Below are 225,887 nucleotides of genomic sequence, written 5' to 3'. Positions count from 1 at the left end.
TGACGATAGGCGAGAAGGGCCCGCGCCACCTCGGGAAAGTGCAGGGTGAGGTAGGGCATTACGAACAGTTCGTCCCAGAACACGTGACCGCGGTAGGCCTCACCGTGCAGTCCTCGCGCGGGCACGCCGACATCGAGGTCGGCGGTATGAGGCGACAGGGTCTGTAGCACGTGGAACAGGTGCAGGCGCAGGATCCGGCCCGCATCCCCGGGGACGTCCAACTCGGCCTGGCGCCATAGACGGGACCAGGCCGCGCGGTGAGACACGAGCAAGTCGGAAAAGCCGGGGGCGACGGATACGTGTCTGATGGCGTCGCGAAGAGGATCCTCCGCGGGCCTGTCCGGTGACGTGTGCAGCGCGACCGTCTTCACCACGGTCACCGGCTTGCCTCGGGAGATCGGCAGCCTGTAGGTGTCCGTCGCGGCGGCGGCGGTCAGGCACGTGTGGCGTTCGGCCGACGGGCGGACCGCGGTCCGCAGAGCCATGCTGACCCGCACATCGGAAGCGGCAGTGCTGCACGACAGCCATAGAGTGCCTTCGGGCCCCACGCCGGTCTCGTGCCTCGACAGGTGACACCCATTCAGTTCGCGATAGCGTGCGACCCCTGCGTTGGTGATGTCACCGTCGAGCCCGGACTCCACTTCGACGCTTCCGCTCCAGCCGTAGGCGCGAAGAGTGGTTCGCTGGCCCGCCAGATGCGGATCGCCCATGTGCACAAACCGGGTCTGGGTGACCCTCAGACGGCGTCCCCGGCCGTCCTGGAACAGCATCTGCCGGACGAGTATCCCCGCACGCAGGTCGAGTGTCGCCCGGTAGTGGCGCAGGCTGGGGTGATCGGGGGTGAGCCAGTCGCCTACGGCATTGTCGCCCGGAAGGCATCGGTAGCGCAGAGGCAGCCAGTTGGGCAGGTTGACCAGGTCCTCGTTCCACACGTGTCGGCCGGCCACCGTGGACTCCGACCGGTCGTAACAGCCGGCCACGTACGTGCCGGGGTAGTGCACGGGCCCGGCGTAGTTCTCCGACCCCGCCCCCCTGGTCGCGAAGTAGCCGTTGCCGAGGGTGCACAGCGCTTCGCGCAGGCGTTCCTGCTTGGGGTCGTACCCGTCGTACACCCACGTCCAGTCCGTGGTCACGGTCGTGCGTGCCTCGTGACATGTGCGTCGACTCCACTGCGGGGCTCGACGCCGGGAAAGGCACGGAGCTCGCGTCCCGGAAACTCCGGAGCCTCGGGCGACGCGTCGCCCGCTAGGGCGTGTTGCGAAAGTCCCTCCTGACCCGCGACGCCTGGCACGCACGCTCGCTGCGTTGTCGGAGTCATCCAAGTACGTCCAGTACGAGGATGATCCTCCGCCTTGCGATCGCACGCACCAGACGCCGCAGGCCCCGCCCTGCGGGCGGACGGAGCTACTTTCGCAACACGCCCTACATCCATCGTCCTCACCCCTCGGTTGTGCTCCATGGGCTTACGATCCGACGCCCAGTGAGTCGGGAGGGAGCGATGGACAGCCACAGATCGCGCTGTCCTCCGGCCCAGGGTGATGTCGGTGCTTCGGCCTCCAGTCGCCGAACAAGGGGCTCTTCGGTGACGGCCCGTGCCGTGCCCACGGCCATCACACTCCAGCCCTCGCTGAAGACATCGTCGATGTGGTCCACCTCGAACGCCACTTCGCTGCCCGCGGCGAAGGCGGGCACTCTGCCGAGGGCCGTGCGGAAGGCGATCGCGCCGTCGACGGTCTGGTAGTTCACTGGCACCACAGCAGGCCCCTCGGGTGTGAGCACCCCGATCCTGCCCACACCGTGCGAGGACAGCAGAGCCCGGCACTCGGCCTCGTCGAGTTCGGCCAGCCCGGCATCCCGAAGAGCCATGCCGCGGCCGGGGGGCTGATCCATGGTCGCGCCGGTCAGTTCCTCGACGGTCGTCTCCAGGGCCGCGGCGACCCTGCGCAAGGTCGACGCGTCCGGTGCCGCCGGCCGCTCTTCCAGGTACTGGATGTACGTCGACGCCGCACCGGCGCGTGTCGCCACGTCATCCCAGGTCAGTCCCAGGTCTTCGCGCCGGGCAGCGAGCCGCCGTCCGAAATCGGTGAGGGGGCGCGGTGGAGGCGGTTGCGGCGTGGCTCCGGAAGTCGCTCTCGGCATGTCGTTCACCTTTGCTCCGGCACATCACTCTTGATGATGTGCAGGTCGGTGCCGCAGATGGTGACTGCGTCCACCCTGATGACCGCGTCGGCGGCGTCCTCGATGCTCGGGTCGGGGACCTCTCGCCACGCCGTCCTTCCCTCTCCCCTGAGGACGAGTGCCTCATGATGACGTCGCCCTCCAAGTGGTCGAGGTCTGCTTGTAGCCAGCGTGTCCCGGGCAGCGGCCGTGCCGCTTGGGCCGGACGGCCCTGCAGCGGTCCCGCTCGGCCCATCCAGGGCTGCCCGGAGGATGCGAGAGTGAGCCGTAGAGCAGACCCAAGACCGCGCCCAGGAGGTCACCCCCATGGTCTCCACCCCGTACACCGTCGGCGACGTGATGACGCGGACGGTCGTGGCCGTGGAACGCGATGCGCGGTTCAAGGAGATCGTCGGTGCCATGAAGCAGTGGAATGTCACTGCCGTGCCGGTGGTCGAGGGCGAAGGCCGCGTGGCCGGTGTGGTGTCCGAAGCGGATCTGCTTCCCAAGGAGGAGTTCCACGACACCGAGCCCGAGCTCATCGATCAGATGCGGCACCCGGACGACGCGGCCAAAGCCGGCGCGGTGCGGGCCGGGGACCTGATGACGACTCCCGCGATCACGATCCGCGCTGACGCCACCCTGCCACAGGCCGCCCGGATCATGGCCCGCCAGCGGATCAAACGCCTTCCTGTGGTCGATGCGGACGGGACTCTCCAAGGCATCCTCAGTCGCGCCGACCTCCTCAAAGTCTTCCTCCGCCCTGACGACGACCTTGCCGCAGAGGTCCGGCGCGAAGTGATCGACCGCCTGTTCACGGTCTCCCGGCACGGCGTCCGCGTCGATGTCACCGATGGAGTCGTCACCCTCACCGGCACCGTCCGTGATGCCACCCTCGTCCCCGTAGCCGAGCGCCTTGCTCGTGCAGTTGAAGGCGTCGTCGAGGTGAACTGCCGCCTCACCAGCATCCGAGAACCGTGACACCCGTGCTGCTCCGTACTCGGAGGCGCGGCGGAGGTCATCGGGCATAGGACGAGGATCTTCTTCGCGTGGGGGCGGAGCGTCGGGCAGGGACCGTTCCGCCGCGCAGAGGGGGCTGGTCGGACCTTGGGGCACGGTCGTCGAGCGAGAAACACTGTCCGAAGAGTCCCTCCGGATGAGGAGACAGCCAATGAACGAGTTTGGAGGCTCTGCGCTTGGCGCCGGCCCCGTCGCACGCCATGGGAGCCGTACCGGCGAATCGCGAGAGCAGCACACACTGGTTCGGCATCTCGGCGCGGTGGCGACGGCGTTCGCCCGGCAGGCTGCTGCCCGCCATCCGGCCGCTCGACCGGCACATCCGCCTCCCAAGGAGCAAAGCGATCCCACGTCCGACACGGAGGCCACCCCGCTATTGGTCCGCGACGTCATGGACGCGTCGGCGTCGGTGCGCGATGACGCGTCCTACCTGGCGATTGCCCGGGCTCTGACCGACGCGGGCGTCGGATCGCTGCCGGTGACGGACAAGCACGGTCGGGTGATGGGTGTGGTGTCGGAATCCGACCTGTTGGCGCAGGCCGCCGTCTTGGCAACCAGGTACCAGCCGGGTGCGCGCGGGCCCTTGGTGCGCCGGCGACTGCACGACAGCGCACGCTCCCAGACGGCCGAGGAGCTCATGACCGCGCCGGCGATCACGGTGCACCCTGACGCGACCGTCGCCGAGGCGGCATGGCTCACCTCACTCTCGCGCCTCAAGAGGCTGCCCGTGTCGGACCAGGGGGGACACCTCGTCGGTGTCGTGAGGAGGAGTGTCCTGCTGAGTGCCCTGGTGAGGGACGATGCCAGCATCAAGAGGGAGATCGAGTCCACAATCCTCGCCGAGGCGTTCCCCACCACCCATGAGACGGTGGCGATCACTGTTCGTAACGGGGCGGTCGACGTGTGTGGACGAATGGCCGGCGGTGACGCAGAGCGCCTTCTCGCCCGGATCGGTGGACTGGCCGACGTGACCGAGGTGATCGACAACCTCACGACGACATGAAAGGCGGCCACACGCACAGCCGTCGGGATGGCTGACGCGGAGCCGTGGCCACCACCCCGGCCTGCTGTTCCGGACGTCCTGCGGCCCCTTCCTGGTGCCGTTGCCGTCTTGGGCTCGGCCCCAGTGGCCTCTGCTGCTGCCTGAGGTGGGAATCCCGCGTCGTCTGCGGGCGGAGGTGAGGTTGGACGCCGCGGATTGCCGCTTGCGGTTTGGAGGTGCCGGTGGGCGGCGGGCTGGTGCCGGGTTATGCCTGGCGGGGGCCGGGCCGGTGGCCGTGGTTGGGCCTGCCGTGGCCGGGGCGGTCGCCATAACCGGGCTTGCCGTGGTGCGGGGGCTTGGGAGTGGGGCTGGGCTTGTCGTTGACGGTGGTGGTCGCGGTGGCGGTGCTCGGGTCACTGGCGCCGCCGCCGGAGACGGTGGCGGTGTTGGTGACCTGCTTCGGCGCGCTGTTGGCGATCTGGACGGTGAGCGGCGGGTAGCGCTCATCAGGCGTCTCCTTGATGAGCGGATGCGCCGTTGATCGGACACTCATCCGGCGGGGCAGGGTCCACGGCCTGCGTGCCGAGCGAGCCCGGATCACGGCCGGACATCCAGTCGCCCACGTCGTCATGCACGGCGCAGGTCGGCCGATGCAACGGTGCGACCTGTTGCCGACACTCCTCGCGCACCCGGATCGACACTCACGACCGTCCTGACGATATGTCAGGACGGCTGCTGAGAGGGTCGGACCGGGATTGGTGATCGCTGGTGCCACACTCGTCTGCGGCGGCAGTCCTGACCATGGCCGCGAGTATGAGGCGGGACGTGTGACCGACCGGGTGCGGCGCCCGGGGAAGCCCGGCGGCACCGACGCGCCCCGCCCTGAAACACCGCACCGCCCCCGACTGGACCGTAACTCCCCTTCTCCCCTTCTGGACGCCCCTCGACGTCGACCCGCCTGGGATGTGATTCGTGAGGATGTGGAAGCCTCGAGCCGGTTTCAACCGCAACTTCAGACTGCTCTGGTTCTCGGTGGTCGTTTCCGGACTGGGCGACGGCCTGCGTTATGTGGCGTTCCCGCTTCTCGCGTCCAGCATGACGTCAGACCCTCGCAAGATCGCTCTGGTGTTCCTGGCGGACCAGCTTCCGTGGCCCCTGGCCATGATCGCCGCCGGTGTGACCGCCGACCGCTTCGACAGGCGCCGGATTATGATCACACTGGACGTGGCACGTGTCGCACTCGTCGCAGCGCTCGCGGTGGTCGTGGGACTCGGGCGCGCGACGCTCGTCTGGATCTTCCTCGTCACCGCGCTCATGGACCTCGGACAGAGGTTCTACATCGGTGCGGCCGCAGGCCTCGTGCCCATGACCGTTCCCGTGTCGCGCCGGGACAAGGGCAATGCCGCCGTGCAAGGCGGGTCGGTGACCGCCACCCTGCTCGTGGGCAACCCACTCGGCGCGATCCTCTTCGACATGCATCCGGTACTCCCCTTCTGCCTGGACGCGCTGTCGTTCCTCTGTTCCGCGATCCTGCTCTTCTCCATGAGGGGGCGGTACCACGCCACGCGGTCGCCCAGCCGCGCACGGCTGAGCAGGCGAATGCTGCGCCGTGACATCACGGACGGCCTGCACGCCCTGGGTAGTGAGCCGTTGCTGCGCAGGATCACGGCACTGAGCACGCTCTACTACCTGGTGGGCATGTCCCAGATCGCGGTGAGCATCCTGTACACCCGCAACGAACTCGGCTTGAGCGATACCGGCTACGGCCTGATGGTGGCGACGTTCGGTGCAGGCGCCCTGATCGGCTCCGTACTGGTGGGACGTCTGGCCCACAGGGCCGGAAGGGGCCGGTTTCTCCTATGGGCGCTGTACGCGGCCGTGGTGGCCTCACTGGGTATCGGACTCTCGGACACATGGTGGCAGGCGGCCACGTTCGTCCTCCTCGCCGGCGCGTCATCGACCGTCTGGCGAGTCACCGCGACGACCATGCTCCAGATCATGGTTCCCGGCCATCTACTGGGCCGTGCGACCATGACCCAGAAGCTGCTGGTGCGCTGTGGAGCAGCCGTGGGAGCCGGCCTCGGAGGGATCGTCGCCCACCACCTCGGACTGCGATGGGTGATCTACGCCGGAGCCACACTGCTCCTCGCGGGCACGATCGCAGGAGGGCATCGCTTCGAGACGGCCTCAGCCACCCGAGGCCCAGGCAGTGAGCCGGACGGTCCGGCTGCCCCGTGACCATCGGTCCAAAGGTCGCCGGCTCGAATCCTCCCGGACGTCGCCCTCGCGGTCGCGGGAGCGGATGCGCCACAGCAGGTCCGCGCCTTCGGACGCAGCGCCCCGCCACAGGTCCAGGCCCGTGAAGCCGCGGTCGGCCAGCAGCAGGTCGTCCTGGCCGAGCCGGTCGAACAGCTCGCGGGCCGGTGCCGGTTCGGACGTCTTTTGGGCCGACCAGTCAGGCACTCGCGTCCTGGCCGGCCGGTCCCACAACACGCTGTCCTCGTGGCGGCTCGACATCGAGTCCTGTGTTGTCGTACGCGTAGTCCAACCGCTGGTGCACGGCAACCACCCCGTCCACGCAACGGCAGAGCCTCTCGATGACCGGGATGTCCCCTCTTTCCGGGACGTGGCCGGTCAGGGTCACCACGCCGTCCCGGACCAGCGCTTCCACGCTCTCGGGAGCGAGTCCGACGGTCCGGTCCAACACGTCACCGCGGATCTCTTCCTCGATGGCTTCGTCCCGGCGAAGGAACGGGCGCAGAAGGTCGCAGCGGCTCACGATGCCGATGATCCTTCCTGCCTCATCGATGACAGGAAGTCGCTTCACCCCGTTGCCGGCCATGGTGCGCGCCGTCTCGACGATGTTCCATGTGGCACGCGCTGTGATGGCCGGCGAGGTCATCATGCCCTCAGCGGACTCCGCTTCGGCGCGAGCCAGGTCGTTCGGCGTGAGCGTGAGACGGGAAGGACGCCCTTCCAAGTCCGGAAGGCCTACCGCTTTGCGTAGCAGGTCGCCTTCGGAAACGACACCAAGCGGATGGCCGTTGGCGTCGACAACCGGAACAGCGGTGATGTCATTGTCACGAAGCAGCTGGGCGACCTCCTTGTAGGTCGAACCAGGCCGTGCCGTGACCACGTTCCGCGTCATGACTTCGGCGACGTTTCGATGCTGCATGTCCTCACTCCTCGCTGTGCCCCCACGCCACGCCCCTGTCCGCGTGGCCCTCACGGCCCCCGCAAGGGCCTTCGGGGACAGGCGTCTTTCGGTAGTTCCCCAAAAGCCTTTTCAAACCTTGTTCGTTCCGTGGTCATCAGCGCCGAGTGGCGACGCAGGCTCCCGACCATGGCGCCGGGTGTCGTCGTACCGGTACGTCAGGTGGTCGATGACATCGACCACGCCATCGAGCAGCCCGACCAGTCGAACGGCCAGGAGGATCTCGCTCCGGAACTCCAGCTTGCCGGAGAGCGTCACCACCCCGTCTCGGACCTCGACGTCGAGGGTTCCGGGCGGTAGTCGGAGTGTGCGATCGAGGATGTCGTGGACGACGATCGTGCGGATCTCCGGATCCGGCCGCAGGAAGATCTGTAGCAGGTCGCGGCGAGTGACGATACCCACGAGCCGCTCTTCGTCGTCGACGACCGGCAGCCGTTCGATGTGGTGGTCGGCGATGGTCCTTGCTGCCAGGGCGATGGACACCTCGGCATGGACGGTGATGGCGGGGCAGGTCATCAGCCGGTCCGCCGTCAGTTTCCGAACACAGGCGTCCACGGTCCGTTCCCGTCTGGAGGGCCACGGCCAGGGGAAGCGGTGAGGCCCAGCACCCGCGTGTGATCACTGGGCAGGACCGGCCGGATGCGTACGGTGGTAGCGTCCGTGAGGAGTGCGTGCGCCTCCTGCTCGGCGCTGGGTCTGCTTGCCGGCTCGGACGCCTTCACTGTCTCGATCATGGCGGGACCTCTCACCTCCGGTGCCTGTCCCAGGGTCGGCTGCCCGGGTACGCCGCACCCAGGGCTGCTCGGGACAACCAACTGGGCCGGACGGCCCCTCGCAGGCTGACGTGTACCTCCCCCGCAGGACGCACGTCTGCTCACCGCTGGGTCTCCGCGTGGTGCACGATCTCGGAGATCACGCTCTCGGCGACGGAATCGACCGCAGCCGCAACCACCGGGGAGAGGCCTCTCCCCACGGAGACGTCAGCGATCTGGACGGCGTAGACCACGAGCCGACGCGGCAGCCGCCCGAGCAGCCGCGCAAGGCTCCAAGCTTCGCCGAGGCCGAACCCGTGGGAGCTCGCGGTCGTGGAACGGGACGGTTGCCGAGCACTCAGCTCCGTGCGGTGCACACGGCCCGGATGCCCGGGATGCACGCGCGCAGCGTCGATCACCACGGCGAGATCCGCGCCGTCCCACCACTCGATGAGCCGGACGGGGTCTCCGCCGCAGATGCGCAGCTCTGTCCCAGGGGGTAGGCGATCGAGCGAGGAGCGGTTTCGCAGCTTTTCCACCACAGCCCAACCGACCCCGTCGTCGTACCGGAAGTCATTACCGACGCCGAGAACCACGGCACGCATTTCGCACTGCACAGGAGCTGCTCCTCTCCAAGCCGGGCGTAAACGGGTAAGTGAGGGCTTGAGATGCGATCAGAAGTCCTACCAGAGAAGTCCTTGCTGCGAGCGCCGGCGTGTCGTCCGCATCTTCGGTCCACCACTGAGCCTCGCGCTGCACGGGTCGCTGCGCCGACAAGACCCGTGTCGATGTCCTCGTCGTGCCGCTCGATGAGTCCGCGGAGCAGAGGACGAGGCTGTCGATCACGATCACGATCACGATCCCGCCGACGCCGACGCCGACGCCGACGCCGACGCCGACGCCGACGCCGACGCCGACGCCGACGCCGAGGTGGATCGCGGCGGCGATGTCGTCGGGCGATTTTGCGCGGCCAGACGGACTGCGAAGATCATCGCGGTGATCACGGGGCGGAACCCTCTGTCAGACGTCCCGCACGCTGCGCCATGGCTCAGCCCTTGGTCAGTTCTTTGAGGGCGGTGTTGAGTTCCAGGACGTTGACGCGGGGTTCTCCCATGAAGCCGAGGGTGCGGCCCTTGGTGTGCTCGTTCACGAGCTTGTCGACCTGGGCGACGGTGAGGTGGTTCCTCTCGGCGACCCGGTGCACCTGGAGTTCGGCGTACTCGGGTGAGATGTCGGGGTCGAGGCCGGAGCCGGATGAGGTGACGGCGTCGGCCGGCACATCCGTGGGCTTGACCTTGTAGGTGGCGGTGGAGTTGTCCTCGATCACGGCGGCCTTGGCGTTCTTGACCCACTGGATCAGCTCGGGGTTGTCGCCTGAGCGGTTGGTGGCTCCGGAGAGGATGAGCGAGTAATCGGTGTTGACGGTGTTGCTGCCGAGGCCGTTGGAGGGGCGGGGCTGGAACCACTTCAGGTCGGGGACGGCCACTTCTTCGGTGTCGTCCGGATTCTTCTTGGGCAGGTTGTAGGTTTGGCCGATCAGCGAGGAGCCGACGACTCTGCCGTCGCTCTCGATCTCCGAGCCGTTCGCCTTGTCGCTGAACAGGCCCTGGGCCACGCCGGTGACGGCGAGCGGGTAGATGACGCCGCATACGACCGTGAGGACGAGCAGGGCGCGCAGGCCCGCCCCGATCAGCCGTGCCGTGTTTCCAAACGATGAGTTCATGGCTGTCAACTGATCCCGGGGATGAGGGAGATGAGCATGTCGATGAGCTTGATGCCGATGAACGGGGCGATCAGGCCGCCGAGTCCGTAGATCCCGAGGTTGCGACGGAGCATCCTGTCCGCGCTGGTCGGCCGGTACCGCACGCCCTTGAGGGCTAGCGGGACGAGCCCGATGATGATCAGCGCGTTGAAGACGACCGCCGACAGGATCGCGGACTCGGGCGAGGACAGGCCCATGATGTTGAGCCTGTCCAGGCCTGGGTGGACCACCGCGAACATGGCGGGGATGATCGCGAAGTACTTCGCGACGTCGTTGGCGATCGAGAAGGTGGTCAGCGCACCCCGGGTGATGAGGAGTTGCTTGCCGATCTCGACGATCTCGATGAGCTTCGTCGGGTTGGAATCGAGGTCCACCATGTTCCCGGCCTCCTTGGCGGCCGAGGTACCGGTGTTCATCGCCACGCCGACGTCGGCCTGGGCCAGTGCCGGGGCGTCGTTGGTCCCGTCGCCGGTCATCGCGACCAGCTTGCCTCCGGCCTGCTCACGCTTGATGAGCGCCATCTTGTCCTCGGGCGTGGCCTCCGCGAGGAAGTCGTCCACACCCGCCTCTTCGGCGATCGCCCTGGCGGTGAGCGGGTTGTCGCCCGTGATCATCACGGTCTTGATGCCCATCCGGCGCAGCTCGTCGAACCGCTCCCGCATACCGTCCTTGACGACGTCCTTGAGGCGGATCACACCGAGCACGCGAGCGCCCTTGTCGTCCTCGACAGCGACGAGCAGCGGCGTGCCGCCGGCTTCAGAGATCTCGGTCGCGGTCCTGTCGACGCCGTCGGCCACCTGGCCGCCGCGCTCCTTGACCCAGGCGAGCACCGAGCCGGTCGCGCCCTTGCGTACCTTGCGGGCCTCGCCGTTCTCGGAGAGGTCCACTCCGCTCATGCGGGTCCGGGCGGTGAACGACACCCAAGTGGCGTGCTCCAGCTCGCCATGGTGGCGTTCGCGCAGGCCGTACCTCTCCTTTGCGAGCACGACGACCGAGCGTCCCTCCGGGGTCTCGTCGGCCAGCGAAGAGAGTTGAGCGGCGTCCGCGAGTTCGGCCCCGGTCACGCCCGCGACCGGGACGAACTCGGCGGCCTCACGGTTGCCCAGGGTGATGGTGCCGGTCTTGTCGAGCAGCAGCGTGGACACATCACCGGCGACCTCGACGGCGCGGCCGGACTTCGCCAGCACATTGCGCTGGACCAGCCGGTCCATGCCGGCGATACCGATGGCCGACAGCAGGGCGCCGATGGTGGTCGGGATGAGGCAAACCAGCAGCGCGACCAGCACCATCACCGTCTGCGGGGCGCCGGCGTAGGTCGCGAACGGTTGCAGCGTCACGACCGCGAGCAAGAAGACGATGGTCAGCGAGGCGAGCAGGATGTTCAGCGCGATCTCGTTGGGGGTCTTCTGCCGTGCCGAGCCCTCGACCAGGTTGATCATGCGGTCGATGAAGGTCTCACCGGGCTTGGCCGTGATCTTGATGACGATGCGGTCGGACAGCACCTTCGTGCCGCCGGTGACCGCGCTGCGGTCGCCGCCGGACTCGCGGATGACCGGGGCCGACTCACCGGTGATGGCGGACTCGTCCACCGACGCGACGCCCTCGACGACGTCGCCGTCGCCCGGGATGACGTCTCCGGCCTCGCAGACCACCAGATCGCCTATCCGAAGGTCGGTACCGGGCACCCGCTCCTCGGACTTCCCGTCCTCGGCCAGACGGCGGGCGACGGTGTCGGTCTTGGCCTTGCGCAGGGTGTCCGCCTGGGCCTTGCCGCGGCCCTCCGCCACGGCCTCGGCCAGATTGGCGAAGACCACGGTGAGCCACAGCCAGGCGGTGATGGCCCAGCCGAACCAGTCGGTCGGGTCCAGGAACGTGAAGACCGTCGTCAGCACCGATCCGATCAGGACCAAGAACATCACCGGGGACTTGACCATCACCCGGGGATCGAGCTTCCTGACCGCGTCCGGGAAGGACCTGACCAGCTGCTTGGGGTCGAACAGACCCCCGCCGACGCGACCGCCGCCGGACTTGTGACCGGACTTGTGAGCGGTCGACACATCGCTGTGCGGCGCGCGGGTCGGAGTGGTGGTGGACATGTCGTCCTCGTGCTTCTTCGTGTTCGTGGTCATGACGCCAGCCCTTCGGCGAGCGGGCCCAGCGCCAGCACCGGGAAGTAGGTCAGACCGGTGATGATCACGATGGTGCCGACCAGCAGGCCCGTGTAGAGCGGCTTGTCGGTACGCAGCGTGCCCGCGGTGGCGGGAACCGGCTGCTGCTCGGCGAGCGAGCCGGCCAGTGCCAGGACGAACACCATCGGCAGGAACCGGCCGAGCAGCATGGCGAGACCGATGGTGGTGTTGAACCACTGCGTGTCGGCGTTGAGCCCCGCGAACGCGGAGCCGTTGTTGTTGGCGCCCGAGGTGTAGGCGTAGAGGATCTCGGAGAAGCCGTGGGCACCGCTGTTGGTCATCGAGCGGGCTGGGGTGGGCAGGGCCATCGCAGTGGCGGTGAAGCAGAGCACCAGTGTCGGGGTGATCAGGATGTACAGGGCGGCCAGCTTGATCTCGCGGGTGCCGATCTTCTTGCCGAGGTACTCAGGAGTGCGGCCGACCATCAGTCCGGCGATGAACACCGCGATGATCGCCATGATCAGCATGCCGTAGAGGCCGGAACCGACACCGCCCGGCGCGATCTCGCCGAGCTGCATGCCCAGCATCGTGATGCCGCCGCCGAATCCGGTGAACGAGGAGTGGAAGGAGTTCACCGCACCGGTGGAGGTGAGCGTGGTGGCCACCGCGAAGATCGACGAGCCGCCGGTGCCGAAGCGGGTCTCCTTGCCCTCCATCGCACCACCGGCGAGGTCGAAGGCCGGGCCGCCGTGGTGGAACTCGGTCCACATCATCAGCGCGGTGAACCCGATCCAGATCGTCGCCATCGTGGCGAGGACCGCGTACCCCTGCTTCACACTGCCGACCATCTTGCCGAAGGAGCGGGTCAGCGAGAACGGGATCAACAAGATGAGGAAGATCTCGAACAGGTTGGAGAGGGGGGTGGGGTTCTCGAAGGGGTGGGCGGAGTTGGCGTTGAAGTAGCCGCCGCCGTTGGTGCCCAACTCCTTGATGGCCTCCTGGGAGGCGACCGCACCGCCGTTCCACTGCTGGGAGCCGCCCATGAACTGGCCGACCTCGTGGATGCCGGCGAAGTTCTGGATCGCGCCGAGCGCGACCAACACGATCGCGCCGATCACGGACAGCGGGAGGAGGATGCGGACGGTGCCGCGGACCAGATCGGCCCAGAAGTTGCCGAGCTCACCGGTGCGGGAGCGGGCGAAGCCGCGCACCAGTGTCACCGCGACCGCGATCCCGACAGCCGCGGAGACGAAGTTCTGCACCGCGAGGCCGCCGGTCTGTACGACAGGTCCCATGGCCTGCTCGCCGTAGTACGACTGCCAGTTGGTGTTCGTGCCGAACGACGCGGCGGTGTTGAAAGCCTGGTCAGGGTCGATGGAGGCGAAGCCGAGCGAGCCCGGCAGGCTGCCCTGGACGCGCTGCAGCAGATAGAGGAAGAGCACACTGACGGTTGAGAAGGCCAGGACGCCGCGCAGATAGGCCGGCCAGCGCATCTCGGCGTTCGGGTTGGCGCCGATGGCCTTGTAGATCCACTTCTCGACACGCAGGTGCCTGTCGGACGAGTAGACCCCGGCCATGTGGTCACCGAGGGGTCGGTAGGCCAGTGCGAGTGCGGCGATCAACGCGAGCAGTTGCAGCACGGCAGCGACGAGGGGGCTCATATCTGTGCTCAGAACCTCTCGGGCTTGACGAGGGCGAGGACGAGACAGCCCAGCAGGGCGGCGGCCACGACGAGGCCGGCCACGTTCTCCACGGTTTCGGCGGTCACAGCTTCGCCACCCCCTTGGCGACGAGGGCCACCAGCGCGAGGACCGCGATCGTGGTGACGACGAAGGCCACGTCGGCCATCGGTTGCTCCTGAAAGAGATGCGGATTCTCGGACCAGTCGAGGAAACCGCGTTTCGGCCACCACACTGCCCGCCTTGACGCCGTTCTGACGGCTCACCGCGCCGTCTTTACGGGTCCCCTACGCCGGGTGACGTCGAGTGCCGCCACGACGATCGTCGAGGGTCGATGCCCGATCGCGGACATGTCCGTCGCGTATGTGGGCTGGTGGGGGCTCTTCATGGCCGGCTCGCGTCACATCGGAGGCGACGTTCCGCTACGAGGCGTCATCCTTCTGCCGAGGAAGGGAGACCTCGATCCAGGCCCGCATTCGCGAGTGGGGAACAGGACCACGGCCGGACACCGCGCGGCGTGTCCTCCGGACCGCAGGTGTCGTCGATCGCCGCGGCCGTCGGGCCCCTGCGGGCCAGGGACCCGACGGCCCCGGAGGACTGCGGCTGCCACCCTGGTCCGGTGACGCCGGATCAGCACCTCCTCTCGCGACCAACGGTTCGCGGTGGAGGCGTGCTCCGGGGCCGGACGTATGCCCCCGGCCTTCGGCGCGGCCCTACGTGCTCGAAGTACCGCTGGACCCGTGCCCTGTGCCACCCAGCGCGGTTCGGGTCGCGCACTGAATGGAGCCTCTCCCCGCCGCGGAAATCGGCAGTCTGCGCAGGTGCATGGGGGTAGGCGACTCGGCAGGAAGCCCGAGCGGAGCCAACGGGTTTACAACCATGGGCAATTGTCCTGTGATACAGGCCACCTCGGACTCTTGTGGGTTTTTTGTGGATCAGTCAACCTGTCGGAAGACGGCGGCATGACTGTTTCGCGGCTACCCACCGCGTCATGGTTGTCATGCCCCTGTCGATTCCCCCACGTCAACGCACCACCTTTGAGGAGGATCCCTCACATGTCCGTGATGCGTATCTCGCGACGAAGACTGTCCGCGGCCGCCGCGACAGCCGTCGCCGCCCTGGCACTTGGTGCCGCCTCCACCTTCCCGGCCACCGCGGCAGAGCCCGCTCCGGTGGGCGTGATCGAGAACGCGGGTGTCCCCGGTGCCATCGCCGGCAGCTACATCGTCACCCTCGACGAGACCGCCGCCGACGCCGGCTCCAAGGCGGGCAAGGCACTCGCCGCGGAGTACGGCGCGAAGATCAAGAAGACGTACAGCGCCGCCCTCAACGGATACGCCGTCGAGCTCTCCGAGGCGCAGGCCCGGAAGTTCGCGGCCGACCCCGCCGTCGAATCCGTGGTGCAGAACCGGGTGTTCACCATCTCCGGCACCCAGCCGAACCCGCCCTCTTGGGGGCTGGACCGCATCGACCAGCGCGCGCTGCCGCTCGACCGGAGCTACACGTACCCCGACTCCGCAGGGGAAGGCGTCACCGCGTACGTCATCGACACCGGTGTCCGCATCACCCACGGCGACTTCGGCGGACGCGCCACATACGGCTACGACGCCATCGACAACGACAACACGGCGCAGGACGGCAACGGCCACGGCACACACGTCGCCGCCACGGTCGCCGGCGGATCCTACGGTGTCGCCAAGAAGGCCAAGATCGTCGGTGTCCGCGTCCTGAACAACTCCGGTTCCGGTACGACCGCCCAGGTCGTCGCGGGCATCGACTGGGTGACCCGTAACGCCGTCAAGCCGGCCGTCGCCAACATGAGCCTCGGCGGCGGCGTCGACACCGCTCTGGACACCGCTGTCCGCAACTCCATCGCGTCCGGCGTCACCTACGCCGTGGCGGCGGGCAACAGCGGTGCCAACGCCTCCAACTATTCCCCGGCCAGGGTGGCCGAGGCCATCACCGTCGGCTCCACAACCAACTCCGACGCCCGTTCCAGCTTCTCCAACTACGGCAGCGCGGTGGACATCTTCGCTCCGGGCTCGTCCATCACCTCGGCCTGGAACACCAGCGACAGCGCCACCAACACCATCTCCGGCACCTCGATGGCCGCCCCGCACGCCGCCGGTGCCGCCGCGCTCTACCTGGCGGACAACCGGAGCGCCACCCCGGCGCAGGTGTCCTCGGCACTGACCACAGCGGCGACTTCGAACGTGGTGGGCAACCCGGGCACCGGCTCGCCGAACCGGCTGCTGTACGTCGGCGGCGGTACCACCACACCGCCCGGACCGAAGTTCGAGAACACCGCGGACTACGCGATCAGCGACAACACCACCGTGGAGTCACCCGTCACCGTAAGCGGCGTCTCGGGCAACGCACCCGCCGCGCTCCAGGTGCCGGTCGCCATCGTGCACACCTACATCGGCGACCTCCAGGTCCAGCTCGTCGCCCCTGACGGCACGGCGTACACGCTGAAGTCGTACGGCACCGGCGGCAGCAGCGACAACATCAACACCACCTACACCGTGAACGCCTCATCGGAGGTCGCGAACGGCACCTGGAAGCTGCGGGTGAGCGACAACGCCCGCTACGACACCGGCAGGATCGACTCCTGGGGCCTCCAGTTCTGACGCCCTCGGCGCCGGACCGTGCAGGTCCGGTGTGTGACCAGCAGTGAGGGGCGGCCGCGCCGAGCGGCCGCCCCTTCCGCGCATGATCAGGGCGCGCGGTGCGGCCGGCCCGGGTGCTGCCGACCGGTTCGAGGTCGGTCGGCTCATCGGCTCGTGGTTCGTCGGTCCGCGGTTCCTCGGCCTGAGGCGCCTCGGGAGGCGTGGCGTCGGCGGCCGGCTGCCCGGTGGCCTGCTTCCCTGCTGTCGGCGCGGCCCGTCGCCGGCGCGTCATGCCCACGCCGACGAGCACGACGGCCATTCCCAGGACCACGCGAACGCTGAGGTCCTCGCCCAGGACGGTGAGTCAGCAGGTGGCGGCGCTGGAGAAGCAGGCCGGTACCGCTCTGCTGGAACGGGCCGGTCGCGGCGTGCGTCCCACGGCCGCCGGCCTGCTGCTCACCGAGCACGCGGCGCTGATCAGCGCGGCTGTCGCCCAGGCGGAGACCGCTCTCGCCGACCTCCGCGCCGGGCGTACCGGCCGCCTGTCGGTCCGCTACTTCGCCACGGCTGGTTCCACACTGGTGGCACCAGCGCTCGCCCGGCTCCGCGCCGAGCACCCGGGCATTCGCATCGACCTCGAACTCACCGATCCGGAGGACCCGTTCGATGAGGTGGTACGGGGCCGGGCCGATCTGGCGCTGGTCGTCCAGGTGCAAGGTCGCGCCGGACACGGCTTCCGTACCGTCCGTCTCCTCGACGACCCGTACGCCGCCGTGCTGCCCCTCGGACATCCGCTCGCGGGCAAGGAGATCGTCGACCTGAACGAGCTCTCCGGCGAGCAGCGGGTCGGCAGTGAGCCACCCGGCCCGTGCCTGGAGCCGGTGATCGAGTCCTGCGCGGCGGCCGGCTTCAGCCCCGACTTCGTCATCCAGAGCGAGGACTACGCCACCGCGCAGGGATTCGTCGCGGCCGGACTCGGTGTCGGCCTGATGCCGCGACTGGGGCTGCGCAACCGGCACCCAGGCGTCGTCGTGCGCCCGGTACGCAACCCCGAGCCGGTCCGGGTGATCTCGGCCGCCGCACGGGAGACCACCCTCGAACAGCCTGTCCTGCGCTGCCTGCTGGACGCCCTGCGGGAAGCGGCTGCCACCGCCGGGCCGTCCGATCGCTCCGAGGCGGCCTGACCGCGGCCCGTGGGGCACGGTCGGCGGCGGAGGCCGTCGCGGTGCGTCGTCCGACAGCCCGGAGTGCGAGCCGTCGGCATGGGAGCTACCCCGGAAGCCGTGAAGTACGGCACCGCCATCGCGGCGCGCCTGCCTACTGCCCCTGATACGGAGGCTGTTGGAGGTAGGGGTTGGGGTGCTCCGGGGACTGCGCGGGAGGAACGGAATACCCCTGGCCCGGCGCCGCGGGAGCCTGGTACGGCCCGCCGGGATTGTGGTGCTGGGGCGGCTGTCCGGCAGGGTCGGGGTGTCCCTGGTAGGGGGCAGGGTAGGGCTGCTGCCCGCCTGCGTGGTTCTGCTGATGCGGTGGGAAGGCAGCGGGCCCGGGGAGAACCGGGGCTGAACCGCGAGTCCGGCGGCTCTGATACACCGCGAATACGACGACGGCGCCAACCACGGCTCCGGCGCCTATGATCCCGACGACAAGGACGATAGCGCCCACGGGTTAGGGTCCCTTCGTTCTCGAACTGGTTCGCTCAGGCGGTGAGTCGTGCGGCCGCCGTGCTTGATGTGGCTTCCGAGGAAGCTAACAGACCGCCGTTGCGCCGGAGGGCCTGGCCGTTGAGCCCCACATGACCGGCGCCTCGCCCGGCTCATGGGACAGGGCTGTGCTGGACTCCGGCCCAAGGTCTCCTGGCCCGCGAAACGGGTGCGCCGTGCCGCGGAGTCGACGGTGGGAGGCCGTACTGTCACGGCTCCGTATCAGGGCACCGTCGGGGGCGAAAGGTCGATCCGCAGGTCAGCGCGGTCTTTTGGGCCGTGCTTTACCCGATTGACGGGCGGCGCACAGAGCGGGCCCAAGAAGGGCCTAAGCGAGGTTGATGAAGTGCTCCGCGTCAGGGTCTCTTCGACTTGTGGAGCTGTCTCATGAAGCGTGCACGTCTCGTACCGGCCGTCGCCCTGCTGGCGCTGTCCCCGTTGCTGCTGACCGCCTGCGGCTCGGACGACGCTTCGTCCCCGAAGGGCGGCACCTCGTCATCCTCGGGCAGTGGCGCTTCGGGGAACCAGAACTGCCGACCGCCGTCCGGTATGCCGACCGGCGCCCCGCCGTCCGGTATGCCGACCGGCGCTCCCACAGCCATGCCGCCCGGCGGCCGGGGCGGTCCCGGTGGCGGCTGCGGTGCTCCGGGCGGCGGGCAGCCGGGTCAGGGGGAGCAGGGGCAGCAGGGCTGACCTCGGGTCGCGTACGGCGACGGCGGGCGCGGTCCGCCGCGCCTGAGGCAGCCTCGGCCGCCACAGGAACCCGGGATACGATGCGGCCGTGACCAGTAGCCTGACGCCGAGCCGCCGATCGGCGATGTACGGGCTGCTGCTGGTACTGGCTGTGCTGGCCGGCCTGCTGGCGATGCACGGTCTGGCGCCGGGGGTGCCGGCCACGGTCGGCGCGCATCCGGGCGCGGGTGCCCACGCCGGACACGGCATCGGCGTCGATCGCGGCAGTGATCCCTGCGGGCACACCGCCGACGGTGGCGCCGGAGGGCATACGGACCATGCCGACGCGACCTGCGCCGCGGGCGGCACGAGTGCTCCGTATATGCCGCCCGCCCTGGCCTCCGCCCACGGCGGCGGCGCTCCGGTGGTCTCGCCGGTCGGCCGCTGCGGCGGTACGACGGCGACCGGTCGGGCGCCGCCCGACCTGGCAGAACTGCAACTCCTGCGGATCTAGGTCCTTTCGTCTGGATCTTGCCGGGCCCGCGTGCCCTGGTGCCGCTCCCTCTGGCTCCGCCTGGGGGACACCCAGCCTCCCTTCTCCGTCCTGCGCCCGTCACCTCGGCCCGGGGCCGGGGGAGGCCCCATGCACCAGGCCCCGCTCCCTGATCCGGCCTGATCCAAACGAACGGCCCTGGAGCGCACCGCGCGCCACCCCCTCCCCGACACGGGATCGGTGTGGCGTGCCTCCGGGCGCTCTCATTTCCGTCTTTCACCGCCTCCAAGAGCTCTTGGAGGCTTTCGAGGGGTCGCACCACCATGAGCACACACCGAGGCCTCATCCGCCGAGCCGCCGCCGTGGCGATGGCCGGAACCGCCGTTGCCGTACTCGCGGCCTGCGGGTCGAACGACCAGGGGCCCTCCGGGCAGTCCGCCGCGCGGTCGTCCGTGTCCCCGACCCCCTCAGCATCAGCGTCGGCGGTCGCCGGCGCGCACGGAGCACCCGATGTCGTCTTCGCCCAGGGCATGATTCCGCACCACCGGCAGGCCGTGACGATGGCGGAGCTTGCGGCATCCAGGGCCGGTTCCACCGAGGTGAGGCAGCTCGCCGAGCAGATCCGGAAGGCTCAGGCCCCTGAGATCGAGACGCTCTCCGGGTGGCTGGTCGCCTGGGGTGAGCAGGTGCCCGCCGACGGCGCCGGCATGGGCCACGCCGCCCACTCCGAGGGCGGATCCGCCGGGATGATGACCGCCGATGAGATGGACGAGCTCGGGAAATCCTCGGGCCCGGCCTTCGACACCGCCTTCATGAAGCTGATGATCAAGCACCACGAGGGCGCGGTGGCGATGGCCAGGAGCGAGCAAGCCGATGGCGTGTACCAGCCCGCCAAGGAGATGGCAGAGGACATCGTCAGCTCCCAGACGGCCGAGATCACCCGGATGAAGGAGCTGCTCGGCCCACGGCAGTAAGGAGCGCTGCCCGACGGGGCGGGGTGCCCGCGCGGCACCCCGCCCCCCGGTCCCCTCTCTCTCGGTCCCGCCTGCACCGGAATACCCCAGGGGGGTATATGGTTCTGTAGGGCGGCCCGCTCGGCCGGGCCGGCACCGGACAGGGGCAGGGAGAGGGAGACGCGACATGGACCACACGTCACACGGCGGCGCAGCGAAAGTGCACGACGTGCACGACGCGCACCGAACGCGGCACGGGCCCGCGAGCCAGGACCTCGCGACCCACGACGGGCACGGGAGCGCCCATGTGCATGGCTCGGCTTCCTGGAGCACAGCGGCCAAGGCGACGCTGCACTGCCTCACCGGCTGCGCCATCGGCGAGATCCTCGGCATGGTCATCGGTACCGCCCTGATGTGGGGCAATGTGCCGACGATGATCCTGGCGATCGCCCTCGCGTTCGTCTTCGGCTACTCGTTCACCCTGTTCGCGGTGCGTCGTGCCGGTCTGGGCTTCAAGACGGCAGTCAAGGTCGCCTTGGCTGCCGACACCGTATCGATCGGCGTGATGGAACTGGTCGACAACGGCATCATCGCCCTCGTGCCGGGCGCGATGGACGCCCATCTCTCCGACGGGCTGTTCTGGTCCGCGCTGCTGGGCGGCTTCGTCGTCGCATTCCTGATCACCACCCCGGTGAACAAGTGGATGATCGGCCGCGGCAAGGGGCACGCCGTGGTCCACGCCTACCACTGAGGCGTGTGTCGCCGCGGCCTACGCGAACTGGTCGTAGCCGAGCTTCACGACCATGCCGGTCACCACCACGAGCAGCACCGTGCGCACGAACCCTGATCCGCGGCGCAGTGCCGTCCGCGCCCCGAGTGCCGCGCCGACGATGTTGCACACGGCCATTCCCGCGCCGAGCAGCCACAGCACCTGGCCCTGGAGGGCGAACACCGCGAGAGCGCCCGCGTTGGTCCCGACGTTCACCACCTTGGCCAGGGCCGAACTCTGGAGGAACTCCAGGGACAGCAGGCTGGTGAACATCATGATGAGGAAGGTGCCGGTGCCGGGGCCGAAGACACCGTCGTAGAAGCCGATTCCGCACCCCGCGGCCCCGATGACCGCGAGCTTGCGGCGTCTGCTGACGAGTTCGCTCTCCTGTACCGCTCCGAATCCCGGCCGGAGGGTGACGAAGATGGCCACGGCGATGAGCAGGGCCATGATGACGGGCCGGAACCAGTCGGCCGGCAGGCTGGACGCGGACAGGGCACCGACCCCGGCGGCCGGGATGGCGAGGCCGGCCGCCGGAAGTGCGATGGAGCGGTCCAGCTTGGTGCGCCTGGCGTAGGTCACCGCGGCGATCGTCGTACCGGTGATGGCGGTCAGCTTGTTGGTGCCGAGTGCCACGGTCGGTGACAGTTGCGGAAAAGCCATCATCAGCGCGGGTATGAGGACGAGTCCGCCGCCGCCGACGACCGCGTCGATCCATCCTGCGGCTGTCGCCGCGGTCAGCAGGCCCGCCACGCCTATGGCGTCCAAGAGCCGTCCCCGTTCACTCGTCGGACCAGAACGGGAACGACCTTACGAGAACGCGAATTGTGTTCGATGTCGGGGTGTCGAGTGTGTCAGGTGCGTCAGGCGGACACCCGCGCGATCGCCGTGATCTTGATCGCCATAATGAGGCGGGCACAGTCCAGCCGAGCCCATCCAAGGAGCCGCCGCCATGCCACAGGAGCCCCACGGCCCCAGCGGACTGGTCAGGCGGATGGAACGGCATCAGGTCGCGGTCTATCTGTGCGCCATCGCGGGCGGCGTTCTGCTCGGCTGGGCGGCCCCGGGACTCGGACCCGGCCTTGAGCACTCCATCAACCCGGTTCTCGGGGCGCTGCTTTATGTCACGTTCCTCCAGGTGCCGGCGGCTGAGCTGGTCCGCTCACTGCGCGACGGTCGCTTCCTGGCGGCCACCCTGGTCGTCAACTTCATCGCCGTACCCCTCGTGGTCGCCGCGATGTTCGCGTTCCTCCCCGCCGACCAGGCCGTCCGCCTCGGAGTGCTGCTGGTCCTGCTGTGCCCGTGTGTGGACTATGTCGTCGTCTTCACCGGGCTCGCGGGTGGCAGCCGCCGCCGACTGCTCGCCTCGACGCCGCTGCTGCTGGTCGTCCAGATGGTGCTGCTGCCGCTGTACCTCTATCTGTTCATGGGCGCTGAGTTGGCCGACATCGTCGAGATCGGCCCATTCCTGGAGGCGTTTCTGTTTCTGATCGCCATCCCGCTGGCGGCCGCCTGGGCCACCCAGTTGTGGGCGGCCCGACGGCCGGCGGGCCCAAGGGTGCTGGGCGCTGCGACCGCGGCGACGGTGCCGCTGATGGCCGCGACCCTCCTCCTCGTCGTCGCCTCCCAGATGCCCAAGCTCGAAGGCAGCCTGGTCGACGTCGCCGCGGTGGTGCCGTTCTATGTGCTGTTCCTGGTGGTGATGGCCTTCGTGGGGCACGCCGTGACGGCCCTCTTCAGGCTGGGCACCGCCGCGTCCCGGGCCGTCGTCTTCAGCGGCGCGACGCGCAACTCCCTGGTCGTCCTGCCGCTCGCGCTCGCCCTGCCGGACCAACTGGACGTCGCCGCCGTGGTCGTGGTCACCCAGACCCTTGTGGAGGTCATCGGCCTGGTGGCCTACGTACGCCTCGTGCCGCGCCTGGTCCGGTGAGAACCTCAGTTGAGTCGCCGCTGCCAGTCGGCGGGGACCTTGCCCGCCGGGCCCGGGACCGGTTGGGATCCCGGGTGCGCCGTGGGCGGGGGCAGCGGTGGCCCGTCGTAGTACTGCTCCGTCTCGATGTTCCAGAACCAGTCCTCGCCCGGCTCGAAGCTGGTCAGGAACGGGTGCCCTGCCGTGTGTGCGTGCTTGGTGGCGTGCTGCTCGGGGGACGAGTCGCAGCAGCCGATGTGCCCGCACTCGGCGCACCTGCGCAGATGGAACCACCAGCCTCCGCTGGCCGTGCACTCGGCACAGCCCGTGCCGCTGGGTGCCGCGGCGGGGTCGATGCCCGGGATCCGGTCGGAGTCGTGTGCCATGGCAGCTGCCTCCCTGACGAGGGCGAAGCTCGCGATCACGCTTCGTTCATCGTACGGCTCAGGGAGCGGCCGGGCAGATAAATGTAAGGGGCTGATCGAACAACTTCCCTATACTGCGGTCCATGCCGCCCATACCTGCTGCCGCATGACCACGAGCGGCACCCCCAACCCCGCTCCCGCCCCCGATGCCCCCGAGCCTGATCCGGTCGCCGAGAGCGACTCGGTTGCCGAACGTGTCCCGGGCGCCGGATCGGAACCCGCCCGTCGCCGTATCCTCGCCGACCTCACACCCCTGCGCGTGTCCGCGGACTACCGGCGGTTGTGGTTCGGCAACACGGTCTCCTGGATCGGGCAGGGCATGACCACCCTGGCGATCTCGCTCCAGGTGTACGACATCACGCGCTCGACCTTCTCCGTCGGGCTGGTCGGGCTCTTCTCCCTCGTCCCGCTGGTCGTGTTCGGGCTGTACGGCGGTGCGGTCGCCGACACCGTGGACCGCCGCAAGCTCGGCCTGGCCAGCGCGACCGGCCTGGCCGTGTTGTCGGCGGCGCTGGCCACCGCCGCGTTCGCCGGATTCCACCGGGTCTGGTTCCTCTACGCGGTGGTCGCGCTGCAAGCCGTCTGCGCCGCGCTCAACGCGCCCGCCCGCAGCGCGATGATCCCGCGCCTGCTGCCGGCGGAGCAGCTTCCGGCCGCCAACGCGCTCAGCTCCGTGACCACTACCTCAGGGATGCTGATCGGGCCGATGCTCGGCGGGCTGATCGTGGGCTACGGGGGCTACCAGGCCGCGTACCTCGTGGACGCGGTCGCCTTCTGGGCCGCGCTGTACGCGATGTGGCGGCTTCCCGCCATGCTGCCCGACCACGGCACCGACCGCGACGACCCGGGGTCCGGCAAGCGGGCATCCGTACTCGGCGGGCTGCGCTTCCTGGCCACCAGGCCCAATATCCGTATGACGTTCTTCTCGGACTTCTGCGCGATGATCCTCGCGCACCCGCGTGCGCTGTTTCCCGCCATCGCGGTGCTCTGGTACGGCGGCGACGCCCGCACCACCGGACTCCTCGTCGCGGCCCCCGCGGTGGGGGCGCTGCTGGGCGGGGTGTTCTCCGGCTGGCAGGGGCGGATCAGGCGGCACGGGGTGGCGATCCTGCTCGCCGTCGCTGCTTGGGGCCTGGCCATCGCCGCGTTTGGGCTGACCCGCAACCTCTGGCTCGGGCTGTTCTTCCTCGCCCTCGCGGGCTACGCCGACACGGTCTCCATGGTGTACCGGAGCACCATGCTCCAGGCCGCGGTGCCGGATGAACTGCGCGGGCGTCTCCAGGGCGTGTTCATCGTGGTCGTGGCCGGTGGCCCCCGGCTGGGTGACTTCCTCGCCGGTTCCGTCGCCGGCCTCACCTCTCCGGCCGTGGCCATCACCGGGGGTGGGATCGCCTGCGCGCTGGCGGTCGGTCTGCTCGGCCTGCGCGCCCGGGGGTTCGTCCGGTACGACGCCCGACAACCTACTCCGTAGGACGTGGGGAGACCCCATGCGGACAAGGGAAATGCCACACGCTGTCCGAGCCGGCGTTGGCGACGTAGGCCTTCGAGCCGTTGCCCCGTGCGCGGGCCTTCGGGGGCCCTGCGCACGGGGTCGTACCTCCGTCGCGGTGACTGCTCGTCAGGTGGCGGACATCAGAAGCCGCGCAGCCTCAGCAGCGGCTCCTTGGTGTTGTCACCGTCCTCCGACGGCCACAGCCAGTCCGTGCCGCCTGCCGCCACCAGGGCCGCCTTGACGGCGGCGGGCGACGCGCCCGGGTGAGTGGCCTTGTACAGGGCCGCGCCACCGGCGACATGCGGTGAGGCCATCGACGTACCGGACAGGACCGCGTAGCCGCCGTTTCGGTAAGTGGAACGGATGCACACACCGGGCGCGATCAGATCGACATCCGCGCCGTAGTTGGAGAAGTCCGCGAAGGTGTCGTCCCGGTCGGCGCGGCAGCTCGCCTTGCCGAGCCCCCCGGACTTGCCGTCGAAGTCGGCCAGGGCGCTGACCGTGATCACTTCGTCGTATGCGGCCGGGGTGGTGTTCTTGGCGTCGGCGTGGCTGTTGGCCGCTGCGACCACATAGGTCACACCCGCCGCGACGGAGGCGCAGATCGCCCTGTGCATGGCGTCGTTGTTGACCGTTCCGCACTTGCCGTCGTCGGAGCCGCTGCCGCCGAGGCTCATGTTGACGACGTCGATCTGGTCGGCGTGCTGGGTCACGTAGTCGATTCCGCAGACGACGTCCGCGGTGGTGCCCAGGCCCAGCGGGTTGAGCACCTGCACCGGCCAGATCCGGGCGCCCGGAGCCACGCCGACCACTCCGGTGTTGTTGTCGAGGGCGCCGATGGTGCCGGCGACATGACTGCCGTGGCCGTGCATGTCCAGCACCGGGAGCCAGGGGAACCAGCAGTTCTTCGCCCCCGCCTTGTAGACGTTCAGGTCGGGGTGGTTCATGTCCACACCTGTGTCGATCACCGCGACGTCGACGTCGACCCGGGTGTCCTTGCCGTCGATGGCGGCGGTCGGGCTGAGGTCGGCCTCCACCCGGTCCACGCCCGTCGGGACCGTCTGTGCGAGGGCCCGTACCCTCCGCTCGGGCTGGACGGACTGCACCCGGGGGTCGTCGGCGAGCGCGGCTGCCGCGCTCTTGCTCATGGCGGCCGAGTAGCCGTGCAGGGCGTGCCGGTAGACGTGCCGCACCGTGGCTCCCATGGAGGTCGCCTGGGCGACTGCCGCATTCACGGTGGCCGTGGTGTCGGACTGCACGGCGGCGTCCTTGAGCGTCACGATGTACCGGCCGGGGATCTGGTCGGACTGTGTGGCCGTCGCGAACGCGGCCGTCGTGGGCGCGTCCGCCGGTACTGGCGCGGCGGCCGTCGCGGAAGTCGGTGTGGCGGCCGCCAGGGCCAGAGCGAGGAGGGCAGCGCCGAAGAGCTTGGGCATCCCGGACCTTTCTCGAAGACGAGTCAGTGGGAGCGAATCGGCCGCGAGTTCGAGGCTGCTCCCCGAAGTCCGATTCGCTTGCGCGCCCAAGGCGTAGCAAATGTTGCCGCAGCGAACGATCCCGACATCCGGCGAGCGCGGATTTCGCCGAGGTCATGTCCTCCATGTGGCCGTGTCGCGTCACCGGCGTGACGGGTTCAGCGCGGGCGGGCGCCTCCATCGCGGCGGGTGTCCAGCGACCACATGTGAGTGCATCCGGGGCACTGGAGGTGGACGACCGCGCCCTGGTTGGAGATCAGATAGCGCCAGTGGTCGCGGCAGTTGCGCCGCTCCGCGCAGGGCGCGCAGTCGCGGGAGTCGTCGCAGCGCGGGCAGGGCACCCAGGCGCGCCGGGCGATGTCCGCCTGCGGATCAATGGGAAGCCGCACGGCCGGGCTCCCCTCCGGGCCGTCGGGGGTTCTCGGGCAGCACACCCGCCGCGACGAGCGCTTCGTAGGTGCGCTGCTGCTCGGCATCGAGCCCGGAGTAGAGGAGGGAGTACGCCGCCTCCTCGTCCCGCAGCGCTGCCATGGGATCCCAGTCGGGCCCGAGAGCGGCCACGACCTCGGCTCGCCGCCTGGCCTCTTCGAAGGTCAGATCGATCGAGAAGGATATGTGGTCAGGGGTGGGGTCCTGGTCCATGGCGTGACTTCCGGTGGTGCTTTCGGGGACTGTCACGTGTACCAGAGGGCGGGCTGCTCAGGGAAGGTCGACCTCACCGGGTTTCCCGGGCGAAGTTGATCATTTTGCCACCCGAAAATGGCAATGAACTGTGATGAAACCAAACAAAAGGAGTCATGGGTTCGTGGAGATGGGGGCGATATTTCCGATATTGGTTATTCGTATCACTGTGATGGAATTCATGGCTGCTTCGCTGCGCCGCCTCCGGAACTCACGATCCCCCGCACCAGCCCCAGCTCCACCAGGTCCTGGGGCCGTAGCCGCAGCTGGTCCGCCGTGGCGGCCGCCTCGCCCGGCCCTCGTTTGAGGATCGCCGCGGCGAGCTCGGGCGCGATCACCGAGAAGTAGCCGTCCGGCGTGGTCCAGGTGTTGCCCGGAGCGGCCAGCGCCAGTGCTCCGCCCGAGCCGCCCTCGCCGATCACCAGCGTGGTCACCGGGACCCGGGCCTCCGCTATCGCCGCGAAGGCCTCGGCGATGGCCGCCCCCGCACCCTCGCGCTCGGCCTCCGCGTCGTTCGCGGCCCCTGGGGTGTCCACCAGCGTCAGCACGGGAATCCCGAGCCGGTCCGCGAGCCGTATCAGCCGTGCGGCGGTCCGGTAGCCGGCGGGCCGGGTCGCCGTCCCCGCCTGCGCTGCGTAGGCCACCGTCCGGCCCTCCCGCAGTCCGAAGCCGCACAGCATCCCGGGGTCCGTGCCGCCGCACCGGTCGCCCTGGATGTCGAGCCGCGAGCCGAAGTGCGTGTCGAGATACGCCTGGGCGCGCGGGCGTCGTGCGGAGCGAGCCAACTGGACGGCGCCCCAGCCGGTGGGTGCCGGATCCTGGCTGCCGAGCGCGAGCGGCGGCGCGGGTGCGTCGGCCGGCGGCGGCGCTGACCCGGCCCCGCCCGTCAGTAGCACGAGCCACGACGCCAGCGTCTCGCGCAGCTCCTCCCGTCGGACGATCGCGTCGATCTGGCCGGCGGCCAGCTGACCCGTCGCCGTGTACGCGGACGGGTCGGCGCCCTGCGGCCTGACCCGTGAACCGGCGAAGCCGATCTGGGCGCCGGGCAGCGCCAGGATCACGTCCGCGCCCGCCCCCAGCGTGGCCCAGCCGCCGCCCGTGGTGGGGTCCCGGAGCACAGCGATCTGGGGCAGGCCGGCCGCACGGGTCAGGGCGGCGGCGCGTGCCACCCGCTGGAGCTGGGTGAGGGCGATCATGCCCTCCTGCATCCGGCTGCCACCGGTGGCGATCAGCGACACGAGGGGCAGGCGCTCGGCGCGCGCGTGCGCGTACGCAGCCTCCAGTCGGTCCCCGGTCCGTTCGCCCAGCGAGCCGCCCATGAAGCGGAACTCGAAGGACACCACCACGGCACGGCGCTCACCGATCCGCGCCACACCCCAGACGACCGACTCCTGTTCGCCGCTGCGGGCCGCGGCCCTGGCTCGCGAGGCGCCATAGCCGTCCCAGCCGATCGGCCCGTCAGCCGGCTGTGCGGCAGCCGTGCCGGCGGGAGCACCCGTTCGCTGCGGGGTCTCGGACCATACGGATGCTTCGGACTCCTCTGGCCGTGCGGATCCCTTGGGCCCGTCAGACCGTTCGAACTCCGCGAACTCCTCGGCCACCAATGCGATCGCCGCCCGTGCGGTCAGCCCGTCAGTCATGCGTCAGCGCCCGCTTCATGATCTTGCCCATGTCGTTCCGCGGCAGGCTCTCCAGATAGCGGACCGTACGGGGCCGCTTGTGCGGGGCGAGTTGAGTGGCGACATGGTCCGCGAGCGCCTCGGTCGACGGCGGACGCCCGGGATCCGCCGCCACCACCCACGCCACCACCCGTTCACCCAGGTCGGGGTCCGGCTCACCGGTCACCGCGACCTCCCGGACATCCGGATGGTCCAGCAGAGCGTTCTCGATCTCTCCGGCCCCGATCTTGTAGCCGCCGCTCTTGATCAGGTCGGTCGCCTTGCGCCCCACGATCCGCACATGGCCGTCCGCGTCCCGTGCGGCCATGTCGCCGGTACGGAACCACTCCCCGTCGAACGCCGCCGCCGTCGCGTCCGGCCGGTTGAGATAGCCGGTGAACAGATTCGGCCCCCGCACCTGGATCTCCCCGACCGTCTCGCCGTCGTACGCCGTGATCTCGGAGCCGTCCTCCTCCACCAGCCGCAACCCGACACCGCGCAGGGGTACGCCGACCGAACCGGGACGCGTACCGCCCCCGACCGGGACGCTCGTGTTCATCAGGGTCTCGGTCATCCCGTAGCGCTCGACGACCTGCCGCCCCGTGCCCGCCGTGATCCGCTCGTGGTCGTACAGCGGCAGCGCCGCCGAGCCGGAGACCAGCAGCCGTGCACCCGCCAGAGCCTTCGTCAACTCCGGATCGGATTCCAGGGATTCGGCCAGCCGGTGGTACATGGTCGGCACTCCGAACAGCATCGTTCCGCCCGTGCCGAGCTCCCGTGCCACGCCCTCCGCCGAGAACCTCCCGAGGTGTCGTACCGAGCCGCCCTGGCGCAGCGGGCCCAGGATTCCCAGGATCAGCCCGTGCACATGGAACAGCGGGAGGCCGTGGACGAGCACGTCATCGGCGGTCCACGCCCAGGCTTCGGCCAGTGCGTCCAGCGTCGCCGTGATCGCCCGCCTGGGCAGCACCGCGCCCTTCGGCGCGCCGGTGGTGCCCGAGGTATAGACGATGAGCGCCGGGGACTCGGGGTCTTCCGGCTCGGCCGGAAGCCGGGCCGGAAGGCCCGGCTTCTGCCCTACCGGATCCACCGTGACGTCCAGGCGCTTCAACCCGGCCAGTGCCGAGGGCAGTTCGTCCCCCGATGCGGCCAGCACCAGCGCGGGCGCGCTGTCGCCGACGATATGCGCCAGTTCCCGTTCGCCGGTCTTGGGGTTGAGCGGTACGGCGGGGACTCCCGCGAGTACCGCGGCGACCACCCCGACCGCGGTCTCGAGGGTCGGTGTGGCCCACACCGCGACCCTGCCGACCTCCGAGACTCGGCTCGCCAGCGCCCCGGCCGCCGCGGCGAGTTCGCCGTACGTCAGCGCACGGTCGACGAACCGCAGGGCGGGACGGTCCGGCTCCGACAGTAGAGCCGGAAACACCTGAACCGCCGGCAACACAGCACTCACGAGTCGTCCTCCTCAGTCCGTCCGCTCCCACCATTGTCCCCACGCCTGCCTACCGGCGCGTAGCGAATTCGGCCTGGAAGGGGGGTCGACCACGGCTCAGGGCGGCCGACCGCGGCTCAGGGCAGCGGTAGCGGCAGCCCCAGCCGCACCGCGTACACCGCGACCAGGCCGAACCCCACCCGGAAGGTCCAGGCGCGGGCGCGCGCCCCGATCCGCGCCCCCGCGATGCCGCTGACCGCGACGAGCAACTGCTGCCAAGCGAGCGAGGCGACGAACACTCCGGTCGCGAACACCGCCCCGGCGGCGCCGTTGCCCAACTCGGCGCCCTGGGCCGTCGTGAGCGCCGTGAAGTAGAGCGCGGTCGTGGGGTTGACCAGGGTCAGCGCGGCGAATCGGACAAAAGTCCGCGCCGCCCCGCTCCCGGCGTCCGACCCGGCCGCGGCGGGGGAGCCGTCGTCGGCGGTGTGCCGGGACGCCCACAGCCCCCGCACCGCGATGCCCATCAGCACCGCGGCCGACACCAGCCGGACCCACGCCTCCACTTCGGTCAACGCCGAGGCCACCAGCGGTCCGATGGCCGTGGCGACCGCCGCGTACGCGAAGTCCACCACCGCGACTGCCGCGGCTGCCGCGACGGCGTTGCGGCGGTCCCGGAGGCTCTCCTGCACCAGCAGCACGCCCATCGCTCCGACCGGCATCGCCACACCGATACCGGCGGCAGCCCCGGCGACCGCGGTCGTCCACATCTCGCCCATGGCGCACACCATCGGGTGCGGGCCGTGACTCACGCGGCCGGATTACGGTCCGGGCTGCGACAATCGCGGTATGGATCGCCTGGACAGTGAAATCCTCGGGGTGCTTCAGAGGGATGCGCGGATCTCGTACCGCGATCTCGGGGTACGGGTCGGACTGAGCGCCAACGCCGCCGCCGACCGGGTGCGCAGGTTGCGCCGGGAGGGGGTCATCCGCGGGTTCACCACCCTGGTGGATCCCGCGGCGGCCGGCAGCCGCGAAGGCCTTGTCGTGTTCATCGACGTGACTCTGCGCCTGGACACCACGAACGAGGAGTTCGAAGCGGTTGTGCTGCGGCTGCCGGGCATCACGGAAGTGGTACATGTCACCGGCGCCCACGACTACCTGGTGCGCGCCCGTGCCGCCGACCCGGCGGCGCTCGACACCCTGCTGCGTCGGCTCAAGCGGGAGGCGGGCGTGGCCCAGTCGAGCACCCGGATCGCCCTGCGCGCCGCCAGGTAGCCCGACCGTACGGCACCACGTCCGGGGGCGGGACCTATGCCGTCAGCGGGTTGAGCACCATCGACTTGACCTTGCCCTCCAGCATCGCTCCGAGCCCCAGCACCGCGCACACGTCGGGCTGCTCGGCGATATGCACCGGCATACCGGTCTGGTCGCGCAGCATCTGGTCGAGTCCGGGGAGCAGCGCGCTGCCGCCGACCATCATGATGCCCCGATCGGCCAGGTCGGCGACCAGGTCGGGCGGGCAGTCGCGCAGGATCTTCCCGATGCCGTCGAGCACGGCGGTGAGCGGGGAGTGGATGGCGTCCCTGACCGCCGCGGTGTCCACCTTCACCGAACGCGCCAGACCGGTGGCCACATCACGCCCGTGGATCTCGGTGGACTCGGGCCCGCGCACGGTGAGTCCGTTCTCGCTGAGCGCGAGCTGGAGCGGGCGCACGGACTGGCTGGGCAGCATCAGCGCGTGTTGGTGGCGCAGATGCTGGATGACCGCGTGGTCCACCGCGTCGCCGCCGACCGGAATGCGTACCGCCGTGACGATGGAACCGAGCGAGAGCACGGCGATCTGGGTGGTGGCGGCACCGCAGGCCATGATCATGGTGGCGGTGGGCTGCTCCACCGGGAGCCCGCAGCCGACGGCAGCCGCGATCAGGGTGTCGACCAGCTCGACCCGGCGCGCTCCCAGCCCGACCAGCGTCTCGACGGTGGCGCGCTGGGCCAGCGGGTCGGCCTGGTGCGGGGTGCAGGCGGCGGCCCGCAGCCGGGGCTTGCGGCGTAGCTGGCGGCGGAGCTTCTCGCCGAGCAGATGGCGCAGCATGCGCTGGGCCATGTCGATGTCCACGACGGTACCGCCGGACACAGGGCGCATCACCCGGATGTAGTCGGGGGTCCGTCCGGTCATCTGCTGCGCGAACTCGCCGACGGCGATGAGCGCGCCGTTGCGCATGTTCACGGCGACGACACTCGGCTCGTCCACGACAAGCCCGGCGCCCTTGACGAAGACACGGGTCCGCGCGGCGCCGATGTCGACGGCCACGTGGCAGCGGCGCAGCTGGTCGAGGCTGACGGTCACGGCGGTCCTCCAGGGATCGGTTCCTCTTCGCATCGTGCGACCGCGGGGCGCCGGGCGCGCGTTGTGTTGAGCCGCTCGGGGAGGGCCGTGACGACAAGTCAGCGCGTTTGCGGTGCCGCGAGTGCCAACGCGGTCGCCGTAGGTGTCACATCAGGCGTTGCAGCAGCCCCCAGGTGAACTCGGCCGCACAGGCCTTCCCACCGGGCAGGGTGAACGCCAGCCCCCAGCGGGTCGGTGCCGTGCCCTCCAGGGGCCGTGCGGGCGCGAAGGCCCTGGCCACCTCGTCCACGGTGCAGGACCAGGGGCGCAGATCCTCCTCGGTGCGCAGTCCGGGGCTCCGCGCCCCCGGCGCGCGTACCAGCCATTCGTTCCACACCGCCCCGCCCGGTGCCGTCAGTACCTCGAACCGGAGGTCCGGCCACAGCGGTACGGGCCACAGCAGGGCGTCGCATTCCAGATCACCGATGCGGCGGCGGGCGGCGGACTCGGGATCGCCGAGCACGGAGCGGTAGCGGGACAGCGCCCCACGGGCCCTGGGGGAGCGGAGCATCGACTGCCAACGGCGGTTCGCCTCGCGTATCTCCGCGATCGACGCACCGAGCCGGCGCCGGGCGTCCTCGACCAGCTCCGGCTGGTGGTCGGCCATCCGGCGGAGCAGGACGAGCTGGAACTCGAAGGGTCCGAACACGGAGCTGTTCATGCCCCCATCGTGCCTGGAGCCCCGGCCGCCGCCACGCTCCGGAACTGCTGATTCCACACAAGATCCTCACAGCCGCGCCTATCTCCGTCACCTGTCGGCTGCGTACGCTGCCAGCCCCATGGATTACTGCTACCAGTGCCGTCGGCACCTCAATGGGGCTCTGGCGTGCGCCGGATGCGGTACGCCCGCGCAGGAGCTGCGGTACTACCGACCCGCCGCCCCCACAGCCATGCCGCCCGCCCCGGCGTCTGCCCCGACTCCCGCTTCCGCGCCTGCTCCCGTGCCGGCTTTTGCGCCTGAGCCCGCCCACGTCCCGCCGGACGAGGTGGTGGTCGAGCTCAGCGGTGCCCACGACGAGCCCCGGGCGCCGTCAGGGCATCGCCGCGCACCCGCCGGGAGCGGAAGGGCGCGCGGACCTGCTGCCGGTGCGCGCAGACGCCGCCCACGCCGCAGCCGTGGCCGGAAGGTGGTGCTCGGCGCCGTCGGTCTGGCCCTCGCCGCAGGCGTGCTGAGCCTGACCGAGCTGGCGAAGGAGGCGGGCTGGGGCGGTGACGGCGCCTCCGTCGAGGTCAGCGAGGAGGAAGAGCCACTCCAGGTCGACGAGATTCCCGAACCGGCCGTCAGCGACGAGCCGGCGGAGCGCCCGAGCGAGGTCGGCCGGAAGCCCGAGACGGCCTCGGCGGTGCCATCGCGCGCAGGAGCCGCAAGAGCCGGGGCCGTCGGGGCGGGCACCGGCAGTCCGGTAGCGGTGGAGTCCCCGTCGGAGGCAAGGCGTTCCGGTTCGTCCGTGCCCGCGCCGAGTCCGAGCAGTGACGTTTCTGCTTCGGCCTCGCCGAAGCCCGGCGGCAAGCCGTCGGACCCGGGGAATTCGGGGAACCCGGGGAACCCGGGTGGTCCGGGTCAGGCGGCCCCGCCTCCGGCAGCCGCACCCACGCCCTCACCCGAGCCAAGCGAGACATGCACCTGGTTCCTCTTCTGGTGCACCTGAGCTTCCGGCGTGTCCGAGCCGTGAGCGTCGCCGCGGCTACCGCGGCTCGCCCAGCATCCGTCTGAGCAGGTCCCGCAGCGCCGTACGTTCCTGCGTCGACAGCTCTGCCAGGGGCTCCCGGGCGAAGTCCAGGGACTCCCGCAACTCCCGTGCGGTCTCCCGGCCCTGCTCCGTGGCCGCCGCGATCTTCACTCTCCGGTCGGCCGCATCGGGCCGCCTCTCGACCAGCCCCCGGGCTTCCAGTCGGTCGATGATCCCCGTCACGTTCGACGGCTCACACTTCAACTGGCGGGCGATCCGGCGCATCGGGGTGGCCTCGACCGAGAGCAGGCCCAGTACTCGGGCCTGCGCGCCGGTGAGGTTGTGCCGAGCCGCGGCCTCCTCGTACTCGTCGTGGTAACGGGCCACGACCGCGCCGATGAGATCGACGACCTCCAGGGTCAGCGGGTCCGTTGGTGTGATGGCCATGGAAACCAGCATACCCCGATACTTGACAACATGAAATATCTAGGCGCATGGTTGTTTCAGGTACTGAAATTCATGTACTGAAACATCAGCGTCAGGCAACATCCAGCAGGAGGCACCGCAGTCATGTCCGCACTTCCCGCGTCCAGCCGTGAATGGCACCTCGTCGCCCGCCCGAACGGCTGGCCCGAGTCCGGGGACGTCGCCCTACGCGAGGTTCCGGTGGAGGAGCCGGGCGAAGGCCGGATCCTCGTACGCAATCTGCACTTCTCGGTCGACCCGTACATGCGCGGCCGGATGAACGATGTGAAGTCCTACGCCCCGCCGTACCAGCTCGACCGGCCCATGGAGGGCGGCGCCGTGGGCGAGGTCATCGCGTCCGCGGCCGAGGGCTTCGCCGTCGGCGACCACGTCCTGCACGGGCTCGGCTGGCGCGAGTACGCCGAAGTGCCTGCTCAGCAGACCACCAAGGTCGACCCGTCGGTGGCCCCGCTCTCCGCCTACCTGGGCGTGCTCGGCATGCCCGGGATGACCGCCTACGCGGGTCTCTTCGAGGTGGCCTCCTTCGAGGAGGGCGACACGGTGTTCGTGTCCGGCGCCGCCGGGGCCGTCGGCAGCCTGGTCGGGCAGATGGCGAAGCTGAAGGGCGCCTCGCGGGTCATCGGTTCGGCCGGCTCGGACGAGAAGGTCAAGCTGCTGGTGGAGGAGTACGGCTTCGACGCAGCCTTCAACTACAAGAACGGCCCCGTGGCCGAGCAGCTCGCCGCCGCCGCGCCCGACGGGATCGACGTGTACTTCGACAACGTCGGCGGTGAGCACCTGGAGGCGGCGATCTCCTCGTTCAACGACCATGGCCGCGCCGCCCTCTGCGGAATGATCGCCCAGTACAACGCCACCGAGCCCACTCCTGCACCGCGCAACCTCATCATGATGATCAGCAAGCGGCTGCGGCTCCAGGGCTTGCTCGTCTCCGACCACGCGGCCCTCCAGCCCCGGTTCGTCCAGGAAGTGGGCGGCTGGCTGCGGTCCGGCGAGCTCAAGTACAACGAGACCGTCGTCGAGGGCATCGAGAACGGCTTCGACGCCTTCCTCGGCATGCTGCGCGGCGAGAACACCGGCAAGATGGTCGTGTCGCTGACCCGCTGACCCGTCCCCATCGGACCCACCCACCGTGGCACCGGGCCGCAACCCCGACACTCGGGGGTGCGGTCCGAAGTGCGACCTGGCAGCGCCGCGGCCCAGTCGGTACGGTCCCGCTCGCCCGATAGGGTGAGCGGCATGCGTGATTTCGGGGCGGGCTTCGGCTACATGGTCAAGGGTCAGCGGTGGGTCGGCAGGCACGGCCGCTGGTTCGGTTTCGGGCTGTTGCCGGGACTGATCACCATGGTCCTGTACCTGGCCGGGCTCATCGGGCTCTGGTACGGAGCCGACGACCTGGTGGCCTGGTCGACGCCGTTCGCGGACGACTGGTCATCGCCGTGGCTCGGTGTGTTCCGCGGTTTCCTCACCGCACTGCTCTTCGTCCTCGGCCTCTTCCTGTCCGTGATCACCTTCACGGCCGTGACCCTGCTGGTCGGTCAGCCGTTCTACGAATCGCTCTCCAAGGAGGTCGACCGCACCGAGGGTGGCGAGGCCCCCGAGTCGGGGCTCAGCCTGTGGCGTGAGCTGTGGATCTCCGCCCGGGACAGCCTGAAGGTGGTGCTGCGGGCCGCGTTCTACGGTGTGCTGCTCTTCGCACTCGGCTTCGTCCCGGTCGTCGGGCAGACCGTCGTCCCCGTACTCGGCTTCTGCGTCTCCGGGTTCTTCCTCGCCGAGGAGCTCACGGCCGTGGCCCTCCAGCGCCGCGGTGTCGAACTCAAGGAGCGCTTGGCGCTGCTGCGCGGTCGCCGCATGCTCACCCTCGGCTTCGGGGTCCCGCTCGCCCTGGCCTTCGTGGTCCCGTTCGTCGCGGTGTTCCTGATGCCGGGCGCGGTCGCGGGCGCGACCCTGCTGGTGCGCGATCTGACCGCGGCCCCGGACGAGGCGCAGTCGCGGCCCGAGCCGGATTCCAGGCTCGAGCCGCAACTGGCGCCTTACGGTCCCTACGGCCTCAGCAAGGACCAGCCCCGGGGCGGTATCTGAGAAGCGCCCAGGAGGATCCCCCGGGGGGAACGCTCCCCGGGGATTCCGCGTACAGGGCGCAGTCGACCCCCGCGCGCCAGCGATCGACCGGCTGTGCGGAGTCCTACGTGGGCGGCTCGGCCGCCGTCACGTTCCGGTGGGCGATCTCCGCGAGACGCCGTTGGCCGTCCCTGCCGGGGTGGAACCAGTCCCAGGGGCTCAACTGCTCGCCCGTGAACCGGTAGTCGAAGACGTCCCCGCCGTCGTACCGGCATCGCCGGTCCTTCGCACACACGTCCTTGAGCGCCTCGTTGTACGCGACCACCCGCTCGTACACCCGCGTCCTGCGCTGCCCTGCCGCCTCGCCCAGGTCCTCTGCGTCGGCGAGCATCGAAGCGCAGATGCCCAGTTTCCACACCTCCCGGGCGAACGGGCTGACCCGGCCGGCCGACCACAGGCGCTTCAGGTCGGGGACGCTCGACACATACACCTGCGCCTCGGGCGCGGCACGGCGCAGTTCGCGCATCGCCGCTTCGAACGACGCTGTGAACTCCTTGACCGGGGTCATCAGTTCGGGTGAGTCCCGGCATGCGTCATTCGCCCCCGCCATCACCGTGACCAGTTCGGGGCGGTGTGCCGCCGCCGCGGTCATCTGTGCCGGGACGTCCGCCATCCTCGCCCCGCTCCGGGCGTGGTTCCAGCTGCGTTCGGCCGCCGCGGTACCCAGCAGGCGCTGCGCCAGGCTGCGTACTCCCGTGTCGCTGCCGGTCGCCCAGGACACCTCGGGGCAGTCCGCGAGCAGGGCGCAGACGTCGAAACCGCGGGTGATCGAGTCGCCGACGGCCGCGATCGAGCCGGGGCTTCGGTCCCAGTCGGGCGTGGGCGAGGGGGACGGCCGGGGTGCCTTCGGCGGGACTCCGCTCTGCGCGGCGGGCGGTTCGTCACAGCCTGTGACCGCAAACTGTCCGACGAGCACCGCCGCCGTCAACGCGGCGACAGCGGCAAACGGGCGAAGTCTCCATCGTCCATTCTGCTGGTTCTCGTGCATCCCCGCTCTCCCCGCCGGTGCCCCCGCGACACCCCGTTTCCCCCCAGCGCACGGTAGCTTTGGCCGCGTCGAACCAAGGGTGGCCGGTCCACCGGCTCCGGTAAATTACATCACGTCACATGCTGTCCGTTATGAGCGAGTTCGCGGAGTTTAGCGTCTGGTGATGTTTACTGAGGCCCCTGGGAAAGGCGAACCTCGTCCCACACTGGAGGTCCCGGTGACGACACGCGGCGTTCTGTACGTTCACTCCGCACCCCGCGCGCTGTGCCCGCACGTCGAATGGGCGGTGGCGGGCGTACTGGGTGTGCGAGTCCAACTCGACTGGGTTCGGCAGCCGGCGTCGCCGGGCACCTGGAGAGCGGAGTTCTCCTGGCAGGGCGAGGCGGGCACGGCGGCCAAGCTGGCGTCGGCGCTGCGCGGCTGGCAGCTGCTGCGCTTCGAGGTCACCGCCGAGCCGACTCCCGCCGCCGAGGGCGAGCGCTACAGCGCCACCCCCGACCTGGGAATCTTCCATGCCGTCACCGGAATTCACGGCGACATCCTGATCCCCGAGGACCGGCTGCGCGCTGCCCTGGTCCGTTCGGCTCAGGGTGAGACGCAGCTGGAGGCCGAGATCTCCAAGCTGCTGGGCAAGCCCTGGGACGACGAGCTGGAGCCGTTCCGGTACGCGGGTGAGGGAGCCCCGGTCCGGTGGCTGCACCAGGTGGTCTGACACGCCGCCGCCCAGGTTCCGCCACGAGGCGCTGAACACGGCAGGGCCCGTCTCCTCCACGTGAACCCAAGTGGAGGAGACGGGCCCTGCCGTCCGTCGTCGGCGCGGTGCGAGGGTCCGGCGGTCGTCAGACCGTACGGAACGCCAGCACCACGTTGTGGCCGCCGAAACCGAACGAGTTGTTGATCGCCGCGATCGTGCCGCTGGGCAGCGCCCGCGGCTCACCGCGCACGATGTCCGCATCCACGTCCGGGTCGAGCTCGTCGACGTTGATCGTCGGCGGGGCGAGCCGGTGGTGCAGGGCGAGGACCGTCGCCACGGTCTCGATACCGCCCGCGCCGCCGAGCAGGTGCCCGGTCATCGACTTGGTCGCGGACACCGCGACATGGTCGAGGTCGTCGCCGAGCACCTTGCGCAGCGCCTTGATCTCCGCGACATCACCCTGAGGAGTGGACGTCGCATGGGCGTTGAGGTGGACGACCTCGCCCGGCTTGAGGTCCGACGAGTCCAGCAGGTTCTGCAACGCGGCGGCGATACCGCGGCCGGTCGGCTCCGGCTGGGCGATGTGGTGGCTGTCAGCCGACAGGCCCTGGCCGAGCACCTCGCAGTACACGCGGGCGCCCCGAGCCGCGGCGTGCTCCGCCGACTCCAGGATGACCACACCGGAGCCCTCGCCGAGGACGAAGCCGTCACGGTCCTTGTCGTAGGGGCGCGAAGCCTTCTCGGGCTCGTCGTTGTTCTTGGACATCGCCATCATGTTGGCGAACGCGGCGACCGGCAGCGGGTGGATCGCCGCCTCCGTGCCGCCGGCGATGACCACGTCGGCACGGCCGCTGCGGATCATCTCGACGGCGTAGCCGATCGCTTCGGCGCCCGACGCGCACGCGGAGACCGGGGTGTGCACGCCGGCCTGGGCGTTCACCTCCAGCCCCACGTTCGCCGATGGGCTGTTGGGCATCAGCATCGGCACGGTGTGCGGGGAGACGCGGCGTACGCCCTTCTCCTTCAGCACGTCGTACTGGTCGAGCAGCGTGGTGACACCGCCGATACCGGACGCGATGACCGCGCCGAGCCGCTCGGGCGCGACCTGCGCCGCGCCCTCGGCGGATTCCGCTCCGGCCGGGCCGGCGTAACCCGCGTCGGCCCACGCCTCGCGGGCGGCGATCAGCGCGAACTGGGCGGAACGGTCCAGCTTCCGGGCGACCGGACGCGGAAGCACATCAGCCGGGTCGACCGCCACCGGGGCGGCGATCCGGACGGGCAGGTCGGCGAAGCGCTCGTCGTCCAGTGGACGGACGCCGGAGCGTCCCGCGATCAGACCTTCCCAGGTCGATGCGGTGTCGCCACCCAGCGGTGTGGTTGCGCCGATACCGGTGACGACCACGGTGCGATTGGTCGAGTTCACAGGAATTCTTTCTCCACGGTCTAAGCGGTGAGGCGGTTGCGTGAATCAGCGGCGCCACCGCTGGGTGGCGTACCGGATCGGCCCTTGATCAGGCCTGGTGCTTCAGGATGTAGTCGGCGGCGTCGCCGACCGTCTTGAGGTTCTTGACGTCCTCGTCCGGGATCTTGACGTCGAAGCGCTCTTCGGCGGCGACGACGACCTCGACCATGGACAGTGAGTCGACGTCCAGGTCGTCGGTGAAGGACTTGTCCAGCTGGACGTCCTCCGTCGGGATACCCGCGATCTCGTTGACGATCTCCGCGAGACCGGCGACGATCTCTTCCTGCGTGGCGGCCATGTGGCGCTCCTTCAATGTGTGGCTCAGTGTCTGGCTGAGGGTTGAACAGGCTGACCCGGAGTCCGGACGACCGGAGCGTTCCCGGAAGTCCGGAAGATCCGAATGCTTGCCTAGGGGAGGGTAACGACCGTCGCGGCGTATACGAGACCCGCCCCGAAGCCGATGACGAGCGCGGTGTCGCCGCTCTTCGCCTCGCCGGTCGCCAGAAGCCGCTCCATCGCGAGCGGAATCGAGGCGGCCGATGTGTTGCCGGTGGTCTCCACATCACGGGCGACCGTGACGTGCTCCGGCAGTTTCAGGGTCTTCACCATCGAGTCGATGATCCGCATATTGGCCTGGTGCGGGATGAAGACGTCCAGGTCGTCCACGCTGATCCCGGCCGCGTCCAGCGCCTGCTGGGCGACCTTGGCCATCTCGAACACGGCCCAGCGGAAGACCGCCTGACCTTCCTGGGTGATGGCAGGGAACCGGTCGACGGTGCCGTCCCGGTACTCCTCCCACGACACGGTCTGCTTGATCGTGCCGGCCTTGTCACCCTCGGAGCCCCACACCGTGGGGCCGATCCGCGGTTCCTCGGCCGGACCGACCACGACCGCGCCCGCGCCGTCGCCGAACAGGAAGGCCGTGGCACGGTCCTCCAGATCGGTCAGATCACTGAGCCGCTCGACTCCGATCACCAGCACGTACTCGGCTGAACCTTCCACGACCATGCCCTTGGCGAGGGTCAGTCCGTAGCCGAAACCGGCGCAGCCGGCCGAGATGTCGAAGGCCGCGGCCTTCTTCGTGCCGAGCTTGTCGGCGATCTCGGTGGCGATGGCAGGCGTCTGGTGGAAGTGCGAGACGGTGGAGACGACGACGGCGCCGATCTGCTCCGGGGTCAGCCCGGCATCGGCGATCGCCTTGCCCGATGCCTCGATCGACATCGCGGCGACGGTCTCCTCCTCGTTCGCCCAGTGCCGGGTCGCGATACCCGAGCGGGAACGGATCCACTCGTCGGACGAGTCGATCGTCTCCAGGATCACCTCGTTGGGCACGACGCGGACGGGGCGGTAACCGCCGACACCCATGATCCGTGCGTACGGGGCGCCCTGGCTGGGCCTGATCTTCGACATGCGCTTACGGCTCCTTCGTCAGGCGCTGGGCGAGCCCGCCGCTTCCGCGGCGTCCGAGGCTTCGGCAGCGGCACCCGCTGCCTCGGCGATGAGTGTGCGGGCCGCTTCGAGGTCGTCGGGGGTCTTCAGCGCGAGTGTCCTCACACCCGGCAGGGCGCGCTTGGCCAGGCCGACGAGGGTGCCGCCCGGGCACACCTCGATGATCGCGGTCGCGCCGAGCTCCTTGAACGTCTCCATGCACAGGTCCCAGCGGACCGGGTTGGCGACCTGGCCCACGAGCCGGGCCACGACCTCCTCGCCGGCGGTGACGACGGCGCCGTCCTTGTTCGAGACGTACGGGATCTTCGGGTCTATGGGGGCCAGCGCCTTGGCGGCCTCTTCCAGCTTGGCGACCGCGGGTGCCATGTGGTGCGTGTGGAACGCGCCGGCCACCTTCAGCGCCACGACCTTGCGGACGCCCTCGGGCTTGTCCGCGTCCAGCGCGGCGAGTTGTTCCTTGGTTCCGGCGGCCACGATCTGGCCCGCGCCGTTCACATTCGCCGGAGTCAGCCCGAGCTTCCGCAGATGCCCGATGCTCAGCTCGGGGTCCCCGCCGAGCAGCGCGGACATACCGGTCTCGGTGACGGCGGCGGCTTCGGCCATCGCCAGGCCCCGGGTCCGCACCAAGCGCAGCGCGGCCGCCTCGTCGAGGACGCCGGCGAACGCGGCAGCGGTGATCTCGCCGACGCTGTGACCGGCTACGGCGCCGGGCGCGAAGTCGCCGAGAGCGTCGCGGAGCGAGTCACGCAGCGCGGAGGCGGACAGCAGACCCGCTGCGACGAGCAGTGGTTGAGCCACGGCCGTGTCGCGGATCTGGTCCGCGTCGGCCTTCGTGCCGTAGTGGGCGAGGTCGAGTCCGATGGCGTCCGACCAGACCGCGATACGGTCGGCGGCGCCGGGGAGTTCGAGCCAGGGGGTCAGAAAGCCGGGCGTCTGAGCGCCTTGGCCGGGAGCGACGAGTACGAGCACCCTCACACTCTCTCTTGTGGATGGTCCCAGCCGCCCGTGGGGACAGGGACCAAGAACCGTCAGGGGAATTGTCGGTGTTCGACAAAAGACTAGGACTGGAGATCGCCGTCTACCAGACGCCCGAGGATGAGTGCGATCCGGAGAGTGAACGCGGAGCGGACATCGGAGGGTGACCAGCCGGTGACGTCGGTCACACGTCGGAGCCGGTAGCGGACGGTGTTCGGGTGCACGAAGAGCATCCGTGCGGCGCCTTCGAGGCTGCTGGCCTGCTCCAGGTAGACACTGAGCGTTTCCAGCAGTGCCGAGCCTGCTTCTTCCAGTGGTCTGTAGATCTCCTCCACCAGCTGCTCGCGCGCTGAAGGGTCGCCCGCGATGGCGCGTTCCGGCAGCAGATCGTCCGCCAGAACCGGACGCGGGGCATCCTGCCACGCCGCACACGCCTTGAGGCCCGCTGCGGCGGCCTGTGCGGAGCGTGTCGCCGCCAGCAGGTCCGGTACGACCGGACCGGCCACCACAGGGCCTGCGGCGTACGGGCCGATCAGCGCCTTGGCGACGTGCAGCGGACTGTCGCTGCCGCCGGCGATCACCACGAGGCGGTCGCCGAGCACTCCGGTCAGCACCTGGAGCTTGGCGTGTCGGGCCGCGCGGCGGATGGCCTCCACGGTGAGCTCGCTGTCCCCGTCGGGCGCGGTGCCCAGCACCACGCACACATGCTCCGGTGAGTTCCAGCCGAGCGCCGCTGCCCTGCTGACGGCGCCCTCGTCGGCCTCGCCGGACAGCACCGCGTTGACCACAAGCGATTCGAGCCGGGCGTCCCAGGCACCGCGCGCCTCCGCGGCCTGCGCGTAGACCTGGGCGGTCGCGAAGGCGATCTCCCGTGCGTAGACCAGCAGGGCCTCGCGGAGGATCGACTCGTCCCCCGGTGCGGCGACGTCCTCGATCGCCACCTCCATGACCTCGATGGTGGTGCGCACCATCTCCACCGTCTGTCGCAGCGTGATCGCGCGGGTCAGTTCACGCGGGGCCGTGCCGAAGACGTCGGTCGAGATCGCCTGGGGTGTCTCGGGGTGCCGGAACCACTCGGTGAACGCCGCGATACCCGCCTGGGCCACCAGTCCGATCCACGACCGGTTCTCCGGGGGCATGGCCCGGTACCACGGCAGCATCTCGTCCATGCGGGCGATGGCGTTCGCCGCGAGCCGCCCCGATGACTGCTCCAGTCGCTTCAGGGTCGCGGAGTGCGGATGGGCGGCGGCAGCGGGCAGAGCCGGCTCGACGGGTTCGACGGGTTCGGGATGGGGCACGGGGACAAGAGTGCCTTATCAGGACGCCTACGCGGAGACTCGGGGTCCGGGGCGGATGCCCGCGCGGGGAGCGGACGGCGGGGGGCCGGGGCCCGGCTCAGGGGTCCCGGACGGGCTCCCGACCGGCCTCCGGGAGGGCTCCGGGGGCGCCACCGAGCCCGCGCCACCGTCTACCGTGGAGCGTGTGATTTCCGTACGGCGCGCCGCGGGGCGCTACCGGGGTGGCGACGAGGCCACCGGCATCGAATCGCTGCACGCCTTCTCGTTCGGACGTTTCTACGATCCCGACAATCTGCGCTTCGGGGCGATCATCGCCTGCAACGAGGAGCGACTGGCGCCCGGCGCCGGGTTCGACGAGCATCCGCACAGCCACACCGAGATCGTGACCTGGGTGGTGGAGGGCGAGCTGACCCACCGTGACGACACCGGCCGTGCCACCGTCGTGCGCCCCGGCGATGTGCAGCGGCTGAGTTCGGCGGGCGGAGTGCGGCACGTCGAACGCAATGACACCGGCGCACCGCTGACCTTCGTACAGATGTGGCTCTCGCCCCTGGAGCCCGGCGGGGAGCCGTCCTACGAGGTCGTGCGGGGCATCGCCGACGCCACCCCCTACGCCCTCCCCCAGTCCGGGGCGGTGCTGCACGTACGCCGACTCGGCACGGACGAGCGCGCCGCCGTCCCTGACGCGCCGCTGGTGTACGTGCATGTCGTGCGTGGTGTGGTGCGGCTGGCGTGGGACGAGCTCGGGCCCGGAGACGCGGCGCGGATCACCGAGGGGTTGGGTCTTGAGTTGGTCGCTGCCGCCCCGGCCGAGGTGCTCGTGTGGGAGCTCGACCGGTGAGTCACGGCGCCGTGCCGTCGACCCTGCCGTCGCCTCGTGCCGTGCCGTCGACCCCTGATCATCAGCTGGTGATCATGGGCCGTTCCTCCCAGGCGGAAGTGCTCAGCGCAGTGCGCTCTTGCTCCGCCACTCCTCCCACGACAGGTTCCATTCGCCGAAGCCGTTCTCCGGCGCGACCGTCCCCTTGGTCTCCCCGCCCTTGATCTCGAACGGGTCGCCCGGCCGCACCTGCCCGTAGAGCCAGGCCGCGTCCGAGTCGCTCATGCCGATGCAGCCCGAGCTGCGGTTGGCGTTGCCGAAGTAGGCGGAGTTCCACGGCGCCGCGTGCGCGTACATCCCCGACCAGGTCAGCCGCATCGAGTAGTCGACCATCTTGTCGTAGGCGTTGCCGAGGCCCACGGTCTCGGAGTTCATGTTGATCGTGCCCTCCTTGGCCATCAGCACGGCGGTGCCGCGCCAGGAGCGCTTGTCACCGCCCGGGGTGCCGCCGGACACGGGGATCCGGCGGACCGTCTCTCCGTCACGCTGCAGCGCGAGCTGGTGGTTGTCGAGGTCGACCTTGACGGTCTGCGCGGCGCCGATGGTGAACGCGGTGGTGTAGTCGCGTATGAACCAGCCGCCGTCGCTCCCGGAATCGGTGCCGTTCAGCTCGGCGTTGAGGGTGACCTTGGTGCCGGGCTTCCAGTACGTCCTGGGCCGCCAGTCCACCCTGTCCTTGCCGGACCAGTCGCGCATCCAGCCCCAGGCCCCCTCGGTCTTGCTCGACGTGGTGATCTTGAGCTGCTTCTCGACCTCGGCCCGGTTCTTGACGGGGCGGTCGAAGACCAGTGAGATCGGCTGGGCGATACCGACGGAGGCGCCCGCGCCTGGCCGCCAGTCGACCTTGTTGACCTTGTCGGCGTCCGCTGTGGCGAAGGAGGCCTTGGCCGTGCCCGCCGTGCCCCCCTTGGTCCTGGTCGCCGCCGTGACCTGGTAGGCCGTGCCCGGGGCGGCCTTGCGGTCCGAGGTCCATGCCGTGCCGCCGGAGCCCAGCTTGCCGCTGAGTCTGCGGCCCTTGGCGTCGGTGACGGTCACGGAGGTGAGGGTGCCGCCCGTGGCGGTGACCTTGACGGGCTCGCCTGCGGCGGCCTGCCTCCCCTTCGGTGTGACGGAGAGCGTGACAGGACGGTCGTCGGCTGCTTTGGCGTCACCCGACGCGGGGCTGGTGCCGGACGAGCAGGCGGCGAGCGGCGCCAGCAGGATGGCCGCGGCAGCAGCCCGAACTCGTATGCGGTCACGGTGCAACTGGATCTCCGTGGTTGAAGAGGTCGGAACAGGGCGAATGCCGTGACTGTAAGACCGGGAACGCCCTTGCGGACGCCGTGCGGGGCCATGTGACAGCGACTGGTGAGAAACGGTCATGGTCCGGTCACATTCGCCGCGCGGCACGGTCATCGGGGGCTGTGAGCATCTCGCTGTCCCCGAGACAGCACGGGGCGGAAGAGAGGTCACACTGTGTCAGCGCTGCTTGTGCCGCCCGGCCGTGGTCAGGATGTCCGGAACCGTGCCGTCCGCCTGGCGCCCGTCACCGCCCAGGCCTACCGCGCCTTCCTCACGGCTCCCGCCGGTGCCGCCCTCGGCGCGGGCTTCCTCCAGTGCCCGTCCTGGGCGGACGTCAAGGAGGGCTGGCGCGCGCAGCTGCTCGGCTGGGGACCGGACCCGGAGGCGGGCGATCTGACCGGCGTGGCGCTGGTCCTGCTGCGACAACTCCCCGGCACCCGAAAGTACTTCGCCTACCTGCCCGAAGGGCCCGTCGCCGACTGGGCCGACCCGGACATCGACGGCTGGCTCACCCCTCTGCTGGAGCATCTGCGTGCTTCCGGCGCCTTCGCGGTGCGGATCGGCCCTTCGCCCGCGTACCGCCGCTGGGACGCGGCGGTGCTGAAGTCGGCCGCCGGTCCCGGTAGGCGCCTGTCCGATGTGCTCGCGAGCGAGGTCGACCCCCTGGGTACGGCGGTCGCCGAACGGCTGCGTGCACGGGGCTGGCGCCGCTGCGGCGGTGCCGGCGGTGGGGACGACGGTGACGCCCAGCCGCGCCATGTCTTCCAGGTGCCGCTCGCCGGACGAGACAGCGACGGTCTGTGGTCGGGCCTCAATCAGGAGTGGCGGCGCAACGTCCGCCGCGCCCGGAAGGAAGGCGTCGAGGTGGTTCAGGGCAGCGCCGCCGAACTCCCGGAGTTCTACCGCCTGCTGCGGATCACCGAAGAGCGCGACGGTTTCCGGCTCGGCCGGTCGCTCGCGTACTACGAGCGCCAGTACGCGGTACTCAACGCCGAGCAGCCCGGGCGGATGAAGCTGTATCTGGCCCGCCACGGCGGGGAGATACTCGCCGCCCATACGATGATCACGGTGGGCCGCCGGGTCTGGTACCAGACCGGTGCCTCCGCCGACCACCGCCGCGAGGTCCGGCCCTCCAACGCCCTGCAGTGGCGGATGCTCCTCGACGCCCAGGCGCTCGGCGCCGATGTGTACGACATGCGCGGGGTACCCTCCACACTCGACCCTGACGAACGTGCGTACGGGCTGATGCGGTGGAAGCTCGGCACGGGCGGACGGGTCGTCGAGACGCTGGGGGAATGGGAGAGACCGTTGGGCGGAACCGCCAACCACGCGCTGCACCGCGCCTTCCAGGCGTATCTGGCTCGGCGATGACACGTTCGATGCGTCCGACACATCCGGTGCCGCGGACGGGCACCGGACCCGGCACGAGCACGGGCGGCGGAGGGACCGCCGGCGCGGAGGCGCGGGCCGCGCCCGCGGAACCGCCGGTCGCGCTGCCCCGCCAGGGCCGGGGACCGCACGCCGACGGCCGGAAGCCCACCTCTCCGGGTGATGACCCGAACCACGGCACTCGGACCGGGGGCGTTGCCGACGCACCCCGGGCTGGTGCCGAGGTGCCCGGCGACGGGGCCGGGCAGTCCTCCGCCCTGCGCAACAGCGCCGTCATGGCCGCCGGGTCGATCGTGTCCCGAGCCACCGGCTTCGCGCGCTCCGCCGTCGTCGCCGCGGCGATCGGTACCATCGGTCCCACGGCCGACAGCTATGCCGCCGGCAACTCCCTCCCCACCATCGTCTACATGCTGCTCATGGGCGGTGCGCTGAACGCCGTCTTCGTGCCCGAGCTGGTCAAGGCGTCCAAGGAGCACGAGGACGGCGGCGCCGCGTACACCGACCGTCTGCTCACCGTCTGCATCGTCGCCCTGCTCGCCATCACCGCTGCCGCGGTCTGGGCCGCGCCCGCGATCATCGAGGCGTACACCGGCTACACCGGCGACCGCGCCGCGACAGCGGTCGCGTTCGCCCGGTACTGCCTCCCGCAGATCTTCTTCCTCGGGCTGTTCACGCTGCTAGGCCAGGCGCTCAACGCACGCGGCCGGTTCGGCGCGATGATGTGGGCTCCGGCACTCAACAACGTCGTCGTCATCATCGTCTTCGGCCTCTACCTGGGCCTCGCGCTCGGCGGCGGGGACACGCTGACCCCCTCCGAGACCGCGCTGCTCGGCTGGGGTACCACCGCCGGTATCGCCGTCCAGGCCCTCGCCCTCGTCCCGGCCCTGCGCGCCGCCCGCTTCCGCTGGCGGCCTCGCTTCGACTGGCGCGGCAGCGGGCTGACCCGCCCGCTGCGTTCGGCCGGCTGGCTGGTGCTGCTGGTGCTTGCCAACCAGGCGGCGTACTGGGTCACGACCCGGCTGGCCACGACCGCGGGACTCGGTGGTGGGCCGGGCAACAGCGCCTACAACAACGTCTACGCGCTCTGGGCCGTGCCGCACGGGATCATCACCGTCTCGCTCATGACCGCCCTGGTGCCGCGGATGAGCGCGGCGGCGGCCGACGCCGACACCGCGGCCGTCCGGCGCGATGTCTCGTACGCCCTGCGCACCTCCAGCGCCGCGGTGGTACCCGCCGCCTGCATGCTGTTCGCCCTGGGGCACCCGGTGATGGACCTGGTGTTCGGGTACGGCAGGACCAGCGAAGCCCACACGGCCGCGATGGCCGGGATCATGATGGCGTTCGCGCCCGGGCTGATCGCCATGTCCGGCCAGTACGTGCTGTCCCGTACGTTCTACGCGCTCTCCGACACCCGCACGCCCTTCCTGCTCAACCTGGTGATCGTGGGCCTCAACGCGGGACTCTCGCTGGCCGCCGCGCAACTGCTGCCCGCGCGCTGGGCGGTCACGGGGATGGCGGCGGCGTATTCGCTGGCCCTGTGCGCGGGCTGGCTGGTGACGGCCCGGGTGCTGAGCCGCCGGCTCGCCGTCGCCCGGCCGCTGCGGTCGGCACCCGCCGGGACGCACGCACGGCTGCTGCTCGCCGCGCTGCCCGCGACCGCGCTGGGCTGGCTGGCCGCCACCGGCAGCGCACCGGCCGGAGCCCCGGCGGCCGCGGCGGCGGGTGCCGTCGTGATCGTGCTCACCTTCGCCGTGCTCGCCCGCCCGCTCCGACTCACCGAACTCGACGCACTGCTCACCGGTCTGCGCCGCAGACTGTCTCGGCGACGCTGAACCAATACCGAGGGAGACTCCCGATGCCCCGCGTGCTCCTCATCGAGGACGACCCTTCCGTACGCGAAGGGGTCGAGCTCGGTCTGCGCCGCCGCGGACACGAGGTGCGGTCCGCCGCCACCGGCGAGGCAGGGCTCGCCGCGCTGGGCGAGTTCCGTCCCGATCTGCTGCTGCTGGACCTGATGCTGCCCGGGATGAACGGAGTCCAGGTCTGCCGCCGGGTGCGCGAGAGCAGCCAGTTGCCGATCATCATGCTCACCGCGCGCGGGGACGACTTCGACGTTGTCGTGGGCCTTGAGGCCGGTGCCGACGACTACATCGTCAAACCCGCCCGTACCGAGGTGATCGAGGCGCGTATCCGCGCGGTGCTGCGCCGAATCGAGGACTTCGCCCAGGGGCCGGGGGGCGGCCAGGGCCGTGCCGCCGTCGAGGTGCACGGCGAGCTCGCCATCGACCGTGCGGGACTGGCCGTGACCAAGTCCGGACGGCAGCTCGCGCTCGCGCCTTCCGAGCTGAAGCTGCTGCTGCATCTGTCCGCGGCGCCCGAGCAGGTGTTCAGCAGGCAGCAGTTGCTCGAACACGTGTGGGAGCACGGCTATCACGCGGACGCCCGGCTGGTGGACGCCTGCGTGCGGCGCCTGCGCAACAAGATCGAGGACGAGGACGGAGCCCCCCGCTACATCCAGACCCTGCGGGGCTTCGGCTACCGCTTCGGACCGCTGTGATCAGCCGCGCGCGGACGGCGGCCTTCGGGCTGCGGGTCAGGCTCGTGCTCGCCTTCCTGCTGGTCGCGGCGGTCAGCGCGGGCACCACCGCCGCGCTGACCTACCGTGAGGCCCGCAACGCCCTGCTGGAGACGGCCCAGGACACGGCCGTCACGTCGTTCCGCGACCAGATCCAGCTGATGGGCTTCGGGCTGCCCATCCAGTCGGAGGGGCTCGGAGACGCCCTCCGGGAGATCGCGCGCAAGGGCAAACCCCACCCCTGGGTGGTGTTCGCCGAGTACGGCTCGATCCGCGCGTCGTCGGGCACCAGCCCCGTCTCCACCGTGATCACACCCGAGCTGCGCCGTTCCGCGGCGGCCAACCCCAACGGCGCGTTCCAGCGGGTGGTCAAGGACGGGGTCCCGTACCTCACCATCGGCATGCCCACCGTCTTCAAGGCCGGTCCAGGAGGGGTGCTTCCCAGCCGGCTCGTCATGTACGCCGTCATGCGGATGACCGATGAACAGCTCAACGTCGACGCGCTGGTCACGGCGGCCCGAGACGGTGCCCTGCCCGGACTCGCCATCGCCCTGGTGCCCGCGCTGCTGGCGGCGCGCAGCGTGCTGAGGCCGGTGCGCGAGCTGCGGCAGGCCGCGCGGAGCATGGGCAGCGGGAGGCTGGACACGCGTATCCGGGTCAGGGGCAGCGACGAACTCGCCGAACTGGCGCGTACCTTCAACGAGTCGGCGGGCGAGCTCGAACGCTCCGTGGAGGAGCTGCGGCAGGCCGAGGAACGCGCCCGCCGCTTCGCTTCCGACGTCTCGCACGAGCTGCGCACCCCGCTCGCCGGGATGCTCGCCGTCACGGAGGTGCTCGACGAGGAAGCGGGCAGCCTGGACCCGGACACGGCGAAGGCGGTGCGGCTCGTCAGCACCGAGACCGGAAAGCTGGCCGTGCTGGTCGAGGACCTGATGGAGATCTCCCGCTTCGACGCCCGAGCGGCAGAGCTGAACACCGACGAGGTCGACGCGGCCGAGGCCATCCGCAAGACCCTGGAGAACCGCCACTGGACCGGCGAGCGCGGAGTGCGCACCGAACTGCCCGACGGCACCCGTGCCCGGCTCGATCCGCGCCGCTTCGACCTGGTCGTGGCCAATCTGGTCGGCAACGCCCTGCGGCACGGCGGTACTCCCGTCACCGTACGACTGCGCACCGAGGCGCGCTCCGACGGTGTGCCGGTGCTGGTCACCGAGGTCGCCGACAGCGGTCCCGGAATCAGTCCCGAGGTGCTGCCGCATATCTTCGACCGCTTCTACAAGGCCGACGCTGCCCGTACCCGATCGGCGGGCAGCGGGCTCGGGCTGGCGATCACGCTGGAGAACGTACGGTTGCACGGAGGCACGGTGCGGGCCGGGAACCAGCCGGGTGGCGGGGCTGTCTTCACCGTGGAGATACCGCTCCGCGCGGAGGAGGCCGAGGGATGAGGCGCGCGCATCGCCTGCGCTGTCGGTACGCGGTCGCCGCCGTGACGCCGGCCGCGCTGCTGCTGATGGCCGGCTGCGGCATCCAGGAGACCGATGTCATCGAGGCGGGCGGTCCCGCGACCCTCCAGGCCTTCGTGAACCGGGGCAGCGATGTGCTGCTCTTCTTCCACGGACCGGACGGGCGGCTGAGCCCCGTGATCCGGTCGCCCGCGGCCTTCCTTGGCCCTTCGACCGGATTCGGCCCCGAGTACGCGCAGGGCCAGGACACGATCGCGTTGACGGGGAAATCGGTCCGCGAGCTGTTCGCGGGTCCGGCCGAGCACGACAGGGCCGCCGGTCTGGGCACGGGTCTGCCCCGGGGAGACCCGAACGCAATCGTGCAGGTCGGGCACGAGAAGGGCGGCGAAGTCGAGGTGGTGCTCCCGATCGCCCTGGACGGACTCGACGAGACCGCGCTGAGTCAGCTGGTCTGCACGATCGCCTACGCGCAGGACTCCCAGGGCGAGGGCACGGTGAGACTGACCGGCCGGGACCTGTCGTTGAGCCCCGCGGCCTGCGGTATCGACATCAACGCGGATCCCGCCCCGGTGCCGACCGAGACCGGGGTGGGCCGGGCGCCGGTCCCGTTCGACCTGTCCGACCCGTCCGGCCCGAGCGGCGGAACGGGTTGAGCGGCTCAGCCTGCGGCGGCCCGCAGCTCGGCGAGCACCGCGTCGGTGAACGGCGGCCATGCCTCGACCGCCCATGGTCCGAAGGCCCGGTCGGTCAGCGCCACACAGGCCGCGCGGGCGTCCGGATCGACCCATAGGAACGTACCGGACTGTCCGAAATGCCCGAAGGTGCGCGGGGATGACGATACACCCGTCCAATGCGGCGACTTGGAGTCCCGGATCTCGAAGCCGAGGCCCCAGTCGTTGGGCTTCTGGTGCCCGTAGCCCGGCAGGACACCCGACAGACCCGGGTGCACCACGGACATCGCTTCCAGTACGGTGCGCGGATCGAGCAGCCTCGGCGCCTGCACCTCAGCCGCGAACCGCACCAGGTCGTCCACCGTGGACACGCCGTCCTTCGCGGGCGAACCGTCCAGCGTCGTGGACGTCATCCCCAGGGGCTCCAGCACCGCCTGCCGCAGATACTCCGCGAACGGGATGTCGGTGGCCTTGGCGATGTGGTCGCCGAGCACCTCGAAGCCCGCGTTCGAGTAGAGCCTCCGGGTCCCCGGCGCGGCCACGGTCCGGTGCTCGTCGAACGCCAGCCCGCTGGTGTGCGCGAGCAGATGCCGCACGGTGGCCCCATCGGGCCCCGCGGGCTCATCCAGCTCCACGGCGCCTTCCTCGTACGCGACGAGCGCGGCGTAGGCGGCGAGCGGCTTGGTGACCGAGGCGAGCGGGAAGCGGTGTGCCGTGGGACCGCGGGTCCCGGCGACGGTGCCGTCCGCACGGACGACCGCGACGGCGGCGGTGGGTACGGGCCAGTTCCCGATCAACGCGAGGCTCTGCATGCGTACGACCCTAAAGGACGCGGTCCCACGATCCTGAAGCGCGTGGTGGCCGTCGCTCTGGGGGCCCGTGCGGCTCACGCCGCCGTCGCGGTCGTCCGTACCGCTCACGCCCCGCCGGGCCGTACGAGCCCCGACTCGTAGGCGAAGATCACCGCCTGCGCCCTGTCCCGCAGACCCAGCTTCGCCAGTACCCGTCCCACATGTGTCTTCACCGTCTGCTCGGCGACGACCAGCTGCTCCGCTATCTGCAGGTTCGACAACCCCCGCGCGATCAGCTCCAGCACCTCCGTCTCACGCGGGGTGAGCCCGCCGAGCCGCAGCGCCGCGCGCCCCCCGCGCGGGGCGGGGCGCTGTGCCGCGAAGTCCGCGATCAGACGGCGGGTCACCGAGGGCGCGAGGAGTGCCTCGCCGGCGGCCACCACCCGTACCGCCGAGATCAGGTCGGCCGGTGGCGCGTCCTTGAGCAGAAACCCCGAAGCACCCGCGCGCAGCGCCTCGTGGACATAGTCGTCCACGTCGAAGGTGGTCAGCATCAGCACCTTCGGCACATGGACCACGCCCGGCGGCGGCGAGAGGATCTCCCGGGCCGCCGCGAGCCCGTCGAGTTCCGGCATCCGCACGTCCATCAGGACCACGTCGGGGTGGGTGGTGCGGGCGGTCCGGACACCCGCGCGGCCGTCCGGTGCCTCGCCCACGACGTCGATGTCCGCCTGCGCGGACAGCAGCGCGGCGAACCCCGCGCGCACCATGGCCTGGTCATCGACGATGATCACGCGGATCGTCACTGGGGGTCCTTCGCGGTCGGCACAGTGGACTGGGCGGGAGTACGGGAGGCACCGGGTGCGAGCGGCATCCGTGCGGCCACTCGGAAGCCGCCGTCCGGCAGTGGCCCGGTGTCCAGGGTGCCGCCGGCCAGCCGTACGCGTTCCCGCATGCCCACCAGACCGTGCCCGGTCCCCGCGCTCTCCAGCACCGCCACGGGCTCGGTCGCCGCTGCGTTGACCACGAGAACGGTCAGATGGCCGTCGTCGGCGGTCACCGACACACGGGTCGTCGTACCCGGGGCATGGCGTACGACGTTCGCGAGCGCCTCCTGCACGATGCGGTACGCCGACAGGTCCACCGACTGCGGAATGTCGTCCGACTCGGTCAGCCCCGACTGGAGCGACAGCGCGACCGGCACCCCGGCGCGAACCGTCGCCTCGACCAGCTGCTGGATCCGGTCGAGTCCGGGCTGCGGTGCCCGCTCCCCCTCGGAACCCTCGCTGCGCAGCACGGACAGCAGGCGGCGCATCTCGGTGAGCGACTCCCTGGCGCTGATGGCGATCGTGGCGAACTCCTCGCGGGCCGCGTCGGGCAAGCCGTCGATCCGGTACGGCGCCGAGTCGGCCTGCACGGTGATCACGGACATGTGGTGCGCCACTACGTCGTGCAACTCCCGCGCGATCCGGGTCCGTTCCTCCAGGAGCGTGCGCCGGGCGCGCTCCGCCTCACTGATGGTCTCCTGCTCCGCCAGCCTGCGCTGGGCGTCACGGCGTTCGCGGATGGCCGCGCCGATGAACAGCACCACACCGCTCAGCACGAAGAGCAGCACGTCGCCGCCGCTGTTGCCGCGCCCGTCCGGGACGGGTGTCGCGGTCTGGCTCAGCAGGAAACCGACCACGCCGGTCAGCAGCCACACCGCGACAAGTGTGCGGCGTGGCTCGCGCAGGGCGAGAGCCAGCATCAGGAAGAGGTAGCCGATGATGATCGGCGGCGGCCATGGCCAGATGGCGTGGTCGGCGGTGCCTGCCAGGTTGAGCGCGCAGACGATGTCGAAGCTGAAGATGATCCACCAGGCCTGGAGCGGCCGGTGCACGATCATCAGCAGCGGTCCGGCGGTGCCGACGGCGAGCAGTTGGGCGAGCCCGCGATTGGCCCCGTACAGCTCGATGAGATGGAACGCCGTCGTGGGCAGCAAGATCGCGGTGATCACGCACACGAGGAAGTAGGGGACCCTGTGCCGCCACCGCCGGGGAGAGCCGGCGGGCGGTGCGGCCGGTGGCGGCGAGGGGTGCGCGAGACCGCGCAGCGCCTCGATGGCGTACCGGCGGAGGGGAGGGTTCGTCTGGGGCATGGCCCGGTCAAGGGTAGGTGCCGGATCCGGTCGGTTCGTCATACCGGGGGCCCGAGTGCGGTGTCATACCCCGGTATGACACCGCACCGCGCACGATGCGCGGGACCGGCTACAGCTCTGCCAGCAACTCCGCCTTCTTCGCGCGGAACTCCTCGTCCGTCACCAGCCCCGCGCTGTGCAGCTCCCCGAGGTGCCTCATCCGCTCCGCGACCCCTGCCGGGTCATGCGCGGACGGCACCGGAGCCATGGACGACGAAGTGCCGCGTATCGCCTCCAGCACGGCCGCGGCGAATGGCAGCGACTCATGGACCGGCCCGTATCCGAGGCCGAACACCACCGCGGCCGGGTCCTTGTCGGCCTGCGCGGGCGGGGTACCCGGAGGGATGCCGTCCAGGGCGGGGTCACCGGGGCGGCGCAGCAGCCGCAGGTACCCGTCGAAGACATCGGGGGAGCGCCACTCCACGCCGGTCAGCTCGGACACCGCGAAGGTCTGGTCACCGGCCTTCCACTTGGCGGACGAAGCGCCCGTCCAGGACCAGCGGAACGTCACTTTCTCGCCATCGAACGAGGCCTTGCCGTCGTAGGCCTTGAACTGGAGCGGTGCCTCGACGGACTGCACCAGGTACGAAGCCGCGGGGACCGCGCCCCCACCAGGACCGGGCAGCACGGCGCGGAGTTGGTCCGCGTAGTACTCGGCGATCAGCTCGCGGTCGGCGGGCAGCACCAACCGGTAGGGGTCGCAGTTCTCCGGGAGCTGGCCGTCGGCGGCGTCGATCAGCGGATCGGCGCCCGGTCTCGGCACCGCGCGCAGCACGATCGTGCCGCGCTTGCCCGGGTAGAGCGTCACCGACTCCAGCGCTTCGAGGGGGACGCGTCGTTCGCCCAAAACCTGGAACAGCTTCGGTGTGCCGCGATTTCCCCGTGCGAAGCGGATGAGTACGGAGTCCCGTTCGAACTCCCAGTCGGCATGGTTTCCGGCCAGCACATCACCCATGCGCCTCATCGTAGGCGGCGTACGCGGGCGCGTCGCCCCCCGAAAGAGCCATGGACGGACCTCGGCGTACTTCGGGGGCGTATCGCGCACGGCACGAACGCCCGCCTCTGCAGGACCGTGTGTCGAGCATCGGGCCTCAGGCGTCCGGCCAGACCCTCAGGCTTGGTCCGCCCGGTTCTCAGGTTTGGCCCTTCCGGTTCTCAGGCCTGGTCCGCCCGGTCCCTCAAGCCTCAGACCTGGCGGGTCTCAGGCCGTGTTCAGCGCCTGGAGTCCGGCGCGGCAGGCGCCGACACCATCCGCGCAGCTCACCGCGCCGTATGCGCCGACGCCTATCTCGGCGAAGTTGGCCAGGCTCTCGGTGCCGGGCTCGAAGTACCCGGCGTGCCCCACCGCGCCCGTCGCGGACAGCACCCGCGCCCCGAACTCGGGTGTGACCGGGTCCGCGCCGTGGCCGAGCCCGCCGACCTCCAGATAGGGCACGTCCTGGATCCAGTCGTCGCTGTCGCGCATGGCCCACACCCGGGCCGTGGTCCTGAGCCGTGCCGCGCTCTCGGCTCGCATCCCCGGGCTGCCTGCGACCGCCAGGTCGCCGACCCGCCGCGGCAGTTCACTGGCGGCGACACCGCAGACCACCGAGCCGTAGCTGTGGCAGAACAGCGATACCCGGGCGGTGCCGGGCAGCGAACGGGTCAGCGCCACGAGCCGGTCGGCGCCGGTCGCGGCGAGCCTGCCGGTCGAGGCGTCCAGACCCACCCCGGTCGGAGCGCTGTAGTCGGCCCAGGCGATCACGGCGGTCCGAGTGGTGGGTGAGGCGGTCCGTTCGGCTTCGTAGAGGGACTGTGCCATGCCCACCGGTGCCGTGTACTTACGGTTGGTCCTCTCGAAGGTCAGCAGATTGGTGTCGACGCCGGGTACGACGACCGAGACCCGCTGCGCGCGTTCGAGGTCGCCGAAGACCTCGGCGACGCGGCCTTTGCCCGAGGGGTCGAAGGCCAGGATCTGGCGACCGGGCTGCAGCAGGGAGGTGAACCGGTGCATCCGCCGCCTCGCCTCGCCCCGGCCCTCGGCGGAGAGCCGGGCATCATGCGTACGCGACTCCTCCACGCGGAGTGCCTCGGTCAGCGCCGTCCGGTTGGCGCGGTAGCGCAGCGTGACCGGGGCGCCGTCGAGGTTGCCCACGATCAAGGGGTGCCGGTCCGCGATCTCCCTCGCGCTTCGCATGTCCGTGGAAGCGAAGAACCGTGCCAGTCGCTCGGGCGTGGCGTTGGCGTCGGGCAGAGCGCGGGACCTGATCCGGTCCTTGGCCCAGGCGGCGAGTGCGATGTCCCTGGGCTCACCGGGACCGGGCTGATCTCGTACTGCGGTCCAACCGGTGGTCGCGAGCAGCACGAACACGACGGCAAGAGCGAGCAGGGCGCGCCAGACGTTGAGTGGGGGAGTCGAGTCGAGGGGAGTCACTGAGGGGACAGCCTAGGGGGCCCTCGACGGCAGTCACGAAGACCGTGAGAGAGATCACGCGTCCGGGGGCGCCTGTGGCGCGGTCACTCGTGAGGATGAACTCGCCCGTCAGGCCTTCCGCCACACCGTGGGAGCCGGTCACTCTGCGTATACGGCATGCGTCATTGCGTGCACGTAACGACACGGGGGTTGATCCATATGCGTACGACACTTCCCGCCGCCCTCACACTGCTTGCTGTCTTCACCGTGCTCGCTGCCGCGGCACCCGCGGCACCCGCGGCACCCGCGGCACCCGCGGCACCCGAGGTGCCGGGCTCGGCCGGGTCGGCCGCGACCGACCGGGTGCCGCTGGGTCCCTGCGCCGCGGGTGAGCTCTGCCTCTGGGAGAGACCGGATTTCACCGGGCCCCGGCAGGTGTACGAGCTGTCCGGTCTCGATATCGAGTCATGCGCCACGCTGCCCGTCGGCACCACGGCGCTGGCTCTCGCAAACCGCACCGGACGGCCCGTCACCACCTACCAGTCGGCGGAGTGCGCCGAGACGGGCGAGTTCGAGACCTATCCGGGCGGTGGCACCTGGGTGCCGCAGTCCCCCTACCGGGTGCGGGCGTTCAAGGTGTGGGAGACGTAGCTGGGACACGTGGCCGGGAGACACGGACCATTCTCGGCCGTGGCCCCACTCCTGGGAGCAGGGCCAGACGGGACTCCTGGGGCAGGGCGTCAGATGCGGCCTGGTTCGTGGGGTGTCCCAGAGGCGGGATTCCGTTCGGGTGCCGACTGCGCAGGGTGCAGCGCGTCCGTCGCCTGCGTGGGGAGTGCGGCGTCCACCTGCCTTGCCGCGTTCACCTCCACCGTCCCCGTCCTCGCCCCCGTCGCCCCGGACAGCCGCGCCACTTCCGCCCGCAGCTGACCGACCTCCAGGGTCAGTGCCTCAAGCAGGGCCGTCTGACGGCGCTCCTCCGCGTCGTCTCGTTCGAAGCGGGCGATGAACCATGCGGCGATGTTGGCCGTGACCACACCCAGGAGGGCGATACCGGACAGCATCAGACCCACCGCCAGTACCCGGCCCATACCGGTGGTCGGTGCGTGGTCGCCGTAGCCGACGGTCGTCATCGTCGTGAACGACCACCACACGGCGTCGCCGAGCGTCTTGATGTTCCCGTTCGGCGCGGTCCGCTCGACGTGCAGCACCGCGAGCGAACCGAACATCAGCAGGCCGATCACAGCGCCCGCCACATAGGTGGTCAGCGTGATCTGCGTCGCCATCCTGGCGCGCCGGCCGACCAGCATCAGCGTTGCGACCATGCGCAGCAGTCGCAGCGGCTGCACCAGCGGCAGCAGTACGGAAAGCAGGTCGAGGGGGTGCTTGCGGACGAAGTTCCATTTACGGGGTGCGAGTGCCAGCCGTACGACGTAGTCGCAGGCGAAGGTGCCCCACACCACCCACTCCACCGTCTCACAGAGCTGGTGCACCCAAGGCCGGGCGTCCGGTGCCACGATCGGCACCGCGTACGCCAGCCCGAACGCCAGCGCTAGACCCAGCAGGGGGTTCTGCGTGTGTGCTTCCCAGCGTAGCTGCGCCGATCGTTCCTTCATGCGGCGCATCGTAGGCAACGGAGCGGAGCCGTGGGTGGGGACGGTGCCCTGCACCGTCCCCACCCACCGTGGTATTCCGCGGTGTCCGTACCTGCCCTTGCTCCTATGCGTCGCCGCCGGCCGAGCCCGGGTCGGCCGCCGCCACATCGAGCAGCTGGTAGCGGTCCACGGCCTGCTTGAGCACCGAGCGGTCCACCTTGCCGTCCCTGGCAAGCTCGGTCAGCACCGCCAGCACAATCGACTGGGCGTCGATGTGGAAGTAGCGGCGGGCGGCACCGCGGGTGTCCGCGAAACCGAACCCATCCGCGCCCAGCGAGGTGTAGCGGCCCGGCACCCAGCGGGCGATCTGGTCCGGCACCGAGCGCATCCAGTCCGACACGGCCACGAACGGGCCCTCGGCGGCAGTGAGCTTCCGCGTCACATACGGGACGCGCTGCTCCTCCTCCGGGTGAAGCAGATTGTGCTCCTCCACTGCCACGGCCTCCCGCCGCAGTTCGTTCCAGGAGGTCGCGGACCATACGTCGGCCCGTACGTTCCACTCGTCGGCGAGGATCCGCTGCGCCTCCAGGGCCCACGGCACCGCGACACCGGACGCCATGATCTGTGCCGGGATCTGGCCTGCCTCGCCCTGCTTGAAGCGGTGGATGCCGCTGAGGATGCCGTCCACATCGACATCTGCGGGCTCGGCCGGGTGCTGGATCGGCTCGTTGTAGACCGTCAGGTAGTAGAAGACGTCCTCACCGTGCGGGTGTTCGGCGTCGGAGCCGTACATCCGGCGCAGACCGTCCCTGACGATGTGGGCGATCTCGAAGCCGAAGGCAGGGTCGTAGGCCACGCAGCCCGGGTTGGTCGAGGCCAGCAGCTGGGAGTGGCCGTCGGCGTGCTGGAGGCCTTCTCCGGTCAGGGTGGTCCGGCCGGCGGTCGCGCCCAGGACGAAGCCGCGCGCGAGCTGGTCGGCCATCTGCCAGAACTGGTCGCCGGTGCGCTGGAAACCGAACATCGAGTAGAAGACATAGACCGGGATCAGCGGCTCGCCGTGTGTGGCATAGGCGGAACCCGCGGCGATCAGGGAGGCCGTGCAGCCCGCTTCCGAGATGCCGTCGTGCAGCATCTGGCCGGTCGGCGACTCCTTGTACGCGAGCAGCAGCTCGCGGTCCACGGCCTCGTACTGCTGCCCGAGCGGGTTGTAGATCTTGGCGCTCGGGAAGAAGGAGTCCATACCGAAGGTGCGGTACTCGTCCGGGGCGATCAGCACGAACCGCTTGCCGATCTCCTTGTCCCGCATCAGGTCCTTCAGCAGTCGGACGAACGCCATCGTGGTGGCGATCGACTGCTGGCCCGAGCCCTTCTTCACCGCCGCGTACGCCGAGTCGTCAGGCAGGGCCAGCGGCTCCGACCGCACGACCCGGGTCGGGACGTATCCGCCCAGGCCCTGGCGGCGGTCGTGCATGTACTGGATCTCCTCCGAGTCGCGGCCCGGGTGGTAGTACGGCGGCAGGCCGCTCTCCAACTGCGCGTCCGTGATCGGCAGGTGCAGCCGGTCGCGGAAGCCCTTCAGGTCGTCGACCGTCAGCTTCTTCATCTGGTGGGTCGCGTTGCGGCCCTCGAAGTTCGGTCCGAGTGTCCAGCCCTTGACGGTCTGGGCGAGGATCACGGTCGGCTGGCCCTTGTGGGCGCGTGCGGCGGAGTAGGCGGCGAAGATCTTCTTGTGGTCGTGACCGCCGCGCCCCAGGTGCAGGATCTGGGCGTCGGTCATGTTCGCGATCATGGCTCGCAGCCGGTGGTCGTCGCCGAAGAAGTGCCGGCGGATGTAGTCGCCGGTCTCGGTGGCATACGTCTGGAACTGGCCGTCAGGCGTGGTGTTCAGCTTGTTCACCAGCACGCCGTCCCGGTCCTGGGCCAGAAGCGGGTCCCAGGTGCGGTCCCAGATCAGCTTGATCACGTTCCAGCCGGCACCGCGGAAGATCGACTCCAGCTCCTGGATGATCTTGCCGTTTCCGCGCACCGGGCCGTCGAGCCGCTGGAGGTTGCAGTTGACCACGAAGGTCAGGTTGTCCAGACCCTCGCGGGCGGCCAGGGACAGCTGGCCCAGCGACTCGGGCTCGTCCATCTCGCCGTCGCCGAGGAAGGCCCAGACATGCGACCTGGAGGTGTCCGCGATCCCGCGGGCCTCCATGTAGCGGTTCATCCGCGCCTGGTAGATCGCGCCGAGTGGGCCGAGGCCCATCGACACGGTCGGGAACTCCCAGAAGTCCGGCATCAGCCGCGGATGAGGGTAGGAGGACAGCCCGTTCGGGTACTTCGACTTCTCCTGGCGGAAGGCGTCGAGCTGGGTCTCGTTCAGTCGGTCCAGCAGAAAGGCGCGTGCGTAGATCCCGGGCGAGGCGTGGCCCTGGAAGAAGATCTGGTCGCCGCCGTCGCCCTCGTCCTTGCCGCGGAAGAAGTGGTTGAAGCCGACGTCGTAGAGCGAGGCGGAGGAGGCGAAGGTCGCGATGTGGCCGCCGACGCCGATGCCAGGCCGCTGGGCGCGGGACACCATGACCGCGGCGTTCCAGCGGGTCGCGTTGAGGATCTTGCGTTCGATCTCCTCGTTGCCGGGGAAGAACGGCTCGTCCTTGGTGGCGATGGTGTTCACGTAGTCCGTGCTGCGCATCTCGGGCACGGCCACGCGCTTCTCGCGAGCCCGCTCGATCAGGCGCAGCATGAGATAGCGGGCCCGTTCCCGGCCGCGCTGGTCGACGGCGGCGTCCAGGGAGTCGAGCCACTCCCGGGTCTCCTCCGGATCGAAATCCGGGACCTGGCTCGGCAGGCCGCCAATGATGATCGGGTTGCGATCGGATCCGGAAGCCACGCTGTTCCTTCGCTCTTCGGTTACTGGTTGCTGATCATTGCTGCTGGGTCTGCTGCTGGTGTGCCGGGCGGATGGCGCCGCTCCCCATCGTGTACCCCGGGAGCAATTACGTCATCTCTACCGATGGGTAACCATGCGTCCCCGATTGGCGGACCGGCACCGCGGAAGCGTACAAAGGTGGCGAAGAGGGTAGGACGGTCCGGCGCCCCGCTGTGCCGGGGTGTCTGGAGTTGCGGCGGGACGGCCGTAAACGTCACCGTTTCGGCGGTCTCCGTGGCCGGGTACTTGCGCGATCCGTCCCGCCCGTGTGGACTACGGCCAATGCCTCGCGTACGCGCGCGGCTGAAGCATTTTCCGAAACAAGATCAGGAGGCAAGCCGTGAGCGCGACCGCGGACCACGCGGAGGAGCGGACCAACCCGGCAGCGAAGCTGGGGTTCGAGCCCGGACAGGTGGTCCAGGAGATCGGCTACGACGATGACGTCGAGCAGGAGCTCCGTGAGGCCATCGAGACCGTCACCGGCCAGGAACTGGCCGACGAGGACTACGACGACGTGGCGGACGTCGTCCTGCTGTGGTTCCGCGACGAGGACGGTGACCTCACGGACGCACTGGTGGACGCCATCGGCCTGGTCGATGACGGCGGTACGGTCTGGCTGATGACGCCGAAGACCGGCCGTGACGGCTATGTCGAGCCCAGCGACATCAACGAGGCCGCCCAGACCGCGGGTCTTTCCCAGACCAAGAGCATCAACGCGGGCAAGGACTGGACCGGCAGCAAGCTGGTCACGCCCAAGGCGGCGAAGTCCAAGCGCTGAGCGAAGCCCACTCGCAGGGCCCCTGCCGACGACGTGATGACCGTCGGCAGGGGCCCTGTGCGTAGGCTGGCGGCCATCCGGTTCCGGGGTCCGCCCGGACGGCCGGGGCGCACAGGGATGAGGGAAGCGCAGATGGCGATCGAGGTCGGCAGTGAGGCCCCGGACTTCACGCTCAAGGACAACCACGGGCGCACCGTGGCACTGGCGCGGTTCCGCGGGGAGAAGAACGTGGTCCTGGTGTTCTATCCGTTCGCCTTCACCGGGGTGTGCACGGGCGAGCTCGCCGCGTTGCGCGACCGAATGCCGCTGTTCGTCAACGACGACACGCAGCTGCTCGCCGCCTCCACCGATTCGGTGCACACCCTTCGGGTGTTCGCCGAGCAGGAGGGCATCGAGTTCCCGCTGCTCTCCGACTTCTGGCCGCACGGCGAGACGGCCCGGGCCTACGGTGTCTTCGCCGAGGACAAGGGCTGCGCCGTACGCGGCACCTTCGTCATCGACAAGGCGGGCACGGTGCGCTGGAGCGTGGTCAACGACCTGCCCGACGCCCGGGACCTCGACGACTACGTCAAGGCGCTCGACGCGCTCTGAACCTCATCGGCCGAAGTGTCTGGTTTCGGTGGGGAACCCGTCACTAGGATCCAGTCGTTGATCCGATGCCAACGCACGACGGGGGCGCTGCCCCTGACATCTACATGGGAGGACTCGTGGGAGTCAGCCTCAGCAAGGGCGGCAACGTCTCGCTGACCAAGGCCGCCCCCAACCTGACGGCGGTCACCGTCGGTCTGGGCTGGGACGTCCGCACCACCACCGGTACCGACTTCGACCTCGACGCCAGCGCCCTGCTGACGAATGCCGAGGGCAAGGTCGGCCTCGACGGGAACTTCGTCTTCTTCAACAATCTCAAGAGCCCCGACGGCTCCGTCGAGCACACCGGTGACAACCTCACCGGTGAGGGCGAGGGAGACGACGAGCAGATCAAGGTGAACCTCGCGTCCGTTCCGGCCGATGTCGCCAAGATCGTGTTCCCGGTCTCCATCTACGACGCCGAGAGCCGCCAGCAGTCCTTCGGCCAGGTGCGCAACGCGTTCATCCGCGTGGTGAACCAGGCGGACGGCGTGGAGCTCGCCCGTTACGACCTGAGCGAGGACGCGTCCACCGAGACCGCCATGGTCTTCGGTGAGCTGTACCGCAACGGCGCCGAGTGGAAGTTCCGCGCCATCGGGCAGGGCTACGCCTCGGGCCTGCGTGGCATCGCGCAGGACTTCGGCGTCAACGTCTGAGCCCAGCGGAGCAATCCATGCGTCCGGGTCCGGCGCCGCACACCCTTCGTGCGGCGCCGGACCCGCCCGCGCCTGCAAGACCGCACCCCAAGGGGAGGACTCACACCATGGGCGTCACGCTCGCCAAGGGAGGCCATGTCTCCCTCTCCAAGGCCGCACCCAACCTCACCCAGGTCCTGGTCGGACTCGGCTGGGACGCACGCTCCACCACCGGAGCCCCGTTCGACCTCGACGCAAGCGCGCTGCTCTGCCAGGCGGGCCGCGTACTCGGAGACGAGTGGTTCGTTTTCTACAACAATCTGAGAAGCCCAGAGGGCTCCGTCGAGCACACCGGTGACAACCTCACCGGCGAAGGTGACGGCGACGACGAGTCGCTGACCGTCGACCTCTCCCGGGTGCCCGCCCACTGCGACAAGATCGTCTTTCCGGTCTCCATCCATGACGCGGACAACCGCGGTCAGACCTTCGGCCAGGTCAGCAATGCCTTCATCCGCGTGGTCAACCAAGCGGACGGCGTTGAGCTGGCCCGCTACGACCTCAGTGAGGACGCCTCCAGTGAGACGGCGATGATCTTCGGCGAGCTCTACCGGTACGGGGGCGAGTGGAAGTTCCGTGCCGTGGGGCAGGGGTACGCGTCGGGGCTTCGGGGCATCGCTCTAGACTTCGGGGTCAACGTTTCGTAAAGCCGGGCGTGGCGCGGGGGAGAGCGTTCTCGCGGGGTCCGTACAAACCGATGGGATAGGCAGTGGTCCTGAGAACTTTCGGCTGGTCGTTCGCCGTCACGGCGCTCGGCCTCGCATTCGCCGCCTGGCAGTGGGGGTGGGAGGCGTTCGGGATCGTGCTGATCCTGTCGATCCTCGAAATCTCCCTGTCGTTCGACAACGCGGTCGTCAACGCCGGGATCCTGAAGAAGATGAATGCCTTCTGGCAGAAGATCTTTCTCACCATCGGCATCCTCATCGCGGTCTTCGGCATGCGGCTGGTCTTCCCCGTCGCCATCGTCGCCATCAGCGCCAAGGTCGGTCCGATCGAGGCCGTCAATCTCGCACTCGACGAGCCCGAGAAGTACGAGGCGCTGGTCACCGACGCCCACCCGGCGATCGCCGCCTTCGGTGGCATGTTCCTGTTGATGATCTTCCTCGACTTCATCTTCGAGGAGCGGGAGATCAAGTGGCTGACCTGGCTTGAGCGCCCGCTGGCCAAGTTCGGCAAGGTCGACATGCTGTCGGTCTGCATCGCCCTGATCGTGCTGCTGATCACCGCGATGACCTTCGCGACCCACGCCCACACCAGCACCGGTTTCACGGACAAGTCCGCCACCGTGCTGCTCGCAGGCGTCGCCGGTCTGATCACCTATCTGATCGTCGGCGGGCTCTCCGGCTACTTCGAGGACAAGCTCGAAGAGGAGGAGGAGCGCGAACACGAGGAGGAGCAGAAGGCGAAGGCCGAGGGCAAGCAGGTGTCCGCCGTCGGTCTGGCGGGTAAGGCCGCCTTCTTCCTGTTCCTCTACCTGGAGGTGTTGGACGCGTCGTTCTCGTTCGACGGTGTCATCGGCGCCTTCGCCATCACCAACCACATCTTCTGGATGGCACTCGGCCTCGGTATCGGCGCCATGTACGTCCGGTCCCTCACGGTCTACCTGGTCCGCCAGGGCACCCTCGACGACTACGTCTACCTGGAGCACGGTGCGCACTACGCCATCGGCGCCCTGGCCGTGATCCTGCTCGTCACCATCCAGCACGAGATCAGCGAGATCATCACCGGACTCATCGGCGTGGTGCTGATCGCGGCCTCCTTCCTCTCCTCCGTGATGCGCAACCGTGCGCTGGCGACCGAGGAGGCCAAGGAGAAGGCACCGGCCGTCTAGACGGCCGGTGTACGGCCTCCGGGGCGGCAGCGCACGGGAAGTGTGACGGCCCCGGGAATGAGGAACGCTCTCAGCGGGGCGGCCAGGAGGCGGCGACAGGGCCTCCTGGCCGCCCCGCGGCTCGCGTACAGGCGACAGTTGCGTACGGGTGACAGTCAGGGGTGGGGCATGGGGCTCTTGGACGGATGGTGGCGGGGCGGTGCGGCGGCGCAGTTCGACTCGGGGAACGCGGCGACCAACTCCATCCAACTGACGCGGCGGCATCCGCAGGTCTCACTCAGCAAGCAGGGCGCCGTCACCGGCAACCTCCGGGTGAACCTGTCCTGGCGGATGCGCACCTCCGACATCGAGGGACGTTCGAGGCAGAGCGGACGGCTGCTGCGTCACCCGTTCAAGCTCTTCCAGCCCGAGGTGGTCCAGGCGCACACCCAGGGCGTGGTCAACGTCGACCTGGACCTCGGCTGCCTCTACGAGCTCGCGGACGGCAGCAAGGGCGTGGTGCAGCCGCTCGGCGGCTTCTTCGGCAGTCTGAACGAGGCCCCGTACGTCAGGCTCAGTGGCGACGACCGGTTCGGCGCGCCGTCGGGCGAGACGCTCTTCGTGAACCTCGACCATCGCGACGACATCAAACGCCTGCTGTTTTTCGTCTACATCTATGACCAGACCCCGGCCTTCGACCGCACACACGCCAAGGTCACGCTGTACCCGGGCAACGGGCCGCGGGTCGAGATCGAGCTTGACGAGCGTGCCCCGCAGGCGCGCTCCTGCGCGGTGTTCTCGCTGGAGAACGTGAAGGGCGAGCTGGTCGTGCGCCGCGAGGTCAAATTCGTCTACGGCTTCCAGGCGGAACTCGACCGGCTGTACGGCTGGGGTCTCCAGTGGGGCCGGGGCTACAAGACCAAGACGTGACCCCGCCCGCCGCGCGGGTCCCGCTAACGCATGAACTGCGGGCCCATCGGAGGCAGCCTGAAGTCCCGGTCGGGCGTCGGTGCGGGCGCCGAGGCGGGCTGGGGGTAGCCGTATCCCGGCTGCGCAGACTGCGCCGGCTGCGCCTGTGCTGACGGCTGGGGCTGCTGCGGATAGCCGTACGAGGGCCCGGGCGCGTTCGGGACCGGTTGCGGGTAGCCGTAGGCCGGCTGGGCCGGCGGTGGTGCCTGCTGCGGATGCGTGTACGCGGGAGCCGTGGTCGGCATCGGCGGTGCGCTTATCGCCCGGGTGGCGTTCTGGTCCCCGGCGGTCTGCTGTGGCGGTACGGGGGGCGCGGACGGCTCCGTGTGGGGTGCTGCGGCCTCCGGCTCGGGCGTCTCGTCCACCGAGATGCCGAAGGCTGTCGCCAGCCCGATCAGCCCGGTCGGGTAGCCCTGCCCCACCGCGCGGAACTTCCAGCCGTCCCCGCGCCGGTAGAGCTCACCGCAGATGATCGCGGTCTCCTCACCGGTCTCGGCCTGGACGTCGAACACCGCCAGCGGTTCGCCATCGGCCTGTGCCGCGTCATACAGGGCGATGTGCAGGTCACGCACCCCGGCGAAGCTGCCGCCGTCCGACGAGGCGGCCAGGACGACCTGGTCCACCGACGGGTCGAGCGTGCCGATGTCCGCCTGGACCGTGTCGGTCAGGCCGTCCGCCGTTCGTTTCTTCGGCATCAGCCGCACCAGCCCGGAAGGGTGCCGGGGCTGGTTGTAGAAGACGAAGTCCTCGTCGGCACGCACCCGGCCGTCGGCGCCGAGCAGCAGGGCCGACGCGTCCACGTCGGGCACCCCTGGGCCGGGTGACCAGCGCAGTACGGCCCGTACGGCCGTCGCTGCGAGCGGTACGTTCGAGCCCTTCAACATCGCGTGCGTCATGACCGTAATCCTGCCTTCCCGCCCCCCGCGTGGACAACGCCGGGGCCGGTCCGGGCATGGGCGCACCGTTACGCGGGCAGGCTGAGTCGGGACGGACGAGTCGAGGCCGTGGATGCGATACCGCCGGGTGAGCCGGACCGGGCTGCCCGGTTACCTCGATTTCATGTGCGCGGGGACTTCATGACACTTGCACCTACGTACTATTACCGGCCGATCACCTGATAGGGCCGCAACGGCAGTACGGCGGGAGACATATGCGTCATTTCGGGCACATCCCGGCTACTGTGCGGAAGGGATTGTTCTACAAAGAGCCGTCCGAGTTCGGGGCCGATGCTCCGGCCGGGCTGCTCTCGGTCGCTCTCGGGGCCACGCTGTACAGTCCCGCGACCAGGCCCCGACTCGCGGATGACGTGCTCAAGCAGAGCGCGCGCGGTGTGGTCTCCATGGTGCTCTGTCTGGAGGACTCCATCGACGACGCCGATGTGGCGGGTGCCGAGGAGAACCTCGTCCGGCAGTTCGTCGACCTCGCTACCCGTGGCGGCGATGTGCCACTGCTGTTCATCCGGGTCCGTGAGCCAGGCCAGATCCCCGACCTCGTCGGGCGCCTCGGCGACACCGCCCGGCTGCTGTCCGGATTCGTGCTGCCGAAGTTCACCGAGGAGCGCGGCGGGGCCTTCCTGGACGCCCTCAGCGGTGCCGGGTCCGCCGTCGGCCGGGAGTTCTACGCCATGCCGGTGCTGGAATCCCCCGAGCTGCTGCATCTGGAGACCAGGGCGGAAACCCTGGCCGGAATCGCCCGTATCGTGGACAAGTACCGGGACCGGATCCTGGCCCTGCGTCTGGGCGTCACCGACTTCTGCTCCGCCTACGGGTTGCGCCGCTCGCCCGATATGACCGCCTACGATGTCAAGATCGTCGCACATGTCATCGCGGACGTGGTCAATGTGCTGGGTCGCTCCGACGGCACCGGTTTCACCATCACCGGCCCGGTGTGGGAGTACTTCCCCCGCCAGGAGCGCATGTTCAAGCCCCAGCTGCGCCGCAGCCCCTTCCAGGAGGTGCGGGCCGATGAGCTCCGCACCACGCTGATCGAGCACGACCTCGACGGACTGCTCCGGGAGATCGAGCTCGACCGCGCCAACGGACTGCTCGGCAAGACCTGCATCCACCCCTCCCATGTGCTGCCCGTCCACGCACTGTCGGTCGTCAGCCATGAGGAGTTCAGCGACGCGCAGGACATCCTTCGCCCGGAGCGAGGAGGTGGGGGAGTGCTGCGTTCGGTCTACACGAACAAGATGAACGAGGTGAAGCCGCACCGCGCCTGGGCCGAGCGCACACTCCGGCGCGCGGAGGCCTTCGGCGTCGCCCGGGAGGACGCCGGCTTCGTCGAACTGCTCACCGCCGGGCTGGCCGGCTGATGCCGGGTGCCGCGGGGCGGCAGTGGCTGATGATGGAGAAAGTGACAACGACGATGGCGGTGACAACGGCGACGACAGAGCCGATGGAGCCGGAAGCGCCGACAGAGGAGAGCGGTACGGCAGTGGTGTGGTCGGGTAGCTGGGTCGCCCAGCGGCTGGGAGTCGAGCTCGTCGGAGACGACGGGCTCACGGACATGCTGGGGATGGCCCTGCGGCGCAATCCCAAGCGCGCGCATCTGCTGGTCTCGCAGGTGCTCGGCAAGCATGTGCCGCAGAGCCCGGCCATCGTGTACGGGCACGGGTACGCGCTCGGGGCACGGGTGCGCGAGCTGCTCGGCGACGAGGAGGCCGCGCGTTCCCTGGTCCTCGGGTACGCGGAGACCGCGACCGGCCTCGGCCACGCGGTCGCCGACGGCCTCGCCTTCGCGCCCTATCTGCACTCCACGCGCCGCCCCGTGGCCGGTGTGGCCAGGGCGGGAGGTTTCGAGGAGTCGCACTCCCACGCGACCTCCCATCTGCTGCTGCCGGAGGACCCTGGGCTGCTCGCGGGCGCAGGCCCCCTCGTACTGGTGGACGATGAGTTCTCCACCGGTAACACGGTGCTCAACACCATCGGCGACCTGCACGAACGTCATCCCCGCACCCGGTATGTGGTGGTCGCCCTGGTGGACATGCGCTCGCCGGCGGACACCCGGCGGCTGGAGGACTTCGGCGCCCGGGTGGGTGCCCGGATCGATGTGGTGGCTGTGGCCAGAGGCATGGTGCAGCTGCCGGACGACGTGCTGGAACGGGGCCAGGCGCTGGTCGCCGAGTACGAGTCCGAGGCGCGGGAACCGGTGGTGCGGGATCCCGCGACGCACGAACCGGCGCCGGTGGCGTACGACCCGGACGCGTACGGACCTGCTGCGGTCCACGTGCCGACGGCGTACACCAGGGTGGACCTCGGCTGGCCCGCGGCGGTGCCCGACGGCGGCCGGCACGGCTTCACCCAGGAACACCGGGCCGTGCTCGAAGCCGCACTGCCCGCCATGGCGGCCCGTGTCGCCGGTGCGCTCGGCCCGGCGGCCTCGCGAGGCCGGGTGCTGGTCCTCGGCTGCGAGGAACTGATGTACGCGCCCCTGCGGCTGGCCCAGGCCATGGAGCAGCGCGGCGGCGATGTGCGCTACTCGACCACCACCCGTTCCCCGGTGCTCGCCCTGGACGACCCCGGCTACGCGATACGCAGCCGACTGGTCTTCCCCGCCCACGACGACCCGGCCGACGGCCCGGGCGAGCGGTACGCGTACAACGTGGCCGACGGCGGCTTCGACGCGGTCGTGGCCGTGGTCGACTCGACCGCCGACACCCCCGCGCTGCACGCCCCGGACGGGCTGCTGGCGCAGCTCGCGGCCCACATACCGCGGGTCGTGCTGGCCGTCGTCCCCAGTTACACGCCCGGAAGCCGGACCCCCGGAAGCCGGACCCCCGGAAGCCGGACCCCCGGAAAGGACTTCATGCTCCCCGACCCCCTGCGCGGCCCCGCCTTCTCCTCGTACGCCCCCGAAGAGGTCGGCTGGCTGCTCCAGGACCTCTCGGACGCCGAGCTTGAGGCCCCCACCGAAGAGCGCGAGGAGGCGATACAGAGCGGCGGCGCCCACTACGCCGAGTCGCTCCCGGTCGAGTACCAGCCCAGCGCCGAGTACCAGCAGCTCTTCCGTGTCGCCCTGGACACCTCAGCCGCCCGGATCGCCCGCGCCGTCGGCACGGTCACCGAGACGGTGCTCGCCGAGAGATCACCGCGTCCGGTGCTTGTCTCGCTGGCCCGCGCGGGCACCCCCGTGGGCGTGCTGATGCGCCGCTGGGCGCAGCGCCGCCACGGCCTGGATCTGCCCCACTACGCCGTCTCGATCGTGCGCGGTCGCGGTATCGACGCCAACGCGCTGCGCTGGCTCGCCGCCCACCACGACCCGGCGGATGTCGTCTTCGTGGACGGCTGGACCGGCAAGGGTGCCATCACCCGCGAGCTGGCCGCCGCGATCAGCGAGTTCACCGGGTTCGACCCGGACATCGCCGTGCTCGCCGACCCGGGCGGCTGCGTCCGCACCTACGGCACCCGCGAGGACTTCCTCATACCGTCCGCCTGCCTGAACTCCACGGTGTCCGGACTGGTCTCCCGTACGGTCCTGCGCGCCGACCTGGTCGGCCCGAACGACTTCCACGGTGCGAAGTACTACCGCGAGCTGGCCGGGGCCGATGCCTCCGGATACTTCCTGGACACGGTCTCGGTCCGCTTCGACGAGGTCGCCGATGCGGTGGACGCCGAGGCCAAGGAGCTGCTGGCGACGGACCGGGCACCCACGTGGGAGGGCTGGGCGGCCGTGGAGCGGATCAGCGAGGAGTACGGCATCCACGACGTCAACCTGGTCAAGCCGGGAGTCGGTGAGACCACCAGGGTGCTGCTGCGCCGGGTGCCCTGGAAGATCCTGGCCAAGCGGGGTGCGGGCGCCGACCTCGACCATGTACGCCTGCTGGCCGAACAGCGCGGCGTACCGGTCGAGGAGGCGGACGACCTGCCGTACAGCTGCGTGGGGCTGATACACCCGCGGTTCACCCGGGGGGCCACCGGCGTCGACGGCAAGGCGGTGGCCGCCCAGTGAGTGCGAACGCGGACGTGACCATGGATGTGAACGTGAACTGCCTGATCGCCAGCGATCTCGACCGCACGCTGATCTACTCCGCGGCGGCGCTCCATCTCACCATGCCTGACCCCGAGGCGCCCCGGCTGCTGTGCGTGGAGACGCACAAGCACAAGCCCCTGTCGTATGTCACCGAGACGGCGGCGGGCCTGCTCACCGCACTGGCCCGCGGCTCGGTGTTCGTCCCGACGACCACCCGTACCCGTGAGCAGTACGGGCGCATCCGCCTCCCAGGACCCGCGCCGAAGTACGCGATCTGCGCCAACGGCGGGCATCTCCTGGTGGACGGTGTCTCCGACCCCGACTGGCAGCGCACGGTCACGACCCGGCTCACGGGTGAGTGCGCCCCGCTGGACGAGGTCCGCCGGCACCTTCGGGCGACCGCCGACCCCGCGTGGGTGCTCAAGGAGCGGGTCGCCGAGAAGCTCTTCGCGTACCTCGTGATCGAACGAGGGCTGCTCCCCGAGGGGTGGACCGACGAGCTGGCCGCGTGGGCGGAGCCGCGAGGCTGGACGGTCTCCCTCCAGGGTCGCAAGATCTACGCGGTCCCGAAGCCCCTCACCAAGAGCGCGGCGGTCCGCGAACTGGCGCGGCGTACCGGCGCCGAGACTGTCCTGGCCGCCGGTGACTCGCTGCTCGACGCCGATCTGCTGCTGGCCGCCGACCAGGCCTTCCGCCCGTCGCACGGGGAGCTCGCCGAAACCGGCTGGACGGCGGCGCAGGTCACCGCGGTCCCGCAGTCGGGTGTCCTGGCGGGCGAGGAGATCCTGCGCCGCCTGACGGCCATCGCGCAGCAGCCGCGGTCCCGCGTGAAGGCGACCGTACCGGCGCCCGGCCCGGCACCGGGCACGGCCGAGGCGCCTGTGGCGAGGTAGGCGACGTCAGCGCGGCGGGACGACGGACCGCGCGTCAGCCGCAGCAGCCCCCGCCGCAGCAGCCGCCGCCCCGGCCGCCTCCGCTGGAGGCGGCCGGGGCGGCGGCGCTGGAGCCTCCCACGGCGACGGCTGACAGCAGCTTGACGGTGTCGCCGTGCCCGTCCGGGCAGACGGCCGGGTCGCCGGACTCGGCCATGGGCCGGCTCAGCTCGAAGGTGTCGTCGCAGGAGCGGCAGCGGTACTCGTAACGGGGCATGCCCCACAGATTAGCCGCCGCTCCCCGCGGCTCCCCGCCGTTCCCTGCGTAGCCTTTCCTCCGCCGCCGCCTCATCGGGGTGGCGGGCCTTCCAGTAGGGGTTGTCGTGCGGGAGGGCGCTGCCGACTCTGCCGTACATCCCGAACCACATCAGCAGGATCCCGACGACGAAACTGAAGATCACGTTCTGGATCTTGAAGTTCAGGAAGTTGATCTCGGTGTCCAGCATCCCGAGGCCGATGAAGCCGTTCAGGATGAACAGGATGCCGAGCACCATGTTCAGCGTGGAGGCGAAGTTCCCCCCGATGACCATGCCGACGAAGAGCAGCAGCCCGACCAGGATGGACAGCACACTCAGCGCACCGTTCGTGCTGAGACCGGCGACGGTCGAGTCGCCGATGTCGAAGAAGCCGATGTTGCGGGTCAGGCCCAGGATCCCGAAGGCCACCAGGATCAGTCCCATGACCCCGGCGCCGATTCGGTAGACCTGGCTCAGGCGGTGGTCGACGGGCAGATGCTCGTCCAGCACGACACGGATGCCGCCCTTGCGCTGAGAGGTCCCCTGTACGTGGGTGGATGCCATAGCGGCCCCCTTCGGCCGTACGTACGTTCCTCCATGTTCCCTACAGCATCCGCCCGCACCACGGCCCCGACAAATCAGCCCGGGTCAGGCCCCGCCGCTGCGATCCTCGCGAATCTGTTCGACCGCATGGGTGACGCTCTCCCGTACGGCTTCCGTCTCCACCAGGAAGTGCCAGTAGTCGGGGTGGCGCCCTTCGAGACCGGCGATCGCCCGGTCCAGCCGTGTCACGGCCTCGTCCAGCGGCCGTGCGTGGCGCGGATCGGGCGTGACTCGCCCCTGCATCGCGAGCCGCTGGGCGTCCCGGATCGCGAACCGGGTGCGTTCGATCTCCTGCTTCGGGTCCTTCGCGACCGCGTCCAGCCGCCGCAACCGGTCACCCGCCGCCGACACGGCCTCATCGGTGCTGTTCAGCAGCGCACGCACGGTCCCGAGCAGAGCCGTCGCATCCGGCCAGCGCTGCTCGGTGCGCGCCTTGCCGGCCTCACCGAGCTTCTCCTCGGCCAGCCGCACATGCTCGGCGGCCTGTGCGGGTACGGGTTGGAGGTCCTGCCAGCAGGCCGCGCTGTAGCGGCGGCGCAATTCACTGAGTACGGGCTCGACACCGCTCGCCCGGGTCGTCAGTGCCTGGGCCCTGGTGCGCAGCGACACCAGGCGCTTGTCGATCTCGGCCGCCCGCTCCGGCAGCCGCTCCGCCTCCCCGCGCACCGCCTCCGCGTCCCGCACGACCCGGTCGGCACGCTGCAACGTCTCTGTGACCCCGTGCCGCCCGGCACCCTCGTTCAGCCTCGTCAGCTCGGGCGCCAGCGCGGCCAGCCGGGCAGCCAGGTCGTCCGCACGCAGCCCGGAGCCCCGTACCGCGTCGAGCGCGTTGCTCGCACCGAGCAGCGCCTGCCGGGCCCGCTCCACGGCGGGTGCGAGCCTGGCCAGCTGTGTCTCCGCCGTGTCGAGCAGCGGCCCGAGCCCCTGCGCGAACCGCTCCAGCTCGCCCCTGACCCGTACCAGCTCGTCCTTCGCCCTGGTCAGCTCGCCGCGCGCCCGAGCCGCCACGGAGGCGTCGAGATCGTCCCGGTCCAGATCGTGCGCGTCGACGGCCGTGATGTACCCATGGCTGACCTCGTCGATCCGCCGCCCCAGCGCGGCGAACGCCGCCGCGACCCGCCGGGCTTCCGGCGAGCTGTCCACGGCCGTGATCGTCTCGATCGAGATCCGCAGATCACGCTGGGCGGTGTCCAGCTCGTAGAACGCGGCCGCGGCGGCATCCTTCGCCGCCTGGGCCTCGGCCCGCTGGCTGTCGGCACGCCCTCCGAACCAGCGGCGCGTACCGCCACCGGAGAGCGAGAGGGGCAGCGCGGCGGTGGCCATGAACAGCAACGGAACAGGCCACAGCACCAGCGCCAGCACATCGCGCGCGACACTCGCACGGGCCTTCGCTCCGGCGTGCGCCCGCGTGTGTGTCAGCCTCACATCCCGCTCCCGTGCCGTGTCCGCTCTGCCGGTTCAATTCTTCCACCAGCTATGGACGAAAACACGAGCCCATCAGTTCGCCGTTCGCACGGAAATCTCGCCGTTGTCGCACTTCGCGTTGATGATGTGCGCGCTGCGCTCGTCCTGCCGCACATCCACCGAGGTATCCCCGTTGTCCGCCGACACGGACACCTTGTACGCCCGGCCCCCGGCACCTTGATACTGATCGCGCCGTTGTCGCACTCCCCGTCCACGAGGTCCGGGTCCTCGGCGAAGCCCAGCCACACGGTGCCGTTGTCCGACCGCGCGGACACGGTGCGCGACGTGATCCCCTCCCCGGTGATCTCACCGTTGTCGCTGGTCAGCTCCAGCGGCCCGCTGGAGTTCCGCGCGGACACCCGCCCGTTGTCCGCCCGCACCGCGGGCGCCGTGTCGAACCCGCTCGCCTCCACGCTCCCGTTGTCCCCCGCACGGTCACCGCGACCCCACGCGGCACCTGCACCGAATGCCGAGCCTCGCAGTCGGTCACCACGCCGTCGCAATCCACCTCGAGCCTCAGCGTCCCGCCCCGCAGCTCCCACACCGGATCCGGCCCGCTCCCCAGGAACGCCCACCCGTCGCTATGTGGTGGGGTTACCCCCTCCCGTCCCGCGCGTCGGCCGGCGCCGGATCCGGTTTGCGGGATCCACCCATGGGCCATGTACGCTGTTGCCTCATTGCGGGTGCGTAGCTCAGGGGTAGAGCGCTGCTCTTACAAAGCAGATGTCGGCGGTTCGAAACCGTCCGCGCCCACGCTTTTGACCAGGTGACTGGTCGATGAAGGCCCAGGTCAGAGCACATGCTCGGCCTGGGCCTTCCCCGTTTCACTACACCCTGACTACGGTCTTACTACGCGCATTCCCAGTCTCGCTACGGAGCCTCGGCCCCTAAGAATCCCCCAACGGATCATGAGGGAACCAGCAGGTGAGGACCGTATACAGCGGCGACCCCCCTCGTTGGATGAGACCTTGTCAGCCCTGCCCCGTAGCCTTGATCGCATGACAGGGGCGGGGCGGTCTGCGGACCAGATCAACCAAGAGATTCGGGCCCTGTGGGCGGGCGGCCAACTGGCCGTCGAGGACGAGGTCCGCTATCAGTGCTTGGTGGTCGAGTGGGCCGCGGCGGAACGATCGGAGCGTGCGCGCGGCGAGCAGGAGCTCGCGGCGTAGGATCCCGCCGTGGCGAAGGTCGAGAGCGCTGCCGCCCGAGCCACGCACAGCAAGAAGCCCCTAGCCCGAAGGCTGGGGGCTCTGCTACTCCTCGGGCACCGGGTCCGGCGGTGGTTCGGGCTGTTCCTCCACGACGCCCATGGACACGAGTGTCGTCCGCTTCTCCTGCCGCAGGTACGGCGTGCGGCGCGATCTGCCCGCGTCGGTTGACGGTGTCAGTCCGCCGGGCGGAACAGCCGGTCACCTCTGCTCGCGAGGGCGATGACGCCGACGTGGACGGCGCCGAGAGCGAGGAGGGCGGCGATGCTCGGTGCTACCGCGGATGAGGAGGGTTCCCTGGTCCACAGGTAGAGGGAGTACTGGGCGTCGTCCTGGAGCCGTAGCCATGAGGCGGCCCAGGCCTGGGGATGGACCGGGGTGATCTGGTCGATGCCGACGAGCGGCGCGAGGACGATCACGGGTCCGAGCGTCCCGGCCGCGGTGCCGAGGGCGGTCCGCGTCAAGGAGGCGAACGCGAACGCCATGGCGGCGAACACGGCTTGCACCACCAGGCCCTTGGCCAGCGCCGCAGCGGCTGCGTCCCAGCCCGGGCCGGCGGTGGTACGGAAACCGGTCACCGAGGCCGCGAGTTGTCCGACCGCAAGCAGCAGCAGGCCGAGCAGAAGGGTGAACGCGAGTGCCGTCATCAGGGCGCAGCAGATCTTCACCGCGATCAGACGAACCCGACCGGGCCTGCTCAGCAGCAGGGAAGGCCAGGTCCCGGACTGGCACTCGTCCGCGTACAGCACCCCGGCCAGGACACTGATCACGGCCAGGCCGAGAAACGTCCCGGTCTGCTGGGACGCGGCCACCAGGGCGCCTGCCGGGTCGTCGATCATCGTGACGGAGGCGCTGTCGCGGAAGTGCCGGTAGGCGTCCCTGTAGCCGTACAGGGCCATGACCGCGGCGACGGCTGCGACGACCGCGGCCGTGACGAGGACGGCGGGGGACGCGGCCTTGCGCAGTTCGGCGTGCCAGATCGTCATGTGACCTCGTTCCCGCGTCCGGCCCTGCGAACGACCCACGCGATCCCCAAGGCGGTGACCAGGAGGGCGGGCACGGCCCGCACCATCAGGGGCACTCCGCCATCCGATGCAGGCCCCCACCACACGTTCCACAGGACATGACCGGGACGGAAGTCCATCACCTCGGCGAGCACTCCGCCGGGCAGCCACTCCCACAACCAGGTGATCCCCGATCCGAGCATCAGAACCACCAGGACCGCTCCTGCCCGCAGCGTGCCGCCGACGCGGTTGCGCGACCACGAGGCGAGCGCGACGGCGACAAGACTCCACACCGCCGTGGCGAGAAGCGCACCCCCCACCAGACGCAGGCCGTGAGCCAGATCCTGTCCCGCGGAGGGATAGAACGCCGTCAGCGGGTAGTCCGGGCGCCCCTTGACCATTGCGAACGCGGCCACGGAGGCTCCGGCGAAGCAGAGGGCCACGGCGGTGGTGAGCCACAGTGCGGCTGCCTTGGCAAGAATGTGCCGACGGACGTTCGGGTCGGCCAGCAGAAGGTTCCCGGCGGTGCGGTTGTCGTACTCGCCGCCCATGGAAGACGCGGCGAGGAGGAGAACGACCAGGAGTCCCGGGAATGAGGCGAAGGCCTGGGCCGCCCAGCCGAAAGCTCCTGGGAGCGTCTGGCCTCTGGCGGCTTCGGTGGCCATCACCTCCGAGTCGCTCAGCCACTGCCTGGCGTTCTGCAGTCCGCCTTCCTCCTGACGGTCGCAATACGCCGGGCCCAGCTTGGGGTTGTACTCCAGACAGTTCCGGTAGCTCTCGCCGCTCTCGTGGTACTGCACACCGACGCGTGCGTTCTTCTCGGAGTCGTACCAGAAGTCCTGGGCGTAGAAGGCGGTGGTCACACTTCCCACCGCCAGCACCGCGAACAGCAGGAGCGTCACCGGGCGCAGCGCGATCTTGCGCCACTCGGCGAGGACGTGCCGGAACGTCACCACGCCCCCTTGTGCCCGCTGATCCGGAAGAACCAGTCCTCCAGGGACTCGGCTTCACCGAGGCCGACCTCGTCCAGCGCTCCGCTGGCCACCACCGCTCCGCGGTTCATGACAACCACTCGGTCGCAGATCCGCTGGATCTCATCGAGCTGGTGGCTGGATACGAGGACGGCGGTGCCGTTCTCCTTCTCCTGGCGGATCAGTTCACGGACCATGACGACGGCATGCGGATCGAGGGCGTTGGTCGGCTCGTCGAGGAGGAGCAGGCGAGGCCGGCGCATGAGTGCTGCGGCCAACGCCAAACGCTGCCGCATCCCCTGGGAGTACGCGCGGATGCGTTTGCGGGCCTCCCCCTCCAGGCCGACCCGGCGTAGCGCGGCAGCGCTGGTGCCCCGGTCCGGGAGCCCGGAGGAGTGCAGCAGACTGCGGAGCTGCGCCGGACCGGTCATCCAGCGGTAGAAGGCCGGGGTGTCCAAGGCCGCACCGACCTGGCGAGCGGACTCCAGCGACAGCGGAGGGTGCTCCCCGAGAATCTCCACCGAGCCCTGGGTGGGCTTCACCAGACCGCAGGCCATGCGCATCAGGGTCGTCTTGCCGGCGCCGTTGGCGCCGAGGAGTCCGACGACCTCGCCGGGGCGGACCTCCAGGGTCACGTCGGACACCGCGGTCTGGGAGCCGTACTTCTTGGTGACGGAGCGGCAGGCCAGAACGGCCTGCCGCTCATTCGCACGGGACATCACAGGATGGGTGTCCTCAGCTGGTGGTGTAGGCGGTGCGACCTGTCATGTCTATAGGGCAGGCGCCCGTTGGGGTGGACAGGCAGCCACCGGGCACCTCGCCGAGCTTCCAGTAGAACTTTGCCTTTGAGGACGGGGCCCAGCTCTTGGTCTGGTCGGTGAGCGAGCACTCGAACCACCCGCTGCTCTGCTTGGGGTCCGGCGCCCAGCTCTTGTCCTGGTACAACTCGTAGACGATGGTGCCTCCACGGCCGCCAAACGACCGCGTGCACGAGTACTGCGTCTGGGTATTGCCCCCGAGCGAGTCCCATCTGCGCGACTCGTTTCCTGTGGTGAATCCGTTGGCGGTCCACGGGAATGAGTGGCTGGCAGCCGCAGCGGTCGGCGCGCCTATCCCCAGCGTCAGAGCCGCTGCTCCCAGCGCAGCCGCCTTCCTCCATTTGCCCATAATGCCCCCCTGTGTGGTCAGATTGGTTGATCATCACCGTAGACGCACTTGTTGATCATCGCAAAGCGTTAACTGAACAGTTGCCGATAGTCACCCCCAGGGCTGCCTGTGACTCGATCTCGCCGCGCGCCGCCGCATCTTGAAGATCTTGTTCGAGCCCAAGTCATGACGTACAACCAGGGGACAGCAAGAACCCCCGCCGCCTTTCGGCAGCGGGGGTTCTGCTACTCCTCCGGCACCCGGTCCGGCGGAGGGGGTTCGGGTTGTCCCTCGATGACGCCCATGTCGACGAGCGTCTGAAGGTCAGCCGCGGACTCGTCCACCCGCGGCGTGACCGGACGCTCCGCTGGCAGTTCCGACATCCGTACTCCAGTTCTCACGTGTCGATGTGGTGGATGTAGCGCGCGGCTCGCTCCGACAGCGGCTCAGCTGCCGGAGGTTCGAGGCCCGCCTTGCGGATGTACAGCACCAGCCCGCGCACCCGGCCCAGCAGCCAGCCGATGGCCTCGTCCTGGTCGGCGATCCGCTGCGCTTCCGCTTCCGCCTCCGCCTCCCGCAGCTGGACGCGCTTCTCCAGCCGCTCGATCGCCTTGCCCTGCTGGTCGGTGATGGCGATGAAGTCGTCCCGGCGTTCCTGCTTCGGGGTGCGACGCGCGGAGCGGGCTGCCCACACGCCCGCACCCGCGGTGGCCGCGTACACGCCGATCGACGCCCAGAATTCAGCACTCATACGGAGGCTCCGCTCTCTTACGGCGGGGAGGCTCCGGCCATCCCGCCACCACCAGGACCGGGACGGTGATAGCCGCCCACACCGCAGACGCGGCCCAGCCGCGGGGGAAGTCCCCGAAGATCCAGGCGGCGAAGTAGGACGCCATCCACGGCACCACGATCAGCGGCAGTGCGAGGAAGGCGGGGGCGTCACGGCCCGGCGGAGCCCACGCGCAGATGACGGCGATTGCCCCTGCGGCAATCCACAGGGAGCCCCATACGGTCAGGGGCCAGATGTCGAGGAGAAGGGTGAGTCCCCGCTGGTCGGCTTGGGGTTGGATGATCTGGCCGTAGCCGATGGCGATCCACACCATGCCGTAGCAGGAGAGGATCGCCCCGCGGCGGCCGAGTTGGCGCTTGAGCCGCCGCGGTAGTGCGCACCGCACCTACACCCCAGTGGCGGTGGAGGCGCTGTTCTTGTCGCCGACGACGCGGGCGAACAGGCCCTTGACGAGGGAGCCGACGGCGGCTGTGCCCGCGGTGCCGACGGTCTCCCAGAAGGAGGCGTTGAACATGTCGCCGGGGCCGGCTGCGACGGCCGGGCGATCAGTCCCGTGAGAGCGACCGGGGTGCCCATGGCCAGGTCACCGGAGATACCGGTCTCCGGCACGGTCACCGAAAGGATCTCCACCTCACCGTTCGCCGCGAACATCACGTCCACGGTCGACAGCGCGGCACCGGTCTCCGCGTCCATCGCACGCTACCGGTACGACGGTCCTTCACCTTGGGCTGCGGGGGCTGAGCCACCATCACGGCGGCGGCCGATGTGTCGACGGGGATCTGACGCACAGAGATCACTCCTCTAGAGGTGCTGGACTCCGTTACTCATATACATGAGTGACATGGAGAAGAGTGTCTGACTCCTGTACATGAGTCAACCCGCCGCGACGAAGAAGTCCCAGCGGGTTGAGAGAAGTTGAGGACGTGTCAGTCGATGGCGGGGATGCGGTACTCGAAAACGAACTGGTCAGCGGCCATGAGGGTGTCGCAGACCTCGACCACGCGCCCCTGTTCGGTGACGGCGTTCCGCAGCAGGTGAATGACCGGCGCACCAGGGCTGAGCGCGAGTTCGGACGCTTCGGCCTTGGCGGCCGGTCGGGCGGTAAGTGTCTCCACGAACTCGGTGAAGACGTGGCCGTCGTCCTCCAGGCGGGCGTAGATGCCGCCGGGGCCGGGGTTCTCGGAGAACAGCTGGGGGATGTCCTTGACGACGTCCCACGGAAGGTACGACGTGGCGGTCTCCACCGGGACGCCGTTGCGGAAGTAGAGGCGTCGCCGGGCGAGGACCTGGGCGCCGGCGGGAACGTCCAGCCGCTCGGCGATCCCCTCCGGGGCCTCCATCGGGCCGATGTAGAGGACGCTCACCTTGGCCGTCGCACCGGACTGCGCAGACTCGGCGAGGTAGGCCGCCTTGCCGCCGCGGCGGTGCGAGGCGCGGAAGCGATCCGAGGAACGCAGCCGCACGGGCGGCCGGTCCCTCACGATCGAGCCCTTGCCGTGGCGCGTATCCACGAGCCCGCTGGCCCGGACCTCCACCATGGCCTTACGGATCGTCCCGCCGGAAACGCCGTAGCGCTCCACCAGCTCGGATTCGCTCGGCACCAGGTCACCAGGCTTGAGGACGCCCGCCCGGATCTGCTGGACGATCTCCTCGGCGATCTGGACGTACCTCGGTACGGCCCTGCCACCCCCTACAGCTGTTTCCACAGTCCTTCTCACTCTCCTATGCTCCTGTACATGAGTAACAGCGCCCGCGAAGCCCAGTCAACGCCACTGCACTCTGTGTCCGTCGCGGGGGCAGTCGTGCGTGAAGACGGGCGACTCCTGGCGATCCGCCGCGCGGACAACGGACGGTGGGAACTCCCAGGCGGAGTCCTCGAACTCAACGAGTCCCCCCAGGAGGGAGTGGCTCGCGAAGTTTGGGAAGAGACCGGCATCCGGGTCAAGGTGGACGAGCTGACCGGGATCTACAAGAACATGACGCGAGGCGTCGTGGCCTTGGTCTTCCGATGCAAGCCGTCGGGCGGCATGGAGCGAACTTCCGACGAATCGACGGCAGTTGAGTGGATCACGCCCGGCGAAGCCTCCGAGCTGATGGCTGAGGCCTATGCGGTCCGCCTCCTCGATGCGCTGGACGGGGCCGGTCCCCACGTCAGGTGCCATGACGGCCGTCGATTGATCACGGCGTAGTGAACAGCGAACACCACATGAGGATGAGCCGCAGGGAAGCCATCCAACTCGTGAAGCGCCTGATGGACGGCTCGGTCACCGACGAGGACGAGGCCGACGCGATCCTGGACGCACTGCAAAGCGGACTCGCGTGTCCCCACGTCAGCGACTACATCTTCTGGGACTCTGATCCGGAGCCAACCGCCGAGAAGATCGTTGATCGAGCCCTGGCGTACAAGCCAATCGCCCTCTGAGCGAGTAGCGCGGTAAGAGTTTCTCTACTTCATCAAGGCGGCTCGCTCCGCTCGCCGCGCGCGGCCCCGGCTCCAGCGCCGGGCCCCGACGCTCCTGTCTCCGCCCCGCTCCGGGCCCCGGCTCCGCCGGCCGCGCGGCTGGAGCGAGCACACCCGATGCCGTGGACGGTGGCCCGCTGTGGCTGGGGCCGGTCGGCTCCACGGCTTTAGGCAGCCACCATGGGGCGAGCCTCGAAGATCATGGCCCCAACGTCGTGCTTTACCGGGCAGGTCCACAGACTGCCCGACTCGCCGGAAGCTTACGGGGCCATGATCTCTCGCCCCATGGCAGCTCCCGCCCAAAGCCGCTCCACCGACCTTGTAATCAGCGCTAAGGGCTCCCTGGTGCGGTGATGCGGCAAGATCGACAGAGCGCTGCCCATGCTGCGTCTGTTCGATGCGGACTGCGCTGTCGGCGCTCGGCCGTACGCTCCTGCCATGCGCAGAGGAGCGATCACACGAGAGTCCGTGCTCAAGACCCTGGCGGAGCACGATGAGTTGGGGCGGGATGCCTTCCTGGAGAAGTACGGTTTCGGGGAAGCGCGGTCGTACCTTCTGGTTCATGAGGGGCAGGAGTACGACTCCAAGGCCGTCGCCGGGGTGGCGCACAAGTGGGACCAGGGACGGGTCCTTGCGTCGCACGAGTTCAGCGGTGGCAAGGACCACGCCGCGGCATGGCTCAAGCGGGAGGGTTTCCGGGTCAAGGCCATCAAGAACCCGGATTGGGCCCGCGACGAGATCATCCTTGCCTGTCACCTGGTGATGGACAACGGCTGGAAGGGGTTGGACGCCCAGGACAGTCGGGTGGTGGAGCTGTCTGCTCTGCTCCAACTGCTTCCCATCCATACTGAAGCGGAGCGCAACGAGAAGTTCCGCAATCCCAATGGTGTCGCTCGCAAGACGTTCGACATCGCCACCCGGCACCCGGAGTACCAGGGGAAGCCCACCAACGGCGGCGCGCTTGACGTTGCGGTGCTGCACGAGTTCCTTGCCCGGCCGGAGGAGATGATCCAGGCCGCGCGACTCATCCGCCAGGGCATCGCGACGGGCGAACTGCAGTCCCTCGCGCCGACTGAGGACGAGGAGTTCGACGACTACAGCGCGCCCGAAGGGCGGTTGCTCATGCGTCGGCATAGAGCGCGTGAACGGAACAAGGGCCTGCGCAAAAAGAAGATCACTTCTGTTCTTCAGCGCGGCGGACGGCTCGCTTGCGAGGCGTGCGGTTTCGACTTCGAGGCGGTCTACGGGGACCGTGGCGCCGGGTACATCGAGTGCCATCACGTCCTTCCGCTCCATGTAGCAGGGGAGGGACGGACCAAGCTCAGCGATCTCGCCCTCATATGTGCCAACTGCCATCGAATGATCCATCGGCGTGCACCATGGCCGACCCCTGCGGAGCTGCGGGCCTCCATCGAGCGAAAGAATGCAGCTGACAGGCGTGCCGCGGAAGCCATTGCACGACCACGCAGGGTGGCTGACGAGCAGATGCCGAACCCGTGATCTGACATCCACTGCTGACATCAACGTCGGCGCACAGAGGCGGTCGCGGAGGACTGTGAGCGGCAGCCGCCACCGGCCCGTCATGGTACTCAGCCGCACCCAGGGCGAACTTACAAAGCAGATGTCGGCGGTTCGAAACCGTCCGCGCCCACAGTAGGAAGTGCCAGGTGAGAGCCGGAATCAGCCCCTCGGTCAAGATCGACCGAGGGGCCTTTTCGTGATCAGAGTTCGCATGGAGTCCACATCCCCACAGAGACTTCATGAGCTCTCACTCGATTGAGGGATGTACTACCTGAAACCTCACTGGCGGACCTTGTGCGCTGAGCCCCGGCCGGCGCGACGGGGGTACAGGAAACGGCCGGGGCAATCAGGGGCGCCGCTACTCGACTACCGGCGCAAGCACGTTGTCCGACCCATGCAGCCACAGGTACTCGCCCTCGCAGCCCACCGCCGCCCTGCGCGCTGGGCGGACTTGCGAGGCAGCTGTCACAGGGGCTGACCAGGCATGCCCGGACTGGTTGGCACAGGTGCGACGGGACGGACCGCGGTGAAGTCGTGGATCTCGTAGCGGGTGGCGGAAAGCAACAACAGCCATTCATCGCAGCCTTGCCACGGATAGAGGTCGCCGGCACCTCCGCGCACCACGTGCGGTCCCTCCCCGGTGCGGGGACGTGCGTCCACCGGCGCGTCCGTGAAATGAGGAATCCACACGTCAGCGCAGATCTCGTTCGCCGACCCCATCGCCACCAACCCGAAGGCGTTCTCAGCCGCGGTAGTGCGCCGCTCGTCGGCGAAGTCGTCGAGCAACTGGTCCTCGTCCGGCCTCTCATCACCGCGGAAGGTCAGGGTGGTGGTGCCTGCCCGAGCCGCGTACTCCCACTCTGCCTCGCTCGGCAGCCGGAAGGGCAACGCGGCGAGCAGGTCGTCCAAGTCGTCCTGGACCCGGGCCGTGCCCGAAGCCGAGCCGGCGAAGCTGTCCTCGTAGTCAGGTAGCCAGTGCCGTACCTGAGCGACCGTAAGCGGATGCCGAGCGATCATGAATGGCTCGACCCGCACCTCACGCACCGGCCGGGCTTGGACGGCACCAGCGAAGAACGGTTCGAGGTCGTCATCGGCGCCGTCGGCTTGCTCGATGGCACGGACCGCGTCCAGTTCCGCGTCGGACAAGCCCATCAGGAACGTCCCACCAGGAACGGCACGGAAGACCACTCCGGAGGGGGTGTGCCGCCAAGCCGGTCGGCCGGCCACGATCTCTTGAGCCCACATGGTGCCGGACGCCGGCAGTCGGTCCGCATGGCCTTGTCGCCTGGTCGACGAAGACATCAACCGTCGGCTTCCCGCGCCACGCGCTCCAGGCGGCTCCGGTAGCCCGCCCACCATGCCTGCTCCTCCGGCGGCATGTCGTCCTTGCCCTGCGAATGTCCGACGGATCCGTCGATGAGCTCGCGCACGATGTCGGCGTGGCCGGCATGCCGCTGAGTATCGGAGATCACGCGCACCAGGATGTGGTGCAGCGTCACCTCGCGACGTTCCTCCGGCCACCAGGGGACGTGACCGGTCGCGTCGAGCGTCATTGTCGCGATCGTGCCGTCGGTGTGCTCCCACGCCTGGCGGTACAGCCCGACGATCTGTTCCCGTGACTCGTCTGCTGTGGCCCACATGTCCGAGTTCGGTTCTGACTCCTCGGTGTACCACCAGGGCGGTGGCTCCTTGTCGAAGAACGGCCGTCCGAACGTGTCACCGAAATACCCCAGCTCCACGCCGGTGACATGCTTGACCAGCCCCAACAGGTTCGTCCCGGTGGGGGTCAGCGGGCGGCGGATGTCGTACTCCGAGAGCCCGTCGAGCTTCCACACCAGGGCGTCACGCGCCTGTTGCAGGTATCGGAGAAGGTCTGCTTTCGGGTTCGGTTCGATCATGCCGGGCAGTCTTCCACCCGGCACTGACAGCCGGGAGCGACATCAGAAGTCGGATGCCCTCGGCGACGCCACAGCCACTCCACGCGGACCGCCGGCAGCGGCTGAAGGCTCCGCCGCGTAGGTCAGGAGATGAGGTGCGTGGCCACGGCTGTTGTGGGCCGGACACGCGGGAGGGTGCCCTCCCCCGACAGCGGGGAGGGCACCCTCAGGTAGTGCGCCCAGCATGGGCGATCGATTGGGGGTGGAAGTCCCCTGGGGGAAGAGGTGGTGCTAACCCCGAGCCGGAGGCAAGGGCGTCATCGTGAGGTGGGGTCTGGAGGAAGCCCGAGGCGAGACCTGGGTACCGAGGAACACGAACCGCGTATGAGGCGTGTTGGTCTGGGTGAGTCGGCTACGGACGACGATGCCCGTCACTGCCAAGAGGGCCAGTGCGTAGACGCGGCGGGGATCTGGGGACATTGATCGTTCTTACCTGGGGAGATCTGTCCGGGTGTCGGTTGTGCTGAAGATGTCGCCGCGCCGACGGGTTGTGCCGGGAGGTGCTGCCTGACCGGGCAGAAGTCAGCAGAGGCCGTAGTACCAGCCGGGATGAGCCGCGTGGACGGCGGGCTGGGAAGGGCCGAACATCGAGTGGAACGGGTGATGTGGTGGTTGCTCGTGCCGGTCACGTGGACCGCAGTAATACCGCTTCGGCGGTGCCGACCGGGGAGGGACCGGTGCATTCCGGAAGTGCCCCGGCGGAGCGCAGTGGCCGGTCGGCGCACTCCACGGAGGACGTTCACCGCGATCAGGAGTCCTCGCTTTGGGAGTGGATGCTCTCGAAGGAGAACCTGCTCGCGGCGCTCAACCGTGTCGAGATGAACCGGGGTGCTCCCGGGGTGGACGGGATGACCACGGCGGAACTTCGCCCGTGGCTGCTCGTCAACTGGCCCGTTGTGCGGGGTGAACTCGACGCGGGCACCTACCGGCCGGCGCCGGTCCGTCAGGTGATCATCGGCAAGCCTGGCGGCGGCGAGCGGATGCTGGGGGTGCCGCGGGTGCTGGACCGCTTGATCCAGCAGGCCATCGCGCAAGTGCTCGTGCCCATTTTCGACCCGGAGTTCTCGGGGTCGTCCTTCGGGTTCCGTCCCGGCCGGTCCGCCCATCAGGCGGTGCGGGTCGCGCGGCGGGCCATCGAGGACGGTCACCGGTGGGTCGTGGACCTTGATCTGGACCGGTTCTTCGACCGGGTTCAGCACGATGTCCTGATGGCACGGGTCGCGCGCAGGGTCGGTGACCGCCAGGTCTTGAGGCTGATTCGCCGGTATCTGGACGCCGGGATCATGGTGGACGGCGTGAGACAGCCGAGCGAGGAAGGGACCCCGCAGGGCTCCCCGCTCTCGCCTGTCTTGTCGAACATCATGCTCGACGACCTCGACCGGGAGTTGTTCAAGCGCGGTCATCGGTTCGTGCGTTACGCCGACGACGTGCGCGTCTTCGTGCGGAGCAGACGAGCCGCCCACAGAGTGCTCGACTCGGTCACGACCGTGGTCGAGCAGCGGCTGAAATTGAAGGTCAACCGGGACAAGTCGAAGGTGGTCCCAGCTTCCGTCATGACGATGCTGGGGTTCGGCTTCTACTTCGTCCGGGGCGGGAAGGTCAGAGTCCGGGCCGATCCGAAGGCGCTCGCGCGCTGGAAGGTGCGGATCAAGGAGCTGAGCTCGCGCCGGTGGAGTATCGCGATGGATGAACGCATCGCGAAGATCAACCGCTTCACCACTGGCTGGATGGGCTACTTCCAGCTCGCGGACACCCCCAAGGTGTTCCAGGAGCTGGACAAGTGGTTGCACCGCAGGATGCGGCAGATCCGCTGGAAGGAATGGAAGCGCTACGCGGCCAGACGCCGGAACCTGCGCGCGCTCGGGATCCCTGAGCGGTCCGCCCGTGAATGGGCGGTCAGCAGCAAGGGGTACTGGCGGATCGCGGGCTCGGTCGTTCTCCAGCGGGCCCTGCCCACCTCCTACTGGGACGACCTGGGTCTGCACATGCTCAAGCCGACCTGGCAACGGCTGAGATCAGCTCGATGAACCGCCGGATGCGGGCCCGCATGTCCGGTGGTGTGAGAGGAGGGACGGGCGACCCGTCCCTCCTACTCGATCGTCAGCGGTGGTGGTGCGGGTAACCGTGGTGGCGCGGGTGGCCCCGGTGGCCCCAGGGGCCCCAGTGGCCCCAGCGGTTGCGGGGGTGGCCCCAGCGGCCGTCGTGGTGGCGGCCTCGGTGGTGGCCCCAACGGCCGTCGCGTCCACCGCGCCTGAAGTCTTCGCCGCGGTCGTGCCTGCGGTTGTCACCGCGGTCGTGGCCACGGTTGTCGCGGCGGTCGTGACCACGGTTGTCATCGCGGTCGTAGGCGGAGTGGGATACCGCCGAAGGCGAGGGGGCGGCGTTGGCGGTAGTGGCGCCACCCACCAGGATGGCGGCCGCTACGCCCAGCGCGGCGACAAAACGGGAAGCCCGCATTCCGTGCTCCTTTCACGGCAGGTGCCTGATGCGCCTGCCCGGGTCGGACGCATCGATATTCACATCCGAAATGCTCGGTTAAGTCCGACTTGCCGTAGGTGACACCCCATGTGACGAAAAATCGTTGAACTGGGAACCGACGTCCGGTGTGCCGGCGTCCCGCGCGCACGCGTACCGCCGGACCGGCTGCGTCCACCGGGATGAAATGCGGCCCATGCGATCCCAGGAGGCTTGCGCGGTGCCGCTGCTTGTGTCTCGGGCGCGGCGAGTTCACGCCTCGATTCGGTCGGGCGGTGATGAGCCGGCTTCGAGGCGCCGCGGACGGGCACAGGGGCGGGCGGTCGCGGACGGTCACTATGGTCTCCGTCACCCAACGCGCCTTTGGGCGCCCGTTGTCAGTGTGGAGCCGTAGCCTTGTGGGTATGTCCCCCGACCTTCGCAAGCCTGGTTCCGTGCGGTCCGCCGCCGTGGTGAACGCGGAGATTCGCGCGCTCTGGGCTCGTTCCGGTGGGCGGCTGTCCGCTGTGGACGAGGCTGTCTACCAGGGGTTGCTGGTGGAGTGGGCCGCTGCGGTGGCTACGGCGCCCGCGCGGGACGGAGACGTGCCGGACGCGGCGTGAGGGCCCGGCGCGGGCTGGCCGGGCCGCTCGGGCTTCTCGTGGCTCACACTGGTGGTATGTGTCGCAGCATCAAGACTCTCCGCCCGCCCGCCCTCCCGCATGAGGCCACCGAGGAGGAGGCCAGGGCCGCCGCCCTCCAGTTCGTACGGAAGGTCTCCGGCTTCCGTACGCCCGCCGTGCACAACAGGGAGGTGTTCGAGCGGGCTGTGGACGAGATCACCGAGGCGACCCTCGCGCTGCTCGGCGGCCTCGAAGTGCGCGGTTCACGCACGGCGGACGGAGCGCACGCGGTCGACGGAGCACACGGAGCCCGCTGAGTGTGCGGGGCGAATGGAGTCCGGCAGGCTACGGAGTCGTCGACGGCCGAGTCTGCGCCGGGCGTCGCATGACGTAGGCGGCAAGGGTGCCCGTGGCGAAGAGCGCGAGCACCGAGACCGCGACCCCCACCCAGGTGGCGCCCAGCCACTGCCCGCCGACATAGCCGACGCCGACGCTGTATCCGGCCCAGGCCAAGGCGGCCAGGACCGACCACGGCAGGAACTCCTTGACCCTGCGGTGCGCGGCGCCCGCGCCCAGGGAGACCACCGAGCGGCCCGCCGGGGCGAACCGCGCGATGACCACGAGCAGGCCACCGCCGCGCGCCAGGGCCCTGCCGAGACGTTCCTGCGCCGTCGACAGCCGCCGTGACCGGGCGATCGCCCGGTCCAGACGCTCACCGCCACGCCAGCCGACCCGATACGCGACGAGGTCGCCGAGCACCGAGGCGGTGGTCGCGCAGAGCAGCAGTGCCAGTAGCGACGGCACGTCCTGGGGTGGCATATGCTCCGTGCCCGCCGGTACGGCCGCCGTGGCCGCCGTCGAGCCCGCCGCTGCCGCCGTCGCGGCCGCGATCACCAGCGCACCGCTGGGCAGCACCGGCAGGAAGACGTCCAGGAGCACGGACACGGCCACCACGGCGTAGATCCACGGACTGCCGGTCAGCAGCTCCACACTGTCGAGCACCTGGACTCCCCGACTTCCCCGATCAGAAACGGCGCCGCGACGTCGCGGGGAGCGGCAGGGGCGGCAGTGACAGCGACCCAGCGTACGCCGGGTGTTCCGGACGTGATCCAGAGGGGTGCCCACCTGATCGAGAGGGGTGCACAGGGGGTGTGGCCTGGGCGAGTGGTCGTGGGGGTCGGCTGCGCGAACGTCCCGGGAAACGGCGCCGGGCCCGGTGCGGAAGCACCGGGCCCGGACGTAACCGAACGGTGGCCGTGACCGTGTCACGCCGTGACGGTCGCCTTGGACTCCGAGCGCTTCACACGGTCCTCGTTCGTGCTGCGCGAGCCGCCGAACAGCCCGTCAAGCGCCAGTGCGCCCGGCCCGGTGAAGACCAGCAGCAGGAACACCCAGCTGTACACCGCAGACAGCTCGCCGTTGTTCTGGATCGGGAACAGCGCCGCCGACTGGTGCACCGAGAAGTACGCGTACGCCATCGCACCCGAGGCGAGGAAGGCGGCGGCGCGGGTGCCGAGGCCGAGCAGCACCAGGCTGCCGCAGACGAGTTCGATCACGGCGGCGTACCAGCCGGGCCAGGCTCCGGTGGGCGCGGTTCCGCCTGCCGCGTCCGCGCCGAGGACGCCGAAGAGCGAGCGGGCTCCGTGGCAGGCGAACAGCAGGCCGACGACGATGCGGAACAGTCCGAGCGCGTACGGCCGGGCCTGATCCAGGCGTCCTGAAAGCCCTTGAGAGGCCATGGGGTGACTCCTTCGGTTTTGGGGACGTGAAACCGATCGGCACACCAAGTTAGGCGGGCCTAACCATTACTTGCAAGTTCAACATCAGGCCAGTTTGTGCTGCTCAAGTCACATTCAGCCACGGCTGAGGGGCCCATCGAGGGAGGGTCAGGGGTCTTTCGAGAGGTATCTCTCGTCCACGGTCACGATGCGCGTATGGGCACTATCCGCATGCCTGCGCTCCGCCCGATTCCCGAACGCCTGCGCCTGTTCGAGTCGAAGATCCGCCGCGCGTCCCCGCAGTGCCAGGGTCATCAGCTGGTTGCCGAACCACGGCCCGCTCGTGCGCTCCCAGTCGATGATCGGCCGCCTCGCCCGGCCGTGCCGGGCCAGCGCATGCCCGAGCCGTCGCCCGGCACGGCTCCAGCCGAAGCGGAAGCCCAGCCGCACCGACGCGTGGACGGCGTTGTGTACCGGCGAGCAGGTCAGTTGCAGCACCCGGGCGTCCGGGCCCCCCTCCTGCCACGGGCCACCCGCCGGCCACACCGGCTCCGCCACATAGGCGTGGTGCACATCCCCGGACAGGACGCACACCGTCGCGGGGGCGCCGGGGCCGCTGCCCACTTCGGCGATCAGCCGCGTCAGCTCGTCGAACGATGCGGGGAACGCCGCCCAGTGCTCCAGGTCCGACCGTCTTCGAAGGTCCTCGGCGAACCGCGCCCAGCGCGGGCCCCGCTCGCCGCGGCACAGTGTCGCGTTCCAGCTCTCCGCGTCATGGATGGCCGGTGGCAGCAGCCAGGGCAGCGAGGTCCCGATGAGCAGGTGGTCGTACGAGCCGGCCGTCGCGCTGTCGGCCTTCCCGTCAAGTGCCTGTTCGCGCAGCCAGCGTGCCTCGTCCGCGTTGAGCATCGCCCGCCCGTCCTCGTCCAGGACGCGCCCGGTCCGGGTGTCGATCATCAGTAGCCGAGTCCTGCCGAAGTCGCGCCGGTAGCTCCAGCGCACGGACGCCGGATCGCGGTCCGCACGCGCCGCGAACGCACGCAGGGCGTCGGTCCCGTCGGGGGTCTCCCGGACGGCCGCGTACACCTCGTCGGACTCCAGCTCGGCGGGGGAGAGATTGCCCAGGTGCTGGTACACCCAGTACGACATCAGCCCGCTGACCAGGCGCTCCCGCCACCACGCCGTGGCGCGCATCTCGGCGAGCCAGGCGGCGCTGGTGTTCCAGTCGTCGATCACGTCGTGGTCGTCGAAGATCATCACGCTGGGCACGGTGGACAGCAGCCAGCGGACCTCGGGGTCCAGCCAGGACTCGTCGTAGAGCCGGGTGTACTCCTCGTAGTCCGCGACTTCCGCGCCGGGCGGATCGCTCAGATCGCGCCGAGCGGCCAGCCATTCCCGGGTCTCCTCGGACGTCGCGTCCGCGTACACCTGGTCGCCCAGCAGGACGAGCACGTCAGGGCGTTCGGCGGCGGGTGCGAACGCGATGCGCGCGGCCAGCGCGTCCAGGGCGTCGGGCCCGATCGGGTCGTGCTCATCGGCAGGGGGCGCGGCCCAGCGGCAGGAGCCGAACGTGACCCGCACTCCGTCCGCTCCCACCGGTGGTGTGTGGATCGTGCTCGGCGGGAACGCCGTGAACTCGGCGTCAGGAAGCGGCCACACCCGGCGGCCGTCCAGGAGCACCTCGTACGCCGTCGACGAGTCGGGCGTCAGGCCGGTCACCGGGATGAGCGCGTAGTGATGGCCCTCGATCTGGAACGTACGGGTCGAACCACCGGCCTCTGGCGCCTCGCAGCGCACCTCGGCCGTGCAGGGGCGGTCGGCCTCGACCCAGATGGTCGCGCGGTCGGCGCTCTCCCAGTCGACATGCCGCAGTAGTGGTCCAAGGCGCAGCCCCGCTGCCATTCGCGTGCCCTCCTCCGTCGCCGCCCCGTACGGTACGGAAGAACGACGGGGGAGGGTAGCGTGGTTCCGCCTCGGCGGTGTCAGCGGCGGGTGGCCGCCGTTGTCAGCAGTAGCTGAGGATCGACTGCAGCGCGGACTTCTCGGCGGAGTCCACCGACAGCTTCCAGTGGTACTTCACATGCACCCACATCCGGGCGTAGGTGCACTGGTACGAGGACCGCGACGGCATCCACTCCGCCGGGTCCTTGTCGCCCTTCTCCTGGTTCACGTTGTCGGTGACGGCTATGAGCTGCGGGCGGGTGAGGTCGTTGGCGAACGCCTGCCGCGACGAAGTGCTCCAGGAGCTCGCGCCGGACCTCCAGGCCTCGGACAGCGGCACCACGTGGTCGATGTCCACGTCCGACGCGGCGGTCCAGGTCGCGCCGTCGTAGGGGGAGTACCAGCTGCCGCTGGTCGCGGCGCAGCTGGAGTTGGTGACGACGTTGGAGCCGTCGCGCTTGAGGACGGTCTCGCGGGTGTTGCAGGAGCCTGACTGGGTGATCCAATGCGGGAACTTGTCGCGGTCGTAGCCGCTGGAGGAGCCTTCGGCCTTGACCGTCATCTGGGCCAGGTACGTCCTTGCCGTGGCGGCGCTGACCGGGGTGGGCGGGGCGGCGCTGGCCGCGGGGGCGGTCAGCAGCGTGGTGGCGCAGGCGAGGGCGGCGGATGCGGCGAGCACGGTGGCACGTGACATGCGACGCGCGTAGACACCAGACATGCGAACTCCCTTATAAGTGGGGGGTGTTGAGGGTTTTGTGGATGGGCCGGCGGGGCGGGACCCCGGCTATCCTGGCGCTCGCGGATTGCGGGAGTGCGGGCGCCAGGTAACACGATGGCGACATGCTCACGTCAGATCAAGGGTTGGTGGCCGGTTTGACGGCTCACCAGATCGCTTTGTCCGGCTTAGGGTTGACACGTGCTGCTGCCGGTCAACGTCACCTTCGGAGTCGTGCTCGCCGCGCTCCTGGTCACCTCCGCCATCGTCGCCGCCCTCGCCCACCTCGGTGCGCACCGTTCGCGTGAGATCGCCGTCGCCGGGCTGCGGGCCGCGGTCCAGTTGGCCGCGGTCTCGTTCCTCATCGGCTGGGTGGTGAGGGCCGTCCCCCTGCTGCTCGCCTTCCTGCTGTTGATGTACGCCGTCGCGGTACGCACCGCCGGGCGCCGTATCACCCCGAACGGCACCTGGTGGCACACGGCGCTGCCCATCGGCGCCGGTGTGGCGCCCGTCGTCGCGGTGCTGCTGCTCACCGGGCTCGTGCCGGTCAAAGGGATCACGCTCATCCCGGTCACCGGCATCCTCATCGGCGGGGCGCTCACCGCGACCGTGCTCGGCGGGCGGCGGGCCCTCGACGAGCTGGCGCAACGCCATGGCGAAGTGGAGGCGGGGATGGCCGTCGGTCTGCCGGACCGCGACGCCCGCATGGAGGTCGCCCGGGACGCGGCGTCCGACGCGTTGCTGCCCGGACTCGACCAGACCAGGACCGTGGGGCTGGTCACGCTCCCCGGGGCGTTCGTCGGGATGCTGCTCGGCGGGGCGTCGCCACTCCAGGCCGGGGTGGTGCAGCTGTTCGTCCTGGTGGGCCTGATGGCGGTGCAGACGATCGCGGTGGCGCTGGTGCTGGAGCTGGTCGCGCGAGGGCTGCTGCACAGGGACCCGCGCCCGCCTCGTACGCCGCGCGCATCACGTAGCCTGTCAGGAGCGGAAGGGGAGTAGCTCTTCGCCGGACCGTCGACATACTGCCGAGTTCGCCTCGGCCGGCGCCCGGAGGCGACCGCCGCCCAGCGTGGCACGCCAGCGAGACCTTCGGCCAGCAGTGACCCATGAACGCTCAGGGGTCCTGCCGAGCCGAAGCGACCCCGGAAACGGAACGACCCGGAGATGGGTCAGGTCCCCTCGGTACGGCAGAGCCCACCGACAGAGGACCGCATCTGTGCTCAGCTTCTCGATCCTGGCGATCACCTTCGGCGTCGTCTTCCTCGCCGAGCTCCCCGACAAGACCGCCCTGGCCGGGCTGATGCTCGGCACGCGCTACAAGGCCTCCTATGTCTTCGCCGGGGTCGCGGCCGCCTTCACCGTCCATGTCGGTCTCGCCGTCGCGGCGGGCAGCGTGCTGACGCTGCTGCCGCAGCGGCTGGTGCAGGCGGTCGTCGGCGTCCTCTTCCTCTCGGGCGCGGCGATGCTGCTGCTCAAGAAGGACGACGAGGACGAGGAGCAGATCAAGGCTCCGGCGGACCAGTCCTTCTGGAAGGTCTCCGGAGCCGGCTTCATGCTGATCCTGATCGCCGAGTTCGGTGATCTGACCCAGATCATGACCGCGAACCTGGCGGCCCGCTACGACGACCCGCTGTCGGTCGGACTCGGCGCCGTGCTGGCGCTGTGGGCCGTGGCGGGACTGGGGATCGCAGGCGGGCGGACGTTGATGAAGTACGTGCCGCTGCGGCTGATCACCAAGGCGGGGGCAGGGCTGATGCTCGCGCTCGCGGGCTTCAGCCTCTACGAGGCGCTCGCGGGCTGAGGCGGATCAGGCATGGAGCGCCGGCCGGGTTCCTGATCCGCTGGAGGCCACAGGACGTCCGCACTCAAGTCGAAGGCAGCCTGGCACATGTCGAAGTACTTGGAGTAGAGACCGGGGTTCTCCGACTGACTCACGTAGAACACCGGGCGTTCCCGCCCCGTGACCGCCGTCATGAGGGCGAAAAGGAGGTCGCCGGAGAGCGAGGTGTTATCCGGATCGACGAACCAGAAGGTGTCGACCAGTAGTCCGATCTTCTTGATCGTGAGTTGCCTTCGCAGTCGTCGATGTATTTTGCTTCCCGCCCGCGCGGCGATGAACCGGTCGAGGTAGAAGCGCGATTCCGGGTTGGTGAGCACGTCGTTCAGGCCCGAGAACTCCGACAGGGCGCTGCCGAAGATTACCTTGTTGTATGTGTAGAGGATCTTGTCGTCCCATAAGTCGGCTATGAGTATGCGGGCCCTCTTCGATGGATCCTCCATGAGTGAGTCCAGGAGCGCGCCGAACATCTCCTCATTGTTGTGCAGATTCAACAGGAAATTCAGATTGTTTCCGACGAGGAAGAGTTCCCGCTGATACTGATCGAATACCCCCGGCATCTGGAAATTGCGTGACCCGGCGATATTGTCGTTGTAGGTCAAGGTTCCGGTGAAGCGATCGGGAAGCAGTCGCTTGCTGTCCACCGTTTCGGTGATCGCCCGTTCCAGCTGAGGAAAGGTCCGGTGGAACTTCTCTCGGATTTCGATCACTTGCGTGTCGTTGAGGTCCAGGAGTTGACAGATCTTCTCGGTCAGGCGTCGAACGTCCTGAGCGTTGCGCAACGATACGGCCTGGAAGTCGGCAAGCGGAGGGCATAGGGAACGGAGTTCGTTCGGAGAGAGGTCGAACAGCAGGGGGAATACCTTGCCTGCACGCAGGGAGGGATTGAGGCACCCGCTCTCATAGATCACCCACGGGCTCCGGGCCGTCCTTTGCGACAGGAAGATGAAGCCGAAGTCCGCTTCGTTGAGCGCCTGGTAGATCCTCGGAATCGTGTGCTCACCCGGCTGGATCTCGCGTGAGAAGAAGGAGTCTATACGCCCTTCGAACAGGGAGCCGAGCCACTGCCGGAAGAGTTGCGCCAGTGGTTCGATCCGCGGATCGCGGGTGGACCAACTCAAGAACGCCTTGGCTTCCGTCATGGTCGCTGCCTCTCTCCGTTCGATCGGCTACAGGTTGATGAGGAAATGACGGATCTCGAGGATGTTGATCTCATGGAGAGCCGTCGGGTGTACGACAACCGTGAGTTCACGGGTCACCACGCGGTCCCGCGAAGCCGCTGTGAATGAGAGCAGGATCATCTTCAGTAGGTTTTCCTGACTCAGCGTGTCGACCCGTGCCAATGCCGCGCCGATGATCGGTATCGCGAGCGGTTCGCGATGCCCGTGCTCATAGACCGCCTCCCAAAGCCGGCACAGGCTCACCCAAAGCCTCTCGGTGCTGGACTCGGCAACGAGGTTGTTCCCCAGATGGCTGTATGCCAGGCCGAACGCCTTGCGACCGTTGTGGGACAGGACCGCTACGGTGCCCACCGGGTAGCGTTCGAGCTTTCCGAACGGCTTGTCGGCACGGGACTCGACCGCATCGACCGGGCTTCGTTCCAACGCCTCGGTGAGCGCGAGGTCCAGCGCCTGCTGGCTCCCCGCGTACCAGTGCTGAAGCAGCTGTCCCTGCACGCTGGAACGGCTGATCACGCGATCGTCCGCGACGCTCGTGTCGAACGTGTCGGTGAAGCCCACGACGATGTGTGCACGCTGGTCGAACAAGTCGCCCACGACGACACGCACTTGCGTTCCGGGGTGTCCGAATGAGCGTGCTGCTGACACCGGGGGAAACGCCTGGATCGCTCCCCACGTGACACTGAGAACCGCGGTGGCGGCGATCACGAGCGAAGGCTCTGAGAAGGTCAGCGAGAAGAGTTGAACCACCAGCTGCACCAGGCCGGACAGAAGACCGAATGCCGCCAGTGTGTGTGTGAGAAGCACCGGCAAGCTGCGGCGTCCCCATCGAAGTCGGGCTGCGGCATTGGATCTCGCGGTCATCGCATGACCGCGTCGTCTTGATGTGCCGAAAGCCCTCGGATCATCCGCATCCCCCTTGCCCCGAGGGTGGGTTACCCATGGGGTGAGCGCTTGAACCACACCGTGAGCGCCGGCACCACGGATCCCTCCCCGAAGCGTGTCGCGGAATGCCGGGGCGGGCGGGTCGGAGCCGGGCCGGGTCGGCTCCGGCTTGTCGGATCGTGCCGCGAGGGCGGAGGGCGGAGGGCGGAGGGCGGAGGGCGGAGGGCGGAGGGCGGAGGGGTGAGGGTGGGGGCGGGAGTGGGGGTGGGAATGAGGGCGGATCCGGGCAAGGTCGCCTTGAAGAAGGACCCCGGTGTCGCGTCCGACCGGATTGGCGTTTCGGCTCCCTGTTTTGTATCGTGAAGGAACAAAGTGGTTCCCGCCCGTACTCCCTGACCGGCGGGCGGGAGCCGCTCTGTTTCCCTCTCGTCTGGAGCTGAGTACGCCGATGCCGGCCATCCGCACCTCGTCCGCAATGACCGCTCGTGCCCTGCTTCTCGACATGGACGGCACCCTGGTCGATTCCGACGCAGTCGTCGAGCGCGTCTGGCGCGGCTGGGCCGTCGACCACGGGCTGGACCCCGACGAGGCACTCAAGGTCGTCCATGGTCGGCAGGGCTACGCCACGATGGCGGCTCTGCTGCCGCACCGCCCGATGAGCGAGAACCACGCCGAGAACCGTGAGTTGCTGGCGGCCGAGACCGCCGACATGGACGGCGTCGTCCCGATCGTGGGAGCACCGGCCTTCATGAAGGCCATCGCGGACCTGCCGCACGCACTCGTCACCTCGGCGAACGCGCCGCTCGCCACTGCCCGGATGGGCGCCGCAGGCCTGCCCATGCCGCAGGTGCGGATCACCGCGGAATGTGTGGGCGCCAGCAAGCCCGATCCGGAAGGGTTCCTCAAGGCCGCCGCTGAGCTGGGTTTCGCCCCGGATGACTGCGTGGTCTTCGAGGACTCCGAGGCGGGCATCACCGCGGCCCGCGCGGCGGGGATGCGCGTCGTCGGTGTGGGCCCCCGCGCCGCAGCCTTCGCGCCGGACATCCAGGTGGCGGACCTCGGCGCGCTCGCGGTGACCGCCGGCCCGAACGGCACGTTCACCCTCACCGCCGGCTGAGCACGATCGCGGGTTGAGCCCCGCTGTCGGCCGAGTTCGGCCGACAGCGGGGCTCTCCGCCGGTCGGACTCCTCACGGGCCGGGGTACGGGGGAGCCCTCAGTGACGTCCGCCGTTGCCGCTCTTCGAGCCGTCGTCGCCCCATCCGTCGTCGTACGGGTACTGGGTCTCCGCCTCCAGGGCCTTGCGAGTGACCGGGCCGTAGACCCCCTGGGAGTCGTCCGTGATGCCGCGGATCGCCTGGAAGTACGCCACGGCCCACTCCACGTGGCCGTCGAAGCGGCCGTGGCTGGGGCCGTCGTACAGCCCGAACTGCGCGAGACGCTCCTGCAACTCGACGACTTCGGAGCCGCTGTCGCCCCGCCGGAGGGCGGCAGTCGTGGTGGGTGCGGCGGGGCTCCGCGACACCAGAGGACTGGGGAAGGCCGTGCCGGACGGCGATGCCGAGGCGCCCGAGGCCCGGGATGCGGACACGGAAGGTGACACGTCTGCGGACGCGGAGGCCGAAGGGGACGACGTGCGTGCCGAGGGGGAAGCGGACGGGGAAGCGCCGGGCTTCTTCGAGGCCGACGGGGTGCCGGACGAGGGGGCTTTGGGGGCGGCGCTCAGGAAGGGCTCCACCGTCTCGATGTCGGGGAGCGCCTGGTCGGTTCCGCCCTTGTCGCCGGAGAACAGCCCTCCGGCGAACGCCGCCCCGGTGCCCAGCGCGGCCGCGGCGGCGGCCGCGGCGATCAGCACCCCCGGGCCGCGGCGGCGAGCGGGTTCCCTGGGCGGCGCGGCCGGGCTCGCGGCTCCCGGCGCGGGGATCTCGTACGCGTACTCGTGTCCGTGGGAGATCTCCTGGATCTCGGGTATTTCCTGGGTGCGGAAGCGGCCCGGGGGAGCATGCCCGGGGTCTGCCCCGGGCGGGGTCGGCAGCGTCACATACGGCCTGATCCGCAGCGGGTCGAAGTCCTCGGCCGCCGCGAGCTCCGCCGTGCGCTCGGCATCCCGCTCGGCGCGCACCGTGCAGGCGCATCTGCGTGTCGGCGATGCGCCGCCGCATTCAGGACAAGCGCGTCCCGTCATCGTGGGTCCCTCCCCTTGAGCTGCCTGCGATTATGCAGCCCGTGTCCAGCGCCCGCGCCCCTGAGGCCTGCCTCGGCAGGCCATAACCGGACAGAGCCGCCACGATGGGAGGGCGACTCGGCGCGCCGGACCCGAGGAGGCCATATGGCGCAGGATCTGACCAGCCCGGCCGTGAATCCCGGCCCGGCGCCCGGCCCCGGCGCTGGACGCAGCCGTCGCAGCGTGCTCGTCTCGATCGGCGCGCTGCTGCTCGGCCTGATGCTCGCGTCCCTGGACCAGACCATCGTCGCGACGGCCCTGCCGACCATCGTCAGCGATCTCGGCGGCCTGGCGCACCTGTCCTGGGTCGTCACGGCGTATCTGCTGGCCGCCACCGCCGCCACCCCCCTCTGGGGGAAGCTGGGCGACCAGTACGGGCGCAAGAGGCTCTTCCAGCTCGCGATCGTCATCTTCCTCATCGGTTCCGCGCTGTGCGGAATCGCCCAGGACATGACACAGCTCATCGCCTTCCGCGCCCTCCAGGGCCTCGGCGGCGGCGGGCTCATCGTCCTCTCGATGGCGATCGTCGGCGACATCGTCTCGCCGCGCGAGCGCGGACGCTACCAAGGGCTGTTCGGTGCGGTGTTCGGCGCGACCAGCGTGCTCGGACCCCTGCTCGGGGGCCTGTTCACCCAGCATCTGAGCTGGCGCTGGGTGTTCTACATCAACCTGCCCGTGGGCATCGTGGCCCTGTTCGTCATCGCGGTCGCGCTGCACATACCGGCCCGCAGCACCCGTCACGCCATCGACTACCTCGGCACCTTCCTGATCGCCGCCGTCGCCACCTGCCTCGTGCTCGTCGCCTCGCTCGGCGGTACCACCTGGGCTTGGAACTCGGTGCAGATCGTGGGCCTCGCGGTGCTGGGCGTGGTGCTCCTGCTGCTGTTCGTCCACGTCGAGCGGGACGCGGCCGAGCCCGTGCTGCCGCTCAGACTCTTCCGGATCCGCACCTTCACCCTGGTGTCGGTGATCAGCTTCATCGTCGGCTTCGCGATGTTCGGCGCGATGACCTTTTTGCCGACGTTCCTCCAGGTCGTACAGGGCGTCACCCCCACGATGTCCGGGGTGCACATGCTTCCGATGGTCGCCGGGCTACTGCTCACCTCCACGGTGTCGGGCCAGATCGTCAGCCGGACGGGGCGCTGGAAGGTGTTCCCGGTGCTCGGCACCGCCGTCACCGCGCTAGGTCTGCTGCTGCTCCACCAGCTCCAGGAGGGCACCCCCTTCTGGGAGACGGGGATCTACTTCTTCGTGTTCGGCTGCGGGCTCGGCATGGTCATCCAGGTGCTGGTGCTGGCCGTGCAGAACGCCGTCACGTACCAGGACCTCGGCGTGGCGACATCCGGTGCGACCTTCTTCCGGTCCATCGGGGCGTCGTTCGGGGTGGCCGTATTCGGCTCGATCTTCAACAACCTGCTCCACGCCCGGCTCGCCGGCGCGCTCGCCGCCCACCCGCTGCCGCCCGGCACCGGACCCACCGCCGGCCAGGTCGCCGCAGACCCGCGCACCATCGCCGAACTCCCGCCGGCGGTACGGCCACAGGCACTGCATGCCTTCTCGACCGCCATCACGGACGTGTTCCTGTACGCGGCCCCGATCGTCCTGATCGCCTTCGTGTTCGCCTGCCTCCTGCGGGAGGACAGGCTGCGCGGCTCCGTCACCGCTCCGGAGGGCACCGAGACGCTGGCCTCCAACCCCGTCCACCGGTCCTCGTACGACGAGTGCGCCCGCGCACTGTCGGTGCTCGGGTCGCGCGAGGGGCGCCGGGCCATCTATGTGAAGATCACCCGGGTCGCCGGGCTGGATCTGACGCCCGCGGCCAGCTGGCTGCTGCTGCGGATCAGGCGGCACGGAATCGTCGAACCGTCCCGGCTCGCCGAAGCCACCGACGTGCCGATCAAAGCGATCATCGAGGCGTCCCGGCAGGTGGAGGAGCGCGGGTTCGCCCGGCGCGAGGGGATGTCGCTGGTGCTGACGGACAAGGGTGTCGAGGCGACCGCGAAGCTGTCGGCGGCCAGGGAGGAGTCCCTGGCGGCGCTGCTCGGCGACTGGTGGGGGCCGGAGCGGCCCACGGACCTGGCTCAGTTGCTGAAGGAGCTCACCGCCGAGCTGTGCGGCTCGGACGGCGAGCGCCCGTACAGCGGTGAACCGCACCGCGACCACGAGGCATGGCACAACGACCACCCGGACCAGCCGCCGGGGTGAGCGCGCCGGGTCACGCGTCAGAGATCCTTGCCGCACCAGACGTCCATGTACGGCCCCTGGCAGTACGCCGGGATCGCCACGTACCCGTTGCGCGAGTACAGCGTCCGCGCCTCGATGAGGTCCTGCCGTGTGTTGAGCACCATGCGCTTCGCGCCCAGCCGCCGGGCCGCGTCCTCAAGAGTGCCCAGCAGCAGGGCGCCGCCGCCCGTGCCACGCAGCCCGGGCCGTATGTACACCCGGGTCAGCTCGGCGGTGTCGGTGTCCAGCAGCAGCACACCCCCGCATGCGCCGGCCCGCTCGGCGTGCCGCCCCACGACGAACGCCCCGGTGGGCGCATCCAACCGCTCCACACCGTCCCCGGTCAGACCTTCGGCCACCTCGGCCGTCGTCGCGGGGCGCCGCCAGTACCGGCCGGCGACCTCGGCGTAGTAGTCGCGGCGCAGCGCCGTGGCATCGGCGGTGTCGAAGCGCTCGGCGCGCATGGACCAGGTCGTCATGCGCACTGTCTAACCAGCTCCGCGCTGCGTGGCGAACGAATTTCGGGTAGACCGTTGTCCGGAGGGACACCATGGAACACCATATTTGGACCCATTCGGACGCGTCCGGCCACCGTCCCGGAACCAGCCTGGTCGGCTTCACGGTCGAAGCCGCCTATTCGGGCGAGGGCAGCATCGGCACGATCGGTGAGCACGCGGAGGACGTGGGCAGGTCGTACATCGTGGTCGACACGGGACACTGGATCTTCACCAAGCACGCTCTGCTGCCGGCCAGGATCATCACCCGCGTCGACGCCGACGAGCGGATCGTGTACGTCGACTGCACGAAGAAGCAGATCAGGGAGGCGCCTCCATACGGCTCTCCCGGGCAGGATCCGATCGCCATGGAGCAGTTCTCACGGCACTACGGGACACCGCATTCGTGAACGCGGACCGGGCCGTCTCCCACACGCTGTGCGTGTGGGAGACGGCCTGGAACCGATCTCCCGCCCGGTGAGTCAGCCCTGCCTTGGGGCGGCCTGCTGCACCACCTCGAAGGACCAGACCTCGGAGCCGCTCGCCGCCGGTCGGGGCCGCTCGCCGCCCTCGCCACCGCCCTGATGCGCGGCCTTCATCGGGCCCTCCATCCACGCCTGGAAGGACTCCTCGTCCCGCCAGCGCGTGTAGACGAGGTACTGGTCGGTGCCCTCCACCGGGCGGAGCAGCTCGAACCACTCGAAGCCGTCGGATGACTCGACCATGCCGGCACGGGCGCCGAAGCGCTTCTCCAGGGTTTCGCGCTGCTCGGGTGACACGGAAAGGACGTTGATCTTCACGATGCTCATGAACGCGAGGGTACGGCGTCGCCGCGCCGGGCGAGGGTTAGCCCTGATACTCGGGCGAGGGCCGGCCCCCGCGCTCGGGTGGGAATCAGTGCGGCACCCGGTGAGGGTCAGTCCAGCACCCGGGCGAGGAGGAAGCCGTCGTAGCCCCGGGCTCCCACCGTCTGGACCGCCGTGGCGCTCAGCCTCGGGTGCTTGCCGACCATCTCGATCATGCGACGGGTGCTTCGCACGGCGTCGTCCTCGCTGGAAGCGTCGGCCACCTCGCCTCCGCGGCCCACGTTGTCCACGACGATCAGGCTGCCCGGACGGCCCAGCTTCACCGCCCACTCCACGTAGTTGGGGTTGTTCACCTTGTCCGCGTCGATGAAGAAGAAGTCGAACGGACCGGCGTTCTCGCTCTCCAGCTGCGCGAGGGAGTCGAGCGCCGCGCCCGTGCGCACCTCGACGATCTTGTCGAGGCCCGCTCGCGCGATGTTGGCCCGGGCCACTTCGGCGTTCTCGGGCTTGTACTCCAGGGTCACCAGCCGGCCGTCGGTGGGCAGCGCACGGCCCAGCCAGATGGTGCTGTAGCCGCCGAGCGTGCCGATCTCCAGGATCTTCCGCGCGCCCTGGCCGGCGGCGAGCAGCTGCAGCAGCTTGCCCTGGTTGGGGGCCACGGCGATGTCGGGCAGGCCTGCCGCGGTACTCGCGGCGACCGCCGCGCTCAGTGCCTCGTCGTCCGGGGAGAGGTGCTCGGTGAAGTAGGCGTCCAAGGCTTTCCATTGATGGTCAGTCATACGAACAACCTACCGCGCGGGCGGCGCTCGACCGAGGGGATGAACGCCCCGCGCACGGCCCGAGGGGGCGCCGGGACCGGCTGTCCCGGCGCCCCCTCGGGTGGATCGCCGCGTTCAGCCAGGATCCGCCCGCGGTTCCGGCCGCGCCAGTCGATCATCCGGTTCCGTGTGCGGGAGCGAGCGGAGAGTGAGGGAGTCGGAAGGGCGGGGTACCACCCTGCGTGACGCCTGGGCGGGGTCCGAGTGGGCGGCTCCGCCCCGGAGGGGCTGAGCGAGCGGGCTCCGCTCAGCCCCGGGCGGTCCGAGCGGGCGGCTCTGCGATCAGCGCCGTGGCGACCCTCCGGAAGCCTGCCCGGGTGTAGATCCTGGCCACGTCGTCGTCCGCGGCGGACAGGAACACCGTGGCAGCGCCTCGGGCCCGTGCGTCCGCCACCAGCGCCGCTGTGACCGCGACGCCCAGTCCGCGCCGACGGGCGCTCGGGAGCGTGCCCACACCGACGATCTCGGCGGCATCACCGACTGGCTGGTGCTGGCCCGCACAGAGCGCCTCGCCGTCCACCACCGCTGCCGCGACCACGGTCAGCCCCGCGTGCATGCGGGCGGTCAGCTGCTCCACCGTGCCGTCGGCCGCCACGGCGCGCGTCGCCCGGGCGAGATCTTCCGCGCCTGCCGTGCCGATGCCGGTGCCCGGCTCCGCGAAGGCGAGGCGGGGCACGGCCAGCGCGCTCGGCAGCACCGGGTCGCCCGGGCCGACGATCCGGACGGAGGCATCGCCGGGGTCCGGGGCGGACACGATGTCGCCCGTGAGGGCCATCAGCGGGTGCTCGTGGACCACGAGACCCGCCGCCTCGGCCGCGGCCCGCAGTCCGGGCGCGGTGTCGGCCATCCATTCGAGGCTCTCCGGCACGCCCAGCTCCCGTTGTCGGGCACGCACCCGGTACACGTCGTCCGCGCCTGGCGCGACGGTGCTTCCCAGGGCAGGGCGGGCGTAGTACGGCCAGCCCTGCCCCTCCCTGACGAAGAGGGTCAGCGGACCGAAGTCCTCCGCGCGGGCGCCGCTGCGCGGCACCGCGTCGTAGTAGCGCTCGATCCGGTCCAGCAGCGGGGACGGTCGCGAGGTGTCGTCGTCATGATCATGTGAAGTCACGGCGAGCATGGAACCACCGAACCACCGAACCACCGTCCCCAGTCACCGGATCAGCTGCCGAGCCCGTGTGCGGAACGGCCTTGCTCACGGTGGGCAGGTGTGTGTGGAGCGGCCCGCCGCGCGTACGGCGCCGCGGGCCCGACACGCCCCTGTTCTCAGGATTCGCCCACGCTGACCTGGAGTTCCTTGATGCCGTTCAGCCAGGCGGCGCGCAGTCGGCGCGGATCGTCCGCGAGCCGCAGGCCGGGCAGGGCGTCGGCGACGGCGTTGAAGATCAGGTCGATCTCGTGGATGGCGAGCGACTTGCCCAGGCAGAAGTGCGGACCGCCACCGCCGAAGCCGAGGTGCGGGTTCGGATCGCGGGTGATGTCGAAGACCTCGGGGCGGTCGAAGACCTCGGGGTCGTTGTTGGCCGAAGAGTAGAAGAGCCCCACCCGGTCGCCCTGCTTGATCTTCTGTCCGCCGAGTTCGGTGTCCTGCGTGGCAGTGCGCTGGAAGGACACCACCGGGGTGGCCCAGCGGACGATCTCCTCGGCGGTGGTCACCGGGCGTTCGCGCTTGTAGAGCTCCCACTGCTCGGGGTGGGTGAGGAAGGCGTGCATGCCGTGGCTGATGGCGTTGCGTGTGGTCTCGTTGCCCGCGACGGCGAGCAGCAGTACGAAGAAGCCGAACTCGTCGGACGACAGGTTGCCCTCGCCCTCCGCCGCCACGAGCTGGGTCACGATGTCCTTGGCAGGGCACTGCTTGCGGTCGGCGGCCATGTTCATCGAGTAGCCGATGAGTTCCATCGCCGCCTCGGCGCCGATCTCCTCGGTGATGGCGTACTCGGGATCGTCGTACGCCACCATCTTGTTGGACCAGTCGAAGATCCGGGCCCTGTCCTCCTGGGGCACGCCGATGAGTTCGGCGATGGCCTGGAGGGGGAGTTCGACCGCGATGCTGTTGACGAAGTCGAAGCGGCCGTCTTCTCCCGCGCCGCTCTTCGCCTCGTCCACGATCCTCAGCGCCCGATCACGCAGCGCCGTCTCGAGGCCGCGTATCGCACGCGGGGTGAAGCCGCGTTGGACGATCTGGCGGACCCTGGTGTGCTCGGGCGGGTCCATGTTGAGCATGATCAGGCGTTGGGCTTCGATCTGGTCGCGGTTGATGTGCTCGTTGAAGCGGATGATGGCGGTGTTCTCGGTCGAGCAGAACAACTCCGGATGCGTGGAGACGTACTTGACGTCCGCATGCCGTGTGACGGCCCAGTAGCCCTCGTCGTCGAAGCCGGTGATGCCGCGCCGCTGCGGACACCACCAGACCGGCGCGGTCTGCCGCAGTGCGGCGAACTCCGGGAAGGGGATGCGACTCTGGAGGAGGTCGGGGTCGGTGGCGTCGAACCCTTCGGGCAGCGCTGGACAGGACATGGGGCGACTCCATGGTCTGAACGAACGATCTGACGGCCCATCAGAATTGCTCGCAAGGTAGTAACGGGTCCTTCAACTGGCAAGGCGTGCGGCGGGAACTGTTGCGCTCGCGCGCCAACTTAAGTTGGGCTGAGCGCGGATTGAGGTTGGGGCGGGTCGGGGCGGAGGCGTGCAAGACCCTTGCGTACCAGGGGTAAGTCTCACGACACTGAACGAAAGAACTAGAACGCGTACTAGTTCTCGCTGTGCGTCAGTCGCCCTGCGGGGGCACCGGGACGACCTCCGCCGGGGCGTGAGGAGAGGACGAGCTCATGGCCGCGGAACCCGTCATCGTCGAAGCCGTACGCACACCCATAGGCAAGCGCGGTGGTGCGCTCGCCAATCTGCATCCGGCGTATCTGCTGGGGGAGACCTACCGTGAACTGCTCGGCCGCACCGGCATCCACGCCGACTGCGTCGAGCAGATCGTCGGCGGCACCGTGACCCATGCCGGCGAGCAGTCCATGAATCCGGCCCGCAACGCGTGGCTGGCGATGGGGTTGCCCTACGAGACCGCCGCGACGACCGTGGACTGCCAGTGCGGTTCGTCGCAGCAGGCCGCGCACATGACCGCGAACATGATCGCGGCCGGTGTCATCGACGTCGGCATCAGCTGCGGTGTCGAAGCCATGTCGCGCGTACCACTGGGCAGCGGGTCCAAACACGGCCCGGGCAAGCCCTGGCCGGACGAGTGGAACGTGGACCTGCCCAACCAGTTCGAAGCCGCCGAGCGCATCGGGCGCAACCGCGGACTGACCAGGGAGCGGGTCGACTCGCTGGGCCTGCTGTCACAGGAGCGGGCGGGCGTCGCCTGGGCGGAGGAGCGGTTCAAGCGCGAGACCTTCGCGGTCCAGGTGCCCACGACGGAGGACGAGCAGGCCGCGGGGCAGGGGATGTGGCGCCTCGTGGACCGTGACGAAGGGCTGCGGGACACCTCGATGGAGGCGCTGGCCGGTCTCAAGCCGGTGATGCCCACCGCGATCCACACGGCGGGCAACTCGTCGCAGATCTCGGACGGAGCCGCGGCGATCATGTGGGCGTCCAAGCGGATGGCCCGGGCGCTGAAGCTGAAGCCGCGGGCGCGGATCGTCGCCCAGGCGCTGGTCGGAGCGGACCCGCACTACCACCTGGACGGGCCGATCGACGCGACCCGCGCCGTGCTCGGCAAGGCGGGGATGTCGCTCGCCGACATCGATCTCGTGGAGATCAACGAGGCGTTCGCCTCGGTCGTACTGAGCTGGGCCCAGGTCTTCGGACAGGACCTGGAGAAGGTCAATGTCAATGGTGGGGCCATCGCGCTGGGGCACCCGGTGGGAGCGACCGGGGCGCGGCTCATCACCACGGCGCTGTATGAGCTGGAGCGCAGGGACAAGGAGTTCGGTCTGGTCACGATGTGCGCGGGCGGTGCGCTGGCGACGGGGACGATCATCCAGCGGCTGTAGTCGCGGGGCCCGGGGAGTCCGCGGCGAAGTCGGCCTTCGGCAACGGGAGCGGGGCCCGGCTGAAACGGGAACAGGGGCCGACTCGAACGGAGACGGGGGCCGACCGAAACGGGAGCAGGGCCCCGGTGCGACGTGGTCGTCGCGCCGGGGCCCTGCGACGTCAGTCGCGCCCTGCTCCCGTGGTCGTGCGGCCCAAGTACCGGTGGCTCAGTACCAGCGGTTGGCCTGCCAGAAGTTCCAGGCGTCACAGGCGCTGCCGTAGCGCTCCTTCATGTAGTCCATACCCCACTCGATCTGGGTCTTGGGGTTGGTCTTCCAGTCGGCACCGGCACTGGCCATCTTGGCGCCGGGCAGGGCCTGCACCAGGCCGTAGGCGCCGGAGGAGGCGTTGGTGGCCGTGTGGTTCCAGTTGGACTCGTGCGTGACGATCTTGTCGAAGCACTGGAACTCGGCGGCGGACATCATCTGCTTGGCGATGTCCTTCGGGGCGGAGGGCGCGGCGGAAGCCGTCGTCGTCGTCCCCATCACCGCACCGGCCGCACCGAGGAGCACGGCGGTGCCGGCGACAACGGACTTGTTGCGGGCGGCGAAGCGGGTGAACAGCGAGCGAGACAAGGCGATACCTAACGTCGGGGGCATGGCGGTCGCGAAGGGGGCCCGGTCGGACCGTTGTGCTGCCGGACTTGAAGCCCTGCGGCGCCTTGCGACGAGAACAGTTGTAGCCGGGGGTCGAAGGGCGTCGCCGTGACCGGGCTCACCTACCACATACGAGTAGGAAGGGTGAGTACAGGACTGAAGTCCCTAAAAGGGCATATCGGTTTTATCAGCAGGTCATAGCCCGTGTCGGCAAAAAACCCTTCCTCGGGCAATGGCTACGAAGAAGGGTAGTTTCGGGACTTTGGTCCTGTGGGCCGCCTCACCGCTGAGACGGGTTTCCCGGACCCTCGAATGTGACCTGGGCCTCGAAGGCGGCCCGCCGCGTCGCCCGCCGGAGCGCCTTGAGGAGCGGTCCGCCGATCGTCAGCAGCAGGACGGCGGTCAGCACCGCACGCCCCATATCCCAGCCGAGCGAGGTGGTCAGGCAGTAGACCAGGAAGCGGACCAGGTTCTCCTGCACCGGGGCGCCCTCCTGGAAGGAGATGTTCGAGGCCAGGCCCGGCACGATCGTCCAGCCGTACAGATTCATGATCGTGCCGTACGCGAAGGACGCGGCGAAACCGTACCCCGCCAGCATCAGCAGCTCCGCACGGCCCCGGAGCCGGGCAGCGCCCGGCAGCAGCCCCGCGCCGATCGCGAACCAGCCCATCGCGAGCATCTGGAACGGCATCCAGGGCCCCACCCCACCGGTGAGCAGGGCGGACGCGAACATCGTGACCGCCCCGAGCGCGAAGCCGAAGCCCGGCCCCAGCACCCTGGCGCCCAGCACCATCAGGAAGAACGTGGGCTCCAGACCCGCCGTCCCGGCGCCGAGCGGACGCAGCGCGGCACCCACCGCGGCGAGCACCCCGAGCATCGCCACGGCTTTCGCGTCCACCCCGCCGCCCGGTCCGTCGGAGATGGTCGCGACCACCACACCGACCAGTAGCGGCAGCAACGCCGCGAACAGCCACGGCGCGTCCTGGGCGTGCGCCGTAAGACCGGACCCGGCATCGCCGAGCAGCGGCCAGCCGAAAGCGACCACGCCCACGGCGCTGACCAGGGCGAGCGCGGCGATGGCGCGCGGCCCGAGCCGCACCGCGGGCACGGGACCGGACGGACGTGAGCGGGGTGCAGACGGGGCGGACGCAGACGGGCCGGAACGCGGGTGCCGGGTGGTCACAGGACCGCCCCCACCTGGGTCACGGTCAGCCAGGGCTCCGGCGCGAGCACCTTCGCCACCTGCGGCGCGAAGGCGGGTGACGACACGACCACATCGGTGGTCGGACCGTCGGCCACTACCTCACCGTCCGCGACGATCACCACGCGGTCCGCCAGCTCGGCGGCCAGCTCCACATCGTGCGTCGCCATGACGATTCCGTGCCCGTCGGCGGCCAGTTCGCGCAGCACGGACACCAGACGGGCCTTCGCCGCGTAGTCCAGGCCGCGGGTCGGCTCGTCCAGCAGGATCAGCGGCGGCCGGGCGGTGAGCACCAGTGCGAGGGCGAGCGCCAGGCGCTGGCCCTCGGACAGATCACGGGGGTGCGTGCCGTCCGGCACGCCCGGCAGCAGCGCGGAGACGAGCGCCCGGCAGGTCCCCGCCTCGGCACCCGCGTCCGCGTCGGCCGCCGCGCATTCGGCGCCCACGGTGTCGGCGTACAGCAGGTCCCGGGGCTCCTGGGGTACCAGCCCCACCTCGCGGATCAGCTCACGGGCGGGGGTCCGGTGCGGTACGCGGCCTCCGACGAGCACCTCGCCAGACGCGGGCTCGACCATTCCGACGAGCGTCCCCAGCAGTGTCGACTTTCCGGCGCCGTTGCGGCCCATCAGCGCCACGGTCTCCCCGGGGCGCACGGTGAACCGCACATCACGCAGCGCCTCCACCCGGCCACGGCGTACCGAGAGCCGCCGGGTGGTGACGAGGCAGGCGGGATCCGGGTCGCCTGCGGGTGCGGGTGCGGGTGCGGGTGCGGGTGCGGGTGCGGGTGCGGGTGCGGGTGCGGGTGCGCGAGCCGCGGACCGCAGCCGGGCGAGCACGCCCCGCAGTCCGGAGGACTTCGGTGACACGGCGAGGCCGAGTCCGAGTCCGGCGACCCGTTCGGCGGCAGAGGCCGTGGCAGTGGCAGCCGGTGCGGTGGGGGCGTGACGCGCGGGCGCCTTCCCGACCAGCCTCTCCCGCAGCCCGCCCGCCTCGCCCGCCCGCCGCCTGGCGTCCCGTACGGAGAGAGGAAGAGGCTCCCAGCCCGCCAGTCGCCCGAGCGCCACCACCGGCGGGTGCACGGCCGAGCGCGCCATCACCTCGGCGGGCGAGCCGGTGACCGGGGCCGCACCGGGCCCCGGGAGCAGGACGACCCGGTCGGCGTACTGCACCACACGCTCCAGCCGGTGCTCCGCCATGAGCACGGTCGTACCGAGGTCGTGCACAAGACGCTGGAGCACGGCCAGCACCTCTTCGGCAGCCGCCGGGTCGAGCGCCGATGTCGGCTCGTCGAGCACCAGCACCCTGGGGTGCGGGGTGAGCACCGACCCGATCGCCACCCGCTGCTGCTGACCGCCCGACAGTGTGGCGATCGGCCGGTCGCGCAGCTCTGCGAGCCCCAGCAGGTCGAGGGTCTCCTCGACCCTGCGCCGCATCACGTCGGCGGGCAGGCCCAGCGACTCCATCCCGTAGGCCAACTCGTCCTCGACCGTGTCGGTGACGAAGTGGGCCTGCGGGTCCTGGCCCACGGTGCCGACGAGATCGGCCAGTTCGCGTGGTGGGTGGGTGCGGGTGTCGCGTCCGCCGACGGTGACCCGGCCGCGCAGGGTGCCGCCCGAGAAGTGCGGAACCAGCCCGGAGACCGCCGCGAGCAGTGTCGACTTACCGACACCCGAGGGGCCGACCAGCAGGACGAGCTCACCTTCCGGGACGGTCAGGTCGATGCCGTCGACGGTCGGCGTCTCGCGGTCGGCGTAGGTGACGGAGACGTTCTCGAAGCGGATCACGACGCCCCCTTCCTGTGAGCGGACGGTGGAACGGGAGCGACGAAGGCGGGCAGCAGCCCGATCAGGATCCCGGCTGCAGGCAGCAGCGGCAGGATGGGCGCGGTCAGCGGAACGACGCCGGGCCGAAGCGCCTCCGGCGTGTATGCGCCCGCGCAGACCATCAGCGCCGCGACCGCCACGCCGGATCCGGCCACCAGCCAGGCTCTCGCGCCCCAGCGGTCCGGGCGGTAGCGGGTACGGACCTGGCGCCTGCCGCCGAGCCACAACCCGGCGGTGGCGACGGTGGCACCGCCCAGCAGCACCGGCAGCCCGTATCCGGCGCCTTCGGCGGCGAGCAGCCCGTACGAACCCGCGCACACCCCGAGCAGTCCGCCCAGCGTGAGCACGGTGGTGGTGTGCTGGACGGCACGCGGTACGGCGGCCCGACGCCCGTAGCCGCGCGCGTCCATCGAAGCCGCCACCGCCACGGAACGCTCCAGTGCCCCCTCAAGCACCGGCAGCCCGATCTGGATCAGGGCCTTCACACCCCCGGTGCCGCGGCCCCGCAGTTTGCGCGCGGTACGCAGCCGGGCCACGTCCGCGACCATGTTGGGGGCGAACGTCATCGCGACGACGACGGCGACCCCGGCCTCGTACAGCGCGGCGGGCAGCGACTTCAGCAGCCGGGCGGGGCTGGCGAGCGCGTTGGCGGCGCCGACGCAGATCAGCAGCGTGGCCATCTTCGCGCCCTCGTAGAACGAGAAGACCAGTTGCTCCACCGTCACCCGTCCCCCGAGCCGGAAGCCCCGCGCCCAGTCGGGCAACGGCACCTCGGGCAGGGTCACCAGCACATGCGCTCCGGGGATCGGCGAGCCGAGCAGGGCGGAGAAGACCAGCCGGATGGCTATGACGAACAGCCCGAGCTTGACGAAGGCGCCGTACGACCGCGCCCAAGGCGCGTCGGTACGTCGCGCGGCCACCACATATCCGGCGACGCCGACCAGCAGACCGAGCAGCAGCGGGTTGGTGGTGCGGGACGCCGCGGTGGCGAGCCCGAGCGCCCACACCCACCAGGCCCCCGCGTGCAGCGCGTTGCTCCGGTTGGCCTCGGGCGCCCGCCAGCCGGCGCCGGGCAGTCGGCCGCGCACGGGGCGCCGGAGCCGCCGGGGCCTGGGAACGGCGAACCGGCCGGACTCGCTGGTCCTGCCGGGGGCGCCCGGTGTGCCGGGAGTCGTCACCTTCATCCGCGTCGGCGGCGCGCCTGCCAGAACGCCGCTCCGCCGAGCGCGATCACGGCCGCGGCGCCGCCGATGAGGCCCAGCGACGGGCCTCCCTCGCCGCCCTGCGAGGCGGCGGGCTTCGCCGCTCCGGGCTTCGGGGATGCCGCGGGAGCGGTGTCATCGCCAGAGACCTGGTCGCCGCAGCCCGATACCGGGTAGCCCGAGATGGCGCAGAGCAGTGCCGCGCTGTTGTAGCGCAGCGGCTTGGCGACGGCGGCGAGTGCCTCCGCGCTGGTGGCGGACGCGTCGACCTGGGCGCAGGCGGTGCGGCGGTCGGGGATCGGCGGGGCCTCGTCGGCGGGGGCGTGCTCCGGGGTGCCGAAGTCGATCACGACGCCGACCCGCTTCGTGCCGGGCTTCGCGGGCGTGGCGGCGCAGAGCTCCGCGAAGTCGGGGGCGGTACGGGGCTTTGTCGCGTCGGCCGAGTCCGCGCTGACCGCGAAGCGGAAACCGTCGACCTCACCGTCGGCGGGCCGCGCGGTGGCCGGGCCCTCGGTGGCATACGCCCACTCGGGCCCGGACGACACCCAGAACGACCAGTACCGGTATCCGGCTGCCTGGGCGGGCGCAGCCCCGGCGACGAGCGCCACCGACAGGGCCCCTGCCAGCAGCGCGACGGCTGTCGCGAACCGTACCCGCACTGCCTTGACCGCCCCCGCCAAGGTCACTGCTTGTTCTTCCGGCGACCGCTGATCAGGAAGCCGGCGCCGACACCGGCCGCGAGACCGGCGCCGACGATCCACCAGATCCCGGCGTTGTCACCGCCCACGGTCTCCTTCTCGTTCTCCGTGTCGGCGGCCGGGGCCGGCGCGGACGTGGCGGCGGGCGCGGGGCCGGTCGCGTTCAGCAGGTCCACCAGGTCGGCGCCGCCGAACTGACGCGGATCGGCGCCGTAGGCCTTCGCCGCGAGGACCAGCTGCGCGTAGGCGGCCGGACCGCCGGTCTTGGCCCAGGCGGCCGAGTTCTTCTCCAACCAGGTGATGGAGGCGGCGGCCTTGTCCTTGTGACCGGCCGCGGAGAGTGCGACGACCGCGTCCGCCGTGTTGCCGAAGTCCGGTTGCGGTGCCGGGTCGGCGGCGCCGGGCATCGGCGCGGAATCGAGGTGACCGGTCTTGGCCAGGGCCGTGGCGAGGTAGGCCGCGCCGTTGCGGGCGGACTGCTCGGGTGTCGCGGGGTCGGTGCCGACGCACTTCGGGGCGCCGCCCGGCTCGGGCCCGTCGACGATCATGCCGCGGCCGAGCCCGCCGAGCACCGCCGCGGCGGTGGCGTCGCCGTTGGCGATCAGCTTGCCGGACTTGTCGGGCTGGTAGGCGAACGCCCCGCCGCTCGTCTTGTCCGTACAGGGGATCGCGAACGACACCAGTGAGTCGTACGGCGACTTCCCCTTGGCGGACTTGACGTCGGCCGGCTGGGCGTCGGCCGCGGCGAGTGCGCCGATCACGATCGCGGTGGAGTTGGCGTCGGAGGGGAACCCGGGGTTGTAGCCCCAGCCACCGTCCTCGTTCTGCACCGACTTCAGCCATGCGACGCCCTTGTCCACCTGCTCCTCGTGCTCGCCGAGCGCGGTCAGCGCCTGGAGCGCGGCGGCGGTGGCGTTGCTGTCGAGCATCGTCTTGGCGTCGCAGGGCTTGGCCGCGTCGGCGCGGTACGAGGCGAAGGCGCCGTTCGCGCACTGCTGACCGGTCAGCCAGGACACCGACTTGTCCGACGGGACCGTCTTCACCGCGTCCTGTGCGAGGAACGCCAGCGACTGCCGCCACACACCGTCGTACGTCGGGTCCGCCGCGCCGTACAGCCCGTCGGGAAGCGCGGGCGCGGGAGAGGGGGACGGCGCGGCCATGGCGGCAGGGGAGCCGGCGATGGCGCCGCAGAACACGGCGGAAACGGCGGCGAGCGCGGCTGCGCTGCGGCGGACGGTCATGGCGGGCGGTGCCTCTCCTGTGGGGAGCCGGGCACGGGCGCGCAACGGCGCCGTGCTCCGGCCCCGTGTTCCTCGACGGTGCCTCTGCCGACGGATACGAGGCCCGACGGCAGGAGCCGGTCATGTCCCGGCACGAGGCGTTCCGGCTCACCGCTACTACCTGGGCGATGGACGGCATGGGGGACTCCCCGCGCCCGCGCGGAGCGCGTGGCTCAGGGGAAGGGTCGGCGCCGGATTCGCACCGGCTTCCCCTCGTGCGGGCCTGATGACAACGGCCCTCACTCTACCGGCCCACAACTGTCCGGCCCCAGGTAGCCCGCAGGGGTGTGGGTCACAGGGGCGTGGGTCACACCGGAGCGCAGGCGCACGGGCCCGGGGCCCGGTGCCGTTCGTCTTGGTGCGGGGGCCCGGTGCCGCCGCCGGTACAGGACCGGCGCCGTTCTTCGAGACCGCTCACACCGCCACGTAGGTCACCGGCTCGCTGCCCGCCACCGCCTCCGCGCGCCCCAGCTTCACGAGGCGCCGCAGATGCGATTCGGCCTCCGACACGGCGATGTTGCGCGAACCGTGGCGAATCGCGGCCCAGGGGCGGTTCCATTCCATCCGCTCGGCGAGCTGCCAGGGCGTGAGCGGGGTGGCGAGCAGGGCGAGCAGCCCGGTGAGCCGGGCCTCGTGGTGGGCGAGCAACTCCCGCACCCGGGCCGCAGCGTCCGTGAAGGCGTGCTGGTGTGCCGGGAGGACCTCGGCGACGTCGAGGCGCCCGATGCGTTCGAGCGAGTCCAGGTAGTCGCCGAGCGGATCGGTCACGGTGGCGTCGTCCGGGTCCTCGTAGAGGCCGATGTGCGGGGAGATCCCGGGCAGCAGATGGTCGCCGGAGAACAGCCTGCCGTGGCCGGGGAGACCGGACGGATGCTCCTCCTCCAGATGGAGGCAGACATGGCCGGGGGTGTGGCCGGGCGTCCAGATCGCCCGCAGCCGCCGGCCCGCGAGGTCGAGCAGCTCGCCGGGGACGATCTCGCGGTCGGGCAGTGCCGCCCTGAGCCCGGGCGGCGTACGCATCCTGCCGCCGCTGCGAGCCGCCCGCAGCGGCGCCAGATGGGAATCGGGGGCTCCCGCGGCGGTGAGTTTCGCGGTCATGTAGCCCAGCCAGACGCCGGGCTCTGCGCTACGGGTACGGCGTACGACGGCGGTGTCGGCCTCGTGCATCGCGATCCAGGCGCCGGACGCCTCGCGCACCTGGCCGGACAGGCCGTGGTGGTCGGGGTGGTGGTGGGTGATGACGACGCCGTGGATGTCGCCGACGGGGATGTCCAGCGCGGCCAGGCCGTCCGTGAGCGCCGTCCACGAGTCCGGGTCGTCCCAGCCGGTGTCGACGAGGACGGGGCCGCGGTCGGTGTCGATGACATGGACCAGGGTGTGTCCGAGCGGGTTGTCGGGGATGGGGACCCGGAGGGACCAGACCCCTCCGCCGTGTTCCGTCACCTGCGTCATGTGACTTCGTCCCCCTCCCGTACGGGTTGTCGAGCCACTGTACCCAAAGCTGATGACTCATCAGGTGGCTTGTCCGGGTCCGTGGGTGAGGACGGCGATCTGCTCCCGGATGGCGGCATGTGAGCGCCGACGAACCTCCGCACCGCCTCGGCCCCGGTGAGCGCCCGGCCCGACTCGGCCCCCAGGGCGGCCTGTACGCGGGCGGCGATGCGCTCGCTGTCGACCGGAACACCGTCGCAGTCGAGTACCACCAGTTCGATCGGCTTGATCATTCCGTGAGGTCAGGCGGCAGCCTGGTCTCCTGCAACTGGAACTGGTATCAGTTTCTGAAGCAGCGTCAAAAATGCACAGCGGCAACGCGGGAGGCGGCGTCATGACCGAACTGGTCGAGCACGGAAAGCTGTTCATCGGCGGAGAGTTGGTCGACCCGCTCGGCACCGCCACCATCGAGGTGGTGTCCCCGCACACCGAGCAGGTCATCGGCCGCGTCCCGCACGCCTCCGAGGCCGATGTGGACCGGGCCGTCGCCGCCGCGCGGCGTGCCTTCGACGAAGGGCCCTGGCCGCGTACGACGCTCGACGAGCGGATCGCGGTGGTGGGCAGGATCAAGGACGCCTTCGCCGTGCGGCACGAGGAGATCGCCCGCTCGATCAGCTCGCAGAACGGCTCCCCGTACTCCTGGAGCGTCCTCGCCCAGGCGCTCGGCGCGATGATGGTGTGGGACGCGGCCATCGCCGTCGCCCGGGATTTCACCTACGAGGAGCGCCGCGGTGGTGTGCTCGGGCCGATCATCGTACGCCGTGAGCCGGTCGGGGTCGTCGCCGCCATCGTGCCCTGGAACGTCCCGCAGTTCGTGGCCGCCGCCAAGCTGGCGCCGGCGCTGCTCTCCGGCTGCACCGTGGTGCTGAAGCCGTCCCCTGAATCCCCGCTGGACGCGTACATCCTCGCCGACATACTCCGCGAGGCCGGGTTGCCCGAAGGCGTGGTCTCGATCCTGCCCGCCGACCGTGAGGTCAGCGAATACCTCGTCGGGCATCCGGGCGTCGACAAGGTCTCGTTCACCGGCTCGGTTGCGGCCGGGAAGCGCGTGATGGAGGTCGCGGCCCGCAATCTCAGCCGTGTCACCCTGGAGCTGGGCGGCAAGTCGGCGGCCGTCATCCTGCCGGACGCCGATCCGGAGACCGCCGTGCAGGGCATCGTGCCCGCAGCCTGGATGAACAACGGCCAGGCGTGCGTCGCCCAGACCCGAATCCTCGTGCCGCACACGCGCTACGACGAGATCGCCGACGCCTTCGCCGCCGCGGCGGGCGCCCTCGTGGTCGGCGACCCGCTGGACCCGGCGACCCAGGTCGGCCCGCTGGTGGCCGAACGCCAGCAGCGGCGCTCGCTCGACTACATCAGGATCGGTCAGGAGGAAGGCGCCAAGATCCTCACCGGCGGCGGACGTCCCTCCGGACTCGACCGCGGCTGGTATGTCGAGCCCACCCTCTTCGGAGGTGTCGACAACTCCATGCGGATCGCCCGCGAGGAGATCTTCGGCCCGGTGATCTGCCTGCTGCCATACGGGGACGAGGCCGAGGCCGCAGCCATCGCCGACGACTCCGACTACGGGCTCAGCGGCAGCGTGTGGACGGCGGACGTCGAGCGCGGGATCGACTTCGCACGCCGGATCAGGACGGGCACGTACAACGTCAACACCTTCAGCCTGGACATGCTCGGCCCGTTCGGCGGCTACAAGAACTCCGGCCTCGGGCGCGAGTTCGGCCCCGAGGGGTTCGGCTCCTACCTGGAGCACAAGATGATCCATCTGCCCGCCTCGTACGAGGGCGAGGGGTGATGGGCGACCGCTGGCATGTGGAGGTCGACCGGGGCGTGTGCATCGGCTCGGGCATGTGCCTGAGCCACGCCCCGGGCGGCTTCCGCCTGGACTCCGCCCGCCAGTCCCACCCGTCGGAGCCGGACACGGACGCGAACGAGCAGATCCTCGCCGCAGCGGAGGGGTGCCCGGTGGAGGCGATCCTGATCACCCTGCCGGACACGGGGGAGCCCGTGTTCCCCCCGGAGGAGTAGTCCTGCCGCCCGCCTCCTCGGAAGTGGCAGTGGCAGTGGGAGTGGATGGGCGCCGCGGCTGCGGAAGGGGGCCGGCGCCCCGACGAAGGCGGTGAGGGACCGGACCGCGCCGAAGCCCCCTGTCGTCGAACGCCGGACGGGCTTCGGCGCGGTGCGCCAGGTCGCCCGTCGCTCGTGTCACCGCCGGCCGGGCCGGCCCGATGTCACATCGATCAGCCGGCACACCGTCTCGATGTCGATCTTGACCTGGGCGATCGACGCCCGTCCCGACAGCCAGGTGATCAACGCCGAGTGCCAGGTGTGCTCGATCACCCGAACGGCCGAAAGTTGTTCCGCGGTCGGATCGTCGAGCCCCATCGCGTCCAGGATGATCGCTGTCGTCTGCCGCGACACCGTGTCCACCTCCGGGCTCACGCTCCGGTCGGCGAACGTCAGCGCCCGCACCATCGCGTCCGCGAGGTGCGGTTCACGCTGGAGGGCGCGGAAGGCCCGCATCAGGGTCTCCGCCACCCGTTCGGCCGCGCTCGCCGCCATCGGAGGCCGCTTACGCAGCGTGGTGTGCAGATGCTGGAGCTGGTCCTGCATGGTGGCGACCAGCAGGTGCACCTTGGAGGGGAAGTAGCGGTACAGCGTGCCGAGCGCGACCCCCGCCGCCTCGGCGACCTCGCGCATCTGCACGGCATCGAATCCGCCCTGGCTGGCCAGCTGCGCGCTGGCGTGCAGGATGCGGCGGCGGCGGGCCTCCTGGCGTTCGGTCAGGGGCGGGGCCGCTGGTGCTGCTGCCCTGGCTTCCGCGATCATCTCTGCGCGTATCTCCCGTCCCCCCGTGAGCTCCGGGCGGCCCGGCATGCTCCAGAGCATGCCAGCGCGGCCACCCGTGGCGCGAATCACCTGTTCCACGCCTTACAGCAGGGCTACCTGCCGGTAGATTCGATGCTCCTTGAACGATCAAGAACGATCAAGTCTGTAACTTGTTCTAGATTAGCGCGAGCGGTTACGCTCCGGCAGAAGCGCAGTCCGGCAAAGGGGCAGTAAGAAGGGGGCCGTGAGTGACCGCTGAGGCCATAGCTGCCGGGCCCCGTCCAGGCGCTGCCGGTGCCACCGGTGCCGCTCCCGACGCCGGGGGCGCGGGCGACCGCCCGCTGCGCATCGCCCTCCTCACCTACAAGGGCAACCCGTTCTGCGGCGGCCAGGGTGTGTACGTACGCCACCTCTCCCGCGAACTCGCCCGCCTCGGGCACTCCGTGGAGGTGATCGGCGCGCAGCCGTACCCCGTGGTCGACGAAGACGAGGGCGTGGTCCTCACCGAACTGCCCAGCCTCGATCTGTACCGCCAGCCCGACCCGTTCCGTACGCCGGGCCGGGGCGAGTACCGGGACTGGATCGACCACCTCGAAGTGGCCACCATGTGGACCGGCGGTTTCCCCGAACCGCTGACCTTCTCGCTGCGCGCACGGCGACTGCTCGCCGCCCGCCGAGGCGACTTCGACGTCGTCCACGACAACCAGACCCTGGGCTACGGGCTGCTCGGAGACATCGGCGCACCCCTCGTCACCACGATCCACCACCCGATCACGGTCGACCGGCAGCTCGAACTCGACGCGGCGCCCACCTGGCGGCGCCGTGCCTCCGTCCGCCGCTGGTACGGCTTCACGCGGATGCAGAAGCGGGTGGCCCGCAAGCTGCCCTCCGTCCTCACCGTGTCGGGCAGTTCCCGGCAGGAGATCATCGACCACCTCGGGGTGCGCCCGGAGCGGCTGCGGGTCGTGCACGTCGGTGCCGACACGGACCTGTTCTCGCCCGATCCCGCGGTCGCCGAGGTCCCCGGGCGGATCGTCACCACCTCCAGCGCCGATGTGCCCCTCAAGGGGCTGGTCTTCCTGGTCGAGGCCCTCGCCAAGCTGCGGGCCGAGCGGCCGGACGCGCATCTGGTCGTCGTGGGCAAGCGTGCCGAGGACGGCCCGGTGGCCCGGATGATCGAGCGCCACGGACTCGGGGACGCGGTCCGCTTCGTCAAGGGCATCTCCGACGATGAGCTCGTGGACCTGGTGCGCGGGGCGCAGGTGGCCTGCGTGCCGTCGCTGTACGAAGGGTTCTCGCTGCCCGCCGCCGAGGCCATGGCCACCGGCACCGCGCTCGTCGCCACCACGGGTGGGGCGATCCCGGAGGTCGCCGGCCCGGATGGCGAAAGCTGCCTCGCGGTGCCGCCGGGAGACGCGGACGCGCTCGCCACCGCACTCGGCAGGCTGCTCGGAGACGCGGGGCTGCGCCGCCGCATCGGTGCCGCCGGACGCGAGCGAGTGCTGGCCCGCTTCACCTGGGCGCGCGCGGCGCAGGGCACGGCGGAGCTGTACCGCGAGGCGATCGAGGTTCAGCGGTCCCGGCGCGACCAGCGGGCCGGGCAAGCCGACGCCGCCTCCGTGGCGGCCACCGGGAGTGCCCGGTGACCCCCTCGGGCCTCTCGCCGAGCGCGACCGCGGGCCCGTCCCGCATCTCCACGGCAAGTCCGTCCCGTACCGCGGCAGCGAGCCCGTCCCGTACCGCCACAGCAAGCCGCGCCCCACGCCGGGGCGCCGTCACTCATCCGGAAGGGCAGACTCCGTGCTGACCGTCGACTTCTCCCGCTTTCCGCTCGCTCCGGGCGACCGTGTGCTCGACCTGGGCTGCGGGGCCGGGCGGCACGCCTTCGAGTGCTACCGGCGCGGTGCGCAGGTCGTCGCACTCGACCAGAACGGCGAGGAGATCCGCGAGGTCGCCAAGTGGTTCGCGGCGATGAAGGAGGCCGGCGAGGTGCCGGCCGGTGCCACTGCCACCGCGATGGAGGGCGACGCGCTCAACCTCCCCTTCCCCGACGACTCGTTCGATGTGGTGATCATCTCCGAGGTCATGGAGCACATCCACGACGACAAGGGCGTGCTCGCCGAGATGGTCCGGGTGCTCAAGCCGGGCGGCCGGATCGCCGTCACCGTGCCCCGGTACGGCCCCGAGAAGATCTGCTGGGCCCTCTCGGACGCCTACCACGAGGTGGAGGGCGGCCATATCCGCATCTACAAGGCGGAAGAGCTGATCGGCAAGGTCCGAGAGGCCGGGCTCAAGCCGTACGGCAGCCACCACGCCCACGCGCTGCACTCCCCGTACTGGTGGCTCAAGTGCGCCTTCGGTGTGGACAACGACAAGGCTCTGCCGGTGCGCGCGTACCACAAGCTGCTGGTCTGGGACATCATGAAGAGGCCGCTGGCCACGCGGCTCGCTGAGAACGCGCTCAACCCGCTGATCGGCAAGAGCTTCGTGGTGTACGCGACCAAGCCGCACACTCCCGGCTCCGCTGTGGCTGCCCGCTCTGCGGTGGCCGCCCAGTGACCACACCGGGGAGGACCGAACACCTCGTCCTGCCCGGCGTCCTCACGGCCGCCGAGGCCGCCGAGACGGTCGTCGGCATCCGTGCGGTCCAGCGTGAGGACGGGGCGATCCCGTGGTTCCGGGGACACCACCTGGACCCCTGGGACCACACCGAGGCGGCGATGGCGCTGGACGCGGCCGGTGAGCACGACGCCGCCGCCCGCGCCTACGATTGGCTCGCCCGGCACCAACTGCCGGACGGCTCCTGGTACGCGGCGTACCACGACGGCGACGCCGGGCAGCCCACCGACCGCAGCCGCGAGAGCAACTTCTGTGCGTACATCGCCGTCGGCGTCTGGCACCACTACCTGGCCACCGGCGACGACGCGTTCCTCGACCGCATGTGGCCGAGCGTCTACGCCGCAGTCGAGTTCGTGCTGCGACTCCAGCAGCCGGGCGGGCAGATCGGCTGGAAGCGCGAGGCCGTCGAGGACGGCGACACCGCCGTCACCGACGCGCTGCTGACCGGCAACTCCTCCGTCTACCACGCGCTGCGCTGCGCTCTCGCGATCGCCGATGAGCGCGAAGAGCCGCAGCCGGACTGGGAGTTGGCAACCGGCGCGCTCGGACACGCGATCCGCAGCCACCCCGAGCGGTTCCTGGACAAGTCCCGCTATTCGATGGACTGGTACTACCCGGTGCTCGGCGGTGCGGTGACCGGAGCCCAGGCCAAGGAACGTATCGAGGAGCGCTGGGACGAGTTCGTGGTGCCCGGCCTCGGTGTCCGCTGCGTCCTGCCCAACCCCTGGGTGACGGGCGGCGAGAGCTGTGAACTGGCCCTCGCTCTCTGGGCGATGGGCGAGTCCGACCGGGCGCTTGAGATCCTCCAGTCCATCCAGCACCTGCGCGCCGACGGCGGTATGTACTGGACGGGCTATGTCTTCGACGACAAGGCCGTGTGGCCCGAGGAACTCACCAGTTGGACGGCCGGTTCACTGCTGCTCGCGGTGGCCGCCCTGGGGGGAGACGAGGCGACCACCGCGGTGTTCGGCGGGGACCGGCTGCCACGCGGACTCGACCCCGAGTGCTGTCAGGCCTGAGGTCGGCCCGTGGCGGCGTGCCGTCAGCGGCGCAGCCGTCCCGCCACGGCGTGCCCGACGAAGAGGTACACAAGGGCGGCGAGACCGTATCCCGCCACCACCCGTGCCCAGTCGGCGTCGAAGGTGAAGAGGTCGTACGACCAGCCGGCCAGCCACCGGGCCGTCTCCTGGAGGAACTGCACCAGGTCGTTGGTCCGGTTGGCGTCCAGCAGGTACATGAGGATCCACAGGCCGATGGTGGCGGCCATGACATCGGCGACGATGGCGATGATCCTCGCCGCCTGGTGCGTGCCATTGCTCTGTCGTGGGGACATGGACTCCGGGTTGCCGTTCCTCTTTGAACCAAACCCGGGCCCGGTTCACCCGAGTGGCGGATACCCGAATCACGGGTGAAGCCGGCGGGGAGGCGAGGGAGGTACGTGACCCGTGACACCCCGGCCGGCCCTCGCGGCGTACGGTCAGCCGTTCAGCTCCGCCAGCACGCGCAGCGTCCGCAGGTCAGGCGACATCAGTAGCAGGTCGGTCACGGGGCCCTTGCGCCACAGCTCCAGTCGCTCCGCGATGCGTTCGCGCGGGCCCACCAGCGAGATCTCGTCCGCGAAGGCGTCCGGGACGGCCAGTACGGCCTCCTCACGGCAGCCGTCGGCGAACAGGCGTTGGATATGCCGGGCTTCGGCCTCGTATCCCATGCGGGCCATCAGGTCGGCGTGGAAGTTGCGGGCCGTGTGACCCATGCCGCCGATGTAGAAGCCGAGCATCGCCTTGACCGGCAGCAGCCCCTCCGCCACGTCGTCGCAGACCGCCACCCGGGCCATCGGGGCGATCACGAAGCCGGGCGGAGCTTCGTCAAGGGAAGCCTGGTAGACGTCCGTCCGGGTCGGTGACCAGTACAGAGGGAGCCAGCCGTCGGCGATCCGCGTCGTCTGGGCGATGTTCTTCGGGCCCTCGGCTCCCAGCAGGACGGGGAGTTCGGCGCGCAGCGGGTGGGTGATCGGCTTGAGCGCCTTGCCGAGTCCGGTGCCGTCGTCGCCCCCGTACGGGAGGGTCTGGAAGCGCCCGTCGAGCGCCACCGGGCCCTCGCGGCGCAGCACCTGGCGGATGATGTCCACGTACTCGCGCGTGGCGGTCAGCGGACTCCGAGGGAAGGGGCGGCCGTACCAGCCCTCCACCACCTGCGGACCCGAGAGGCCGAGGCCCAGCATCATCCGGCCGCCGGAGAGGTGGTCGAGGGTCAGGGCGTGCATGGCGGTGGCGGTGGGGGTCCGAGCCGCCATCTGGGCCACCGCCGTCCCCAGACGGATACGGCTGGTGTGCGCGGCGATCCAGGTCAGCGGGGTGAACGCGTCGGACCCCCAGGCCTCTGCGGTCCACACCGAGTGGTAGCCGAGGCGCTCAGCCTCGCGGGCGAGTTCCAGGTGCGCGGGGTTGGGGCCGCGGCCCCAGTAGCCCAGTGCGAGTCCGAGCCTCATCTCTCATCCCCTCCCCGATTCCTGCCTCTGATGGAGCGTCAGGGTATGGCAGTGGCTCCTCACCCGGAAGGGTGAGGAGCCACTGCGGCGAGGGAGGGCCGGTCAGCCGCGCTGGATGCCGGTGGTGTCCTGGAGGACGCCGCGGCGGCCGTCCTGCGTCTGCGCCACCAAGGCCGGCCCGCGCTGCTCGACCGCGAGGTACCAGGTGCCGGGCGCCAGCTCGGCGATCGGGACGGGAGAGCCGTCCTCCGCGTACAGCGGGCGGGCCACGGGCACCGCGAACCAGAACGGGGCGAAGTCACCCGCGGGAGCCGGGGTGGCGTCCTGCTGGGGCTGCGGCTGCGCGCCGCCGTACATCGGCTGAGGCTGCGGCGACTGCTGGGCCCCCGCCCCGGGGTAGCCGTAGCCGCCACCCTGCCCGGAGCCCATGGGGGCGCCCGGGTAGCCGTAGCCCGCCTGCGGCTGCGCGCCGTACGGCTGAGGGGCCGCCGGGCTCGGGGCCGGCATCAGCGGCAGCTTGAGCGCGGGGACCAGTGGGCCCGCCACGGCGGCGCCGGCGAGGACCAGCGAGGCGATCAGACCCAGAATGAGCGCGCCGCCCGCCGCCTGGGCCTCGAACATCCACATCAGCAGCTGCCAGGCCGTGGCGATCGTCAGCACCGTACCGGCCTGGGCCAGCTCGATACCGGCGACCTTCCGGGGCTGCGACTGCGGAAGCAGACGCGAGACGATGATCAGCGCGGCCCCGGCGATACCGAGGAAGAAGGTGCCCCAGCCCAGGAAATAGGCTTCCCCCCACGCGTTGGGCACGACGTCGCACGCCGTGCCTGAGCATTCGGAGGTGTTCAGAAACGAGGCGATGAACAGCAGCACCGCTGCTCCGATCACCACGCCATCGCCTCGACTGAGGGAGCGGATGTTCACGTCAAAGGTCCTTCGTCGGTTATCGCGTCTGTCGCGTCAGAGCTGAGGGCTGGTGAGCTGGTAACAGAGGTGCGGTACCTCATCATAGAGTCCAACCTATAACCGGCTGCGGGAGCACCAGACTCGTTTATTCCGATCAAATGACTGATTGTTGATCAAGTCGCCCTCCCATGCAGTGGGCTCCATCGGGGATTCACGGAGGTTTCACCGCTCAGCGCGGCAGCGTGCGTGTCGGCAACCTTGTGAACTGTGGCGAAGTGTCACGATTCATCGCCCCCATGCCGCAGGAATTCGGTTCTGCCGGGAGGCGTCTCGTGACCAACCGTCAAGCCGACGGCAGTCCGTCACCGCCGTGGGCACCGTCGTCGGTGGTGACCCGCTCGGGGTCGCGGTCACGGACACCGCCCCGGACCGCGGTAGCGGTCAGCGCTCCTCCCCGCCTCTGCCGCACCGTCACCAGGCGGTGTGGCAGGGCGCTGTTCCGCCCTGGAGCCCTGGAGCCCTGGAGTCTTGGAGCAGCCTCAGCCGGACAGATGGGCGATGAGGCCGCCCGCCAGTCCCCGCGCCGCCTTCTGCCGCCACTCCGCGCTCTTCAGCAGCGCCGCGTCCTTCGCGTCGCGCATGTTCCCGCATTCGATGAACACCTTGGGGACGGTGGACAGATTGAGCCCGCCCAGGTCTCGTCGTACGTCCAACCCGCTTCCATTGTTGATGTAGTTGGCGGGTGCGTTGCCCGTGGACTTCGCGAAGGACGCCGCGACGCGCTCGCCGAGCTTGCGCGACGGGGCCACGATCGCCGCTGTGTCGGCCGCGCCGCGCTTGACCTCGGCCGGGAGGATCACATGGAAGCCGCGGTTGCCGCGGCCTGAGCCGTCCGCGTGGATGGAGACCACGGCATCGGCTCCCGCCTCGTTGCCGATACGGGCGCGCTCGTCGATGCAGGGGCCGTACGCCGGGCGGTCCCCGTCCTGGGTGAGCCGGACCATCGCGCCCTCCGCCTCCAGCAGGGCGCGCAGCCGACGTGCCACATCGAGGGTGAACTCGGCCTCGCTGTAACCGTCGTCGGTGGCCGTGCCCGTGGTGTCGCACTCCTTGCGGCCGGTGCCGATGTCCACCTGCTTGTTGATCTCGCGGGTGTGCCGGGCATTGCCCGGGTTGTGGCCGGGGTCGACCACGACGACCTTTCCGGCGAGCGGTCGCGGGGCCGCCTGTGGCGCGGACCCGGACGGGGACGGGGTCCCGGGCAGAGAGGCGGACCGGGACGGCAGGGCAGGCGCGGGGTACCCGGGCACCGACCGCTCGGGAGCCGCGCCGCCATCGCCCGCACCGCAGCCGACCAGGCCGCCCGCCGCGACGGTGACCGCCCCGCAGAGTACGCGCATACGCATCGCGCTCAGACGCCCTGTCCCGTGCGCCGCAGCACACGCAGCGACTCGGTCGCCGACACCTCGCTGAACGCGCCGGAGGCCAGCGCCCGCAGATAGACGCGATAGGGAGCCTGCCCTGTCCATTCGTCCACCGGGTCCGGGAACACGTCGTGGATCACCAGCAGCCCGCCGTCGGCCACCTGCGGCGCCCAGCCCTCGTAGTCGTTGGTGGCGTGCTCGTCGGTGTGTCCGCCGTCGATGAAGACCAGGCCCAGCTTGCCGCCCCATGCCTTGGCGACCTGCGGTGACCGTCCGACCACCGCGATGACGTGCTCCTCCAGGCCCGCCTTGTGCAGGGTGCGGCGGAAGGTGGGCAGGGTGTCCATCAGGCCGATCTCGGGGTCCACGACCTCCGGGTCGTGGTAGTCCCAGCCCGGCTGCTGCTCCTCGCTGCCCCGGTGGTGGTCCACCGTGATCGCCACCGTCCCCGCCTCGCGGGCGGCGTCCGCCAGCAGGATCGTGGACCGCCCGCAGTAGGTGCCCACCTCAAGCAGCGGCAGCCCGAGCGCCCCGGCCGCCACCGCCGCCTCGTAGAGGGCGAGCCCTTCGCCGAGGGGCATGAAGCCCTTCGCCGCCTCGAATGCGGCGAGGGTCTCCGGCTTGGGGGCGGCGGGGGCCATGGTTCCTCCGGCGGGGGCGGGGCTGAGCTGGTCTGCTGGGCTCACATCGTAGGCCGCGGGCGGCTCAGGTCTTGGCGTCGCACTCGAACCAGACCACCTTGCCGTCCGGCTGGTCCCACACCCCCCATCGGTCGGTCACGGCCTCCACCAGCAGCAGCCCCCTGCCGCCCTCGGCGAGCGGGTCCTCGTCCCGGACGGGCAGCACGGGCTGCGGGGAGCCGTCGCCGACCTCGACCCGCAGGCCCTCCGGCTGCTTGAGGATCAGGGTGGTGCAGTGCCGCCCCGGGACGTGCCGGACGACGTTCGCCACCAGCTCGGTCAGCGCAAGCCCGGCCGGGTCGGCCAGCTCCGCAAGGTCCCAGCGCTCCAGGAACAGCCGCAGGATGCGCCGCAGATGGCCCGCCGAGTGGGCACCGACGGTGATGCCCATGCGGTAGCAGTTCGAGATTTCCCCCCGTGAGGGGTCAGTTACGTGATTCACATCACCAGCGTGCGGCGCTGTGCATACGCTTGACTACGTACCGAAACCAACGCCGCGAGGCGTGAGCTTGGGAAAGCCGGTGGTCCGCCGCATGCCCAACATCCGAAACCTCGATCCCAGCGCCTCACCCCTGGACTACTACGGCGCGGAGCTGCGCAGGCTCCGCGAGGAAGCGGGCATGACGCAGGACGACCTGGGCGGTGTCGTCTTCTGCACGGGTTCGCTGATCGGCCAGATCGAGACGGCCCGCAAGGTCCCTACGCGGGAGTTCAGTGAGCGGGTCGACGCGGCCCTGCTGACCGGCGGTCTGTTCTCCCGGCTGGTGGGGCTTGTGCTGCGCAGTCAACTGCCGAACTGGTTCCAACCGTATGCGGAGTTGGAAGCCAAGGCGGAGTACATCAGCTCCTTCCATCCGCAGTTGGTGTACGGACTGCTCCAGACCCCGGACTACGCCCGTGCGGTACTGGGGCTGCGGGAGGACGGCAATCTCGATGCCGATGTGGCCGCCCGGATGGAGCGGCAGCGCATCCTGGACCGCGAACACCCCCCGCTCATCTGGGTGGTGATGAGCGAGGCCGTGCTGCACCAGGAGATCGGCGGCAGGGATGTGATGGGGGAGCAGCTGGCCCATCTGCTGGAGATGGGCAACCGCGACTGGCTCAAGATCCAGATCCTGCCCTACGCCGCGGGCGCCCATGCGGGCCTGATGGGCGAGTTCACCCTGCTGCGGTTCGACGACGATCCGGATCTGGTCTACACCGAGGACTTCGTCCAGGGGCATATGACAGCCAATTCCGGTGCCCTCAGGGAGGGTTCGCTCCGTTACGATCACCTTCAGGCCGCCGCCCTCTCGGTGGAGGAGTCGGCGGCACTGATCGCCCGCGTAGTGGAGGAACATTATGGGCACGACCCGGATTCTGACGGACGCAGTGTGGCGTAAGTCGTCCTACAGCGGCGACACGGGCGGTAACTGCGTGGAGTGCGCCCCCCTCGGTGCTGTGGCCTGGCAGAAGTCGTCCCACAGCGGCGACGCCGGCGGCGAGTGCGTCGAGATCGCCGCCCGGCCCTGCCGGATCGCCGTCCGCGACTCCAAGGACCCCCAGCTCCCCGCCTTCGCCGTCGCCCCGACCGCCTTCGCCGCCTTCGTCACCGCCGCCGCCGAGGGCGCGCTCTGACCCGAGGCCGAATACGACGGCGGGTCGCCGGCCACCCTGGACGGTGACCCGCCGTCGTCTCTCCGAGCCCATCCCTGGGGCTCGTACCGCCAGGCTGTGCGCCATGAACGCCGCAGTCGACACCGCGCGCTGCACGCCCTCGCCCTCAGCGGATCGCCTTCGTCTTCGCCGACCTGCTGATCGTGCCGATCCTCGGCATCTACCGGAAGCACTACGGGGCGCGCATGGCTGCCTGCATTCTGTCGACCTTCCACGCCTCGATCGTCGCCGCCGCCTATGTCGTCGAATTCGTCTTCGGCGTCCTCGGGATCATCCCGGACAACACCACTGCCAAGATCCCTGACGAAGGGGGGTCATGGGACTACACGTCGTGGCTGAACATCGTGTTCCTGCTGCTCGCGGCCGGTCCTCGTGGTGCGCTTCCCGCGGACCGGGGGCCCCGGCATGCTGCGCGCGATGGGCGGCGGTGCGGAGCCCGCCGAAAAGGCCTGACGCCGCCCAGGGGTGCGTAAGGGCGATTTGGTCCACCATGGTGTCACCGCGCTTGTTCGATTATTCGCCTGCTTTACCGTCCGACCCCGGCACCATTGCGGAGGCGTCATGGACACGTTCGCCACCTGGACCACCCAGGGAATCATCGCCGGCTCGGGCGGTGTCATGACCACGGAGGGCGGCCCCATCACCGGCGACCTGACCGTGCACACCACCTGGATCGACGGCCAAGCCCAGGTGACCGTGCAGCACACCGGCGCCTCCGAGTGGTACGGCCTGGCAGGCAGTCCCGTGCCCGCCGACGACGAGCCCACCGCCCGCCATGCCCATCAGGCCGCCGTCGAGTTGGTGAAGGACGGCGGCGGCTCCGTCTTCCACTTCCCGGCCGCCTGACGTCGCCGCCCGGCACTCCATGAGGGTCGGGGTGAGCCCGGGGCTCCCGAGGCGCGGTCTGCGGCGCCCGTCTCCCGTATGCATCCACCGACGGCCCGGAGCCGCGCCAGCCGTGCGGATCCGGGGCCGACCGTGCGGATTCGGGCCGTCGGCTGCCGACTACGCCACGCCGTCCTTCCAGACCGGGTTGTGGTGGCCGTCGGCGTTGGACTTGTAGACGTACATCCGGATGGGTGTGCCCTCGGGCAGGTCGAGGTACTTCCAGGGAGTGCAGTACTCCGCGAGGTGCCCCCTGGTGGTGACCGACGAGTCGAAGTCGCCGTCCCTGCCGATGTCGATGCGGACATAGATGGCATAGCCGTCGGACCGCTGGTCGCAAGCCCGGAACGAGTCACCCTTGACGTCGCCGGACGGGTCCTGCTGCCACTCGCCGTATCCCCCGCCCCCGTACGCACCGTAGCTCCAGGCGTTCGCCGGGGTCGCCAGCGAGAATGTGAGCCCCATCGCGGCGAGCATGACAGCCGCGGCCTTGGTCTTGTGCAGACGCATGTGACAGTCCTTCCGATGAAACGGCGACGCCCGGCGCCGGTGCGGCGACCGGGCGCAGCCTTGATCGCCAGGCAGCCTAATACGCGTGCCCGGACAAGAGCGCGCGCATTAAAGGCAGTTGGTGGAACGGCAGGGGTCGGGGCCTCGCGGGGGTGGCAGCCGGGTTCGGCCGGCGGGGTATGGCGTCGCACAACAAGGGCGGGGGGGGGCTCGGCCGGTCGTGCCGACGATGTGCTGTCTCCTTCCCACCGCGCATCTGACCTTCCGTCAGATTGAAACGTGTTCTACTCTGCCGGGCATGGGCACATCACGCTCCGGAAGCATCGGAATCACCGAGGAGCACGAGGAGTTGGCGGACTCCGTGCGCCGTTGGGTCGCTCGCGTCATGCCGCCCGAAGCCGTACGGAAGCTGCTGGACACCCCCGGTGCCGGGGCCGGGGCGCGGCCCGGGTACTGGGACGCCGCTGTGGGGCAGGGGTTGCCCGGAGTGCATCTGCCCGAGGAGTGCGGGGGCGGGGGCGGCACCATCCTCGACCTGGCCGTGGTGCTGGAGGAGACCGGGCGGGCCGCACTTCCCGGGCCGTATCTGCCGAGTGTGCTGGCCTCCGCGGTGATGGCGCGGGCCGGGCACGGAGAACGAGTGCGGGAGCTGGTGCGGGACCTCGCGAGCGGACGGCGGATCGGGGCGGTCGCGCTCGGGCCGGGGGACCTCAGGGCCGTGCGGACGGGCACGGGGTACCGGCTCGACGGGACCGCGCCGCCTGTGCTCGGGGCGGGGCAGGCGGATCTGGTGGTGCTGGCCGCGGACACCGGATGGTTCGCCGTGGATTCCGCCGAGCTGGCGATCCGGGGGCATGAGAGCGCCGACCCGACCCGGCCCACCGCCGAGGTCACCGCCGTGCGCGTGTCGGTGCCCGATGCGCGAGCGTTGGACATCCACCCCGGACTCGTCGGCGACCTCGCCGCGGTGCTGTTCGCGGCCGAGGCCTGCGGGACCGCCGCCTGGGCACTCGGAACCGCCGCCGAATACGCCGCCGTGCGTGAGCAGTTCGGGCGCCCTATCGGGCAGTTCCAGGCGGTCAAGCACCTCTGCGCCGACATGCTCGTACGCCTCGAACAGACACGCGCACTGACCTGGGACGCGGCTCGGGCCGCCGACGGGGACGATCCCACCGTCCGCGGGTTCACCGCGGCCCTCGCCGCGGCGACCGCGCTCGACGCCGCGTACAGCTGCGCCAAGGACTGCATCCAGATACTCGGCGGCATCGGCTTCACCTGGGAGCACGACGCCCATCTGCATCTGCGCCGGGCCGTCGTCGCCCGTCAGCTGCTGGGTCCTGGCGACATCCACCGGCAGCGGGCGGCCCGGCTCGCCGCCGAAGGCGCCCGCCGGGAGCTGCACATCGAACTGCCCGCCGATGCCGCCCCGTACCAGGTACAGGCCCGCGCGGCCATCGCCGCCGTCCGTGGGCTCGACCCCAGGGCCGCCCGCCGCGCCCTCGCGCCTACCGGATACGCGGCCCCGCACCTGCCGCCCCCCTACGGTCTCGGGGCCGGGGCGGTCCAGCAGCTCGCCGTGCAGCGGGAACTGCGCTCCGCGGGAATCGAGTTGAGCGAGCTCGGCATCGCCACCTGGGTAGTGCCGTCCCTCATCTCCCACGGGAGTGAAGAGCAGAAGTCTCGTTATCTGCTGCCCACTCTGCGCGGTGAGCTGCTCTGGTGCCAGCTCTTCAGCGAGCCGGGGGCCGGCTCCGACCTGGCCGGTCTGCGCACCAGGGCCGAGCGTCTGCCGGACGGCCGCTGGCGGATCACCGGCCAGAAGGTGTGGACCAGCGCGGCGCAGTGGGCCGACCACGGGATCCTGCTGGCCCGCACCGACCCCGAGGCGCCCAAGCACAAGGGCCTGAGCTACTTCCTGGTCGACATGAAGACCACCCACGGCATCGACATCCGGCCGCTGAAGGAGATCACCGGGGACTCGCTGTTCAGCGAGGTGTACTTCGACGGCGCGCTGCTGCCCGCCGACGCCGTCGTAGGGGAGGTGAACGATGGCTGGCGGGTCGCCCGGCACACCCTCGGCAACGAACGGGTGCACATGGCGGCCCAGCTGACCTTCGACACCGGGGTCGAGGAGCTGATCGCCCGCGCGCCCGGCCTCGACGACGCGTGCCGGGTCCGCATCGGCGCCCTGGCCGCCGAGGCGCACGCCCTGGCCTGTGTCGGGCTGCGGACCACCCTGCGGCAGGTCGACGGTCTGGAGCCCGGCGCGGGCGCCTCCGTACGCAAGCTCATCCAGACCACGCACCAGCAGAAGGTCGCCGAGCTCACCCTCGAACTCCTCGGCCCTTCAGGCGCGGTGCGGGAGGGAGCGGGCGAACGGGCTCTGCACGGGTTGCTGATGAGTCGCTGCCTGACCATCGCGGGCGGCACCACCCAGGTGCAGCTGAATGTCGTCGCCGAGCGCATCCTCGGCCTGCCGCGAGACTGAACCGAAGGGCTTGGGAGAGATGAAGGCGTACATCGTCGGGGTCGGAATGACCAGGTTCGAGAAGCCCGAATCCCGGGACTGGCAGTACTGGGACATGGCGAGGGAGGCCGGCACCGCCGCGCTCGCCGACGCCGGCGTTCCGTACGCACTCGTCCAGCAGGCCGCCGTCGGCTACTGCTTCCAGCCCTCGACGGCCGGCCAGCGCGCCGTCTACGAGCTGGGTCTCACCGGTATCCCCGTCTACAACGTCAACAACAACTGCGCGACCGGCTCGACGGCCCTGACGATGGCCCGGCAGTTCGTCGTCGGCGGGCTCGTCGACTGCGTGCTCGCACTGGGCTTCGAGAAGATGAAGCGCGGCTCGCTGGGCGGCGGCGGGGGAGGGGACGGCGACCTGAGGACCTCGCCGGTGGCCCGCCACTACGGCATCATGGCCGCCCGGCACGGCTTCGACATGACCCCGCCCACCGCCCAGATCTTCGGCGACGCGGCCCGCGAGCACATGGAGCTCCACGGCACCACCCCCCGCCAGCTCGCCGAAGTGGCCGCCAAGAACCACCGGCACTCGGCGGCCAATCCGTACGCCCAGTTCCGCGAGGTGTACGAGGTGGACGAGATCCTGGCCGCCAAGCCGGTGCACCAGCCGCTCACCCGCCTCCAGTGCTCGCCGACCTCGGACGGCGCGGCGGCGGTGCTGGTGGTGTCGGAGCGGTTCGTCGTCGAACACGGACTGCACCACAAGGCCGTCGAGATCGCGGGGCAGGCCATGGCCACCGACACCGACGACTCCTTCGCCTCCGGCTCGTGCATCGACGTCGTCGGGCAGCCCATGTCGCGGGCGGCGGCCCGGCAGGCGTACGAGGCATCGGGACTCGGTATCGAGGACATGGAGGTGATCGAGCTGCACGATTGCTTCTCGGTCAACGAGCTGCTGACGTACGAGGCACTCGGTATGTGCCCGTACGGCGAGTCGGGCAGGCTCGTCGAGTCGGGGGCGACGACCTACGGGGGCCGGTGGGTGGTCAACCCGTCGGGAGGTCTGATCTCCAAGGGCCACCCGCTCGGTGCGACCGGTCTCGCCCAAGCGGCCGAGCTGACCTGGCAGTTGCGCGGAGAGGCGGGGTCGCGGCAGGTGCCGGGTGCCAGGAACGGCCTCGCGCACAACATCGGCCTCGGCGGGGCGGCAGTGGTGACGGTGCTGCGAAGGGGCTGATGTCCCTTCGGGGCCGCCGGCTCACCGCCCGCCTCGTTGAACGCGGTCAGGGTGTCGACCAGGGCCGTGCGCTGCTCCGGGGCCATCCGCGTCACGATCCCGGCGATCTCCCGCCGCCGGGCTGTCACGTCCTCGACCGGAGCGTGGCACTCGGCCGTGAGCCGCAGTACCGTCTCACGCCGGCTGTCGGGGGCCGGGCTCGCGTGCCGCGAGCCCGGCCGCGATCAGCCGGTCGACCATGCGCATCGCCGTGGACGGGTTGACGCCGAGCCGCTCGGCAAGCACCACCAGCTTGGCGGGGCCCTGGCTGGACAGCAGCGCGAGCAGCCGGAACTGCGGCAGGGTCACCCGCTCCTCCACCGCCGTGAGCGAGCGGGCGGAGACCGCGACCAGCAGCCGGGAGGCGGTCGACACCGCGCGCGTCACCGCGTCCACGTCTTCGATGTCGTCGCTTTGCTGCGAAGGGCGCCCCATGTCGGTCATACCGCCCTTTTGTCGTGCCCCGCATCGGACCGGTGAACGCACCGGCACCTCCACCCGTATGGAAGGCTGCGCGCCGTGCCAGCCGCACCGACAACACAGCTCCCGACGACATGACCGAGTACGAGCACCACTGCTCCATGCCGAACGGAAGGCACCCCCATGCGTCCGAACCGACACTCAGCCGAGACCGGCATCCCGATACGGACGATCGCCGTCATCGCGGCCGTCTGCGCCATCATCGCGACGGTGCTGGTCATGACCCGCGGCGGTGACGACGACCAGACCGCGAGTGCGCAGATCCCCGCCGGTGTCGCTGCGCAGAACGGCGGCTACGGCCAGTCCTCCGCGGGCTCGGGCTACGGGCATTCCGGGTCGGGTCACACCGATGGCTCGGAAGCCGCCGCGGCGGGCGACGAGCAGTCCGCGCAGGGCGGGGGGCAGCCGGTCACCGAGGTGGACAAGACGTTTCTGGTCAAGGTGCGTCAGGCGGGGCTGTGGGAGATTCCGGCTGGTCGGCTTGCCCAGGCCAATGCCTCCAGTGAGGCCGTGAAGCGTGCGGGCCTGCATCTGCTGGACGGTCACAGCAAGCTGGACCAGCTCGTTCGTGAGGACGCGAGGATCCTGGGGGTCCCGTTGCCGGACCAGGCCACGGAGGAACAGCAGGGCTGGGTCAGGCAGATGGAGGAGGCGAAGGGTGCCGAGTTCGACCGGCTGTTCGCCAACCTGCTGCGGGCCTCGCACGGGAAGATCTTCGCCACCATCGCCGAGGTCAGGGCCGCCACGCAGAACGACCTCATCCGCCGCCACGCCCGGCAGGCCAACCAGACCGTGCTGGACCACCTGGAAGTCCTCGAGGACACCGGCCTGGTCGACGGCGCGACCCTTGCCGAGGTCGAAAAGGCGGTAGCGCCTCCCTCGTAGTGCTCGGCGCCTGCCGGTGGAGATGGACCTTTGCATCATGCAATACTCCGGCGACGGGGGCTCGGCGAGGGGCCGGCTCCTGTCCGGGAGCTGTGAGCTGGCACGGCGAAGCGGCGGTACCGGCAGGCGTTTCGGCCCCTCGGCCGTGTCATGGGTCCTGTCCGGTCGCGCCATGGATCCGTCTCCGGTGCGTCCACTGACGTGAGCCGTGCGGCAGGGACCGACACGCGGTCTGATGCTCCGTCAGTGGCCTTCACAAGTCACCAGGGGTGCGTTATACATAAGGCCAGTCCGACCTAGAACGCGTTCTAAAACGGATGCGGGGCGGGGCCGGACCCGTAACGGCCTCGGTGCGGCCGACGGTGCGGACGGCCGCGCCGAGGTCTTCCACAGCCAACGCGCCACACGGAGCCAAGGAGCAGCCACTCCATGCCCATCGACGCCGCCAAGGCACTCGCCGCAGAGCCGCGCAGCACCGAGATCAGCTGGGACCACAAGGACATCCAGCTCTACCACCTCGGCCTCGGCGCCGGCTCGTCCCAGGACCGGCCGGGCGCGGCTACCGACCTCGACGAGCTGCGCTACGTCCTTGAGTCCCGGCTGCACGTCCTGCCCAGCTTCGCCACCGTCGCGGGTGCGGGCATGGGAGTCGTGGGCGGCCTCTCCGCTCCCGGAATCGAAGTCGACCTCGCCGCTGTGCTGCACGGTGGGCAGAAGATCACACTGCACCGCCCCATCCCCGTCAAGGGCCACGCCACCAGTACCTCCCGAGTCGCCGCGATCTACGACAAGGGAAAGGCGGCGATCCTCGTCCTGCGCACCGAAGCCGGTGACGCGGACGGACCGCTGTGGACGAGCGACGCCCAGATCTTCGTGCGCGGCGAGGGCGGCTTCGGCGGTGAACGAGGCCCGTCCGCGCGCACGGAGCAGCCCGGGCGTGAGCCGGACGCGATGGTCGAGAGGTCGGTACGCGAGGACCAGGCGCTGCTCTACCGGCTGTCCGGCGACTGGAACCCCCTGCACGCCGACCCCGAGTTCGCCAAGCTGGCGGGCTTCGACCGGCCGATCCTGCACGGCCTGTGCACCTACGGCATGACCCTGAAGGCCGTCGTGGACACCCTGCTCGACGGAGACATCGGCCGCGTCCGCTCGTACGCCACCCGCTTCGCGGGGGTGGTCTTCCCGGGGGAGACCCTGCGTATGCGGATGTGGCGACAGGGGCCCACCACCGTCCAGGCGTCGGTGACGGCGGTGGAACGGGAGGACGCCCCGGTGCTGGCGGACACCCTCGTCGAACTCGGCTGACCCTCGCCGCCCTTCCTCCCGGTCAGCCCGATCTCATCCGGTCCGCCTGATCACTACCGGCCTACCCCTCGCGACCCGCAGCGGTTCCCCGACCTCCCCGGCCTCTCTTGCCCTCCTCCTGATCTCTCTGGATTCCTCCAAGCCATCGGATCTTCCTCCCCGGACCTACGGCCCTCCTGAAGGGAGCCGCACCATGCGCGCAGCCGTACTGCACGAGATCGGCCAGGACAAACTCGAAGTACTCGACGACGTCGAGGCGGTGGGCTTCGGCCCCGGCAAGGTGAAGATCCGCATCAGGGCCACCGGGCTCTGCCATTCGGACATCTCCGCGATGAACGGGGTCCTTCCGCAACCCGCCCCCTTCATCCCCGGCCACGAGGGCGCGGGCGAGATCACCGACATCGGCGACGGGGTGACCGGACTTGAGCAGGGCGACCGGGTGCTGATGTGCTGGCTGCCTGCCTGCGGCAGCTGCACCGCCTGCAAGCGCGGCCAGAGCCAGCTCTGCCTGGCCGGGTTCATGAACGCCGGAACCCCGAACTTCCGCCGCCCGGGAGGCGATGTCTTCGGCTTCGCGGGCACCGGCACCTTCGCCGAAGAGCTCGTGGTCGACGCGGGCTGCGCCGTGCCGATACCGGACGACGTGCCGTACGACATCGCCGCCCTCATCGGCTGCGGGGTCACCACCGGACTCGGCGCGGCCATCAACACCGCGCAGGTCACCGCCGGGGCGTCGGTCGCCGTCATCGGCTGCGGTGGCGTCGGCATCTCCACGATCCAGGGCGCGCGGGTGCGCGGCGCCGCGCAGATCATCGCCGTCGACCCGGTGGAGTCCCGGCGGGAGGCGGCCCTGCGGTTCGGCGCCACGGAGGCGGTCGCCCCGGACGCGCTGGGCGACGCCAAGCAGCGGATCACCGGCGGCGAGGGCTTCGACTACGTCTTCGAGGTCGTCGGAAGATCGGCCACGGCCAGGACCGCTTACGAGACCACCCGGCGCGGCGGCACCCTGTGCATCGTGGGCGCAGGGGCGATGGACGACTTCCTCCAACTCAACATGTTCGAGCTGTTCTTCGACGAGAAGCGCATCCTGCCGTCGATGTACGGGGGCGGGGACGTGCAGCACTCCTACGAACGCGCCATCGCGCTGTGGCGGGCGGGCCGGATCGACCTGGAGTCACTGATCACCCACCGGGTGCAGCTGTCGGAGATCAACGAGGCGCTGAACCAGATGCGTACGGGTGAGGCCCTGCGTACCTGCATCGAGCTGTGAGGGGCGGACCGGTGGATCAGCCCCTTCCCCTGGACGGCCTCTCGGCCGTCGTCACGGGCGCCGGGCGCGGCCTCGGCCGCGCCGAGGCGCTGGAGCTCGCACGACTCGGCGCGAGCGTCGTCGTCAACGACTACGGCCGGCCGGGCCGCGACGGTTCAGGCGAGGCGTCGGCCGCTCCCGCCGAGTCGGTCGTGGCGGAGATCCGCGCGATGGGCGGGCAGGCGGTCGCGCACCTCGGTGACATCGCGGACCACGGGACGGCCCGCGATCTGATCGGCCTGGCGATCAGCAGTTACGGAAAGCTGGACATCCTGGTCAACAACGCGGGCATCCTGCGGGACCGGATGGTGTTCTCGATGAGTGAGGACGAATGGGACTCGGTGATCAGGGTCCACCTCAAGGGACACTTCAACACCACCCACTTCGCGGCGGCCCACTGGCGTGAACGCTCCAAGGCGTCGGGGACGGGCGCCCCGGTGTACGGCCGGATCGTCAACACCTCGTCCGAGGCCTTCCTCGCGGGCTCCGCCGGTCAGCCCAACTACGCGGCGGCGAAGGGCGGCATCGTCGGCCTGACGACGTCGACGGCTCTCGCCCTGGCCAAGTACGGGGTCACGGTCAACGCGATCTGCCCGCGCGCTCGCACCCGTATGACGGAAGACGTCTTCGCCGGCTTCGCCGAACCGGAGGAAGGCTGCCTCGACCCCCTGGCACCCGAACACGTCGCCCCGCTCGTCGGCTATCTGGCCTCCCCCTCCGCGTCCCGGATCAACGGCCAACTCCTGGTGGTCCACGGTGGGATGGTCGCCGTGGTCGCACGGCCCCGGATCGCGGCGAAGTTCGACTCGGCCAAGGAGACGTTCAGCTACGAGGAACTGGACGGTCTGCTGTCCCCGTACTACGAGTCCAGGCAGGGCGAGACGTTCGCGGCGGCGGAGGTGCTGGGGCTCAAACGGCAGGTCTGAAGCGGCAGGTCTGAAGCGGCAGGTCTGAAGTCTGCGGGAGTTGTGCACCCCGCGCGGCGGCAGTGGAGCCGGAGCGACACAAGGGCCGTCACCAACGGTGGTCTCCTACCATTGGTGACGGCCCGGCCGTCCTGCTTACGCCGACCCGCCGTCCGAGGGGCGGCGATGGCGGCCGTGCGCCGGAGTCTCGGAGTCCTCCGAAGCCGCCGCACCCCCTCGGTGCTTTCCGGCGGCGCCGCCTGATGCGGCGTGGTTCGCGGCCGTGCCCTGCGGTCGCGCCTGGGCCGGGTCGGTTCGGGCTTCAGACATGTGGGAAGTCACCCCGTCGATCATCGCTGGTGTCCTGTCGCAGGGAACCCCACCGTCCGCGTCCCGACAGTGCGGCTGCGTAGCCCCTGGCCGAAAAGTCTAACCAGGGGTCAGGCGCCCCACGAGAGCCGCCTGCTGCAGTGGCACGGGCTTGAACGCGGCCGTGCGCACACCGGCCGCGCCGCCGCCGTGGCCTTCTCCACCTGCGGTTTCCGTGCGCGCCACCAGGGCGGAGGCGGCCGGTGCCGGAGCGGCATCCGGCAGCTCGGGCATCGGCACCCGGGCGATCGAGCAGGGAGCCTGAGGGGTCGTGCAGGGCAGACGCAACTCGCCCTGCTGGGTCCACATCCCGGCACCGGGCAACCAGCCGTCCGGGGCCGCGAGCTGGACCATCCGGCGGGCCGCCGGGCGCCATACGCCCAGCCAACTGCCCGCCGCCCCCTCGATCCGCAGCGCCACCGCGCAGTTCTCAGGACTGAGCACCTGGCCCGGCTGGATCGCGAACGGTGTCACCGCCGCGTCCGGCAGCCGCAGGCACTCGGGGAACCGCACCGGCTGGCGGCTGCCCAGAACGCCCCAGCCCAGCCGGTCGTGGCCGGCCGCGTCGGAGCGGATCAGCAGCAGCCCGCTCTCCGGGTCCGCGAGCAGCAGCCGGTCGTTGCTCTCCTCGGTGATCTGGAGCAGCGGATTCACCTCGCCGCCGCGCTCCAGGTCCACCGTCACCGTCTTGGTGACCCCGTCGATCTCCTGGTCGAGCGCGAGTATGCGCCCCCCGCGGTCCAGCCAGACCCCGCCCGAGCAGTGCCCCGGTACCTCGGCGACCCGCACGGCGCCGAACGCCCCGCCCGCCACCCGCCAGACCGCGGTCCTCCGCTCGCTCCGGGCCAGCGCGTAGACGCAGTTGCCGTCCGGTGACGGCGGCAGCAGGGACATCGGGGCCGAGTCGGCCACCCCGAGCAGCAGTTCGCCGGTGCCAGGACCGGTGGGATACAGCAGCGAGAACGCCTGCCGCCCCGCGACCCGCCGCCGGATCAGCACCCGCCCGTCGGCCATCGGAGCCACCTCGGAGTCGGGCTCCTCGGGCTGCCCGAGGGGAAGCGCGACGGTGTAGGGCTCCGGCCCGCCGAGCGTCCACCGCTCCACGTACCACGCCTCTCCCGTCCCCGCGAGACGCGCCGCGTAGCAGCCGTCCGCGCTGAGCGTGAACCGGGTCTCCGGGAGCCGCACGGCCTCGTCACGCTCCATGTCGTGCCCGAAACCGTCCCCGGATACCGCTTCCTCGATGGCACACGCTGTCATCGGTTGGTCACCTCCACGCAACCGACGCTAGTTTTCGCACTTCCACCCGAACAATGCGTGAGCGCACTCTTCACACATACGTGTGGCCGTATTTCGGTTCGCCTGAGCGCGGCGGGACGGTTGTGCTGCGCGTCCCTTCCCGCGGTCGGTACCCGGCCGCAGGACCGCTGACCTCGGGGGGCGGGTAGCCTTGCACCCGTGCCCCGTCTGTCTGAAGTCATCGCCGCGCTCGACGCCCTCTGGCCCCCCGAGCGGGCCGAACAATGGGACGCCGTCGGCACGGTCTGCGGAGACCCCGAAGCCGACGTGACCAGGGTCCTCTTCGCCGTCGACCCCGTCCAGGAGATCGCCGACGAGGCGGTCGCGCTCGGCGCGGACCTGATCGTCGCCCACCACCCGCTCTATCTGCGCGGGACGACGACGGTCGCCGCGTCCCACTTCAAGGGCCGGGTCGTGCACGGCCTCATCAAGCACGACATCGCCCTGCACGTCGCGCACACCAACGCCGACACCGCCGACCCCGGAGTCTCCGACGCCCTCGCCGGTGCCCTCGACCTGCGGGTCACCGGGCCGCTGGACCCCGCGACCGGGCTCGGCCGCATCTGCGAACTCGACCACCCGGAAACCCTGCGGGAGTTCGCCGCGCGCGCCGCCAAGCGGCTGCCCGCCACCGCCCAGGGCATCCGGGTCGCAGGAGACCTCGACGCCACGGTGCGCCGGGTCGCCGTCAGCGGCGGTTCGGGCGACAGCCTGTTCGACCTCGTACGGGCGGCGGGCGTGGACGCGTACCTCACCGCCGATCTGCGCCACCATCCCGCGTCCGAGGCGGTACAGCACTCGGCGCAGTCTGCCCAGTCGGCGCTTGGCCTGATCGACGCCGCCCACTGGGCCACCGAATGGCCCTGGTGCGAGCAGGCCGCCGCCCAACTCGACGAGATCTCCGACCGCCATGGCTGGGGCCTGAGGGTCCATGTCTCGAAGACGGTCACCGACCCCTGGTCCGCCCACCACACCTCTGGAGCCCCCAACTGAACGCCGCGCCCGCCGACCAGATCCGACTCCTCGACGTCCAGGCTCTCGACGTACGGCTGTCCCAGCTCGCGCACAAGCGCAAGTCGCTGCCCGAGCACACCGAGCTGGAGTCGCTGAACAAGGACCTCACCCAGCTGCGCGACCTGCTCGTCGCCGCGCAGACGGAGGAGGGCGACTGCGCCCGCGAGCAGACCAAGGCCGAGCAGGACGTGGACCAGGTGCGCCAGCGCTCCGCCCGCGACCAGCAGAGGCTCGACTCGGGTGCGATCACCTCGCCGAAGGACCTGGAGAACCTCCAGAAGGAGATCGTCTCGCTCGCCAAGCGGCAGGGCGACCTCGAGGACGTCGTCCTGGAGGTCATGGAGCGCCGCGAGTCCGCCCAGGAGCGGGTCTCCGAGCTGACCGACCGGGTCTCGTCCGTGCAGGCCAAGGTGGACGACGCGACCGCCCGCCGGGGCACGGCCTTCGGGGAGATCGACGGCGAGGCCGCTTCCGTCGGCAAGGAGCGCGAGGTCGTCGCCGGGACCGTGCCCGCCGACCTGATGAAGCTGTACGAGAAGCTGCGCGGGCAGCAGGGCGGGGTCGGCGCGGCCCGGCTCTACCAGCGCCGCTGCGAGGGCTGCCACATCGAGCTCAACATCACCGAGCTCAACGAGGTGCGGGCCGCCGCGCCGGACGCCGTGATGCGCTGTGAGAACTGCCGCCGCATCCTCGTCCGCACCCCGGAGTCCGGCCTCTGATGGGTGAGCCTCTGATGCGCGAGCTGGTCGTCGAGGCGGACGGCGGCTCCCGGGGAAACCCGGGGCCCGCCGGCTACGGCGCGGCCGTGCTCGACCCGGTGACGGGCGAGACGCTCGCGGAGCGAGCCGAGTACATCGGAGTCGCGACCAACAACGTCGCCGAGTACCGCGGTCTGATCGCGGGCCTCACGGCGGCGAGGGAACTCGCCCCCGGCGCTTCGGTGCGGGTCCGGATGGACTCCAAACTGGTCGTGGAGCAGATGTCAGGGCGCTGGAAGATCAAGCACCCCGACATGAAGCCGCTCGCCGCGGAGGCCGCGCGGATCTTCCCCGCGGGGCAGGTTCGTTACGAGTGGATCCCGCGTGAGAAGAACAAGCACGCGGACCGGCTCGCCAACGAGGCGATGGACGCGGGCAAGCGGGGCCGTCAGTGGGAGCCGTCCGCCTCGCGTGCCGCGCTCGGATCCGGCGCGGCTTCGGGCACCGACGTGGACGCGGCCCGGATCGTCGGTGACGCGGCGGCGGGTGCGGCGAAGGCTCGGGCGGCGCTGACGGGGCTGACGGGGCGCGGCGCCGGTACCGCGGGCGCCACGGCGTCCGCCGGCACGGGGGTCGCCGTGGCCACTCGTACGGACACGGTCCCCACGGCGACTGCCGACGCGGCCCGTACGGCGCCCGCCGACGCGGACGAGGACGCCCCGGCCGTCGGCTGGGGGCCCGCGGACCTGGGGCCGCCGGCCACCTTCGTGCTGCTGCGGCACGGCGAGACCCCGCTGACTCCCGAGAAGCGGTTCTCGGGCAGCGGCGGCACCGACCCGGAGCTGTCCGAGGCGGGGCTGCGCCAGGCCGAGGCAGCGGCCACGGCGTTCGCCGCGCGCGGCCGGATCCAGCACATCGTGTCGTCACCGATGGTCCGCTGCCGCCAGACGGCCGCGGCCGTGGGCGCCAGGCTCGGACTCGACGTGCTGGTGGACGAGGGCCTGCGCGAGGCGGACTTCGGCGCCTGGGAGGGCCTGACCTTCGCCGAGGTCCGCGAGCGGTACCCGGATGACCTCGACGCGTGGCTGGCCTCCCCGAAGGCGGCCCCCACCGGCGGCGGCGAGAGCTTCGCCACGGTCGGCCGCCGCGTCGCCGCGACGCGGGACCGCCTGGTGGCGAAGTACCAGGGCCGCACGGTGCTGCTCGTCACCCATGTGACCCCGATCAAGCAGCTGGTCCGGCTGGCTCTGGGAGCGCCTCCGGAGGCGCTGTTCCGGATGGAGTTGGACGCGGCGTCGCTGTCGGCGGTGTCGTACTACGCGGACGGAAACGCGTCCGTGCGGCTTCTGAACGAGACCTCGCACCTGCGCTGAGGCCTCCGGCGGGGTGCGGGCGGGTTCCATGGGCCCATCCGCACCCGGCCCCGGTGGCGCCTCGCGACACCGGGTGCGGTGTGCCGCACTCTGTACGGCGGTCCGGAGTGTCCGTACCCGGACGCCGGACGGGCCCTGGGCCGACGCGGGCTCAGTGGATCTCGGTCACGACGACGTCGAGGGCCCATGGCCTACCGGCTCGCACGGGGGCCTCCGCCTCCACCGTGTAGCCGAGGTCGCGCAGGGCCTCCACCAGCGTCGCGGGGTCCTCCGGTGCCGTGCCGGACTCCAGCAGGCTGCGCACCATGCGGCCCTTCGTCGCCTTGTTGAAGTGGGAGACGACCGACCGCTTCTCGACACCGTCCACCACCTGCGCATGCAGTACCCGCACCGTCGCGGTGCGCTCCGCGAGCTCGCCCTTGGGACGCCAGGCCGCCGCGTAGGCCGATGACCGCAGGTCCAGGACCAGCCCGTCGCCCGCGGCCTCGGGCAGCACCGAGGCCAGGGGAGTCCGCCAGTAGGCGCCCAGTGCCCCGAGTCCCGGCAGCTTCACGCCCATCGAGCAGCGGTACGAGGGGATCCGGTCGTCGACGCGGACCGCGCCCCACAGCCCGGAGCAGACCAGGAGCGCCCGGCGGGCACGGCGGCGCGCCGCAGGGGCGAGGGTGGCGAGGCCGAGCGCGTCGTAGAGCACACCGGTGTAGATCTCCCCGGCCGGACGCGCCCCTGCCGTCTCGAGTACGGCGTTCTTCGCGACCTCTCCGCGCAGGCCCTCGCTGAGGCCGAGTACGTCCCGGGCCTTCTCCTCGTCGGCCCGGCACAGCCCGACCAACTCGCCGAGCACCGCCGCCCGTGCCTCGGCCAGTCCGGGCAGCGACAGGGACTCCGGCTTCAGCGGCGCCCCACGGCCGGAAGCGGCCTTGCCCTCCGACGGCGGCAACAGCACGAGCACGGTGGTTCTCCTCTGGGTACGTACACGATGGCGTGGGGCGCGGCCCCCGGCCAGGGTAGTCGTGCCCCCCTCCCGCTCATGCCGGGGTGCGGGCCGTGCGGGCCCGGGTGAGGGCCGCGAGCAGCGCGCGGGCGTCGTCGGCATGGCAGCGCACCGTGTGCACCCGGCGCTCCCGGCCGAGCAGCCCGACGGAGGTGACGGGTTCGGACAGCCTGAGTGTGAGGGAGGTCTGCGAGCCGACGGCGAGGTCGAGCACGCCTTCCTCCTTCTTGTCGTGGGAGAAGAGCAGCTCGTACGAGACCGTGGCGATGCTGTCGAGCGGGATGCGTATGTCGACGTGGGCGGCCTGGCGCAGGCGCAGTGCGTCGGCGCTCAGCACATGCGGGCGGACGACCGAGGCGGCGTACAGACCGAGTATGAAGGCGACGGTGTACAGGTCGACCACGAGCACGATCTCGTGGACCACCGGCACATCAGCGAGGAGGTACGACATCCCGATGGTCTCGATCACGCAGACGAAGGCGAAGCCGAGCAGCAGGGCGGCCCCGTCGCGGGCGTGCCCGAACGCCCGGTCGTCCGGGCCGACTCCGTCCCGCCTGCGGGCGACCCACAGGGCAAGGCTCCGCATCAGACGCAGCTCGTGCCCGATGAGCCGCAGCACGGCACGGGGGACCAGCTCCTCAAGGGCCTCCCGGGAGGTGCGGCCATGGCGGCGCAGTCGCAGGAAGACGGCGACTTCGGCCAGGAGCAGCAGGAGTACGGCCGCCTCGGCCGCGACCAGCGCGGGTGCGGGCGGCCGTACTCCCGCCGACAGGCAGACCATGAGCACCAGTTCGCCGGGCAGCACGGCGTACGCGGCAGCTCTGAGCAGCCGCCTCACCGGGCCCGCTCCATGGCCAGGTGCAGAGCGCGGCGCACGGCGGCGGCCTGGGCGGGGGAGAAGTCGGCGTAGAGCGCGCCCATGAACCCGCCCTCCGGGACGTCGGTGATATGAGCCGTGATCTCCTCGGGCAGGACGGCGATCAGCGCCTGCGCCGCCTGCTCCACGCGCGGGTCATCGGGTCCGGCTTCGGCGAGCGCGTCCAACTGTGCGTACACCTCGTACACCCGCTCTGCGGCTCCCGGCACTTCGGTCAGCCGCCGCATCGCGCCCACCAGCTCTTCGCGTCCGTCGCCGGGGGTGGCGGTGTCCAGCAGGGCGAGGATCTCCCGGTCCTTGGCGGCCATCGCCGAGGCGGGCCGCCCGGCCATGGCCCGGTCCACGGTTGCGAACAGCGCGGAGAGCTCGGGCGACAGCGGCCCCTCGGCCGTCACCCGCCCGGCACGCGCCTGCGCCAGCAGCAGCCTCAGCCGCTGCCTCCGCTCGCCGAGCTGCTCCTGCTGTCGTGCGAGGTCCTGGTCCAACTCCTCCAGTACCTCCACCAGCTCCCGCCCCGCGTCGTCCGCGATGACATCCCGCACCTCGTCGAGTCCGAGCCCCAGCTCCGTCATCCGCCGGATCCTGGCCAGCAGCACGGCGTCGCGCACCGAGTAGTCCCGGTAGCCGTTGGCCTGCCGCGCGGGCTCGGGCAGCAGGCCCTGGTGGTGGTAGTGCCGTACCGCCCGTGGGGTGACCCCGACGAGCGCGGCGATCTCTCCGATTCGCATGGCCTCAGTAGAAACCCTGACGCTGCGGCAAGGTCAAGCGCGGGCGGTGCCGGTCGTGGGCGGGCGGTGCCGTTCGTGTGCCGGCGGTCATGCGGCGGTGCGGCAGACCTGGGGGAGCACACCGCTGGAGGTCAGACACGGACCAACCCCGGCGGCAGGGGCCGGGAGTGGATCACACACGGGTGTGAGACGGCCCGGGTGGCTCGTCGAGGGTGGACTGCCGCACTCCCGTCTCACCGAGCGCGGGCAGGACCTCGGAGATGCGGACGGCGGCGACCACCTCCAGCCGTGCACGATCCGCTTCGGCAAGGTGCCGTGTCCCCCTGAGCCCTTTGCCTTCGAACTGGACACCGCCGAGTTCCTCCGAGGCCGTGACCCGGCGCCCGCGGCTGCCCGGTACCATGGTCATCACGGCAGACGAGCCGGGCGGACGGCCGCGTGGGGCCCCTTCGGGGAGCCTCCCGAGGAACGTCCGGGCTCCACAGGGCAGGGTGGTGGCTAACGGCCACCCGGGGTGACCCGCGGGACAGTGCCACAGAAAGCAGACCGCCGGGGATCTCGGTCCTCGGTAAGGGTGAAACGGTGGTGTAAGAGACCACCAGTGCTCAGGGTGACCTGGGCAGCTAGGTAAACCCCACCCGGAGCAAGGTCAAAAGGGAGCGCCTCGGCGCTCCTGCGCGGACGTTCGAGGGCTGCCCGCCCGAGTTCGCGGGTAGACCGCATGAGGCCGGTGGCAACACCGACCCTAGATGGATGGCCGTCTCCCCGGCGACCGCGAGGTCTCCGGGCGACAGAACCCGGCGTATAGCCCGACTCGTCTGCCGCTCAGGGCTTCTGACCAGCGAAAACGCAGGTCAGAAGCCCTTTCTCGCGGAATCGTGGGCGTCTCCTCACCCCGTTCCGTACCGGTTCAAACCGGACCTCGCGGGTGCGAAGGTAGCCACGAAGGTAGCCACGAAGGTAGCCACGGAGCTGGCAGGGTGCGAGCTCCCCCTGGCCATCGGGGTGGGGTGATTGACCGCCCATTACAGCCCAGCTCGTCCAGGTCCTGTCCGGCGGATCATGGCGCCGTAGGCTCCAGGACATGCACAGCACCCTGATGGAACATGCCCGGTGTCTCTACGGAGACGAGTACCGACCCACGCCGCCGGAGTGCGACCAGGAACCCGAGGCAGTCACATGGTCCGCCGGACAGGACCTAAGTGGTCCGGTCCGGAAGTCCTTCGGGGGTTGACTCCGATGCCCGGTGCGGTGCGTGGTGTCTGGTCAGTTCACGGGGGTGGCGAGGTGGAGGCCGCAGGCGCAGTCGAGGGCGTTTTCAGGGGTGTCGGCGAGGCTGCCGGTGGGCAGGACCGTGTCCTCGTACTTGTCGCTGCTGGCGAGGTAGAGGGCGAAGCCCCACCGTGAGGCGGTGCCGGTGTAGCGCAGCCTCATCAGCTTGACCCGTTCGCCGTCGGCCAGTTCCGCCTCGACGTAGGCGAAGGCGCCGCGGTGGCGGACGTGCAGCTTCAGCTTGGGCCAGCAGTGGGTGTGCCCGAAGAGCACGGACAGTTAGTGCCCCGCTGGGCAGCACCGACAACTCGCGACAGTTGAATACGCGAGCCCACCAGTACCAAGGCCGGGCTCCGCCTGTCCCCACCGACCGCGAAGGCGGCCCCATTCATTTGACAGCTTCTTTCAGGCTGCGGATCATCAAGAAAAACGGGGTGGTAGGACTAACCGGGGGGACGGTTCGAACGATGCCGGACGCGCAGGACATCACCGAAGGCGAGGACGAGGAGCACCTCTTCGTCGATCCGATCCTTCCCAGCGAGACACGAGATGCCCTGGAGGCGTCCGCTGGCTATTTGTTGACTGCTGAACAGAAACGTGAGCTCCCCCGGGAACCCGCCGAGCGAAAGCGCAGTCCCGTGCTGCGCGCCGTCGGCTGGCTGCTGACGACGGCGGCTTTGATCGCCATGCTCGTGAGTTCGCAGTCCAAGATCGGGATCGCGATCACGGTGGTGGTCTTCGGACTGTGCTGCATCGGTGCCCTCGGCAAGGAAGCAGAGACGGCCAGCTGCCTCGCGGTCGTCTACGGGCTGGGCGTCCTCGTCATGCTGTTCTTCCTGCCGGCCGGGTGGATGGTGCTGGCAGCGGCCGGATATCTGGGCTGGCTGGGGCTGCTGGTCACCCTGCGTCCCGGCGGCGGCTCCGGGAACCGTCTGGAGCGCGAGTACCGCCGCCACTACGTGTGCCTCACCGACCTCGACGGTGAGGGCCGAAGGATCGCACTGCGGACCGTACAGTCCTCGCTGGCCGTGGAGGAGCTAGCCGGGAGCGTGCCCGCAGATGTCGACGTTGCGCCCGCCTGTCAGTTGGTCGCGGAGCAGCAGTGGCACATCGTTCAGACGCTCGCACTGCGTGAGCAGCTTCGCAGCGAGCTGGCGGACCGGATCGGCTCCACCGGGTCCCCACAGGTGCTGGCTGCCGCAGGTCCGCAGATCGAGGTACTGGAGACCGTGCTCCACGTCATGGACAGCCAGGCCAGGGCTCTTGAGGAGTACGTGGCCCGCGTGCGGCGAGCCGTCGAGTTGGCCGACGAACGACGTCAGATCGTGGAGATCACCGACCGCAACGACGCCTATGCCGACCTGATCGCTCTGGCAACCGGCGGACAGCCGGTCGAGATGGCCATCGACTCCCATGACGTGACGGAGGCGGAGCGGGAGCGCGATCTGTTGACGCGGGAGATGGTGGACGCCGGGCGGTGGTTGTCAGCAGCCGCAGCCGAGGCACGCGCCGAGGTGGAAGCGAAGCTGACCACTTTGGCCAACCCGCTGGATCGATCCCACTGAGCGACTCTGACGCGTAAATAACAGCTGGGCAGAGTGGGTGTGGGCATAGCTGGCTGCCCGGTGGTCGCGGAGGGCCGCCAGGTGTCCGGGCTACTGGTCAGGCTGTGTCTTCCCTCGGGTTGAGGGTGACGGTGAAGTCAAGCTGGTTGAGCTGGTTGATCGCTCGGCGGGTAGCGCGTTCGGGGTCGCGGCGGGTGAAATAGTCGCCGCCGAGCGCACCCAGGACGGCCTCGCCGCCGCACGCGCCCGCGGCAGAGTCGGCGGCAGGAAGAAAGCACTCAAGCCCCGGCAAGCCGCGCTCGCCCAACAGATGTACGACGAGCTCGGCGAGGACGGCAAGCGCAAGCACACCGTGCAGGACATCGCCGACGAACTCGGCGTCGCCCGCACGACCATCTACAAGTACTTGGAGCGCGCGTGACCGCCCGCGAGATCACCCGCTGCGGTCGCCCCAAGGCCAACGGCAAGCCGTGCTTACGGCGAGGCGGTCCCTGCTTCGAGCACACAACACCGGAGGAACGCACCAACCTGGAACGCGCCATGGCTGAGGCGAGCCGTCAGCGCGACGCAGAGCGCGAATGGCTGGGCTTGACTACCGATGGCCGACCCACGTTCGCGGAGGCCGAGGCGTTGGACCGCAAGGCATCCCCTCAAGTCACGTGTGGACTGCGCCGAGCGGACACGTGCCGCCGCACCTGTCGGCGATAGCGGCGCTGCGACTGTGGCAGGCCGGAGCATGCGCTATGTGCAGCGCCTCCCAGGGGCGCCTCCTTGTCGACCATTGCCACGAGACCGGCCTCGTCCGCGGACTGCTGTGCACCAGCTGCAACACCGCCGGGGCGCACTCCGGCGCCCCAGTGTTCACGGCGTACAGAGAGCGCCCACCCGCGGCCATTCTCCAGGTGACGGAGCAGTACGGCTCGCCGTGGGACGGCTTCGGCGTCACGAGCACATAACCCATAAGACGTTATGCGCTGGGCGCACGACAAAGGCCCCTCCGCAGGGAGGGGCCTTTCGTCGCTCTCCTGGGGCGAGCGCCTACCGTCTGCCCTGGCTACGGGGGCGCCGCCCTCTCTAGCTGGACACCCGGCGCTTGCGGTTGAAGACCACCAGGCCGCCTCCGGCGAGGACGACGGCCGCGCCACCGGCAGCGATCCACGGCGTGGTGCTGTTCCCGCCGGTCTCGGCGAGCCCCGTCTCGTCAGTGCCCGAAGTGTCCGAAGCCGTCTTCTCGGTCTTCTCGGCTTCGGTCTGTGCGCTCTCGTCCTTGGTGGCGGGAGTGAAGTCGGCCGGCGGCTTGTCGCAGCCGATGCCGTCCTTGTCGCGGTCCAGGTGCGGCCCGTAGCGCGGGTCGTCCTTGGGGATGTTGGCGTAGCCCTGGCTGTAGGCCTCGGTGCAGTTCTTGAAGGGCTGGGTGTCGGCCATGGCGACGGTGGGGAGGGCGGCGAGTGCGAGGGCGCTGATGGCGATGGCGGTGGTCTTGTGGAGCGGGGTCAAGAGGGCGCCTTTCGGTGTCTTCGGGTGGGTTGGTGTGGTGGACGGTAGCGGTGGTGTTGTGGCGGGGCGGGAGGGTTTACGGTCGCGGTGACGGAAACGTGACGTGACCGGCGGGTAGCGGTCTGTTGTGGGTAACTGGTGGTCATGTTCGATCGCTCGTTGTCGGTGTCACGTTCAACGGCCCGCTGTCGGCCCTCCGTGCGACACCGGCAGCTCTGATGCGCCGTGCACGGTGCATCAGTGGTCGTGGTGTCGGTGCTGCCACCGTCGCGCGACGGCTGACCGCCCCCCCCCCGGCTGTCGGTGCCGCATGGGAAACTTGACGCATCCCATTCGCGCCGATGGCTGCGGCGCACTCGGACCCGCCCGTCGACCCCACGGGGACAGCGACGACGGGCGGGGCACGGACTACTCTCCGGTTCGGACGCGCGCCTTCAGCGCCATCTCCAGCTCGTACCGATTGACCCCGGCCGCCTCGGCGTGCGCGGCCACAGCGGACAGTACGGCCCACGCCGTGTCCACCGTCAGCGCCCCAGCCTGCATCTCCCGCCAGGCCACACGCTCAAGCGCCAGCAGGTCATCGGAAAGTTCGATCGCCACGACCGGAGCGTCTGTAAGCACTTCTCTGGGCTCCACTGCACGGAACTGAAGTGGGGTCTGGCACAAGTTCCGTGATCCGGTCACGCGTTGTAGTTGTTGATCTTCTTGTGGTGGGTGCGGAAGTCGCCTTGAAATCGTTCCTTGTGCGGGTGACACGGCCGACATTCGGTGGCCGTGAACGAGGTGTTGTCCTGGCTCCAGGAGCTGTTGTTCCCGTCGGTCCCCGGCATCGCCGTCGTGGCCGTAGATGCGCACGGCGAGGCGATACGAGTCGAGGTACGGTGCACGCCCGCAGGGGCCGCCTGTCCCGACTGCGCCCACTGGACGGAACGGGTCCACAGCTCCTACCTGCGATTTCCGGCAGATCTGCCCGCTGCCGGGCGACGAGCACAGCTCGCGTTGCGGGTCTGGCGGTTCTTCTGCACGGCCTCGGCCTGCGGCCGACGGACATTCGTGGAGCAGGTGCCGGGACTGACCCGCCGCCACGGCCGGGTCACCGAGCGACTGCGCCAGGCGATGAGTGCGATCGGGCTGGCCCTGGCGGGCCGGGCCGGTGCCCGCCTCGCCCAGGTCATGGGCATCGCGACCAGCCGCACCACGCTGCTGCGACGGGTGATGGACCTGCCGGACCCGATAGCGACGCAGCCCCGCGCCGTCGGCGTGGTGGTCCTCGGCGAACGTGCCCGACTCCATGAGCACCGGGAGCTGGAGCCCGTTGCCGTACTTCTGATGGGCATGTGCTGGTAGGGCGCCCCGGGACAGCGGGGTGGTCAGCTTGACGCCACATCTCGCACATACGAAAACGAACAAATGCCCTCCGCTGCAGAATCAGGGGACATCGTCGCAGCTCCGTGGCAGACCGGCCAACGTGTTTTGAATCCACCGCGAGGCTGAAGCGCAACCCGCGGTGTCGAGCATCATCGTTCGCATCTCGGGCAGGCGCTGACGTCTCCCGAAGCGGTGGACGTCTGCTGTTCTTTTCCCAGTTCTCGAAGGGTGGGCTTCCATGCGCCAACGTTGAATTGGTTTCGGCAGATCAGGTTCTTTCGCTGATCCAGAAGAGAGCCCGCGTCGGGCCCCAATCAACTCTTCGCCGGCCGCCTCGCCTACACCGAACCTCGGACACTCGGGCTCACCGTTGGCAAGTCGACTTATTTTCGAGGCGGAATTTAAGGCGGCTGGCGCGGGATGCAGCAAGGTAAGGCAAGGAAATCGCCGATGAAGCAGCAGTCCGGCGCTGCGCATCGGCCGATTCGGTCAAGCCTGTTCCAGTGAGAAAACCCCACTGAGGAAGAATTGAAGAAAACGAGCGGGGTGATGAACCGGAACCTTTTCCTATTCTTTGCGTCGTCTTATTTCGAAGAAATACAGTGGGCAACCTATCACAAGTCCCATGAACAGCGCATAGCCGAATCCTCGAAGAAGGCTTGGTTCTGGATCGAATATCGCGCGACCGGTCCCGGCAATAGCTCCGACCGCAAGGACGCATAGTGCCAGATTGCGCAGATCGATCTTTTTCATAGTTTTCCTTCTTTGGTGGCTTGGAGTGCTTGCTCGAGAATGCCGCATGATCAGGTGGCAGTGGGGTTTATGCAGCCAGATCTGCGGGTGGGTCATTGTGGTCTCGTATTCGACGGGGGTCAAGCGGTCCAGGCGACGTGAGATAGCGGTAACGACTCGTTGTGCGGAACCCCGTGGACCAGCCTCGATCCGTCGGTGGGGTTCGGTCGCCGACCGGGTCGGTGGTTCGCCCTGTTTGTCCCATGTGGTCGTGAGTCGGGCCGTCGCGTCACGCTGCGGCTGCGCCGGGTTCCACGGCCGTGCTGAGCTGCAGGACTTCGGTCCGCCGGCTTCCACGGCAGCACTGCCCCGGCATGCCCTACCAGCCCCGCCCATCGGTCGCCACGGACAGTCGCCGGTCCCACCCGTAACTCCCTCGCCAGAAAGGTGCCCCACTCTGCTTTCCCGATTCGGCCTCGGCAATCGAATCTTCGCAGTTCAGGGAACCGTTCCTGCTGTCGGGTCGTCAGCTCGCCCCATTCCGCTGAACAGCCGAGGCTGACGGTCGGATCCTCCGCGAGGCGTGGGTGACCTGCGCCGGAGGCCCTTTCCGTTCTCTTCGGCGTCAGCTGATCGGCAGGCTCGGGTTCGCCCCGGCCTGCTCATGGCGCCGGGTGATCGCGTAGCCGAACGCAGTCGCAAAGACGTACATGAAGACCGAGTAGACGGCACTGGGGATCGCGACCTCCGTGCTGCCCATGACGCTGAGCGCAATGGTGAGTGCCACGGTCGTGTTGTGGATCCCGACCTCCATGGAACTCGCTATGGCCTGGCGCTCGTCAAGGCGCAGCAGCCGGGCGCCGCCGTAGCCGAGTGTGAGGCTGGCCAGGCAGAAGACGGCGGTCACCAACCCGACCTTCTGGATGTAGTCAGCCAGGTTCTCCCGCTCACCCAGCAGTGCTCCGGCCGACACGAGGACCAGCACGGCGATGGAGAAGATCCGGACCGGGCGGTCTGCGCGTGCGGCGAAGCCCGCGGAGCGCCGGCGAATCCACATGCCGATTCCGACCGGTATCAGCACGATCGCGATCACCTGCACCACCTTGCCGAACTGCAGGCCAAGTTCACCTTGGGCATCGAAGTATCCGATGGCGAGGTTGGTGACGACCGGGATCGTGATGGCGGCGAGTACCGAGTTGATCGCGGTCAGCGTGATGTTGAGGGCCACGTCTCCGCGGAACAGGTGACTCAGCAGGTTGGCTGTGGTCCCGCCGGGGGAAGCGGCCAGGAGCATCACGCCGACGGCCAGTAGCGGGTCGAGGTCGAAGCCTTCGACCAGTCCGAACGCCACGAGCGGGAGCACCAGCACTTGTATGGCCAATGCGACGACAACCGCCTTCGGCGTCCGGGCCACTCCCTTGAAGTCGTCGATGGTGAGGGACAGCCCGAGGCCGAACATGATGATCCCAAGGGCGATCGGCAGACCGGTGACGATCAGTGCTGAGTCGTTCATCACGCATCCTTCTGAAGGTCCGGGAAGGTGAGCATGGTGGGTGCGCTCGGTTCACGCAACAGCCGTGCGGATGCACGGTTGTCGGTACCTGGGCACAGCTGTGCGGCGCCTGTTGGAATGGGGTGTCGGGCCCGTGAGGCCGCACGTCCGACTCTGCCTGGTTCAGGAGAAGTCCCGAGGACACACGACGGCTGCGATTCGGCAACGCAGCATGGGGGCACCTCCCGGCGAAGACGGGGGGAGTGCCGTAGCAGGCGTCGCGCGCGCTGGGGATTTCGGGACAGTCCTTAGCCGGAGCCTCCTGCCCCGGGTGCGTCCCGCCCGGATGGGGCGCGCACCGGGTCCGGCGTCAGCCCAGTGCCTTGTCCAGGTTGAACGCCGCGCTGATCAGGGAGAGATGAGTGAACGCCTGGGGGAAGTTCCCGTTCTGCTCGCCTGTGCGGCCGATCTCCTCGGCGTACAGACCGAGATGGTTGGCGTACGTCAGCATCTTCTCGAACGCCAGCCGGGCGTCGTCCAGCCGGCCGGCGCGGGTGAGGGCTTCGACGTACCAGAACGAGCAGATCGAGAAGGTGCCCTCCTCGCCGCGCAGGCCGTCCGGGCTGGCTTGGGGGTTGTAGCGGTAGACCAGGGAGTCGGAGACCAGCTCGTCGCCCAGCGCGTCCAGAGTGGAGAGCCACTTCGGGTCGGTCGGGGAGATGAACTTGCTGAGCGGCATCATCAGCACCGAGGCGTCGAGTACGTCGCTGCCCTCGTGCTGGACGAACGCCTTGCGTTCGTCGGACCAGCCGCTGGTCATGATCCGGCGGTAGATACGGTCGCGCGACGCGCCCCAGCGGGCCATGTCGGCGGGCAGGCCACGGCGGCGGGCGATGCGCATGGCGCGTTCGATCGCCACCCAGCACATCAGGCGTGAGTAGAGGAAGTTCTTGCGCCCACCGCGGGTCTCCCATACGCCCTCGTCGGGCTGGTCCCAGTTCTCGCAGACCCAGTCGACCAGCTCGCAGACGGTGTCCCAGTGGGCGCTGGAGATCGGCTCCCCCCACTTGTCGTACAGGTAGATCGAGTCGACCAGGGCTCCGTAGATGTCCAGTTGGAGCTGGTCGACGGCGCTGTTGCCGATCCTGACCGGGGCCGAGCCCAGATAGCCCTCGAGATGGGGGACCTCCAGCTCGGGCAGCTCCTTGCGGCCGTCGACCCCGTACATGATCTGGAGGGGACCTGCCGCGGACCGCGAGACGCAGACATGGCCGTTGAGGAAGCCCATGAACGCCCGCGCCTCGTCGGTGAAGCCAAGCCGCAGCATCGCGTAGGCGCAGAAGGCGGCGTCGCGGATCCAGACATAGCGGTAGTCCCAGTTGCGCTCGCCGCCGATCTGCTCGGGCAGGCTGGTGGTAGGGGCAGCCACGATGGCACCGGTCGGGGCGTAGGTGAGCAGCTTGAGGGTCAGGGCCGAGCGGTGGACCATCTCGCGCCAGCGTCCCCGGTACCGGGACTTCGCCAGCCACCCCCGCCAGTACCGGACCGTGGCGTCAAACAAATGCTCGGCCTCGGTCACGGCGCAGCCGCGCGGTTCGACCGGACCGCCGACCCGGTCGAGCGCGAACACGGCGGACTCGCCCTCGCTCAGCTTGAACAGCGACCATACGTCCCGGCCGTCGCTCTCGACCGGCATAGTGGCCGTGAGCGCGAGGCTGAAGGCGGGCGACTCGAAGATCGGGCAGCCGCCGTCCGTGCGTACGGTGTGCTGCTGGGCCCCGTAGCCGAAGCGAGGTGCCACGACGGCGCGGAACGGCAGGGTGCCGCGTACGCAGACCACCCGGCGGATCAGCCGGTGGCGGTCCGCCTCCCGGCTGTCGTCGGTGACCGGCATGAAGTCCTGGACCTCGCCGACGCCGTCCTCCGCGAAGAAGCGGGTGATCAGCACATTGGTGTCGGGGAAGTAGAACTGCTTGGTCCTGACCGGGACGTCAGGCGCGAGTTCGAAACTGCCGCCCTGCTCGGCGTCCAGGATGGACGCGAAGACACTCGGCGCGTCGAAGCGGCTGCAGCAGTACCAGTCGATGGTGCCGTTGGTGCCCACCAGGGCGGCGCTGCGCAGGTCGCCGATCAGGCCGTGTTCCGAGATCGGCAGATAGCGGGGGGATTCCGTTCGGGGCGGGGCACCTCTGCGTCCTTCAGTCACGGGTCCTCCTCCGCCTGGCGGTATACACCCCCGAACCCCCGCATTTCATAGTAGGCCGGGTGGCTGCATACGACCCTGGTGGGCATCGGCGCAGGTCAGCCGATACGTGCTCCCGTGCCGCCGACACGGATCCGCGGGTCGCCCGGACGCAGCGTCACCGTGAGCACGCCCGGGCGGCCCAGATCCTCCCCTTGGTGCAGGGTGAGGACGGTGTCCTCGGCCGCATCGTCGGGGACCAGCCCCAGCTCGCGGACGTACGCGCCGAACGCCGCCGCGGCGGCGCCCGTCGCCGGGTCCTCGACCACGCCGCCGACCGGGAACGGGTCGCGGACGTGGAACACCGTGGCGGACTCCCGCCACACCAGCTGCAGGGTGACCAGGTCCAGGCGCCGCATCAGGGCCGCGAGGCGGTCGAAGTCGTAGGCGAGGTCCGCGAGGCGGGCGCGGGTCGCCGAGGCGAGCACCAGATGGCGCGCTCCGGCATAGGCGATACGGGGCGGCAGGGCCGGGGCCAGGTCGGCGGACGGTCAGCCGAGCGCCGCAAGCGCCTCGGCCAGGTCGGTCTCCGAGACCTCCTCGACCTTCGGCTCGACGCTGGTGAGCGTGGCTCGCAGCGTCCCGCCCGCCTCCTCGGTCACCGTCACCGGGACGGTTCCCGCCCTGGTCGCGAAGACCAGCTCACCCGGACCGGACCGCTCGGCCAGCGCGATGGCGGTGGCGACGGTGGCGTGGCCGCAGAACGGCACCTCCACCTGAGGTCTGAAGTAGCGGATGGTGTAGGCCCGTCTGCCGCCGGTGCCGTCCCCGGCGAGTTCAGCGGGTGGTGGGGTCAGGAACGCGGACTCCGAGTAGCCGAGCTCCGCGGCGATCCGCAGCATGCCGGCGTCGTCCAGGCCGGTGGCGTCCAGCACCACATCCGCAGGATTGCCGCCCTCGGGGTCGGCGGAGAACGCCGTGTAGCGCAGCACTTCCTGGTTCTGTGTCGTGGTCATGTGGAGGGGAAGCGCATGCGATCATCGGATGTTCCCAGGTAGTGGCGCCGTATGTCAGCCGCGCCCGATATAGGGCATGTTGGTCGCCATGACCGTCGCGAACTGCACATTCGCCTCCAGCGGCAGCTCCGCCATGTGCAGCACGGTCCGTGCCACATCCGCCACGTCCATCACCGGCTCGACCGCCGTGCGCCCGTCGGCCTGGAGGATCCCGGTCCGCATGCCCTGAGTCATGTCGGTCGCCGCGTTGCCGATGTCGATCTGACCGCAGGCGATCCGGTACGGGCGCCCGTCCAGGGACAGCGACTTGGTGAGGCCGGTGATCGCGTGCTTGGTCGTCGTGTAGGCGGTCGACAGCGGTCGTGGCGCATGCGCGGAGATGGACCCGTTGTTGATGATCCGGCCGCCCCGCGGGTCCTGCTCCCTCATGACGCGGAACGCCGCCTGCGCGCACAGGAACGCCCCGTTGAGGTTGGTGTCCACGACCGAACGCCACGCCTCGTACGGGAGCTCGTCGACCGGGACCCCGTGTGCGCCGAACGTGCCCGCGTTGTTGAACAGCAGGTCCACCCCGCCGAAACCCTCCCGGGCCGCCGTGAACAGGCTCATCACGGCTTCCGGTGAGGTGACGTCGGTCGGTACGCACAGCACGTCCACCGCGTCCGACCGGGAATCCGCCGCGGCCATCGCCGCCGTCTCCTCCAGCGGTTCCGTCCGCCGCCCCGCCAGCGCGACCGACCAGCCCGACGCCGCGAGCGCGAGCGCGACACCGCGGCCGATGCCCGAGCCCGCGCCGGTGACCACGGCACTCTTCCGCCTTGTGTCCTCCATGAGCCCGCAGCGTACGGCAGCGTGCCCGCGTCGACGGGCTCACGCCCAGACGAAACCGGGTGGTTCGTATTGAAGGACCAACTGAGAACATAGGGGCGACTTCATGGAGAGAGAGCCGGACGGGAGCCTCGGATGTCGGAGAATGAGCGCGGTGCCGTGACCGCGCGGCGGGTGGGGTTCCTGGTGACTCTGGTGCTGGGCGGGCTGACCGCGCTTCCCCCGCTGTCCATGGACATGTACCTTCCGGCACTGCCGCAGGTGACCGGGTCGCTGAGCGCTTCGGCCGCCACGATCCAGCTCACCCTCACCGCCTGCCTCGCGGGGATGGCGCTGGGGCAGCTCCTGGTCGGGCCGATGAGCGACCGGTGGGGACGGCGGCGTCCGCTGCTGGTGGGCATGGGCGTGTACGTGGCGGCCACCGCCGTCTGCGCGCTGGCTCCGGGCGCCGAGATGCTGATCGCGTTCCGGCTGCTGCAGGGGCTGGCCGGGGCCGCGGGGATCGTGATCGCGCGGGCCGTGGTGCGTGATCTGTACGACGGCGTGGCGATGGCCCGGTTCTTCTCCAGCCTGATGCTGATCTCGGGGATGGCCCCGATCATCGCGCCCCTCATCGGCGGCCAGATCCTGAGGGTCACCGACTGGCGCGGCGTGTTCTACGTACTCGCCGGGATCGGGCTGCTGCTCACGCTGCTCGTGGCACGGTTCCTGCACGAGACGCTGCCGCCCGAGCGACGGCACACCGGGGGCATGGGCGAAGCCCTGCGCACCATGCGCGGACTGCTCGCCGACCGGGTGTTCGCCGGTTACACGCTGGCGGGCGGGCTCGCCTTCGCCACCCTCTTCGCTTACATATCCGCGTCTCCCTTCGTGATCCAGGAGATCTACGGGGCCTCGCCGCAGACCTTCAGCCTGCTGTTCGGGCTGAACTCGCTGGGCCTGGTCGCGGCCGGGCAGATCAACGGCAAGCTGCTGGTGGGCCGGGTCAGCCTGGACAAGGTACTCGGCACCGGGCTGGCCGTGATCACCCTCGCCTCACTCGCCCTGCTGCTGATGACCTCCGGGGTCTTCGGCGAAGTGGGTCTTGTCCCGATCGCGGCCGCGCTGTTCGTGCTGATGTCCGCGATGGGCCTCTGCCTGCCCAACACCAACGCGCTCGCGCTGATGCGGACCCCGCACGCCGCGGGGTCCGCATCGGCTCTGCTGGGCACCTCCGCGTTCGCCGTCGGTGCGGTCGCCTCACCCCTCGTCGGGATCGCGGGCGAGGCCACCGCCATGCCCATGGCCCTGGTGCAACTCGTGTGCGCGCTCGGCGCCGTGGCGTGCTTCCTCGGCCTCTGCCGGCCCTGGCGTGCCGGTGATCCCGCCGCCCCGGCCGCTGCACCGTCAGCTCAGCCCTCCGAGGCCAGCACCGCGTGACCCGGGCAGGCCACCCGGCGACGGCGCGAGACGGCTATTCCCCGGGCTCAGAGGGCGGCCACCCCGAGCCCCAGCCCGTGTCGCGGGCCGCGCGGTACAGCGCGCCATGGCGCTTGGTGACCGTGGTGCGATGCAGGGTCCCGTCGTCCGAGCACAGGTCGAGCAGCACCTGGCCCTTGCGGATCTGCGGTTTGCGGACCACCCGGGCCGGCGCCGGAGCCGCCGGGCCTCGGGTGGCCGCGACATAGCCGAACTTCTCGTCCTCGTACGCCAGCGACCCGCCCTTCACCTGTCGGTGCAGCGACGAACGGCTGACCCGGGCCGCGAAATGGCACCAGTCGCTGCCGGGGACGATCGGGCAGGTGCCGCTGTGCGGGCAGGGGGCGGCGATCCGCAGGCCCGCCGCGATCAGCCGGTCGCGGGCTTCGATGATCCGCTGGTAGCCGTCGGGGGTGCCCGGTTCCACGATCAGCACCGTCCGGCCCGCCGCGGCTGCCTGTTCGACCACCGCGGCCCGGTCGGCCTCCGTGAGCTCCTTCAGGACGTACGAGACCGTGACCAGGTCCACCGGCTCCAGCCCCATGGACGCCCCGATCCTCGCCCGCTGCCAGCTCGCCGAGCGCAGCGCGGGCGGCCCCGCGGCCGAAGCCAACTCCCGGCCCAGGGCCAGCGCGGGCTCCGCCCAGTCCAGCACCGTGGTGCGCTGGGTGCCATCCGGCCAGGCATCGGCCACGGCCCAGCTCGCCGCGCCGGTGCCACCGCCGATGTCGGTGTGGGTGGCCGGGGTCCAGTCGGGCACGGCGGCGCGGAAGGCCCGCAGGGCCGCACGTACCGCCTCGAAGGTCGCGGGCATGCGGTACGCGGCGTACGCGGCCACGTCGGCCCGGTCCCGCAGCACCGGGGCGTCCGTCGGGGTGTCCCCCCGGTAGTTGCTGATCAGGCGGTCCACGGCCTGGGCGACCCTGCCCTGCGGCAGCCCGTCCAGGAGGCCCGCGAGGGCGGTGCCGAGATCCGCCCGGGGCGTGCCGGGGCCGAGGTCGGGGCCGGGGAGACGGCCGGGGGAGCGGGCGGGTTCAGCGGCGTTCACCGGCGAATTCTACGAGGTGTCCCGGGCGCCGGACGCCGGCACCCGGGATGTGCGGAGCCCGCTCAGGGGCGCAGCTCCTGCGTGCAGCACTTCACGCTGCCGCCGCCCTTCAGCAACTCCCCGAGGTCCACGCCGACGGGCTCGAAGCCACGCTCCCGCAGCGGCTCGAACAGGCCCGTCGCCGCCTGGGGAAGCACCACATGGCGGCCGTCGCTCACTGCGTTCAGCCCCAGCTTCGCCGCGTCCTCACGGCTGGTGAGCAGGGCGTCGGGGAAGAGCCGGGCGAGCACCGCCCGGCTGCCGGGCGAGAAGGCGCCGGGGTAGTACATGATCTCGTCGCGCTCGTCGTCCAGCACGGACAGCGCCGTGTCGAGGTGGTAGTAGCGCGGATCCACCAGTTCCAGGCCGATCACCGGCCTGCCGAAGAACTCCTGGGCCTCGCCGTGGGACAGCGGGCTGGAACGGAAGCCCTGCCCGGCGAGCACATAGGTCGAGGTGACCGCGAAGTCCCCCTCCCCCTCGTTGATGTGCAGGGGCTCGTGGATCTCGGCGAACCCGTGCGCACGGAACCACTCCAGATGCGCCTCCGCCTCCGCCTCCCGCTCCCGGTGCGCGAAGCGCGCGCCGAGCACCCGGCCGTCCACCACGGTCGCGCCGTTCGCCGCGTACACCATGTCGGGCAGGTCGGGGCGTGGGTCGAGCAGTTCGACGGTGTGGCCGAGCGCGGTGAAGCGGTCGCGCAGGTCTTCCCACTGGGCCATGGCCAGCGGCAGGTCGACGGGCTTCCCGGGGTCCATCCAGGGGTTGATGGAGTACGTCACCTCGAAGTGCGTGGGTGGGCACATCAGGTAGCGGCGGGATCTAGCGTCACGAGGCAATGCAGGCTCCTCAGGAACGTCAGAGCAAAGCAGCGGCGCACGGTTGTGCGTGCAGCAATAGTGCGCCATCCAGGGGCTACGCGCGTGATTCGAACGGGTGGTTCGTCACTTGTATTGCTACATGTATTACTGGCGTGCAGCCTTGTGAAACGGCCTGCCGCGCACGCCGTCGCCGCTGCCCGGGGACCGGCGCCCCGAACCCCGCCCTGACCGGCGCCCGGCCACCCGATCGGGGGGTGCGGCCACCTCGTCCGCCCGATGGTGGGACCATGGCGGGGACCACAGGGGGAGAGCTGAGGTGAGGGGATCGATGGGCGAGGGCAGCCAAGGCATCGGCGGCATCCAAGGCAACGGCGGTACCGAAGGCAACGGCGGTGCAGACCGTGCGGGCGGCACCGATCACGAGCGTGACCGCGAGCGGGGGGCGCGCGGCAGGACGGGCTGGGAGAACCGGCTGCCGCAGTGGCTGCGCAGGCGCGCCCGCGAGGACGCCGCCGCCGAAGCCGGCTCGGGCCGCCTCGAACTGCTGACCGCCACCGCGGGTGCCGGACTGCCGCTGGCGCCGGCCGCGCATCCGGCCGGTTTCCGCTGCTCCTGCGAGCGCATCGGCTGTCCGACTCCTGCCCGCCACCCGGTCTCCTTCGCCTGGCAGACCCAGGCCACGCACGAGCGCGCCACGATCGAGCGCTGGGCGGACGAGCAGCCGGAAGCCAACTTCATCACCGCCACCGGCATGGTGCACGACGTCCTCGACGTCCCGGCGCCGGCGGGCCGGGCCGCCCTGGAGCGGCTGCTCGGGGAAGGTACCGAGGTCGGCCCGGTGGCCGAGTCCGGCGAGGGGCGGATGCTGTTCTTCACCGCCACCCGCGGCACCCCGGAGGACGAGGACGAGTGGTGGCCCTGCGCGCTCGACTGCCATCCGGAGACCATGGACGAGCATCCCGGCCTGCGCTGGCACAGCCGCGGCAGCTATGTCCTCGTACCGCCCGCGCGCCTGCCCGACGGGCTGACCGTGGACTGGGTACGGGGCCCCGAGCACCAGCTGCCGGACCCGCTGACGCTGCTGGAGGCGCTCGCCGATGCCTGCGCCCGGTACGCGGACGAGGCGGACGAACACGACCAGCACTCGGTGGCCTGGCCGGTGCGCCGTTGACGTGGGTGTCCCGTATGCGCGCCTGACACCGCGTGCCACGGGACACCGGCCCGCGCTCACGTGCCCGCGCCCGTGAGCCCGTGCCTACGAGGGCGCGCCCGCGACTGCGCTACGAGGCCGCGCTCACGAGCCCTTCGCCGATGTCACACCCTGGAGCCGGCCCAGTATCGCCACCGAGGGACCCTTGCCTCCGCGCGGAGCGACCTTCGCCGCTTGGCTGGACATCCACTCCTTGGTGAGCGTGTTCTTGATCTCGCCGGTCATCAGCGCCCGCTCGTCCGCGCTGGGCTTCGGCCGGTAGCCCTGCGGCGCCGTCTGGCGCTCGTAGTAGCGCATCGAGAAGAAGACCAGAGCTCCGCCGTCGTTCGTGACCAGTCCCAGCGGTGCGAACTGCCCGCTGTTCAGCGGCTGGTCGACGAACTCGGTGACAAGACCGGATGTCCGCCGCGACTTCTGCTCACGCCGCTCGCGCCACTCGCTGGTGGCCTCACCCGCCGCGAAGACATCGGGCTTGCCCTCGCCGAGATACGAGGCGTAGTCCTTGCTCAGCCGGTTCGGAGCCACCGCAGTCTCGTCCGAGTCGGCCGACACCGGCACGGCGTAGCCGTCCTGGTCGGTGCGGAAGCGGGGTACCTCGCTACGGCCGAGGATGGCCAGATATGTGGCCTTCCACTGCGCGTCGTTGCCGGTCTTCACGAACACCACCAGCCAGCGGGAGTCCCGGTCTCCGCTGTCCACGTCCCGGTTGCTGTCGGTGTCCGCCAGGAACCAGCGCGGCCAGCCCGCCTTCTGCGGCACGTAGAACTTGGCGTCGGAGAGCTCCAGCGGCCGGTGCTGGGGATTTCCACGCGGGCTGGTCACACTGCGTGCCTTCAGGCCTGCCTGGTTGATCGCACCGAGTGCGCCGGTCACCTGAGCCGCGTCGAGCGCGGGATCGTAGGCCCGGTCCGCCGCGTTGTACGCCTCGGTGAAGTCGGCGAGTGCGTCCGCGGCGTCAGTCGTCGTCGCCGCCGGTACGACTTCCAGCTCGCCGTGAACCGTCACGCACCCGCTCGCCGTCAGTGACAGCACCACTGCCACCGCCGTCGCCGCGAGCCCCGTCACCGTCCGGCTCAGCCTGCTCTTCGGCCTGCTCATCGGTTGCCTTCTGCTTCTCGACCCCCACTGACCGTCCGAACCCTACCGGGGCGAGGAACAGCACGAGTGCCGGGATCAGATACAGGGCCCACACCGTGACCTGGAGAACGGTCGGGTCGGGCTGGAAGTTGAACACCCCCTTCAGCAGGGTGCCGTACCAGCTGTCCGGCGGTATGGTCTCGCTGACGTCGAAGGCCTTGTCCGGCAGACCGCCGAGGAAACGGGCCTCCTGCAGGTCGTGGACGCCGTACGCGAGCACGCCCGCGGCCACCACGACGAGCATTCCACCCGTCCAGGTGAAGAACTTCGCCAGATTGATTCTCAGCGCGCCACGGTAGAACAGCCAGCCCAGCACGACCGCCGTCGCGATTCCGAGCAGCACCCCGGTCAGCGGAGCCGACGTACCGCCCTGGTCGGCCGCGGCGCGTACCGAAGCCCACACGAACAGCGCGGTCTCCAGGCCCTCCCGGCCGACGGCGAGGAACGCCGTCGCGACCAGGGCGCCCGTACCCATCTCCAGGGCGGCGTCCAGCTTGGCGCCGAGCTCCGCCCTCAGGTGCCGCGCGGTGCGCCGCATCCAGAACACCATCCAGGTGACCAGGCAGACCGCCACGATCGACAGGGTCCCGCCGAGCAGTTCCTGCGCCTCGAACGTCAGCTCCTGCGAACCGAATTCGAGTGCCGCCCCGAACGCCAGCGACAGCGCGCACGCGACGCCGATGCCGGCCCAGATCGGCTTCAGCGCGTCACGCCGACCCGTCTTCACCAGGTAGGCGACGAGGATGCAGACCACCAGGCTGGCCTCGAGCCCCTCACGCAGACCGATCAGATAGTTGCCGAACACGGCGGGTCCCCTCTTGTCGCCTTATCGCCTTTTGCCTGGATTACGAGAACAGTGCCCTGCCCCACCAGTCGTCCTTGCCGCGGACGCCCGGCGGGACGGCGAACAGCGCCGAACCCACGTGCTGGATGTACTCGTTGAGATCGTCCGACGCGAGATTGCGCTGCACCGGTACGAAGCCCTTGGCCACGTCCCGCTGGTAGGCGAGGAAGAACAGGCCCGCGTCCAAGCGGCCGAGACCGTCCGTGCCGTCCGTGAAGGAGTAGCCGCGGCGCAGCATCTTCGCCCCGCCGTTGGAGTCCGGATGGGCCAGCCGGACGTGCGCGGTCGGCAGCATGGCGGGCAGGAACGGCTCGTCGCGCTCCTTCGCCTTGCCGACCGGGGCGCCTTCGCCCTTGTCGCGGCCGAAGATGTCCTCCTGCTCCTGGAGCGAAGTGCGGTCCCAGGTCTCGATGTTCATCCGGATCCGGCGCGCGACCAGGTAGGAGCCCCCGGCCAGCCAGGCCGGACCGTCCTTCTCCGACACCCACACGTGCTCGTCCAGAGCCTGCTCGTCGGTGCCCGAGATGTTCCGGGTGCCGTCCTTGAAGCCCATCATGTTGCGTGGGGTCTGCTCCTCCGGGGTGGTGGAGGAGGTCTTGCCGAAGCCGAGCTGGGACCAGCGCACCGTGACCTTGCCGAAGCCGATCCTGGCGAGGTTGCGGATGGCGTGCACGGCCACCTGCGGGTCGTCGGCGCACGCCTGGACGCACAGGTCACCGCCGCTGCGGGCAGGATCAAGGTTGTCCCCGGCGAACTTCGGCAGGTCGATCAGCGCCGGGGGCCTGCTGTCCTTCAGACCGAAGCGGCCGTCGAAGAGCGAGGGTCCGAAGCCGATGGTGAGGGTCAGCCGGGTCGGCTTCAGACCGAGGGCCTCACCTGTGTCGTCCGGCGGGGCCTCGGCCAGACCCCCGTAGGCGCCATCGCCGACCGGCCGACCGGCAGCCATTCGCTCGGCAGCCCTGGTCCAGTCCTTGAGCAGCTGGATCAGCTCGGCGCGGTCCGTGGTCTTCACATCGAACGCGGCGAAGTGCAGCCGGTCCTGCACGGCGGTCGTGATCCCCGCCTGATGCGTGCCGTGGAAGGGCACCGCCGCGCCGCTGAGGGCGGCAGGCACGGGCTCGTCCGCGCCGCGCGCCAGGGCGGTGGCACCGCCGGCTGCGGCGGCGCCGAGCGCGAGCCCGGCACCGCCCCAGCCCAGCAATGAGCGTCGCGAGGGCGCCGTGTTCGGCCCGTCGACCGCGGTGCCGACCGCAGCCGTGGAGCCCGTGGCGCCACCGGCTCCGGTGGTTCCCGCGGATTCAGCGGATCCCGTGGTTCCGGCGGATCCCGTGGTTCCGGCGGATTCTGTGGACTTCGTCGTTTCGGACATGGCTGCTTCGCCCCTTCACGGCCTCGCGTGCGTTACTTGACGACCGCTGCGGCGAGCTTCGAGAGCGGCTCGGCCAGCGCGTTGACGGCGTCCGACAGCTCCTTGCGCTGGGCCGCCGTGACCTTGTCGTACGAGGTGAACACATAGGTGTTCTCGTCCGCGCGGTACTTGTCGAGCAGCGTGTTCATCGCCGCGAACTGCCTGTCCAGCTCGGCGACCAGCTTCGCGTCGTTCTTCGACGCCACCGGCTTCAGCAACTCGTAGGACTTCTGCGCGCCCTCGACGTTCGCCTTGAAGTCGACCAGGTCGGTGTGGGAGTAGCGCTCCTCCTCACCGGTGACCTTGCCGGTCGCGACCTCGTCGAGCAGCTCCTTGGCGCCGTTGGCCATCGAGGTGGGGGTGATCTCGGCGGTGCCGACCTTCTTCACCCAGTCCGCGAGGTCCTTGTCGAGGGTGTCGGCGAAGGCCTTCTCCTCGGCGCCGATCTTCTTTTCCTGCCACAGCGCCTTCTCCAGGCGGTGCCAGCCGCCCCAGGTCTGACCCGGCTCCAGATCGGCGACGCCGTCCTCACGCAGGTCGACCTTCGGGTCGATGTCGCCGAAGGACTCGGCGACCGGCTCGGTGCGCTCCCAGCCGATACGGGAATCGGCGTAGGCCCTCTTGGCCGCCTCGATGTCGCCCGCGCGTACGGCGTCGGTGAACACCTTGGCCTTGGGCAGGGTCTCGTCGGCCTGCTGCTGGACGTAGGTGCGGTAGGCGGCGACGGCCTTGTCCATCTCCGGCGAGCGCTTCGCCACAGTGCCGCCGGTGGCCTTGACCTGCTGGCGGATGCCTTCGCCCTTCATACCGGGCTTGCAGGCGATCGCGTACTCACCGGCCTTGACCTCGGCCGTCAGGCTCGCCTTGGTGCCGGGGCCGATGTTCTCGCGCTCGGTGACGATGCGGTCGTCCGGGAAGAGGATGTAGACCTCGGTGACCTTGGTGCCCTTGTTCTCGATGTCCAGCTGGACGTGCCCGGCCGGGAACTCCTTCGCGGACACCTCGCAGGCGTCGTCCTTCGCGGTGACGCTGACGGCGCCGTGGCCGCCCTTCGCGTCGCCCTTCTCGGCGCAGCCGGTGACGGCGGTGAGTGCGGTCACGGCGGTCACGGCGGTGACGACTGAGAGACGGACGGGTCGCATACGGGCTCCACGAGTGAACGGACAGCAGCCGCGGAACGGGAGTCCCACGGCAGTGAGGCGGACCTAACTTAACCGAGGCTTACCTGACGTAAGCCCTTCCGTCCAGTGATTCGTCTCTCATGGGAAGCGCCTGGGAACGGTCCGATCACGGATGGGTCATGTCTGCCCCCAGTAGAGGTCAAGCGCAGGTCAAGTGTCCCTTTTTGGGCGCGATGGCCGGGCCCCCTGTCGAGGGGCGGCGCAGTACGTCCAGCGGCTGCCGGTAGACCTCCCCGACGATCCGCGCCGACAGCACCCGTTCCGGCGGCCCGACGGCCGTGACCTTCCCACCGTCGCGCACCACCGCCCGGTACGCGTACGCGGCTGCACGGCCCAGGTCGTGCGGCGCCACCACGACCGTGTCGCCCGCCGCTCCGGCCGTTTCGGTCGAGGGCGGCGCTCACGTACGCCCGAGTGCTTCAATGCCGGAGTGAACGAACTCGACGTGCTCCAGGTCTTCTGCGCCGGCGACGGCCGGTTCGGTAACGCTCTCGGAGTCGTACGCGACCCGCGTCGCTGGCCCGACCGGGAGTCGAGGCAGGCGCTCGCCGCCGAGCTGGGCTTCAGTGAGACCGTGTTCATCGACGACCCGGAACGCGGCATCGTCGACATCTACACCCCGGGCGTGCGGTTGCCGTTCGCCGGACACCCGCTGGTCGGGGTCGCCTGGCTGCTGGACCTGGAGACGGTGCAGCCCCCCGCGGGGGAGGTCTGGGCGCGTGACGACGGGGAGTTCACCTGGATCAGTGCCCGCGCCGAGTGGGCACCGCCTCGTCTCATCGAGCAGTACGGCTCGGCCGCCGAGATCGACGCGCTGCCCACTCCGCCACCGGGCGATGGCTGGCTGTACGCCTGGGCGTGGGAGGACGAGGCGGCCGGGCGGGTACGGGCCAGGGCCTTCCCCCGGCGCGGTGACGGAATCGCCGAGGACGAGGCGACCGGAGCGGCGGCGCTACTGCTGACCGCTCGGCTCGGCCGAGCCCTGAACATCACCCAGGGCCGGGGCTCGCAGATCCTGACCGCCCCGGGTCCCGACGGCATCGTGGAGATCGGAGGCCGGGTGCGGATGGCCCCCCGTACGGCCGGGCCCGGCCGTACGGGGGGCGCCGGCGAGCCCGGGGCGGCGGGGCCCTACGCGAGGGACGCCGCCGCACCGCGTCTCACCGCCACCCGGATAGAGCCCCTGCGGCGCACCGAACGTCTCCGGCTGCCGCACGCCGTCATGCGCTCAGCGGAAACTCCCCCTCCAGCTCCCGGAACACCGCTCCGTTGAAGTCGAAGGCCCGCTTGCACTCGTCCACGATCCGCTGCTTCTCCAAGTCGTCCGCGTCGACCCGGTCCAGCAGCTCGCGGTAACCCCGCTTGAACGCCGCGGGGTTGGTGATCTCCTCGAACACGTAGAACCGGACGCCGTCGCCCTTGCGTTCGAATCCCCAGGTCCGCTCGGCCTTGTCGCGGATGATCTGACCGCCGGACAGGTCGCCGAGGTAGCGGGTGTAGTGGTGGGCCACATAACCCGCCGGCCAGCCACGGGCGCATTCCTCGATCCGCGCCGCGTACGCCGCCGTCGTGGGCAGCGCCCGCAGCCCGGCCCGCCAGCCGGGTCCGCGCAGATGCGTCAAGTCCCGCTCCAGCTCCGCCGTACGGAAAAGCTCCGGCTGTATGAACGGGCCGGCCACCGGGTCCGCCCTGAGCGACTCGGCCGCGCCTTCGAGTGCCGCGTACACGAACCACAGCTGCTCCGTGTAACGCGCGAACGCCTCCACCCCCAGTCGCCCGCCGAGCAGGTCGCTCATGAACGTGGAGGTCTCCGCCTCCGTGTGCTGCTCGTGAGAGGCGACACGGATGATCGTGGAGAACGGCGTGGGCGTGTCCAGCGTGTCCAATGCGGACCTCCGGTGGCGTGGACCGATGGGGACGAGTACCAGCTAGGATGCTCCTGCTTAGGTATACCTAAGTCAACTGGTTCCCGACGACCTGTCGGTAAATTCCTACCCCACTTCCGCCTCAGGGCAACGTCAGGATCTCGGCACCCGTTCCGGTCACCACCAGGGTGTGCTCGAACTGCGCGGTCCGCTTGCGGTCCTTCGTCACCACGGTCCACCCGTCGTCCCACATGTCGTACTCATGTGTGCCCAGGGTCAGCATGGGTTCGATGGTGAAGGTCATCCCCGGCTGCATGACGGTCGTCGCGTGCGGGCTGTCGTAGTGCGGGATGATCAGCCCGGAGTGGAACGAGGAATTGATCCCGTGTCCGGTGAAGTCGCGGACCACGCCGTAGCCGAACCGCTTCGCGTACGACTCGATGACCCGTCCGATGACGTTGACCTGACGCCCCGGGCGGACCGCCTTGATCGCCCGGCTCAGCGCCTCCCTGGTGCGCTCGACCAGCAGCTTCGACTCCTCGTCGACATCGCCGCAGAGGTAGGTGGCGTTGTTGTCGCCGTGCACCCCTCCGATGTACGCGGTGACGTCCAGGTTCACGATGTCGCCGTCCCGCAGCACCGTCGAGTCCGGGATGCCGTGGCAGATGACCTCGTTGAGTGATGAGCACAGGGACTTCGGGAAGCCGCGGTAGCCCAGCGTGGACGGGTAGGCGCCGTGGTCGCACATGAACTCGTGTGCGACCCGGTCCAGTTCGTCCGTGGTCACTCCGGGCGCGATGAGCTTCGCGGCCTCCTCCATCGCCTGCGCGGCGATGCGGCCCGCGACGCGCATGCGCTCGATCGTTTCGGCGTCCTGGACCTCCGCGCCCTTGTACGGCGTCGGCATGGGCTTCCCGACGTACTCGGGACGCCGGATGTTTCCGGGGACGGAACGGGTGGGAGAGAGCTCCCCTGGTACGAGCAGCGACTGGCCAGACATGCCAGCGAGTCTATCCGGGGGGTCGGCAAGCGCCCTCCGGCGTAGCGAGCGCCCAGCGGGGCAGGCAGCATGGCGACAGAGGAAGGAGCCGAGGATGGCCCTGTTCAAGAAGCGCACGGTGGGCAAGCCGGGCGAGTGGTACTACTGCCTGGAGCACAAGAAGGTCGAGGAGGGGCCGGAATGCCCGGCGAAGGACCGCTTCGGGCCGTATCCGACGCGGACGGAGGCGGAGCACGCGATGGAGACGGCCCGCGAGAAGAACCTCCAGTGGGAGAACGACCCCCGCTGGCACGACGCCCCCCGAGGTGAGGACGCCCCCGAGTAGCCCCCTGCCCGGGGCCGGCCCACGGTCGCATGTGCCCCTGAACGGCCCCGACCTCGCCGGACGGCTACCAGCGCGGGGGCGGTGGGGCGGTCAGGTGGTCGGCGACGCGGGACAGGCGGGCCCGCAGGCCCCCACGGCGACGGTCACCGGGTGGGGCGCCGTTCTCGCCGGTGGCCGCGCTGATCAGGTGCTGGACGGTGTCCAGGTCCACTTCCGCGGACCGGGGCACCGTCAGCGCCTCGTGCGCGAGTCCCCGCACCTCCGGATCACCGGCGTCCAGGGATAGCACCGTCGCCCCGGCGCGGCGCGCGTCGTGCACCCGTTCGAGCAGTGTCGCGTCCGGTCGCTGCGGAGCGACCAGCAACACCGTCTCGCCCCGCCCCGCCGCGTCCACCCGGGCCAGCCCCACGGCCAGATGCGCCGGATCACCCGCCCGGACCCGGTGCCGCACCAGCGTCGGGGCCAGCGCGGGCTGGCCCGACCAGGCAGCCTCGTCGACGAGATGGGCCGCCAGGTGCCAGGGCTCGTACTCCGCCGTCCCCACCAGCAGCAGCCCGCCGCCGTGCGGTACGACCGACGAGCGCAGCACACCCGCGAACCGCCGGGCCTCGGCGGGCCAGGCGGTCCCGGCGAGCACCTCCCGCAGCAGCGCGACACGTACGGCGTCCATGCCCTGGCATCCTGCCGCAAGGACCGCCCCGGCGCGGGACGTACGCGAAAGACGTACCCGTAAGGTCTGCACATGACTTCTCAAGACAACGCCGCCGCCCCCAAGCCTGCCTCGAAGGGCCCCTGGGAGCTCCCCGACGTCTCCGGTCTGGTCGTCGGTGTCCTCGGCGGCACCGGCGACCAGGGCCGCGGGCTCGCCTACCGGCTGGCCCGTGTCGGGCAGAAGGTGATCATCGGCTCCAGGGCGGCCGAGCGCGCCGAGAACGCCGCCGCCGAACTCGGCCTCGGCATCGAGGGCGCGGACAACGCCGAGTGCGCGCGGCGCAGCGACGTGGTGATCGTGGCCGTGCCGTGGGACGGTCACGCCAAGACCCTGGAGTCGCTGCGCGAGGTACTGGCCGGAAAGCTGGTCATCGACTGTGTGAACCCGCTCGGCTTCGACAAGAGGGGCGCCTACGCGCTGAAGCCCGAGGAAGGCAGCGCCGCCGAGCAGGCCGCAGCCCTGCTGCCCGACTCCCGGGTCACGGCCGCGTTCCACCACCTGTCCGCCGTGCTGCTCCAGGACGAGTCGATCGAGGAGATCGACACCGATGTGATGGTGCTGGGCGAGTCGCGTGCCGACACCGACCTGGTGCAGGCCCTCGCGGCCCGAGTCCCCGGAATGCGGGGCGTCTTCGCCGGGCGGCTGCGCAACGCGCACCAGGTCGAGTCGCTTGTCGCCAACCTGATCTCCGTGAACCGCCGCTACAAGGCCCACGCGGGCCTGCGGGTGACCGACGTCTGACCGAGGTCCGGCGCCCAGCGGGCATGGGGGACACTGGACCGGAGACATACCACCGGACAGGAGCCCACCCCCATGCCCCGCCTCGCCCTCTACGCCCTCGTCATCTGCCTGCTCGCCACCACCGCCGCCGTGGTGGCCTTCTTCCGGGGCAGCTGGCTGGGGATCGTCTGGGTGCTGATGGCCGGTGTGTCCTCGAACATGGCGATCTACTACTTCCGCCGCGCGAAGGCCGACTGAGGCCTCACCCGCCGGTGAGCGTCTCGCAGACCGGGTTCCGCTCGGTCCAGAAGCGGTAGAGGTCCCGCCCGCAGTACGACTCCACATCGGACACCCCGAGAGCGCGCAGCACCGTGTAGATCGCGTCGAAGAAGGCCTCGTTCACCGCCGGGATGAAGAGGACGCCGAACACCGCCAGCAGACCGAACGGGGCGAACGGCTCCACCTGGCGCCGGACGCCGTGCGGCAGCCAGGGCTCGATCACCCCGTAGCCGTCGAGCCCCGGGACCGGCAGGAAGTTCAGGATCGCCGCGGTCACCTGGAGCAGCGCGAGGAAGCCCAGCGCGAAGCGGAACGCCATCGGCACCCCGTCGAGTGCGCCCAGCCAGAACGGTGCCGTGCACACGACGGCGAACAGGATGTTCGTCAGCGGTCCCGCCGCCGAGATCAGGCTGTGCCTCCAGCGGCCCCGGATGCGGTGCCGCTCGATGAACACCGCGCCGCCCGGCAGGCCGATCCCGCCCATGATCACGAAGATCACCGGGAGCACGATGCTCAGCAGGGCGTGCGTGTACTTGAGCGGGTCGAGCGTCAGATAGCCCTTGGCCTCGATGGTGAGATCGCCGCTGTGCAGCGCCGTGCGGGCGTGCGCGTACTCGTGCAGGCACAGCGAGACGATCCACGCCGAGGTCACGAAGAGGAACACCGCGAGCCCGGCGTTGGGTGCGAAGCCGGTCCACACGGCCCATCCGGTGACCGCCATGATCGCGGTGATTCCGAGGAAGACGGGCGAGATACGGCGATCGCTGCTGCGGGTCGCGGCGGTGGCCATGTGGCGGACTCCTGGAGCTGGGGGGAAGGGAGTGGGGCGAGCGTAGCTTCTCCGGGTGGATCGGCGTCATCGTCGGTCCTTGCGGTGATCGATGACAATGGGCCCGTGCGATATCGGGTACTCGGCACCACACAGGCCATCCAGGACGACGGCACCCCCGCCGCGCTCGGAGGGGCGAGGCTGCGCGCCCTCGTGACCGTGCTGGCGCTGCGCGCCGGGCGCACCGTGCCGGTCGAGTTGCTCGTCGACGAGGTGTGGGACGGCGATTCACCGGCCGACGCCGCGGGCGCCCTGCAGGCACTCGTCGGGCGGGCCCGCCGCGCACTGGGGCACGCGGAAGTGGTGTCCGCGCAAGGCGGCTACCGGCTGCGTGTCGATGCCGGCGACGTGGACCTGCACCACTTCGCTCGGCTCGCGGAGCAGGGGGCCCGGGCGCTGGCCGGAGGCGATCCGGGCCGGGCGGTCGACGTGCTGGACGAGGCGCTGGCGCTGTGGCGCGGACCGGTGCTCGCCGATCTTCCCGACCGCACGGTGGAGGCCGCCCGCTGGGAGACCCGCCGCCTCGAAGCCCGCCGTAGCCGCCTGGTCGCTTTCATGGCCCTGGGCCGGGCCCGGGAGGCGCTGCCCTCGCTGGCCGCCCTCTGCGGAGAGCACCCGCTGGACGAACCCCTCCAGGCCCTGCGGATCCGCGCACTGCGCGCGGTCGGCCGGTCGGCCGAGGCGCTGGCGGCCTACGAGTCCGTGCGCCGCGAGTTGTCGGACCTGCTGGGGACGGAACCGGGTCCCGAACTTCGCGCACTGCACGCCGAACTGCTCGCGCCCGCGCGGGTGGGAGAGCCCTCACCGAGGTCGTACCAGGCGGGGCAGACCGGGCTCGCGCCCGCGCGGGTGGGAGAGCCCGTGCCCGCCCCGGTGGAAGGCCCCGCGCCCATACCGAGAGGCGGGTCCACGCCCGGGAACCTGCGTGCCCGGCTGACCAGTTTCGTCGGGCGGGAAAGCGATATCGAGGCCATCCGGGGCGATCTGCGCCGGGCGCGACTGGTCACCCTCGTCGGTGCGGGTGGCGCGGGCAAGACCCGGCTCTCCCAGGAGTCCGCCGATCGGACGGCCGGGGAGTATCCGGACGGTGTCTGGCTCGCGGAGCTCGCTCCGGTCGGCGACCCGGACAACGTGCCGGAGGCCGTGCTCAACGCCGTCGGCGCACGGGAGACCGTGCTGCGTGGTGTCGGTGCCGAGGACCTGTGGCACGGGGGTGATCCGCTGGTGCGGCTCACCGAGCACTGCGGTCGGCGTCGCATGCTGCTCGTGCTCGACAACTGCGAGCACCTCGTGGCCGCGGTGGCCGCGCTGTGCGAGCGGCTCCTGGAACAGTGCCCCGGGCTCACCGTCCTCGCGACCAGCCGGGAACCCCTCGGCGTGCCGGGCGAGGTGGTACGGCCGGTCGGGCCGCTGCCCGCTCCGATGGCCATGCGGCTGCTCGCGGACCGCGGTGCGGCGGCGAACCCCGGCTTCCGGATCGATGCCGACGATGACACGGCTGCTGCGGCGGCTGAGATCTGCCGGCGTCTTGACGGTCTGCCTCTCGCCGTCGAACTCGCCGCCGCCCGGCTGCGGCTGCTGACGCCCCGGCAGATCGCCGACCGGCTCGACGACCGCTTCCGGTTGTTGACCAGCGGCAGCCGCACCGTCCTGCCGCGCCAGCAGACTCTGCGCGCGGTGGTCGACTGGTCCTGGGAACTGCTCGACGAGGCAGAACGCACCGTCCTGCGCCGCCTCGCGGTCTTCGCCCGCGGCTGCGACCTCGAAGCCGCGGAGGCGGTCTGCGCGCTGCCCGGCCCGCGCGGCACACGCCGCCTCGAAGCGCCGGGGCGAGTGGCCGACGCCCGGGACGTGCTCCCCCTGCTCGGCGCCCTCGTCGACAAGTCCCTTGTCGTCGCCGTCCCCTCGGAGGACGGGATGATGCGCTACCAACTGCTCGAAACCGTAGGGGAATACGCCGCCGAGCGGCTCGACGAGGCCGGCGACCGGTCGGAGGCCGAGCGGGCGCATCTCGTGTACTACCGGGAACTCGCCCGCCGCACCGACCCGTTGCTGCGCGGTCCGGGACAGATCGAGGCCGTCGCGCGGCTGGGGCGGGAACGTGAGAATCTGCATACGGCGCTGCACCGGGCCACCGCCGCCGGTGACGAGGACGAGGCGCTGTGCCTCGTGCTGTCGCTGGCCTGGTACTGGCAGATGCGCGACCTGCGCGCTCCCGCCCGGCAGTGGTCGCGCGCTGTGGCGGCACTCGGGCCTGATCCGTTCGCCGCTCCCGTCGTCCCCGCCGAGCCGCTGCGTGTGAGGGTGATCGACACTCCGCCGCCGTTCGACGCCGGGCTTCGCGAGGAGGCCAGGCGCGGGGTGCGGTTGATCGGCATCTGCAGCATGGAGCACCGGGCCGAGGACTGGACGACACCCGAGCAGCTCGACCGGCTGCGCGGGGTCGCTTCGGCGTATCGCCCCGGCCATCCGCAGAGCTGCCGCTTCCCCGGTTCGCTCTGGCTCTACGCGGTCCTGCTCACCGGTGACGAGGAGCGGCTGCGTCGCACCATCGACGAGACCGTACGGGGCTGCGCGGAGTACGGCTACGAGTGGGACCTCGGTGTCGCCCTCCAGATGCGCGCCAACGTGCTGGTGAACCGCGGCGAATGGCCGGGAGACGCACGGGCCGACGCGGATCGCAGTCTGGGGATCTTCGAGCGCATCGGGGACCTCTGGGGAGCCGCCGGGGCTCTGTCGGCGCGTGGGGAAGCGCGGCAGATGCGCGGTGAGTTCGCCCTCGCTGCTGAGGACTTCGCCGCCGCCGTCGACCGCGCCCGGCGCTTGGGCGCGGAGAGCCAGGTGCCGTATCTGCACGCCCGGCAGGCGGCGATGCTCACCGAACTCGGCCGCCGCGACGAGGCGGAAGCCCTCTTCCGTGATGTCCTCGCGCAGACCGGCGAAGGGGTCGGCGAGGCCCTGCCCACCGCACGGCTCTTCTTCTCCATGCTGCTCGGGCTCGACGGCCGTACCGCCGAAGCCCGCGAGCAACTGGACCTGCTGGCGGTCGATTTCCAGTCCGAGACACTGGCGTTCTTCGACGGCTTCCGCCTCGGAGCGCTGGCCTGGATCGACTGTCTCGACGGCCGCTACACGGAAGCGCTCGGCCATGTCCACGCGGCGCTGGAGTCGGCGATGACACCCATAGCCCGGATGGTCGCGCCGAATCTGGTCGCGACCCAGTTGCCGACCGCCGCGGAAGCACTCGCCAGGATCGGCGTTCCTGTCGGACCGGCCGACCCGACAGGACCCGCCGCGGGCACGGGCGGTGCCTGTGACGGTGAGGACGGTGCCTGTGGCCACGAGGACGGCGCCGCCGCCGACGCGGCCCGGCTGCTGGGTGCGCATCGGCGGCTGCTGCCCGCCGGGCATGTCCTGACGGCCTTGGACCGCGAGGGACGCGAGCGGGCGGAGCGGGCCGCCCGCGCAGTGCTGGACGACGCCTGCTGGGCTGCCCATTCCGCCGAAGGCGAGAGCCTCACAGCGGAGCTGGCCGTCGCGCTCGTGGAGCGGCACGTGCGGCACGTCAGGACTTCGTGCGGAACTTCCGGACGGCGATCGGAGCCATCACCGCGGTGATCGCCACTGACCAGATGAGCGTGACCCACACATCGTGCGCGACGGGCCCGCCGTGGATCAGACCTCGCGCCGCGTCCGCGAGCGCGGACATCGGGTTGTAGTCGGTGAAGGTCCGTAGCCACCCAGGCATGGTGCTGGGCGGCGAGAAGATCGAGGACCCGAACTGCAGGGGCATCAGCACCAGGAACCCCATGCCCTGGATGGCCTGGGCGCTCTTCATGGTCACGCCCATGGTGAGGAAGATCCACATGACCGACGAGCTGAAGACCACGGACAGGCCGAACGCGGCGACAAGACCCCACACCTGCGACACGGACATGCCCAGCAGGAAGCCGACGGCCAGCTGGATCACCGTGGCGACGGACATCCGGAGCAACTCGACGACGACCTTGGCGATCAGCACCGACGACCGGGCGATGGGCAGGGACCGGAAACGGTCCATGACCCCGCTCAGATAGTCCTGGTTGAAGCCGGTGCCCACGCCCATGGCGATGTTCATACCGATCATCGCCATCAGACCGGGCACCACATAGTCCACGTACGTGGCGCGGTCGCCGCCCAGGGACGCCCCGACGGAGCCGCCGAACACGAACACGAACAGCAGGGCGAAGACGATCGGCATCAGTACCGCGTCGAACATGGACTCCGGGTCCTGCCGGATCCACAGCAGATTGCGGCGGACGAGCGCGCCGATATGGCGCAGATTGCCGCGCAGTCCGATCCTGCTGTCGTCGTCGAGCGCCTGTGCGCTGCCCGGTGCGACGGGGGTGACAGGGGGGACGGTGGTGGCGCTCACGCCGCGACCTCCTGGGGAATCGTGTCGGTGACGGACGCCGTCTTCTGACCGGTCAGGGCCAGGAACACCTCGTCCAGGCTGGGCAGGTCGGTGCCGATATCGGCGATGGCGAGGTCGCGGGCGCCCAGCAGCCCGACCACGGCGGTCAGTTGTTCGTCGCTGAGGATCGGCACATAGAGCACACCGTCGTCCGGTACGGCCTGTGCGCCCGCGATGCCGTCGAGTCCCGCCTCGCGGATCGCCGCCGTCATCGGCACCAGGTCGGCCGGGTCGGCGGGCCTGATCCGCAGGGTCCGGCCGCCGACCTTCGCCTTCAGCTCACGGACGGCGCCCTCGGCGATGACCCGGCCGCGGTCGATGACCGTCAGTGCGTCGGCCAGCTGCTCGGCCTCCTCCATGTACTGCGTGGTCAGCAGCACGGTGGCGCCCTCGGCGACCATCCGCTGGACCTCGTCCCACACCTCGTTGCGGGTGCGAGGGTCGAGCCCGGTGGTCGGCTCGTCCAGGTAGAGCACGGCGGGCCGCCCGATCATCGACGCCGCCAGGTCCAGACGGCGCCGCATACCCCCGGAATAGGTGGAGGCAGGCCGCTTGGCGGCGTCCGTGAGGGAGAACCGCTCCAGCAGCTCGTCGGCCCGGTGCCGCGCGTCCTTGCGCGACAGATCGAGCAGCCGCCCGATCATGTAGAGGTTCTCCCAGCCCGGAAGCTTCTCGTCCACCGATGCGTACTGTCCGGTCAGCCCGATCGTGCAGCGCACCCTGCGCGGCTGCCGGACCACGTCGAGACCGGCGACGGTGGCACGCCCGGCGTCCGGGACGACGAGCGTGGAGAGGCAGCGCACCAGTGTGGTCTTGCCCGCCCCGTTCGGCCCGAGGACCCCGAGCACCGTGCCTTCGCGGACGTCGAGGTCGACCCCGTCCAGGGCTTTCGTCTCGCCGTAGTGCTTCACGAGGCCACGTACCTCGACGGCGTTCTTGTCGCTTCGCGTCATGTTCCGAAGCGTGGCAGCCGCCACCGACAAGCCACCGACAGACCGCCGACAGCCCACCGACACGCCATCTCCGCGGTTCCCGGTCCGCAGCCGGGCGGGTCACGGCCGACAGCCCGCCGACGGGGGAAGATCGGCGGGCTGTCGTTGGTGCCGGGAGTGGCTCAGCGGACCGGGCCCGGAGCGCCCCGGAGGGCTGTCAGACCGTGCTCGGCCGGAATCCGCCCGATCGCGGCAAGATCGCGATCAGGTCAGTGGAAGGTGTGCTCGTCGGCGGGGAACGCCCCGCCCGCCACATCCGCGGCGAACGCCTTCGCGGCGTCCCCGAGCACCTGTCGCATGTTCGCGTACTGCTTGGTGAAGCGCGGCACCTTCCCACCGGTCAGCCCCACCATGTCGGTCCACACCAGCACCTGTGCGTCCGTCTCGGCGCCCGCGCCGATGCCGACGGTCGGGATCTCCAGCGAACGGGTGACCTCGGCGGCCAGCTCAGCCGGTACGAGTTCGAGCACCAGGGCGAACGCACCCGCGTCCTGTGCCGCCTTGGCGTCACGCAGCAGCCGGTGCGCGGCCTCGTCGCCGCGGCCCTGGACCCGGTAGCCCATGGTGTTGACGGACTGCGGGGTGAGCCCGAGGTGGGACATCACCGGAATGCCCGCCTGCACCAGCAGCTCGGTCTGGGGCAGCGAGCGCTCGCCGCCCTCCAGCTTCACCGCTCCCACGCCGGCCTCCTTGACCAGCCGGGTGGCGTTGCGCAGGGCTTGGACCGGGCCCTCCTGGTACGAGCCGAACGGCAGGTCGCCGACGATGAGGGCGCGCTTGGTGCCCCGGACGACGGCGGCGGACAGCAGGGCCATCTCGTCCATCGTGACGGGAACGGTGGTGTCGTAGCCGAGGTGGGTATTGCCCATCGAGTCGCCGACGAGCATCACCGGGATGCCGGCCTCGTCGAACACGGACGCGGTCATCGCGTCGTAGGCGGTGAGCATGGGCCACTTCTCACCGCGCTGCTTGGCGGCGGCGATGTCGTGGACGGTGACGCGGCGAGTGCTCTTTCCGCCGTACAGCGCCTTGCTTCCGCTGTCGCTGCTGCCGGCGGACTGCTCAGGGGCAGCCTGAAGCGTCATGGAACGGCTCCTTCGTCATCTCGAGGCGCCCTGACGGCGTCCCCGGACCGCATCCATGGTGGCATCCCGGCGCCCATCGCGTGAAGTGGTGCCGTTCACACCCGGCGATGTTCCGCCGTCGTTCCACCGACACTCCGCCATCCCGGTCGTATTTTCCTATACGAGACGGTTTCGTATCGAAAACGGGAACCTCTGGATCATGTCCACACCCCCTGGGGCGCCACCCGCCCCACCCCGCGTCCCGGAAGCCGTGCACCGCCGCCGCTGGGCCATCCTCGCCGTCCTCATGTTCAGCGTGCTCATCGTGGTGCTCGACCACTCGGTGCTGAACGTCGCGGTAAAGACCATCGCCACTCCGGCGCCCGTCGGCCTCGGGGCCACCCAGGGCGAGCTGGAGTGGGCCATCAACGCCTACACCCTGGTCTTCGCCGCCCTGCTGTTCACCGCGGGCCTGATCGGCGACCGCACGGGCCGCCGCAACGCGCTGCTGTTCGGTATGGCCGTCTTCGGAGTGGGCTCGGCGCTGGCCGCGTTCTCCGGATCGTCCGCCGAGCTCATCGCCTACCGCGCGGTGATGGGGGTCGGCGCCGCGTTCGTGATCCCCGCCACGCTCGCCATCCTGATGAACGTGTTCGAGCGGGACGAGCAGGCCAAGGCGATCGGGATCTGGGCGGGCGGGGTCGGTGTGTCGATCGCGCTCGGACCGCTCACCGGTGGGCTGCTGCTCGAACACTTCTGGTGGGGCTCGATCTTCCTGGTCAACGTCCCCGTGGTGCTGATCGGCTTCGTCGCCATGGTGGTGCTGATCCCCGACTCCCGGGACCCCGCCCCCGGTCGGCTCGACCCGGTCGGCGTGCTGCTGTCGATCGTCGGTCTCGTGCTGCTGGTGTACGGGATCATCCGGGGCGGCGAGCTCGCCTCACTCACCGATCAGGCGGTGCTGGCGCCGCTGCTCGGCGGGATCGGCGTGCTGACGGTGTTCGTGGTCTACGAGGTGCGCAGCGACCATCCGGCGCTCGACTTCTCGTACTTCAGGAACCCGGTGTTCTCGTCGGCGATCGCGGCGACCGCGCTGGGCTTCTTCGCGACGATGGGCGTGGCCTTCCTGTCCGTGTTCTATCTGCAGAGTGTGCGCGGCTTCAGCCCGCTGGCGGCCGGACTGCTGCTGCTGCCGCTCGCCATCGCGCAGTCGGCGTTCGCCCCGCGCGCACGGCTCGCCATCGGCCGGTTCGGGGCCAAGGCGACCTGCACGGCGGGCATGCTGATGATCACCACCGGTCTCGCGGCCTTCGCCTTCTTCGACGGTTCGACCCCGCTGTGGCTGATCGAGGCCGCCTTCTTCGTCCAGGGCGCGGGGGTGGCCCATGTGATGCCACCGGTGACGGTGGCGGTGATGCAGGCGCTGCCCCGGGAGAAGGCCGGGGCCGGTTCGGCGATCAGCAACACCTTCCGGCAGGTGGGCGGAGCGCTGGGCGTCGCGGTGCTCGGCTCGCTGCTCTCGGCGGCGTACCGGGGCGGCATCGAGTCCACCCTGGCCAGGACGGCGGGCCTGCCCGACGGTGTCAAGGCGGCCGCGGGGGAGTCGATCGAGGCCACACTCAGCGCCGCCGCCAAGCTCGGCCCGTCGGGGAAGCTGCTGGTCGGACCGGCGAACGAGGCCTTCGTCTTCGCCATGCACCTGACGGCTCTCGCGGCGGCCATGGCGACCGTCGTGGGCGCCGTGGTCGTGGCGATGTACCTGCCGGGACGGGTACGGCCCGGAGCGGACGGCGCGCTCCCTCCCGGGGAACCGGACGGCAGGCCCACGGCAGGGGCGGTCAGAGGATGAGCCCCGCAGAGCGCAGCCGTACGGCTCCGGGGGACCGGGACCAGCAACGGGACCGGGGCCGCGACCAGGACCGCGCCTCCGCGCCGAGCCGCGCGGCTGCTCGGGGGCGTCCGCGGAGCGAGGCCGCCGAGAGGGCGATCCGGGAGGCGGTGCTGGGGCTCCTCGAGGGCGGGGTCCCGCTGGGCGAGATCTCCATCGAACGCCTCGCCCGCACGGCCGGTGTGGGCAAGGCCACCATCTACCGCCGCTGGAGCGGCAAGGAGGAGCTGTTCGTCGAGGTGCTCCGGGACATCGAGCCACCGGAGCCCGCCCTGCCGGGCACTTCCGCCCGGGACGACCTGGTCGTGATGCTGGAGTCGGTACGGGCCCGGGGCCTCGCCCACCGCTCGTCGGCGCTGCTGCACAACGTGCTGGCGCAGATGAAGAGCCACCCCAAGCTGTGGACGGCCTACGTCGCCACCGTGATCGATCCCCGGCGGGCCACCGTCCTGGGCATCATTCGAAGGGGGATCGCGGGCGGGGAGATCCGCGCCGATGTCGACATCGACCTGATCATCGACCTCATCGTCGGCCCCATGTTGGTCAGGGCCGTGATGCGGCCCGACGCCCCGCTGCCGGGGGATCTGGCGGAGCGTATGGTCGCGGCGGTGCTCGACGGCCTGAGCCCGTCCCGGCAACCGATTCCGACCCCGGCGGGTTGAGCGCGCAATATGCGCGTTCTGTCACAACCGCCTTTGCGGTGCCCGTGACCGGAACCCGGCGCGCCCACCGGTTCGTCATCGTGACTGTACGACGGCGAGCCCTCCGTCATCCCCTAGGGTCGGTAGCGGGTGTGGACGGCACGGCTTGCGAGGCACGGCAGCAAGGCGCGGTAAGGCAGTGAGGACACGCATGCGGCAGGCATACATCACGGAGACGGCGCAGGACGCTGAGCAGGGCGGACGCTCCGGTTCTCGCGTCCGGGCCGCGCTCGGCAGATGGCGTCGCGATCCGGGGATCTGGCGCCGGGGCATCGTGATCGCCGCGTTCGCCCTGCTGACCGGACTGCTGATGATCTTCCACGCGCAGATCCCCAACCGGCTCGGCAACCTGGGCAGCCTGACCGAGACCTTCCTCCCCTGGCTCGGTCTGCTGGTACCGCTGCTACTGGTGCTCGCACTGATCCGGCGCTCGGCCACGGCGCTCATCGCCCTGCTGGTGCCGGCGGTGGTCTGGTTGAACGTCTTCGGCGGGCTGCTCAGCAGCAAGAGCGAGAACAGCGAGCAGCGGTTGCGGTACGCGGACAAGGCCGCGCTCACCGTCGCCACCCACAACGTCAACGCCGACAACCCGGACCCCGAGGGCACCGCACGCCGGGTGGCGGAGTCCGGAGCCGAGATCATCGCGCTGGAGGAGCTGAAGGCCGAGGCGGTCCCGGCGTACGAGAAGGCGCTGAAGTCGGCGTACCCCCACCACTCCGTGGTGGGCACGGTCGGGCTGTGGAGCAAGTACCCCATGAGGGCGACCGGTGCCGTGGACATCCGGCTCGGCTGGGAGCGCGCGATGCGCTCCACGGTCGCCACACCGGCCGGCGATGTCGCTGTGTACGTGGCCCATCTGCCGTCCGTCCGGGTCAAGATGAAGGCCGGGTTCACCGCCAACCAGCGGGACGAGAGCGCCGACGCGCTCGGCCACGCGATCTCCCGCGACGAAGTGCCCAGGGTGGTGCTGCTCGGTGACCTCAACGGCACCATGAACGACCGCTCGCTGAACGCGGTCACCGCCCAGATGCGGTCCACCCAGGGCGCCGCGGGCGACGGATTCGGCTTCAGCTGGCCGGCCTCGTTCCCGATGGCGCGGATCGACCAGATCATGGTGAAGGGCGTCGAGCCGGTGTCGTCCTGGACGCTGCCGCGCACCGCCAGCGACCATCTTCCGGTCGCCGCGCGCGTGACCTTCTGATCCACGGCAGTCGAGAACCGTCGAAAGCCGACGAGAGGGGCTTCCCGCCGTGCCGTTCTGCGGGAAGCCCCTCTCACGTCTGCCGGCGCGGCTACGCGGGCCTCAGCGGGAGGCGGTCTCCCGCCAGCGGTTGGTGATCGGCAGCCGTCGGTCCTTGCCGAAGCCCTTCGCCGAGATCTTGGTGCCCGGCGGGTACTGGCGGCGCTTGTACTCGGCCATGTCGACCATCCGCAGGGTCCTGGTGACCAGTTCCTCGTCGTAGCCCGCCGCCACGATGGCGTCCTTGCCCTGGTCCCGGTCCACGTACAGCTCCAGGATCCGGTCCAGCACGTCGTAGTCCGGGAGCGAGTCGGTGTCCACCTGGCCCGGGCGCAGCTCGGCGCTCGGCGGCTTGACGATGGAGTTCTCCGGGATCGGCGGGGTCTGGCCGCGTTCCTTCGCCGCCACGTTGCGCCACTTCGCGAGCCGGAAGACGGTCGTCTTGTAGACGTCCTTGATGGGGCCGTACGCACCCACCGAGTCGCCGTACAGGGTCGAGTAGCCGACCGCCAGTTCGGACTTGTTGCCCGGGGCGAGCACGATATGGCCTTCCTGGTTGGAGACGGCCATCAGCATCGTGCCGCGCAGTCGCGACTGGAGGTTCTCCTCGGCGAGACCGCTGAGACCGAGCGAACCCATATAGGCGTCGAACATCGGCTCGATCGGCACGGTGCGGAGGTTGAGTCCGGTACGGCGTGCGAGCTCGGCCGCGTCGCCCTTGGAGTGGTCCGACGAGTACTTGGACGGCATGGAGATGCCGTACACGTTCCGCGCGCCGACCGCGTCGCAGGCGATGGCGGCGACGAGCGCGGAGTCGATACCGCCGGAAAGGCCCACCAGCACCGAGCGGAAACCGTTCTTCGCCACATAGGCCCGCAGGCCCACCACCAGCGCGGAGTAGATCTCCTCGGTGTCGTCGAGCCGCTCCGCGTATCCACCGGTCAGCTCCGGCTCCCACGGTGGCAGCGCCTCTTCGGAGAGCACGAGCCGGTCGATGGCCAGACCGTCGTCCACGGTTCCGGTGGGGGCGTCCGGGGAGGCGGCCGGGAGGTCCAGGTCCAGGATCACGCTGCCCTCGGCGAACTGCGGGGCACGGGCGACGACCGCGCCGTCCTTGTCGACCACGATCGAGTCGCCGTCGAAGACCAACTCGTCCTGTCCGCCCATCATGGCCAGATACGCGGTCGTGCAGCCGGCCTCCTGGGCCCGCTTGCGGACGAGTTCGAGGCGGGTGTCGTCCTTGTCCAGCTCGTACGGCGAGGCGTTGATGGACAGCAGGAGCCCGGCCCCGGCGGACCGGGCGGCGGGCACCCGGCCGCCGTCCTGCCAGAGATCCTCGCAGATGGCGAGGGCGACATCGACACCGTGGACGCGGATCACCGGCATGGTGTCGCCCGGCACGAAGTAGCGGAACTCGTCGAAGACCCCGTAGTTGGGCAGGTGGTGCTTGGCGTACGTCAGCACCACCCGGCCGCCGTGCAGCACCGCTCCGGCGTTCTGCGGGGCGCCGGCGGGCTGGCCGAACCGCGGCTGGGCCTTCTCGGAGCGGTCCAGATAGCCGACGATCACCGGCAGTTCCCCGAAACCCTCGTCGGCGAGCCGGGCGGCGAGCGCGCGCAGCGCGGACCGCGAGGCATCGACGAAGGAGGACCGCAGGGCGAGGTCCTCGACGGGGTAGCCGGTGAGCACCATCTCGGGGAAGGCGACCAGGTGCGCCCCCTGCTCGGCGGCGTGCCGGGTCCAGTGCACGATCGATTCGGCATTGCCGGCGAGGTCGCCGACGGTCGAGTCGATCTGATTCAGGGCGAGACGTAGTTGAGGCACGGGGACAGTGTAATCGTCTGACTGACGCAATGTCCCTGAGGGGAAGTGTGGGGCGCCCCACTTCGGGACGCCCCGGGGCAGCCCTCGGTCACGGGGAGTGACGTCATCTGCGGCCACGGCTGCGGCGGTCGCGGTAGGCGACCGTCGTCATCATCCCCGACTCCGCGTGGTAGATGTTGTGGCAGTGGAGCATCCATGCGCCCGCGTTGTCCGCGTCGAAGTCCAGCACCAGCTTGTGGTGCGGCAGCACCGCGGCCGTGTCCTTGCGGGCGCCGTGCGAGAGGATGTCGGCCAGGGCGAACGTGTGCCCGTGCAGATGCACCGGATGCCACATGTCCGTGACGTTGATGACCACGAGGCGGACCCGCTCGCCGTACTCGATCCGGTGGATCGTGTCCGGGTCGTAGGGTCTGTTGTCGAAGGCCCAGTCGTACTTCTCCATCCCGCCGGTCAGCTTGAGCTTGATCAGTCGGTCCGGCTTGCGGCGCCGCGGCAGTGCAACGGACTCGTCCGGGTGCAGCTTCGCCGCCGACGCGAGCACGTCCCGGTACAGCTCGCGCGGCCGGGTGCGCGGTCCCGGTGTGCGACCGCCGCTGGTGCGCAGCACGGCCATCGCCGAGCCGTGCTTGCCCTCGGCGAGCGCGGTGAGTGGGAAGACGCCGTCCTTCGCCGTGATCAGCACGTCGTAGCGCTCACCCATGCCCATCAGCAGGGCGTCGGTCTTGTACGGGCGGACCGGGAACCCGTCGGTGTGGGTGACCGTGAAGCGGTGCCCGCCGAGCGCCACCCGGAAGGCGGTCTCGCCCCCGGCGTTGATGATCCGCAGGCGGATCCGGTCACCCGGCTTGGCCTTGAACTGCGTGGGAAAGTCCGGAGTGCGCCCGTTGATCAGGTAGTACGGGTAGGCGACGTCGCCCGCGTGGCCGAGCAGACTGCTGTGGGCTCCCCGCATCACCCGCCGAGGCCCCCTGGGGTGGCGCCGCGCCGACGGGTCGTCGTTCTTCGGGTCGTCGGCGGGCCGCGCTCCGCCGCCTCCCGCGCCCACGGCGCCTGACGGCTTGGCCCCTGGCCCGGAACCTGCGGCCGACCCCGAACCGGATCCCGACCGGTTGCCTTCGCGTCCGCCACCGCCGTGGTGCCCGTATCCGGGGTCGTGCACCATCTTCTTGCCCTTGCTGAGCTGGAAGAAGACATCGTCCGGAGTCGAGCCGTCCACCCCGTCGATCCAGTCGTCCAGCATGATGACCCACTCCCGGTCGTACGCGAGCGGCTCCCTCGGGTCGTCCACGATCAGCGGTGCGTAGGTGCCGCGGTCGACCTGGACGCCCTGGTGCGGGTGGAACCAGTAGGTGCCCGGGTGCGGGACCTCGTAGCGGTACGAGAACGACTCGCCGGGCTCGATCGGCGGCTGTGTCACGAAGGGCACGCCGTCCATGTCGTTGCGCAGCGCGATGCCGTGCCAGTGCACGGTGGTCGCTTCCGGCAGGTGGTTCTTGAGGGTGAGCGAGAGGGTGTCGCCCGCGGTGATCCGGACCATGCGCCCCGGCAGCTCGTCGTCGTACGTCCAGGTTTTGAAGGTGCGTCCGCCGCCCAGGTCCACCGTGCTCGGCCGGGCCGTGAAGGTGAGCTGGCGGCTGCGCTTGCCGCCGCCTTCCCCCTTCCGGGTGCCGTCCCGCTCGTCGTGCCCGCGATCGGGCGCCGCGGTGCCCCCGGGGCCCGCGCCTTGGCTGCCGCGGTCGGGGCGTCCGGAGTCGCCGCCGGAGCCTGAGCAGGCGGCGAGCAGGCCGGATCCCGCGACGGCGAGCCCGGCGCCGAGTACGGCGCGACGGCTGGAGGGGGTCTGACCGGTGTGCTCCATGGGCATGACTGTGTGCACCTCGCTGGGGGTGAAGGTGTGAAGGGGGGTGCGTCTGCCACCGCGTCAGGACTGGACGGGACGGCCGGACGCGCTCATATCGGCAGCGGTGGCGGTCCGTACCCGGCCGTCCGGTGGTTCATCACACGACGCACACTAGCCGGATCGGACAAAAGACCCGAGTAAGGTCTAATCCGACACGGCCTAATATCCATTGTTATGTGGTTAATGTAGTGATTGCTTCGCTGCGGTGTCCTCGCCCATGGCAGGGTGGCTCCGTGAGTGACAACGCGAGCGACACGGTGGGCGGCCAGGCGAGGTTCGTGCGGGGTGGGGGCGGGCTCGGAGGCGTTCCCCACCATGTCGTGGTCGACGGCAGCGGGCCGGTCTGCGTGCTCAGCGCGGGGCTCGCCATGAGCTGGTTCGACTGGGACCCGGTGGTCCCGCTGCTCGCCCCGCACCGCACTGTCGTCCGCTTCGACCGGCCAGGCCACGGGCTCAGCGGGCCCGCGAGAGTGTCGCCGACCGCGGCCGGTGAGGCACATCGGATCGCCGCCGTACTCGACGCACTGGGTCTTGAGGGGCCCGCTACCGTCGTCGGGCACTCGATCGCGGGGTTTCATGCCGAGGCCTTCGCCCGGTTGCACCCCGACCGCACGGCCGGTGTCGTGCTGGTGGACTCCAGCATCGAGGAGGACGCCCGGGTGCCGCCGGCCCCGGCCCTCCGTACCGCACTGGCCCGTGGTGCAGGCACCGTGCTGTCCCTGCTGGGCGCCCCTGCCGCGCTGGGACCGGCCACCCGACGCCTCGCGGTCCGGCTGTCACGTTCAGAGGGCGGTGACCCCGCGCCTGCCGCGCTCGTACGCCGCTGCTACCGGACCTCACGGGTGCTGCACGGCATCCTGAACGAGGACACCCACTACCGCGCGGTCGCCGCCGAACTCCTCGCCCTGCGCGGGCGCCACCCGATGCCGAAGGGCGTCCCGGTGGCGGTGCTCGCGGCACACGGCGGGGGCCGGGGGCCGAGCGGGCGGTTCGCGCTGCGCCGGCTGGAGCGGCAGCGCGCGCTTGCCCGCGAACTCGGCGGCGACGCGCATGTCGACGCGCGCTTCGAAGCCGTCGAGCCCGCGGGCCACATGGTCATGCTCGACCGGCCGGACGCGGTGGCGCGGGCGGTGCTGACGATGGACGGGGCGATGGCTCAGCCCCGTGCGTAGGCGATGGCTCAACCCCGTGCGTAGATCTGCTCGACCCACGTCGCGAGCTGGTCCTCCGGCAGATGCTGGGCGAGGTCCGCCTCGCTGATCATGCCGATCAGCCGTTTGTTCTCGATGACCGGCAGCCGGCGGATCCGGTGGTCCTGCATCTCGTGCAGCACCTCGTCCACATCCGCGCCCGCCTCGATCCAGCGGGGCGTGCCCTTGGCCATGTCACCCGCGGTCACGCGCGCGGGGTCGTGGCCCATCGCGACGCAGCCGATGACGATGTCGCGGTCCGTGAGGATGCCGCAGAGCCGTTCGTCGGAGTCCGCGATGGGGAGCGCTCCCACGTTCAGTTCGCGCATCAACTGCGCGGCCCGGTCGAGCGTCTCGTGTGCGGGGATCCACTTCGCCCCGGGATGCATGATGTCCTTGGCGGTCGTCATGGGGTGCGTACCTCCTGCCTGCTGTGTGCGGCTTCATACGGCGACCCGAATCCGTTTTCGACCATACCGCCGACTGCGGCGAGCCGCCCCACGGACCGTGGTCGTGGCCGTGGGGCGGCGCCTCACCGCTGTCAGTCGCTGCCGTCGAGGTCAGCCGCGGGGCGCCGAGCCCCGCTCCTTCAGCATGCCGGCCATCAGATTCAGCTCGGACCGCTGGGCGTCGACCATGCCCTGCGCCAGGGCCTTCTCCGGTGCCACCGTGCACAGCTCGGCGCAGCCCCGTGCCATGGCCACCCCTCCCTTGTGGTGGTCGGTCATCAGCTGGAGGTAGAGGATCTCCGCCTGTCTGCCCTCGGCCTCGGCGAGCTGGTCCAGCTCGGCCTGGGTCGCCATGCCCGGCATCAGCGCGCCGTTGCCGCCGTCGCCCGCCTGCCGCCCGGCGTGCGCGTCATGACCGCCGTGCTCCATGAAGTCCATGGACTTCATCCAGGCCATCGGCTCGGCACCGGCCTCGACCTTCGGCAGCCCCCACAGGTCCAGCCAGCCGAAGAGCATGCCCCGCTGGTTGGCCTGGGTGTTGGCGATGTCGTAGGCGAGCCTGCGCACATCCTCGTCATCGGTGCGGTCGCGGACGATGAAGGACATCTCCACCGCCTGCTGGTGATGGACCGCCATGTCACGGGCGAAGCCCGCCTCGGGCGAGTCCTTGCCCGGGACGGTGGCGCCGGCCGCGGTCCGCTGAGCGCCGTGGTCCGAGCCGCCCGCTGTCGCCACCGTGGCCGCACCCGCGAACAGCAGGGCCAGGAGCACGGCCGCGAGCGCCACCCCGTGGGTACGCGTGAATCGACTGGTGCTCCGGCTCACGCGTTCTTCCCGCCCGTGCAGATCGCGCCCGGCTCAGGAGTCTGGGGGCCCTGCACGTACTTCGTGAAGAACGCGTCCACCCGGGGGTCGTCCGCGCCGTCGACGGTGACCTGCTTGCCCCAGGCGCTCAGCATGATGGTCCCGGACTGGTCCTTCACCGGGCTCATCAAGGAGTACGAGGTCTTGCCGACCTTGTCCTTCAGCTTCTGCACGTCCTCCGCCGGGGCCCTGTCGTTGTAGGTGACCCACACCGCCCCGTGCTCAAGCGAGTGCACCGCGTTGACCTCGGGGATCTCCTTGTCGTAGACATTGCGGTCGCAGTTCATCCACACCCTGCTGTGGTTACCACCGACCGGGGGCTTCATCGAGTACTTCAGCGGCGTCTCGACGTGCTCGTTGCGCAGCTTCTTGGCGTCCCATGACTTCTCGCCCTCGATCGGGGCCTTGGCGGCAGCCTCCGCCCGCTCCTTCTCGTTGGCCTCCTCGTTCAGCACGTAGACGCCGAAGCCGACGAGCCCGGCGACCACGAGACCGCTGACTCCGATCGTGATCAGGCGGTTGCGGCGCTCGCGCGACTGCTCGGCGCGGCGCATCTGCTCTATGCGGGCGCGGCGGTCGTTGCTGCTGCTGTTTCCGTCAGGCATGTCATGTCCTTATCAAGATGGGGGGTGGTGGTGCGGAGCGGGCAGTGCCTAGGTCCGTTGCACCTGAAGGACATGCAGGTCGGGCGCCCGGGGCAGTGCTCCGGTGCGTGGCGCCCGGCCGGAGGTGGGAGCCACGGCGGAAGCGAGGTGCGACCCCGCCTGGTCTGTGGGCGCGTCCAACGGCGGAGCCGTCAGTACGGCGGGCGAGAGGTGGCCGAGCATCCCGCAGTCGCCGCGGTCGAAGGGGCAGCTCACCTTCGCGCCCTCGAGCGTACGGCCCGTGACGTCGGTGGCGAGGGTGATCCCCGGCGGGCGGGCTTCGCCGCCGTGGCCCGGATGTCCGGGCGTGGCCTCCGCCGGCACTCCGAGGCAGACGAAGAGCACGGCGAGGAGCGTCGCCACGGCGCTCCCCAGCGCCATGGGACGCACGATGCGTGCGGTGCGGCGGTGCCGCTGGCCCCCCATGGAGGCAGATGGTAACGACGACGGAGTGCCCTGGGGATACGGGGTGCGTAATCTGGGCGAAACCAGGAGTGGTGATACTGAAGCTCCTCCACTATGCCCTGGCGGTGGTGCGCAGACCGTCTGAACTGCAAGGATGTGGTCATGGACAAGCAGCAGGAATTCGTGCTCCGTACGCTCGAGGAGCGCGACATCCGGTTCGTGCGGCTGTGGTTCACCGATGTGCTCGGCTTCCTGAAGTCGGTGGCGGTGGCCCCGGCGGAGCTTGAACAGGCATTCGACGAGGGCATCGGCTTCGACGGGTCCGCGATCGAGGGCTTCGCCCGGGTGTACGAGTCGGACATGATCGCCAAGCCGGACCCCGGCACCTTTCAGATCCTGCCGTGGCGCGCGGAGGCTCCCGGCACGGCCCGGATGTTCTGCGACATCCTGATGCCCGACGGCTCCCCGTCCTTCGCCGACCCGCGCTACGTCCTGAAGCGGATCCTGGCCAAGACCTCCGACCTCGGGTTCACCTTCTACACCCACCCCGAGATCGAGTTCTTCCTGCTGAAGGACCGCCCGCTGGACGGCACCCGCCCCACCCCCGCGGACAACTCCGGCTACTTCGACCACACCCCGCAGAACGTCGGGATGGACTTCCGCCGCCAGGCGATCACCATGCTGGAATCCATGGGCATCTCGGTGGAGTTCAGCCACCACGAGGGCGCGCCCGGTCAGCAGGAGATCGATCTGCGATACGCGGACGCGCTGTCGACGGCGGACAACATCATGACGTTCCGCCTGGTGATGAAGCAGGTGGCGCTGGAGCAGGGTGTCCAGGCCACCTTCATGCCGAAGCCCTTCTCCGAGCACCCCGGCTCCGGGATGCACACCCATCTCTCCCTCTTCGAGGGCGACCGCAACGCGTTCTACGAGTCGGGCGCGGAGTACCAGCTCTCCAAGGTGGGGCGCTCCTTCATCGCCGGTCTGCTGCGGCACGCCGCCGAGATCTCCGCGGTCACCAACCAGTGGGTCAACTCCTACAAGCGCATCTGGGGCGGCTCGGCCCGCACCGCCGGTTCCGGCGGCGAGGCCCCCTCGTACATCTGCTGGGGCCACAACAACCGCTCAGCGCTGATCCGCGTGCCCATGTACAAGCCGGGCAAGACGGGCTCCGCGCGCGTCGAGGTGCGCTCCATCGACTCCGGCGCAAATCCCTATCTGACCTACGCGGTCCTGCTCGCCGCCGGCCTCCGGGGCATCGAGGAGGGTTACGAGCTGCCCGCGGGCGCCGACGACGACGTCTGGGCCCTCTCGGACTCGGAGCGCCGCGCGATGGGGATCGAACCGCTGCCGCAGAACCTCGGCGAGGCGATCTCGCTGATGGAGCGCAGCGAACTGGTGGCGGAGACGCTGGGCGAGCATGTCTTCGACTTCTTCCTGCGCAACAAGAAGCAGGAGTGGGAGGAGTACCGATCCGAGGTGACCGCCTTCGAGCTCCGCAAGAACCTGCCGGTGCTGTAGGGGCCGAGGGCATGATCGGGCCCGAAGTGCTACGCGTGGTGCCGTTCGGCGAGCGGTGACGGCGCTTCCTGCACCACCCAGCCGTTGCCGTCCGGGTCCTGGAAGAACAGGAACGAGTTCCAGGTCCCGCCCCTGCCTCGGACCCAGCCGTCGGACGAGACGTGCTGGACGGCGCTGACGGCCACACCCCGCGAGAGCAGTTCGCCGTGCGCGGCCTCGATGTCGGGGACGCAGAGCTGGAGGCCCTGGACGGCGCCCGGAGCCATGGTCCGTCGGCCGGGCGCGGGTGGCATTCCGGAGCCGATGACGATGGAGCAGGGTGAGCCCGGCGGGGTCAGCTGGATGATGCGTACGCCGTCACCGACACGGGTGTCGTGGTCGACGCGGAAACCGCACTGCCCGGCGTAGAAGTCTTTGGCCCTGTCGACGTCCCCGACCGGGACGACGATGACTGCGAGGGCCCATTCCATGGCTGTGCCCCACCCAATCTCCCTCGACCGCTTCCCCCACGGTCCCCTACTCATCGGAATCCGGCACCGCGGGCTACTCTCGGATCCTGGCCTTGATCGGACGGAGGCGGCGGGATGACGGTGCCGGGGCGCAGAAGCAGCACGTTCACCCGCTTGCTGCGGCACGGTTTCACCCATCCCGCCGTCGCCGAACGGTTCCTCGAACTCCCCGAGATGGCGGCGGTGCGCGCCGACTCCGTGCTGCTCGACGCACTCGGCGCCACCGCCGACCCGGATCTCGCGCTTCGCGGTCTGGTGCGGCTGGTGGAGGCGCAGAAGACGGCGGACGGCGAGCCCGACGAGCGGCAGGTGCTGCTGGACACCCTGATCTCATCGAAACCCTTGCGGGACCGGCTGCTCGGAGTGCTCGGGGCGTCAGAGGCGCTCGGCGACCATCTGGCACGGCATCCTCAGGACTGGCACGCGCTGGAAACCTACGAGGCTGCCGATCTCCATCCGGGCGTGGCGGAGTTCGAGCGCGGGCTCGCCGACGCCACCGATCCGGTGTCGCTGCGGATCGCCTACCGGCGCTGCCTGCTGCTGCTGGCCGCCCGCGATGTGTGCGGGACCACGGACGTCGCCCAGACCGCGGCCGAGCTCGCCGATCTGGCCACCGCGACGCTCCGCACCGCGCTCGCCATCGCCTGCGCCGACGCACCCGATGATGCGGCGTCCTGCCGGCTCGCGGTGATCGCGATGGGCAAATGCGGAGGCCATGAGCTCAACTACGTGTCCGACGTCGATGTGATCTTCGTCGGGGAACCCGCCGACGGCACGGACGAGGCTGCGGCCGTCAAGGCCGCCACCCGGCTCGCCTCGCACCTCATGCGGATCTGTTCGGAGACCACCGTCGAGGGTGCCATCTGGCCCGTGGACGCCAATCTGCGCCCGGAGGGCCGCAACGGGCCCCTTGTGCGGACCCTGTCCAGCCATCTCGCGTACTACCAGCGCTGGGCGAAGACCTGGGAGTTCCAGGCGCTGCTCAAGGCCCGGCCGGTGGCCGGAGACCCCGAGCTCGGGGCCGACTACGTCGCCGCCGTCTCGCCGCTCGTCTGGCAGGCGGCCGAGCGCGAGAACTTCGTCCCCGACGTGCAGAAGATGCGCCGCAGGGTCGTCGACAACATCCCCGCGGCCCAGATAGACCGCGAGCTGAAGCTCGGACCCGGCGGGCTGCGGGACGTCGAGTTCGCGGTGCAGCTGCTCCAGCTGGTGCACGGTCGCAGCGACCCCGCGCTGCGTGTCGGCAGCACGCTCGGCGCGCTGGACTCCCTCGCCGCCGGCGGGTACGTCGGGCGTGCGGACGCCGCTCAACTGGACGCGGCATACCGCTTCCTGCGCGCAATGGAGCACCGCATCCAGCTGTACCGGCTGCGCCGCACCCACCTCGTCCCCGACGGGGAGGAGGACCAGCGCAGACTGGGACGCTCGCTGGGCCTGCGCGCCGAACCGGTGACCGAGCTCAACAAGGAGTGGCGCCGGCACGCGGCGGTGGTTCGGCGGCTGCACGAGAAGATCTTCTACCGGCCGCTGCTCGACGCGGTGGCCCAGCTCGCCCCCGGTGAGATCCGGCTCAGCGCCGCCGCGGCCCGCCAGCGCCTCGAAGCACTCGGCTACGCCGACCCGGCAGCCGCGCTGCGCCATCTGGAGGCGCTGACGTCGGGCATGACCCGCAAGGCCGCGATCCAGCGGACCCTGTTGCCGGTGCTGCTGGGCTGGTTCGCGGATTCGGCCGACCCCGACGCGGGTCTGCTGGGCTTCCGCCAAGTGTCCGACGCGCTCGGCAAGACCCCCTGGTACCTGCGGCTGCTGCGCGACGAGGGCGCGGCTGCGGAGAACCTCGCGCGGGTGCTGTCCGCGGGCCGGCTCGCGCCCGATCTGCTGCTGCGGGCACCGGAAGCGGTGGCGCTGCTCGGCGATCCCGAAGGCCTGAAGCCACGCGACCGGGACCATCTGGAGCAGGAGGTGCTGGCCGCGGTGGGCCGTGCGGACGGCGCCGAGGCGGCTGTCGCGGCGGCCCGCGGAGTGCGGCGGCGCGAGCTGTTCCGTACCGCCGCCGCCGACCTGATCGGTTCGTACGGCACCGAGGACAGTCCGGCCGAGCAGGATCCCGGTGCGCTGGTGGACCGCGTCGGCAGCGCGGTCACCGGACTCAACGCGGCGACGATCGCGGGCGCCCTGCGCGCCGTCGTACGGGAGCAGTGGGGTGACACCCTGCCCACCCGTTTCGCGGTGATCGGCATGGGCCGCTTCGGCGGGCAGGAGCTGGGCTACGGTTCCGACGCGGATGTGCTGTTCGTGCACGAGCCGCGCGATGGGGTGCCCGAGCCGGAGGCGGCCAGGGCCGCCAACGCCGTCGTCGCCGAGATGCGGCGGCTGCTCCAGGTCCCGACGGCCGATCCGCCGCTGCTGATCGACGCCGACCTGCGCCCCGAAGGCAAGAACGGCCCCTTGGTCCGCACCCTCGCCTCCTACGCCGCCTACTACCGGCGCTGGTCGCTGGTGTGGGAGAGCCAGGCCCTGTTGCGGGCGGAGCCGATGGCGGGCGACGCGGAGCTCGGCGCACGCTTCATCGAACTCATCGACCCGCTGCGCTATCCGATGGAGGGCCTCGGTGACGAGGCCGTCCGTGAGATCCGCAGGCTCAAGGCCCGGATGGAGACCGAACGCCTGCCGCGTGGAGCCGACCCCGCCCTGCACGCCAAACTGGGCCGAGGGGGCCTCAGCGACGTCGAGTGGACGGTGCAGCTGCTCCAGATGCGGCACGGCTGGTCCGAACCCGGTCTGCGCACCCCCCGCACCCGCGAGGCACTGGCTGCCGCGCACGCCGCCGGGCTGCTGTCCGCGGAGTACGCCCAGATCCTCGATGACGCCTGGGTGCTGGCGACCCGGGTGCGCAACGGTGTGATGCTGGTACGCGGCAGGCCGGGCGACACCTTCCCGTCCGACGCGCGGGAGCTGGCCGCGGTCGGGCGGTATCTGGGCTATGGGCCGGGACATGTCGGCGAGATGCTCGACGACTACCGGCGCGCGACGCGGCGAGCCCGGGCCGTGGTGGAGGACTTGTTCTACGGGGCGTGACGCGCGACGCGGCGGGCCGGGCGGGGTGCGTCATCCGTGTACCCCGCCCGGTCGTTTCGGCGTAGGCGCGCTCCGCGTCGCGTTCAGCTCCGCGTGGCGGGCTGTGGGACGACTGGCTTCAGCGTGTCCGGGCGTGCGAGCGGCGCGACCAGCTTCGGCAGCCGATGCGGCAGGGCGCCGTGCCAGGCGTGGCTCACGCCGTAGCCGAAGGCCAGGCAGAGCATGCCGCCGACCGCGTCGAGCCAGAAGTGGTTGGCGGTGGCGACGATCACGACAAGGGTGAGCGTCGGGTACAGCAGGCCCAGGGTCCGCGCCCAAGGCGCCGATGCCAGCGCGAAGATGATCAGTCCGCTCCACAGCGACCAGCCGATGTGCATCGACGGCATGGCGGCGTACTGGTTGGACATGTGCTTCAGGTTCCCGGAGGCCATCGAGCCCCAGGTGTGGTGCACCAGCACCGTGTCGATGAAGTCCTGGCCGGTCATCAACCGGGGCGGGGCCAGGGGATAGAGGTAGTACCCCACGAGCGCCACGCCCGTGGTCGCGAAGAGCACCAGACGGGCGGCGGCGTAGCGGCCGGGGTGCCATCGGTAGAGCCAGACGAGCACACCGATGGTGACCAGGAAGTGCAGGGTCGCGTAGTAGTAGTTCATGCTCACGATCAGCCAAGTCACCGAGTTCGCGGCATGGTTGATCGTCTGCTCGACCGCTATGCCGAGGGTCTTCTCGACTTCCCAGATCCAGTCGGCGTTCCGCATGGCCTGTGCCTTCTGCTCGGGCACCGCGTTGCGGATGAGGGAGTAGATCCAGTAGCTGACCGCGATGAGCAGGATCTCGAACCAGATCTTGGGCCGCTGCGGCGTCCGCAGGCGCCGCCAGCGCCCGCGCCCGCGACCGGGCCCGCGGGCAGGCTTGTGATCACTTTCCGGAGCCGGAGATTCCGCGGTCACCATGGGTGACGAGGTGGCCGCCCGGGCTTCCAGAGGTTTTACGGTCGCTTCACCCATAGGGGGAGAGTCTGCCAGATGGCCGCGCGGGCTTCGATCATCGCCCCAATCTCAGGCGGCAGGGGTACTTCCGGGTCCGGACGCGGTCGATCCCCGCACCACAAGCTCGGGCATGAAGACGAACTCGCTGTGCGGCGCCGGGGTCCCGCCGATCTCCTCCAGCAGGGTGCGCACAGCCGCTTGGCCCATGGCGGGGACGGGCTTGCGGATCGTGGTCAGCGGGGGGTCGGTGAAGGCGATCAGCGGGGAGTCGTCGAAGCCGACCACCGAAATGTCGCGGGGTACTTCGAGCCCGCGCTGCCGCGCCGCCCGGATAGCGCCGAGCGCCATCATGTCGCTTGCGCAGACCACCGCGGTGCAGCCCCGGTCCATGAGCGCGGAGGCCGCTGCCTGGCCGCCCTCCAGGGTGTAGAGGGAGTGCTGGATCAGCTCGGTCTCGATCTGCTCGTCGGGTAGTCCCAGTTGCTCGCGGACCGCCTTGGTGAACCCCTCTATCTTGCGCAGCACCGGGACGAACCGCTTGGGCCCGAGTGCAAGACCGATCCGGGTGTGTCCGAGCGCGACGAGATGGGTCACCGCCAGCCGCATCGCCGCTCGGTCGTCGGGGGAGATGAACGGGGCGCGCACCCCGGGGGCGAAGCCGTCCACGAGGACGAACGCCACGCCCTGGGCGCGAAGTTTCTCATAGCGGGACATATCGGCACTGGTGTCGGCGTGCAGCCCGGAGACGAAGATGATGCCGGAGACGCCCCGGTCCACCAGCATTTCGGTGAGTTCGTCCTCGGTGGAACCGCCGGGAGTCTGGGTGGCCAGCACGGGCGTGTAGCCCTGGCGGGTCAGTGCCTGTCCGATGACCTGGGCCAGGGCCGGGAATATCGGGTTCTCCAACTCGGGGGTGATCAGCCCGACGAGCCCGGCGCTGCGCCTGCGCAGCCTTACGGGGCGCTCGTAGCCGAGCACATCGAGTGCGGCGAGCACCGATTCGCGGGTGGCCGCGGCCACGCCCGGTTTGCCGTTGAGCACTCGGCTGACCGTGGCCTCGCTGACCCCCGCCTGGGCTGCGATGTCGGCGAGCCGTGCGGTCATGGCATTGGACTGTACCGGTCGCATCTCAGATTGCCCACCAAGTGCTGGAGTCCGCGGGCAGGCGGACCGTCCCGTCACCGAACCAGGGGGTGGCCGACGACAGCAGCGCCGTTCCTGGTACGGGCAGTTCCACGTCGGCGTCGGTGGTGTTGGTGGTGCAGAGGAAGCCGTCTCGGGCCAGGACGAGTACGCCTTCGGGCGCGTCCAGCCAGGTCACCGCGTCACCCGCGCCGAGGCCTGGGTGCTCGCGGCGGACGGCGAGTGCCGCCCGGTACAGCTCGAGTGTCGAACCGGGCACACCGGTCTGCGCCTCCACGCTCAGCTCACCCCACGAGTCCGGCTGCGGAAGCCAGCTGCCGCCGCTGCCGAAACCGTACGACGAACCCGAGCGTGTCCACGGGATCGGCACACGGCAGCCGTCGCGGAACCCGTCCTGGCCCTCGGCGCGGAAGAACGACGGGTCCTGGCGCACCTCGTCGGGCAGGTCGGTGACCTCGGGCAGGCCGAGCTCCTCACCCTGGTAGATGTACGTCGACCCGGGCAGCGCCAGCATCAGCAGCGCAGCGGCCCGGGCCCGCCGCAGTCCGGTGGTTCCGTCGCCGTAGCGCGTCGGGTGCCGCACCACATCGTGGTTGGACAGCACCCAGGTGGTCGGGGCGCCGACCGACGTGGTGGCCGCGAGCGAGGCGTCGATGATCTCCCGCATCCGCTCCGGGTCCCAGGGGCAGCGCAGGAACTGGAAGTTGAACGCCTGGTGCATCTCGTCCGGACGTACGTACAGGGCCAGCCGCTCCGACGTCGGGGCCCATGCCTCGGCGACCCCGATGCGCTCGCCCTCGTACCCGTCCAGCAGCCGCCGCCAGGTGCGGTGGATCTCGTGCACACCGTCCTGGTCGAAGAACGGCAGCACCTGCGCGCCGATCATCTTGGCCTGCTCGCGCAGACCGATGTCGGGCATCCCGTCCGCCTTGACCATTCCGTGGGCCACATCGATACGGAAGCCGTCGACCCCAAGGTCCAGCCAGAAGCGCAGCACCGAGGCGAGCTCCTCGTGCACGGCGGGGTGCTCCCAGTTGAGGTCGGGCTGCTCGGGCGCGAAGAGATGCAGATACCACTCTCCGCCGGCCTCCGGCTGGGAGGCGCCCCCATTGCCGTCCGGCGCCTCGACCCTGGTCCAGGCCGCCCCGCCGAAGACGGACTCCCAGTCGTTGGGCGGCAGCTCGCCGTGCTCGCCCTTGCCGGGACGGAAGTGGTAGTACGCCCGCTCGGGTCCGCCCGCGAGCGCCGCGCGGAACCAGGGGTGCCGGTCCGATGTGTGGTTGGGCACGATGTCGACGATCACCCGCAGCCCGAGCCGGTGCGCCTCGCGGACCAGGTCGTCCGCGTCGGACAACTCACCGAAGAGGGGGTCGACCGCTCGGTAGTCCGAGACGTCGTAGCCGCCGTCCGCTTGGGGGGAGGCGTAGAAGGGCGTGATCCAGACCGCGTCCACACCCAGCCCGGCGAGATGGGGGAGCCGCTCCCTGATGCCCCGCAGATCGCCGATGCCGTCGCCGTCGCTGTCGGCGAAGGAGCGTACGTACACCTGGTAGATCACGGCGTCGCGCCACCAGTCGCCCCGCTGCCGGGGAAGGTGTGCCGGGGCGGCCGTGCTGAGCTCCTGGGTCATGGACGGTCCCTTCGGATCTTTCGGGTGCTGCCGATGCCTGCGGACGCGTAAACCGGGATGAACGGTTCGACGTCGACCCCTCTTGAAGGTAACAGTGCTGCAATCTCTTGCGGAAGCACTTGCTGATGCCGGCGGAGCGGGTGTCAGGCGGTACGGACTGCGATCGGGCGAGGCCGGAGCGTGCGAATCGGCAGCCGGACAAGCTCCCGGACGGCAATCTTGGGGACACGTGGATGTAACGATCCCCGCGTCTTGCGGAAATCTCTCGCAAACTCTTTCGGTCTTCTTTCAACCTTGTTACGTTCCTCCACGAATCGGCGCCGTGATGGTGCGGCCCCATCGAAGGAGTTCACATGCGACGTGGCATAGCGGCCACCGCTCTGGTCGCGAGCCTGGCGCTCTCTGCGACCGCGTGCGGCGGCGACGGCAGTGAGGGTGCGAAGAACAGCTCGGGCGGCAAGCTGTCGGGCACGGTCACCTGGTGGGACACGTCCAACGTCGGCAGTGAGGACAAGGTCTTCAAGAAGCTGGCCGACGGTTTCGCCAAGAAGCACCCCGACGTCAAGATCAAGTATGTGAACGTGCCCTTCGGCGAGGCGCAGAACAAGTTCAAGAACGCCGCCCAGTCCGGCTCCGGCGCCCCTGACGTCATCCGCTCCGAGGTCGCCTGGACCCCCGAGTTCGCCGACCTGGGCTACCTCGCCCCGCTCGACGGCACCGCGGCCCTCAAGGACGAGTCGGACTTCCTGAAGCAGGCCGCGGCCTCCACGAGGTACAACGACAAGACCTACGCCGTCCCGCAGGTCATCGACACCATGGGCATCTTCTACAACAAGAAGATCTTCAAGGACGCCGGTGTCAAGGCTCCCACCACCATCGCCGAGCTGAAGACCGCCGCGAAGACCATCAAGGACAAGACCGGCAAGACGGCCCTGTACCTGCGTGGCGACGACGCCTACTGGTTCCTGTCCTTCCTCTACGGGGAGGGCGGCGACCTGGTCGACGCCGAGAAGAAGCAGATCACGGTGGACGACCCGGCCGGCGTCAAGGCCATGAAGGTCGTCAAGGACCTGGTCGACTCCGGTGCCGCCAAGACCGACGCCACCGACGGCTGGAACAACATGCAGTCGGCCTTCAAGGACGGCAAGGTCGCCATGATGATCAACGGCCCCTGGGCCGTCGCCGACACCTACGCCGGCAAGGAGTTCAAGGACAAGGCCAACCTCGGTATCGCCCCGGTCCCGGCCGGTTCCGCCGGCCAGGGCGCCCCGCAGGGCGGCCACAACCTCGCCGTCTACGCGGGGTCCAAGAACCTCGAGGCCTCCTACGCCTTCGTCGAGTACATGACCTCCGCCGAGGCCCAGACCCAGGTCGCCGAGGAGCTCAGCCTGCTCCCGACCCGTCAGTCCGTCTACAGCAAGCCGAAGGTCGCGGCCAACGAGATCATCGGCTTCTTCAAGCCGGCCGTCGACAAGGCCGTCGAGCGCCCCTGGATCCCCGAGGGCGGCAGCCTCTTCGCCCCGCTGGTGACCGAGTACACCAAGGTCCTCACCGGCCAGACCACCCCGGAGAAGGGAGCCTCGACGGCGGGCCACGCCTACCGCAAGCTCCTCAAGGACTGGAAGTAAGGGAAGAGACCGACTGATGGCTGTCCACACCAGCGGCCAGTCGGTGGCGAAGGCCGCGGAGCCCGGCAGGGCCCGCGGCCGTCGCCGCGACTCGTCAGCGGCGCCCCCGCCCGGCAGGCTCCGCCGCGCCCTCTCCACCCACTGGTATGCCTGGACCATGGTCGCCCCGGTGGTGATCGTGATCGGGGTGATCATCGGCTATCCGCTCGTCCGCGGCGCCTATCTGTCGCTGACCGACGCCAACGAGCGGAACGTCGAGCGGTCCATCGGTGTCAACCACCTTCCGGCCACCTACGAGTTCGTCGGTCTGGACAACTACGCCGACGCGCTCACCGGTGACCAGTTCCTCGGCACCCTCGGGTGGACGCTGGTGTGGACGGTCTCCTGCGTGGCCGTCACCTTCGGCCTCGGCCTCGCCCTCGCCAACATCCTGAACCGCAGGATCGCCGGCCGGTCGTTCTACCGGATGATGCTGATCCTGCCCTGGGCCGTGCCCGGGTTCGTCTCCGTCTTCGCCTGGCGCTTCCTCTACAACGAGGACAACGGCCTGCTCAACAAGATCCTCGCCGGCGGTGGCATCGACGCCGTGCCCTGGCTGAACGACCCCATGATGGCCAAGGTCTCGGTGATCGCCGTCAACGTCTGGCTCGGCGTTCCGTTCATGATGGTCGCCCTGCTCGGCGGGCTCCAGTCCATTCCCGGCGAGCTCTACGAGGCCGCAGAGATGGACGGTGCGAGTGCCTGGCAGCGCTTCCGGCACATCACCATGCCGGGGCTCCGCTCGGTGTCCACCACGGTGATCCTGCTGAGCACCATCTGGACCTTTAACATGTTCCCGGTGATCTTCCTGCTGACCCGGGGCGGTCCCGGTGAGGCCACCCAGATCCTGGTGACCCAGGCGTACAAGTTCTCGTTCGAGATCAGCCCGCGCGACTTCGCGCAGTCCTCCACCTGGGGCGTGCTGATCCTCGTCCTCCTGACGCTCTTCGCCGCGGTCTACCAACGAGTCCTCCGCAAGCAGGGAGAAACCTGGTGACCACGACGACCGACGCTCCGGTCCGGCCGGGCACGTCACGGACCGCCGCCCCGACCCGACGGGCGAAGCGTCCGGTGCGCGGCCGGCGCTCGCCGCTCGCCTCGCTCGCCCTGCACCTGACGCTGGTCGTCGCGTCCGTGGTCGCGGTCTTCCCGGTGCTGTGGGTGTTCCTGACCTCGCTCAAGCCTGCCGAGTACGCGTCCACCACCGACTTCGTCAAAGAGACGACGTTCGAGAACTACGGCAAGCTGATCGCCGACACCGAGTTCCTCACCTGGTTCGTCAACTCGCTGCTGGTCGCCTGTCTCACCACGGTGCTCGGCGTGTTCGTCGCCGCCACCACGGGCTACGCCGTCAGCCGCTTCCGCTTCCCCGGAAAGCGCGGGCTGATGTGGACCCTGCTGATCACCCAGATGTTCCCGGTCGCGGTGCTGATCGTGCCGATCTACAACATCATGTCCCGGCTGGGGCTGCTCAATGAACCCGCCGGTCTGGTGATCACGTACCTCACCATCGCCGTGCCGTTCTGTGCCTGGATGATGAAGGGCTTCTTCGACACCATCCCGCGCGAGATCGACGAGTCGGGCCAGGTCGACGGGCTCACCCCGTTCGGCACGTTCTGGCGGCTGATCCTGCCGCTGGCCAGGCCGGGGATCGCGGTGACTGCGTTCTACTCGTTCATCACCGCCTGGGGAGAGGTGGCCTACGCCTCCGCGTTCATGGTTGGCGACGAGAACCTGACGCTGGCCGGCGGGCTCCAGAAGTTCGTGAACCAGTACGGCGCCCAGTGGGGCCCGATGACCGCGGCGTCCGTGCTCATCGCGATCCCCGCCGCGATCGTGTTCCTGATCGCGCAGCGGCATCTGGTGACCGGTGTGTCGGCCGGCGCCGTCAAGGGCTGATCCCCCGACATCCCCGCCGCTCTCCCGGAACCCCCCCCACACCTTCCGCATCCGATCACACCCAGGGACGAAATGACCCAGCACCTCGCCGCCCCCGCCCACCATCCGACCAGTGGCACGCACACCGGCTGGTGGCGGGACGCGGTGATCTACCAGGTCTATCCGCGCAGCTTCGCCGACGGGAACGGCGACGGCATGGGCGATCTCGCCGGCATACGCGACCGGCTCCCGTATCTCAGGGAACTCGGCGTCGACGCGGTCTGGCTCAGCCCGTTCTACGCCTCTCCGCAGGCCGACGCCGGCTACGACGTCGCCGACTACCGCGCCATCGACCCGGCGTTCGGCAACCTCCACGACGCCGACGCGCTGATCCGCGCCGCACACGCGCTCGATCTGCGCGTCATCGTGGACCTCGTGCCCAACCACTGCTCGGACCAGCACGACTGGTTCCGGCAGGCCCTGCGCGAGGGCCCCGGCTCCCGGCTGCGCGAGCGCTTCCACTTCCGTCCCGGCAAGGGCGAGCACGGCGAGCTGCCGCCCAACGACTGGGAGTCCGTCTTCGGCGGGCCGGCCTGGACCAGGGTCGAGGCGCCGGACGGCAATGGGGGCGCCTCCCAGCCGGAGGCCGGCGGAGAGTGGTATCTGCATCTCTTCGCGCCCGAGCAGCCCGACCTCAACTGGGAGCACCCCGCCGTCCAGGACGAGTTCCGCTCGATCCTGCGCTTCTGGCTCGACCTGGGCGCCGACGGCTTCCGTGTCGACGTCGCCCACGGTCTGGTGAAGGCACCCGGACTGCCCGACGTCGGCGGCAGCGACCAGCTGAAGCTGCTCGGCAGCGACGTCATGCCGTTCTTCGACCAGGACGGAGTACATGAGATCTACCGTTCCTGGCGGCGGATCCTGGACGAGTACGAGGGCGAGCGTGTCCTCGTCGCCGAGGCATGGACCCCGACCGTGGAGCGCACCGCGCTCTATGTACGCCCCGACGAGATGCACCAGGCCTTCAACTTCCAGTACCTCACCGCCAACTGGGACGTGAAGGAGCTGCGCGAGGTCATCGACGGCTCACTCGCCGCGATGCGCCCGGTCGGCGCCCCGACCACCTGGGTGCTGTCCAACCACGATGTCTCCCGGCACGCGACCCGCTTCGCCAACCCGCCCGGCCTCGGTACCCAGCTGCGTGAGCAGGGCGACCGCGGACTCGGGCTGCGGCGGGCGCGCGCGGCGACGCTGCTGATGCTGGCGCTGCCCGGATCCGCGTACATCTACCAGGGTGAGGAGCTCGGCCTGCCCGATGTCACCGACCTGCCCGACGAGGTGCGCCAGGACCCGTCGTTCTTCCGCGCCGAGGGCCAGGACGGGTTCCGCGACGGCTGCCGTGTGCCGATCCCGTGGACACGCTCGGGTTCGTCGTACGGTTTCGGCAGCGGCGGCAGCTGGCTTCCGCAGCCGGACTCGTGGGGTGAGCTGAGCGTGGAGGCGCAGACCGGTGTGCCCGGTTCGACACTCGAGCTGTACCGGGCGGCACTCGCCGTCCGCCGCGAGCACCCAGGCCTCGGCGCGGGTGACGCGGTGACCTGGCTGGACGCGCCCGAAGGCGTACTCGTCCTGGCCCGAGACGGCTTCCTCTGCACCACCAACACCACCGACGCCGACGTGGAACTGCCCGTACCGGGAACGGCGCTGCTGTCGTCGGCCACCCCCTGGTTCGGTGACGGGACGGTCCGCCTGCCCGCGGACAGCACGGTGTGGTGGGCGGTGTGACCGTCCCCCGGCCGAGGAGCGGCGGCACAGGGACGGCCGCTCCCCGGCTCGCGGACCTCGCGGCCCAGTCGGGGGTCAGCGAGGCCACGGTCAGCCGGGTGCTCAACGCGAAGCCGGGCGTATCGGCCGCCACCAGGACCCGGGTGCTGGCGGCGCTCGACATACTCGGCTACGAGCGTCCCGTAAGGCTGCGCAGACGCGGCGACGGTCTGGTCGGTCTGGTGGTGCCCGAGCTCACCAACCCGATCTTCCCGGCGTTCGCGCAGGTCGTCGAGCAGGCGTTGAGCGGCCACGGTTACACCCCGCTGCTGTGTGCCAAGCAGCCCGGCGGGGCGACCGAGGACGAGTTGGTGGAACAGCTGGAGGAGAGCGGCGTCGACGGCATCGTCTTCCTTTCCGGCCTGCACGCCGACACCTCGGCCGACCCCGCCCGCTATGCCGAACTCGCCGCCCGCAAGGTCCCGTTCGTCCTTGTCAACGGCCACAACGAGCGGATCTCGGCCGCCTTCGTCTCGACCGACGACCAGATGGCCGCCGCCATGGCGGTGCGCCATCTCGCCGAACTGGGCCACGAAAGGATCGGCCTCGCGGTCGGCCCGGCTCGCTATGTGCCGTCCCGCCGCAAGACGGAGGGCTTCCTCGCCACGGCGGGATCGGATGCCGAGAGGTATGTCCGGCACACCCTGTTCAGTGTCGAAGGCGGCCATGCCGCGGCGGCCGAGCTGATCGACGCGGGCTGCACCGGCATTGTCTGCGGCAGCGACATGATGGCTCTCGGCGCGATCCGCGCCGTGCGCGAGCGGGGACTCGACGTCCCGGGCGATGTGTCGGTGGTCGGCTATGACGACTCCCCGCTGATCGCCTTCACCGACCCACCGCTGACCACGGTGCGCCAGCCGGTGCACGCGATGGCCTCGACGGCGGTGGGCGCCCTGCTGGAGGAGATCCGGGGCAATCCGGTGCCGACCACGGAGTACCTGTTCCAACCGGAGCTGGTGGTACGGGGCTCGACGGCCCGGCCTTCGCGCTGAGGTGGCGCCGCGGAGGTCCCCGCTGCCTTTCGTTGTTCCCTGCCGTGGTCGCCTTCCCGTCAGAGCGAGCCGTCGGCGTTACGGGGGCCGGCGCTTTCGATGATCTCGCCGAGGTCGAGCTCACCGGAGTCAGTGTGATGGCTCCCTCGTGGCGGAAGGTACCGGGTTGCCGGGACATGGCCGGGCCGTGGCACTCACGATCATGACGCACCCGGCTGCCCGGGTCCTGGAAGCCGACCTCCTCCAGCGGATCGAGTGAACTGACCGGCGCTCCCGAGCTTCCCGACGGGATTCCGTTGCCGCCGGCCGGTGGCCGTCGTCGGGCTGACCGGCGCCCGCCGTTCTGCCGTGCGACAGGCGCCCTTCGGGTCGTTCGACACCGCCATCGTTCGGCCCTGGCGGCGGCTCTTTCAGCGCGCTGCGGTGACGCGTGCCTGGAGCCCGCCCCGCAGTGCAATTTCTTGCGGTCTCATGTCTTCCGTGAGTCCAGTGGATGTCCAAACTGTTGACCGATTGACCCGTGGGCCCTACGGTCACCTGCGCAGAGGGTCTTGCAAGTTTCAGCAAGAATATTCAATCCTCGCCTCCCCAGCCCCATCAGGCCCTCCGTTCCCACCACAACCCCCTTCCTGAGCCGCAGGAGGAACCACATGGCCAGCAGAACCCTGGCTGCCGCCCTCGCCCTTGTGGCAGGCGCGGCGACAGTGGTGCTCGCGCCACCGGGAGCCGCGCAGGCGGCCCCGCCGGGCAGCAAGGACGTCACCGCCGTCCTCTTCGAATGGCGCTTCGACTCGGTCGCCCGCGCCTGCAGTGAGACGCTCGGGCCGGCCGGTTACGGATACGTCCAGGTCTCCCCGCCCCAGGAGCACATACGGGGCGGGCAGTGGTGGACGTCCTACCAGCCCGTCAGCTACCGGATAGCGGGACGGCTCGGCGACCGCGCCTCGTTCTCCGCGATGGTGAACGCCTGCCACGCGGCGGGCGTCAAGGTCGTCGCCGACTCCGTCATCAACCACATGGCCGCCGGAAGCGGCACGGGCACGGGTGGTTCGGCGTATACGAAGTACGGCTACCCCGGTCTGTACTCGTCGTCGGACATGGACGACTGCACCGCGCAGGTCACCGACTACCGTGACCGCGCCAACGTCCAGAACTGCGAACTGGTCCAGCTAGCCGACCTCGACACCGGCGAGGAGCACGTCCGCACCAGGATCGCGGGCTATCTGAACGACCTGCTGTCGCTGGGGGTGGACGGCTTCCGGATCGACGCCGCCAAGCACATGCCTGCGTTCGACCTCGCCGCCATCAAGACCAAACTCAGCGATCCTGGCGCCTACTGGAAGCAGGAGGCCATCCACGGGGCAGGCGAAGCCGTCTCACCCAGCGAGTACCTCGGCAACGGCGACGTGCAGGAATTCCGCTACGCCCGCGACCTCAAGCGGGTCTTCACCAGTGAGAACCTCGCCTACCTCAAGAACTTCGGCGAGGGCTGGGGCCATATGCCGAGCGGGCAGTCCGCCGTCTTCGTGGACAACCACGACACCGAGCGCGTCGGTGACACCCTCAGCTACAAGGACGGCGCGAGCTACACCCTCGCCAATGTCTTCATGCTGGCCTGGCCGTACGGCTCCCCGGACGTCCACTCCGGCTACGAGTGGTCCGACCGGGACGCCGGACCGCCGAACGGCGGCACGGTGAACGCCTGCTACAGCGACGGCTGGAAGTGCCAGCACGCCTGGCGCGGGATCTCCTCGATGGTCGCCTTCAGGAACGTGGCCCACGGTCAGGGTGTCACGAACTGGTGGGACAACGGAGGGGACGCGATCGCCTTCGGGCGCGGTGACAAGGCCTTCGTGGCCATCAACCACGAGCCGTCGCCGCTGACCCGGACGTTCCAGACCTCGCTGCCCGCGGGCGAGTACTGCGACATCCAGTCCGGCAAGGGCGTCACGGTCGACGCGGTGGGACGGTTCACCCGCACCGTCGCCGCCGGCACCGCCGTCGCGCTGCACACGGGCGCGCGCGACTGCGGCGGCTCGACCGGCGTCGCGGGAGTCTCGTTCGGCGTCGACGCCACCACCGCGTGGGGCGAGAACATCCATGTCACCGGTGACCAGGCGGCCCTCGGCAACTGGAACACCGGCACCGCGCTGAAGCTGGACCCGGCGGGCTACCCGGTGTGGAAGCTCGATGTCAGCCTGCCCGCGGGCACGGCCTTCGCGTACAAGTACATCCGCAAGGACGGGAACGGAGGCGTCGTCTGGGAGAGCGGTGCCAACCGCACGGCCACCGTGCCCGCGAGCGGCACGGTCACGCTGAACGACACCTGGCGCGACTGAACCGCGACTCCACCGCCCCACCCCCTGATCTGCCGCTCCGCGCGTTCTCGACCCCGCTGCGCGCGGAGCGGCACACCATCCACGATTCTCGGAGAGCCCCTGTGATACGCCCCCTGCGCGGCAGGCGCAGAGCAGTCGCGGCCACGCTCGCCGCCGCCCTGTGCGCGGCGCTCGCGCCGGCCGTACCCGCGGCGGCGGCCAAGCCCCCGGCCCCTCCCGGCGACGCGCAGCTCGCTGCCGAGCCGAGCCGGCACGATCTGACCCGGGAGCAGTTCTACTTCGTCCTGCCGGATCGTTTCGCCAATGGTGACCGGGCCAACGACCGCGGCGGTCTCAGCGGTTCGCGGCTGGAGACCGGCCACGACCCCGAGGACAAGGGCTTCTACCAGGGCGGCGACCTCAAAGGGCTCACCCAGCGGCTCGACTACATCAAAGGCCTCGGCACCACCGCCATCTGGCTGGCCCCGATCTTCAAGAACCGGCCCGTGCAGGGCACGGGCAAGGGGGGCACCTCCCAGGCCGAAGGCTCTGGGGGAGCGTCGGCCGGCTACCACGGCTACTGGATCACCGACTTCACCCAGGTCGACCCGCACTTCGGCAGCAACGCCGATCTGACGAAGCTGATCGACAAGGCCCATGCCAAGGGCATGAAGGTCTTCTTCGACGTCATCACCAACCACACCGCCGACACGGTCGACTACGCCGAGAAGAAGTACGGCTACCGCCCCAAGGGCGCGTACCCCTATCTCGACGAGGACGGGCGCCCCTTCGACGACCGCGCCGACCACGCGGCGGCCGGGAAGGTGGACGCGGACTCCTTTCCGTACACCCCGGTCCAGGGGCCCGGCCGGATCGCCAAGGTCCCCGCCTGGCTGAACGACCCCACGATGTACCACAACCGGGGCGACTCCACCTGGGCAGGCGAGAGCGCCGAGTACGGCGACTTCGTCGGCCTCGACGACCTGTGGACCGAGCGTCCCGAGGTCGTGGACGGTATGGAGAAGATCTATGAGAAGTGGGTCCGCGACTTCCGGATCGACGGCTTCCGTATCGACACCGTCAAACATGTCGGCCTGGACTTCTGGACCCAGTGGGCCACCGCTCTCGACGCCTACGCGGCGAAGCGCGGCCGGGAGGACTTCTTCATGTTCGGCGAGGTCTACTCCGCCGACACGGCAGTCACCTCCCCCTACGTCACCCGGGGACGCCTGGACGCCACGCTCGACTTCCCCTTCCAGGACGCGGCCCGCGCCTACGCCTCCCAGGGCGCCGGCGCCGACCGGCTCGCGAAGGTGTTCGCCGACGACTACCGGTACACCACCGACAAGGCCAACGCCTATGAGCAGGTGACCTTCCTCGGCAACCACGACATGGGCCGTATCGGTACCTTCCTCAAGCAGGACAACCCCGGCGCCGACGACGCCGAACTGCTGAAGCGCGCCCGGCTCGCCAACGAGCTGATGTTCCTCGGTCGGGGCAACCCGGTGGTCTACTACGGCGACGAACAGGGCTTCACCGGCGCGGGCGGCGACAAGGACGCCCGCCAGACCCTCTTCGCCTCGAAGACCGCCGACTACCTGGACGACGACCAGCTCGGCACCGACCGCACCCACGCCGAGGACGCCTACGATCCTTCGCACCCGGTCTACCGCTCGATCGCCGCGCTCTCCCTGCTGACCCGACAGCACCCGGCGCTGCGCGACGGCGTCCAGCAGGAGAGGTACGCCGGAGGCGCCGAGAAGTCCGTGTACGCGTTCTCCCGCACGGACCCCCGGCAACGCGTCGAGTACGTCGTCGCCACCAACAACGCCACCGCTCCGAAGACGGTGACCCTGCCCGTGGACGCGGCCGACTTCCGTGTCCTGTACGGCGGTTCGGGCGCCGGTTCGGTCGGTGCCGAGGACGGGAAGATCACCGTCACGGTGCCCGCGCTGTCCTCGCTGGTGTTGCGCGCCACCGCGCCGCTCGCCGCACCCGCCGCCAAGCCGTCTCTGACCCTGAAGGCCCCGGCAGCCGGGGCCACCGGCATCGTCGAGCTCACCGCCGACGTCAGGGGCGGGCAGCTCAACCGGGTGGTGTTCACCGCCCAGACGGGCAACGGCAAGTGGCGCACACTCGGCACCGCCGACCACGCCCCGTACAAGGTCACCCAGCACATCACGGCTCCCGCCGGCACCCCGCTGCGCTACAAGGCGGTGGCCGTCGACATCCTGGGCCGCACCGCAGGCGCCCTGGCGTCCTCCACGGCGGGCCGGGTCCCGCCGCCGGGCAAGCCGACGGCCGTCCAGCGCGACTACGCCGTGGTCCACTACCAGCGGACCGGGGGTACCTCCCAGGCCGAAGGCTCCGGGGGAGACTACGACGGCTGGCAGCTGAAGGCCGCCGGAACCACCGCCGCCTTCACCGGCCGGGACGCCTACGGCGCCTTCGCCTGGGTCAAGGTCCCCGAAGGCGCCGCCACCATCGCGTACACCGTGGAGAAGGACGGCACCGCCGAAGGGCCCCAGCGCACCATCGACCTCGGCCGCACCGGTGAGGTCTGGATCACGCAGGGCCGGGACGGCCAGTCCGACACCGCGCCCGACGGCGCCTACCCTCCGCAGGACACCAGGAAAGCCGTGCTGCACTACCGGCGGCCTGGGGGTACCTCCCAGGCCGGAGGCTCTGGGGAGGGGGACTACGACGGCTGGGGTCTGCACACCTGGACCGGTGCCGCCGAGCCCACCGACTGGTCCAAGCCACTGATGCCGGTACGCCAGGACGCGTACGGGGTGACGTTCGAGGTCCCGCTCGCCGAAGGCGCCACCTCGCTCAGCTATATCGTCCACAAGGGCGACGAGAAGGACCTGCCGAACGACCAGTCGCTTTCCTTCGCGAGCCACGGCCGGGAGGTGTGGATGCTCGCCGGACAGCAGAAGTACCTGCTTCCGGTGACCGGCGGAGCCCCCTCACTCGACCTGGCGAAGGCCGAGGCCCAGTTCATCGACCGCGACACCGTCGTCTGGAAGGTGAACGCCACCGACGCCACCAGCCAGCAGCTCGTCCACGCCCCGCGCGGCGGCATCGAGGTGGTCGACGGCGCTCTGAACGACGAAGGCCAGTGGCTCCGCCTCACCCCGTCCGCCCTCAGCGACGCCCAGCGGGCCGAATACCCGCACCTCAAGGACTACCCGGCCTTCACCGTCGACCCGCGCGACCGCGACCGGGTGCGTGACGCGCTGCGCGGCCAGCTCGTCGCCACCCAGCGCAACGAAGCAGGCGCCCTGCTCGCCGCGACCGGGGTGCAGATCCCGGGTGTGCTGGACGACCTGTACGCGGGCGAGGCCGAGGACGCCGAACTCGGACCCGTCTTCCGGGGCAACCGCCCCACCCTGTCCGTCTGGGCGCCGACCGCCCGCGAGGTGGCACTCGAACTCGACGGCCGGAGCGTGCCGATGCGCCGCGACGACACCACCGGCGTCTGGTCGGTCACCGGTCCGGCGAGCTGGCGCGGAAAGCCGTACCGCTACGCCGTCACCGTCTGGGCGCCCAGCGTCCGCGAACTCGTCACCAACAGGGTCACCGACCCCTACTCGACGGCCCTCACCACCGACTCCACCCGCAGCCTCGTCACCGACCTCGCCGACCCCCGGCTCGCCCCCAAGGGCTGGGCCGCCCTCCGCAAGCCCACCGCCGTGCCGCTGCGGAACGCGCAGATCCAGGAGCTGCACATACGCGACTTCTCGATCGCGGACCGCACGGCTAAGCACCCCGGCGGCTATCTGGCCTTCACCGACCGCGAGTCCGCCGGTATGAGGCACCTGAAGCAGCTCGCGGACAGCGGCACCTCGTACGTCCACCTGCTGCCCGCCTTCGACATCGGAACCATCCCGGAGCGGAGGTCCGACCAGTCCACCCCGGACTGCGACCTCACCGCCCACGCCCCCGATTCCGCCGAGCAGCAGGCGTGCGTCACCGGGGCAGCCGCCAAGGACGCCTACAACTGGGGCTACGACCCGCTGCACTACACCGTCCCCGAGGGCTCGTACGCCTCCGACCCCGACGGCACCCGCCGCACCGTCGAGTTCCGGCAGATGGTCCAGGGCCTGAACGGTGCCGGACTGCGCACCGTCATGGACGTGGTCTACAACCACACCGTCGCCAGTGGCCAGGACGCCAAGTCCGTACTGGACCGGATCGTGCCCGGCTACTACCAGCGGCTGCTCGCCGACGGCAGCGTGGCCACCTCCACATGCTGTGCCAACACCGCGCCCGAGAACGCCATGATGGGCAAGCTCGTCGTGGACTCGGTCGTCACCTGGGCCAGGGAGTACAAGGTCGACGGCTTCCGCTTCGACCTCATGGGCCACCACCCCAAGGCCAACATCCTGGCCGTCCGCAAGGCGCTCGACGCGCTCACCCCGGCGAAGGACGGTGTCGACGGCAGGAGCATCGTGCTGTACGGCGAGGGCTGGAACTTCGGCGAGATCGCCGACGACGCCCGCTTCGTCCAGGCCACCCAGAAGAACATGGCCGGAACCGGCATCGCCACCTTCTCCGACCGGGCACGCGACGCCGTACGCGGCGGCGGGCCGTTCGACGAGGACCCGGGGATCCGGGGCTTCGCCTCCGGACTGTTCACCGAACCGGGTGCCTCCAAGGCCAACGGCAGTCCGGAGGAGCAGCGGGCCCGGCTGTTGCACTACCAGGACCTCATCAAGGTCGGGCTGTCGGGGAACCTCGCCTCGTACACCTTCACCGACACCGCCGGGCGCACGGTCAAGGGCTCCGAGGTCGACTACAACGGCGCTCCTGCCGGATACGCCGCCGCGCCAGGCGACGCCCTCGCCTACGCCGACGCGCATGACAACGAGACCCTGTACGACGCGCTCGCGTACAAACTCCCGCCGACGGTCACGGCCGCCGACCGGGCGCGGATGCAGGTGCTGGCCATGGCGACGGCGGTCCTCTCCCAGGGGCCGGCGCTCTCCCAGGCCGGCTCGGATCTGCTCCGCTCGAAGTCGCTGGACCGCAACTCCTACGACAGCGGCGACTGGTTCAACGCCGTCCACTGGGACTGCCGGGACGGCAACGGATTCGGCCGGGGGCTGCCGCCCGCGTCCGACAACAAGTCCAAATGGCCCTACGCCAAGCCGCTGCTGACCAACGCGGCGCTCGACCCGGGCTGCGATCCGATCACCGGAGCATCCGCCGCATACCGCGATCTGCTGCGGATCCGGGCAGACGAGTCGGTGTTCGGGCTCGCCACGGCGGACGCCGTGCAGTCGGCGCTGTCCTTCCCGCTCTCCGGTACGGACGAGGCACCGGGCGTGATCACCATGCGGCTGGGGAAGCTGGTGGTGGTCTTCAACGCCACGCCGGTGACGCACAAGCAGCGGGTCGAGGCACTCGCGGGCACTTCCTACGCCCTGCACCCGGTGCAGGCCGCGGGCGCCGACACCGTCGTGAAGTCGGCTTCCTTCGCGGGTGACTCGGGGACCTTCACGGTGCCAGGCCGATCGGTCGCGGTGTTCACACGCGGCTGATCCGACCTGATCCCAGGGGCGGCGCGCCCGAGCCCACCGGCTCAGGCGCGCTGCCCCGGCAGGTCCGCCGCCTGCGGCACCAGGGCCGCCATCCGGCCGACCAGCTCGGCGAAGGGCCCGTCGGCAGGTTCGCCGTCGAGCAGACGCGCCAGCACATCCGCCATGACGGGGTCGTACGCCGCGGGTACGGCGACCAGTGCCACGAAGTCGTGCACCAGCTGTCGTTCGAGCTCGCGCCGGGGAATCTCCCGTCCGTCCAGCCAGATCAGCGCGGTCGATTCGGCGAGCGACACCCAGGAACGGACCACCAGGCGCAGCCGGGGCGGCGGATCGGTGACGCCCAGGTGGGCCATGAGGTGGTCGGAGGCGGCCCCGCGCACCTCTTCGATCATGGCGTTGGTCCGGGTGGACCCGACCGCCGGGCCGCCGCGCATCAGGGCCGAGAAGCCCGGGCCGTGCTCGTCCACGAAGCTGAAGAACCGGTGCATCACGCGCAGCAGCCGTCCGCCGAGCGGCCCTTCGTGCCGTTCCACGATGCGGGCCGCCAGATCGTCCGCCGCACGGCGCAGGGCGGCCTCGTACAGGCTCTGCTTGCCGGGGAAGTAGTGGTAGACGAGCGGGCGTGAGATCCCCGCGGCGGTGGCGATCTCGTCGATGGACACCTCGTCGGGGGAGCGGTGGCTGAACAACTCCAGCGCCACCCCGATCAGCTGCTGTTTGCGCTCTTCGACGCCCATCCTGCGGCGAACCCCGGTCGTCATGCGGACAGCCTAAACGGCCGGTCAGCGCCGGTCATCGGCGGTCGGTGATCGACTTCCGCGGTACTCCGGGTACGCTCCGGTGATATGAGCGCATCTGACCAGGAAGCCCCGGTACCGGAGTCGGAGGCTCCGGATGACCCGGATGCCCGGGAAGCGCACGAGTCGGAAGCACGCCCGGAGCCCACCGGTATGACCCCCCGCCAGGCGCGGGTGGTGCGGATCGCCGTGGCGTCCGCGCTGCTGGTGACCCTGGCCTCCGTGCTCGTGGTGCGGCTCGCCGGCCGCACGTCCGTCCTGGTGGTCGGGGTCTACGGGCTGGCCATGATCCTTTGCGGAGTCGTGATCGAACTGAGCCGCCACGGCCGGACCCGGCTGGGCAGTTGGCTGCTGGGCGTCGGCCTGGCGGCCGCGCTCGCGGCGGACTGGCTGCTGCCCTGAGCCGCGGAGCCGGCCCGCCGCCCGACCGGTTTGCGTGATCCGTCTCTCTGGCCCTGTTCTGGGGTCAGGGTGTTCCGTGCAGCACGTTACCGCGCGTTACTCCTGTTGCCCGGTGACAGGGGGGAGGTGAGCAGGCAGGATGGCCGGATGCGTACGGATCGACGTCGAAGCACCGCCCCGATAGCCCTGGCCGCGCTCGCCCTCACCGTCGTCGCGGCCGCCACGGGCTGTGTCCAGGGTGACGAGAAGGCCGCCGACGTGCCCAAGACGGCGACGGGAAGTCTGGAGGAGCTCGCGGCCAAGGTCTCCTGCGAGCCGAATGTCTCCACGGACGCCGAGGAGATCCGGCAGGCCAACTGCGAAACGAAGGACGGCACATATGTGTTGAGCACCTTCGCGACCGACCGGGGCCAGCGTGAGTGGATCAACGAGGCCAACGACTACGGCGGGACCTATCTGGTCGGCCGCAGGTGGGTCGTCAGCGGCGACGAGAAGGTGGTCGCGGCGCTGCGTGAACGGCTCGGCGGGGATGTGGAGACCGGCACGTCGCACGACGGGCACACCGGCGGCGGCAACGGCGGCTCAGGGACCGGCGACACCGGCGGCGAGCACTCCGGTGGCGAGCACTCGGGGCACAGCTGAGTTCCCGTCCCGGTCATCCGCCCTGTCGTCCACTCCGTCGGCGGGACGGATTCTTCCGATTCGCCCACGCTCCCGGTGCCTCCGGCGCCGGGAGCGCACACCGGAAGGGGCCCGCCGGTCACGGCGGGCCCCTTCCGGCTGTGGTAGAGCCGTTATCGGCAGCTACGGCCGGTGTTGATGCAGTCGACCATCTTGTTCATCAGGTTGTCGTTGAAGACGTTGATGAAGTCGCCGTGGTCCGTGACCGGCTTGTGCAGCTGTTCGGGGAACGAGTCGACCGCGAAGACGCTCGGATTGTCCCCGTCGAAGACCGGCGGCGGCACGTTGTACACGATCCGCTGCACAAGCTGCGGAATGGCCTTGAAGCCGTTCTGGCAGCGGCCGTTCCGGTCGGCGAAGGCCACATGCGTGCGGTGGTTGGCGCTGTCCGTGTTCTGGCCGTCCCAGCAGCTCTGGAACTTGAACGAACGCACCACCTTGCTGCCCTGCGGGCAGATCGGGTACTTGTCCTTGAGCTGGCGGTTCTCGAAGCCCGTGCAGCTCCATGACGCGTTCGCGTTGGCGTTGCCGTTCACGAACGCCTTGGCGTCACCGGTGATGATGCGCAGGAACCGGGGCATCGCGGTGACCTTGCCCACCGGGCTGCCGACGAAGTTCAGCGTCACCTGGGCCGGCGTCTGGATCTCGCCGACGTTCTTGTCCTTGCCGCCGCCGTCGGCCTGCGCGTCGTTCTCGTCCTGGCCGTTCTGCACACGCAGCACCGGCCAGTAGTAGGTCGACTTGTCACCCTGGTTGCGGCAGGTCGTCTGGCCGTTGGCGAGGTCGTCGTCGCTGGCGAAGGCGTCGTTGGCCTGGTTGCCCACATAGTCGTGCATATGGTGGGCGCCGTTGCTCACACCCGGCGCCACGATGACGTTGTCCGGGTTGAACTTGCCGTTCTGGTTCGTTCCGCAACTGGTCGCGAAGACGCCACGGGACGCGTTGCGAAGCTTGCGGGGGTTCCGGACGTTCGGCTGGACGGTGGTGATGTCCACGAAGTCGCCGGCCTCCGGGCCGTTGCCGGCCTGGCCTGCTTCGCCCTGCTGCCCGCCGTCGCCGCCACCGTTGTTCTGGCCCTGGCCCTGGTTGTCGGCCTGGCCCTGGCCGCCGTTCTGCTGCCGGCCGCCGTTGTCGTCGTCCGCGCGCAGTTCGCAGGATGCCATCTTCTGGAGCTGCTGGGACTTCTGTGCGGCACGCTGCTGTTCGAGTAGGGCGATGATCCGCTGGATGATCACCTGGCGCTCGTTTCGCAGCGGCGTCAGGATCTGCTGCTGGCCGTAGCCGCGGTCGCTCTGCACCCGCTGCCTGTTCTCGGCGAATCTCTGGTAGGCCCTGGTGATCTGGGAATCCAGCGTGGCGAGTTGGCGGTCAACCGATCCCCGTACCTGCTGGGGTACCTCTTGGATCTCGTTTCCGACGTCGGGGCAGTCGATGGTGGACACCGACTGCCAGCCGTTCGTGGACTGGAGCGGGCGTTGGCCGGTCCAGCTTTCCCCTGCGGAAGCGTAGTAATTGGCCGCTACCAACCCACCCCCGCCCATGATGAGGGCAGCCGAGGCGGCGATCGCCCGGTTTGCCAGCGTCGAGCGTTTGCGTGATGTGCGTCCCATGGAACTCCAATCCCGGGAGGGGTAGCGCGTCGTTCCATACGGGCGGGTCCGGAGCAGCGTTCAGCGGTCCGAGGGATTCGTAGGATTCTCTGTGCGCAAACCGGGTGGAAGTCGTAGAGACCTCGCGCCCGCCCCGCCGGATCGACGGCGGGGCCGGTCGGAGTCCGAGTCGGAACCGGGACGGCACGGTGGTGGGTCAGACGCGGTGCGCGGCCAGCAGTGCCGCGTCCTGCTCGGGCGTCAGGCCTGCAGGGCTGCGCACCGTACGCAGCGGCGGTGCCCCGTCCAGCGAGCGCAGCCAGGCCCAGGTGTCCGCGACCGTCTCCGCCACCGGGCGGCAATGCAGACCCGCGGCCAGGGCCTTGGACACGTTGGCTTGGTGCATTGCGTCATGCGGCTCCCCGCGCGGGATCCAGATCGGCAGATCGGTCCAGGGCGCGACCCCGGCACCCGTGATCGTCTCCTCGTCGAGCCAGCAAAGCCGCGCATCAGCTCCGGTGACCCGGACGCACTCATGGAGCAGCTCGCCCATCGTGGTGTGTCCGGGCGTGCTCACGGTGTTGTACGCGCCCGACAACCCCCGGCCCGGAGCGTTCAGCAGCCACACCGCCAGATCGCGTGCGTCGATGTACTGCAGCGGAAGGTCGCGAGGGCCGGGCGCGGGCACCGGGCCGCCCTGGGCCACCCGGTTCAGCCACCACGGCAGCCGCCCCACGTTCTCCCAGGGGCCGAGGATCAGGCCGGCCCGTGCCAGCAGGGAGCGCTCCGCGCCGAACGCCTCGACCGCAGCGAGCTCGCCGCCCAGCTTGTCGCGGGCGTAGTCGGTGGCCTCCGCGTCGGGGGCGGCGCCGGTGACCAGCGGCCCGTCCTCGGCCATGTCCGCCGTCGGCGGCCACGCGTAGACGGAGCGGCTGGACACATAGGCGTAGTACCGCGCACGGTCGGCAAGCAGCCCGGCCGTGGCCCGTACGGCCCGCGGCGCGGACGACCAGGTGTCCACCACCAGGTCCCAGTCTCCCCGTGCCTCCTCTTCGATCGCCTTCAACCCGCCCGGCGCCTCCCGGTCGCCGTGCAACACGGTCACCCCGTCCGGGGCCGGATGCCGCCCCCGGTGGAACACCGTCACCTGCCAGTCGTGTGCGAGCGCCGCCTCCACGACAGCCTTGCCCACGAACTCGGTACCGCCCAGCACAAGAAGTCTCATGATCGGGACTCTGCCGCCTCGGCGGCCCTGCCGGGGAGGCTTTCCGCTCGCAGGAAAACATGTCCGCTACCAGGGGAATCAGGAACTCGCGGCGTACTCGTCGGGACCCTGGTCTGCCGTTACCGGCGGACATGATGGCACCATGTCCGGGCCATGACGGATTCCCGGTCGCTGATGCGCACCCTCCGAGCCGCGCTTTTCGCGGCGGTGTGCTCGACTTTGGCGGCGATGGGGCATTCGTCCCTGTCTGGGCATGATCTGCCGGGCGCCGTGTTGGCCGGTGCGTTCGTGGTGAGCGGGGGAGCGGCCTGGCTGGCGGGCACCCGCCGCAGGGGCGCGTTCTCGATCGGCGCCGGACTGCTGACGGTCCAGGGCACCCTGCACCTGCTGTTCACCGGCTCCGACATCCACACCACCTCGGCGCATGACGGCGGCCATACCCACCCGATGGGCTCGGACCCCATGCCGCTGGACGCCGTGGCGGGTGCCGTCGGCGAGCCGGCCGTCCTGGCGCCCGCACCCTTCGTTCCGTCCATCGGCATGGTCGCCGCCCATGTCATCGGTGCCCTGGTGTGCGCGTTGTGGCTCGCACGCGGCGAGTCGGCCTTCTTCCAGCTCGCCCGCACCGTCGGCTGCCTCGCCTTCGCGCCCCTGCGCAGAGTGCGCCGGGCCCTCGCCTTCGTCCGGGTGCCGGAGCTTCCGGGACGGTCCGCACCGTCCCGGACCCGAGCCGCCCGGCGCCTCGAAGGAGTCGTCCTCGCCCACGCACTGTCACGGCGTGGTCCGCCGTGGCGGTCCGTCCCCAGCGACACGGCCCCCGGAGCGTACGCCTGACCGGGGACCGCGACTCCCCATGTCAACGCACGAACCCGAGGACTGTCGAGACTGTCATGGCCATTGACGACTCCGTAAGACCAGAAGAACCGAACGCAAGTTCACCGGACACCGCAACCGCACCGGTTCCCCGCCCCTCCACCTGGAGCGCGCTGCGACCGCTCGTACTGCGCATCCACTTCTACGCGGGAGTGCTCGTCGCCCCGCTGCTGTTCATAGCCGCCACCACGGGACTGCTGTACGCCCTCTCGCTGCCCGCCGAGAAGGTGCTCTACAGCCATGAGCTGACCACCGATGCGGGCTCCGCCGCCATCCCGCTCGACACCCAGCTCTCCGCGGCCCGCGAGGCACACCCCGAGGGCACGGTCACCGCCGTGTGGCCGTCCTCTGAGGAGGGTGCGACCACCAGGGTGCTCATGCAGAGCCCCGAGGTCGCCGAGGGCAAGGAACTCACCGTCTTCGTCGACCCCTACACCGGAAAGGTGCGGGGACAACTGGAGACCTCCGGCGACGCGCTGCCGATTCGCACCTGGCTGTCGGGGCTCCACTCGAACCTCCAGCTCGGCGAGACCGGTCGGCTCTACAGCGAGATGGCCGCGAGCTGGATGTGGGTCGTGGCCCTCGGCGGCCTGTTGCTCTGGTTCGGCCGCAAGCGGACGAGCCGCAAGGCGCTGGCCCTGCCCGACCGCTCCGCCACCGGTCGCCGCAGGACGCTCTCCTGGCACGGTTCCGTCGGCCTGTGGGCCGTGCTCGGTCTGCTGGTGCTCTCCGCAACCGGACTGACCTGGTCGACCTACGCCGGAGCCAACATCGACAAGATCCAGACCCAGCTCGGCGGATCCACCCCCGCGGTCTCCGCCGCACTGGACGGCCAGGAATCCGGCGGCGCCCACCAGGGCCACGGTGCCGGACACGGCACCACCCCGCACACCGGCCCGGACATCGGCCTGGACAAGGTGGTCGAGGCGGCGCGGGCGGAAGGTGTCGAGGAGCAGATCCAGATCACCCTGCCGAGTGAGGGTCAGGGCTATGTGGTCAAGGAGCGCGACCGGGAGTTCCCGGTCCACCTCGACGCGGTGGCCGTCGACCCCGCCGACGGACGGGTGATGGACACGCTGCCGTTCGAGGACTACCCGCTGCTCGCCAAGCTGACCCGGTTCGGCATCGACGTGCACATGGGCTACACCTTCGGCCTGGTCAACCAGCTGGCTCTCGCGGCACTCGCCGTGGCGCTGATGTTCCTGGTGGGCTGGGGCTACCGCATGTGGTGGCTGCGCAGGCCCACGAAGGAGCGCAAGCTGAGCGCCGGTCGGCCGATGCCGCGCGGCGCCTGGCGCAAGGTGCCGGTGACCATGCTGCTGCCGCTGGCCGCGGTGACGGCGCTGGTCGGCTGGTTCGTGCCGCTGCTCGGCATCAGCCTGCTGGCCTTCCTCGTGATCGACATCGCGCTCGGATTCGTGGCACGGAGGCGGGCCGGGGCGCAGGTCTGAGGCACGTCCGCATCCACGGCAGTCGATGCGGGCCGGGACGGTTCCTGGCGTGGCGCCGCTGGTGCTCGGTCTGCACGGTGATCGCAAGCATGTGCACCGCCATGGCAGAGCCCGCTGACAGCGGACGGGCCGCCCACCGGAATCCGGTGGGCGGCCCGTCACCACGGGATCGGCGCGGTCAGGCCTGGCCGGCCTTCTCCAGCGCGGAGCAGCAGGTGTCCACCAGCAGCCGGGTCACCACGTACGGGTCGACGTTGGCGTTCGGACGGCGGTCCTCGATGTAGCCCTTGCCGTCCTTCTCGACCTGCCACGGGATACGGACCGATGCGCCGCGGTTCGAGACGCCGTAGCTGTACTCGTTCCACGGGGCGGTCTCGTGCAGACCGGTGAGGCGGTCGTCGATCCCGGCGCCGTAGTTCTTGACGTGGTCCAGCGGCTTGGAGCCCTCGCCCAGCGACTCACAGGCGGTGATGATCGCGTCGTAGCCCTCGCGCATCGCCTTGGTGGAGAAGTTGGTGTGCGCGCCGGCGCCGTTCCAGTCGCCCTTCACCGGCTTCGGGTCGAGGGTCGCGGAGACGTTGAAGTCCTCGGCGGTGCGGTAGAGCAGCCAGCGGGCCACCCACAGCTGGTCGGAGACCTCAAGCGGCGCCAGCGGGCCGACTTGGAACTCCCACTGGCCGGGCATGACCTCGGCGTTGATGCCGGAGATGCCAAGACCCGCCTTGAGGCAGTTCTCCAGGTGGGCCTCGACCACGTCACGGCCGTGGATCTCGTCCACGCCGACACCGCAGTAGTAGCCGCCCTGCGGCGCCGGGAAGCCGCCCGCCGGGAAGCCGAGCGGACGGTCGCCGTCGAAGAAGGTGTACTCCTGCTCGATGCCGAAGACCGGCTCCTGGGCCGCGAACCGCTCCGCCATCTCAGCCAGTTCGGCGCGGGTGTTGGAGGGGTGCGGGGTCATGTCCGTGTTCAGGACCTCGCAGAGCACCAGGATGTGGTCGCCGCCGCGGATCGGGTCCGGACAGGAGAACACGGGCTTCAGCACGCAGTCGGATGCGTGGCCCTCGGCCTGGTTGGTGCTGGATCCGTCGAAGCCCCAGATGGGCAGCTCGTCGACCCCGGGGACGGCGCCGGTCAGTATCTTCGTCTTGGAGCGGAGCTTCGCGGTCGGCTCGGTGCCGTCGATCCAGATGTACTCAGCCTTGATGAACGTCACGGGGGGCCTCATCCTTTGCACGTGCTGCAGGGTATGAGGCGCAGCTTGGCAACTCGGGATTTCCCGTCCATTGCCCGATTGTGAACCCCGTGTTACTCGGTTCGTCCGTCCGCTGGTGCCCGCGCGCCGCGTCGGCGCGGCGCACCGGACCGGTGTACGACGGCGCCGGATCCCGACGCCGTCGTATACACCCGGTTCAGCCGACGCGTTCGATGCGTGCCTTGCGGATCAGGAATTTGCCGGGCTCGCGGACCTGCTCGAAGGCCGCGTTGTTGAGTAGCGCGCAGCTTCCGGAGGCGGACGTGACCTCGACCGTGGTCGACTTGTCGTTGTCGAGGTTGGTGACCTTGAGCTTGGTGCCGACGGGGAAGGTGCCGCTGGATGCCGCGGGGGCGCCGGCCTCACCGGAGAGGGTCACGGTCGAGCCCTGGCAGACGACCTCGCCGACAGCGCCGTTCCCCTGACCGTTGCCGCCCCGGCCACCGCCGTTGCCCGTGGCCGGGGGCTGGACGCCCTGGTCTCCACCGCTTTGCTCGCCGTCGGCCTGGCCTCCGCCGGCAGCCGCGCCGAGGCGTTCGATGCGCACCTGCCGGATCACGTTCTTTCCGGGCTCGCGGACCTGCTCGAAGGCAGCGGCGTTCAGTAGCGCGCAACTGCCGGATGTGGAGGTGACCTCGACGGTGGTGGTCTTGTCGTTGGCCAGGTTGGTGACCTTGATCCTGGTGCCGATGGGCAGTTCACCGCTGGAGGCCGCCGGGGCCCCGCCGTCGTTGGAGAAGGTGAGGTTCTGCCCGGCGCAGACCGTCTCGCCGGAACCGCCGCCCGCCGCCTGCCCCTGCCCTTGTCCGGCCGGGGGCTGGGCAGGAGCGTCGGCTGCCTGGTCCGAGTCGCCGGAGCCCTCGGCGCATCCCGCCGCCTTCTGCTGGACGTTGATCTGCTTGATCACCGCTTCCCGGTTGGCGATCCGCGCCGCCGACTGAGCGTCGGGATCGGCCCGCTGGCCGGCGATGAAGTTCTCGTTGTTGCGGACGGCCTGGGCCAGTCCGTCACAGGCCACGGACGTGTCGCCCGTCCCGGCGTTGCCGATGCCGGTCATGACGACGGCGCTGCCGCCGACCAGCGCTGCCGCGCCGATGAGCAGGGTGATCTTCTTCTTACCGCTGAGGGTCTTCTTGCGCGACACGTGAGAGCTCCTGTTCCCGGCCGTGGACGGCGACCGGATTCCGATCCGTGTTGCCGCTACGTACGGGTAGGGCGCGCGGCCCCGCTCAACGAATCAGACGTAACTTCCTTAACTGGGACTTAAGTTTTCGCAGGCAGCGCGGACGCGGTTGATGGATCATGACCGAATGAACCCACAAACGATCACCGCGGACGCATCGGGCACCTGGACACTCGGAGACCTCGAGGTCAATCGGATCGGCTTCGGCACGATGCGCCTTCCGCAACACGGCAAGGCGCTCATACCCGACGCCGTCCCCGGCGACCGCGACCAGGCGATCGCGGTGCTGCGCCGCGCGGTGGGGCTCGGGGTGAACCACATCGACACCGCCGCGTTCTACTTCTCGCCGCTGCGCTCCGCCAACGAACTGATCAACCGGGCCCTGGCCCCGTACGCGGACGACCTCGTCATCGCCACCAAGGTCGGCCCGCACCGGGACATGCGCGGGGAGTGGACCGAGCATGCCCGGACGGCGCGGGAACTGCGCGGACAGGTCGAGGAGAACCTGCGCCAGCTCGGCCGTGACCATCTCGACCTCGTCAACCTGCGGATCGTCGGCCACGACTCGATCGCCGAACGCTTCGGCGCACTCGCCGAGCTACGCGAAGCGGGGCTCATCCGCCAGCTCGGCGTCTCCAACGTCCAGCCCGAACAGCTCGCGGAGGCCCAGGCCATCGCGCCCGTCGTCTGTGTGCAGAACGCCTATGGCATCGGCCTGCGGCCCGAGTGTGACGCGTTCGTCCGCAGCTGCGGCGAGCAGGGCGTGGCGTTCGTGCCGTTCTACTCCGTCGCCGGTTCCGGGGGGCAGGCGGGGGTGACATCCCCCGACCAGGATTCGGTGCTCGCGGTGGCACGTGCCCACGGGGTGAGCGCGGCTCAGATCCGGCTGGCCTGGACCCTGCACCGCGGCCCGCACATGCTGGCCATCCCCGGCACGGGCAACCTGGAGCACCTGGAGGCGAACATCGCCACCGGCGCCCTGCGCCTCAGCGACGAGGAGCTCGCCTCACTGGACGCCGTGCACCGCGCGGCGGCCGAGGTGTGACGGCCCCGGCAGTCGCCCCGGCGGCCGGGGCGGGACAGTCCCGGCGCCCTCGGCACCGCCCGCGTCTTCCGCTCAGCCGCGCCCCATCGCGTCCCGTACCGCCTCGTCCGTACGTCCCACCACGGCCGTGCCGTCGTCGGCGGTGATGATCGGACGCTGGATCAGCTTCGGGTGCTCGGTGAGCGCCGTGATCCAGCGGTCCCGCGACGACTCGTCGCGGGACCAGTCCCTCACCCCGAGTTCCTTCGCGACCGCCTCCTGGGTGCGGGTGATGTCCCAGGGCTCAAGCCCGAGCCGGTCGAGCACCGCACGGATCTCGTCCGGGGAGGGCACATCCTCCAGATAGCGGCGCACGGTGTACGAGGCACCCTCCTCGTCCAGCAGATGAAGCGCGCTGCGGCACTTGGAACACGCGGGATTGATCCAGATCTCCATCCGGCCACGTTACTCCCTCAAGTCCCACAGCCCAGCCCCGTAAACCCCCTCTGGCCAGGGGAGATTGTCAGTGCCCAGCGGTAAAATCGAACTAGTTCGTGAGGGTCCAACCACCATGCCAGGAGGTCGCCGATGGCCGTTGCCGCAATCACGACGACGCCGAAGCAGAAGTCCAGTCCACAGCCCAAGCCGAAGACCAAGCCGAAGAAGCAGCCGCTGCCGGCCGGGCAGCCGCGTGAGTGGTACGAGTCCCACAATCGCCGCCTGAAGGCCATGCGGCTTGCCATCGCCCTGCTCGACACGGGCGTCTACAACCCGGTGAACGCGAGCAACCGGCGGATACGCACCCTCGCCCAGCGCATCGGCATCCACCCGCCGTCCAACACCACATGCCGCATGGTGCGGTCCCTGATCCACTACGCCAACTGAACGCACCACTCGCACAAGTGCGGCCCGGGGTCTCACCTGAACCCCGGGCCGTACGTCATGCGCCACCTCTGAGTGCGGCGTGTCACAGACTACTCACCACGCACTGTGGGAACGTCAACTCTGCGACTGCAGAATCGAGTTGCTGACGGTCTGCCCGTACGTGGAGAGGATCGAATGAGCGCCCCGCACACCATGACGCTCGACCAGGTGATCGACACCGCCCGCTACCCCCTGTCGGCCCCCGAGAGCCCGGAAGCCCTGGCCGTGCTGGAACGGGCCCACCGCGACCTCGCCGAACTCGGCTGCACCGTCCTCCCGGACTTCATCCGTCCCGAGTACCGCGAGGTGCTGGAGCGGGAGTGCTCGGCCATCGCGCCCCGGGCCCACTTCGACGTCGAGACGGTCAACGTCTACAACATCGCCATCGACCCGGCCCTCCCCGACGACCACCCAGGCCGCACCACCTTCCGGCGGGGCAACGCCTTCGTCGCACGGGACCGCATCCCCCCGGGCGCCCTCATCAGCAGGCTCTACTCGCACCGCGAGTTCCAGAGGTTCATCGCCCGCTGCTTCGGTCTCGGCCGACTGCACGAACTGGCGGACCCGCTCTCCGGACTCGTACTCAACGTCGTCGAGCCGGGTATGGAGCACCCCTGGCACTTCGACACCAACGAGTTCACGGTGAGCATGCTCACCCGAGGGGCCGACAGCGGCGGGGACTTCGAGTACTGCCCCAACATCAGGACACCGCAGGACGAACGCTTCGACGACGTCCGGGACGTGATCAACGGAGGGGGACGGCAGCTCATCCTCAGCCTGCCCCTCCAGCCGGGAGACCTGCAGCTCTTCAAAGGCCGCTACTCGCTGCACCGGGTCAGTCCGGTGCGCGGCGAACACGCCCGCCACTCCGCGATCTTCGCCTACAGCGAGCGCCCCGGCGTCATCGGCAGCGTGGCGCGGACACGGCAGCTCTTCGGCCGCGTACTGCCTGAGCATCTGGCGGCATCCGAAGGCCGCGCGGTCAGGGGGGACCGG

215 protein-coding genes, 1 tRNA gene, 1 other RNA gene and 6 pseudogenes (2 of these 223 only partly in view) are annotated in these 225,887 nt (G+C 70.1%); 97 read left to right on the top strand and 126 right to left on the bottom strand.

The features are described 5' to 3' along the window. The 3 genes and pseudogenes from V1460_RS28435 to V1460_RS28425 form a co-directional block, all read right to left on the bottom strand. Positions 1-1,133: the 5' end (the start) of a glycosyl hydrolase family 65 protein gene (locus V1460_RS28435; RefSeq protein ID WP_338676466.1), read on the bottom strand. Its footprint begins 1,267 nt before the window's first position; only the first 1,133 of its 2,400 coding nucleotides appear in the window; it begins with the start codon at positions 1,131-1,133; its stop codon lies beyond the left edge, outside the window. A gap of 304 nt (positions 1,134-1,437) precedes the next feature. After that, positions 1,438-2,139 carry a pyridoxamine 5'-phosphate oxidase family protein gene (locus V1460_RS28430; RefSeq protein ID WP_338676465.1) on the bottom strand — a complete coding sequence of 234 codons (702 nt, stop codon included), beginning with the start codon at positions 2,137-2,139 and terminating at the stop codon, positions 1,438-1,440. 14 nt (positions 2,140-2,153) lie between these two features. Further along, positions 2,154-2,348: pseudogene (locus tag V1460_RS28425) on the bottom strand (hypothetical protein); the annotation flags it as partial. A gap of 136 nt (positions 2,349-2,484) precedes the next feature. Here V1460_RS28425 and V1460_RS28420 point away from each other — a divergent pair. Together V1460_RS28420 and V1460_RS28415 are read left to right on the top strand one after the other, a co-directional pair. Further along, on the top strand, positions 2,485-3,138 hold the full coding sequence (locus V1460_RS28420) for a CBS domain-containing protein (RefSeq protein WP_338676464.1): 654 nt from the start codon (positions 2,485-2,487) through the stop codon (positions 3,136-3,138). Between the two features lie 190 nt (positions 3,139-3,328). Next, complete coding sequence (locus V1460_RS28415; RefSeq protein ID WP_338676463.1) at positions 3,329-4,177, top strand: CBS domain-containing protein; 849 nt, start codon at positions 3,329-3,331, stop codon at positions 4,175-4,177. Positions 4,178-4,421: 244 nt separating this feature from the next. Here V1460_RS28415 and V1460_RS28410 read toward each other — a convergent pair whose 3' ends face one another. Continuing rightward, positions 4,422-4,709 carry a hypothetical protein gene (locus tag V1460_RS28410; protein ID WP_338676462.1) on the bottom strand — a complete coding sequence of 96 codons (288 nt, stop codon included), beginning with the start codon at positions 4,707-4,709 and terminating at the stop codon, positions 4,422-4,424. Between the two features lie 425 nt (positions 4,710-5,134). Between V1460_RS28410 and V1460_RS28405 the strand changes: the two genes are divergently transcribed. Beyond that, the gene (locus tag V1460_RS28405; RefSeq protein ID WP_338676461.1) at positions 5,135-6,394 is read left to right on the top strand and encodes an MFS transporter; all 1,260 of its coding nucleotides are present in this window, start codon (positions 5,135-5,137) and stop codon (positions 6,392-6,394) included. Here the strand turns inward: V1460_RS28405 and V1460_RS28400 are convergent. From V1460_RS28400 to V1460_RS28360, 9 genes are all read right to left on the bottom strand, one after another. Further along, positions 6,344-6,619 (bottom strand): hypothetical protein, encoded by a 276-nt coding sequence (locus V1460_RS28400; protein ID WP_338678406.1) that lies wholly within the window; start codon positions 6,617-6,619, stop codon positions 6,344-6,346. The two genes, V1460_RS28405 and V1460_RS28400, sit on opposite strands and share 51 nt — an antisense overlap. Next, positions 6,612-7,331, bottom strand: a complete 720-nt coding sequence (locus V1460_RS28395; RefSeq protein WP_338676460.1) for a CBS domain-containing protein — start codon at positions 7,329-7,331, stop codon at positions 6,612-6,614. The genes V1460_RS28400 and V1460_RS28395 overlap by 8 nt, the downstream gene beginning before the upstream one ends. Before the next feature lie 111 nt (positions 7,332-7,442). After that, positions 7,443-7,925 (bottom strand): CBS domain-containing protein, encoded by a 483-nt coding sequence (locus V1460_RS28390; RefSeq protein WP_338676459.1) that lies wholly within the window; start codon positions 7,923-7,925, stop codon positions 7,443-7,445. A 319-nt stretch (positions 7,926-8,244) separates the two neighbouring features. Next, positions 8,245-8,739: a hydrogenase maturation protease gene (locus tag V1460_RS28385; protein ID WP_338676458.1), complete on the bottom strand. Its 495-nt coding sequence runs from the start codon at positions 8,737-8,739 to the stop codon at positions 8,245-8,247. 431 nt (positions 8,740-9,170) lie between these two features. Further along, complete coding sequence (locus V1460_RS28380) at positions 9,171-9,845, bottom strand: potassium-transporting ATPase subunit C (protein ID WP_338676457.1); 675 nt, start codon at positions 9,843-9,845, stop codon at positions 9,171-9,173. A gap of 5 nt (positions 9,846-9,850) precedes the next feature. Further along, positions 9,851-12,013: a potassium-transporting ATPase subunit KdpB gene (gene kdpB, locus V1460_RS28375; RefSeq protein ID WP_338676456.1), complete on the bottom strand. Its 2,163-nt coding sequence runs from the start codon at positions 12,011-12,013 to the stop codon at positions 9,851-9,853. Beyond that, positions 12,010-13,674, bottom strand: a complete 1,665-nt coding sequence (kdpA, locus tag V1460_RS28370; protein WP_338676455.1) for a potassium-transporting ATPase subunit KdpA — start codon at positions 13,672-13,674, stop codon at positions 12,010-12,012. The genes kdpB and kdpA overlap by 4 nt, the downstream gene beginning before the upstream one ends. An 8-nt stretch (positions 13,675-13,682) precedes the next feature. Then, a complete protein-coding gene (locus V1460_RS28365) occupies positions 13,683-13,781 on the bottom strand; it encodes a potassium-transporting ATPase subunit F (RefSeq protein WP_338676454.1) in 99 nt (32 codons plus the stop codon). Next, complete coding sequence (locus V1460_RS28360) at positions 13,778-13,927, bottom strand: hypothetical protein (protein ID WP_338676453.1); 150 nt, start codon at positions 13,925-13,927, stop codon at positions 13,778-13,780. Before V1460_RS28360 ends, V1460_RS28365 begins: the two co-directional genes overlap by 4 nt. Before the next feature lie 820 nt (positions 13,928-14,747). On the opposite strand from V1460_RS28360, the gene V1460_RS28355 reads away from it, so the two are divergent. The 6 genes from V1460_RS28355 (at position 14,748) to V1460_RS28330 (ending at position 20,873) form a co-directional block, all read left to right on the top strand. Beyond that, positions 14,748-16,322, top strand: coding sequence for a S8 family peptidase (locus tag V1460_RS28355; RefSeq protein ID WP_338676452.1), 1,575 nt, complete (start codon positions 14,748-14,750; stop codon positions 16,320-16,322). Between the two features lie 269 nt (positions 16,323-16,591). After that, complete coding sequence (locus V1460_RS28350) at positions 16,592-17,485, top strand: LysR substrate-binding domain-containing protein (RefSeq protein WP_338676451.1); 894 nt, start codon at positions 16,592-16,594, stop codon at positions 17,483-17,485. Positions 17,486-18,391: 906 nt separating this feature from the next. Next, a complete protein-coding gene (locus V1460_RS28345; protein WP_338676450.1) occupies positions 18,392-18,697 on the top strand; it encodes a hypothetical protein in 306 nt (101 codons plus the stop codon). A gap of 88 nt (positions 18,698-18,785) precedes the next feature. Continuing rightward, positions 18,786-19,190, top strand: coding sequence for a DUF6153 family protein (locus V1460_RS28340; RefSeq protein WP_338676449.1), 405 nt, complete (start codon positions 18,786-18,788; stop codon positions 19,188-19,190). A 302-nt stretch (positions 19,191-19,492) separates the two neighbouring features. After that, a complete protein-coding gene (locus V1460_RS28335) occupies positions 19,493-20,143 on the top strand; it encodes a DUF305 domain-containing protein (RefSeq protein ID WP_338676448.1) in 651 nt (216 codons plus the stop codon). Between the two features lie 166 nt (positions 20,144-20,309). Beyond that, a complete protein-coding gene (locus V1460_RS28330; protein WP_338676447.1) occupies positions 20,310-20,873 on the top strand; it encodes a DUF4396 domain-containing protein in 564 nt (187 codons plus the stop codon). Between the two features lie 18 nt (positions 20,874-20,891). Here V1460_RS28330 and V1460_RS28325 read toward each other — a convergent pair whose 3' ends face one another. Then, positions 20,892-21,659 (bottom strand): TSUP family transporter, encoded by a 768-nt coding sequence (locus V1460_RS28325; protein ID WP_338676446.1) that lies wholly within the window; start codon positions 21,657-21,659, stop codon positions 20,892-20,894. Positions 21,660-21,843: 184 nt separating this feature from the next. Between V1460_RS28325 and V1460_RS28320 the strand changes: the two genes are divergently transcribed. Next, positions 21,844-22,821 carry a bile acid:sodium symporter gene (locus V1460_RS28320; RefSeq protein WP_338676445.1) on the top strand — a complete coding sequence of 326 codons (978 nt, stop codon included), beginning with the start codon at positions 21,844-21,846 and terminating at the stop codon, positions 22,819-22,821. Positions 22,822-22,826: 5 nt separating this feature from the next. Here V1460_RS28320 and V1460_RS28315 read toward each other — a convergent pair whose 3' ends face one another. Then, positions 22,827-23,186: a UBP-type zinc finger domain-containing protein gene (locus tag V1460_RS28315; protein ID WP_338676444.1), complete on the bottom strand. Its 360-nt coding sequence runs from the start codon at positions 23,184-23,186 to the stop codon at positions 22,827-22,829. A gap of 145 nt (positions 23,187-23,331) precedes the next feature. Here V1460_RS28315 and V1460_RS28310 point away from each other — a divergent pair, with 145 nt between their 5' ends. Next, complete coding sequence (locus V1460_RS28310) at positions 23,332-24,696, top strand: MFS transporter (RefSeq protein WP_338676443.1); 1,365 nt, start codon at positions 23,332-23,334, stop codon at positions 24,694-24,696. Between the two features lie 161 nt (positions 24,697-24,857). On the opposite strand, the gene V1460_RS28305 is transcribed toward V1460_RS28310, so the two are convergent. The 6 genes from V1460_RS28305 to V1460_RS28280 all read right to left on the bottom strand — a co-directional run bounded on the left by V1460_RS28305 (position 24,858) and on the right by V1460_RS28280 (position 30,739). Further along, the gene (locus V1460_RS28305) at positions 24,858-26,153 is read right to left on the bottom strand and encodes a S8 family serine peptidase (protein WP_338676442.1); all 1,296 of its coding nucleotides are present in this window, start codon (positions 26,151-26,153) and stop codon (positions 24,858-24,860) included. A 197-nt stretch (positions 26,154-26,350) separates the two neighbouring features. Then, complete coding sequence (locus tag V1460_RS28300; protein WP_338676441.1) at positions 26,351-26,581, bottom strand: hypothetical protein; 231 nt, start codon at positions 26,579-26,581, stop codon at positions 26,351-26,353. Next, the gene (locus V1460_RS28295; protein ID WP_338678241.1) at positions 26,565-26,834 is read right to left on the bottom strand and encodes a DUF6400 family protein; all 270 of its coding nucleotides are present in this window, start codon (positions 26,832-26,834) and stop codon (positions 26,565-26,567) included. The genes V1460_RS28300 and V1460_RS28295 overlap by 17 nt, the downstream gene beginning before the upstream one ends. A gap of 218 nt (positions 26,835-27,052) precedes the next feature. Continuing rightward, entirely contained in the window at positions 27,053-28,513 is a 1,461-nt protein-coding gene (locus V1460_RS28290) for a carboxyl transferase domain-containing protein (protein WP_338676440.1), read from the bottom strand. Next, positions 28,506-29,984, bottom strand: coding sequence for an acyl-CoA synthetase (locus V1460_RS28285; protein ID WP_338676439.1), 1,479 nt, complete (start codon positions 29,982-29,984; stop codon positions 28,506-28,508). Before V1460_RS28285 ends, V1460_RS28290 begins: the two co-directional genes overlap by 8 nt. A 116-nt stretch (positions 29,985-30,100) precedes the next feature. Beyond that, the gene (locus V1460_RS28280) at positions 30,101-30,739 is read right to left on the bottom strand and encodes a LysE family transporter (RefSeq protein WP_338676438.1); all 639 of its coding nucleotides are present in this window, start codon (positions 30,737-30,739) and stop codon (positions 30,101-30,103) included. A 70-nt stretch (positions 30,740-30,809) separates the two neighbouring features. On the opposite strand from V1460_RS28280, the gene V1460_RS28275 reads away from it, so the two are divergent. Beyond that, positions 30,810-31,238, top strand: coding sequence for an Lrp/AsnC family transcriptional regulator (locus V1460_RS28275; RefSeq protein ID WP_338676437.1), 429 nt, complete (start codon positions 30,810-30,812; stop codon positions 31,236-31,238). Between the two features lie 34 nt (positions 31,239-31,272). Here the strand turns inward: V1460_RS28275 and V1460_RS28270 are convergent, their stop codons facing one another. Continuing rightward, complete coding sequence (locus tag V1460_RS28270; protein ID WP_338676436.1) at positions 31,273-32,310, bottom strand: rod shape-determining protein; 1,038 nt, start codon at positions 32,308-32,310, stop codon at positions 31,273-31,275. Between the two features lie 145 nt (positions 32,311-32,455). After that, positions 32,456-33,010 (bottom strand): hypothetical protein, encoded by a 555-nt coding sequence (locus tag V1460_RS28265; protein WP_338676435.1) that lies wholly within the window; start codon positions 33,008-33,010, stop codon positions 32,456-32,458. Between the two features lie 280 nt (positions 33,011-33,290). Here V1460_RS28265 and V1460_RS28260 point away from each other — a divergent pair, with 280 nt between their 5' ends. Continuing rightward, positions 33,291-33,998 (top strand): hypothetical protein, encoded by a 708-nt coding sequence (locus V1460_RS28260; protein ID WP_338676434.1) that lies wholly within the window; start codon positions 33,291-33,293, stop codon positions 33,996-33,998. A 36-nt stretch (positions 33,999-34,034) separates the two neighbouring features. Here V1460_RS28260 and V1460_RS28255 read toward each other — a convergent pair whose 3' ends face one another. Beyond that, positions 34,035-34,466: a MarR family transcriptional regulator gene (locus V1460_RS28255; protein ID WP_338676433.1), complete on the bottom strand. Its 432-nt coding sequence runs from the start codon at positions 34,464-34,466 to the stop codon at positions 34,035-34,037. Between the two features lie 123 nt (positions 34,467-34,589). Between V1460_RS28255 and V1460_RS28250 the strand changes: the two genes are divergently transcribed. Both V1460_RS28250 and V1460_RS28245 read left to right on the top strand, forming a co-directional pair. Further along, positions 34,590-35,609 (top strand): NADP-dependent oxidoreductase, encoded by a 1,020-nt coding sequence (locus V1460_RS28250; RefSeq protein WP_338676432.1) that lies wholly within the window; start codon positions 34,590-34,592, stop codon positions 35,607-35,609. 132 nt (positions 35,610-35,741) lie between these two features. After that, positions 35,742-36,584: an EI24 domain-containing protein gene (locus V1460_RS28245; protein ID WP_338676431.1), complete on the top strand. Its 843-nt coding sequence runs from the start codon at positions 35,742-35,744 to the stop codon at positions 36,582-36,584. Between the two features lie 103 nt (positions 36,585-36,687). Here the strand turns inward: V1460_RS28245 and V1460_RS28240 are convergent, their stop codons facing one another. Beyond that, on the bottom strand, positions 36,688-37,611 hold the full coding sequence (locus V1460_RS28240) for an SGNH/GDSL hydrolase family protein (protein WP_338676430.1): 924 nt from the start codon (positions 37,609-37,611) through the stop codon (positions 36,688-36,690). Positions 37,612-37,828: 217 nt separating this feature from the next. On the opposite strand from V1460_RS28240, the gene V1460_RS28235 reads away from it, so the two are divergent. Further along, positions 37,829-38,323, top strand: coding sequence for a DUF3145 domain-containing protein (locus tag V1460_RS28235; protein WP_338676429.1), 495 nt, complete (start codon positions 37,829-37,831; stop codon positions 38,321-38,323). 127 nt (positions 38,324-38,450) lie between these two features. Here V1460_RS28235 and fabF read toward each other — a convergent pair whose 3' ends face one another. The 5 genes from fabF to V1460_RS28210 all read right to left on the bottom strand — a co-directional run bounded on the left by fabF (position 38,451) and on the right by V1460_RS28210 (position 43,489). Next, the gene (fabF, locus tag V1460_RS28230) at positions 38,451-39,728 is read right to left on the bottom strand and encodes a beta-ketoacyl-ACP synthase II (protein WP_338676428.1); all 1,278 of its coding nucleotides are present in this window, start codon (positions 39,726-39,728) and stop codon (positions 38,451-38,453) included. Between the two features lie 88 nt (positions 39,729-39,816). Beyond that, positions 39,817-40,065, bottom strand: coding sequence for an acyl carrier protein (locus tag V1460_RS28225; RefSeq protein ID WP_055472098.1), 249 nt, complete (start codon positions 40,063-40,065; stop codon positions 39,817-39,819). A 110-nt stretch (positions 40,066-40,175) separates the two neighbouring features. Further along, on the bottom strand, positions 40,176-41,177 hold the full coding sequence (locus V1460_RS28220; RefSeq protein WP_338676427.1) for a ketoacyl-ACP synthase III: 1,002 nt from the start codon (positions 41,175-41,177) through the stop codon (positions 40,176-40,178). A gap of 18 nt (positions 41,178-41,195) precedes the next feature. After that, positions 41,196-42,185, bottom strand: coding sequence for an ACP S-malonyltransferase (locus V1460_RS28215; protein WP_338676426.1), 990 nt, complete (start codon positions 42,183-42,185; stop codon positions 41,196-41,198). Positions 42,186-42,274: 89 nt separating this feature from the next. After that, positions 42,275-43,489: a helix-turn-helix domain-containing protein gene (locus V1460_RS28210; RefSeq protein ID WP_338676425.1), complete on the bottom strand. Its 1,215-nt coding sequence runs from the start codon at positions 43,487-43,489 to the stop codon at positions 42,275-42,277. Positions 43,490-43,673: 184 nt separating this feature from the next. Between V1460_RS28210 and V1460_RS28205 the strand changes: the two genes are divergently transcribed. Further along, positions 43,674-44,330 carry a pirin family protein gene (locus V1460_RS28205; protein WP_338676424.1) on the top strand — a complete coding sequence of 219 codons (657 nt, stop codon included), beginning with the start codon at positions 43,674-43,676 and terminating at the stop codon, positions 44,328-44,330. 102 nt (positions 44,331-44,432) lie between these two features. On the opposite strand, the gene V1460_RS28200 is transcribed toward V1460_RS28205, so the two are convergent. Beyond that, positions 44,433-45,614, bottom strand: coding sequence for an Ig-like domain-containing protein (locus V1460_RS28200; RefSeq protein ID WP_338676423.1), 1,182 nt, complete (start codon positions 45,612-45,614; stop codon positions 44,433-44,435). Between the two features lie 210 nt (positions 45,615-45,824). Between V1460_RS28200 and V1460_RS28195 the strand changes: the two genes are divergently transcribed. The 5 genes from V1460_RS28195 to V1460_RS28175 all read left to right on the top strand — a co-directional run bounded on the left by V1460_RS28195 (position 45,825) and on the right by V1460_RS28175 (position 51,730). Next, complete coding sequence (locus tag V1460_RS28195) at positions 45,825-47,021, top strand: peptidoglycan bridge formation glycyltransferase FemA/FemB family protein (RefSeq protein ID WP_338676422.1); 1,197 nt, start codon at positions 45,825-45,827, stop codon at positions 47,019-47,021. Positions 47,022-47,314: 293 nt separating this feature from the next. Beyond that, positions 47,315-48,871, top strand: coding sequence for a murein biosynthesis integral membrane protein MurJ (gene murJ / locus V1460_RS28190; RefSeq protein ID WP_407077640.1), 1,557 nt, complete (start codon positions 47,315-47,317; stop codon positions 48,869-48,871). Between the two features lie 23 nt (positions 48,872-48,894). Continuing rightward, complete coding sequence (locus V1460_RS28185; RefSeq protein WP_338676420.1) at positions 48,895-49,596, top strand: response regulator transcription factor; 702 nt, start codon at positions 48,895-48,897, stop codon at positions 49,594-49,596. Next, positions 49,593-51,059, top strand: a complete 1,467-nt coding sequence (locus tag V1460_RS28180; protein ID WP_407077543.1) for an ATP-binding protein — start codon at positions 49,593-49,595, stop codon at positions 51,057-51,059. Before V1460_RS28185 ends, V1460_RS28180 begins: the two co-directional genes overlap by 4 nt. After that, entirely contained in the window at positions 51,056-51,730 is a 675-nt protein-coding gene (locus V1460_RS28175) for a hypothetical protein (RefSeq protein ID WP_338676419.1), read from the top strand. Before V1460_RS28180 ends, V1460_RS28175 begins: the two co-directional genes overlap by 4 nt. A 5-nt stretch (positions 51,731-51,735) precedes the next feature. On the opposite strand, the gene V1460_RS28170 is transcribed toward V1460_RS28175, so the two are convergent. From V1460_RS28170 to V1460_RS28150, 5 genes are all read right to left on the bottom strand, one after another. Further along, the gene (locus V1460_RS28170; RefSeq protein WP_338676418.1) at positions 51,736-52,560 is read right to left on the bottom strand and encodes a serine hydrolase domain-containing protein; all 825 of its coding nucleotides are present in this window, start codon (positions 52,558-52,560) and stop codon (positions 51,736-51,738) included. Between the two features lie 104 nt (positions 52,561-52,664). Then, positions 52,665-53,345 (bottom strand): response regulator transcription factor, encoded by a 681-nt coding sequence (locus V1460_RS28165; RefSeq protein ID WP_338676417.1) that lies wholly within the window; start codon positions 53,343-53,345, stop codon positions 52,665-52,667. Further along, a complete protein-coding gene (locus tag V1460_RS28160; RefSeq protein ID WP_338676416.1) occupies positions 53,342-54,676 on the bottom strand; it encodes a sensor histidine kinase in 1,335 nt (444 codons plus the stop codon). Before V1460_RS28160 ends, V1460_RS28165 begins: the two co-directional genes overlap by 4 nt. Before the next feature lie 109 nt (positions 54,677-54,785). Continuing rightward, positions 54,786-55,670 carry a DUF4429 domain-containing protein gene (locus V1460_RS28155; protein ID WP_338676415.1) on the bottom strand — a complete coding sequence of 295 codons (885 nt, stop codon included), beginning with the start codon at positions 55,668-55,670 and terminating at the stop codon, positions 54,786-54,788. 246 nt (positions 55,671-55,916) lie between these two features. Next, positions 55,917-57,128, bottom strand: a complete 1,212-nt coding sequence (locus V1460_RS28150) for an alpha/beta hydrolase (protein WP_338676414.1) — start codon at positions 57,126-57,128, stop codon at positions 55,917-55,919. A gap of 198 nt (positions 57,129-57,326) precedes the next feature. Between V1460_RS28150 and V1460_RS28145 the strand changes: the two genes are divergently transcribed. Then, the gene (locus V1460_RS28145; RefSeq protein WP_338676413.1) at positions 57,327-57,758 is read left to right on the top strand and encodes a peptidase inhibitor family I36 protein; all 432 of its coding nucleotides are present in this window, start codon (positions 57,327-57,329) and stop codon (positions 57,756-57,758) included. A gap of 89 nt (positions 57,759-57,847) precedes the next feature. On the opposite strand, the gene V1460_RS28140 is transcribed toward V1460_RS28145, so the two are convergent. Both V1460_RS28140 and aceE read right to left on the bottom strand, forming a co-directional pair. Continuing rightward, positions 57,848-58,723, bottom strand: coding sequence for a potassium channel family protein (locus V1460_RS28140; protein ID WP_338676412.1), 876 nt, complete (start codon positions 58,721-58,723; stop codon positions 57,848-57,850). A 103-nt stretch (positions 58,724-58,826) separates the two neighbouring features. After that, entirely contained in the window at positions 58,827-61,574 is a 2,748-nt protein-coding gene (gene aceE, locus V1460_RS28135) for a pyruvate dehydrogenase (acetyl-transferring), homodimeric type (protein WP_338676411.1), read from the bottom strand. A gap of 379 nt (positions 61,575-61,953) precedes the next feature. Between aceE and V1460_RS28130 the strand changes: the two genes are divergently transcribed. The 6 genes from V1460_RS28130 (at position 61,954) to V1460_RS28105 (ending at position 66,450) form a co-directional block, all read left to right on the top strand. Continuing rightward, entirely contained in the window at positions 61,954-62,391 is a 438-nt protein-coding gene (locus V1460_RS28130) for a DUF3052 domain-containing protein (RefSeq protein WP_338676410.1), read from the top strand. A gap of 132 nt (positions 62,392-62,523) precedes the next feature. Beyond that, the gene (locus V1460_RS28125; RefSeq protein ID WP_338676409.1) at positions 62,524-62,982 is read left to right on the top strand and encodes a peroxiredoxin; all 459 of its coding nucleotides are present in this window, start codon (positions 62,524-62,526) and stop codon (positions 62,980-62,982) included. Positions 62,983-63,098: 116 nt separating this feature from the next. Next, the gene (locus V1460_RS28120; RefSeq protein ID WP_338678239.1) at positions 63,099-63,674 is read left to right on the top strand and encodes a TerD family protein; all 576 of its coding nucleotides are present in this window, start codon (positions 63,099-63,101) and stop codon (positions 63,672-63,674) included. A 107-nt stretch (positions 63,675-63,781) separates the two neighbouring features. After that, positions 63,782-64,357, top strand: coding sequence for a TerD family protein (locus V1460_RS28115; RefSeq protein ID WP_338676408.1), 576 nt, complete (start codon positions 63,782-63,784; stop codon positions 64,355-64,357). Positions 64,358-64,419: 62 nt separating this feature from the next. After that, entirely contained in the window at positions 64,420-65,541 is a 1,122-nt protein-coding gene (locus V1460_RS28110; RefSeq protein WP_338676407.1) for a DUF475 domain-containing protein, read from the top strand. A 168-nt stretch (positions 65,542-65,709) separates the two neighbouring features. Next, complete coding sequence (locus V1460_RS28105) at positions 65,710-66,450, top strand: Tellurium resistance (protein ID WP_338676406.1); 741 nt, start codon at positions 65,710-65,712, stop codon at positions 66,448-66,450. 23 nt (positions 66,451-66,473) lie between these two features. Here the strand turns inward: V1460_RS28105 and V1460_RS28100 are convergent, their stop codons facing one another. Continuing rightward, positions 66,474-67,385, bottom strand: coding sequence for a TerD family protein (locus tag V1460_RS28100; protein WP_338676405.1), 912 nt, complete (start codon positions 67,383-67,385; stop codon positions 66,474-66,476). A 254-nt stretch (positions 67,386-67,639) separates the two neighbouring features. On the opposite strand from V1460_RS28100, the gene V1460_RS28095 reads away from it, so the two are divergent. From V1460_RS28095 to V1460_RS28085, 3 genes are all read left to right on the top strand, one after another. Further along, positions 67,640-68,803, top strand: coding sequence for an HpcH/HpaI aldolase/citrate lyase family protein (locus V1460_RS28095; protein ID WP_338676404.1), 1,164 nt, complete (start codon positions 67,640-67,642; stop codon positions 68,801-68,803). 83 nt (positions 68,804-68,886) lie between these two features. Beyond that, the gene (locus tag V1460_RS28090; RefSeq protein WP_338678238.1) at positions 68,887-71,439 is read left to right on the top strand and encodes a phosphoribosyltransferase; all 2,553 of its coding nucleotides are present in this window, start codon (positions 68,887-68,889) and stop codon (positions 71,437-71,439) included. Positions 71,440-71,459: 20 nt separating this feature from the next. Beyond that, positions 71,460-72,353, top strand: a complete 894-nt coding sequence (locus tag V1460_RS28085; protein ID WP_338678236.1) for an HAD family hydrolase — start codon at positions 71,460-71,462, stop codon at positions 72,351-72,353. A 34-nt stretch (positions 72,354-72,387) separates the two neighbouring features. On the opposite strand, the gene V1460_RS28080 is transcribed toward V1460_RS28085, so the two are convergent. The 3 genes from V1460_RS28080 to V1460_RS28070 all read right to left on the bottom strand — a co-directional run bounded on the left by V1460_RS28080 (position 72,388) and on the right by V1460_RS28070 (position 74,656). Then, positions 72,388-72,609 (bottom strand): zinc ribbon domain-containing protein, encoded by a 222-nt coding sequence (locus V1460_RS28080; protein ID WP_338676403.1) that lies wholly within the window; start codon positions 72,607-72,609, stop codon positions 72,388-72,390. A gap of 10 nt (positions 72,610-72,619) precedes the next feature. After that, the gene (locus tag V1460_RS28075; protein WP_338676402.1) at positions 72,620-73,192 is read right to left on the bottom strand and encodes a DUF4383 domain-containing protein; all 573 of its coding nucleotides are present in this window, start codon (positions 73,190-73,192) and stop codon (positions 72,620-72,622) included. 84 nt (positions 73,193-73,276) lie between these two features. Continuing rightward, complete coding sequence (locus tag V1460_RS28070; protein WP_407077542.1) at positions 73,277-74,656, bottom strand: hypothetical protein; 1,380 nt, start codon at positions 74,654-74,656, stop codon at positions 73,277-73,279. Between the two features lie 720 nt (positions 74,657-75,376). Here V1460_RS28070 and V1460_RS28065 point away from each other — a divergent pair. Beyond that, positions 75,377-75,448: transfer RNA gene (locus V1460_RS28065), tRNA-Val, on the top strand. 245 nt (positions 75,449-75,693) lie between these two features. Next, positions 75,694-75,864 (top strand): hypothetical protein, encoded by a 171-nt coding sequence (locus tag V1460_RS28060; protein WP_338676401.1) that lies wholly within the window; start codon positions 75,694-75,696, stop codon positions 75,862-75,864. 215 nt (positions 75,865-76,079) lie between these two features. Here V1460_RS28060 and V1460_RS28055 read toward each other — a convergent pair whose 3' ends face one another. The 10 genes and pseudogenes from V1460_RS28055 to V1460_RS28010 all read right to left on the bottom strand — a co-directional run bounded on the left by V1460_RS28055 (position 76,080) and on the right by V1460_RS28010 (position 81,520). Then, positions 76,080-76,889, bottom strand: coding sequence for an ABC transporter permease (locus V1460_RS28055; RefSeq protein WP_338676400.1), 810 nt, complete (start codon positions 76,887-76,889; stop codon positions 76,080-76,082). Then, positions 76,886-77,860, bottom strand: a complete 975-nt coding sequence (locus V1460_RS28050; protein ID WP_338676399.1) for a hypothetical protein — start codon at positions 77,858-77,860, stop codon at positions 76,886-76,888. The genes V1460_RS28055 and V1460_RS28050 overlap by 4 nt, the downstream gene beginning before the upstream one ends. Next, complete coding sequence (locus V1460_RS28045; RefSeq protein WP_338676398.1) at positions 77,857-78,597, bottom strand: ABC transporter ATP-binding protein; 741 nt, start codon at positions 78,595-78,597, stop codon at positions 77,857-77,859. The genes V1460_RS28050 and V1460_RS28045 overlap by 4 nt, the downstream gene beginning before the upstream one ends. Positions 78,598-78,613: 16 nt before the next feature. After that, a complete protein-coding gene (locus tag V1460_RS28040; protein ID WP_338676397.1) occupies positions 78,614-79,045 on the bottom strand; it encodes a hypothetical protein in 432 nt (143 codons plus the stop codon). 224 nt (positions 79,046-79,269) lie between these two features. Next, positions 79,270-79,407, bottom strand: coding sequence for a hypothetical protein (locus tag V1460_RS28035; RefSeq protein WP_338676396.1), 138 nt, complete (start codon positions 79,405-79,407; stop codon positions 79,270-79,272). Between the two features lie 14 nt (positions 79,408-79,421). Beyond that, complete coding sequence (locus V1460_RS28030) at positions 79,422-79,775, bottom strand: hypothetical protein (RefSeq protein ID WP_338676395.1); 354 nt, start codon at positions 79,773-79,775, stop codon at positions 79,422-79,424. Then, entirely contained in the window at positions 79,765-80,199 is a 435-nt protein-coding gene (locus V1460_RS28025) for a hypothetical protein (protein ID WP_338678405.1), read from the bottom strand. Before V1460_RS28025 ends, V1460_RS28030 begins: the two co-directional genes overlap by 11 nt. Beyond that, the gene (locus V1460_RS28020) at positions 80,200-80,328 is read right to left on the bottom strand and encodes a hypothetical protein (protein ID WP_338678404.1); all 129 of its coding nucleotides are present in this window, start codon (positions 80,326-80,328) and stop codon (positions 80,200-80,202) included. Between the two features lie 20 nt (positions 80,329-80,348). After that, positions 80,349-80,602: pseudogene (locus tag V1460_RS28015) on the bottom strand (hypothetical protein); the annotation flags it as partial. 138 nt (positions 80,603-80,740) lie between these two features. Next, positions 80,741-81,520 carry a GntR family transcriptional regulator gene (locus V1460_RS28010; protein WP_338676394.1) on the bottom strand — a complete coding sequence of 260 codons (780 nt, stop codon included), beginning with the start codon at positions 81,518-81,520 and terminating at the stop codon, positions 80,741-80,743. Positions 81,521-81,538: 18 nt separating this feature from the next. Between V1460_RS28010 and V1460_RS28005 the strand changes: the two genes are divergently transcribed. The 3 genes from V1460_RS28005 (at position 81,539) to V1460_RS27995 (ending at position 83,775) form a co-directional block, all read left to right on the top strand. Further along, on the top strand, positions 81,539-82,003 hold the full coding sequence (locus V1460_RS28005; protein WP_338676393.1) for an NUDIX domain-containing protein: 465 nt from the start codon (positions 81,539-81,541) through the stop codon (positions 82,001-82,003). A 23-nt stretch (positions 82,004-82,026) separates the two neighbouring features. After that, a complete protein-coding gene (locus tag V1460_RS28000) occupies positions 82,027-82,236 on the top strand; it encodes an e9imm peptide (protein ID WP_338676392.1) in 210 nt (69 codons plus the stop codon). 477 nt (positions 82,237-82,713) lie between these two features. Then, entirely contained in the window at positions 82,714-83,775 is a 1,062-nt protein-coding gene (locus V1460_RS27995) for an HNH endonuclease (RefSeq protein ID WP_338676391.1), read from the top strand. A 486-nt stretch (positions 83,776-84,261) separates the two neighbouring features. Here V1460_RS27995 and V1460_RS27990 read toward each other — a convergent pair whose 3' ends face one another. Further along, complete coding sequence (locus V1460_RS27990) at positions 84,262-85,098, bottom strand: SUMF1/EgtB/PvdO family nonheme iron enzyme (RefSeq protein WP_338676390.1); 837 nt, start codon at positions 85,096-85,098, stop codon at positions 84,262-84,264. Then, positions 85,098-85,694 carry a DinB family protein gene (locus V1460_RS27985; protein WP_338676389.1) on the bottom strand — a complete coding sequence of 199 codons (597 nt, stop codon included), beginning with the start codon at positions 85,692-85,694 and terminating at the stop codon, positions 85,098-85,100. Before V1460_RS27985 ends, V1460_RS27990 begins: the two co-directional genes overlap by 1 nt. A gap of 716 nt (positions 85,695-86,410) precedes the next feature. Here V1460_RS27985 and ltrA point away from each other — a divergent pair. Then, complete coding sequence (gene ltrA, locus V1460_RS27980) at positions 86,411-87,760, top strand: group II intron reverse transcriptase/maturase (protein ID WP_338673399.1); 1,350 nt, start codon at positions 86,411-86,413, stop codon at positions 87,758-87,760. A gap of 73 nt (positions 87,761-87,833) precedes the next feature. Here the strand turns inward: ltrA and V1460_RS27975 are convergent, their stop codons facing one another. Further along, positions 87,834-88,190: a hypothetical protein gene (locus V1460_RS27975; protein WP_338676388.1), complete on the bottom strand. Its 357-nt coding sequence runs from the start codon at positions 88,188-88,190 to the stop codon at positions 87,834-87,836. 422 nt (positions 88,191-88,612) lie between these two features. Between V1460_RS27975 and V1460_RS27970 the strand changes: the two genes are divergently transcribed. Together V1460_RS27970 and V1460_RS27965 are read left to right on the top strand one after the other, a co-directional pair. Then, a complete protein-coding gene (locus tag V1460_RS27970; protein ID WP_338676387.1) occupies positions 88,613-88,810 on the top strand; it encodes a hypothetical protein in 198 nt (65 codons plus the stop codon). 56 nt (positions 88,811-88,866) lie between these two features. Continuing rightward, positions 88,867-89,127 (top strand): DUF2277 domain-containing protein, encoded by a 261-nt coding sequence (locus V1460_RS27965; RefSeq protein WP_338676386.1) that lies wholly within the window; start codon positions 88,867-88,869, stop codon positions 89,125-89,127. Positions 89,128-89,155: 28 nt separating this feature from the next. On the opposite strand, the gene V1460_RS27960 is transcribed toward V1460_RS27965, so the two are convergent. The 4 genes from V1460_RS27960 to V1460_RS27945 form a co-directional block, all read right to left on the bottom strand. Continuing rightward, the gene (locus tag V1460_RS27960; RefSeq protein ID WP_338676385.1) at positions 89,156-89,812 is read right to left on the bottom strand and encodes a VTT domain-containing protein; all 657 of its coding nucleotides are present in this window, start codon (positions 89,810-89,812) and stop codon (positions 89,156-89,158) included. A gap of 263 nt (positions 89,813-90,075) precedes the next feature. Then, on the bottom strand, positions 90,076-90,549 hold the full coding sequence (locus V1460_RS27955) for a DoxX family protein (RefSeq protein WP_338676384.1): 474 nt from the start codon (positions 90,547-90,549) through the stop codon (positions 90,076-90,078). A 147-nt stretch (positions 90,550-90,696) separates the two neighbouring features. Continuing rightward, positions 90,697-92,430 carry an alkaline phosphatase D family protein gene (locus tag V1460_RS27950; RefSeq protein WP_338676383.1) on the bottom strand — a complete coding sequence of 578 codons (1,734 nt, stop codon included), beginning with the start codon at positions 92,428-92,430 and terminating at the stop codon, positions 90,697-90,699. A gap of 103 nt (positions 92,431-92,533) precedes the next feature. Then, the gene (locus V1460_RS27945; protein WP_338676382.1) at positions 92,534-93,187 is read right to left on the bottom strand and encodes an HNH endonuclease family protein; all 654 of its coding nucleotides are present in this window, start codon (positions 93,185-93,187) and stop codon (positions 92,534-92,536) included. A gap of 198 nt (positions 93,188-93,385) precedes the next feature. Here V1460_RS27945 and V1460_RS27940 point away from each other — a divergent pair, with 198 nt between their 5' ends. Together V1460_RS27940 and V1460_RS27935 are read left to right on the top strand one after the other, a co-directional pair. Continuing rightward, the gene (locus V1460_RS27940; protein WP_338676381.1) at positions 93,386-94,183 is read left to right on the top strand and encodes an ABC transporter permease; all 798 of its coding nucleotides are present in this window, start codon (positions 93,386-93,388) and stop codon (positions 94,181-94,183) included. Between the two features lie 217 nt (positions 94,184-94,400). After that, positions 94,401-94,985, top strand: a complete 585-nt coding sequence (locus V1460_RS27935; RefSeq protein WP_338676380.1) for a TMEM165/GDT1 family protein — start codon at positions 94,401-94,403, stop codon at positions 94,983-94,985. On the opposite strand, the gene V1460_RS27930 is transcribed toward V1460_RS27935, so the two are convergent. Both V1460_RS27930 and V1460_RS27925 read right to left on the bottom strand, forming a co-directional pair. Beyond that, complete coding sequence (locus V1460_RS27930) at positions 94,964-96,163, bottom strand: toll/interleukin-1 receptor domain-containing protein (protein ID WP_338676379.1); 1,200 nt, start codon at positions 96,161-96,163, stop codon at positions 94,964-94,966. The genes V1460_RS27935 and V1460_RS27930 overlap by 22 nt on opposite strands. A 27-nt stretch (positions 96,164-96,190) precedes the next feature. Beyond that, a complete protein-coding gene (locus V1460_RS27925; RefSeq protein WP_338678234.1) occupies positions 96,191-97,006 on the bottom strand; it encodes a macro domain-containing protein in 816 nt (271 codons plus the stop codon). A gap of 526 nt (positions 97,007-97,532) precedes the next feature. Between V1460_RS27925 and V1460_RS27920 the strand changes: the two genes are divergently transcribed. Beyond that, positions 97,533-98,201 carry an HAD-IA family hydrolase gene (locus tag V1460_RS27920; RefSeq protein WP_338676378.1) on the top strand — a complete coding sequence of 223 codons (669 nt, stop codon included), beginning with the start codon at positions 97,533-97,535 and terminating at the stop codon, positions 98,199-98,201. Between the two features lie 98 nt (positions 98,202-98,299). Here the strand turns inward: V1460_RS27920 and V1460_RS27915 are convergent, their stop codons facing one another. Continuing rightward, positions 98,300-99,268 (bottom strand): peptidoglycan-binding domain-containing protein, encoded by a 969-nt coding sequence (locus V1460_RS27915; RefSeq protein ID WP_338676377.1) that lies wholly within the window; start codon positions 99,266-99,268, stop codon positions 98,300-98,302. A gap of 144 nt (positions 99,269-99,412) precedes the next feature. Here V1460_RS27915 and V1460_RS27910 point away from each other — a divergent pair, with 144 nt between their 5' ends. Next, positions 99,413-101,512 carry an MFS transporter gene (locus tag V1460_RS27910; protein WP_338676376.1) on the top strand — a complete coding sequence of 700 codons (2,100 nt, stop codon included), beginning with the start codon at positions 99,413-99,415 and terminating at the stop codon, positions 101,510-101,512. 17 nt (positions 101,513-101,529) lie between these two features. Here the strand turns inward: V1460_RS27910 and V1460_RS27905 are convergent, their stop codons facing one another. Then, positions 101,530-102,009, bottom strand: a complete 480-nt coding sequence (locus V1460_RS27905; protein ID WP_338676375.1) for a GNAT family N-acetyltransferase — start codon at positions 102,007-102,009, stop codon at positions 101,530-101,532. Positions 102,010-102,080: 71 nt separating this feature from the next. Here V1460_RS27905 and V1460_RS27900 point away from each other — a divergent pair, with 71 nt between their 5' ends. Further along, a complete protein-coding gene (locus V1460_RS27900) occupies positions 102,081-102,434 on the top strand; it encodes a PRC-barrel domain-containing protein (protein WP_338676374.1) in 354 nt (117 codons plus the stop codon). A gap of 72 nt (positions 102,435-102,506) precedes the next feature. Here V1460_RS27900 and V1460_RS27895 read toward each other — a convergent pair whose 3' ends face one another. From V1460_RS27895 to V1460_RS27880, 4 genes are all read right to left on the bottom strand, one after another. Further along, on the bottom strand, positions 102,507-102,833 hold the full coding sequence (locus V1460_RS27895) for an antibiotic biosynthesis monooxygenase (protein ID WP_338676373.1): 327 nt from the start codon (positions 102,831-102,833) through the stop codon (positions 102,507-102,509). Positions 102,834-102,940: 107 nt separating this feature from the next. Next, positions 102,941-103,609 carry an O-methyltransferase gene (locus tag V1460_RS27890; RefSeq protein ID WP_338676372.1) on the bottom strand — a complete coding sequence of 223 codons (669 nt, stop codon included), beginning with the start codon at positions 103,607-103,609 and terminating at the stop codon, positions 102,941-102,943. 286 nt (positions 103,610-103,895) lie between these two features. Next, positions 103,896-104,765 (bottom strand): GNAT family N-acetyltransferase, encoded by an 870-nt coding sequence (locus tag V1460_RS27885; protein ID WP_338676371.1) that lies wholly within the window; start codon positions 104,763-104,765, stop codon positions 103,896-103,898. Between the two features lie 146 nt (positions 104,766-104,911). Beyond that, entirely contained in the window at positions 104,912-106,162 is a 1,251-nt protein-coding gene (locus V1460_RS27880) for a cytochrome P450 (RefSeq protein ID WP_338676370.1), read from the bottom strand. 311 nt (positions 106,163-106,473) lie between these two features. On the opposite strand from V1460_RS27880, the gene V1460_RS27875 reads away from it, so the two are divergent. Then, positions 106,474-107,643 (top strand): steroid 3-ketoacyl-CoA thiolase, encoded by a 1,170-nt coding sequence (locus tag V1460_RS27875; protein WP_338676369.1) that lies wholly within the window; start codon positions 106,474-106,476, stop codon positions 107,641-107,643. A 207-nt stretch (positions 107,644-107,850) separates the two neighbouring features. On the opposite strand, the gene V1460_RS27870 is transcribed toward V1460_RS27875, so the two are convergent. From V1460_RS27870 to V1460_RS27840, 7 genes are all read right to left on the bottom strand, one after another. Beyond that, positions 107,851-108,258, bottom strand: a complete 408-nt coding sequence (locus V1460_RS27870; protein ID WP_338676368.1) for a transglycosylase SLT domain-containing protein — start codon at positions 108,256-108,258, stop codon at positions 107,851-107,853. Between the two features lie 301 nt (positions 108,259-108,559). After that, positions 108,560-109,378: an ECF transporter S component gene (locus V1460_RS27865; protein WP_407077541.1), complete on the bottom strand. Its 819-nt coding sequence runs from the start codon at positions 109,376-109,378 to the stop codon at positions 108,560-108,562. A gap of 80 nt (positions 109,379-109,458) precedes the next feature. Continuing rightward, entirely contained in the window at positions 109,459-111,264 is a 1,806-nt protein-coding gene (locus tag V1460_RS27860; protein ID WP_338676366.1) for an ATP-binding cassette domain-containing protein, read from the bottom strand. Then, positions 111,261-112,487 carry an energy-coupling factor transporter transmembrane protein EcfT gene (locus V1460_RS27855; protein ID WP_338676365.1) on the bottom strand — a complete coding sequence of 409 codons (1,227 nt, stop codon included), beginning with the start codon at positions 112,485-112,487 and terminating at the stop codon, positions 111,261-111,263. Before V1460_RS27855 ends, V1460_RS27860 begins: the two co-directional genes overlap by 4 nt. After that, the gene (locus V1460_RS27850) at positions 112,484-113,191 is read right to left on the bottom strand and encodes an SCO2322 family protein (RefSeq protein ID WP_338676364.1); all 708 of its coding nucleotides are present in this window, start codon (positions 113,189-113,191) and stop codon (positions 112,484-112,486) included. Before V1460_RS27850 ends, V1460_RS27855 begins: the two co-directional genes overlap by 4 nt. Continuing rightward, positions 113,188-114,444 carry a prenyltransferase/squalene oxidase repeat-containing protein gene (locus V1460_RS27845; protein WP_338676363.1) on the bottom strand — a complete coding sequence of 419 codons (1,257 nt, stop codon included), beginning with the start codon at positions 114,442-114,444 and terminating at the stop codon, positions 113,188-113,190. Before V1460_RS27845 ends, V1460_RS27850 begins: the two co-directional genes overlap by 4 nt. Positions 114,445-114,897: 453 nt before the next feature. Beyond that, positions 114,898-115,935, bottom strand: a complete 1,038-nt coding sequence (locus V1460_RS27840) for an MBL fold metallo-hydrolase (protein WP_338676362.1) — start codon at positions 115,933-115,935, stop codon at positions 114,898-114,900. A gap of 119 nt (positions 115,936-116,054) precedes the next feature. On the opposite strand from V1460_RS27840, the gene V1460_RS36515 reads away from it, so the two are divergent. From V1460_RS36515 to V1460_RS27825, 3 genes are read left to right on the top strand one after another with little or no spacing between them, the layout of a single operon-like run. Beyond that, entirely contained in the window at positions 116,055-116,312 is a 258-nt protein-coding gene (locus tag V1460_RS36515; RefSeq protein ID WP_407077540.1) for a hypothetical protein, read from the top strand. Next, positions 116,309-117,772, top strand: coding sequence for an aldehyde dehydrogenase (locus V1460_RS27830; protein ID WP_338676361.1), 1,464 nt, complete (start codon positions 116,309-116,311; stop codon positions 117,770-117,772). Before V1460_RS36515 ends, V1460_RS27830 begins: the two co-directional genes overlap by 4 nt. Continuing rightward, on the top strand, positions 117,772-118,005 hold the full coding sequence (locus V1460_RS27825) for a ferredoxin (RefSeq protein WP_338676360.1): 234 nt from the start codon (positions 117,772-117,774) through the stop codon (positions 118,003-118,005). The genes V1460_RS27830 and V1460_RS27825 overlap by 1 nt, the downstream gene beginning before the upstream one ends. 177 nt (positions 118,006-118,182) lie before the next feature. Here the strand turns inward: V1460_RS27825 and V1460_RS27820 are convergent, their stop codons facing one another. Beyond that, positions 118,183-118,806: a TetR family transcriptional regulator gene (locus V1460_RS27820; protein WP_338678233.1), complete on the bottom strand. Its 624-nt coding sequence runs from the start codon at positions 118,804-118,806 to the stop codon at positions 118,183-118,185. Between the two features lie 248 nt (positions 118,807-119,054). Here V1460_RS27820 and V1460_RS27815 point away from each other — a divergent pair, with 248 nt between their 5' ends. From V1460_RS27815 to V1460_RS27805, 3 genes are all read left to right on the top strand, one after another. Next, positions 119,055-120,452, top strand: coding sequence for a glycosyltransferase family 4 protein (locus V1460_RS27815; RefSeq protein ID WP_338676359.1), 1,398 nt, complete (start codon positions 119,055-119,057; stop codon positions 120,450-120,452). A gap of 154 nt (positions 120,453-120,606) precedes the next feature. After that, positions 120,607-121,365 (top strand): class I SAM-dependent methyltransferase, encoded by a 759-nt coding sequence (locus V1460_RS27810; protein ID WP_338676358.1) that lies wholly within the window; start codon positions 120,607-120,609, stop codon positions 121,363-121,365. Further along, positions 121,362-122,444 (top strand): prenyltransferase, encoded by a 1,083-nt coding sequence (locus tag V1460_RS27805; protein ID WP_338676357.1) that lies wholly within the window; start codon positions 121,362-121,364, stop codon positions 122,442-122,444. The genes V1460_RS27810 and V1460_RS27805 overlap by 4 nt, the downstream gene beginning before the upstream one ends. Positions 122,445-122,467: 23 nt before the next feature. Here the strand turns inward: V1460_RS27805 and V1460_RS27800 are convergent, their stop codons facing one another. The 6 genes from V1460_RS27800 to V1460_RS27775 form a co-directional block, all read right to left on the bottom strand. After that, positions 122,468-122,758: a hypothetical protein gene (locus V1460_RS27800; protein WP_338676356.1), complete on the bottom strand. Its 291-nt coding sequence runs from the start codon at positions 122,756-122,758 to the stop codon at positions 122,468-122,470. A 144-nt stretch (positions 122,759-122,902) separates the two neighbouring features. After that, entirely contained in the window at positions 122,903-123,913 is a 1,011-nt protein-coding gene (locus V1460_RS27795; RefSeq protein WP_338676355.1) for an LLM class F420-dependent oxidoreductase, read from the bottom strand. Positions 123,914-124,015: 102 nt separating this feature from the next. Beyond that, positions 124,016-124,837 carry a hypothetical protein gene (locus tag V1460_RS27790; protein WP_338676354.1) on the bottom strand — a complete coding sequence of 274 codons (822 nt, stop codon included), beginning with the start codon at positions 124,835-124,837 and terminating at the stop codon, positions 124,016-124,018. A 521-nt stretch (positions 124,838-125,358) separates the two neighbouring features. Beyond that, positions 125,359-126,225 carry an N-acetylmuramoyl-L-alanine amidase gene (locus V1460_RS27785; RefSeq protein WP_338676353.1) on the bottom strand — a complete coding sequence of 289 codons (867 nt, stop codon included), beginning with the start codon at positions 126,223-126,225 and terminating at the stop codon, positions 125,359-125,361. A gap of 5 nt (positions 126,226-126,230) precedes the next feature. After that, on the bottom strand, positions 126,231-126,884 hold the full coding sequence (locus V1460_RS27780; RefSeq protein ID WP_338676352.1) for a class I SAM-dependent methyltransferase: 654 nt from the start codon (positions 126,882-126,884) through the stop codon (positions 126,231-126,233). Between the two features lie 64 nt (positions 126,885-126,948). Continuing rightward, on the bottom strand, positions 126,949-127,314 hold the full coding sequence (locus V1460_RS27775; protein ID WP_338676351.1) for an ATP-binding protein: 366 nt from the start codon (positions 127,312-127,314) through the stop codon (positions 126,949-126,951). Positions 127,315-127,456: 142 nt separating this feature from the next. Between V1460_RS27775 and V1460_RS27770 the strand changes: the two genes are divergently transcribed. The 4 genes from V1460_RS27770 to V1460_RS27755 all read left to right on the top strand — a co-directional run bounded on the left by V1460_RS27770 (position 127,457) and on the right by V1460_RS27755 (position 129,425). Beyond that, positions 127,457-128,305, top strand: a complete 849-nt coding sequence (locus tag V1460_RS27770; RefSeq protein WP_338676350.1) for a helix-turn-helix transcriptional regulator — start codon at positions 127,457-127,459, stop codon at positions 128,303-128,305. Further along, positions 128,265-128,540, top strand: a complete 276-nt coding sequence (locus V1460_RS27765; RefSeq protein WP_338676349.1) for a DUF397 domain-containing protein — start codon at positions 128,265-128,267, stop codon at positions 128,538-128,540. The genes V1460_RS27770 and V1460_RS27765 overlap by 41 nt, the downstream gene beginning before the upstream one ends. A 182-nt stretch (positions 128,541-128,722) precedes the next feature. Further along, a complete protein-coding gene (locus tag V1460_RS27760; protein ID WP_338676348.1) occupies positions 128,723-129,052 on the top strand; it encodes a hypothetical protein in 330 nt (109 codons plus the stop codon). An 88-nt stretch (positions 129,053-129,140) separates the two neighbouring features. After that, on the top strand, positions 129,141-129,425 hold the full coding sequence (locus tag V1460_RS27755) for a hypothetical protein (protein ID WP_338676347.1): 285 nt from the start codon (positions 129,141-129,143) through the stop codon (positions 129,423-129,425). A gap of 159 nt (positions 129,426-129,584) precedes the next feature. Here V1460_RS27755 and V1460_RS27750 read toward each other — a convergent pair whose 3' ends face one another. Then, on the bottom strand, positions 129,585-129,974 hold the full coding sequence (locus V1460_RS27750) for a hypothetical protein (RefSeq protein ID WP_338676346.1): 390 nt from the start codon (positions 129,972-129,974) through the stop codon (positions 129,585-129,587). 298 nt (positions 129,975-130,272) lie between these two features. On the opposite strand from V1460_RS27750, the gene V1460_RS27745 reads away from it, so the two are divergent. Continuing rightward, on the top strand, positions 130,273-132,462 hold the full coding sequence (locus V1460_RS27745; protein ID WP_338676345.1) for an acyl-CoA dehydrogenase: 2,190 nt from the start codon (positions 130,273-130,275) through the stop codon (positions 132,460-132,462). Positions 132,463-132,481: 19 nt separating this feature from the next. After that, positions 132,482-133,675 (top strand): lipid-transfer protein, encoded by a 1,194-nt coding sequence (locus V1460_RS27740; protein WP_338676344.1) that lies wholly within the window; start codon positions 132,482-132,484, stop codon positions 133,673-133,675. 8 nt (positions 133,676-133,683) lie between these two features. On the opposite strand, the pseudogene V1460_RS27735 reads toward V1460_RS27740, so the two are convergent. Beyond that, a pseudogene (locus tag V1460_RS27735) lies at positions 133,684-134,149 on the bottom strand (MarR family winged helix-turn-helix transcriptional regulator); the annotation flags it as partial. 168 nt (positions 134,150-134,317) lie between these two features. Here V1460_RS27735 and V1460_RS27730 point away from each other — a divergent pair. The 4 genes from V1460_RS27730 (at position 134,318) to V1460_RS27715 (ending at position 138,619) form a co-directional block, all read left to right on the top strand. Next, the gene (locus tag V1460_RS27730; RefSeq protein WP_338676343.1) at positions 134,318-135,079 is read left to right on the top strand and encodes a DUF4142 domain-containing protein; all 762 of its coding nucleotides are present in this window, start codon (positions 134,318-134,320) and stop codon (positions 135,077-135,079) included. Positions 135,080-135,508: 429 nt separating this feature from the next. Further along, on the top strand, positions 135,509-136,384 hold the full coding sequence (locus tag V1460_RS27725; protein WP_338676342.1) for a MaoC/PaaZ C-terminal domain-containing protein: 876 nt from the start codon (positions 135,509-135,511) through the stop codon (positions 136,382-136,384). Positions 136,385-136,577: 193 nt separating this feature from the next. Further along, positions 136,578-137,654, top strand: a complete 1,077-nt coding sequence (locus V1460_RS27720; protein ID WP_338676341.1) for a Zn-dependent alcohol dehydrogenase — start codon at positions 136,578-136,580, stop codon at positions 137,652-137,654. Positions 137,655-137,665: 11 nt separating this feature from the next. Further along, positions 137,666-138,619, top strand: a complete 954-nt coding sequence (locus tag V1460_RS27715) for a 3-oxoacyl-ACP reductase (protein WP_338676340.1) — start codon at positions 137,666-137,668, stop codon at positions 138,617-138,619. A gap of 408 nt (positions 138,620-139,027) precedes the next feature. Here V1460_RS27715 and V1460_RS27710 read toward each other — a convergent pair whose 3' ends face one another. Then, a complete protein-coding gene (locus V1460_RS27710) occupies positions 139,028-140,227 on the bottom strand; it encodes a hypothetical protein (protein WP_338676339.1) in 1,200 nt (399 codons plus the stop codon). 198 nt (positions 140,228-140,425) lie between these two features. Between V1460_RS27710 and V1460_RS27705 the strand changes: the two genes are divergently transcribed. Genes V1460_RS27705 through V1460_RS27695 form a run of 3 tightly spaced genes read left to right on the top strand, consistent with a single transcriptional unit; the run spans position 140,426 to position 143,351 of the window. Beyond that, positions 140,426-141,259, top strand: coding sequence for a Nif3-like dinuclear metal center hexameric protein (locus V1460_RS27705; protein WP_338676338.1), 834 nt, complete (start codon positions 140,426-140,428; stop codon positions 141,257-141,259). Beyond that, a complete protein-coding gene (locus V1460_RS27700) occupies positions 141,256-141,999 on the top strand; it encodes a C4-type zinc ribbon domain-containing protein (protein WP_338678232.1) in 744 nt (247 codons plus the stop codon). Before V1460_RS27705 ends, V1460_RS27700 begins: the two co-directional genes overlap by 4 nt. A 14-nt stretch (positions 142,000-142,013) precedes the next feature. After that, positions 142,014-143,351, top strand: coding sequence for a bifunctional RNase H/acid phosphatase (locus V1460_RS27695; protein WP_338678231.1), 1,338 nt, complete (start codon positions 142,014-142,016; stop codon positions 143,349-143,351). A gap of 151 nt (positions 143,352-143,502) precedes the next feature. On the opposite strand, the gene yaaA is transcribed toward V1460_RS27695, so the two are convergent. The 4 genes from yaaA to V1460_RS27675 all read right to left on the bottom strand — a co-directional run bounded on the left by yaaA (position 143,503) and on the right by V1460_RS27675 (position 146,359). Continuing rightward, positions 143,503-144,303 carry a peroxide stress protein YaaA gene (gene yaaA, locus V1460_RS27690; RefSeq protein WP_338676337.1) on the bottom strand — a complete coding sequence of 267 codons (801 nt, stop codon included), beginning with the start codon at positions 144,301-144,303 and terminating at the stop codon, positions 143,503-143,505. Positions 144,304-144,379: 76 nt separating this feature from the next. Next, positions 144,380-145,183 (bottom strand): hypothetical protein, encoded by an 804-nt coding sequence (locus tag V1460_RS27685; RefSeq protein WP_338676336.1) that lies wholly within the window; start codon positions 145,181-145,183, stop codon positions 144,380-144,382. Continuing rightward, the gene (locus tag V1460_RS27680) at positions 145,180-145,950 is read right to left on the bottom strand and encodes a MerR family transcriptional regulator (RefSeq protein ID WP_338676335.1); all 771 of its coding nucleotides are present in this window, start codon (positions 145,948-145,950) and stop codon (positions 145,180-145,182) included. The genes V1460_RS27685 and V1460_RS27680 overlap by 4 nt, the downstream gene beginning before the upstream one ends. A gap of 172 nt (positions 145,951-146,122) precedes the next feature. After that, entirely contained in the window at positions 146,123-146,359 is a 237-nt protein-coding gene (locus V1460_RS27675) for a hypothetical protein (RefSeq protein ID WP_338676334.1), read from the bottom strand. A 9-nt stretch (positions 146,360-146,368) separates the two neighbouring features. On the opposite strand from V1460_RS27675, the gene rnpB reads away from it, so the two are divergent. Continuing rightward, an RNA gene (rnpB, locus tag V1460_RS27670) (RNase P RNA component class A) lies at positions 146,369-146,771 on the top strand. Positions 146,772-147,216: 445 nt separating this feature from the next. Here the strand turns inward: rnpB and V1460_RS27665 are convergent. Next, the gene (locus V1460_RS27665) at positions 147,217-147,495 is read right to left on the bottom strand and encodes a hypothetical protein (protein ID WP_338676333.1); all 279 of its coding nucleotides are present in this window, start codon (positions 147,493-147,495) and stop codon (positions 147,217-147,219) included. Positions 147,496-147,689: 194 nt separating this feature from the next. On the opposite strand from V1460_RS27665, the gene V1460_RS27660 reads away from it, so the two are divergent. After that, positions 147,690-148,787, top strand: coding sequence for a hypothetical protein (locus tag V1460_RS27660; protein ID WP_338676332.1), 1,098 nt, complete (start codon positions 147,690-147,692; stop codon positions 148,785-148,787). Positions 148,788-148,884: 97 nt separating this feature from the next. On the opposite strand, the gene V1460_RS27655 is transcribed toward V1460_RS27660, so the two are convergent. Further along, positions 148,885-149,094, bottom strand: a complete 210-nt coding sequence (locus V1460_RS27655; protein ID WP_338676331.1) for a hypothetical protein — start codon at positions 149,092-149,094, stop codon at positions 148,885-148,887. Between the two features lie 3 nt (positions 149,095-149,097). Here V1460_RS27655 and V1460_RS27650 point away from each other — a divergent pair, with 3 nt between their 5' ends. Together V1460_RS27650 and V1460_RS36510 are read left to right on the top strand one after the other, a co-directional pair. After that, complete coding sequence (locus V1460_RS27650) at positions 149,098-149,208, top strand: helix-turn-helix domain-containing protein (protein ID WP_338676330.1); 111 nt, start codon at positions 149,098-149,100, stop codon at positions 149,206-149,208. 157 nt (positions 149,209-149,365) lie between these two features. Then, positions 149,366-149,743, top strand: coding sequence for an endonuclease domain-containing protein (locus V1460_RS36510; protein ID WP_407077539.1), 378 nt, complete (start codon positions 149,366-149,368; stop codon positions 149,741-149,743). A 118-nt stretch (positions 149,744-149,861) separates the two neighbouring features. Here the strand turns inward: V1460_RS36510 and V1460_RS27645 are convergent, their stop codons facing one another. Next, a complete protein-coding gene (locus V1460_RS27645) occupies positions 149,862-150,284 on the bottom strand; it encodes an excalibur calcium-binding domain-containing protein (RefSeq protein ID WP_338676329.1) in 423 nt (140 codons plus the stop codon). Between the two features lie 408 nt (positions 150,285-150,692). Next, positions 150,693-150,884 carry a hypothetical protein gene (locus tag V1460_RS27640; protein ID WP_338678230.1) on the bottom strand — a complete coding sequence of 64 codons (192 nt, stop codon included), beginning with the start codon at positions 150,882-150,884 and terminating at the stop codon, positions 150,693-150,695. Positions 150,885-151,052: 168 nt separating this feature from the next. Between V1460_RS27640 and V1460_RS27635 the strand changes: the two are divergent. Next, positions 151,053-151,301 (top strand): annotated as a pseudogene (locus tag V1460_RS27635) (ISL3 family transposase); the annotation flags it as partial. Positions 151,302-153,009: 1,708 nt separating this feature from the next. Here V1460_RS27635 and V1460_RS27630 read toward each other — a convergent pair. The 4 genes and pseudogenes from V1460_RS27630 to V1460_RS27615 form a co-directional block, all read right to left on the bottom strand. Beyond that, on the bottom strand, positions 153,010-153,897 hold the full coding sequence (locus tag V1460_RS27630; RefSeq protein WP_338676328.1) for a bile acid:sodium symporter family protein: 888 nt from the start codon (positions 153,895-153,897) through the stop codon (positions 153,010-153,012). 349 nt (positions 153,898-154,246) lie between these two features. After that, positions 154,247-156,082: a glycoside hydrolase family 15 protein gene (locus V1460_RS27625; RefSeq protein ID WP_338676327.1), complete on the bottom strand. Its 1,836-nt coding sequence runs from the start codon at positions 156,080-156,082 to the stop codon at positions 154,247-154,249. 95 nt (positions 156,083-156,177) lie between these two features. Continuing rightward, positions 156,178-157,074 (bottom strand): annotated as a pseudogene (locus V1460_RS27620) (PhzF family phenazine biosynthesis protein). Between the two features lie 54 nt (positions 157,075-157,128). Then, a complete protein-coding gene (locus V1460_RS27615; protein ID WP_338676326.1) occupies positions 157,129-157,905 on the bottom strand; it encodes an SDR family oxidoreductase in 777 nt (258 codons plus the stop codon). A 132-nt stretch (positions 157,906-158,037) separates the two neighbouring features. Here V1460_RS27615 and V1460_RS27610 point away from each other — a divergent pair, with 132 nt between their 5' ends. Then, on the top strand, positions 158,038-159,321 hold the full coding sequence (locus V1460_RS27610) for a multidrug effflux MFS transporter (RefSeq protein ID WP_338676325.1): 1,284 nt from the start codon (positions 158,038-158,040) through the stop codon (positions 159,319-159,321). 34 nt (positions 159,322-159,355) lie between these two features. On the opposite strand, the gene V1460_RS27605 is transcribed toward V1460_RS27610, so the two are convergent. Both V1460_RS27605 and ddaH read right to left on the bottom strand, forming a co-directional pair. Next, positions 159,356-160,306 (bottom strand): small ribosomal subunit Rsm22 family protein, encoded by a 951-nt coding sequence (locus V1460_RS27605; RefSeq protein ID WP_338678229.1) that lies wholly within the window; start codon positions 160,304-160,306, stop codon positions 159,356-159,358. 164 nt (positions 160,307-160,470) lie between these two features. Further along, positions 160,471-161,286: a dimethylargininase gene (gene ddaH / locus V1460_RS27600; RefSeq protein ID WP_338676324.1), complete on the bottom strand. Its 816-nt coding sequence runs from the start codon at positions 161,284-161,286 to the stop codon at positions 160,471-160,473. A gap of 310 nt (positions 161,287-161,596) precedes the next feature. On the opposite strand from ddaH, the gene V1460_RS27595 reads away from it, so the two are divergent. Next, positions 161,597-162,439, top strand: a complete 843-nt coding sequence (locus V1460_RS27595) for a bifunctional DNA primase/polymerase (RefSeq protein WP_338676323.1) — start codon at positions 161,597-161,599, stop codon at positions 162,437-162,439. A gap of 123 nt (positions 162,440-162,562) precedes the next feature. Here V1460_RS27595 and V1460_RS27590 read toward each other — a convergent pair whose 3' ends face one another. The 5 genes from V1460_RS27590 to V1460_RS27570 form a co-directional block, all read right to left on the bottom strand. Further along, the gene (locus V1460_RS27590; RefSeq protein ID WP_338678228.1) at positions 162,563-163,483 is read right to left on the bottom strand and encodes a hypothetical protein; all 921 of its coding nucleotides are present in this window, start codon (positions 163,481-163,483) and stop codon (positions 162,563-162,565) included. Next, positions 163,434-164,420 carry an iron uptake transporter permease EfeU gene (efeU, locus tag V1460_RS27585; RefSeq protein WP_338676322.1) on the bottom strand — a complete coding sequence of 329 codons (987 nt, stop codon included), beginning with the start codon at positions 164,418-164,420 and terminating at the stop codon, positions 163,434-163,436. The genes V1460_RS27590 and efeU overlap by 50 nt, the downstream gene beginning before the upstream one ends. 40 nt (positions 164,421-164,460) lie before the next feature. Continuing rightward, positions 164,461-165,828 carry an iron uptake transporter deferrochelatase/peroxidase subunit gene (gene efeB / locus V1460_RS27580; protein ID WP_338676321.1) on the bottom strand — a complete coding sequence of 456 codons (1,368 nt, stop codon included), beginning with the start codon at positions 165,826-165,828 and terminating at the stop codon, positions 164,461-164,463. Positions 165,829-165,860: 32 nt separating this feature from the next. Then, positions 165,861-167,009, bottom strand: a complete 1,149-nt coding sequence (gene efeO, locus V1460_RS27575; RefSeq protein ID WP_338676320.1) for an iron uptake system protein EfeO — start codon at positions 167,007-167,009, stop codon at positions 165,861-165,863. A 178-nt stretch (positions 167,010-167,187) separates the two neighbouring features. After that, on the bottom strand, positions 167,188-167,400 hold the full coding sequence (locus V1460_RS27570) for a hypothetical protein (RefSeq protein ID WP_338676319.1): 213 nt from the start codon (positions 167,398-167,400) through the stop codon (positions 167,188-167,190). A gap of 78 nt (positions 167,401-167,478) precedes the next feature. On the opposite strand from V1460_RS27570, the pseudogene V1460_RS27565 reads away from it, so the two are divergent. Next, positions 167,479-168,126: pseudogene (locus tag V1460_RS27565) on the top strand (PhzF family phenazine biosynthesis protein); the annotation flags it as partial. A gap of 142 nt (positions 168,127-168,268) precedes the next feature. Here the strand turns inward: V1460_RS27565 and V1460_RS27560 are convergent. Continuing rightward, positions 168,269-168,934 (bottom strand): biliverdin-producing heme oxygenase, encoded by a 666-nt coding sequence (locus tag V1460_RS27560; protein ID WP_338676318.1) that lies wholly within the window; start codon positions 168,932-168,934, stop codon positions 168,269-168,271. 121 nt (positions 168,935-169,055) lie between these two features. Then, positions 169,056-169,913 (bottom strand): type I methionyl aminopeptidase, encoded by an 858-nt coding sequence (gene map / locus V1460_RS27555; RefSeq protein WP_338676317.1) that lies wholly within the window; start codon positions 169,911-169,913, stop codon positions 169,056-169,058. Between the two features lie 94 nt (positions 169,914-170,007). Here map and V1460_RS27550 point away from each other — a divergent pair, with 94 nt between their 5' ends. After that, positions 170,008-170,238, top strand: coding sequence for a hypothetical protein (locus V1460_RS27550; protein WP_338676316.1), 231 nt, complete (start codon positions 170,008-170,010; stop codon positions 170,236-170,238). A 64-nt stretch (positions 170,239-170,302) separates the two neighbouring features. On the opposite strand, the gene V1460_RS27545 is transcribed toward V1460_RS27550, so the two are convergent. Then, the gene (locus V1460_RS27545; protein WP_338676315.1) at positions 170,303-170,908 is read right to left on the bottom strand and encodes a hypothetical protein; all 606 of its coding nucleotides are present in this window, start codon (positions 170,906-170,908) and stop codon (positions 170,303-170,305) included. A 72-nt stretch (positions 170,909-170,980) separates the two neighbouring features. On the opposite strand from V1460_RS27545, the gene npdG reads away from it, so the two are divergent. Together npdG and V1460_RS27535 are read left to right on the top strand one after the other, a co-directional pair. Continuing rightward, positions 170,981-171,691, top strand: a complete 711-nt coding sequence (npdG, locus tag V1460_RS27540) for an NADPH-dependent F420 reductase (protein ID WP_338676314.1) — start codon at positions 170,981-170,983, stop codon at positions 171,689-171,691. 72 nt (positions 171,692-171,763) lie between these two features. Next, positions 171,764-171,928 carry a hypothetical protein gene (locus tag V1460_RS27535; protein WP_338676313.1) on the top strand — a complete coding sequence of 55 codons (165 nt, stop codon included), beginning with the start codon at positions 171,764-171,766 and terminating at the stop codon, positions 171,926-171,928. A gap of 4 nt (positions 171,929-171,932) precedes the next feature. Here the strand turns inward: V1460_RS27535 and V1460_RS27530 are convergent, their stop codons facing one another. After that, on the bottom strand, positions 171,933-172,739 hold the full coding sequence (locus V1460_RS27530; protein ID WP_338676312.1) for a site-2 protease family protein: 807 nt from the start codon (positions 172,737-172,739) through the stop codon (positions 171,933-171,935). Positions 172,740-172,844: 105 nt separating this feature from the next. On the opposite strand from V1460_RS27530, the gene V1460_RS27525 reads away from it, so the two are divergent. Next, positions 172,845-176,396 (top strand): BTAD domain-containing putative transcriptional regulator, encoded by a 3,552-nt coding sequence (locus V1460_RS27525; protein ID WP_338676311.1) that lies wholly within the window; start codon positions 172,845-172,847, stop codon positions 176,394-176,396. On the opposite strand, the gene V1460_RS27520 is transcribed toward V1460_RS27525, so the two are convergent. The 3 genes from V1460_RS27520 to panB form a co-directional block, all read right to left on the bottom strand. Then, entirely contained in the window at positions 176,344-177,192 is an 849-nt protein-coding gene (locus tag V1460_RS27520) for an ABC transporter permease (RefSeq protein ID WP_338676310.1), read from the bottom strand. The two genes, V1460_RS27525 and V1460_RS27520, sit on opposite strands and share 53 nt — an antisense overlap. Continuing rightward, a complete protein-coding gene (locus tag V1460_RS27515; RefSeq protein WP_338676309.1) occupies positions 177,189-178,184 on the bottom strand; it encodes an ATP-binding cassette domain-containing protein in 996 nt (331 codons plus the stop codon). The genes V1460_RS27520 and V1460_RS27515 overlap by 4 nt, the downstream gene beginning before the upstream one ends. Before the next feature lie 248 nt (positions 178,185-178,432). Next, positions 178,433-179,308: a 3-methyl-2-oxobutanoate hydroxymethyltransferase gene (gene panB, locus V1460_RS27510; RefSeq protein WP_338676308.1), complete on the bottom strand. Its 876-nt coding sequence runs from the start codon at positions 179,306-179,308 to the stop codon at positions 178,433-178,435. 199 nt (positions 179,309-179,507) lie between these two features. On the opposite strand from panB, the gene V1460_RS27505 reads away from it, so the two are divergent. The 3 genes from V1460_RS27505 (at position 179,508) to V1460_RS27495 (ending at position 183,077) form a co-directional block, all read left to right on the top strand. Further along, positions 179,508-181,136: a DHA2 family efflux MFS transporter permease subunit gene (locus V1460_RS27505; RefSeq protein ID WP_338676307.1), complete on the top strand. Its 1,629-nt coding sequence runs from the start codon at positions 179,508-179,510 to the stop codon at positions 181,134-181,136. Then, positions 181,133-181,837: a TetR/AcrR family transcriptional regulator gene (locus V1460_RS27500; RefSeq protein ID WP_338676306.1), complete on the top strand. Its 705-nt coding sequence runs from the start codon at positions 181,133-181,135 to the stop codon at positions 181,835-181,837. Before V1460_RS27505 ends, V1460_RS27500 begins: the two co-directional genes overlap by 4 nt. Positions 181,838-182,027: 190 nt before the next feature. Beyond that, positions 182,028-183,077 carry an endonuclease/exonuclease/phosphatase family protein gene (locus V1460_RS27495; protein WP_338676305.1) on the top strand — a complete coding sequence of 350 codons (1,050 nt, stop codon included), beginning with the start codon at positions 182,028-182,030 and terminating at the stop codon, positions 183,075-183,077. A 102-nt stretch (positions 183,078-183,179) separates the two neighbouring features. Here V1460_RS27495 and V1460_RS27490 read toward each other — a convergent pair whose 3' ends face one another. Next, the gene (locus V1460_RS27490; RefSeq protein ID WP_338676304.1) at positions 183,180-184,940 is read right to left on the bottom strand and encodes an NAD+ synthase; all 1,761 of its coding nucleotides are present in this window, start codon (positions 184,938-184,940) and stop codon (positions 183,180-183,182) included. A 103-nt stretch (positions 184,941-185,043) separates the two neighbouring features. Then, complete coding sequence (locus V1460_RS27485) at positions 185,044-186,804, bottom strand: multicopper oxidase family protein (protein WP_338676303.1); 1,761 nt, start codon at positions 186,802-186,804, stop codon at positions 185,044-185,046. Positions 186,805-187,118: 314 nt separating this feature from the next. On the opposite strand from V1460_RS27485, the gene V1460_RS27480 reads away from it, so the two are divergent. Further along, entirely contained in the window at positions 187,119-188,012 is an 894-nt protein-coding gene (locus V1460_RS27480) for an alpha/beta hydrolase (RefSeq protein ID WP_338678227.1), read from the top strand. An 8-nt stretch (positions 188,013-188,020) separates the two neighbouring features. Here the strand turns inward: V1460_RS27480 and V1460_RS27475 are convergent, their stop codons facing one another. The 4 genes from V1460_RS27475 to V1460_RS27460 form a co-directional block, all read right to left on the bottom strand. After that, positions 188,021-188,440, bottom strand: coding sequence for a CBS domain-containing protein (locus V1460_RS27475; protein ID WP_338676302.1), 420 nt, complete (start codon positions 188,438-188,440; stop codon positions 188,021-188,023). Positions 188,441-188,590: 150 nt separating this feature from the next. Continuing rightward, complete coding sequence (locus V1460_RS27470; RefSeq protein WP_338676301.1) at positions 188,591-189,304, bottom strand: DUF305 domain-containing protein; 714 nt, start codon at positions 189,302-189,304, stop codon at positions 188,591-188,593. After that, positions 189,301-189,948 (bottom strand): DUF3105 domain-containing protein, encoded by a 648-nt coding sequence (locus tag V1460_RS27465; RefSeq protein ID WP_338676300.1) that lies wholly within the window; start codon positions 189,946-189,948, stop codon positions 189,301-189,303. The genes V1460_RS27470 and V1460_RS27465 overlap by 4 nt, the downstream gene beginning before the upstream one ends. Before the next feature lie 48 nt (positions 189,949-189,996). Next, on the bottom strand, positions 189,997-190,413 hold the full coding sequence (locus V1460_RS27460) for a hypothetical protein (RefSeq protein ID WP_338676299.1): 417 nt from the start codon (positions 190,411-190,413) through the stop codon (positions 189,997-189,999). 141 nt (positions 190,414-190,554) lie between these two features. Here V1460_RS27460 and glnA point away from each other — a divergent pair, with 141 nt between their 5' ends. Continuing rightward, a complete protein-coding gene (gene glnA, locus V1460_RS27455) occupies positions 190,555-191,916 on the top strand; it encodes a type I glutamate--ammonia ligase (protein ID WP_338676298.1) in 1,362 nt (453 codons plus the stop codon). Between the two features lie 29 nt (positions 191,917-191,945). On the opposite strand, the gene V1460_RS27450 is transcribed toward glnA, so the two are convergent. After that, positions 191,946-192,386: a VOC family protein gene (locus V1460_RS27450; RefSeq protein WP_338676297.1), complete on the bottom strand. Its 441-nt coding sequence runs from the start codon at positions 192,384-192,386 to the stop codon at positions 191,946-191,948. Between the two features lie 114 nt (positions 192,387-192,500). On the opposite strand from V1460_RS27450, the gene V1460_RS27445 reads away from it, so the two are divergent. After that, on the top strand, positions 192,501-195,503 hold the full coding sequence (locus tag V1460_RS27445) for a bifunctional [glutamine synthetase] adenylyltransferase/[glutamine synthetase]-adenylyl-L-tyrosine phosphorylase (RefSeq protein ID WP_338676296.1): 3,003 nt from the start codon (positions 192,501-192,503) through the stop codon (positions 195,501-195,503). Between the two features lie 83 nt (positions 195,504-195,586). On the opposite strand, the gene V1460_RS27440 is transcribed toward V1460_RS27445, so the two are convergent. The 3 genes from V1460_RS27440 to V1460_RS27430 are packed head-to-tail and all read right to left on the bottom strand — an operon-like array spanning position 195,587 to position 199,265. Beyond that, positions 195,587-196,510, bottom strand: coding sequence for a phosphatase PAP2 family protein (locus tag V1460_RS27440; protein ID WP_338676295.1), 924 nt, complete (start codon positions 196,508-196,510; stop codon positions 195,587-195,589). Positions 196,511-196,561: 51 nt separating this feature from the next. Further along, positions 196,562-197,596, bottom strand: coding sequence for a LacI family DNA-binding transcriptional regulator (locus tag V1460_RS27435; protein ID WP_338676294.1), 1,035 nt, complete (start codon positions 197,594-197,596; stop codon positions 196,562-196,564). 25 nt (positions 197,597-197,621) lie between these two features. Continuing rightward, the gene (locus tag V1460_RS27430; protein WP_338676293.1) at positions 197,622-199,265 is read right to left on the bottom strand and encodes a glycoside hydrolase family 13 protein; all 1,644 of its coding nucleotides are present in this window, start codon (positions 199,263-199,265) and stop codon (positions 197,622-197,624) included. A 353-nt stretch (positions 199,266-199,618) separates the two neighbouring features. On the opposite strand from V1460_RS27430, the gene V1460_RS27425 reads away from it, so the two are divergent. From V1460_RS27425 to pulA, 7 genes are all read left to right on the top strand, one after another. Then, complete coding sequence (locus V1460_RS27425; protein WP_338676292.1) at positions 199,619-200,893, top strand: extracellular solute-binding protein; 1,275 nt, start codon at positions 199,619-199,621, stop codon at positions 200,891-200,893. Between the two features lie 16 nt (positions 200,894-200,909). Then, complete coding sequence (locus tag V1460_RS27420; RefSeq protein ID WP_338676291.1) at positions 200,910-201,929, top strand: sugar ABC transporter permease; 1,020 nt, start codon at positions 200,910-200,912, stop codon at positions 201,927-201,929. Continuing rightward, positions 201,926-202,831, top strand: a complete 906-nt coding sequence (locus V1460_RS27415) for a sugar ABC transporter permease (protein ID WP_407077538.1) — start codon at positions 201,926-201,928, stop codon at positions 202,829-202,831. Before V1460_RS27420 ends, V1460_RS27415 begins: the two co-directional genes overlap by 4 nt. A gap of 72 nt (positions 202,832-202,903) precedes the next feature. Further along, positions 202,904-204,595 (top strand): glycoside hydrolase family 13 protein, encoded by a 1,692-nt coding sequence (locus V1460_RS27410; protein ID WP_338676290.1) that lies wholly within the window; start codon positions 202,904-202,906, stop codon positions 204,593-204,595. Then, on the top strand, positions 204,583-205,626 hold the full coding sequence (locus tag V1460_RS27405; RefSeq protein WP_338676289.1) for a LacI family DNA-binding transcriptional regulator: 1,044 nt from the start codon (positions 204,583-204,585) through the stop codon (positions 205,624-205,626). Before V1460_RS27410 ends, V1460_RS27405 begins: the two co-directional genes overlap by 13 nt. Positions 205,627-206,276: 650 nt before the next feature. Next, complete coding sequence (locus V1460_RS27400) at positions 206,277-207,965, top strand: carbohydrate-binding module family 20 domain-containing protein (protein WP_338676288.1); 1,689 nt, start codon at positions 206,277-206,279, stop codon at positions 207,963-207,965. A 101-nt stretch (positions 207,966-208,066) separates the two neighbouring features. Then, on the top strand, positions 208,067-213,490 hold the full coding sequence (gene pulA / locus V1460_RS27395; RefSeq protein ID WP_338676287.1) for a pullulanase-type alpha-1,6-glucosidase: 5,424 nt from the start codon (positions 208,067-208,069) through the stop codon (positions 213,488-213,490). 41 nt (positions 213,491-213,531) lie between these two features. Here pulA and V1460_RS27390 read toward each other — a convergent pair whose 3' ends face one another. Further along, positions 213,532-214,251 carry a TetR/AcrR family transcriptional regulator gene (locus V1460_RS27390; RefSeq protein WP_338676286.1) on the bottom strand — a complete coding sequence of 240 codons (720 nt, stop codon included), beginning with the start codon at positions 214,249-214,251 and terminating at the stop codon, positions 213,532-213,534. An 84-nt stretch (positions 214,252-214,335) separates the two neighbouring features. On the opposite strand from V1460_RS27390, the gene V1460_RS27385 reads away from it, so the two are divergent. Together V1460_RS27385 and V1460_RS27380 are read left to right on the top strand one after the other, a co-directional pair. Further along, on the top strand, positions 214,336-214,689 hold the full coding sequence (locus V1460_RS27385) for a hypothetical protein (protein ID WP_338676285.1): 354 nt from the start codon (positions 214,336-214,338) through the stop codon (positions 214,687-214,689). Between the two features lie 147 nt (positions 214,690-214,836). Continuing rightward, the gene (locus V1460_RS27380) at positions 214,837-215,331 is read left to right on the top strand and encodes a hypothetical protein (RefSeq protein WP_338676284.1); all 495 of its coding nucleotides are present in this window, start codon (positions 214,837-214,839) and stop codon (positions 215,329-215,331) included. A gap of 152 nt (positions 215,332-215,483) precedes the next feature. Here V1460_RS27380 and V1460_RS27375 read toward each other — a convergent pair whose 3' ends face one another. Further along, the gene (locus V1460_RS27375; RefSeq protein WP_338676283.1) at positions 215,484-216,980 is read right to left on the bottom strand and encodes a DUF1996 domain-containing protein; all 1,497 of its coding nucleotides are present in this window, start codon (positions 216,978-216,980) and stop codon (positions 215,484-215,486) included. A gap of 196 nt (positions 216,981-217,176) precedes the next feature. Then, positions 217,177-218,184: an NAD-dependent epimerase/dehydratase family protein gene (locus tag V1460_RS27370; protein WP_338676282.1), complete on the bottom strand. Its 1,008-nt coding sequence runs from the start codon at positions 218,182-218,184 to the stop codon at positions 217,177-217,179. A 153-nt stretch (positions 218,185-218,337) separates the two neighbouring features. Between V1460_RS27370 and V1460_RS27365 the strand changes: the two genes are divergently transcribed. Both V1460_RS27365 and V1460_RS27360 read left to right on the top strand, forming a co-directional pair. Further along, a complete protein-coding gene (locus V1460_RS27365) occupies positions 218,338-219,018 on the top strand; it encodes a hypothetical protein (protein ID WP_338676281.1) in 681 nt (226 codons plus the stop codon). Positions 219,019-219,074: 56 nt separating this feature from the next. After that, positions 219,075-220,508, top strand: coding sequence for a PepSY domain-containing protein (locus V1460_RS27360; RefSeq protein WP_338676280.1), 1,434 nt, complete (start codon positions 219,075-219,077; stop codon positions 220,506-220,508). 178 nt (positions 220,509-220,686) lie between these two features. Here V1460_RS27360 and glnII read toward each other — a convergent pair whose 3' ends face one another. Further along, the gene (gene glnII / locus V1460_RS27355) at positions 220,687-221,721 is read right to left on the bottom strand and encodes a glutamine synthetase (protein ID WP_338676279.1); all 1,035 of its coding nucleotides are present in this window, start codon (positions 221,719-221,721) and stop codon (positions 220,687-220,689) included. A 196-nt stretch (positions 221,722-221,917) separates the two neighbouring features. Then, positions 221,918-222,655 carry a hypothetical protein gene (locus V1460_RS27350; protein ID WP_407077639.1) on the bottom strand — a complete coding sequence of 246 codons (738 nt, stop codon included), beginning with the start codon at positions 222,653-222,655 and terminating at the stop codon, positions 221,918-221,920. 415 nt (positions 222,656-223,070) lie between these two features. Here V1460_RS27350 and V1460_RS27345 point away from each other — a divergent pair, with 415 nt between their 5' ends. Beyond that, positions 223,071-223,988 carry an aldo/keto reductase gene (locus V1460_RS27345; protein ID WP_338676277.1) on the top strand — a complete coding sequence of 306 codons (918 nt, stop codon included), beginning with the start codon at positions 223,071-223,073 and terminating at the stop codon, positions 223,986-223,988. A 72-nt stretch (positions 223,989-224,060) separates the two neighbouring features. Here V1460_RS27345 and V1460_RS27340 read toward each other — a convergent pair whose 3' ends face one another. Beyond that, positions 224,061-224,423, bottom strand: a complete 363-nt coding sequence (locus V1460_RS27340; RefSeq protein ID WP_338676276.1) for an arsenate reductase family protein — start codon at positions 224,421-224,423, stop codon at positions 224,061-224,063. Positions 224,424-224,555: 132 nt separating this feature from the next. Between V1460_RS27340 and V1460_RS27335 the strand changes: the two genes are divergently transcribed. Next, the gene (locus tag V1460_RS27335; protein ID WP_338676275.1) at positions 224,556-224,852 is read left to right on the top strand and encodes a hypothetical protein; all 297 of its coding nucleotides are present in this window, start codon (positions 224,556-224,558) and stop codon (positions 224,850-224,852) included. A gap of 174 nt (positions 224,853-225,026) precedes the next feature. Next, positions 225,027-225,887, top strand: the 5' portion of a protein-coding gene (locus V1460_RS27330; RefSeq protein ID WP_338676274.1) for an arpA protein. Its footprint extends 12 nt past the window's final position; 861 of the gene's 873 nt are visible here — the first part of the coding sequence; it begins with the start codon at positions 225,027-225,029; its stop codon lies off the right edge, out of view.

Source organism: Streptomyces sp. SCSIO 30461, from assembly GCF_037023745.1.
Lineage (GTDB): Bacteria > Actinomycetota > Actinomycetes > Streptomycetales > Streptomycetaceae > Streptomyces.
The sequence above is the reverse complement of the archived record's forward strand: the minus strand, read 5'-3'. Positions and strand labels throughout refer to the sequence as shown.

Coding starts and splice junctions, on each gene's coding strand:
- npdG (WP_338676314.1), top strand. CDS start 170,981: ATGACTTCTCAAGACAACGCCGCCGCCCCCAAGCCTGCCTCGAAGGGC.
- V1460_RS27500 (WP_338676306.1), top strand. CDS start 181,133: ATGAGCCCCGCAGAGCGCAGCCGTACGGCTCCGGGGGACCGGGACCAG.
- V1460_RS28020 (WP_338678404.1), bottom strand. CDS start 80,328: ATGTTCAACGCCTCCTTCTGGGAGACCGTCGGCACCGCGGGCACAGCC.
- V1460_RS28170 (WP_338676418.1), bottom strand. CDS start 52,560: ATGCAGAGCCTCGCGTTGATCGGGAACTGGCCCGTACCCACCGCCGCC.
- V1460_RS28175 (WP_338676419.1), top strand. CDS start 51,056: ATGAGGCGCGCGCATCGCCTGCGCTGTCGGTACGCGGTCGCCGCCGTG.
- V1460_RS27440 (WP_338676295.1), bottom strand. CDS start 196,510: ATGGGTGAAGCGACCGTAAAACCTCTGGAAGCCCGGGCGGCCACCTCG.
- V1460_RS27765 (WP_338676349.1), top strand. CDS start 128,265: ATGGGCACGACCCGGATTCTGACGGACGCAGTGTGGCGTAAGTCGTCC.
- V1460_RS27475 (WP_338676302.1), bottom strand. CDS start 188,440: ATGACGACCGCCAAGGACATCATGCATCCCGGGGCGAAGTGGATCCCC.
- V1460_RS27745 (WP_338676345.1), top strand. CDS start 130,273: ATGGGCACATCACGCTCCGGAAGCATCGGAATCACCGAGGAGCACGAG.
- V1460_RS28080 (WP_338676403.1), bottom strand. CDS start 72,609: ATGCCCCGTTACGAGTACCGCTGCCGCTCCTGCGACGACACCTTCGAG.
- V1460_RS28330 (WP_338676447.1), top strand. CDS start 20,310: ATGGACCACACGTCACACGGCGGCGCAGCGAAAGTGCACGACGTGCAC.
- V1460_RS27410 (WP_338676290.1), top strand. CDS start 202,904: ATGACCCAGCACCTCGCCGCCCCCGCCCACCATCCGACCAGTGGCACG.
- V1460_RS27730 (WP_338676343.1), top strand. CDS start 134,318: ATGCGTCCGAACCGACACTCAGCCGAGACCGGCATCCCGATACGGACG.
- V1460_RS27905 (WP_338676375.1), bottom strand. CDS start 102,009: ATGACGACCTGGTCCATGCGCGCCGAGCGCTTCGACACCGCCGATGCC.
- V1460_RS28310 (WP_338676443.1), top strand. CDS start 23,332: ATGACCACGAGCGGCACCCCCAACCCCGCTCCCGCCCCCGATGCCCCC.
- V1460_RS28100 (WP_338676405.1), bottom strand. CDS start 67,385: ATGACGCACGCGATGTTGAAGGGCTCGAACGTACCGCTCGCAGCGACG.
- V1460_RS27795 (WP_338676355.1), bottom strand. CDS start 123,913: ATGAGGCTCGGACTCGCACTGGGCTACTGGGGCCGCGGCCCCAACCCC.
- V1460_RS27955 (WP_338676384.1), bottom strand. CDS start 90,549: ATGGCCTCTCAAGGGCTTTCAGGACGCCTGGATCAGGCCCGGCCGTAC.
- V1460_RS28295 (WP_338678241.1), bottom strand. CDS start 26,834: ATGGACCAGGACCCCACCCCTGACCACATATCCTTCTCGATCGATCTG.
- V1460_RS28420 (WP_338676464.1), top strand. CDS start 2,485: ATGGTCTCCACCCCGTACACCGTCGGCGACGTGATGACGCGGACGGTC.
- V1460_RS27360 (WP_338676280.1), top strand. CDS start 219,075: ATGGCCATTGACGACTCCGTAAGACCAGAAGAACCGAACGCAAGTTCA.
- V1460_RS27595 (WP_338676323.1), top strand. CDS start 161,597: ATGGGCGAGGGCAGCCAAGGCATCGGCGGCATCCAAGGCAACGGCGGT.
- V1460_RS27720 (WP_338676341.1), top strand. CDS start 136,578: ATGCGCGCAGCCGTACTGCACGAGATCGGCCAGGACAAACTCGAAGTA.
- V1460_RS27875 (WP_338676369.1), top strand. CDS start 106,474: ATGGCCGCGGAACCCGTCATCGTCGAAGCCGTACGCACACCCATAGGC.
- V1460_RS27430 (WP_338676293.1), bottom strand. CDS start 199,265: ATGACCCAGGAGCTCAGCACGGCCGCCCCGGCACACCTTCCCCGGCAG.
- V1460_RS27775 (WP_338676351.1), bottom strand. CDS start 127,314: ATGGGCATCACCGTCGGTGCCCACTCGGCGGGCCATCTGCGGCGCATC.
- V1460_RS28415 (WP_338676463.1), top strand. CDS start 3,329: ATGAACGAGTTTGGAGGCTCTGCGCTTGGCGCCGGCCCCGTCGCACGC.
- V1460_RS27680 (WP_338676335.1), bottom strand. CDS start 145,950: ATGCGAATCGGAGAGATCGCCGCGCTCGTCGGGGTCACCCCACGGGCG.
- V1460_RS27970 (WP_338676387.1), top strand. CDS start 88,613: ATGTCCCCCGACCTTCGCAAGCCTGGTTCCGTGCGGTCCGCCGCCGTG.
- V1460_RS28035 (WP_338676396.1), bottom strand. CDS start 79,407: ATGTCGGAACTGCCAGCGGAGCGTCCGGTCACGCCGCGGGTGGACGAG.
- V1460_RS36510 (WP_407077539.1), top strand. CDS start 149,366: ATGGCTGGGCTTGACTACCGATGGCCGACCCACGTTCGCGGAGGCCGA.
- V1460_RS27485 (WP_338676303.1), bottom strand. CDS start 186,804: ATGCCCATGGAGCACACCGGTCAGACCCCCTCCAGCCGTCGCGCCGTA.
- V1460_RS27545 (WP_338676315.1), bottom strand. CDS start 170,908: ATGGACGCCGTACGTGTCGCGCTGCTGCGGGAGGTGCTCGCCGGGACC.
- V1460_RS27335 (WP_338676275.1), top strand. CDS start 224,556: ATGGCCGTTGCCGCAATCACGACGACGCCGAAGCAGAAGTCCAGTCCA.
- V1460_RS27390 (WP_338676286.1), bottom strand. CDS start 214,251: ATGACGACCGGGGTTCGCCGCAGGATGGGCGTCGAAGAGCGCAAACAG.
- V1460_RS28280 (WP_338676438.1), bottom strand. CDS start 30,739: ATGGGCGAGATGTGGACGACCGCGGTCGCCGGGGCTGCCGCCGGTATC.
- V1460_RS27895 (WP_338676373.1), bottom strand. CDS start 102,833: ATGAGCATCGTGAAGATCAACGTCCTTTCCGTGTCACCCGAGCAGCGC.
- V1460_RS28355 (WP_338676452.1), top strand. CDS start 14,748: ATGTCCGTGATGCGTATCTCGCGACGAAGACTGTCCGCGGCCGCCGCG.
- V1460_RS28145 (WP_338676413.1), top strand. CDS start 57,327: ATGCGTACGACACTTCCCGCCGCCCTCACACTGCTTGCTGTCTTCACC.
- V1460_RS27400 (WP_338676288.1), top strand. CDS start 206,277: ATGGCCAGCAGAACCCTGGCTGCCGCCCTCGCCCTTGTGGCAGGCGCG.
- V1460_RS27880 (WP_338676370.1), bottom strand. CDS start 106,162: ATGTCCTGTCCAGCGCTGCCCGAAGGGTTCGACGCCACCGACCCCGAC.
- V1460_RS27530 (WP_338676312.1), bottom strand. CDS start 172,739: ATGGCCACCGCCGCGACCCGCAGCAGCGATCGCCGTATCTCGCCCGTC.
- V1460_RS27995 (WP_338676391.1), top strand. CDS start 82,714: ATGCGCAGAGGAGCGATCACACGAGAGTCCGTGCTCAAGACCCTGGCG.
- V1460_RS28045 (WP_338676398.1), bottom strand. CDS start 78,597: ATGTCCCGTGCGAATGAGCGGCAGGCCGTTCTGGCCTGCCGCTCCGTC.
- V1460_RS27830 (WP_338676361.1), top strand. CDS start 116,309: ATGACCGAACTGGTCGAGCACGGAAAGCTGTTCATCGGCGGAGAGTTG.
- V1460_RS28335 (WP_338676448.1), top strand. CDS start 19,493: ATGAGCACACACCGAGGCCTCATCCGCCGAGCCGCCGCCGTGGCGATG.
- kdpA (WP_338676455.1), bottom strand. CDS start 13,674: ATGAGCCCCCTCGTCGCTGCCGTGCTGCAACTGCTCGCGTTGATCGCC.
- V1460_RS27945 (WP_338676382.1), bottom strand. CDS start 93,187: ATGTCTGGTGTCTACGCGCGTCGCATGTCACGTGCCACCGTGCTCGCC.
- V1460_RS27370 (WP_338676282.1), bottom strand. CDS start 218,184: ATGAGACTTCTTGTGCTGGGCGGTACCGAGTTCGTGGGCAAGGCTGTC.
- V1460_RS27630 (WP_338676328.1), bottom strand. CDS start 153,897: ATGAACGACTCAGCACTGATCGTCACCGGTCTGCCGATCGCCCTTGGG.
- panB (WP_338676308.1), bottom strand. CDS start 179,308: ATGACGCTTCAGGCTGCCCCTGAGCAGTCCGCCGGCAGCAGCGACAGC.
- V1460_RS28265 (WP_338676435.1), bottom strand. CDS start 33,010: ATGAACAGCTCCGTGTTCGGACCCTTCGAGTTCCAGCTCGTCCTGCTC.
- V1460_RS27495 (WP_338676305.1), top strand. CDS start 182,028: ATGCGGCAGGCATACATCACGGAGACGGCGCAGGACGCTGAGCAGGGC.
- V1460_RS28345 (WP_338676450.1), top strand. CDS start 18,392: ATGAAGCGTGCACGTCTCGTACCGGCCGTCGCCCTGCTGGCGCTGTCC.
- V1460_RS28005 (WP_338676393.1), top strand. CDS start 81,539: ATGCTCCTGTACATGAGTAACAGCGCCCGCGAAGCCCAGTCAACGCCA.
- V1460_RS28125 (WP_338676409.1), top strand. CDS start 62,524: ATGGCGATCGAGGTCGGCAGTGAGGCCCCGGACTTCACGCTCAAGGAC.
- V1460_RS28040 (WP_338676397.1), bottom strand. CDS start 79,045: ATGGGCAAATGGAGGAAGGCGGCTGCGCTGGGAGCAGCGGCTCTGACG.
- V1460_RS27825 (WP_338676360.1), top strand. CDS start 117,772: ATGGGCGACCGCTGGCATGTGGAGGTCGACCGGGGCGTGTGCATCGGC.
- V1460_RS27750 (WP_338676346.1), bottom strand. CDS start 129,974: ATGCGTCTGCACAAGACCAAGGCCGCGGCTGTCATGCTCGCCGCGATG.
- V1460_RS27725 (WP_338676342.1), top strand. CDS start 135,509: ATGCCCATCGACGCCGCCAAGGCACTCGCCGCAGAGCCGCGCAGCACC.
- map (WP_338676317.1), bottom strand. CDS start 169,913: ATGTCTGGCCAGTCGCTGCTCGTACCAGGGGAGCTCTCTCCCACCCGT.
- V1460_RS27910 (WP_338676376.1), top strand. CDS start 99,413: ATGGCGCAGGATCTGACCAGCCCGGCCGTGAATCCCGGCCCGGCGCCC.
- V1460_RS27365 (WP_338676281.1), top strand. CDS start 218,338: ATGACGGATTCCCGGTCGCTGATGCGCACCCTCCGAGCCGCGCTTTTC.
- V1460_RS27375 (WP_338676283.1), bottom strand. CDS start 216,980: ATGGGACGCACATCACGCAAACGCTCGACGCTGGCAAACCGGGCGATC.
- V1460_RS27650 (WP_338676330.1), top strand. CDS start 149,098: ATGTACGACGAGCTCGGCGAGGACGGCAAGCGCAAGCACACCGTGCAG.
- V1460_RS28000 (WP_338676392.1), top strand. CDS start 82,027: ATGAGCCGCAGGGAAGCCATCCAACTCGTGAAGCGCCTGATGGACGGC.
- V1460_RS27845 (WP_338676363.1), bottom strand. CDS start 114,444: ATGACCGTCCGCCGCAGCGCAGCCGCGCTCGCCGCCGTTTCCGCCGTG.
- V1460_RS28380 (WP_338676457.1), bottom strand. CDS start 9,845: ATGAACTCATCGTTTGGAAACACGGCACGGCTGATCGGGGCGGGCCTG.
- V1460_RS27885 (WP_338676371.1), bottom strand. CDS start 104,765: ATGCTCGCCGTGACTTCACATGATCATGACGACGACACCTCGCGACCG.
- V1460_RS27965 (WP_338676386.1), top strand. CDS start 88,867: ATGTGTCGCAGCATCAAGACTCTCCGCCCGCCCGCCCTCCCGCATGAG.
- V1460_RS27610 (WP_338676325.1), top strand. CDS start 158,038: ATGTCGGAGAATGAGCGCGGTGCCGTGACCGCGCGGCGGGTGGGGTTC.
- V1460_RS28140 (WP_338676412.1), bottom strand. CDS start 58,723: ATGAAGGAACGATCGGCGCAGCTACGCTGGGAAGCACACACGCAGAAC.
- V1460_RS27855 (WP_338676365.1), bottom strand. CDS start 112,487: ATGAAGGTGACGACTCCCGGCACACCGGGCGCCCCCGGCAGGACCAGC.
- V1460_RS27915 (WP_338676377.1), bottom strand. CDS start 99,268: ATGACGGGACGCGCTTGTCCTGAATGCGGCGGCGCATCGCCGACACGC.
- V1460_RS28085 (WP_338678236.1), top strand. CDS start 71,460: ATGGATGTGAACGTGAACTGCCTGATCGCCAGCGATCTCGACCGCACG.
- V1460_RS28075 (WP_338676402.1), bottom strand. CDS start 73,192: ATGGCATCCACCCACGTACAGGGGACCTCTCAGCGCAAGGGCGGCATC.
- V1460_RS27380 (WP_338676284.1), top strand. CDS start 214,837: ATGCGTACGGATCGACGTCGAAGCACCGCCCCGATAGCCCTGGCCGCG.
- V1460_RS28430 (WP_338676465.1), bottom strand. CDS start 2,139: ATGCCGAGAGCGACTTCCGGAGCCACGCCGCAACCGCCTCCACCGCGC.
- V1460_RS28060 (WP_338676401.1), top strand. CDS start 75,694: ATGACAGGGGCGGGGCGGTCTGCGGACCAGATCAACCAAGAGATTCGG.
- efeB (WP_338676321.1), bottom strand. CDS start 165,828: ATGTCCGAAACGACGAAGTCCACAGAATCCGCCGGAACCACGGGATCC.
- V1460_RS27345 (WP_338676277.1), top strand. CDS start 223,071: ATGAACCCACAAACGATCACCGCGGACGCATCGGGCACCTGGACACTC.
- V1460_RS27820 (WP_338678233.1), bottom strand. CDS start 118,806: ATGATCGCGGAAGCCAGGGCAGCAGCACCAGCGGCCCCGCCCCTGACC.
- V1460_RS27975 (WP_338676388.1), bottom strand. CDS start 88,190: ATGCGGGCTTCCCGTTTTGTCGCCGCGCTGGGCGTAGCGGCCGCCATC.
- V1460_RS27740 (WP_338676344.1), top strand. CDS start 132,482: ATGAAGGCGTACATCGTCGGGGTCGGAATGACCAGGTTCGAGAAGCCC.
- V1460_RS27535 (WP_338676313.1), top strand. CDS start 171,764: ATGCCCCGCCTCGCCCTCTACGCCCTCGTCATCTGCCTGCTCGCCACC.
- V1460_RS28090 (WP_338678238.1), top strand. CDS start 68,887: ATGGAGCCGGAAGCGCCGACAGAGGAGAGCGGTACGGCAGTGGTGTGG.
- V1460_RS27770 (WP_338676350.1), top strand. CDS start 127,457: ATGCCCAACATCCGAAACCTCGATCCCAGCGCCTCACCCCTGGACTAC.
- V1460_RS28225 (WP_055472098.1), bottom strand. CDS start 40,065: ATGGCCGCCACGCAGGAAGAGATCGTCGCCGGTCTCGCGGAGATCGTC.
- V1460_RS27460 (WP_338676299.1), bottom strand. CDS start 190,413: ATGGGGGGCCAGCGGCACCGCCGCACCGCACGCATCGTGCGTCCCATG.
- V1460_RS28290 (WP_338676440.1), bottom strand. CDS start 28,513: ATGACTGACGGGCTGACCGCACGGGCGGCGATCGCATTGGTGGCCGAG.
- V1460_RS27450 (WP_338676297.1), bottom strand. CDS start 192,386: ATGGAATGGGCCCTCGCAGTCATCGTCGTCCCGGTCGGGGACGTCGAC.
- V1460_RS27800 (WP_338676356.1), bottom strand. CDS start 122,758: ATGTCCCCACGACAGAGCAATGGCACGCACCAGGCGGCGAGGATCATC.
- efeO (WP_338676320.1), bottom strand. CDS start 167,009: ATGCGACCCGTCCGTCTCTCAGTCGTCACCGCCGTGACCGCCGTGACC.
- V1460_RS27340 (WP_338676276.1), bottom strand. CDS start 224,423: ATGGAGATCTGGATCAATCCCGCGTGTTCCAAGTGCCGCAGCGCGCTT.
- V1460_RS27615 (WP_338676326.1), bottom strand. CDS start 157,905: ATGGAGGACACAAGGCGGAAGAGTGCCGTGGTCACCGGCGCGGGCTCG.
- V1460_RS27505 (WP_338676307.1), top strand. CDS start 179,508: ATGTCCACACCCCCTGGGGCGCCACCCGCCCCACCCCGCGTCCCGGAA.
- V1460_RS27950 (WP_338676383.1), bottom strand. CDS start 92,430: ATGGCAGCGGGGCTGCGCCTTGGACCACTACTGCGGCATGTCGACTGG.
- V1460_RS27990 (WP_338676390.1), bottom strand. CDS start 85,098: ATGTCTTCGTCGACCAGGCGACAAGGCCATGCGGACCGACTGCCGGCG.
- V1460_RS27425 (WP_338676292.1), top strand. CDS start 199,619: ATGCGACGTGGCATAGCGGCCACCGCTCTGGTCGCGAGCCTGGCGCTC.
- V1460_RS28105 (WP_338676406.1), top strand. CDS start 65,710: ATGGGGCTCTTGGACGGATGGTGGCGGGGCGGTGCGGCGGCGCAGTTC.
- V1460_RS28305 (WP_338676442.1), bottom strand. CDS start 26,153: ATGCCCAAGCTCTTCGGCGCTGCCCTCCTCGCTCTGGCCCTGGCGGCC.
- V1460_RS28095 (WP_338676404.1), top strand. CDS start 67,640: ATGCGTCATTTCGGGCACATCCCGGCTACTGTGCGGAAGGGATTGTTC.
- V1460_RS27515 (WP_338676309.1), bottom strand. CDS start 178,184: ATGACGCGAAGCGACAAGAACGCCGTCGAGGTACGTGGCCTCGTGAAG.
- V1460_RS27890 (WP_338676372.1), bottom strand. CDS start 103,609: ATGACTGACCATCAATGGAAAGCCTTGGACGCCTACTTCACCGAGCAC.
- V1460_RS27755 (WP_338676347.1), top strand. CDS start 129,141: ATGGACACGTTCGCCACCTGGACCACCCAGGGAATCATCGCCGGCTCG.
- V1460_RS28250 (WP_338676432.1), top strand. CDS start 34,590: ATGTCCGCACTTCCCGCGTCCAGCCGTGAATGGCACCTCGTCGCCCGC.
- V1460_RS27435 (WP_338676294.1), bottom strand. CDS start 197,596: ATGACCGCACGGCTCGCCGACATCGCAGCCCAGGCGGGGGTCAGCGAG.
- V1460_RS28350 (WP_338676451.1), top strand. CDS start 16,592: ATGCCCACGCCGACGAGCACGACGGCCATTCCCAGGACCACGCGAACG.
- V1460_RS27780 (WP_338676352.1), bottom strand. CDS start 126,884: ATGGCCCCCGCCGCCCCCAAGCCGGAGACCCTCGCCGCATTCGAGGCG.
- V1460_RS27985 (WP_338676389.1), bottom strand. CDS start 85,694: ATGATCGAACCGAACCCGAAAGCAGACCTTCTCCGATACCTGCAACAG.
- V1460_RS27695 (WP_338678231.1), top strand. CDS start 142,014: ATGCGCGAGCTGGTCGTCGAGGCGGACGGCGGCTCCCGGGGAAACCCG.
- V1460_RS27445 (WP_338676296.1), top strand. CDS start 192,501: ATGACGGTGCCGGGGCGCAGAAGCAGCACGTTCACCCGCTTGCTGCGG.
- V1460_RS27785 (WP_338676353.1), bottom strand. CDS start 126,225: ATGCGTATGCGCGTACTCTGCGGGGCGGTCACCGTCGCGGCGGGCGGC.
- V1460_RS27710 (WP_338676339.1), bottom strand. CDS start 140,227: ATGACAGCGTGTGCCATCGAGGAAGCGGTATCCGGGGACGGTTTCGGG.
- V1460_RS27550 (WP_338676316.1), top strand. CDS start 170,008: ATGGCCCTGTTCAAGAAGCGCACGGTGGGCAAGCCGGGCGAGTGGTAC.
- V1460_RS28055 (WP_338676400.1), bottom strand. CDS start 76,889: ATGACGATCTGGCACGCCGAACTGCGCAAGGCCGCGTCCCCCGCCGTC.
- V1460_RS27420 (WP_338676291.1), top strand. CDS start 200,910: ATGGCTGTCCACACCAGCGGCCAGTCGGTGGCGAAGGCCGCGGAGCCC.
- V1460_RS27920 (WP_338676378.1), top strand. CDS start 97,533: ATGCCGGCCATCCGCACCTCGTCCGCAATGACCGCTCGTGCCCTGCTT.
- V1460_RS27385 (WP_338676285.1), top strand. CDS start 214,336: ATGAGCGCATCTGACCAGGAAGCCCCGGTACCGGAGTCGGAGGCTCCG.
- V1460_RS28155 (WP_338676415.1), bottom strand. CDS start 55,670: ATGGGTGATGTGCTGGCCGGAAACCATGCCGACTGGGAGTTCGAACGG.
- murJ (WP_407077640.1), top strand. CDS start 47,315: ATGGCCGCCGGGTCGATCGTGTCCCGAGCCACCGGCTTCGCGCGCTCC.
- V1460_RS28030 (WP_338676395.1), bottom strand. CDS start 79,775: ATGAGTGCTGAATTCTGGGCGTCGATCGGCGTGTACGCGGCCACCGCG.
- V1460_RS27660 (WP_338676332.1), top strand. CDS start 147,690: ATGCCGGACGCGCAGGACATCACCGAAGGCGAGGACGAGGAGCACCTC.
- V1460_RS27840 (WP_338676362.1), bottom strand. CDS start 115,935: ATGACGCAGGTGACGGAACACGGCGGAGGGGTCTGGTCCCTCCGGGTC.
- V1460_RS28255 (WP_338676433.1), bottom strand. CDS start 34,466: ATGGCCATCACACCAACGGACCCGCTGACCCTGGAGGTCGTCGATCTC.
- V1460_RS28410 (WP_338676462.1), bottom strand. CDS start 4,709: ATGAGTGTCCGATCAACGGCGCATCCGCTCATCAAGGAGACGCCTGAT.
- kdpB (WP_338676456.1), bottom strand. CDS start 12,013: ATGACCACGAACACGAAGAAGCACGAGGACGACATGTCCACCACCACT.
- V1460_RS28240 (WP_338676430.1), bottom strand. CDS start 37,611: ATGCACGAGAACCAGCAGAATGGACGATGGAGACTTCGCCCGTTTGCC.
- V1460_RS28315 (WP_338676444.1), bottom strand. CDS start 23,186: ATGGCACACGACTCCGACCGGATCCCGGGCATCGACCCCGCCGCGGCA.
- V1460_RS27465 (WP_338676300.1), bottom strand. CDS start 189,948: ATGCCTGACGGAAACAGCAGCAGCAACGACCGCCGCGCCCGCATAGAG.
- V1460_RS28245 (WP_338676431.1), top strand. CDS start 35,742: ATGCGTGATTTCGGGGCGGGCTTCGGCTACATGGTCAAGGGTCAGCGG.
- V1460_RS27900 (WP_338676374.1), top strand. CDS start 102,081: ATGGAACACCATATTTGGACCCATTCGGACGCGTCCGGCCACCGTCCC.
- glnA (WP_338676298.1), top strand. CDS start 190,555: ATGGACAAGCAGCAGGAATTCGTGCTCCGTACGCTCGAGGAGCGCGAC.
- V1460_RS28160 (WP_338676416.1), bottom strand. CDS start 54,676: ATGCCCCAGACGAACCCTCCCCTCCGCCGGTACGCCATCGAGGCGCTG.
- V1460_RS28275 (WP_338676437.1), top strand. CDS start 30,810: ATGGATCGCCTGGACAGTGAAATCCTCGGGGTGCTTCAGAGGGATGCG.
- V1460_RS28395 (WP_338676460.1), bottom strand. CDS start 7,331: ATGCAGCATCGAAACGTCGCCGAAGTCATGACGCGGAACGTGGTCACG.
- V1460_RS27930 (WP_338676379.1), bottom strand. CDS start 96,163: ATGACGGAAGCCAAGGCGTTCTTGAGTTGGTCCACCCGCGATCCGCGG.
- V1460_RS28115 (WP_338676408.1), top strand. CDS start 63,782: ATGGGCGTCACGCTCGCCAAGGGAGGCCATGTCTCCCTCTCCAAGGCC.
- V1460_RS28405 (WP_338676461.1), top strand. CDS start 5,135: ATGTGGAAGCCTCGAGCCGGTTTCAACCGCAACTTCAGACTGCTCTGG.
- V1460_RS28220 (WP_338676427.1), bottom strand. CDS start 41,177: ATGTCGAAGATCAGGCCCAGCCAGGGCGCCCCGTACGCACGGATCATG.
- V1460_RS28185 (WP_338676420.1), top strand. CDS start 48,895: ATGCCCCGCGTGCTCCTCATCGAGGACGACCCTTCCGTACGCGAAGGG.
- V1460_RS28320 (WP_338676445.1), top strand. CDS start 21,844: ATGCCACAGGAGCCCCACGGCCCCAGCGGACTGGTCAGGCGGATGGAA.
- V1460_RS27675 (WP_338676334.1), bottom strand. CDS start 146,359: ATGACCATGGTACCGGGCAGCCGCGGGCGCCGGGTCACGGCCTCGGAG.